This is a genomic window from Niabella drilacis, assembly GCF_900101395.1.
In the GTDB taxonomy this organism is placed as follows: Bacteria; Bacteroidota; Bacteroidia; order Chitinophagales; family Chitinophagaceae; genus Niabella; species Niabella drilacis.
This window is the reverse complement of sequence record NZ_FMZO01000003.1, coordinates 1-230,686: the sequence shown is the minus strand read 5'-3', so window position 1 is coordinate 230,686 and position 230,686 is coordinate 1. Positions and strand designations below refer to the sequence as shown.

Sequence of the window (230,686 nt, the reverse complement as noted above, 5' to 3'; positions counted from 1 at the left end):
CCTCGACAGCGTTCAATTGAAGGTTATTACAATTATCCCACATCAATATCAGTATCAAAACCTATTTACGGCCGGGACCAAAGAAGCGCAGCCTGGTACACAGTCATACAACTGGGCAGAAAAGGCAGCCAAAGAAAGGCTTACAGAAAAGGGTATAAACTGTTTTTTAAATATCGCCGCCGGCATCAATAAAAAAACAGGCAGAACAGAAGTCGTCATTGACCAAAACCATAATGATGATTTCAGCGATGACACCACCTTCACACCGGCAGGCCCGGGTAGTCTTAAAGACACGCGGATGATGGAACGCGCAACCATTCCCATAACATTCGAAAGATACAATGGCAAAAACACTATTACGGAAAAAGCCCGTGTTCTGGTGTCGATGAATGCTGCAGGAACCATCATGTTCAATTTCTCACAATTCGGCAGCGCTGTCTGGAACGGCTATCATTTTTACATAAGCCCCCGGTATTTCATGAGCCTGTCCTACGTGAACAGCGACCTGGTCTTTGGAGCAAACCGTTCGGCAACCGATAAAACCCCGTTAGACCAGATCCTGCAACAGGGCCAATTCCTAGTGATAAAAAGCCAACCATACCAGTTCCTGGGAGTAGATATCCTGACACAGCATATCCGGTTAAAAAAAATACCAGAAAATGATCCTATATATTCCGATCAAATCGGCTACCAGGCACCATCGTTCAGAGGGAACAAGGTTGTGAACAATCATTTGATGAACATAGCCGACATGCGCGGAAAGTATCTTTTTATCGACTTTTGGGCCACCTGGTGCAAACCATGCCTTGCACAGCTGCCCGCCATTCAAGCCTGCTATCAATTAGCCGACACATCAAAAATTCAATTCATAGGTGTTGGGGTCGATAGCCCGGAAAAGGATCTGGAAGCAACCATCAACCGGTTTCAACTCAGCTATCCTAATATAGTACCCGATAGCGGGATAGAGAAAAAATACAACATCCAGGCCCTGCCTGCCAATGTGCTGATCGGCAAAAATAATATTATCATAGCCAAAGACATTTCAATAGACAGTCTTAGTGCTTTTTTCAAAGAAAATGACCTGCTTAAATGAAACCCTGTAGCCTCATCGTATGCTTTATATTCCTGTCATCCGGACTTCTCTGCCAGGCGCAAAAGGCACTGCCAGTGGTTGATCTTGGACCCATACCCTTCTTTGATTCAACAAAAATGATAAAAGCCGTGGAGGGTTCCCCGTTTCCCACGCTTTTCAATATATTTCTTATACAAAAGCCCTTGCAGGCACGGGAGCAATACTATGACGGCTTTACAGACACATCATTAAGAAACGGCATCAAAAAGCTCAATGCCACCACCTATCAAATCGATGTAAATGATATATCAAAAAAAATCATTCTGGTTAACTCCTTTGAAGCCGGCTACAGCTTTGAAGTGTCTAACAACCAGGACCCCAATCCGGCAACGATCAGCTGGCGGCCTTATGACCAGGCAAATTCCTTCGCCGATCGTTCCTTATCCTTTGACCCCTATTTTACCAGTTACAGTCTATTTGACAACCGGAGTAAAAAGAGGCTGGCTCAATTCCGTTTTAGCTATACCTTTCCTGAGCCAATTCCGATCTTAATTACTACTGACACGGCTTTGATCGCAAAAAAGAAAAAAAATGCAGGGCACAATTTCAGCCCATCCGTACCAGCAGATAAAGTTTCGATTTCCCCCTTCTTTACAACGGACAAAAGCCATGTGCTGATCTTATTTGAACATTTTTTAAGGAACGCCCGGTCAGAGAAGCTGGATCAACTGGAATATAAAATAAATAACAGCGACTGGAGCAGCACCGCCCTGTCCTACACGCCCTCCCTACTCCTTGAAGATCTGCAGCCGGGGAAGTATCTGCTGTACGTAAAGTACTCAGCCGAAAAAGCGAAACTCCTGAAATTTGAACTAGAGATCCTGCCCCCTGTAAAGCACTCCATCTTATGGTGGGCTTTGGGCAGTGTAGTACTGTCTGCACTTCTCTTTTACACCATTTACAGGATACGGATAAAAGCCGCCCAGCAAAAAGCCCAAAAGACCCGGCTGGAGCTGCAGGCCATCCAAAGCCAGCTGAACCCGCATTTTATGTTCAATGCGCTGGGCTCTGTCCAATACCTGATGCATAATAACGAAAAGCAGAAAGCCGATCATTACCTCACCGAGTTCAGTGCGCTGCTGCGCAGTTCGCTCAGTAATAACGAAAACGAAATGATACCGCTTTCCCGCGAGCTGCAGGTGCTGAACAGCTACATCGCCCTGGAGCAGCTACGCTTTGGCTTCCGGTATCAATGCACCATCGGCAGGGAAATAGCACCAGATACCATCCCCGTTCCCACGCTCCTCATGCAGCCGCTGGTGGAAAACGCCATCAAACACGGCCTTTCTTCCCTGCGCGAAAAAGGGCTGCTTGAAATACGGGTACAGCAACAGGAAAGTGATCTGCTAATAGCAATCACCGACAATGGCCCGGGGTTTGCACCCGCACAGCTGTATACCGGGCTGGGAACAAAGCTGGTTAAAGAACGGATCGGCCTGCTCCGGCGAAACGGTTACCAGGTTGAACTTTCTTTTGCCACCGATCAAAAAAACGAAACAAAAGTCTGCCTCAAATTCAGGAACTGGGCCTGATACCCTTTAATTTCAGTTTATGAAAACCATTATCATTGACGACGAGCCCAACAATATCCGTTTGTTACATTCCAGGAAATCATCCATTCGTAAGCCCGGATGCATCGGGGCCACCGCAGATTAATGCATGAATGGAAAGAAGGAGCCGCAATGGGAGAATAGCAACTCCCCAAGTGGAACATTGACACAGTTTACCCTACCAAATACACATTTAGCAGGAAACACATCTTTCAAACTGGCCAGTTTTGTAAAAAAACAGGACCGCAATGGCAAAAGCATTTTTCCTACTTATCGTATTTACAGCAAACAGCCTTTTTGCGCAAAAGGGGTTCACCATTAAAGCAACCCTCACCGGCTTTCCGGAAGGTTCAAAGTTTTATTTATTAAACCTCGATTTAAGCACCCAAAAAGATTCTGCTTTTTTAAAGAACGGAACTTTAAAATTCAACGGGCGCGTTTCGGAGCCTGCTACATTCCGACTCTACCTCGATCCGAAAGAGAGCAAGGATTTTATTTACACCACTCTATGGGTAAGCAACCAGGTTATCGACTTCAGGGGAAGTAAAGACCGATTCAGTGATTTGCAATTTGAAAGATCACCGCTGAATGACATTTTCATGGCGGTGAACAGCAAAACATCTGGTCTGTATAATGTAAGAGACAAGCTAATGGATCAGCTTCTGCAGGATAATTCAAAATCAACGGCATTTGAAACAAGCATAAAGGAAATAGATAAGGAAATTTTAGCCATACGTCTGCATACCATTGCAACATTGACGCCCTCCCTAATTACCATTAAAGAATTATTCTTCCTCAGGAATGATCTGACAAAAGATAGCCTTCAGCTACTATTTAACAAATTTCCTCCCGGCCTTCAGCAAACCAAATACGGCAAAATAATTACACAGTATTTAGCAACAGATCAATTAAAAGTGGGAGCGGCATTCGCTGACATAAAAGGTAAAACGCTAAGTGGTAAGGAGACCCGGTTATCCGATCTAAAAAACAAGATAATCCTGCTCGATTTTTGGGCAGCCTGGTGCGGGCCCTGTAGGGGCAATAATCAACAACTTGCAGATTTATATAACCGGTATAAGGACAAGGGCTTCGAGATCGTTAGCTTTTCGATTGATACGGACTTTGAATACTGGAAAGAAGCGGCTCAAAAAGACCGTATCAGCTGGACGAACATTTCCGATTTAAAAGGCTTTTATAGCGAAGAGGCGGCTAAATACAAAATAAGGGCCATCCCCAAATCTTTTTTAATTGACAGAAACGGCATTATCATTGAGATATTTGATGGTTACAACGCTAACCATAAAGCGGCACTGGAAAAAAAGCTATCCGGATTAATAAAATAAGAAGCAACTTTCTATTGTTAATCGAATATTTTTGGGTCAACAACAATACCAGCAGCATGATGCGTTTATCCCTGATTCTTTTGCTATACTGCCTGCTTCTTTACAGCCCATCCTACGCACAGGAGTTCAGGGGAGCGGTAGAAACAAAGGCCGGGTTTTTATCATCCAATTCCAACGGTTTAAAAAAATACAAAAATAAAATTGCGGACGCAAAGGACCTGGACAGGCTGTTAAAAGACTCCATAAAATTTAAAGACATCAATCTTTTTCTTCTCCATAAAAAAACAAGCAACAAAAGCCTGGGATATGAAGAGTTTGCCAATGGCCGGGAACTGGAAAACACCTGCAGGAAGATCAACGACAGCCTGTACGAGATTTACATTAACACCCCCTCAAAAGAAGTACTCTTTGCATACAGGGAGAACGACCGTTACGGGCCGGGCTGGTATGGCAAAATGACCGGGGGACTGAACGCCCCCGACGCTATGGGTGGGGATTACGACAGTCTTATCATCAAAACAGGCCGCCAAACAGCTGCTTTCAAATTATATGCATACAATCCTTTCCTCTATGGGTCAGAACTGTTCATATGGGATAAGAAAGAAAATAAAAATGCAATCACATTTAAACTCTTATTCCAATTTCCACAGCCCCAACTGGAAGGAGCTGCCACCGATACCCTGGTCATCAATAAAAAACGGGAAGACCCCAGTTTCAACTGGTACCCCAAATACGACAGTTTAAGACTGGATCATCAAAAAGCTACGATCAAAAAAGGCCAGCAGCTCGTTCTTGTATTTAAGCATTTTCTTGATTATTACCGGTGGAATTATATGGATAACCTGTTCTATCGCATAGATAGTACCTCCGGTTGGAGTCTTACACCGTTAGCATCAACCCCATCCATTTTATTGGAGGACCTCAAGCCCGGAAAACATTTGCTCCAGGTAAAGTACCCGGTGGATGAGGCTCCGGTTTTTACTTACGAAATTGAAGTGCTTCCCCGGATGCGGGATTCCCCGATCTGGTGGGTATTATCAGGCATTGTTGTTTCCGGCGTCGGATTTCTCTTTATTAACAGAAGGCGCCTCCGTGCCGCCCAGCAAAAAGCCCAAAAGACCCGGCTGGAGCTGCAGGCCATCCAAAGCCAGCTGAACCCGCATTTTATGTTCAATGCGCTGGGCTCTGTCCAGTACCTGATGCATAATAACGAAAAGCAGAAAGCCGATCATTACCTCACCGAGTTCAGTGCGCTGCTGCGCAGTTCGCTCAGTAATAACGAAAACGAAATGATACCGCTTTCCCGCGAGCTGCAGGTGCTGAACAGCTACATCGCCCTGGAGCAGCTGCGCTTTGGCTTCCGGTATCAATGCACCATCGGCAGGGGAATAGCACCAGATACCATCCCCGTTCCCACGCTCCTCATGCAGCCGCTGGTGGAAAACGCCATCAAACACGGCCTTTCTTCCCTGCGCGAAAAAGGACTGCTTGAAATACGGGTACAGCAACAGGAAAGCGATCTGCTAATAGCAATCATCGACAATGGCCCGGGGTTTGCACCCGCACAGCTGTATACCGGGCTGGGAACAAAGCTGGTTAAAGAACGGATCGGCCTGCTCCGGCGAAACGGTTACCAGGTTGAACTTTCTTTTGCCACCGATCAAAAAAACGAAACAAAAGTCTGCCTCAAATTCAGGAACTGGGCCTGATACCTTTTAATTTCAGTTTATGAAAACCATTATCATTGACGACGAGCCCAACAATATCCGCAACCTGGAACTGCTGTTACAGGAGCATTGCAGCAACGTACAGATCATTGCCACGGCTATGAATGCCGATGAAGGCCGGGAGGCTATTTTACAGCATCAGCCGGACCTGGTATTCCTGGATATTCAGATGCCCGGCAAAAACGGGTTTGAGTTATTGCAATCCCTGCCATCCCCGGGATTTGAGGTGATTTTTGTAACCGGCTTTGACAAATACGGCATCCAGGCCGTGAAATTTTCGGCCATCGACTACCTGCTGAAACCCATTGTTGTGGCAGAGCTCAAAGCCGCCGTTGATAAAGCCGTTTCAAAAACAGCCGCCAGACACAGGAACAGCCAGCTGGAAAACCTGTTGCTGCTGCTGCAACAGAAAAGCAGCCGGAAAGATCATAAAATAGCGCTGCCCTCTGCAAAGGAGATCCGCTTTGTAAGCCCTGCAGATATTATTTATTGCGAAGCCAAAAACAATTACACGATCTTTTATTTAACAGCGGGGGAAAAGCTCGTCATTGCCAAACCACTTTATGAGTACGATGAGCTGCTGGAAGACTATGGCTTTATCCGCTGCCATAACTCCTACCTGGTGAACCGTTATTTTATCAAAAGTATCCTCAAAGAGGACGGGGGCAGCCTGCTGCTGGAAAACGATGTGCAGCTCCCCATCTCCCGGCAAAAGAAAGAGCAGATCCGGCAGACCCTGCTCAGAAAATAGCCCCGGCCTCACCAGGCTGTTTAAAGAAAATCTACCCGGCAGGGACTGAATGCATCAACCAGCATACCGGCTTCCAGGCAAACACACCCGTGCCATACCTGCGGCGCAACATAAAAACCATCGCCGGCCGTCACGATCCTTTTTTCATTACCGATGGTCATTTCAAAAGAGCCCTCTGCCACATAGGTTGCCTGGGCATGCGGATGCTGATGCGGAACGCCTTCCGCTCCTTTCTCAAACCTTGCCTTAACCAGCATCAGCTGGTCGCCATAACCATAAACCTGCCGCCGCACACCCGGCCCTGCATCTTCCCAGGGAATTTCTTTCCCGATCTGAAAACAATCACTTTGATTCATTACAACTGTATTAAAATTTACCACGCATAACCAGCTACCCCAAAAATGCCCGATTTGGATCATTTACAAAAAAAAAATCGCTGTTTTTTACTGCCAGGGGCCAAAGACAACTAAAAAATCAAAAAATGCGGCCCCGGTTTAAAGTAATTTATCCGGTCGTTCGTCTTATCTTTCTGATGCAGGAGCAAAAACTGGCAATATTGGCAGAAGAAAGAAAACAAAATGTTGTTCAGACCGTAAAGGATTACGGTAAGCGCCTCTTCGGTTTTATCCGTAAAAATGTAAAAACGGATGCAGACGCTGAGGATATTTTGCAGGATGTATGGTACCAATACGCCAATGCCACGGCTACCCAAACCATCGGGCAGGTGAGCGGATGGCTGTTTAAGGTAGCCCGCAACAAGATCACCGACAGGTACCGGAAGAAAAAAGACAACCTGATTGATGATTACCAGTATGAGAATGAAGAGGGCGAAATGCAGTTCAGGGAACTGTTTTTCACCCTTGATAATGACCCGGAACTGGCCGACATCAAAAAGCTGTTTTGGGAAGAACTTTTTGCAGCCCTGGAGGAATTGCCTGCAAACCAGCGGGACGTTTTTATCCTCAATGAGCTGGAAGAAAAGACCCTGCAGGAAATTGCAGACCAGGCCGGGGAAAACCTCAAAACGATCATCAGCCGGAAGCGGTATGCAGTGCTGCATCTGCGCAGCCGGCTGCAGTATTTGTATGATGAATTAATGAACTATTAAATAACAGGATTATGAACTATAAAAAAAGAGGCAGGCGGCCCCGCGTTTTTTTATTTGTGTTGCTGGGCTTTTTGGCTATTCTGCTGTTTGGGTGTATCGTAATGCTCTTATGGAACGCGGTATTGCCCGACCTGCTGGGAACAAAACAGATCACCTACTGGCAGGCAGTAGGGTTGCTGGTCCTTTCAAAGATCATCTTCGGTTTCGGACATGGCGGCCCCCGTCATCACCAGGGGCCCTCAGACCGGCTCCGCCAAAAGTTCAGGAATATGAGCGAGGAAGAACGAAAGGAGTTCAGGGAAGCATGGAAGCAGCGCTGCGGGCAATGGCGGCGTTTTCCCGGAGAACAATAACATTTACCGGGCAGGATGGCCCGAACAATTCAAATTGATAAACCCTTTTTATGTACACACAGGAATACCGAAGGCCCAAAAATAATGTTCCCATCAATATCGAAGAACGGGACGATTGCTACCGGTTAACAGCATATGTGGCCGGATTTCCGGAAAACAATATCCAAACACGCATCGTCAATGATACCCTTATTATTGCCGGTTGCAGTGATGAAGAAGATGTCTTTGCCGAATTTCTCAAGCAGGAATTTCCGGTGAACAGTTTTGAACGCAGCCTGCACCTGAACGGCCTGGTAGATACCACCTGCGTCAACACCCGGTTCAATGAGGGAGTGCTAACCATATTCTTACCCAAGAAACAGGAAACAACGCTGCATCATATCCGCCGGCAACTGGAAGCAGCGCTTCCGGGATAAGTGCCGGCAGCCACTACGACTCCTTCACCGGAAGGCGCGCCGTCCGTTTCCGGATACGGCTGAGGCTTTCGGGTTCAATACCCAGCATGGAGGCAATGTATTTCAGCGGCACCCTGTTGATCATTTCCGCATCATTCTCCAATAACTCCCGGTAACGGATCTCCGGCGATTTTACCATAATATCTACCGTTCGCTGAACCGTAGCCAGGAAAAGAGACTCCGCCATTTTACGGCCAAAACGCTCAAAGGCCTTTGCCCGCTCATAGCCCTTTTGCATATGATCGTAATGCAGCTGGATCAATACCGTATCTTCCAGGGCTCCGATGTTCATACCCGATTTGGAACGGGTAAGAAATGCGGCGTAGTCGCTCGCCCACATATTTTCACGGAAGATCCTGTAGGTATGCTCCTTGCCCTCCGCTTCGTGATAAAAACGGATCAACCCTTTATCGATATAATAAACGTAGTTAGCAACTTCACCCACACGCATCACCGTTTCACCTTTCTTTACGGTTCTTATTTCCATAAGGGGGATCAGGAACGCCAGATCATCTTCCTCAAAATGAAGATAACCTTCCAGGTTGTTGATCAGATTCGTAAACATCGGGGTTTATCTTAAATAACAGGTGTAAAATCACAGGAACCGTTCCGGTTCTATTTCTTTCCAAGCGCATACCGGATCCCTCCCAGGATATGCTTCAGGAATAAGGGGTCGGTATAGGACTCGTTTACATGCCCCAGTTCCGTATAAAAAACACGGCCGCCTTCAAACTGGTGATACCAGGCCATTGGATGCAATGCACCGTTCTTCCCTCCCTCATAGCTCTTTTCGTCGATCGTAATAAGCACTTTTACATCCTTGCTGATATTTTTGAAATTGTACCACTCATCTTTCCGCACCCATTGCGCCGGAAGATGCTTTGTACTGATATGACCCCGGTCGACCACATCCAGGGTAGCTGTCTGCTGTTGAGGATGACTGAGGAACCAGGCCCCCATCATCCGGTTGTACCAGGGCCAGTCGTACTCTGCATCCGTAGCTGCATGGATACCCACAATGCCCCCGCCTTTATGCACATAGTTCTGCAGCGCCTTTTGCTGCGCTTCATCAAACAAAGTGCCGGTCGTGCTCAGAAAAACGATAGCTGCATATTTTTTGAGATTGGCATCCGTAAAGGCGCCGGAGTCTTTTGTGCTGTCTACCGTAAATCCATGTTCCACACCCAGCCGGTATATGGCCGGCAGTCCCGCCTCTATTGATTGATGATAAAAGCCGGCTGTTTTATAAAAAACCAGGACCTTCGGCTTGGCAGCCCAAACGGCAGTTACTGTTACCAGCAGCATTCCTAAAAGTGCGATTCTTTTCATATTAAATTTTAATCCGTTACCAAATCGGTTTTAAAGATAATACGCTTAACCTAAATATAACCCTATAAGACTCATAATCTTAGCAGGAAATGTAAATTCAGGGAAAAAAAACGCCTGAAATCCTTTAATTTTGCGCTTTATATAAATTTTATTGAATATGAAAGATGTCGTATTCTCGCTCCCGGGCGAGGCACTCGGAACAGCCATCTCAGCTGTTTTACTGGGAGACTTTAATAACTGGGATATAGACAAGGCAATCGCCCTGAAACCACACAAGGACGGAACCCTGAAGGCAAAAGTAAAGCTGGAGCCGGGCCAAACCTATGAATATCGCTTTTTACTGAATGACGGGCGCTGGGTCAATGACTGGGCAGCCCAGGGTTATGTGCACAAACAACACTTTGGGATCGACAACTCCGTGATCACCGTTGAAGAAGAGCTGCTGGTTGCTGAGAAAAAAACAAAGACCAGGGCCACTGCAGACAAGGCCGCCAAAACAGTATCCAAAGCTGTAAAGAAAGTAGCAGAAGTGGTAAAAGACGATCTTACCAAGATCGAAGGGATCGGCCCCGCCATTACCAAATTACTGGAGCAGGAGGGCATTCAGAACTTCAGGGATCTTTCCAAAGCGACCATTAAAAAATTAAAAGGCGTTCTGGACGCAGCAGGCAGCAAATTTGCTATGCACGACCCCAAAAGCTGGCCCAAACAGGCAAAGCTGGCTGCCGCAGAAAAATGGGAAGAACTGAAAGCCTTGCAGCAGGAACTCGTAGGCGGTAAATAACCGGGTACCCGCCTGTTTGTATACAATACAGGCAAAAAAGCACAGGATCCTGTCATTGATCGAGCTGCGTGGACGTATCGGTAACCGGTGAAACTGCGCGGATGCCAGGGTTTTGCCCGGCAATAGGCTATTCCTTATCTTGTGCCGTAAACTTTTTCACCTGTGATATATCGATCCCTGGCAGCAGCAGCTTTGCTTTTTTTATGCTTTCCGGCTTGCCGGGCGCAAAACAGCACTAAAGCCAGCCCGGACCAGAAGAACTTCAATGCTATTGACCGGTATTTTGAAATAGCAGACCTGCTGACAGCTGGTAAAATACCCCCGGATACGCTCTGGACGGGGTTCTTTACCTGTAAAGCAAATAAGATCCCTGTTGAGCGCGGTACCCTGGACACTTCGGTGTTTAAAGCGGCCATGCTGAAGGCATATAACAAGAATGTGCCTGCTGCTGTGGATCCGGATGCTTTGGCTTATCACCAGCAATACCGGCAACACCTGCAGGAGTTAAAAAAACATGTTGCATATCTGAAGTCCGCCAATATTGCGCAGGCGGTTAAAAAATACCTGTTCCCCCTGATCCCGGAAACTGCCCGTAATGACTCCGCATTGGGACTGCAATACTATGTGGTTTATGGAGCCGAAGATGCTACAGCCGGCCCCGCGGTCATCGTGAATGATGTTTTACTTTCTTATAAAATTGACCGGTTTGCTTTGGGGGTGTTAAGCGCTCATGAGTCCTATCATGCACTGGCCTATAACCCCTTCTATGAAAAAATCAAACAAGATCTCAATCCTCATGATAACAGGCTGATACTATTAAATGTATTCGTCCTTATTACGGAAGAAGGCGTAGCTGACCTTATTGATAAAAAGATCATATTCGCTTCCGGTTCTCCGTTAAAAAGTGAATGGTCGGATATCGGGACCGGGTACACCGATTCCGCCCGGCAAATGATCCTGGCCTGGGATCGCTTGTTACAGACGCTGAACTCGGATTCAACCATTAACATCTCCTATAAAGACATTTTCGCGGAGCATTCCCGGTACATAAAACTGGCAGGTCACTGGCCCGGGCGGTATATGGCCGAGGTCATACAGAAAAACGGCTTATTGAACTATTTTCTTGCTGATTTCAGAGATCCGCTTGTCTTCATGGAATTATACAATAAGGCGGCAAAGATGGACAAAACAAAGCCTCCAGCTTTTTCAAAAGCATCTGTTGCGTATTTCCGGAAGATCAGGAGCTACTGTTATAAATAAGTTTTGCTCAGAGAGGGATTTGTTGCTGTACGTTCCTGCACAACCGCCGCCTTCCTCACGAGGAACAGGGTAACCACCATGCAAACCAGCAGCAGCATACCCACCAGCTGATGCAGGATGCTCAGCAGCAGTTTATCAGGGGTGAGGTAATGGACAAGCGCCAGTATGCCCAGCACCACCTGTACCAGCACAAGGCTTACAGGCAGAAAACGCATTTTGTACAGCAAGGTTGATTTAGGCAGTCTTATCAGCCGCAAGGTAAAAAACACCATCAGCACAGTGATCAGGTAGGCCAGGCCCCGGTGAATGAACTGTATGGTAATGAGGTTGTGTGTGATATCACTCCAAAAACCGCCTTCATTCAGCATGGATGCCGAGGGGATCATACTCCCGTTGATAGTGGGCCAGGTAATGGAAGCCTTTCCGGCATGGGTTCCGGCCATAAAAGCGCCGTACGTAAGCTGAAGCGTAATAACAACCAGCAGCAGGATATTAAAACCGCGTGTACCGCTGTCTAAGGCGATCTGGTCCTTCCTCACCGTCAGTTTCAATGCAAACCAAACTACGTAACACAGCAACAGTAACGCCGCAAGGAAATGGATTGCCAGCCGGATATGACTCACATAAACCAGGTCGGTACCCACACCGCTGCTTACCATGATCCAGCCGATGGCACCTTGCAGACCACCCAGCAAAAAGAGAATGATCATGGGGCCCAGCATACTCCGGTCGATCTTCTTCTTTACAACAAACCAGATAAAGGGGATCAGGAATACAATGCCGATCAGCCTTGCCCAGTCGCGGTGCAGCCATTCCCAAAAGTAGATGCCCTTAAAATCCGCCAGCGTAAAGTGGTTATGGATGTACCGGAATTGTGCGATCTGCTTATACTTATCGAAGGCTTCATTCCAGGCCTGCTCATTCATGGGAGGCAATGCACCCAGGATCGGCTGCCATTCCGTAATGGAAAGCCCGGAACCGGTAAGTCGGGTCAGTCCGCCTAATAAAACCTGTATGATCAGCATGCCGGCGCCAATAAATAGCCAGGTGGCCACCGGTCTGTTCTTTTGTAATTGCATAACGCGCAAAAGTATTAAATAATTTGGTTCGGGGGTGGAGAATTGAGATTCGGGAATTCAGAGACGGGCGTTCAGCAATCAGCGTTCAGTGTCCGGGAGCCCGATATTCCGTATTACCGGGCTAAATGCGGATCGCTGATCCCTGTTTCTGGTTTATCTTTGCAAAAATTTTTTTGAAGCATGTTGCAATTACAGGTATTACGACAGGACACAGAGGCCGTTAAACAGCGGCTGGCAGTAAAGAACTTTAAGGAACCCGGGCTGGTGGATGCAATCATTGCACTGGACGATCAGCGCAAAAGATCGCAGCTTGAGTTCGACACCACTCAATCCCTCGTCAACAGCGCTTCGAAAGAGATTGGTCAGCTAATGGCCAAAGGCGATAAAGAAGCCGCAGAAGCAAAAAAAGCAGCAGTGGCCGCCGCCAAACAAAAATTACAGCCCATCAGCGAACAACTGGCCCGGGCAGAAAAAGAACTGCAGGAAAAACTGGTACTGCTGCCCAACCTGCCTTCGCCCCTGGTTCCCCGGGGCAATAGCCCGGAAGAGAACGAAGTAGTGCGCGAAAACGGCACCAAACCGGTACTGGCAACGGATGCCGTGCCGCACTGGGATCTGATCAAAACATTTGACCTGGTTGATTTTGAAACCGGCGCCAAAATAACCGGCAGCGGCTTTCCCCTGTATAAGGGCCAGGGCGCCCGGTTACAACGGGCGCTGGTGCAGTATTTCCTGGATCAGAATATAGCGGCCGGATATACCGAATACCTGCCCCCCTTTATGGTAAATGAGGCCTCAGCTTATGGCACCGGCCAACTGCCGGATAAAGAAGGACAGATGTACTATATGCCCGCGGATAATTTTTACCTCATCCCAACCTCGGAGGTTCCGGTAACCAATATTTACCGCGACACGATCTTAAAACAGGAGCAATTACCGGTAAAAATGACGGCTTATTCTCCCTGCTTCCGCCGTGAGGCCGGCAGCTTTGGAAAGGATGTGCGTGGTCTTAACCGGGTACACCAGTTTGAAAAAGTAGAGATCGTACAGCTGACCCATCCGGATAAGAGCTACGAGGCCCTGGAAGCGATGGTAGCCCATGTAGAAAAATTACTGCAAAGCCTGGAGCTCCCCTACCGGATCCTGAGGCTCTGCGGCGGCGATATGTCGTTTACCTCGGCACTTACTTACGACTTTGAGGTATACAGCGCGGCCCAGGAACGGTGGCTGGAAGTAAGCTCTACCTCCAACTTCGAAGCCTACCAGACCAACCGGATGAAGATCCGTTTTAAAGATGAAAACGGCAAAACCCAACTGGTACACTCGCTCAATGGCAGCTCACTGGCATTGCCCCGTATTGTGGCCTGCCTCCTGGAGAACAACCAGCAGGGCGACAAGATCATGCTGCCCAAAGTATTGGTGCCTTATTTTGGAAAAGAGACTATTACAAAACAGACACATACAACAAACTGATTATAAACAGTTTAATATAAAGGGCCAAAAAAAGTCAACTTTAAAGTTGACTTTTTTTATATTTTGTCAATGTATATATTGACTTTATCTGTATTTTTGTCAATGTATACATTGACATTCTATGCAAAAAAGATTGCTACAAATACAACAGCTGGACGCAAAAATGCAACTATATGGTCCGTTACAACACATAAAGGCGCCCTCCACGGGATGGCTAAAGGCCATCCGGACTACATTAGGTTTGTCACTCAAACAATTGGGCAACCGGTTGCAAAAAAGCAAACAAAATGTTGCCATGCTTGAGCAGCGCGAAAAGGACGGGAATATTTCCCTGAACTCCCTACGCGAAGTAGCCGGAGCGCTGGACATGGAACTTATATATGGATTCGTTCCTAAAGATATAACGCTGGAACAACTGATCGACCGGAAGGCGACGGAGCTCGCTACAAAAATTGTGCTGCGGACCTCTCAAAGCATGAAACTGGAAGGACAGCAAAATAAAGATGCCCGTATCAAAAAAGCCATTGGAGAAAAAGCACAGATCTTTAAAACTGAATTGCCAAAAATATTATGGGATTAAAGATCCGCTATACCGCCGGGCAAACACCATTAGATGAAGATGAAAAGGAAGGACTGCTGATTGAAACCATTACAACAAAAGCAGAACTGGACGAATTTGAACAGCTGAATATTGAAAACGCCGTACAATGGACCATGCAGCAGCCATTCAGACGGGAAATCTTTTTTACAGAAACTTTTATTAAGGATTTGCACCAGAAAATGTTCTCAGACACCTGGGCATGGGCCGGGGTATTCAGAAAGACCAATAAAAACATCGGTGTTGATAAACTTGAGATCGGCATTGAACTTAGAAAGCTATTGGACGATACCCTGTTCTGGACCCATAATCAAGTATTTGTACCGGATGAAATAGCGATCCGGTTCAAACACCGTATTGTAAGCATTCATTGCTTTGCCAATGGCAATGGCCGGCACAGCCGCTTGCTGGCCGATGTGATTGCAGCACATATTTTCAGGCGGCCCGTTTTTAGCTGGGGAGCGGCAACAACTTCCCAACAGGATGTAAGAATACACTATCTTCAGGCATTAAAGGCCGCGGACCTTGGCAACATTTACCCCTTGCTTTTATTTGCAAGATCCTGAGCTTCGGCAAGGAACAATAATAAAAATAATTGCGCTGAAAAATATTTTTGACATACAGACCGAGTTTTTTAATGTGCTGGGATACTCCATGAGTTACCTTGAATTTTTTGGCGTACTCACCGGGCTAGCCGCCACCTGGCTTTCGGCCCGGGCCCATATCATCAGCTGGCCGGTAGGCATCATAAACGTGCTGCTTTCCTTCTGGCTGTATTACCAGGTACATTTGTACCCGGATATGCTGCTCCAGGTCTTTTTCTTTATTACCAATCTCCTGGGCTGGTGGCGCTGGGCAAACCCCAAACCAGGTGAGGCCGATACCAAAAAGCAGCTAAAGGTCAGCTTTATGAAACCTGCACAGCTAACGCGCACCATCCTGATAGCCGGAGCCGGAACCTTCCTGCTGGGCAATTTTGCCGGACGCCTGCATGAATGGTTCCCCGCCGTTTTTTCTGCCCCCAGCTCCTTCCCCTTTGCAGACTCTTTCATTATGGTAATGAGCATCCTGGCCACCTTTTATATGATCCAGAAAAAGATCGAATGCTGGATCATCTGGATGCTGGTAGATCTTACCGCTACGGTGCTTTACTATGTGAAAGGCATCCGGTTTTACAGCCTGGAATACCTTGTGTTTACCGGTATCGTACTTATGGGCTTTCTGCATTGGGTAAAGGAATACCGGTCCTATTCATCACAACAGGCATGACGCGCGGATTGGTCATAGGAAAGTTCATGCCCCTGCATAAGGGACATATAGCACTGATTAAATTTGCAGCCTGGCATTGCGACGAGCTGATCGTTTCCATGAGCTATTCGGATAATGATCCCATTGACGGTACCCTTCGTTTTTCATGGATCCTTGAGCAATTCAGTGCAGATCCGAAAATAAAGCCACATATTATCAAAGACGATTTTGATGATGAAACCTTACCGTTGGAAGACCGGACCCGGATATGGGCTCAAAAAATGAAAGCGGTCTATCCCCCCATCCAGGTACTCATCAGTTCAGAACCCTATGGTGCGCCCTTTGCCCGGCATATGAATGCACAACATATCTGCTTCGACCTTGCCAGGGGCCAGGTACCGGTTTCCGCTACGGCCATACGAAACCGGCCATTAACCAACTGGGATTTTATTCCCCGGATCATTCAACCTTATTTTATCAAAAAGATCTGTTTGTACGGGCCGGAAAGTACGGGAAAAACAACCCTTGCCATAAAAATGGCCCGGCATTACCATACCGTATATGTGCCCGAAGCCGCCAGGGACCTGTTGGCCTCCAACGAATTTTCTGCCGCGGACATTGTGGCCATCGGCCAGCTTCAGCATCAGTATATACAGGAACAATCCCAAAAGGCCAGCCGGCTCCTGTTTTGTGACACCGATGCTGTTACCACCGCCATTTACTCCCGCCTGTATCTGAACCATGTTCCGCCGGAGATCTATGAACTGGAAAAACGTACCCGGTATGATCTCCATTTACTACTGGATATTGATACCCCCTGGGTGGCTGATCCGCTAAGGGACCAGGGGCACCGCAGAGAAGAAATGCTGCTGTTGTTTGAGCAGGCCTTGCAGGAGCGGCAGCTTCCTTATATCAAAATCAGTGGCAGTTATCCCGAACGGGAGATCCGGGTAAAAAGTATTATTGATCAGTTGTTGCGATCCGGGTGATTGCGCAGCCAGAGTGCCTCCTTAAAACCGGTAGCCGACTCCTAGCTGGGCCTGCCAAACCGTTTCCATCAGCATTCGCTCGCTCTGATAGGACAAACCATCCTTCCAAACGGCTGCTGCACCTTTCCAAAGCGGCAAGCCCCAGCCCACTGCTGGTATGATGACCCAGTTTTTACCGGTATTGATTTTACAGCCCGTAGTGATCAGCAGCCCCCCGCGATTCACCTTCTGTGTAACAGTGCGGGTAATATAGGTCTTATCCGGAAGGCGCTCCATGTTGTAGTACCGCTGATCCTCCCTCCAGATCAGCAGATCATTCCCGATAAAAAAATTGACACGTGCATGCGGGGCCGGGGTATAACGGACCCCAACCGCACCACCGGCCAGGGTCCCGCCCAGGGCGATCTGCGGGGCAATAACAGCGCTGAGCCGGTTAAAGAAGAAGCGTCTTTCATAGCTTATATAGGCCGCTGTAATTCCATCGTTCATACCAAATCTTTTAAGACCAACCGCCAGCAGGTTGCTACCTTCCTCAAAAGGAGGACGCAGCATCCTTATATGAACGCGTTCCCTGAACGATTTCAGGGGCGGGTCCCCTGCTTCCGTTTGTTTAATAATGCTTCGGACCTGCCGTTTGCTCATCCGGTACCGGTGTCCGCTGCTGTCGCCGGGCAAACGATATACAACCGCATGCTGCCTGCTTTTTATAATGATGGCATCAATAGTATCCTTTCCCAATGTAACAATCCGGTCCTGGCTGAAACAGCAACTGGCAATAACAAGCAGACAAGAGGTCAACAGTTGTTTCTTCATAAATAATAACATAAACGGGGTTCGGGTTTTAGGTTATTGTTCAAAACGCAGGAAAATGATCGTTCGCAACATGACCGCTCTGCATTTCCGTTCAGATCCCAGGATCGTATTTACATACATTCCAGGGCATGCCGGTTTCCGGTATTTTAAATACACTTCATGAAATATAAAAATAATTGTCATAGAATTGTAAGTTGGCTTATTTATTGTTATTTTTATAGAAACAATCGTTTTATGAAAAAAATAATTCTTTGCGCATACATCACCCTGGCAGCAGCTGTTGCCTGTACCCCCAAAGCATCTCCATCCTCTACAGATGCTGTCATTCCGGAGGCAGCCAGTGTTAGCAGTGACCAGGCTACCATCGATGCCGGTCATACGATCTTTACCACAAAATGTACCAAGTGTCATGGGGCAAAAGACAAAGCCGTTGCATCCAAATCCTATGAAGACTTAAGGCCGGTCCTTGCTTCTATGTCAAAAAAAGCAAAGCTGAGCAAGGAAGAGATCCAGCAGGTTTCTGCCTATGTGTATGCCAATGCTAAAAAATAAAGGATAAAATTTTATTCATACCGCACCTCCTTTTAACAGGAGGTTTTTTTATTTTTTAATGGCTTATAGTTAATATTGCAGAAAGCATTTCAGAAAATATGAAGAAAGCAGCAGGTTTAATTTTTGCGTCCATGGTTATCATTTTTGGCTGTACCCGTAAAGCAGCCCCTACTATCCCAGACAGACCTATTGCACCGGTTGCCGGCAATAAGGCGGACACTGCCGACTTTAACTCCAGCAATCCGCTTGTTGCCGGAAAAGCGATCTACGAGATCAAATGTACCAAATGCCATAAAGCAAAAAATGTGACAGACTGGACACAGGATGAGTGGAAGCCGATCCTGAACTCAATGGTGAAAAAGGCAAAACTCAACGATCTGCAGATATCGCAGGTAACACAATATGTAAATGCGCATGCAAAAAAATAGGGTTGCCTGAAGCGCCGCATCACCCCCGGTAAGAGAGGCTGAAAGACCATTGCGGTTATGTGGCCGGTAACTATCGGGGGCGCAGGTATGTTGCTATCGGTACACTTCTGCCTGGCCGGCAGGGAACCAAAAGAATGAGCCTTTGTAGGGTCCCTGTTTGCAAACGGTGATCCGGCCAGCCCCGAACGAGATGCTATTTTATCAAAAATGAGCGGAACGCGGCAGAATCGCCGTTAAAAACATTAAAGTCCACATTCGCGTCGATCCCATTCACATGCCCGGCATCATTATGTTGCCACAGGGTCCAGTCCCGCTTAATGCGCGGCTTCCGTTTTTCATAATAGTGCGCTACCCATAAGGGATAATGATCAAAGGTCTTTCCGAGGTATTGATTATAAAAATCAGCGTTGGTATAGATCACCGGCTTTACGCCGTAATGCTGCTCAACAAGCTGCAGCCATATTTTGGAACGGGCCTGGATCACAGACGCCGGAAGGTTATTGGTTTGCTCCACGTCCAGCACCGGCGGAAGATCGCCCGGCAGCAACGAAACATTCCTGATAAAATTGACCGCCTGTTTTGCCGGATCCTTTGAAGGAATAAAAAAATGGTACGCCCCGCGTGGCACTCCGTTCTTTGCGGCCTGTTTCCAGTTGCGCCGGAACTGCACATCCAGATCTTTTTCACCTTCGGTAGCCTTAATAAAGGCAAAACCGATACCTATATTTCCGATCTTCATGGCATTCACTTCTTTCCAGTCTATCTTTTTCTGATAACGGGATACGTCAATACCATGGAGGGAGTAGGCAACAGGGATCTCGATACCAAACTCGGGGTACCGCTTTACTTCAAGTTCAAACTTCCCGTTCCAGTCCAGCACAAACCATACGCCGATCAATACAGCCAGGGCAAGCAAAGACCCTATGAGTCTCCACTGATAAGTTATTTTTTTCTTTTTCCTTCTTCGTTTTTTCCTGACTGCCATAAAAAACCGGGTCCAAAGACGGACCCGGCAAAATTATTTGATTAAGGCTGATATCTTTCTACCGCCTGTTAAATTTTGTCTTAAATACGCTTTTCCGGTTCTCAATATCATCCAGCGCCAGCTCCACAGCATTGAGCCGCGTTATATTCACCAATCCTCCTGCTCCTGTTTCATAATCAGCAGCAGAGCTGTAAATAAAATCAGATGCATACCGGACAATCCGTTCCTGCACAGGTATATTGTGCAACAGTTCCAGGTGCTCTGCCATGATCTCCGGCCGTGCCAGGTCTATCGAAAGCATCTCTTTCACCCGCTTCCAAACCTCCAGTTTTTTTTGCGCACCCAGGAAACCGTAGTTTTTCTGGAAATGCTCAATCAGCCATTGCCGCCGCTCTTCCGGCTCGTTATAAACGGCTTCTATTATCTTTTCCGTAGTAAATTGCTTAAAGGCTTTTCTGAGCTCCTTAAAGGATACATTTTTTTGCACCTGGCAGATAAGGTGCAGTTTATTGGGCATCAGGCACCACCCATACACGATCAACCCTTTGCTGCTGATATAATGATTCAGTGTGTGCACAATGATCTGTTTGTACACCGGCCTGATAAAGATATCAGTAAGGTCAACGGTTTCCAGTGTTAAAAAGTAACAGCCGTGATCATCAAATGATATAACCCGCTCATTATCCATGACTATTATCCGAATACTTGATTCAACCACATCCATGTCCATTCCGGTGGAATGTTCACTAAATGTTAATGTTTTAATGAGGGCAAAACTTGTTCCAATTATTTTAAATAATCTTCAAATTTTACGGCTTTAAAACACGGATGTTATCGGTTTGATTTTATTTACTTAATAATCAAGGAGTAAGAATAGAACTTTTTTTTAATATTATAAAAAAAATCAGGATAAAATTTTTAAACGGGCGTAATTCAGCAGGATCTTTTTTTCTCCGTTGGCGTCAAACCGGATCTGTGCCATCCTGTTATGCTGGCTTCCTTCCAGTTTCAGCACTTCACCAAATCCGAATTTCTGATGTTCCACTCTCTGGCCCACTGCAATATCATTGATATCGCTGGCCTGAAAGTCTGCGGATGGCGTATGTTCAACAACCTTCTTGGCCTCCGGTTTGGGCCCCAGGTATTCCGGGGTGGTTTTCTTGGTCGGTGGCGGGCCATATCTTTTCTCTGCGGCTGCAGCGTTCTTTCCGCCGTTGCCCCAGCCGCCGCTCATACGCTCATAGGCAGAACCGGTACTTCCATAGCCAAAGGAGCTCTGCATTCTGGTACCTCCGCCCGCATAGGTATTGTCAATATGATCCTGGGGCAACTCTTCAATAAAACGGCTGGGTTCATTTTGTACCAGTGAACCGAATTTATAGCGGGTGTTTGCATAGGTGATCCATAACTTATCCTTGGCACGGGTTACCACCACATAAAACAGCCTCCGCTCCTCTTCCAGCTCTTCCCTTGTATTAATGGCCATGGCATTGGGAAACAACTGCTCTTCCAGGCCGGCTGCAAACACGCAGGAGAATTCCAGGCCTTTGGCAGCGTGAATCGTCATCAGTTTAACGGTATCCGCATCCGGGTCCTTGTTGTCTGCATCTGTCAGCAAGGTGATCTGTTGCAGGTAAGCGCCCAGGCTCTTATCAATAACCTCTCCCTCATCATTATCGGGGCTTTCCACCCATTCTTTGATGGAGTTCAGTAATTCCTGGATGTTTTCATAACGTTGCAGTCCTTCTGTACTTTTATCGTTAAAAAGCTCCTTCACCAGGTTCGTTTGCTTTCCTACATGGAAGGCTACATCATAGGCGTTCTGCTTCTGCAGCATGCTTGAAAAGCTCCTGATCATCGTTACAAACTCCTGGATCACGCTGAGGGTCCCGGCCCGGAATCCCATCTGGTCGGCCCGTTCCAGCACCTCCCACATAGTAAGCTGATGTGTATTGGCCAGCAGCAACACTTTGTCAATAGTAGTTTTTCCGATGCCTCTTACCGGGTAATTGATGATCCGCTTCAGGGCTTCTTCATCCCGGCTGTTCACGATCAGCCGCAGATAGGCCACAAAGTCCTTGATCTCTTTGCGCTGGTAAAAGCTGATGCCGCCGTACATCGTATAGGGAATACTCATGCGGCGCAGCGATTCCTCAAATGCCCGGCTCTGGGCATTGGTCCGGTATAAAATGGCAAAGTCCCTGTTTGAAAAATGATTACGCAGCTTTTGCTCCTGGATCGTATCGGCCACAAACTTGCCTTCATCATTATCCGTCATCGTACGGACGATCCGGATCTTTTCGCCGCTGACATTCTCAGTAAACAATACCTTGGGGATCTGCGCTTTATTATTGCGGATCACTTCATTGGCCGCGTGAATAATGGTTTGTGTACTCCTGTAATTTTGTTCCAGCTTCACCACTTTAACATCATCATAGTCCTTTTGAAATTGCAGGATGTTCTGGATGGTAGCTCCGCGGAAACTATAAATACTCTGGGCATCATCCCCCACCACGCAAACATTCTCGTGCATGGCACCCAGTAATTTTACAATCTCGTACTGGGCGGGGTTTGTATCCTGGTACTCATCAATCATGATATACCGGAATTTATGCTGGTACTTGCTCAGCACTTCCGGAAAACTTCTTAACAGCTCGTAGAACTTCAGCAGCAGATCGTCAAAATCCATGGCACCGTTCTTAAAACACCGCTTGCAGTAGGCATCGTAGATCTTTGCGATAGCCGGCCGGTTGGCACGCAGATCTTCCTGCTGTATATGATAATCGGTTGCGTAATCCATGGGGCTTACCAGCGAGTTCTTTGCCGAGGAGATCCGGTTATAAACCGTTGCCGGCTTATACAATTTATCATCCAGGTGCATTTCATTGATCACCGTCTTCACCACACTTTTGGCATCATCCGTATCATAGATCGTAAAACTGTTAGGATATCCCAGGCGGTGCGCCTCCGAACGGAGGATCCTTGCAAAAACGCTGTGAAAAGTTCCGATGTATAAATTCCGGGCTTCATTGTTCCCGAGTATCCGCTCAATACGCTCCTTCATTTCCCGGGCGGCCTTATTGGTGAAGGTTAGCGCCAGTATGTTAAAGGCATCAACGCCCTTTGCCATCAGGTGAGCAATACGTGTGGTGAGCACTTTGGTTTTTCCGCTTCCCGCCCCCGCAATAATCATCAATGGGCCATCAATATGTAATACGGCTTCTTTCTGCCGTTCATTCAATCCAACTAAATAGTCCTGCATGGCCGCAAGGTACGAAGCAGAACGCTGGTTTAAAAAGATTCCGGTTCTTTTTTGCTAACAGAATGATTAGCTTTTGTTTAACCGTTCCCATATCTGGGGGATCCGTTTTATCCAAACCAGCTCCTTCATCTTTTCCCGGGCGGGAACGGCGGGGCTTCCAAAATAAGACGCTCCTCCTTTCAGGGAAGAGCGCACTCCGCTTTGCGCGTTGATCACTGCCCCCCTGCCGATGGTGAGCGTTTTGCTTACGCCTACCTGTCCCCATAAGATCACCTCATCCTCGATCACAGATGCCCCGGCGATCCCCACCTGGGCAGCAAACAAACAGTTTTTGCCCACCAGGGTATCATGCCCGATGTGCACCAGGTTGTCCATTTTGGTTCCGGCACCGATCCGGGTAACGCCGGTAACCCCCCGGTCGATGGTACAACCCGCACCAATTTCAACATCGGCTTCAATGACCACCGTGCCGCAGCTGGTCATCTTTTTATAATGTGCCTGCCGGTTGGTTTTCTTGTTATAATAAAATGCATCGCTGCCAATAACCGTGCCGCTCTGGATGATCACATTGTCGCCGATGGTACAATAATCCATGATCGTTACGTTGGGATAAATAACACAGTTGGCGCCGATGGTAACATAGTTCCCCAAATACACATTGGGCATCACAACCGTACCGGCCCCTGTTTTTGCCGTAGCCGAAACAGCATCCATCGAAGGTTGAAACGGGCGGAAAGAAGATACGATCTTCAGGTAGGCTTCAAACGGTTCCTCAACAATCAGCAATGCTTTACCCTCCGGTACTTCGTGCTCCGCATTGATGATGATAAAGCTGGCCGCAGAATGAATGCTGGTATCATAATATTTGGGATGATCTACAAAAACAAGATCGCCGTTTTCTACCTGGTGGATCTCATTAATACCTGTAGCAAAAGCCGTGGAATCGCCTACAACTCTTGCTTCAATAAGCGCAGCTATTTCTGAAAGCGGAACAGGATTTTCAAATCGCATATCTTTTTTTTCAAAGGTAGGCGTAACTGGTTGTTGAAGTTCAAAACATCAAAGTTTTTCACATTCCCTAATTTCCGGGGAAGCATTTTGTAAAAAGATCCGGGGATAACAACGCTGTTTTGAAGCTTCGCGTAACGACTGAAGAAAGCAATTTTCAAAACCGGCACATCTCCTTTTATATAAAAGAGGATCCCGCGAAACCCTGTATCCATCAATATTTCAGCGATTCGTTATATACACTTATGATGGTGCATCTGCTTAACGGTGTGTTGGCAGCCGGCAGGATCTGCTGTAAGCTGCGCCCTACATATCCACAAGCCATTTTAAAATGTGAATAAAATTTGTAGTAAATAATTTTTATATCGACAAAATAATAATTAATATTGTGGTGGGAAATTTTATTTCCCATACTTACTAACCCATCTTTATAAAATAATCCCTTCTTTTCGGAGGGATTTTTTTATACGCGGTACCGCTCCGCTGCCCTTCTCCCCTCTTTTTATTTCAGAAGAGATGCAACGAATATTTATCTTTACAAAAATCACTTTATGTTCAAATCAATGACAGGCTTTGGCCGCGCAGAAAAAACAATCGGTAATAAAACCTTCCTGGTAGATATAAAATCTTTAAACGGAAAACAATTTGACCTGTCATTGAGATTGCCGGCGCTCCTGAAATCGCAGGAGTTTAATATACGCAAAACACTGGCGGAGGGACTGAGCCGCGGCAGTGTGGAATGCAGCATCAGTTTAAAGGATACGGGAGATGCAAAACCGGTTACCATCAATACCGATCTTGCCAAAGCCTATTATCATTCGCTGGCTACCCTTTCCCGGGAACTGGATATCGACGCGTCCAATATCCTGAGCGCGCTGATCAAATTGCCGGAAGTGATCACGCCTACCAGTGAGACTTTGTCAGATGAAGATGCGGCTACTTTTACAGCCCTGTTAAAAGAGGCCATTGCCGACCTCAACCAGCACCGGCTTAATGAAGGCCGTATCCTGGAAGAGGAACTGACCGGGCGCATCCGCAATATTGAAAAACTTCAGACCGAAGTGGAGAAACTCGATCCTTCCCGCAAAGCTATGATCCGGGAAAATATTGTGAAGTTGCTCGAAGAAAAAGTAGGAAAGGAGAATTTTGACACGAACCGTCTCGAACAGGAACTGATCTATTATATCGAAAAAATTGATATTACCGAAGAACTGGTGCGGCTTAAAAACCACTGCGAATACTTTAAGCAAACCGCCCGGGAAGAAGCCGATAGTAAGGGAAAAAAACTTTCCTTTATCCTCCAGGAGGTAGGAAGGGAGATCAATACCACCGGTTCAAAGGCTTATCATGCTTCTATTCAGAAACTGGTGGTAATGATGAAAGATGAGCTGGAAAAAGCAAAGGAACAGGTGCTGAATGTCCTGTAGCCGCTCTTATCCATTTCTTTAACGTTCCTTCGTGCCTGAAGCCTTCCTGCGCCCCGGGGGCCGGGTCTAATTTCCTCTTCCGCGTTCCGGCGGCAATGTATGAACCGTATTAATAGTACATTTGCAAAAATGTGCCCAGATGAATCGGTTCGTTTATGTTTTACTTTTGATTTTGGTCAGCATCGTTTTGTCCTGCCGGCATATTGAGGTAACGGAGCGGGTTGCCGATATTCCCCGGCATGAGTGGAGCAAAAAAACACCGGCGGTAGTGGAAATGGATATAACAGATACCGCCACTTACGAGTTATACCTGCTGGTACGGCACACGCAGCAGTACCGGTATAACAATCTTGTTGCAAGGGTCGCCATCCAGGATACAGCCAGCCATACTTTGGCTTCCTTTAAAGTAAATGCATCGCTTGTAACGGCCTCCGGAAAATGGGCGGGCAATACTATTGACGATCTGTACGACCACCGGATCCGTTTACATACCCGTGTTGCACTAAAAAAGAACCGGTACCGGTTTTCCATCAGTCAGCTCATGAAAGACGATCCCCTGCCTTTTATCCTGAATGCGGGTATCGGCCTTCAAAAAATCACAGAAAAGCAACCGTAATATGGAACGAAAGCGGAAGCGGCATTCAAAAAAAGCAACGGTTATTTTTTATTTGCTGGTCGTTTATATACTGGCAGCGCTGGTATGGTGGTTCATTTCGCTGGAACAGCAGAACAACCGGCTTCACCGGTCAAAGATTGAACACCTGAAAGTTGCCGTTCCGGACACTACCACCACCCGCTACAAAGACCAGTTCTTCCGCATTAAGGATGAGTACCGGAGAAACCGTGTAAAATATGCCGGCGAAGGGATCGTGTTCCTCGGGCTGATCCTTGTAGGCGCGCTGTTTATTTACCGGTATATTACCCAGCAGACCCGGTTGCAGCAACAGCAGCAGAACTTTACCATGGCGGTGACCCATGAGTTAAAAACCCCTATTGCAGTAGCAACCCTTAACCTGGAGACCCTGTTAAAACACAACCTGGATGAAGGAAAGCGGCGGAAACTGATCGCAATGACACTTGAAGAAACAGCACGGCTTCATTTCCTTACCAGCAATATACTGGTATCCGCACAGCTGGAAGGCCAGGGCTCCAAGATCAATAAAGAGGAGCTGAACCTCTCCAACCTGCTTACCGATCGCGTTGCTGAATTCGAAAAACGGTTCCAGGATCGTCACTTTGAAGCGTGGATCGAGCCAGAGGCCGACATAAAAGGAGACCCCCTGCTGCTACAGATACTGATCAATAACCTTATAGAAAATGCACTAAAATACAGCCCCAAAGAAGGCTCCATTTCGATCCGTCTGAACAAACAGCCGCAACAGGTTGTTGTTTCCGTAACCGACGAAGGACCAGGCATTCCCGATGATGAAAAGAAGAAGATCTTTACGAAGTTTTATCGCATCGGCAACGAAGCCACCCGTAAAAAGCAGGGCACCGGACTGGGACTTTACTTATGTGATAAAATCGCCAAAGATCACAATGCAGACATTTCAGTGACAAATCATGACCCGAACGGAAGTACTTTTGCGGTTAAATTTCACACTTAGTAGTTCGATAAAAGACAACAAACTATGAACGGAGACAAAACGGCTACTATATTACTGGTAGAAGACGAAGAAAATCTTCACGAAGCATTAAAACTAAATCTTGAACTGGAGGGTTATGCGGTCACTTCGGCTTTTGACGGGGTGCAGGCAATAGAAGCGATAAAGAATGAATATTTCGACCTGGTCATATTAGACATTATGCTGCCGGAAATGGACGGGATTGCCGTTGCGGAAACCATTCGCCTGGGCAACAATGAAGTGCCGATCCTGATGCTGAGCGCCAAGAATACCAGTAACGACAAAGTACTGGGCCTGAAAAAAGGAGCGGATGACTATCTCACCAAACCCTTTAACCTGGAAGAACTATTGCTCCGGATACAAAAACTCATCAACAAAAACCAGAAACTGCAGGATAAAAGCACTGTCGGGAACTCCTATACCTTTGGCGATAATATCATTGACTTTAAAGCCCAGGAAGCTTTGACCAAATATGCCGGCAAGATCCAGCTGAGCAAGAAGGAAGCCATGCTCTTAAAACTTCTTATCGAAAATAAGAACGAGGTAGTACCCCGTGAAAAGATCCTGCAGGCAGTATGGGGTTATAATGTTTATCCTACCACCCGCACGATCGACAATTTCATCCTTAATTTCAGAAAATATTTTGAAAAGGACAGCCGCAATCCCAAATTTTTTCATTCGGTAAGAGGGGTGGGGTATAAGTATACGGAATAGTTTTTTATATTGTGGTATGCTCCGTTTTGCCACGATACTGCTTTTTCTTTTACTTCCGGTCCTGAATGCATCCGCCCAGGCACCACCGGATGTTGCGGCATTACTTCAAAACAAGCTGGATGCCTGCAATACCGGAAATCCCCGCCAGACACTGGTTGTTGTTACGGACAAGAATGTATATGCCAAAAATGAAATGCTTTGGTTTGCCAGCTATATTTTTTCAAATCCCGGGCTTATAAAAGATACGGCTTCAGTGCTGATCGCCACCTGGGTAGACGATGTAACCAATAAGGTGCTGCTGCAAAAGAAATTCCCCATCCAAAACGAATTTTCAAGCGGCAACTTCCTGGTTCCTGACAGTACCCTGCCCGGTGCGCATCATGTTATTTTCAGTACGAACCTGCTGCACCACAACAAGCCCATAGGGGAATACAGCCTGCCGGTTTCTGTTAAGACCAACTTAGCACTGAACTATACTACGGCACTTACATTATCCGACAGTTTGAATACAGGAGACAAAATCGGCGTAAGCATTGCCTTAATTCCCACCGTTTATAAACAGCTGATGCCGGGTGCAAAATTCACCTACCGGCTGAACGGACAAAAACCGAAACGCATCGAATTAAACAAATTAGGCAAGGGCATGATCTACATTGATAAAAAAGGGATCCGCCCGGGAAATAATACGCTGTACACCACCACTCATTTTAATGCTGAAGAATACGCGGCAAATATAAAGCTGCCGGCAACGCAAAAAAGCGAGGACACGCTTTCTATCCGATTCTATCCGGAAGGGGGCGACCTGGTATATGGCCTGGAAAGCCGCGTGGTATGCGAAGCCCGGGCTGCCGGCAGTCCGGTACCCGTTTCTTCCACGCTCCTGCAGGATGGGAATCCGCTCCGGCCCGTGTTCATCAACGCTGATGGAAAAGGCGATTTTATCCTCCGGCCCAAAAAGGGCTCCCACTATTCCCTGCAAGCCTCCTGGAAAAACAAAACCGATACTTTTGATCTCCCCGGTATATTGAATGATGGTGTCGTTATAAAAATACCCGCCGCCGTGGTCAATGATTCTATACAAATGGAAGTACAAAGCAATATGCCGCGCAATATCTCCATTACTATGCACAATGCCGCCATTGTCATTGGCACCCCGGAAATTGCAATAAAAAACGTTTCCAATATCCTGATCCCGATAAAAGAAATGAGGGGCATTTATTCCATCACAATACTCGATGATAAAGCCCGTCCGCTGGCGGAACGGCTGATCTTTGCCCGGTACGATCAGAAAAACAAAGCAGACCTGTTCCTTAACAAAGAGCGCTTCAGCACCCGTGACAGTGTGCATGCCAGGCTGCAGATCACCGGTCCCGGCAATCAACCGGTGCCCTCCGCGGTAACGGTCAGCTGTGTGGCCGTAAACAGGATCGCCGCCGGCATGCGAAAAGATCTTGAAAGCGTTTACTATTTAGAGAACGAACTGGATGATATTTCCCTTTATAATCAACAAGGGCGGCTGATGGAGAATAAGCCCTTGCTGGAAGAAATGCTTTTGCTGAAAGGCTGGCGGCGTTATAAATGGCAGCAGCTGCAAAACACCGGCAGGGATACGGCAAAAATTGTAAGGACCGAAGTAAAGGGCCGGCTCTCCCGGTTTGAAAAAAAAGTAAAAAAACCGGAGCAGCTGGTACTCATCAAGGACGGCAAACTGGGTTTGGGCGATGCCGATGCGGAAGGTGTTTTCCTGCTGAACGAACGCGATCTGCTGGTCAAAGACGGAAGGAAACTATTTATAAAGGTAACGGGCGAAAACAAAGACGACTTCCAGTACCAGATTACCGATAGTCTGGTGAAGATCACCGCTGACGCAGCCCGCAACCGGGATTTTGGTTTCCCTGTCATTAAGAGCCAATCAGAACACGACGACCTTCTGGAGGATATGAATAAACAGGAAACAGGCAAGACCCTGGAAACGGTCGTTGTAAATTCCCGGAATAAATTTCAGGCCGAGGGCAGTAATGAATGTGGCGACTATGTTTGTCAGTACGGCATTCTGAACTGCATCAACCACCCTTATCCCTTTAAAAAGCCGGTAGTCGGGAACACCTACCCTACCAATGCAAACGGCATCAACCTTAATGTTGTATACAACGGCTGTAAAGACGGCCCCGTTATCAATACGGATTATCTGATTTACCAGGCCCGCGAATTCTATGGTATGGACAGCACCCTTCTGAAACAGGACACAGAAGAAATGATGAGTACCATTTACTGGAAGCCGCTGTTGTATACAGACGCGGCCGGGAAACTGGAGTTTTCCTTTTTTACGGCCGACCTGAAGGGTTCCTACCTGATCACCGTTCAGGGAATAACCGCCGGGGGAGGCCTGATCTTCGGGCAAAAATTACTGCATGTACAATAAGCAATTCTTACGGACAGGCGCCCCGCAAAAACCCGCAAATACAGTCCCAGCTTCAAATTTCCCCCTTTGCATGCCCAATTATCCTAAATTTGCAACCATCTGTAACTGAAAAATAGCAACGCATGAAAAATAAAAGATTGTATGCATTATGGATCCTGATCCTTTTCACATGCCAATCTATCAACGCCCAATACAACAGCAATCTTCCTGCAGACAAATGGGTAGACAGCGTTTATAAAAGCCTCAGCAAAGACCAGCGCATTGCCCAGCTGATCATTGTAAGAGCCCATTCCAATAAGGGAGCCGATCATGTGGCTGCGGTAGCCAATGATGTTAAAAACTACAATGTTGGAGCACTTTGTTTTTTCCAGGGTGGTCCCATCCGGCAGGCAAACCTTACCAACTATTACCAGCAGCTGGCCAAAACCCCCGTTATGATCACCATTGACGGTGAATACGGGCTGGGCATGCGTTTAGACAGTGTGATCAAATTTCCCTATCAAATGACCGTAGGTGCCGTAAACGATACAGCGCTGGCTTATGAAATGGGACTGGCCGTTGGCCGGCAGCATAAGCGTTTGGGAGTACATGTGAACTATGCGCCGGTGGTTGACATCAACAACAATCCCAATAACCCCGTGATCGGGTTCCGCTCTTTCGGGGAAGACAAGTATAAGGTAGCCCGTATGGGTGTGGCCTATATGCGGGGCATGCAGGATGCCGGCATCATGGCCAGCGCCAAACATTTTCCGGGGCACGGGGATGTAGCAGTAGACTCGCACCTGGACCTCCCGGTGATCAATAAGACCGTAGACCAGCTGCAGGAACTGGAACTATATCCTTTTAAAGAACTCATCAAAGCCGGGGTGCAAAGTGTGATGGTCGGACACCTGTTTGTTCCCTCTATTGATAATACTCCGCACCGGGCCACCTCCATCTCAAAGAACGCGGTTACCGGTCTATTGCGGAATCAGCTCGGTTTTAAAGGACTTACTTTTACTGATGCACTGGAAATGCAGGGCGTTGCCAAATATTTTCCCGGGGGCACTATTGCCGTGGAAGCCCTGATAGCCGGCAATGATATGCTTTGCCTTCCCGAAAGTGTTCCCGGTACCATTAAGGCTGTTAATGAGGCTATCAAAAAGAAACGGCTGAGCTGGAACGATATTGAAATGAAAGTAAAAAAAGTGTTGCTGGCAAAATATCGATTGGGTCTTAACAAGTTGTCGCCCATAAGCACCGGCAACCTTACAGAGGACCTCAATGCTGCAACCAACGAGGTACGTGAAAAAATAGCACGCCAGGCCCTCACTGTAGTACAGCTGGTTAACCCCGATGGTTTCAGGAACGAGTTCTTCGGACGGCCGCTTACCGGTAAGCGGGTCGCTTATATAGGATTTAACAATGATGGCTCTACGGTGCTTGCGCAACGGCTGAAGCAGGATTTTAATGCCGATGTGTATTATATCCGGTACAAGGATGCAGTAGGAAAGGGAGGTACTGTTGTTAAAAAAGTGTTAGAGGGCAAATATGATGCGGTGATCCTCGGCTTTCATGATGTGGCACTGCGCAAAGGCGGCAGCAACTACGGCATTTCGCAAAATGCCCTTCAGAACTGGCAGCGCCTGAACCAGAACAATGCGGTAACCCTTGTTTTCGGAAATCCCCTTTCGTTAGGAAATTTTTGCATGGCTAAATCCCTGGTGGCGGCCTATGAAGACGATGCCGTTTTCCAGGATGTGGCGGCAGACTGGCTGGCCTCCAGATTCAATGCGGCAGGCACCTTACCCGTTACTGTTTGCACCTGGAAATATGGGACCGGCATTATCCAGAAAGGCACCGAGGTAAGCTATATGCAGCCCATCGGGGATGCACGGTTTGCAGCCATCGATTCCATCGCAGAGGAAGGCATTAAAAAAAAGGCCTATCCAGGCTGCGTGGTTTTAGCCGCCAAAGACGGGCAGATCGTTTACCACAAAGCCTTTGGGAACTACGAGTACGATCCCACACACCCCACGGCCCTTAACAGTATTTTTGACCTGGCCTCCGTTACAAAAATTTCGGCCACCACCGTCTCTGTTATGAAGCTGTATGAAGAAGGAAAGATCGATCTCAAAAAAAAACTGGCCGATTACCTTCCCTGGACGAAAAAGACCGATAAAGCAAAGCTTACGCTGGAAGATATCATCCTGCACCAGGCAGGAATGGTCCCTTTTATCCCCTTTTATAAAGCAACGCTAAACCCCGATGGAACCGTGCGGCCGGAGCTGTACCGGAGCTCATCAACGGAAGGCTTTACCACCCAGGTAGCCCGGGACCTATATATCCGGAACGACTACAGGGACACCATCTGGAAAACGATCCTGGAAAGCCCGGTAGTACCGCCCGGCAAAAAATATGTATACAGCGATAATGATTTCTGGTTCCTGGGTAAAATAGTAGAAGCCATTACAAAAATGCCCCTGGAAGTATATGTGCAAAAAACGTTCTACGAGCCGTTGCACATGACCACCACCGGCTACCACCCGCTGGAGCGTTTTCCGCTGGACCGCATTATGCCCACCGAAAAGGAAACCGGTTTTCGCAACCAGCTTATACAGGGCACGGTACATGATGAAGGCGCTGCACTGGGCGGTGGTGTGGCCGGACATGCGGGGTTGTTTTCTGATGCCTACGACCTGGGAAAACTCTATCAGATGCTGCTGAACGGCGGCGAACTAAACGGACGGCGCTTTCTCAAATGGGAAACCATCCAGTACTTTATTGGCTATCACAGTTCCATCAGCCGCAGAGGTTATGGGTTTGACAAGCCCGAAAAAGATAATGCCACCAGCAGCGACCCTTACCCCGCAAAATACGCATCCCCGCAAACCTATGGTCATACAGGATTTACCGGCACCTGTGTATGGGTAGATCCCAAATACAATATGGTGTACATATTTCTCTCCAACCGGGTATACCCCACACGCAACAGTCCGGGTCTCAGCCGGTTAAGCATCCGCAGGGATATACTGGACACTTTATACAGGGAACTGATTCCCAACCTCTGATTTTTCGTTTTGTAAAAACAGGCCGTCAATAAACTGCTTTGGTATGTTTATTGATAACTCGTTCCTGTTAAATCTCGTACAAATGAAAAAAATATGCATTCTGGCCGCGGTCATTGCTGCCGTAACCGTTACACACGCACAATCCGGTTACCGGCAGGCTATTGGTGCCCGCGTGAGTACCCATACTGAATATGAAGCCTTTGCCGCTTCTTATAAATTCTTTGTTTCCAGACCCGGGGCCATCGAACTGAACCTGGGCTTCGGCGATCAGCGTTACTGGTATTATAACGAGCGAAAGAATGCCCCCAGTGTTAGTTTTTCAGGCACTTACCAGCACCATTTCCCTATCAGGCCGGTTCCGGGGTTGAAATGGTTCATCGGAGGCGGTATGGTATTTTTTAATACCAGCTCCAAGCTGGACCGCTATGACGGCTTTGGTGTAGGCATTTATCCAACAGGAGGGGTCGATTACAAGTTTGCAAAGATCCCCCTGAATCTTTCGGCTGACTTCCGCCCTACCCTTCACATTACGGCTCCGGATGCCTACAATACATTCCACGGGCATGATGTGGGAATCGCAGCCCGTTATACGTTCTAAAACGGGATGAAATTTTAAGGGACTGACCGCCCTTTCTGCACTCCTGCATGACTGTTTTTTTGATGCTCCTGTATATTATCCATTGAATAAGCGGAAGGATGCAATATCCGGGAGCTCTTTTCTAAAAAAAAGTACCTTTGTATTCCTCTGGCAGTATACTTCTAAACCCAGTTCTCATGAAACAACTCTTTCTCTGTATTGCAGTATTTACAGTTATAACTTCGCTCCATGCCCAGGACAAAAGCGGCAAAGCTATCGGCCTGAGGATCAGCTCCCATGTAGACTATGCCACGCTGGCGGTCTCCTACAAATTTTATATCTCTGAACCGGGTGCTATTGAACTCGATGCGGGATTTGGACAAAGGAACCGTTATTCCATCTATGATGGTAAATACTGGAACACAACAGGGGTCAGTCTTTCCGGTGCCTACCAGCATCATTTTAAGATCAGCAGCGTTGAAGGGCTCAAATGGTTCCTCGGCGGAGGATTGCTCGTATTCAACTCCTTTTCCAAACAGCGCTACTACGATGGCTTTGGTGCCGGGCTCTTTGCAACCGGGGGGGCGGATTACCAGTTCAGCAACATTCCCTTAAATCTATCTGCAGATTTCCGGCCGGTACTGCATATTGCCGCGCCTTCCGGCTTTGGCACCCTGCATGCGCATACTTTTGGGATCGCAGCACGATACAATTTCTAAAGTAACTCAGCTCCTTCCGGCAAGTATTTTTTTAAAGGCCGGCACACTGGACCGCGCCACCACAACCGGGCCCAGGCCGGGATGCAATAGGACCTGGTAGCCGGCAGCATTGCCCTGCACCTGTGTTACTTTATCCAGGTTGATGATGAATGACCGGTGGCAGCGAAACAACGGGCTGATATGTGCATTGGCCTGTGCAAAATCATTCAGGGTACTGCGCAGGGTATATTGTTGCAGCCGGTTGTTCAGGCACACCTGCAGCACCAGGTTATTGCCCTTTGATTCCGCAAACAGGAAATCATCTATGGCTATAGAATGATCCAGTTTGGGAATACTTAAATATCCCGCCGCCGTTTGTGCCACCACCTGCCCGTTGCTTTGAGCCTGCAGCGCTTTCAGCTGTTCATTAAACGCCGCCACCTCCTTCAAATGATGCTTCAGCAAATAATTGTGCCTCCCGAAAGTGGCAATAATATAAGGTAAGATACCAATGGCAATGGCCAGGAAAAAAGAGTTGCCAAAACTTGCATCTTCAGGCCGGAGCGTTCCCCGCAGATGGTTGATCAGCCAGATCGTAAGCCCGATGCTGAAAAACTGGTAGGCCATTACGATAAGCTCCTTACCTAATGTCCATTTATCCGGCCGGAACCAGTTATGAAATACCAGCAGCCACACTGCATTCAGACTCATCGTTAAAAAAGCCCCCCCGGCATATACGGCAGCAGTGATATAAGGATTTCCTGCAATATTCCGTTCCCCGATCTTAAAGGGCTGTAAAATACTTAATATGAGAAAAACGATCAATACGATGCCCAGCACCGTGCGAAAATAAATACGCAGGTTTCCGTATCCCGGGTGTGGTTGTTTTAACGTATGGATCAGCCGGTTCAAAAAAAGCTGTTTACCAACGAAAATAATATTTTTTATAACGGGAGATGCCCCTGCCTTTCAAAACACCCTTGAAATTCGTCACATTGACCTTGCGGCTGGTCACCATTCCTTGTTATCTGTCACAAGCCCTTGTTATCCATGCACAAAACAGCAGATCCCTCATTTTCTATCCTATTATTGCAAAGCCATCAGCCGGTCAGGAACCGGCACGTTTACAAACCTTAAGAATGAAAACATGAAAAAAATCACTTACCTGTTGACCCTTACAGTACTTGCCACTACCCTGCCCAGCTGTTATAAGGACAGACAGGAGACCCATCTGCCGGATCAAATAATCGGTCTGTGGACACAGACCTCCTTTCATTACAAGGCCTATAAAGGATCAGCAATTATTGAAGAATATACCGAAGCCGCCAGTGAGGACAAAGAGATCACCATCCTGTTTTATAAAAACGGAACTTTTGAAACCTATGAGCGCAACCGGGAAGATGGCAGGTGGGTGATCACCGAACAGGCAAAGGGTACCTGCCGGTACCTGCCGGACACAGGAGCCCTTATCATGGAGGATATAGAAAACGGGGAACATTCCGAAGCAAATGTGCTAACGCTTACCAGCCAGCAGCTGACCATTTCACAATCCACATCGCCGGCATCCAACAACCCGGAGGCGGACAGGGAAACGTTTACATCCGATTTTAAAAGGGGTCCCCTGCAATAAATACACCTGCTATGCAAAAACAAATATGCCTCTTTATCTTATTGGCCGTTGCTAACATGACCATTGCTCAAACCACGAAAAGAACGGTCCCTTACCGGCAGGCTTTAGGCGTAAGGGCCAATGTGCTGGGAACAAAAGCCTATGACTTTCTTTCGGGATCTTACAAACTGTTTTTTTCGCCCCGTTCGGCTATTGAACTAAACGCGGGTATTTCCTATGAAGAATATGTCTTAAGAAATGAGCAGGAAAACTTTGAGGGGGTGCAGGTTTACCAGCCATTTTTCGGCGCCCTCTCCTACCAGCTGCACATTCCCATGAAAGGAGGGCTCAGTTTCATCATCGGAGCGGAGGGGCATGTCCGGTTCCTGAAAGATGATCTTCCCAATTACCCGGGTACGGCTCCGCCACCTAATGATCCTTATACAAAAACGTTTGAAAATGCCAAAACGCAGGCTTCCCTGGGATTGGGGCCGGTAGGCGGTTTCGATTTCAAATCTCCGAAGGCCCCGGTCAACATTACCCTCGACCACCGGCCGGCGTTTTTAAACGTCAACCGTCAATTTGATGGTGAAGTAGAGCTGCTGAATATCGCCCTGGCAGTACGGTACACTTTTGGACCCCGCCGGTAAGCACGGTCCCTGGCACCGGCTCCCATTTATGACTGTTCGTCTCCCTCCGGCAGTACGGCCGCCTGATTTTATCTTTTAAAATTATACAATTTGTATAATTTTTTGTATCTTTGAGGCAATTAAACCTTATGCGGGTTTCCATTATCAGGATTGAAGATAAAAGATGGGTAAATGCACGTATCGAATCGCCATCGCATCTCGCTTTGACCTCATTAAATGAAGGCTGGCGGTTTAATTTTAAAAAAAATACACTTAAGGAAAAATTACAAACTTTTGTACTGATCTGCGAGGAAACGCCCGATATTATTGAAGGGTGCCTTAGCTTTAAAATGAAAGATACCATTGAGCCTTACATGGCCTACGTAGAAATAGCGCCGCATAATAAAGGACGCCATAAGCGTTACGAACAGGTAGCGGGATGCCTCATTGCTTTTGCCTGTCGCCTTAGTTTTATACATGGTGCCGGAGCTTATAAAGGCTGGCTGGCTTTTGATGTATTCGAGGAGAACAAAGAGGATGAAATAAAGCTTATGGCTGTGTACTGCAAAAAATATGGAGCTGTAAAGTTTGGTGATACTACCATGTTAATTTCTCCCGAGGCAGGGGAACATCTCATAAACAAATACTTAAAAAATATAAATCATGAGCAAGGAAAGAAACGAAATTGAAATGACTCATGTCTGGAACAAGGAAAAAACAAATGCGCTGAAGGACTTTATTCTTTCACATTCAGAAAGGCAAAGCAAAGAGAGAAGGCTGAAAAATGAACTGCTAGCTATACAATACCAGATTGAGGATTATATTGAAGATAGAAGTACAGATAAAAACATAAAGATCCTCGATTTTGTAAAAATGTACCTGGCAGTGTTCGAAATCACGCAAAAAAAGCTGGCGAACCTGTTTGAAATGCAGGACAGTAACTTGCATAAATATCTGACAGGAGAACGCCGGCTAAATACAGATGTGCTGCTCAAGCTGAGTTCTTTTTCACATACGGAGCCGGAATACTGGCTGCGGATAGAGATAAAGAATGAACTGTTTGAAATAACCCGGGAAAAAAACATGATCAGCGCGTATAAAAAATACAATTACCAAAATTTATTAGCTACCGAAATACAATAGAAGTTTTACTTTTGCCCCTTCGTGAAATTGGATCATTCAATTATACCTGCTGATATTTCAGAGCGCTTTTCCATACTGGGTGTATGTGTGCTGATCCCTACTTATAATAATGCCGCCAGCATTGAACAGGTGATCACTGATGTGCTTCGTTATACCGGGCAGGTGATCGTTATCAATGATGGCTCTACAGATGCCACACCGGCGATCCTGGAAAAATTTCCGCAGGTAACGGTGGCAGCCTATTCTCCCAATAAGGGAAAGGGTATGGCCCTGCGCACCGGATTTAAAAAAGCCATGGAGCTGGGCTACCGGTATGCCATCACCATCGACTCGGACGGGCAGCATTTTGCAAAAGACCTGCCGCTCTTCCTCGATGCACTGGAAACCGGGGGACCCGCATTGATCATGGGCAGCCGGAACATGGCCACTGCAGACAATGTGCCTGGCAAAAGCAGCTTCGGGCATAAATTCTCCAATTTCTGGTTCAGGGTAGAAACCGGGATCGACTGCCCGGATACCCAGACAGGCTACCGGCTTTACCCCCTTGAGCCCATCAGCAGGATGCAGCTGTTTACCCGGAAATACGAACTGGAAATTGAGGTGATCGTGCGCCTGGCCTGGACTGGTGTACCGGTAACCTCCGTTCCCATTACCGTTTATTATCCTCCAAAAGAAGAGCGCATCACGCATTTCCGGCCTTTTAAAGATTTCAGCCGCATCAGCGTACTGAATACGGTATTGGTACTGATCACCTTCTTATATATAAAGCCCCGCAATTTTTTCCGGCGGTTTACAAAAAAAAACTGGCAGCAGGAGCTGAAGCGGCTCCTGCTGAATCCTGGTGAAACCACGGTTACCAAGGCTAATTCCATGGCTTTTGGAGCCTTTATGGGCATTGTACCCATCTGGGGATTCCAGCTGCTGGTGGGTATTCCCGCGGCGCACTGGATGCGGCTGAACAAGGCCCTTTTTATCCTGGCAGCCAATATCAGCATCCCCCCCATGATCCCCCTGATCATTTTCCTTAGTTATAAAATGGGGAAACCCTGGATGGGCAGCCGCGCAGTGGATATCTCATTCAGCAAACAGCTCACTTTAAAATATATGGGTCAGAACCTGGAACAATACCTGTACGGAAGCATTACACTGGCCATTGTTGCAGCTATTCTTTTCTGGCTGCTCACTTTTTTACTGCTGAAAATCCCCCTAAAACAGAAAAGGTGAACGCCGCATAACACCGGAACCGCAACCGGCACGCATTCTTCAGTTATCTTTGCCGGCTAGATATGCAGAAAGTCTTTCTTACGATATACCAGTATTTTCTTACACGCAAACCGCTGCTGTATCTCCTTTTCGCAGGTACGCTTGGTTTGTTCCTGCTATTGGCCGGCCGGATAAGATTTGTTGAAGACGTATACGCCATCATTCCAAAGGATCAAAAAACAGAAAAGGTTGCCGAGGTCTTTGGCAATTCAAAATTTGCCGACAAGCTGGCGGTGATGGTGTCTTTAAAGGACACCACACAAACAGCCCCCGACAGCCTGGTGGCCTATGGCGATGCATTGGGTGCGGCCCTGGAACAATCTGCGGCGCCTTATATAAAAAACATCCGTTACCGGATCGAAGACGATTTTACCCTGGAACTGTTCCAGACCATACAGGAGCATCTTCCCGTTTTTCTTTCGGAAAAAGATTATGCGAAGATCGACACCCTTATCCAGCCTGCGGTTTTAAAGACCACACTTGAAAATGATATAAAATTACTGAGCAGTCCCGGTAGTTTTGCCATCAATGAGGTCATCAGCAGGGACCCCAGCGGCATTTCCTTTATCGCTTTAAAAAAACTGCAGGAGCTGCAGGTAGATGATAATTTTGAATTGTACGATAGTCATATCATTACCAAAGATCAAAAGACCCTCCTGCTGTTCATTACGCCCAATTTTACCGCAGGCAATACCGGCAGGAACAAACTGTTGTTTGAAGCACTGAACCGGGGCATTGATTCCCTCGGCAAAAACCACCCGCAGATCCGGACCCTTTATTTTGGGGGCGCCCTGGTTTCCGAAGGGAACGCGGCACAGCTAAAAAAGGATACGCAGTTAACGCTGAGCATCACCATCCTGTTCCTGATATTTTTTATCAGCATCTATTTTAAGAAGAAACGGGCCCCGGTGCTGATCCTGGTACCCGTGGTCTATGGAGCAGCGTTTGCGCTGGGCTTCATCGCGCTGATCAAAGGCAGTATTTCCATTATTGCATTGGGGACCGGCTCTATCGTGCTGGGCATTGTGGTTAACTATTCATTGCACGTGTTCAACCATTACCGCCATACCGGCGATATGCGCCAGGTGATCAAAGACCTTGCCTTCCCGCTCACCATCGGCAGCTTTACCACCATTGCCGGCTTCCTGACGCTGCAGTTCGCCACCTCGGATATGCTAAAAGACCTGGGATTATTTGCCGGACTAAGCCTGATCGGAGCAGTATTGTGCTCTCTTGTTTTTTTACCGCATTTTATTGGTGGTACAGCAGCAGGCCCTGCACAAAAACACTCCTGGATCGACCGGATCGCATCCGTTCGCCTGGAATCGAACAAATGGCTGGTGGGATTGATCATGCTGCTCACCATAGTATTTGCGTTCTTCGCCGGTAAGGTACAGTTTGAGCCGGACATGATGCAGCTGAATTATATGTCGAAGGAGCTGAAACAGGCAGAGCAAAAGCTGAATGCCATCAGCGGGGCCGCGCTAAAGTCGGTATACCTGGTGACCGAAGGCGGCAACCTGGATGAAGCCCTGGTAAAAAGCGAGCGCCTGCAAACAGACATTGACAGATTCCGGGCCGAAGGAAAGATCAGCAGCGCGGGAGGCGTATCATCCCTTTTTATGTCTGACTCCCTGCAACGCGCACGCATCGCCCGATGGAATGTTTACTGGACAGCAGATAAAAAAGCGCAGCTGCTATCCGACATTAAGACCCAGGGATTCGCCCTGGGCTTTAAACCCGGTGCCTTTCAGCATTTTGAACAGCTGCTTGCCACCTCCTTTGAAACCCTGGATCCTGCACAGCTTTCGGGTATCCGTAAAAGTTACCTGGACGATTATATTACCGAAACGCCCGGCCGCGCTTCTGTGGTTACGGTGCTCAAAGTGCCCCAGGCGTTCCGGCAAGCCGTTGTAGACAGCCTCGAAGCCGGCAATGATGCTACCATACTGGACCGCCAGTACCTGACCAGCCGTTTAACACAAATGGTGAACCAGGATTTTAACCGCATTGCCTGGATCGTTTCCATACTCGTGGCGGTGGTGCTCTTCCTAACCTTCGGGCGGGTGGAGTTGATGTTGATGGCCTTTATCCCCATGTTCATCAGCTGGGTGTGGATCCTGGGCATTATGGGATTGGCAGGTATCAAATTCAATATCGTAAACATCATTGTATCGACCCTTATCTTTGGACTGGGTGATGATTACAGCTTGTTTGTGATGGACGGGCTGCTATCAGAATACAGGACCGGCAGAAAATTACTGGGCTCGTATAAATCATCGATCCTGATCTCCGCCATCACCACTATTGCCGGGCTGGGTGTGCTGGTATTTGCCAAACATCCCGCCCTGCAGTCCATTGCCTTTATATCCGTAACCGGCATTGTTTGCGTGGTATTGATGTCACAGATCTTAATTCCCTTCCTGTTCCATCTTTTTATAAAAAGCCGGGTAAAAAAACAGTTCCATCCCTGGACCCTGTGGAGCTGGCACCGGTCGTCCTTTTCCTTTGTTTATTTCGCTTCTACCAGTGTGCTGCTGACCATCGTTGGCCTTTTCCTGGTGCGGCTCAACCCTTTTAACAAGGAAAAAGGGAAATACAGCTATCATGTATTGTTGTCCAACTTCTGCATGTCGGTACTGTACATTATGGGCAATTTCCGTAAAAAGATCAACAATCCCCTGCGCGAAACCTTTAAAACACCGGCAGTAGTGATCGCGAACCACCAGTCTTTTCTGGATATCTTAAAAATGGCAATGCTCAACCCCCGCCTGATCCTGTTAACCAACCGGTGGGTATGGAAATCGCCGGTATTTGGCTGGGCCATCCGTATGGCCGATTTTTACCCGGTGGCCAACGGTATTGAGAACAGTGTGCCATTGTTGAAAACGCTTACCGACAAAGGCTACTCCATTGTCGTATTCCCCGAAGGGACCCGTAGTACCCGCCCGCCCATGAAACGCTTTCATAAAGGCGCTTTTTACCTGGCAGAAAAACTGCAGCTGGATATTGTGCCGGTGCTGTTGCATGGCCTGGGTTATACCATGACCAAGGGTGATTACCTGTTAAAGAACGGCCCCATCACCGCACAATACCTGCCAAGGATCAAGGCAGATGATACAAGCTGGGGCGTCAATTACCAGGAACGGACCAAATCCGTTTCCAACTATTTTAAAGCGCAGCATACCCAGCTGACGAAAGAACTGGAACAGCCTAAATATTTTAAGGAACATTTGTTCTTTAACTACATCTATAAGGGCCCGGTACTGGAATGGTATTTAAAAATAAAACTGCGGCTGGAAAACTATTACCAGCAATTTCATGAACTGATGCCCGCGGATGGGCGCATCCTGGACCTGGGCTGCGGTTACGGGTTTATGTGTTATATTTTATACTGGAGCAGCCAGGAAAAACGCAGGATTACGGGCGTGGATTACGATGAGGATAAGATCGAAACGGCCAGCCATTGCTTTAGCAAAACGGATGACCTGCAGTTTATTCATGCCGACATCAGCCGTTTTGTTTTTGAGCAGTATGACGGCATCGTGATCAGTGATGTGCTGCATTACCTGCAACCGGAGCAGCAGGTAGCCGTTATAGAAAACGCCATTCAGAGCCTGTTACCGGGTGGTATCCTGGTGATCCGCGACGGGGACAGGGATCTGAAGGAAAAACACAAAGGCACCAGACTGACCGAGTTTTTCTCTACCAAAGTATTCTCCTTTAACAAAACAGTGAACGGGCTGCATTTTCTTTCCGGGCAAATGATCAAAGATCTGGCAGATAAACATGGGCTTTCTTTTGAACGGGTCGATCATACGAAGTATACATCGAATGTGATCTGGGTGTTGCGGAAATAAAAAAATACAATTAATTGCTAATCAATAAAATAATAAAAATCGTTTCAATTCAATTATATTTATCCTTGTAAATTTAATATTTCATGTTAAATTTACAAGGATGATCAAGCGCAACTCCGTACCCAAACTATCCAAAGGTTTTTATATTGCCTGTGATGATATTCAAGCGGATAAACGGTTTGTAGTTTATGCCGGCAGGGATCAGTTTCCATTAGGCCGGGACGTAATGGCAATACCACTACCACGGTTAATGAACGAATTGTTAGCACGCTGACAGAAACGTCCGGGATCCTTAACGTATAAACGGGTTTCCGTTTAGTAGCTGTATATCGCTGGCCGGCAATATACAATTGGGGTAAATGGTATATCCCGTCCACATTAACGCATTTGGATCCTGGCTGGCGGGATGCGGAAGCCCCAGCGCGTGTCCCAGCTCATGACCGGCCCCGCCGATCCACCGGGAAACCGGCTCTTTCATTTTACCCGTCAGTCCCAAAAGGTCGTTTTCCGGCATAGCTGTAAAACGGAGGGCTCCGGCACCTGTTTTGCCCTGTGCGTCCACATAAACAAAATAGGTGTATTTATTTTCATCGTAGGAAGCACCCAATAATGCTTTTACATCATTTTTTGCATTGGTGTAAAAATAAAAATCGCGGTTATCACCACTGCCGCTGTTCTGCTGATCAAACCAGCCGGCCGGGTGGCTGCTCTTCAGGGTTTCCACCTCCTGTGTATTTAACCGGAAGGTTTTGCCGTTATTCAACTTGCCCGCATACCAGTTTTTCAGATCGGCAGCACAATGCAGAACGGCTTTTACATAGTCTGCATTTAATGCTTTATCCGATGGCACTACATAAACAACTCTTACAGTAAGCGGTTCCGCATTGTGATTGGGCCCGGTGATCTTAACGGTAACAGCATCATCTTTTTTACAGGCAGTAAATAACACCAATAAGAAGCAAGCGAGCGAAAAGAATAATTTCATGAGTTAGGTTTTCATTGTTTAAAAATAAGGATTCCCTTCTTAAAACCGGGACCAAACACAGGGCAAACAGAACAAATGCATCCTAATGATCAAACAAATAATCCCGTTTTCCTATGCTCCGTAAGCGTAATTTTACATGGGCTAATTATTGTGATTAGGCAGGTATATTAATTAATATTATTTATTTTTATATACTATAAATAAGTTATTTTTATTATTTTATGACTTTTGTTCGCTGTTTGCAAACAGCGAACAAGTAAATGCAGTTACTTTGCATCATGAAGTCACACAATGGCATGCGTCCACAGGACATTGTTGTCTTATTAAAAATACGATCGCTCGACCAGGCCCAATGGCGGTACAGAGATCTGGCATTATCCCTGTTCTTAAGCATTTCGGAGGTTTCCGAGTCGCTAACCAGGAGCCATAGGGCGGGTCTTATTGATGAGAGCCGGAGAAAGGTATTTCGGAAATCATTGATGGAATTTATCGAGTACGGACTGCAATATGTATTTCCCCAACAACCAGGAACAATGGTTATAGGCATTCCCACCGCGCATTCCCATCCCGCATTTAAAGCTCATTTTACAACAGAGACCCATTATGTATGGCCCGATGACGATGGCAGCATCCGGGGCCTGTCCATTACCCCGTTATATAAAGGCGCACCAAAAGCCGCTTTACAGGACAGCGTCCTTCATTTAATGCTTGCCGCGATTGACATCATACGGGTTGGACAGACAAGAGAATTAAAGTTTGCATTGAATACATTATATGACATTATCCTATGAGTGATCAGACGAACATCGCAAGAATTGCTGCCGTATTTACTGCCCTGGAGGAACTAAGCAATCATGTTGTATTTGTAGGTGGGGCCACGGTATCCTTATACAAAGACCGCCCGGCTTCTGAAACAAGAGTTACAGATGATGTGGATACAGTAGTGGACCTGGCAGGTTATACCGGGTTTGCAGTCATTGAAGATCAATTGCGTAAAAAAGGATTCGTAAACGATTATATCTACGAATGGGTAAGTTCCCATCTGGATTTTAGCGAACAGAAAAGAGTTGGTTTTATTATCGCCGGCTTAACCGTTTTTATTAACTTACCCGGGAATAATACCCATGCAGTTTGACGTTATCATCATCGGAAGCGGCCTCGGCGGCCTTTTATGCGGCAGCATCCTGGGTAAGCAAGGGCTAAGGGTTTGCGTGGTCGAAAAGAACAAACAGCTGGGCGGCAACCTGCAGACCTTTGCGCGGAACAAACAACTCTTCGATACCGGTGTGCATTATATCGGCGGGCTCAGTAAAGGTCAGAATCTGTACCAGGTATTGAAATATGCCGGTATCATAGACCAGCTGCGACTCGAAAAAATGGAGGAAGCCTTTGATCATATCCTGCTGGAAGGTGACCCGAAGGCATACGTTCAGAGCCAGGGTTATGATGCCTTTATCAACAACCTGGCGGCTGATTTTCCGGAGGATCGGGAGGCCATTATCCGCTACTGTGCGCTGGTAAAAGAAGTATGCAGCAAATTCCCGCTCTATCATTTAACCAACGATGATGCATCGGCTAAAGACGAAGTACTGGGCTTAAGCGCACAGGAAACCATTGCGGCGATCACCCCCAACCTCAAATTACAGGCCGTGCTGGCCGGCAATAACCTGCTTTATTCCGGCGTTGCAGGCAAGACCCCTTTTCATGTGCATGCGCTGATCGTGAACAGCTATATCGAAAGCAGCTGGAAATGCGTGGATGGCGGCTCGCAGATCGCCAAACTGCTGGCGGCGGTAATAAAAAAACAGGGCGGAACGGTCCTGCGCAATTGCGAAGTGAAAAAGATCGTGGAATCCGGCGGCGCGGTTTCCCATATTGAAACGGAAGCAGGAACGGACATCAGCGCCCGCTATTTTATTTCCAACATCAACCCCGCAGCTACACTACACATTACCGATGCTGCATTGTTAAAAAATGTATACCGCAAACGGATCACCGGGCTATCGAATACGGTTGCATCTTTTTCGCTGCATCTTGTTTTAAAACCGCGATCCGTTCCTTACCAAAACCACAATTACTATTTTCATAAAGAAGGGCATTTATGGAATATGAATGATTATACGGATACCAATTGGCCGCTGGGTTACGGGCTGTATTTTACTCCGGACCGGAAGGATCCCCGTTATGCCGCTACAGTTTCCATCCTTACCCCTATGTGGTTCCGGGACGTAGAACAATGGAAGGACACTTATAACCGCGTAGGAAAGGAAACGGAACGCGGGGAGGATTATGAAGCCTTTAAAAAACGGAAAACAGATCAATTGCTGGCGCTGGTGCAGGAGCGGTTCCCGCAGATCACTGAAAATATCCAACACAGCTACGCCGCCACCCCCCTTACCAACCGGGATTATATCGGTCTGGAAGACGGGTCGATGTACGGCATTCAAAAAGATTATAACAATCCCCTGCAAACCATCATCAGTCCGCGTACCAAAATTCCCAACCTGTTTTTAACAGGCCAAAGTCTCAATTTGCACGGAATTTTAGGAACTTCGCTTTCCGCAGTACTGACCTGTACCTTGCTGCTCAAGGCTCCTACACTGGTGGATAAAATAAGGAATGCTTAAAAAAGTAGTACCTTTGCTGCATGAAAGTTTTAACGCTGAACATACCGGACAATGTAGACGTTGACAACCATCAACTTGCTATGCTGGTAGCAGGCCGGCTCTATGAAACGGGCAAGCTTTCATTGGGGCAGGCTGCTGAAGTTGCAGGGTTAACAAAAAGGGCTTTTGCAGAGCTATTAGGCAGCTACGATGTCCCGATCTTTAACTTCCCAGCCTCAGACCTTTCAAGAGATGTAGCGAATGCCTAAAACAATTATCTCGGACACCAGCTGTTTCATTATTCTGAACAATATTGGCGAGCTTGGACTTTTACAAAAAGTCTATGGACATATTGCTGCAACGCCGGAAATAGCAATAGAGTATGGCGACCCATTTCCTGAATGGGTAGAGATTCTTGTTGTAAAAGATACCTATCGGCAACAGCTCCTGGAAATGCAGGTTGATAAAGGCGAATCGAGTGCAATTGCAAAAATAAAACAAACCAATTTTCGCTTATCGGCGGAAATTGAATTTCACGCATTGAAAGCTGCAAACGAGTAAACAAGATTTCGGTCTTAGTGTTTGTATACCGTAACTAAATACAGGATGAAGAAACGATTTTTACGAAGGTTATTACGGGTACTGGCAGTCATAGTGCTACTGTTCGGTTTATTATTTGCCTACCTGGTATGGGTTTCCGATATTCCAGCGCCTAAAATAAAAGATACGGCAGCTTTACAATTACAACGGCAACAACCTGATACCGGTTTATACACCATCGGTAACAGCTGGTTCCGCAAAAGCAATTCCGGTTTGTATGAATTGTATGTGGAAGGCGCTCCGTTTGAACGGGGGGTCATCAACGGCAAACTGAGTAAGGAGCTTGTGCAATTGCAGGAAGATTATTTCAGCGCGCAGATCAACAAAATGGTGCCTTCCAAATTTTACCGGCATTTTTTAAAATACTTTATTGGTTTTTTTAACCGGAAGTTGCCGGATTATGTAGCGGAAGAATACAAAGAAGAGATCTATGGCGTTTCCCGGTCAGCTTCTGATAACTATGGCTATATCGGCGACAAATACCAGCGTATCCTCAATTATCACTCAGCACATGATATCGGTCATGCCCTGCAAAACCTGGCCCTGGTGGGTTGCACTTCCTTTGGCACCTGGGGCGCGGCCTCGGCAGACAGCACCATGATCATTGGCCGCAATTTTGATTTTTATGTTGGGGACGACTTTGCAAAAAACAAGATCATTGAGTTTGTAAACCCTTCCTCCGGCTATAAATTTATGAGCGTTACCTGGGGCGGGTTTACCGGAGTGGTTTCGGGTATGAACGAGCAGGGGCTAACCGTTACCATCAATGCCGCCAAGAGTAGTTATCCTACCGGTGCCGCTACCCCCGTTTCGCTGGTAGCACGCGAGATCGTTCAGTACGCAAAAAATATCAGCGAAGCCATTGCTATTGCCAATAGACGGAAGATGTTTGTATCGGAGTCTTTCCTGGTGGGTTCTGCAGCCGACAATAAAGCCGTGATCATTGAAAAAACACCGGATTCCCTGTCGGTTTATGATCCCAATAAAAACGCCATCCTTTGTACCAATCATTTCCAGAGCAGTGCGTTCTGGAACTCGGAGCCCAATAAGGAAATGCGTGAAAAAAGTTCTTCGGTGTATCGTTACAACCGGCTGAACCAGCTGTTAACGGCCAACGGAAAAAACTCCGTGCAAAAGACCATTGATATCCTCCGCGATTACAGGGGTATGAATAATGCTGATATCGGCCTGGGAAATGAAAAAGCGGTGAACCAGTTCATTGCACACCACTCGATCGTATTTGAGCCGCAAAAATTACGGGTATGGGTGTCCACTGCCCCCTGGCAATTAGGCCCCTATATTTGTTACGATCTTAAAAAGATCTTTGCCATGCGTGGTATGAACAAAAATACGGAGGTCAATGAAGCGGCGCTTACCATTCCTGCGGATTCCCTGATCTATACCCCTCAATTTAAACGTTTTGAACAATTCCGGGCATACCGTGCAAAAATCGAGAATGGCGAACAAATAGATCCCGACAGCCTTGTGGCAGAAAATCCAACTTTTTACAACAGCTATATCATTGCCGGTGATTACTCCTATAAGCAAAAGGATTATAAAAAGGCGATCCCGTATTATCAAAAAGCATTAATGCTGGAAATTGCCAATCATGGTGAACGGGAACATGCCAAGTTGATGCTGAAAAAAGCACAGGAAAAATTACAGCAGTAACGGCCGTTGATACCCGGTCAAAATAAATAACTCAGCCCCGCTCCAAAAGCAGTGCCGGTGGTGGTCACCCAGTTCAGCCGGGTATCGATGGTGCTGCCATCGGTATAATAGGCCCTGTCCGTACCCTTCCAGGCATCACCATGCGTGATTTGATAGTACCCCATGACCCTTATTTTTTTCCAAAAGGTATATCCCATTTCTATGTTTCCGTCAACCTGGTAAGCATGGGTACGATGCCGGAAGCTAACCGTTTTTGCAAAATTCCCGATCAGGTTCCACAATGCATCAGCTTTATAATTTAAAAGACCACCAGAGCAATTCATCCGGATATCAAACCGGTTAAAAACTCCGATAGCATTTAAACCGGCCCTTCCCCCCATCCAGGTTGTTTTATAGGAACTATGCAAGTCCTTTTCTTTTTCTTCATCGCCAAGCAATAAGGCTTCTTGTTTTTTTAATGTATACCCTATAAAAGGGCGGATCTGAAAGTCCGCAAGGATTCCAATATTATAATTTACCGCCGCATCAATCAACACATCCCTTCCCCCGCTGTTAAACTGTTCATTATAATAGTTATCCTGACGGTGATCGCCTGCATAATCGCGGTCGGTCACTCTTCCCTGTTGGATACTATGGTAGCCGGCATTTAGTTCAATCCCCAAACGGTTCTTAAAATAATAACGTATTCCTCCATTCCATAAGGGGCCCCGCAACCGGCTCCATACCAGCTCAGACAAAATATCCGGATCTTCCCCATCGATATTTCCTGCTATAGACCAATGCAGGTCCGACCTGCCATAACCGGCCGCAACCCGGATCTCGTTCCTTTGTGCCTTCACACAAAAAGCTGTACTACACAGTAAAAACAGGAGCAGGGAAATAATTTTGCGGCAATACATATAAAGATAAAATTACCTGTTTTTCTGTGTGGTTTAAAAAAGTACCCGGCAATAAGCATGCTGCCGGGTACTGCGGGCAACTCTTTTGGAGGATCATTTCGGATATACCGTACCAATAAAAGATTTATCAGTACCGGAGAGTACGGTATTCCAGCCTACGGAGAAGTTGCCAATGGTCAGCTCTTCCTCCACCGGATAGTGCATAATAGATGTTTGATCATATGCGCTGAAATTGGTTTCCGTGGTTGAATACTTTTGAAAAAGGTTCACATCCACCTGTTGTGTGGTCCAGCCCTGGGTTTGCCGGTAGTACTCATAAACCTTGGGCTTATCCCAGGGGACATCAGCCAGCGGATGCTGATGTTCGTGGATCATTCCCAATGCATGTCCAAATTCATGGATGGCCACCCGGCTGAATTCATCATCGGGGGTCGAATTATCGAACCACCCGAAGTTCATGGTAGCCTTACCTCCTTTTATCGCATAAGCGTCGGTGCCAATATAGGACCAGGAGCCACCGGGAGAAAAGGTTACCCGGATGGTCGCTTTCCGGTCGTTGGTAACAAAATTGAATTTTATGTTGGCATAGGTTTCCCATTGTCTGGCAAACTGTATGACCTTGTTCCTTACAAATGCAGTACCCCCATTCAGGCTTACCTTAAGGGTGGTTCCATTGGGCCACTGTTTGGCTTTGATGGTGGCGCCCCGTGCCGATGTTCCTTCGGGATAAAGTTCGGTACATACTTTCAGGTGCTGAAATTCCGGGGAGATCACAGCAACGGTTTCCGGCGTTTTTTCATTTTGTTCGTTCACGCCTTTCTTCTGACAGGCAGTAAAAGCGCTGCCTGCCAGAAGCAGCAACGCGGCAATTCTGATCTGTTTCATGATGGGTATTTGATTTGGTGAATAATGCCTATAGTAAATCAGCAGGGGCTTACTGCCAATTCCGGGCAAACGGATGCTTCCCGGTCTTTTCTCATGTAAAATGCTCACAAAAATTATTGTTACGGTTTAAACAATCTTTATATGCTGAAGGCCCTATAAATATACATTTAATCTTTTAAAAAAAGCATACTTCACCCTGACCTAAACAGGGTATATACAAGACACCGGCGCTGATATCGGGCATGCGTTCAATAACCGGCCGCTTACTCCCCTTAGCCTCCCAACGCCTCAATAAAAAGGGCTGTCTTCCCTATCCTGAAAAACAGCCCTGACCCAAAACAGTCCTCTATGTAATTATTCCATGGTCTTTGCCAGCATTAACTCTATAACAGGCACCTCGTATGGAGGTTTCTGAACGGGTAGCTTCAATTCCAGGTCTTTTTCTCCTGTTGATTTATATTGTATTTCAGAAGCATCGTGAAGAAACTCCGCATAGGTTATTTTACCCCTGAAACCAGGCAGCACCAGTTTTCCATCAGCCGGATAATCAAACAGATGCAGGTACAGCCGCTGCGTTTGAGGGTTGTACGTCACCCTTATATTTGAGGCTGCGGGCAAGGCATATGCATTGGCTGGATAGGTACAATTGTATACAGAACGCTGGTTGGCATTCATCCAGTATCCCAGGCTGTCCAGCGCCCGGTTGGCCCGGTAATCAAACAGTCCTCTTGCAGTAGGCCCTACATTCAGGATCAGGTTACCGCCGTTGGCAACGGAAGTGATCAGCAGGTCCAGCAACTGGCGCTGATTTTTCCAGGTATGTTCATCCCGGTGATAGCCCCAGGAGCCGGAAAAGGTCTGGCATGTTTCCCAGTATTTGCCCTTATATTTGACCAGTTCTTCCGGCGCCACCTGTTCTGGCGTTTCAAAATCGTATCCATCGCTGTAATCATTCAGATCCATACGATTGTCGAGGATGATCTGCGGCTGCAATTTCCGGATGGTTTTGATCAGGTCCATAGAAGCCCAATCGTTACGCCCCTTTCCGAAGGTTCCGGGATAGGAAAAATCCAGCCAGAGGATATCAATTTTACCATACTTTGTCAGCAGTTCAGTGATCTGATTTTTGAGGTACTGCTGATACTTTTTCATATCCTTACCCTTGTTGACCGCTGCATAGTCGGCCTCCGTTCCTTTGTCAATGCGTTGCGGATGCACACCGTCTATTGTAAAATCGGGGTGATGCCAGTCTATGAGCGAATAGTAAAAACCGACGCGAAGACCTTCTGCCCGGAAGGCATCTACAAACTCCTTCACCAGGTCTCGTTTGGCCGCTGTATTGGTTGATTTATAGTCGGTATATTTCGAATCAAAAAGACAAAATCCCTCGTGGTGCTTGGTGGTTAATACGGCATATTTCATACCCGCGTTCTTTGCTTCCCGCGCCCATTTTTTCGGATCGAACTGATCCGGATTAAAATTGTCAAAATACTTCTGGTAACCGGCATTGGTGATCTGCTCATAGTTCTTTACCCATTCATGCCGTGCCGGCAGGGCATAAAGCCCCCAGTGAATGAACATGCCAAAACGGGCATCCGTCCACCACTGCATACGTTTTTTCTTTTGCTGAACCGTTTCGTTGAAGATGTTTTTTTGCTGGGCCCCTGCATCCGTGCTTAGCAGGCAGCACCAGCCAAATAAAATTAATACTGTTTTTTTCATTTTTAAGAATTTAGATCTGTTGAACCCAAAGCCGGCATAAAATACGGGCGGTACCCCATTTTAAATCCATACTTCCGGCACTTTTACATTACGATTGGTTTTGTTGCTGATGAATATCCCGGCGCTGCCTATAACCGGTACCAGAAACTAAGCTGGCTCAGGTTGACCACATCTGAATTATTGGCCGTTGCTTTAAACCGCACCCGTATAAAACGTACCGGCGGAGGATTGGCAATCAGCTCAAATTTTTGAGGGTTAACCCCCTCGTCGGTCCTTTCGGCGTCAAGCAACAGGGTCCATCCCTTTGCCTGCATACTGGTTGCCCATTGTGCATCACCGCCCGGGAGGGCCGGAAATGCTCCCGTTGTATCGGCAATACCCCAAATCTCAAACCTGGTTGGATTATGGCAACAATCGCGGCCCGTTTCCTCTACGAGGGAAAGGTTGTTATACAGTTTGCCCATGTCAAAGCTGATGGTGCCATTGGGCATAGCCGGCGAACCCGAGCTATGAAAAATATTGGGGTAATACTGAACTCCCACACGGCCGCTCCAAAGATTTTGGATACCGGTTTCTGCAGTATACGCCACTAAATCGTAAGGAGCCTGAATGGCCGCGAACAGGCTTTTTAACAGCGGCACCTGTACCGTAACGCTAAGCGTATCGGGCCGGGACACCCGGAAACTATCGATGGCCGCAGCAGAAGGTTTAAAGCTCGACTGGTAAAGCAGCTTTGTGCCTATTTTCCAGTCGGCAATCTGTACAGAATCCTTTTCATTGGTCAGAAACCGGATTTTGGTCTGCCCCGAAACGGCAGTGTATGTTACCGCAGTACCCATATATACTGTATCGGTATTGCCAAACTGGACGGATAAAAGGTTGTCTTCTTCCGTATAATTATAAGACGACAGAGCCCGGTTGATCAGCCCCGACCGATAGATCGTTCCATAGGCCCTTATATTATTGATCCCTACGGGCACGGACCGGTTACCCGCTTCATCCAGGGTGTACACGGTAAAATTATGTGCCATTTCCGGAAGGTGGTCAATCACCACCTTAAACGTATCGGTGGGATTATGCGTACTAACATTCACCACTATCGAGTCCAGCCCGCTGTTCCAGTAGATCACATATTTGGAAGTCTTAGGATCAATGCTTGGATTCCAGGAAAGCTGTACGCGGCCGTTCCCGGGTGCGGCCTTGGGGTTGGACAAAGCGCCGGGGTAAATAATCTCCCCGTCCTTTTGGTATTTTTTATAATCGTTCCATTTTTTGCAGGCTGTGATCTGTGCTAAATAGGCGAACAGTGCAATGGCATAAAAGATATATTTTCCAGACATAGAATTTTCAGTTTTGTTTATTGCGGGTTGCCCCAGAAAGTAATTTCAAGCGCATGGAAAAAATCCGTTCCGCTCCAGTTCTTTTTAATCTCCATACGAATATAGCGGACGGCCGGAGCAGAGGACGGGATCGTAAATTCTTCCCCCAGTCCGTCGGAACCAAGGGCATGGGCCACATCTTCAGACGTTACCACGCCGGCGCCTTGTCCGGAAGGTTTTATAGACTCACAGTCCATGAGCTTTGTCCAGCCATTCCAGCTGCCATCGCTGTTTGGCGCTGCAGCGGATCCCCACATGGTCCAGTACCTGGGGTTACCGTGTGCATACAGCCAGCTGCCCGTACGCTGCAGGATCTTAAAACGGCTGAGCTTGGCCACCACGCCCATATCAAACGTAAACCGGTGGGGCTGTGGCTGGGCACCCTGTTCGGTATGAAAACCGGGCTCACCCAAATAGTTATCCCACATATAGTGCATCTCCCATCCCCAGGCAGCCGGCTGATCGCTCGGTAAGCGGTACTGCCGGAATTTTGTTTTATCCAGCTTCGTTTCATACAACGGGTGAATGGTTTTGAAAATGGTATCCGAATAATTATTCCAGCGGTCCCTGATATACGCACCAAATACCACGGGTATGGTGTCATAACCTCTTACAGAAAAGGATCCGTTTGTTGCAGCCGTATAAAATGTTTCAGCGGGCACCCATTCATTATTATGATCCCGGGCAAGAATAACAAGGGCCACTTTGTCCTGCGTGGGATTATTAAACTGCGCATTTACGCCTGCAAAGTCATTAAAAAGATTGAGGGAGGCGGCAATGGTACGGAAGGGGGGAGTAGTAGGATGTACGGTTACAGAAACAGGTTCAGACCGGTTCTCTCCTTTATCTACGGCATATAGTTTAATAGTATAGTCGCCGGCGTCATTAAACCCGTCTACCTGAATCGTATCCGTATAAGAAGAGGCCTTTGTAACCCTGTTCACCTTGTCGTTAACGGCATATTCTGCCATAACATACTGCAGGTCCTTGTCTGCCGGGAGGTTGTAAGTGATGATGGCAGCGCCCGGGCCGTTCACCACTTTTACATTGCTTACAATGCCCGGGGGAACACCATCGGATTCCACGGGGTGATGGTCGTTCAGGCCCGATTTCTGACAGGCCCAAAGCAAAACGGATGCGGTTAACGCTATAGAAAAATGGTTCAATATTTTTTTCATAAAAAATAAATTTAATAAAGGGATTACCAGCCGGGGTTTTGTACCAGGTTTGGATTCACAACGAGCGCGTATTCCGATAGGGGCCACAAGTAGTCTTTGGGTGTAAATGTGGGAGCAAAAAGCTGCTTTACCCGGTAGTAATTAACGGCATCCTCCTGGGCAAGGTCCCATCCTTTAATGGGCGTATTCAGGTACACCGGAGCCGTTTTCCAGCGGCGCAGGTCCCAAAAACGCTTCCCTTCAAACACGAGTTCTATCAAGGTTTCCCTTTGAATAATTTCCCGCAGCCCTTCTTTGGTTGACGGCTTGGAGGCGTTTTTTGCATAACTGGACCAGCTTTCCTGCACTCCTTTCAACCCGGCGCGGGCCCTTACTTTGTCAATCCATTCATAAGCAGCACCCGGGCCATTGGCTTCATTGAGCGCTTCTGCATACAGGAGGTATAACTCAGCCAGCCGGATCGCCGGCCAGGGGTAATTGCGGGTACTGTAGCCTGCTGAATTCGAGCCAAAATCATTCCGGTAGTTCACCAGTTTTTTGGGCCAGTAGCCGGTGACGGAATAAAGTCCGGCTCCAAGCTGGGCAGCACGTTGCCCGTGTTTTGCCTCCACAAACCAAGTTTTGCTATCATCATACAGGCCCAATCCGTACCAGATGCTTCCGTCAAATCCCAGGTCGGCATAAAACCGGGGCTCCCTGTCAAAATGCAATTGCGCCGTCTCATACCCCCGCTTCAGGTAAAAGCCTTCCTGGCTCTTAGCCGTCCGCAGCTTTGTAAACCGGTTGGCATAATCGTACTGTTTATCTTCTTCAATGGGTACGCCATTATTACTGTAGAACATTTCCGCCATATTGAGCGAGGCCGCCAGGTCGGAGCGGATGGACTCATTGGTGGACGGAGGATTTTCCACTACGGAGGGGTCGCCCGAAGTTACCCTTGCCTGGCAGGCGGCCTGTATATAGCTGACGTAGGCATTTGACAGTCCCCACACCGTTTCTGTATTCCATTTGTCTGTAAGGGCCCCGGTTATACTCAGAACGGTTTTGGTGGAATCGGTTACCGTTTCTCCAAACGAGGGAATAAAAGTATAAAGCTTGTTACCTGCCGCATGTGCCGCATCTATGGCGGCTTTACAGGCTGCAGCGGCTCTTACCCATTTTTCCTGGCTAACAGCAGCGTTAAACAAGGGTGCGCCGTCTTTGTTTTTAAAGTTGGCATAATCCGGGTTGCCGTTATAGAGCGGGCTCGCAGCTACTACCAGCAGCCGGGCCTTTACTGCCAGCGCAATGGGCTTGGTGATCCTTCCCAGCTCGGAAGACTTGTTACTGATCTCATCCGGCAGGTAAAACAATGATTCATCAATCAGGTCGGAAATATAGTTTACCACCGAATCCACGGGCTGCCTTTTTATCCGTACTTCCTCAATAGATGCAGAAACCGGTAGGTTCACTTTGATAAGCGGTATGGGGCCATAGAGCTGAAACAGGTAGAAGTGATAGTAGGCCTTCAGGAACTTCACTTCGGCAACCCAGCGCTTTTTTTCAAAATCAGTCAGGTCCGGTACTTTGTCAACATTCTCCAGGAAGATATTACATTCCCTTAATGCCTGAAAATACGAACGGCCCCCATTACCTCCATCCCAGTAATTGGCAAACGGGCTGATCTTATTTTGTTCGCCACGGGCAATACGGTACAGCGCCGGGTCAAAATAAATACCGGGCGGGTAAATGGTTGCAAATTCGTCACCGCCTATAAATGCAGGGTCACTGGAAATTGTACCCAGCTGCGGGAGGTTGTTATAACAGGTAAATAAATACTTCTCGGCTTCTTTACGCATACGGAATGCATAGTCGATCGTTCCAATATTATCCGGCGCCACGTCCAGGTATCGCTTGCAGCCACCCAGGAAAAAGAGGAGGGGCGCCAGCATTATCGTTGTTAATATTATTTTTCGGTTCATCTTTAGTAAGATTTAACGTTGTGTATTCGATTTTATCAGAAGTTCATATTGACGCCCAGGTTCATCACTCTTTGTACCGGGTAGCCCAGGCCATTTCCACCCATTTCCGGATCCCAGATCTTAAACCGGCTAAACGTGAGCAGATTGATCCCGTTAAAATAGATCCGGAAATTGCTGATCTTATACCGCTGTGTCCATTTCGATGGCAATGTGTAGCCCAGCTCTGTGGTTTTTAGCCGCAGGAAACTGCCATCGCGCATAAACCAGGTACTGGACTGGCTGTTGTTATTAACCGGTGTTACAGAAAGCCGGGGCCAAAGTGCATAAATATCCTGGTTCTCCTCGGACCAGTGGCTGTTGGCATACGCCTCAAGCAACGCGTTTTGCCCGATCCGTCCGCCGTTGATGTTGCCGCCGTCATAATTAATAAATGGTGCTGTAGCATAAGGATCAATCCAGAAGGATTCCCTGGCCAGCCCCTGCAGGAAAAGGGAAAGGTCAAATCCTTTATAGCCCAGGGAAACGCCAAATCCATAGGTAATCTCGGGTGTGACAGGATAGCCGATCGGGACCATGTCCAGGCTGGTGATCTGCCCATCACCATTTACGTCCCTGTACTTGATATCACCGGCTTCATAACGGCCAAAATTCTGCTTTGGTGAATTGCGTACATCTTCATCATCCGTAAAAAGGCGTTCTGCAATAAAGCCCCATTGCTGCGCAAAAGACTGGCCGGTATGCAGCAGGTACCGGTCATTATACTCCGGCTCTTCATATTTTACGTACTTACTGGTAGCAAACGTGAAGCTTCCCCTTGCAGAGAGCCAGAAATCACTGCTGAAATTATGAGTGGCGTCCAGTGAAATATCCACCCCCTGGGTAGAACCCTCGCCTACATTTGCCTGGGTTCCTACAGACAACCCCATAGTGGAAGGAATGGAGGTCCGGGGCATGAGGATATTCCTGCGCTGCTGCTGGTAATATTCCGCCACGATATTGATTTTATTGAACAAGCTCAGTTCAACAGCTATATTTTTCTGATAGGATTTTTCCCAGCTTATATCAAAATTGGCATACCGGTTAATGGAAACCCCTGGCCGCGAATAGGCGCCCGGCTCAAACCCGAAGCTCATGCCTCGGTCCCAATTTTCCAGGTTAACATTGGAAAGATAGAAAAAACGGTCGGTGGCGCTTCCGATCGCGTCGTTCCCAACCATTCCGTAAGAGGCCCTTAATTTGAGGCGATTGATAACGGACCGGTTCCAGAATTTCTCGTTCGATACAATCCAACCCGCGCCCAGTGTAGGGAAGAAACCGAATTTTTTATCTTTGTAGAACCGCTCCGACCCGTTGTAACCAAAGTTAAACTGCAGAAAGTAGCGGTTGTCGTACGCATAGCTGGCACCTCCGGATAAACCAAGGTTCCGGTGGGGAAGCGAAGCCTGTACATCCAGCGATTCTACATTGGAAAGACTTTGCTGCATTACATAAATAAGGGTGCCGCCTAAATTATGCTTGTTAAACACCCGGCTGTAGTCCATTGTGGCCTGGGCATATAAATTTGTGTTGGCCGTGCGGTAACCGTACACGCCCCTGATATCTTCAAAAGGTGCATTGCCATTACCTGATTCATTTTCATTCAGCCAGCCAAGGGTATAAAGGTCCTTTTGCCGGTCGTAAAAATTAATATTGTAATAGTAGGGGCCGTAGGCGCGCGCCACATCAAAATAGGCATAGCGGTTGGTGCTGAACAATCCCCGGAAGCTTAACCCTTTTGTAACAGCCGACAGATCCTGGTTGAGCTCAAACTGGGCCAGCATGCGCGATTGGGAGTAGTCCTTATACCCCCTCAGCATATCCGCATAAGGATTAAGAAAATAGGACGATCCCGACCGGTAGTTGCCAAACAGGATATGTTTAGCAATAACGTTTGCAGAATCCGGCTCATAGAACGGGGCAAATAATGAAGGACTGCTCCGGAGCGCTTTCAGGTAAAGGTTGGTACCGCCTTCGATGGGTCCTTTATAATCATCGAAAAGACCGCTCATCCGTGCAATGAGCTCAGTGGTGGGCGTAATGTGAATATTTACATTGGTACGGAGCTGGTATGTACGGAGCTTTATATTATTATTAAAGTTATTACCGCCATTCACATTTAAAATACCGTTGTCGATATTATAAGTACCGGCAACATAATACTGCGCCACTTTACCACCGCCGGTAACACTGAGATTGGCGCGCTGGTTATTGGTCCGGTCCTTAAACATCAGCTTAAACCAGTCGGTGGCAGGGTATACAAACCGGTTATCCCCTTCGATGGTGTGGTCGATCTTGTTCTGTGTGTACAGCAGCTGGGCCAGTGGATCGCGGGTTAGCTGCGCCTCTGTATACAATTGCATATAGGTAACCGGATCGGCCAGTTTTAAGCGCTGTGTTGGCTGCGATACCGAGTTTTCCAGCCGGATATTAAATTTTGCGGCCCCCTCCTTTCCCTGTTTGGTGGTTACAAAAATAACACCGTTGGCGCCCCTTGCCCCGTAGAGGGCGGTAGCGCTGGCATCTTTTAACACCGAAAAGCTTTCAATGTCATCCGGCTGCAGCCGCGCCAGGTCTGTAGTGCTCAGCTCAATGTTATCAATAAGGATCAGCGGGTTGCCGCTGCCGTTTCCAAAAGTGGTTACACCCCGTACAAAAAAACTGGCATTATCGGCCCCCGGTTCGCCGGATCGCTGATAGGCAATTACCCCCGCAATACGGCCGGCAAAAGCCGTTGTAAGGTTGCTGGAAGGCACTTTGAGGTCCTTGACATTCACTGAGGTAACGGATCCTACAATGGCTTCCTTGCGTTGCTTTTTACCAAAGGCGGTCACCACAATGTCGTCCATCACTTCTTGTGCAGTCATCATGGTAACATCAATAACGTTACCGGTACCCACCCCCCTCTTTTCTTCCCGGTAGCCCACCCCGGAAAAAATAAGCACATCACCGCTGCGGGCATCGATCACGTATTTCCCGTTCAGATCCGTTGATGTTCCTGTTTTTGCTGAAGATTCCAGGACAATATTGATCCCTGAAATCACCTTTCCCAGGGAATCCGTAACAGTACCGGTAATGGTGGTTTTACCACCCTGTCCGTAAGAATGCCAGGCGCTAAAGCCTGTAACAAGGATCAGAAATAGCAGTCTTGATAGACAATACAATGTTCTTGTTTGAATCATAATGGCAAGATTAAACGAGCAAAAGTTTTTGTTTAGGAGGTCAAATCTACAAGCAGTGTCAGCGAAAGGAAATAGGAGAAACTATTTCTTTAATGGATTATTCGATATATTATTGAAGCAGATCAATCAATAAACGTTTTCAAAAAGCGGCCGCGATATGCGCTACTTTTTATTGAATTATTCCACTTTCACTTAACTTTAACATATCTTAAACCAAAAACAAGATGGACTATTCACCAAATTTAATGGACAATTAAATACTCTTTCCCTATGTCAACCTTTAAACGAAGAGATGGATTTGTAGGCGAAAAAATGCTTGAGATCCCCCAGCAATCCCTACAAAAAACGCTGCAGGAAAACCCGTTTTTACAACAACTCTATATTACCCAGATCGGTTATTTTCCCAAAGCATTTTATCATTACCGCGAACGCAGAAATGGATGTCATGACAATATCCTGTTCTATTGCCTGAAAGGGAAGGGCTGGTATACAATTGACAAACACCATTTCGAAATCCGCGCCAATGAATACGCCATTATCCCGGCCACGGCAAAATACATCCGCTACGGGGCGGATATTGAAGAGCCCTGGACCATTTACTGGGTGCACTATACCGGGAAAGAAATCGAGGATATGAACCAGTCGCTGGGCATTACCACCGACCGTGGCCCACGCCCCATTGCTTTTAATGACAGGGGTATAACAACCTGGGAGATGATGTACAACTGCCTGGAACGGGGGGTGACCAATGAAACACTTTTCAATGCAAATTTTTGCTTATATAAGTTTGTCGCTTCTTTTTTGTTTGCAGACCAGTGGGAGCAAAAACCCGTTTCCCAAACCAGCCTGTTCCTGGATGCGGTTAAGACGCATATGCGGCAACATATTGCCAGCCGGCTGACCATTCCTGAAATGGCGGCCGCCCAGGGCATTTCCGTATCTTATTTTTCGCAGCAGTTCCGGAAGGCTACGGGCATTGCCCCGCTGGACTATTTCATACAGCAAAAGATCCGGCACTCCTGCCTGCTGCTGCTGAACAATTCCATCAAGATAAAAGATGTAGCCCGGCATGTAGGCATGGATGATCCCTATTATTTTTCCCGCATGTTTAAAAAGTACATGGCCATATCGCCCCAGCAATACCGGCTTCAAAAATGGAAAGATGCAGACAATCCTAAACTCGGGTAGCCAGAACCTGCGCTGTGCCGGCAATTACCGGGCTTCCCGGTGAGGCCCGGCCTCAAAAACAGGTTTTTGAAGCATTTCCCAAAAGTTGTTTACTTTTACAACATATAAAAAACTCTATTTCGGATCATGAAAACAACGAACAGGTTCTGGGTCATTACCCTGATGATATTGATTGCCGCGTTAAGCCGCATTCTTCCTCATCCTTATAACTTTACTCCCTTAGTAGCCATGGCGCTGTTCAGCGGTGCAACATTCGATAAAAAATGGATGGCCTATATAATGCCGCTCTTCGCTTACCTGCTTTCGGATATCGTGATCAGCCTTATGGGCTCAAGAGGTTTTTATGGTATCAGCCAGTTCTTTGTTTACGGAGGCATGCTCCTGGTAACAGCCCTGGGCACCACACTCCGGCAACCAAAGGCCCTCCGGGTACTGGGTTATTCGCTTACCGGCTCTGCCATTTTCTGGATCATTTCCAACTTTGGTGTCTGGATAGCCAGCGGCATCCCCGGAAGCATTGAGCACGAACCGGGTCTTACCCTCGGCATGACTTATTTAAGAGCCCTGCCTTTTTACAACCAGTTCAGCAATCAGCTCTTCCTGGGTGCTTTTGGCGGTGACCTGTTTTACAGTGCGGTTTTGTTTGGTCTGTATGCGCTGGCTCAAAAAAGCCTTCCTTCTCTCCGGTATTCAAAAGCCTGATATATAAAATCTAAAGTATGAAAGCATGAATCGTTCATTCATGCTTTTTTTATGCGCAATCGGTTGCAGCAATTGCATTTAGCTGCAATAATTTCCCTATTTTTAGAGCTATTAATTCATTTTAAACGATTTGTAATGGCAGGAACCAATTCCAATTCCCAAAACATCTTGCTTCCATTGGCTACGATCTGCGGGCTTTTTTTTATTTTCGGATTTGTAACATGGGCAAACGGTACACTTATTCCTTTTTTTAAACTGTCTTTTGGCCTGTCAGACATCCAGGCATTCCTGGTAACCTTTTCCTCTTATATGGCCTACTTTGTGCTAGCGCTTCCTTCTTCCTGGATCCTGAAAAAGACCGGCTTTAAAAATGGATTAGTGCTGGGACTGGTTGTACTGGCCCTTGGTTCTTTAATTTTCATTCCTGCTGCAAAATCCAGATCGTTTGAGCTGTTTCTTACCGGCATTTTTGTTCAGGGTGCTGCATTAGCGTTGTTGCAAACGGCCTCCAATCCTTATCTTTCTATTATCGGGCCCATTGAAAGTGCGGCCAAAAGGATCAGCATGGCCGGTATCTGCAACAAGTTTGCGGGTATGATCGTGCCTTTTATCATGGGTGCTGTGTTCTTAAAAAATGCAGCAGAAACAGAAGCCAAGATCACGGCTGCTACCGGTGTTGAAAAAGAGCAACTTTTGAATGATGTACTGGGCCGGGTAAATACGCCATATATTGTTTTGGCCATTGTATTTATCCTGTTTGCCGTATTGATCAAATTTTTACACCTGCCGGAAGTAAACCCCGAAGAAGATGTTGTAGACGAGGCCAGTGGAGAAGTGGTTCAACATAAAAGCATCTTTCAGTTTCCGCATCTTTTCCTGGGAGCGCTTTGTATTTTTGTATATGTGGGTGCAGAGGTAATGGCAGGCGATATTATCGGGATATATGGAAAGGAGCTTGGTATCCATGCTGATCAGGCCAAGTATTTTACCTCCTTAACACTGGGCGGAATGCTGGTGGGCTATATAGTGGGCATTTTTACTATTCCTAAAATACTTTCACAGCAGGCGGCCCTGAGGATCTGCGCTATCCTGGGTATAGTGTTCTCCGTGATCGCTTATTTCAGCTCCGGTTACACATCTGTGATCTTTATTGCCCTGCTGGGCCTGGCCAATTCATTAATGTGGCCGGCCATCTTCCCATTGGGTATCAGCCACCTGGGCAAGTTTACCAAGATCGGCTCTGCCATTATGATCATGGGTATTGCCGGGGGAGCCATCCTGCCCATCCTCTATGGCTTTTTAAAGGATCACCTGCAAATCAATTTCCAGCTTTCCTACTTTATTTTAGTAATGCCCTGCTACCTTTACATCTTATACTTTGCTATAAGCGGTCACAAGGTTGGCCTGGGCAGACTGAAAAGATAATCAGGCCGGAAAGGTCTGCAAGCCTATAAGGGTTTACCAACCTTATAGGCTTTTTTGTGCTTCATTTTTTTTTCATAAAGGGCTCCGATCTTGTAGCCTTATTATCTATTTAAACCTCGTTCTATGAAATTTCTTTTACCCGCATTTATGGCGGTATTCCTCTTTGCGTGCAGTAAAAATGATGATTCGGGATCTTCCGGTGAAGAAAAGCTTACCGCAAACTCCTGGCAACAGACCAACACAACAGCGGCCACCAATGATCAAAAACCGGTGGCTGTGTTTACCGCAAACCACGATTTCAGCCTGAACCTCAATAGTGCAGTATCCGGGGCCGGAAGCAACAGCAGTGTTGGAGCCGCTATTACCGGTAAATGGAGCTATGATGGCAGCAATATTACCATCTCCAATATCTCCGTAAGCTACCAGGTAAATGGTACAGCGGCTGCTAATTTACAGGCCGTTGTTAACGCTTATGCAGGCGGTTTGGTGGCGTTCAATACATTCATACAGGCCTATTGCAACCTGTTGCAGGTAGATGCTTCGGGCAATCTTATGATTCAAGGCGCGTCATCCAATACGGTAACATGGGTGGTGAACCAGCTCACATCCAGCGTACTGGTCGTTGCTTCTGCGGGCGCTTCCGCCAGCTTTACTGCAAAACAGTAGTTCGTTTCATGAAAAAGCGGTCTCAAAAATGCTCCTGATATCCGGTTCAAGCGATCCCGGATATTCACAGATCCAGAAGCTTGTGAATATGGTTTTTGAGCCGCTTTCTTTCATTTGCAGACATTAAAAAAGGGCCGCTGAGGGCCCTTTTCGTATAACGTATTAATAATACTACCAGCCCAGGATCCAGGCAAATACCAGCGGCGCCACAATCGTGGCATCGCTTTCAATAATAAATTTGGGCGTATGGATATCCAGTTTACCCCAGGTGATCTTTTCATTAGGTACCGCACCGGAATAAGAGCCATACGAGGTTGTACTGTCACTGATCTGGCAAAAATAACTCCAGAACGGAACATCATGCCACTCCAGGTCCTGGTACATCATAGGCACTACACAGATCGGGAAATCACCGGCGATACCACCAGCGATCTGGAAGAACCCAACCCCCTTGCCACCGCTGTTATGGCGGTACCAATCAGCCAGCCAGGTCATATATTCAATACCGCTTTTTACCGTGCTGGCCTTCAGTTCCCCTTTTATCACGTAACTGGCAAAGATATTCCCGGTGGTGCTGTCTTCCCAGCCCGGGACCACGATCGGGATATTCTTCTCTGCGGCGGCGATGATCCAGCTATCCTTTGGATCTATTTCATAGTATTGCTCCAGTTCCCCGCTTAAAACCGTTTTATACAGGAACTCATGCGGAAAATAACGCTCGCCTTTTTCTTCTGCCTCCTTCCACTGCTTTACAAGATGTTTTTGCAAACGGCGGAATGCTTCCTCTTCGGGGATGCAGGTATCGGTTACCCGGTTGTAATGATTTTCCAGCAGGTCCCACTCCTCCTGGGGTGTCAGATCCCGGTAGTTGGGTACCCGTTTATAATGCGAATGGGCCACCAGGTTCATCACATCTTCTTCCAGGTTGGCTCCTGTACAGGAAATGATATGCACTTTGTCCTGACGGATCATTTCCGCCAGCGAAATACCCAGCTCCGCAGTACTCATGGCCCCGGCAAGGGTAATCATCATTTTTCCCCCTTCTTCGAGATGGGTTACATAGCCTTTGGCAGCATCCATCAGGGCCGCAGCATTAAAGTGTCTGTAATGATGTTCAATAAATTGAGAAACAGGTCCCTTACTCATAATTTTTTTGAATTTTTACTCCGCCTTCAGATCACAATAAGGTGAGACATTGCGAACCGCAAAAATACAGGAATGCCCGTTTTTACCGGATTAATTTTTAGATACCGGCCACCCGGTTTAAGCCCCTGCGATAAAGCGCTTTTTTTTAAAATTGAAATTGATGAATGGCATTTGTTTCATCATTTTCTTATTCTTTGCTACATTCCACAAACCGATCTGGATGCCCCGCAGGTCGGTTGAGCAATTGTAGACGCCAACAGCCATTCCTTCCTGGCATTCCATGCTGTTAAATGCCCCGATGCACAGACCTTTTAAGCTATACAACCGGTTTACATACAGGGAAGTGATGAGCCCTGTTACATTGCCCTGCCCTGCATCGTTTTTTGAAAACGTGCCGCATAATGAAAGGGTTATTCCCTGCATGGTATCCGCAATGGTAATCATACCAAGCGTAATGCCACGGGCTTTGTTGTTAGCAACCACCAGGCCGCCAATGCCCAGGCCGTTTATAACATCACCACCACAGGCAATACCACCAATACCGACTCCGTTTACGGTTGTTGCACCCGTAAAAACAGGACTTATGGCAATACCCGAGGAAATGCTGTCGGTTATAATAAATCCTATATTAAGTCCTTTTTTTATTTGCGCCTTCGCAATGCCGGTAATGCTGACCCCATTGATGCGGGCCACCTGTTTATCCCGGATATTGAAGCGCAGGCCCGAGTAATTTTCTGAATTTCCAAAACCGATTCCGGCCGCCGGGGATCCGGCGGAGAACGACCTGCTTTGCGCAATAACCTGCTGCAAACAGCAGCAGGCCAGCAGGAATGCTGTTGTTTTGATGACCGTTTTTAACATGGCGATAGCGTTTTAAAAGAATAGCTGAATTTAGGTCAAAAAGCGGTAAATGCCCCCGGAGCATAAACCTTTCTGAAATTATTTTGTAACTTGCTGTATGGGACTTAGAGCCTGTTTAAAATTCATTCAATGGCTTTATTATGGCTGTTTTGGGCTGCAACTGCGTTAAATTTTTCGCCATAGTGGCCTACTATGCCTGCAAAATTTTCCTTGTTTCGCTCCAAAATAGCTTCATAATAAATTCCATCAATAAAATTTAAACAGGCTCTTACAATGGCACAAAAAAAATACCAGCCCCCGCCAAGAACAGCTATGGAAGTGTACGAAATGCTCCCGGAAGGTACCCTGGCGGAGGTTATTAACAATGTTCTCTATATGTCGCCCGCACCAACCTTTGAACGCCAGCGGATACTGGCTGCATTATTCACCCACCTGAACGTTCATATTTCGGAAAACGATTTGGGAGAATGTGTTTTTTCGCCGGTGGACGTGTACCTCGGCCACAACAATGCCGTGCAGCCGGATATTGTTTTTATTGCAAAAGAAAATCTTTCCATCGTCCGGGATGGAAAAGTAAAAGGACCGCCCGACCTGGTGGTGGAAGTATTATCAGGCAATAAAAAACATGACCTGCAATTAAAGAAGCAGCTTTATGAAGCAAATGGCGTTAAGGAGTATTTCATCGTTAATCCCGCTGACAAGGAAGTGATCTCTTACTATTCAGATGGCCGCAAGTTTCTTTTGCAGGAAAGTAAAAAGGGTAAGATCCGGTCAAAATTGCTCCGGAAAACGGTCGCTTTCTGATTTTTTTGACACACTGATCCATTATTTGCAACGGGCCCGGCAGGTGAAATATCCCAAATTTCCTGCTCCCTGCCGGGAAGATATAGGCTGTAAAACGTACCTTTACCGGTTCAAAAAAGAAGATACCGTGCCTGATAAGATCCTTTTATTACCTGATAATATTGCTAACCAGATCGCCGCCGGTGAGGTCATCCAGCGTCCGGCCAGCGCGGTAAAGGAATTACTGGAAAATGCTGTGGATGCCGGGGCTACAGCCATACAGCTGATCGTAACCGATGCCGGCAAAACACTGTTACAGGTTATTGATAACGGGAGCGGGATGAGCGAAACGGATGCCCGTATGTGTTTTGAACGGCATGCCACTTCCAAGATCCGGAATATCGACGACCTCTTTCATATTCATACCATGGGCTTCCGGGGAGAGGCGCTGGCCTCCATAGCCGCAGTGGCACAGGTAGAACTGAAAACCAAACGGGCAGAGGACGAAACGGGCACATTTATCGAAGTTGCCAACAGCACGGTTACCAACCAGGAGCCGGTTGCTGCACCCAACGGCACCAGCATTGCCATGAAGAACCTGTTTTTTAATGTGCCGGCCAGAAGGAATTTCCTGAAAAGCAATGCCGCGGAAATGCGGCATATTGTGGAGGAGTTTACAAGGGTTACCATGTCATTTCCCGACATCCTGTTTACCCTCACCAGCAACGGCCAGCAGTTAATGCACCTGGAGCCGGGAAGCCTGAAACAGCGGATCGTACAGTTACTGGGCAACAGCTATAACGCCAAAATGGTTTCTGTTACCGAGCAAACGGATTATATGAACATCCACGGTTTTACCGGCAAACCGGAAACGGCCAAGAAAACCCGGGGCGACCAGTATTTTTTTGTCAACAACCGCTTCATCAAAAGTGCTTACCTGAATCATGCAGTGATGAATGCCTACCGGGAACTGCTGCCTGCCGATAGTTTTCCGATGTACGTACTGTTTATTGACCTGGACCCTACACAGGTAGACGTGAATGTGCACCCTACAAAGCAGGAGATCAAATTTGAGGATGAAAAGATCGTTTATGCTTTTGTACAGGCGGCAGTAAAGCATGCCCTGGCCCAGTTCAGCATTACACCTACCCTCGACTTTGACCTGGATGCCTCCATTCAGCAGCTCACTTCTGTAAGTCAGCCTTTTACCGACGAAAAACAGGAAAAGGTATCAGGCTCATCCCTTTACCAGGGCTTTACACAAAAGCACCAGGCACATTTTATAGAAAAGCCTTCGGGCCAGGAACTAAAAAGCTGGAGGGAGTTTTATGCCCCCCTGCCAAAGGAAGACGCACTTTTTGATTATGAAAAAACAGCAAAACAGCAAAACCTGGTCATTCAAAATAAGAAAAGCCGGTTTGAGATAGACAGGGATACCGAGCTTACCCAGGTATTGAATACTTATATTATCATGCCGGCAGCAACAGGCTTCCTGCTCATTAATCAACAGGCTGCACATGAACGGGTACTGTATACACAAATGAAACTGGCCGCAGCAGGCGCGCCGGTGGCCATCCAAAAAAGTATGTTCCCCGTTACCCTGGAGCTCTCACCTGCAGATGCAGTGCTGCTGAACGAGCTGCTGCCCGACCTGTTAATGCTGGGTTATGAAATTGAGCCTTTTGGTAAAAACAGCTTCGTGGTGCAGGGCACTCCGGCCGATCTGGAAGATACCGATGAAAAGCACCTGATTGATTTTACCCTGGAGCAATACAAGCATTTCAGCAGCGATATCCGTGTTTCCAACCGGGAAAAACTGATCCGCTCCCTTGCCCGGCAACGGGCCGTAAAGAATGGTACCCGCTTAACTGAACGCGAGGTGCGGCAGCTGGTAACCGACCTGTTCCAGTGCGACCCCTTCAACACCGCCCCCGATGGCAACCCCACCTACCTGGAGTTTAAACAGGACCAGATCGAAAAGATGTTTGGAAGGTAGGTTGTATATCCATAGCTGTTAGGTTTTAGAAACCTAACAGCTATGGATGAAAAAAGCCCCCGGATGATTCCGGAGGCCAATAACTAAATCATCAGTGTGAACATGCTTAAATCTTAAAGCCCAGTGTAAGCACCACTCTTGAGCCGTTTGTTTTAACAGCAGCGGGGCTAAAAGCATTTTTATCTTCTAAACGATAGGGATAATATACATCATCCTTAGCAGTGTAAATATACCCGAGATCAATGAAAAACCCATGATTCCGGTAACCTACACCAGCCGTTCCCTGGTAAATATTCCCTTTTTCACCTGCCAGGTTCTTATACGGGTTGCCATAATAAGCGCCTCCAAACCGGGCCATAACAGTGTTGAATTTTAACTCGGCACCCAGCCGGGCATTTACAGCGCCTTTGTAAGCATCATCAATGGCAGTGTTCAATCCTCGGTAATAATTTTTATCGGCGATGCCGTTCTGATCATAGGCTTTAAATTTTGAAGCCATATGATTTACGTATTCTACATCGGCCGTTATCAGCCCCTTCTGACTGGTAACACTGTTAATATCCCCAAAAAGATAGGTAACGCTGCCCAGCAATTTATAGGGGGTCTGCAGGGAGTAATCATATACCGACGGCTCATCCGGGCGGGACCACGCTTCATTTTGGCCCTTATTCTGGGGAAGGCCTTCGGTATTGGCATAAGCTTCGGCATCATAATGATCCGTTAAGCTATACCAGGTTGGCGTATGTACTGCCAGACCAAGCCTGAAATTTTGAGAAGGTGTAAATACAGCCCCCAGCTTCACATTTACCCCCATACCCTTGGTAACCAGGTCGTCATCAAAATAGGCATTATCAAAATTATTATTGGGATTTGTTGTGGGGTCTACTTCATCAAAGGTTCGGGTAGCTCCGTAACGCAGTGCCGGAAGTCCTACAGAACCACCAAGGTATACCTGGTTGTTGAGGTTCATTCCGCCACCGATAGCAATTTCTGTAATGCCCCCGTTGGTTTTTAGAGTACCCTCCTGAATAACACCTCCGTTCCTTGCCAGGGCGCTTGCAGAAGAAAACAGGTCCCCATTGGCATCATCGGCGATCCAGTTAACATCGTAGGCCAGCTTGGTGTCATATGTTCTTAGATCGCCCCCGTCTGCATTTACGTTCTGTATAAACATATCTGCCATCGAGCTCCTGGTATTGAGCCCTCCGAACCGGATGCTGTTATTAAAGTCAGCGATCTTTGAGATACCAATACTAAAGGCTGAGCTTTTTATGGAACGGTTTCCCCGGCTCTGGTTTCCAAAGACCACGCCTGAGGTTCCAAAAAATCCGGAGGTCTTGCCGGTGCTGTTCGATTCCCCGTAATAACTGGCCTTATTACTGTTGATGTTTAAACCGCCGGAAATTACCAGGTCACCCGTTTTGTAAAACCCCAGGTTGCCGGGGTTGGAAAAAAGTGTGGAAATTTCACCGCCCAGCGATCCGCTAGCCCCACCCAGGGCCTGCACCCTTGCAGTACCGGAGGAGGAGAGCCAGGAGTAACGGAGTGCATCTTCCGGTGTTTGAGCGAACAAACTTCCAGAAAAGGCGAATAGTATACCTGCGATAATTATTTTCTTCATTCGATTAAATAGTTTTTGGGTTAAAATCTTCTTCCACTGCCGCCGGAAACACCCCGGCCTCCGCCGCCGCCACTGCCACCGCTGCTGCCACCTGAAGATGCCGGCGGTGAATACGAAGGCGTTGAGGAACGGGTTTCCACATTGGGCCGGCTATAGCTTTCGGTACGGCTCGGGGAGCTATACCGCTCAGATGATGAAGATGCCCGGCTGCTGTTACTGTAATTATTACCGGAATACCGCTCCCGCACCGCGCTGGCGCGCCCCTGTGCACTGGAATTAGAGCTATTGGTATTTACGCTCCTGTCTGAACGCACGCCATAAGTTCCGTAGTCACCGGAGCTCCTTCTGATCACCGTTGTGCCTCCTCCGCTTTCACGGGTAATACCCGCCCTGCGGTCTGCAGCCGTGGTCCGGTCGGTATAAGAAGCACGGTTTGTTGATCTGCTGCCGTTCAGAATATTCGGGTTGTAAGTATTCAGGTTGGTGCGCCGCTGGGTATAGTTAACCCTCGAGCCTACGATAATACCCGGTCCGTAACCATAATAGTAGGGATTGCCCCACCAGCCGGTGTACCAGGGATCGTACCAGCCGCCACCCCAGCCATAGCCCCAGCCGCCATAATAGCCGCTGTACCACGGGTTATACCAGCCGCCGCCACCCCAGCCAAATCCCATGCCCATTCCCCATCCGCCATACCAGCCGGAGTAATAGGGGTTATAATACATGTTCCAGTAGCTCACCGGGCTCCAGGGGCTGTTCCAGTAAAAAGGATCATTCCAGTAATTCCAGTTGTTGTAATAACTGAAATTGTACCGGTTCCCGTAATAATACCAGTCGTCAAGATCGGACCACCGGTAGCGGTTTCGTACTTTCATGCGCAGATAACGGTCATCATAATCCGCATACTCGTCCTCGTCATAAGATTCGTAGTCCCGATACCGTTTTTCACCCGATTTTTTAACGTTGGCGTATTCATCCTGTGGTGGTGCAGGGGAATTGTAAACATCGTCAGGTGTCTGGCCGGTTTTGTATGCTGTGGTACAGCCTCCGATGAAGAAAGCGCAGCCAAGCAGCAGTATCAATGTTCTGATGTTCATTTTTTGGCGATATTTAAATAGTTTATGAATCAGATTGTTATAATTAATCACCAATTGCAGCTAATTGTTACCCTTTTAAATATACATTTGCAATTGCTGATAAAGTTACGTTAATATTGACGTTCTTTTGTTAAAAAAGATGCATAATATGTTGTTAATTCACAACGTATTTAACGTAAAAAAGGTTCAAAAAGCAACAGGCCTGATGCCTTTGTTTTTTATTTGGTTCCGGCGATGATCCGGAACCCGGATTCCGGTCCGGACGGTGAACAATTAATTATTAACTATTATATGAGCAAGGAAGTTACTTCGAGAGCTGAAGATTATGCGCAATGGTACAATGACCTGGTGATCAAAGGCGGGTTGGCCGATTATTCTGCTGTAAGGGGGTGCATGGTCATCAAACCTTATGGTTTTACCCTTTGGGAGCATATGCGCGATGCGCTGGATAAGATGTTTAAGGATACCGGACACGTAAATGCCTATTTCCCGCTGTTTATACCCAAAAGCTTTTTAAGTAAGGAGGCGGCGCACGTGGAGGGCTTTGCCAAAGAATGTGCGGTGGTGACCCATTACCGGCTGAAAAATGATCCGGACGGCAAGGGTGTGGTGGTGGATCCGGAAGCGAAACTGGAAGAAGAACTGATCGTACGGCCTACCAGCGAAACCATTATCTGGAGCACCTATAAAGACTGGATCCAATCCTACCGCGATCTTCCCCTCCTGGTAAACCAGTGGGCCAATGTGGTACGCTGGGAAATGCGTACCCGCCTGTTCCTGCGCACCGCAGAGTTTTTGTGGCAGGAAGGGCATACCGCGCACGCTACAAAGGACGAGGCGGTTGAAGAAGCGCGTAAAATGCTGGATGTATATGCCACGTTTGCCGAGGAATTTATGGCGCTGCCCGTGATCAAAGGTGTCAAAACCGCCAGCGAACGCTTTGCCGGGGCAGAAGATACGTATTGTATTGAAGCATTGATGCAGGATGGCAAAGCCTTGCAGGCCGGTACCTCCCACTTCCTGGCGCAGAATTTTGCAAAGGCTTTTGATGTAAAATTCCTGAATAAAGACAATCAGCTGGAATATGTATGGGCCACCAGCTGGGGGGTAAGCACCCGCCTGGTAGGCGCCCTGATCATGGCACACAGCGATGATGAAGGCCTGGTACTGCCGCCTAAAATTGCACCGTTGCAGGTAGTGATCATCCCTATTTATAAGGGAGCAGATCAGAAAGCGCAGATCGACGCAAAGGCGAACGAGATCATGGAAAACCTGAAAAGCAAGGGCATCCGTGTAAAATATGATGACAATGACAACAACCGCCCCGGATGGAAATTTGCAGAATATGAAATGAAGGGCGTTCCTGTAAGGCTGGTGCTGGGCGCACGTGACCTCGAAAACAATAAAATTGAAGTGGCCCGGCGCGATACGCGGGAAAAGGAAACAATAAACCTGGATGGCATATCGCAATACGTGGACGGGCTGCTTATAAAGATACAGTTTGAAATGCTGCAGCGGGCCCGGAAGTTCACTGAAGAAAAAACGACCTGGGTAGACACCTGGGACGATTTTGTAAAAACGCTGGATGAAAAAGGCGGATTTGTTGCCGCCCATTGGGATGGCACAGCAGAAACCGAAGCCGCGATCAAGGAAAAAACAAAGGCCACCATCCGCTGTATTCCACTTAACAATCCTCAGGAGGAAGGCGTTTGTATCTTATCCGGCAAACCGTCTAAAGAACGGGTACTGTTTGCACGGGCCTACTGATTTTTTGTTTGAGGTTTAAGGTTTAAAGTTTAAAACAACGTTGAACCTTAAACCTTGAACTTTAAAACGGCACTCAGAAATTCCGCTTCCTAGCTACCTCCGTCTTAATATAATCTGCTATCGATTGTGTGGTGCTGCCCGGGGCAAAGATCCGGCCCACCCCCATGGCGGTAAGTGCCGCGGCATCATCTTCCGGAACAATACCCCCGCCTACCAGCAGCACATCATCCATCTGTTCGGCTTTCATCAGTTCCTGCACTTTTGGGAACACGGTCATATGTGCACCGCTCAGGATGCTGATGCCGATCACATCCACGTCTTCCTGGATGGCCGCATGGATGACCATTTCCGGGGTTTGCCGCAAGCCGGTATAGATCACTTCCATGCCGGCGTCCCGCAGGGCGGTGGCAATCACTTTGGCGCCGCGGTCATGGCCATCAAGGCCTATTTTGGCAACTAATACGCGGATGGGTCTGTTCATGCATACAAATGTATGTTTAAAATCCAAAATTAATCCTCCACCACTTTTATTACTCCAGACATTTTCTTTGTGCCGTCCATATTCTGCTGTGTTATGCGGATGTATTTGTAGCTGTTATTATTGTCCGTTGTGGACGCAACACCTTTGTTACAGGAATATGAAAACATTACGGCACCTGCCAATAGCAACGCTGCTGCAATGAAACGCCTGCGCCTGTTGGCAAAGCCTGATACTCCAAAAGCCAACATTGCGAAGCCGAATGCCACGCCGCCAAGAGATTTGGTAAAACTATATGCTGTTTTTTCAGCTGAACTGCCGTTTTTAGCTTTGCTTTTAACCTCGCCAATGGTTTGCCAGGTTTTACCGTTGGCAGATGCCTCTATGATAAATGTACGATTGTTGATTTCAGTTTCCGTAGTCCAATTAATAATGAGTTGTCCGTTTTTGGTAATGGCAGTGATAGTCCCCCAGACAACGGATAAAGGACTGTTGTCAGCTTCGTAAGCACCCATATCTATTGCGGTTCCGGAAATTCGTATATAACTGGCAAGGTCGGCATTGCCGTATTTGGAAACATCGTAGGCACTGTTACTTCCTTTATCAATAACCGGACTGCCGTCCTTCAATCTAATTCCATCGTCGGCAGTACCATAAATATTATCAGCGCCGTCGGGATCGCCCATATCTGCAAACAAAGGATCTTTGTCCATATTGCCGTTCTCAAGAGGCGTTAACCCTCGTACATCGCTATAGGCAACAGTTGGGCTACTGCCATTATCGTTGTAAAAGGAACCGCCTGTGTTTCCCCAAATAATGCAGTTGGTTATTATTGGAAACGATGAGGAGTTGAGCATTCCGCCTCCGGTACCCGCCGTATTGCCTGCAAGGCTGCAGTTGGTTACCGTCGGAGAAGATGAGTAGTTATACATTCCTGCGCCATCAGTTGCATGATTGCCTGAAAAACTACAGTTGGTTACCGCCGCATTGGAAGTGTAGTTGTACATTCCTCCGCCGTCCGTTGCCGTATTGCCTGCGAAGCTGCAGTTGGTTACCGTTGAAGAAGAGGAGTAGTAGATGAACATCCCTCCGCCATTTGTTGCCGCATTGTTGTTTGCAAAGTTACAGCCGGTTACAGTGGGGAAGGAACCCTCATCGTTCAATACCCCTCCGCCGAAGTCTGCATAATTACCTACAAAACTGCAGCGTGCTACGACCGGTGCGGAGTAGTTGTTATTGTACATTCCTCCACCGTAAGCAGCATTATTATTTGAAAAACTACAGTTGGTTACTGCCGGTGAGGAGCGGTTGTTATATATGCCACCGCCAAAGGTCTTCGTACTATGATTTGCTAAAAAGCTGCAGTTCGTTATTGCGGAGGACGATGAGTAGTTGTATATGCCACCAGCACTGGTTGCCGTATTGCCGGTAAAACGGCAGTTGACTACCGTCAGGGAGGAGAAGTAATTGTATAACCCTCCGCCATCAAATGTAGGTATCATTTGCCCGTTAACAGGAATGTAATTGTCTTCTAAATTTGCGTTCCCTCCATTAATGGTAAAGCCATCGAGCGTGCCAACAGACCCGTTATCTCTGGTAGCGATAATGACGTGGAAGGCGTTCTCTCCGTTATTTTTTATACTTAACGTGATGCCGCTACCGCTTATCTGGTCATTTCCATTAAAATCGCCGCTCAGGGTGGTTACATAGTCTGCAAATTTGCGTTCGCTCAATGAACTTTCAATACCCTTAAATCCACCATAAATTTTAACGCCCGCTTTCATTACAAAGGCGTTATTCCGGTTTTTAGGATCTGTAATGGTTAAATCATAGGCGGGTCGTACAGGGAGATAGGTACCGGTTGCAACCCAAACCTGATCGCCGGGAACGGAGTTGTTAATCATCAGCTGTAAATCGTTAGAGGCACTACCCCAGGTGCCGCCATTGCCGCTTCCATCATATCTCACATATCGAATGACCTGCGCATTTGGTGTTGAAACCCTTAACAATAGCAACAGGCAAAATATGAATTTACAGGTACTCATCTGTATATATAATTTAAGAACCTTTGATTGTCTTTTTATACGGTGTATCGATCCTATCGCAATGGCCATTACTCCGTTACCGCTCTTACTATTTTACTGTATTCAAATTTGCCGTCTTTATCTACCTGTCTTATCCTTATAAATAGTGCCTTTGCATCGGCATCTATAGCCGCATCGTTTTTTGCGCAGCCAATAACCAGTAGCAGGCCGGCCAGTGTGAGCGCTATCGCCAATTTATTGCGGTGTTTTTTAAATCCGGCCAATACCAATAGCAATACGGCGGGTGCAGCCAATAAGGATGCGGCGCTCGCCGAAAACGCATAGTCTATTTCTATGGCGCTATTGCCCTCAGTGGCTTTAGAAAGAACGGTGCCTATTTTATAAAACGAACGGCCATCGGTAGCAACTTCTATGTCAAAATGATCGTTGTTCGTTTCGGTTGCCGTACGCCAGTTAATATATAAGCTGTTATTTTGGGTATAGGCAAAAACCTGCGAAAAATTTACAGGCAATACGGTCGTATATTCATAAGCGCCCAAATCGACAGCATCGCCCACTATGCGTGGACCGCCGGTTATATCTGTACTATTACCCGGTACATTACCATTATTTCCCGCGTTTATTGCGATGCTTCCTGCTTTTAGACGATAATCGCCTGTTGTGGTAGGCGCCATATCGGCACCCACGGGCCCTGCAAATACGTCGGCCGCGGTAATGCTGCTGCCATCTAAGTTATGATTGCCGGCATCGGCAGCCCTCCCCTGCACCAGGCTGTACGTAATAGTTGTGGTGGAGTTGGCGTTATAAACACCGGTATTATTACCCAAAATAATGCTGTTACGTAGGGTGAGCGTGGAATAGGCGGTGTTGCTGATGCCGCCGCCGGAGCTGGCTGCATTGCCCGAAAAGGTACAATTGCTGACGGTGGACGAGGAGCCGGAGTAGTTGTAGATACCACCGCCATAGGACCTGACTTTATTGCCCGAAAAGATACAATTGCTGATGGCGGGCGAGGAGGAAGTGTTGCTGATACCACCGCCGTAATAGTTGGCTGTATTGCCCCAAAAGGCACAATTACTGATGGTAGGCGAGGAGGAGAAGTTGTCTATGCCGCCGCCAACGGAGCTGGCCGTATTGCCCGAAAAGGTACAATTGCTGATGCCGGGCGAGGAATGATCGTTGCTGATGCCACCGCCGGAATTGCCGGCTGTATTGCCCGAAAAAATGCAATTACTGATGGTGGGCGAGGATGAGATGTTACTGATGCCGCCGCCGAAACTGGTTGCCTTGCCGTTGGTAATCGTAAAGCCATCTAATAGCGCCGCCGCTGTAAGGCCGTTGTTATTGTTGGTGATTACTGTTAGGGTACTTTGTCCGTCTAAAATGGTAGTGGGGTTTATGCCGTTTAGGGGGTTTATGGCAGGCCTTTCGGTTCCCGTGCCGGTAAAGCTGCCGTATATTTTTACGCCTTCTTTCATTTGAATAGAGGCGAAGAGCTTGTAGGTACCTGCTTTTACCCAAACCTGGTCCCCGGTAACCGCAGCATCAATCATGCCTTGCAAATTACCGGAGGCATCGTTCCAGGAAGTTCCTATTCCTGCGCCATCGACGGCTACATAGTGAGTGGTTTGCCCAAAAACCCCTGCTGTACCCAGCAGCAATGCAATTGAAAGAAATATTCTCATCCGGGTTATTTATTTTTATATTGTAAGTTAAAATGACCGCACGGCTCGAAAAGAAAGGCTTTGATTTTTTGAGGTGTACCCATAGACTCCAATCGTCACATTCGTGTATCCGGCCGATAGGTAATCGTTTTGGGTTGAAGTCCAGTAGAACGTCTCAGGCAGGCCAAGAATGCCCCCATTTGCATACACTTTCCCCATTTCATACATGCTTGGCAGGTACCAGTCGTCGTAGCCGTCTACAACAAGCTCGGCACAAAGCCTTGCAGCTATGCCCGGTGTGGGGCAACCCTGCACAATATCTTCGGTATTTTGCCTGCCAGTGCCAATAGCCGTGCCGCCGGCGCCGCTAAGAGCTGTTTGATAACAGCCCCATTCAGCCTGTCCGCCAGCAGGGGCGATAATCAAACCATGTGTTTGGCCGGCTTCATAACCGGGGTCGCCGGCTTGTAAAATATAACCAATCCTGCCACCCTGGTAACTGTCGCCTACCGATAGCAGATCATCAGCCATGCCATTGCAGTTTTCGTCCATACCATTGCCGGGTATTTCTGTGGCCAGGGGATGAATAGCGGCATCATGATCATTGCAGTCGCCCATCCGCCCAAATCCGCAACTATTGGTGGGTACGTAGCCATCAAGATCGGGGTCATCCAGCCTTATATCGCCATGTACCTCGTGCCGCTCCCATAGCGAACGATTGATACTGATCATACTCCACGTATCTTTTTTAGCATCATAATGACAGATGTTGATCTTATTGGCAGCAGGTTTTCCTTTTGCAAGAGCCGTATAAGATTCTTCCTGTACCGGGGTGCTGGTGGTTTCCTTTTTGCACGCCGCTACCAGTACAACAGCCAGTAAGGGTAATAAAATCTTTCGCATAATCGTTATTGTTTAAAAGTTTTAAAGTTGCTGAAGGGGATTTTCACCTTAGTTATAACAGAGGTCTGCTTTATTGCCCGGTTAATTTTTGCCACGTGTATATCTGTAAAAATGATCAGCAGCAGGATCAATACCAGTATGAGCAGCAGTATAATGATCAGGTTGCTGTATTTTTTAACAAAGTGCATGATACGTTTCACCTAATTTACGCCCGGAGTGATCCGGTTTGCAAGTTTTTTGGCTGGCAATTGCCTGTCAGTTACCTGTCAAAATCCTGTCAAAGGGATTGGAAGGCTCCTGTGTTTGTTTTTCGTTTATGATCTGATGTTTTTCGTTCTCATGCATGCTGAGCGCGTCCTGGTTTAGAGCGAGCCATTTCACTGCTCACTAACCATTGGTGGAGACAGGGGTTTCAGGTTTGAGGTTCAGATCCGTTTTTATACCTGATGAGTGGAGGCAATGCGTTTCACCCCTTCCTAACTACTGAAGGGTTGAACATGGAACTATCAGGATTTTTGATTGGTGATCTAGATCGCGGCAATAAGCGTTTCCAGCTCGCTTGTAGTGGCCGTGCCAAAGCGCTGGCGCAGGCGGTGGCGGGTTTTGTGCACACTGTCTGCACCGATACCTTGCATGGCGGCTATCTGCTTTGTATTGAGCCGGATCTTTAGCAGCGCCGCCATCCGTTGTTCGGCCTCGGTAATGCCGGGTGCTTTATCGCGGAGCAGTTTGAAAAATGCCGGGTATGTTTTTTCAAAAAGCGATTTGAAATGCTGCCAGTCATTTTCGGTCAATATCATCTGGTGGCTCAGTTCTTCGATGGTTTGTGCATCATATAGCTTATGTTGCTGCTGCTCAATGCTTGCCTGCAGTTCTTCGATCCGGCTGTTCTTTTTTATGATTTCTTCTTTAAACGATTCCAGTGCCCCGGCTGCCTGCTGTTGCCGTTTTTCTGCTTTTTTCCGGCTCCGGTTCAGCCACCAGGCTGCGATGGCTGCTATAAAAACAAGCAACGCAATACCCCTGTTTCTTTTATTGATGGCCTGGCGTTTTTCTTCCGTCATTTCTTTTAATGCCAGCTGCTCTTTTTCATAGGCTGCTTTTATAAAAACGTAGCGGTTGGTACGCACTTCGCGGGCACGGCTCACACTGTCATTATAATTGCGCACAAGTTTTGAATACGGGTATGCTTTTCCGGGCTGCCCAAGGTTTTCATAACAGATGGCTAACGATCCGTTTACCCGGTTCAATAATTCCGGATACCTTCCATTGTTCAGCACGGCGCTTTTCAGCAGGGCAGGGATCGCTTTTTGAATTTTTTTTTCCCTGATGGCAATTTTCCCCATCATCTCATAGGCGATCAATGAATCTTCCGGTTCCTTGCTGTGCCTGGCAATTTCAAAAAGACGGGCGTCAACCGCTTTTGCGCTGTCCAGCATACCCAATGCTACAAAGGAGGGCAGCCGGTTCTTATAGGCAATTTCCTGCCAAACGGGTTTTTTAATTTCAGCGCAATATTTTTGGAGCTTTTCGAAATAGAAAAGCGCCGAATCATGTTTTTGCAGTTCGCGGTAAGCCAGCCCAATATTATTATACGTGTACATAAAACGGAACGGCTTTACCAGCGTGTCCGCGAGCTTCAGGCCGGTACGCAGGTAGTCGATCGCATCCCGGGGATAACCGTCTACAAGCAGGGCTTCCCCCACCCACATGTAAAAGATACTTACGGCTGCAAAGTTTTCCAACCCCAGGTAATGATGCAACTGTAATGAGGTGGTTGCATATTGAACCGCAAGTGCTGTTTGGTTCATCGAATTCAACATTTCTGCATACCACCGGCCAAATTCTGCCTGCAAATAGGGATCCTCCATTTCAACAGCCTCATTCAGGCATGTTTTCATCTGTGCTGCGTACAGCGAATCGCCTTCTTTAAGGTAATAAAAGAGCAATTTTGCTTTTACCGACCGGCCCATAAGCCTTAACCGTTTGTTTCCTGTAGCGCATGCTTTCTCTATTTCGAAGGCAGCTTTGACCCTTGAAGCAGAATCGATCTTCGTGATATCGTAGTAAACGGAGTAGTGTTTAATAACCTGCGATTTGCTGTTATCGTTCAACCGCTTTACCCAATCGGAGACAGGAAGATCCTGTCCCATTGAAAAAAAGGAGCATTCGATAAAAAATATGACCAGAGATATGGCTCGCATCCTGAATTCTAAACAGAATTTTGTTTTGGCTTTCAGCACTTTAAGTTTTCTCTATAAAGGACCTACAGATCGCATCTATCCAGATACAAATTTAGGTTGATTTTTTCAATCCGGTTATCATTAACGTTCCGGACAGGGCAGACTAAGCGGCCAACTACCCTCCAAGCGCGGGGCTGGGAGACACCGCCGTTGCTGCCAGCAATACTGAAATCGGCCATTAGCAAAATTTAAGTCTCGCATAATGTGCACGATTTGCAAACCCGCATATTATTTTTATGGATTTTGAAAAAATTTAGCGTCTTAACGGAAAAGATATTCATGAACAAACCCATTGGTGCCTTGCTCATTTTTACTCTTGCCCTTACCGGCAGTCTGTTTGCCCAGCCTGCCGATAGCCTGGCCAAGCAATTAAAAGGTGCACAGGAGCAGGTTGCCATGGTGAATGCCATTTTTAAACCGCCGGCACAATATAGGCAGATTCCCAAGGGGAGATCCGGTTATTGGGGGCTCGGCAATTTTGAGGAAGCCGCCTTTGTAAAAGACGATATCGTGATGGTGGTTTTCAGCACCAGCTGGTTTGCGGCGCCACCGGCATTTATGCGTTCCCCCAATTATGAGCCCGCTGTATGGGTCCGGAATATGAACAACCGGTTCGACAGCATGGCGCGCAGCAATGCCGACCCCGGGTTTGCCTGTACGCCTGTTGCTATCCCGGAATTAAGAAAAATAAATGCAAACCGGGGATATATCTTTAACAAAAACCCCAATCCCTCCACCCCGTACCGGTCCGTATATAGCCGGGCAAAACTGTTATTCCTCCAAAAAGATGACCTGGGGCGGATCCTGCTGGTTTACTATTACCGCCCAAAGGATGAAAAAAAAGTACTCCGGGAGATCCGTAAACAATGGGGCATGATCACTTTTAAAGACGACAAAAGTTTTTACCGGGATCAATCCCGCGGCATCGGGCAAAAGACCATTTACCTGGGGAAGTTTGCTTATGCCAATACTCCTGAAGAGCGGCGAAACGATTCCCTGCTTTTTGAAAAGAGAAGGCAGCAGCGCCAAAAATCTGGTTTGCAGCGTTAACGCTTTACATCACAAGAAATGAAACTGCCGGATCTGTACCGAACGATGCAGTGAGTGACACAACCATTGCTGACAGCAGTACTGAAGTCCGGACAAAAAATTAAAATACCTTGTAATCCATCATACTGAGCTGCTGCCGGCAGAATTTATATTCCACCTCGTCGTTACTGCCTACCAGTACGAGCCGGTCCTTACAATATTGATCGATCAACGTATAGTAAAGGTCGATGCCCTGCCGGTCCAGGTTGGTACAGGGTTCGTCTAATAATACAATAGGCGTATCGGAATAGATGCATTGCGCCAGCTTGGCCCGCTGTTTCATACCGCTGGAAAATTGCTGGATGCGTTTATGCGCCGCAGCCTGCATGCCCAGCTCTTCCACGATCTTTTTGGGCGTGATACCCGCCATAAACGGCTTGAACTGCTGGTGAAACCCGAGCAATTCCAGGAGGGTCATCTCTTCTATCAACTCAAGATAAGGAGCGCAGCATGCCACGTAGCGGTAGATCTTTTCTGATGGAACAGGATTTCCGGCAGTCCAGGTGCAATTGCCCTCGTTCAAATGGAGGGCGCCGGCTATGACCTGTAAAAAAGTGCTTTTTCCGGAGCCGTTGGCCCCGATAATGGCATAACTGTTCCCGGATTCAAACCGGCCGGAGAGGTTCCGGAAGATCCAATCGCGGTTGAACCGTTTCCCAGCCTTATTCAAGGCTATCGTCATCGCCATTTCCTTTGGTGTATCGTTTGATAATGCCCCTTGTGCTTTCCTGAACAAATGTGAGGATCTCGTCCCGCTCATCCGTAACCGGAAATTCTTCTTCCAGGAGCTGTACCGCCTGGGTCACATTCAGTCCCCGGTTATAAATAACCCGGTATATATCCAGTATATGATTGACCTTTTCAACAGAGTAGCCGTTCCGCTTAAGTCCTACCGAATTGATACCCGCATAGCTCAACGGCTGCCGGGCCGCTTTAATATAAGGCGGAACGTCTTTGCTTACCAGCGATCCGCCGCTGATAAACGCATAAGACCCAACTTTTACAAACTGGTGCACGGCACATACACCCCCAAACCCCACATGGCTGCCCAATACCACATGCCCGGCTATCTGCGTACTGTTGCTTAACGTACAATAATCGCCAATAACGCAGTCATGCCCGATATGGCTGTATGCCAGGATCCAGCATCCCTTGCCTACTACCGTTTTCCAACGGTCGCGGGTTCCGCGGTGAATGGTCACAAACTCGCGGATAACACAGTCATCACCGATCTCCACGATTGTTTTTTCCCCGTCAAACTTTTTATCCTGGGGCTCCGAGCCGATCACGGTTCCCGGAAAGATTTTACAGTTCTTTCCGATACGGGTGCCCTCCAGTATGGTTACGTTGGAGCCGATCCAAGTACCTTCACCAATTTCCACATCCTGATGGATCACAGTAAACGGGTCTATTTTTACATTCCGCGCCACTTTAGCGTCCGGATGTATATATGAGTTAAAATGGATCATGTACTTACGGGTCAACCAATATTAAATAATGGCGCAAATTTAGACATTCGATGATTAAATTGTAATTAATTTTTTTAATAATGAACTGCAAATCAGGGATTATTACCAACAATTGACATTGTTTTGTTGACTTTATTACAGATTGGGAGTAACTTTGCCGCCGTATCATGAATACTACAGAAGACATTATACAATTAAGTTTCAAGGACTTGGATCATCCTTCCTCACTGGAACTAAGGGCCCACCGGGTACAGCAGATACCGGGGGCCGTACAGTATGAGATCAGGCGATACAGCCGGTCTGTAAATATTTTAACAGAAGATATGGGAATGCTGGTGTACGAGTATAACAGCCAGAAACCAAAAGAAAATAACCTGAAACTGAAGTTCTGCATTGCGGGGAATATGTATTGCTCCCGGGAAAATTGCAGTAAATGTACCGCTGGCCGGCCCAAAGACTGCGGGGACAGCACCGCAAGCATCGATGTGCTGAATGTGCAGTTTATGCCGGCACACCTGTCGCAGTTCATAAAAACAAGAACGGCCAATAGTTTCAGCGATTCCCTGTTAAAATTCAAACATAAGGTTTCCTTTACCCGAACGCTGCCCTTATGCTGCAAAACCAAAACCGTTATTGAAGGTTTGCTGGAACACAGCTATAATGGCACCCTGGAAAACATTTATGTAAATGCCCAGCTGCAGATGTTATTATTGCTGACCATGGATTCAATGGTTGAGGAAAAGCAACTGGAAGTGATCAGCTGCAGGTTCCTGTCTAATGAGGCAGACAAGGAAAAGGTAGCGCAGGCCCGGGAGATCCTGATCAGGCATATTGGTGAGCCGATCACCATTAAGGAGCTGAGCCGGAAGGTGGCCATGAACGAATGCTATCTTAAAAAAGGCTTCAAGGAAATGTACGGTACCACTATTTTTGACTTTTACCAGACCCAGCGGATGGAGCATGCCAAATACCTGCTTTATGAAAAAGGTCTCAGTGTAACGGATGTTTCAATGATGCTGGGTTACTCCTCCATTTCACATTTCAGCACAGCGTTTAAGCGCCTTACCGGGTTAAAACCCTGCGAGCTGCTGTTTGCTTCAAAATAGCGTTTCCGTTCCGCCCCAAATGTCCGGGGTCCGGGGTGAGGCAGAATTGAAACTCTGATGGCTCCTATATTTGTTTAAAGTTTCAGGTTCAAGGTTTCACGTTAGATCCGTTTTTACCCCTCAAAGATCACAGGAGGGTTCTTGGTTTAACGTGGTGGGACATTGTTGAATGTGGTTGAATATTGTTTAAAGGGTACTGAAGACTGATAGCTGAACGCTTACTGCTTCCTCCTACCGTGCCTGCTCCGGCAACTTCAGATCTCTTTTCAGCATCTGGTCCCGGTTGGCCATTTCCCAGGCCGTATAAAAGATCATCTGCGCCCTTTTGGCCATCAGCGCAAAGTTGATCTTTTCAATGGTATCAGTAGGCTTATGATAATCGGCCTTTAGCATCCCGTCGTAAAAAAAGAGGATCGGTACCCCTTTCCGGGCAAAATTGAAATGATCGCTGCGGTAATAGATCTGCTCTTTATCATTCGGGTCATCAAACTTGTAATCCAGCACCAGTTTCGTGTATTTATTATTCATGCCTTCATTGATCACCGGAAGATCGGTGCTTAGTTTGTCATGACCGATCACATAAACATAATTCAGGGTATCGGCGCTCATTCTTTCCGTATCAACACGGCCGATCATATCAATATTCAGGTCTGCCGTGGTTTTATCCAGCGGAAAAACCGGATTGTCCGAATAATATTCCGAGCCCCACAGTCCCTTTTCCTCACCGCTTACCGTCATAAATACGATGGTTCTGCGGGGGCCTTTACCTGCTTTTTTTGCCCGGGCAAATGCCTCCGCCATTTCCAGAACGCTCACGGTCCCGGAGCCATCATCATCCGCCCCGTAATAAATATTTCCCGCTGCATCTTTACCAACATGGTCATAATGCGCGGTAATGAACAGGTATTCATCTTTTTTATCAGTACCCTCAATTACCCCCAGTACATTAGAAGCCGTAGCCCGGTCCCGCTGCAACCGGTAATCTAATGTAAGTGCTGCCTCACTGATCCCCGGTTTGGCTTGGCCATTATCCAGGGCTGCTTTTACCTCCGCATAGCTATGTCCGCTTACTTTTTCAACAACGTTGGCACTTATATAAAAAACAGGGGGGGCCTGGCCCGGGGTATTTTTTTCCCAGTCTGGCCGGTATACAACCGGACTTTTGGAGCGGGGAGGGATCTGCTCTGTAGCAACCAGGATAGCTGCCGCTCCCTTTTGCAGGGCGTTTTTTACTTTTATCGCAGTGGCGGTAGAAGCCAGCCGGCCTTCTTTTGATGGTGTAAATCCCTCCGGGCTACCTCCGATAATTACCACCAGTTTGCCTTTAACATCCATACCGTCATAATCATCCCGGCCTGCATCTACAATCCCATATCCTGCAAAAGCATATTCCTTATAATCCAGGAGGACCTTTTCCCCGTTTACCCACATGGGCGCCACATCTTTAAATGCCTCAAAATGTATCCCGTTCACAGAAAGATCCAGCTTGGCCAGCGAGTCTTTTGATAACCCGAAGGTTTGCCGGTAACTTCCGTTATTGCCGGGCTGCAATCCCAGCTTCTTAAAATGCGCGGTAATATACTCCGCCGCCTTTTCCAGGCCGGGTGAAGGCGTATCCCTTCCTTCCATTTCTGCACTGGCAATTACGCTGAGGTGCGCCTTCAGATCGGCGGTGGTAATAGTACGGGCAAAGACCCCGGGGTCTGCCTTTTTCTGAGCTGCTGCAATGGTCACCGCGCAAACGGCCACCAGGACAAAAAGAGGTTTCATCATTTTTCGCATGTTCTGTATTTGCAGTGCGGCGCCTTACCCGCAGCTGATCTTGACTACCCTGTTTTCATGACGGCCGCCTTCAAACTCCGTGGAAATAAAGGCTTCTACCATCACTTCTGCAACATCCTCCGGAATAAAGCGGGCTGGTATGCACAGTATATTGGCACAATTATGCCTGCGGGCCAGTTCGGCAATTTCTTTATCCCAGCAAAGTGCAGCCCGCACGCCCTGGTGTTTGTTCGCCGTAATGGCAACACCGTTTCCGCTGCCGCAAAGCAAGATGCCAAAAGCGTAGTCCCCGCTTTCAACAGCCGAGGCCACGGGATGTGCAAAATCCGGGTAATCGGCCGATTCTGAAGAATACGCGCCAAAATCCTTAAACGTTAATCCCTTTCCTTCCAGGAAGGAAATGACATATTGTTTATATTCAAAACCCGCATGATCACTGCCAATGGCCACAGGTTTTGTAAGATCAAATGTTGTTTCCATAACCGATATTTTTAACTCCACTCCTGTGGGTTCTCTAATAATCGTTTCCGCTCAATTTTTGATGCCAGCGCCACGCTGATCTCAAAAAGGATGTACAATGGCGCGGTCACTACCGCCAGGCTAAACGGATCGGTGGTGGGTGTAATGATAGCTGCGGCAATAAGGATCACTACAAATGCATGCCTCCGGTATTTTTTCAGCACGGTTCCGGTAAGAATGCCGGCTTTGGCCAGCAACAATACCAATAATGGTAACTGGAACAGTACCCCAATCCCCACGGTGGTATAGATCACGTTTTCCAGGTAGTCCGAAAATGTAGGAATGATCTGGATCTGCTCGCTCAGCTTATAGTTAAAATAGAAGTTCACCATCAGCGGGGTAAGGATAAAATAGCCGAATGCGACCCCCAGGAAAAACAGGATGGAAACCCAGAGAATAATACCCCGTGTTCCTTTTACCTCTTTATCCGACAAAGCCGGCTTAACAAAGCGCCAGATCTCCCAAAAGATATACGGGAACGCCAGTATAAACCCTCCCACAAAAGCCACGGTAAACGATGCGATGAACTGCCCTGTCATGGTTGTTTCCTGGAATTTGGGTTCGGTCTTAAAACAAAGACCATCTCCAATACCCACCGTCTGACCAATTTTACAAAGCCATTTTACCGAAATAAAATCGCCACGGGTTGGCCCGAAAATAATATCCTCTACAAAAAAGTTGGAGAACATAAATACAAGGATCGCGCAAACCACTACGGCTAACACGCTGCGTATCAAATGCCACCTTAAAACTTCCAGGTGATCTATAAAGGACATCTCATCCTCGCCACCACTCCTTTTCTTTAAAAAATCCAGTAAAGCCATTGTATATTAAAAATGGAGGACAAAGATGCGTATAAAATGCGCAAAAGTCAGGCTTTTAATAAATCTATTTTAATTTTTTCATTTTGACCATCTCGATCCGGGTATCGTTTACTCCCAGAACGTCAAATTCAAAATCACCGATAATAATCCTTTCTTTCTGTGCAGGAATCGTTTCGTAAAAATTAATAATATACCCCGATAATGTTTCCGAATCTTCCTTATCCTCAAATTCAAAATCATACTTTTTTTCCAGGTAATCCAACTCCATCCTTCCGGAAAAGATATATTCATCTTCCGATATCCGCTTTTCCACAAAAAGCTGGGTATCGTACTCATCCCATATTTCGCCAAACAGCTCCTCCAGCACGTCTTCCATTGTGATGATCCCTGCCGTACCCCCAAACTCATCCACTACCCAGGCAATGCTTTTGGACTCCTTGCTGAATTTATTGATCAGCCCCACCGCCGTCATGCTTTCCGGAACGGCAATAATGGGGATCAGGATCGATTCAATATCGGCCGGCTTTTTAAAAAGATCCAGCTCATGGGCAAAGCCGAGGATATTGTCGATGTTCGATTCATAAATAATGATCCGGCTCCTCTTGGTTTCAATAAATTTCTGGATCAGCGTTTCTACCGGCGCGTTCACCTCAACCGCAATGATCTCCTTCCGGGGCACCATGCTCTGCCTTATTTTAATATTGGCCAGCTCCTGCGCATTTTCCAGGAGATGGGTGCTGGTTTCCTCCCGCAGGGTGGTGCGGCTGTCGCGAAACATAAATTGCAGGTCATTACGGGCAAAAGGGGATTTTCCTTTATCCAGGCGCACATTGAATACATATTTCAATATCCAGTTGGACAACCGGAATAAAGCGGCTGTAATGGGATATAACAGCCATAAGAAGAAATTGATGATCATTGCCAGGCGGCTCAGCAGGGTATTGCTGTTGGCCCGGAACACCGCCCTGGGTATGAATTCGACAAATATCAGGATAATGAGGGTGTTAAAAGCGATTTCCAGCAGGATCTGGGCGGTTCTGGAATTGATGCCGCTCTTCTGCCAGAACGGGATGAGCACTTCGCTGGTCTGCAATACAAAAATGGTAAGGGCCGTAATATACCCTATAACAGTAGTTCCCCAGAAAATTGCCGGTGTATCTACAAATTTACCCAGCAACCGTCCGGTTAAAGTGCCTTGTTTTCTTTTCAGCTCAATGTTCAGCCTGCTGGCGCCAAAGAAAGCCATTTCCACACCGGCAAAGAAGATCATGAACAGCAAAGAAACGATCCACATTAATAGCTGCCATTCCATAAGATAAAGATATATAAAATGCTACATGAAATGCTTTTGTTCAGGCGGGTATATTCAGGAATTTCCGCACCAGGGCCTCCGTTTCCGCACAGGCTTCCTCAAGATCGTCGTTCACCACCACTTTATTAAACCGGCTGATGAACGATAACTCATACTCCGCTTTGTTTAAACGGGTCTGCAGGGATTCTTCACTTTCACTGCCCCTGGAAATCAGGCGTCTTCGCAGTTCTTTTACAGAGGGAGGTTCTATAAAGACAGAAAGGCTCTCTTTGGGATACTGTTGCTGAACATGAATGGCTCCTTTTACATCAATATCCAGCAGCGGGTACCTGTTCTGCTTCCAGAGCCGCTGCAATTCACTCTTCAGTGTGCCATAGTATTTGCCTTCATAAACCATCTCCCACTCTACAAATTCGCTGGCCTTGATCTTTTCCGTAAACGCTTCCTCCGTGATGAAATAATAGTCTTTTCCATCCACTTCTCCTGCCCGGGCCTCCCTTGTGGCCGCAGAAATGGAAAAAGATAGCTGGGGGATCTTTTTCAACAAATGATGGGTAATGGAGGTTTTGCCGGCCCCTGAGGGTGCTGTAAGTATAATGATCTTATGATGCTCACCGGAGCCGGAAACAACAGGCGAATACAGAAACGGACGATTGCTTACTATCATGCACCTGCAAAATACTAAATTATACCGACTGGGCAAACAATATCCTACCGGCAAACTTGGCCATACGGCGATCATTCACGGCAAAAGCTCCACCCTGCGCCCTGCTGAAAAACCGGTTTGGTTAACCGGTAGCCGCTGTTAAAAACCCCGGTTCTCTGTTGTCTGATATTTTGAAAGACTGGGACAGCTGTCCGCCTGCTGTTTATCGATCAGTATATAAAAAGTGGGAATCTTTTTTTCAAGCCATTTGTCCAGTTCTTCATTTCTTTTCTGGTTCAGGGCCATATCTGCGATCTTAACATAGTCGTCATTCAGGTTTAACCGGTGCGGCTCCGAACGGGACTTCAGGTATACCAGTCTTACTCCTTTTTTACCCTGATCATTGGTGAAGTTTACCGGTTGCGACAGATCGCCCACCTTCATGTCCTTGATCGTATTTACCATATCCCGGTCCAGCGCATCAATATTTACATAGGTTGACCCATCCCTGTCTAAAACATAGGGACCATAATTTTTCACATTCTCATCATCGCTGTATTTGTACGCCGCATCTTTAAAACTGATCTTGTTCGATTCGATCTCTGCACGTACGGAGTCCAGCCGGCCATGCGCCTCTTTTAACTCATTGTCCGTAACGGGGGGCACCCGCAGAATCATCTTGATCTGGGCATTATCGCCACGACGGCTTACCTGCTGGATCAGAAAATAGCCAAAACGGTTGGACTTTACCGGCTGCGAGATTTCACCGGCCTTTAACCGGAATGCCGTAGAGAGGAATACCGGGTCCCAGGTCGATTTATCAGAACGGTTGATCTCATAAGAGCCTCCACGCTCACGGCTGCCCGGGTCCTCGGAAACCCGCTTGGCCAGCGCCTCAAAGGTGGTAGTACCGGATTCGATCTGTTTTTTATAGTTCAGCATTTCGTTGTAGATGTACTCGTCCACATCCTTGGATGCCGACGGCAGGATAGAGATCTGTCCAACTTCCAGCTCGGATTCCAGGAAGGGCAAACTGTCCACAGGTACTTTTTCAAAAAAAGCCTTTACCTCAGTAGGTGTGATATGCACACCGCTCACTACTTTTTTCCGCATTGCTTCTGCAAGCATATTCTCACGGATCAACGGCCGCTGGTCATCTTTCAGCTGGTAAATCGTTTTCCCTGCAAGCGTTTCTACTTCCGCCTGACTTCCATATTGCATAATCAGGTTGCGCACTTTAACATCCATTTGCGCCTCCACTTCCTCATCAGTAAGGGGGATTGAATCGCGCTCTGCCTGCAGGGCCAGGATCTTCGAAAGCAGGGCCTGCTCAAAAATCATACAGTTGGCATTGGGGGGCAGCTTTTCACCATAACGTGCTGCATCTTTGATCGCATTCTGAATATCGGAATACAGGATGATCCGGTCGCCGACCACTCCAATAATTTTATCAACTACCTCTTTGCTGGACCGGCCCTGGGCCATAACAGCAGCAGAAAGCAATAGCGCCAAAGCAGTCAGCATCCCTTTTATTGAAAAAAGACCTGTTCTTCTATTCATAATAAACATAATTCAAAAATAATTCTGCCGGGGATTTCCTCCTCCAAACAGCACTGTATTTAACAAAAGTTTGTTGCCCGTTTCAACGAAAAACACCAGCCGGCTGTTCCGACTGATGTTCTGATCTGTAATTTCTGATGCCGGAGCGGGTTACAAAGTCCGTTTTACTTCCTCCAGTTCATACGCTTCTACCACATCTCCTATCCTAATGTCATTGTAGTTTTTAATGGTCAGACCGCACTCCATTCCGGTTAAAACTTCCTTGGCATCGTCCTTAAACCGTTTGAGCGAGCCCAGTTCAGCCACCGCGTTTTCTCCTGTCGGGTAAATCACAATACCATCACGGATCAGGCGCACCTTGTTATCGCGCTTGATACGGCCATCCAGTACCAGACATCCTGCCACCACGGCTTTATCAAACTTGAATACTTCCCGGATCTCCACATTACCAACGATCTTTTCCTTCATGGTAGGCTCCAGCATCCCTTCCATTGCGCTCTTCACTTCATCGATCGCCGTATAAATAATAGAGTACATTTTGATCTCGATGCCGGCATTATTAGCCAGCTGCGAAGCCTGTTGCGACGGACGGACATTGAACGCGATCACAATGGCATCAGAAGCTTCTGCCAGTACGATATCGCTTTCATTGATCTGTCCCACCCCTTTGTGGATCACACTTACCAGGATCTCCTCAGTAGAAAGCTTCTGTAAAGAGTCGCTCAGCGCCTCAACGGAGCCGTCCACATCCCCTTTAATGATCACATTCAGTTCTTTAAAGTTACCCAATGCCAGGCGTCGGCCAATCTCATCCAGGGTAATATGCTTCTTGGTACGCATGCCCTGCTCACGCAGGATCTGGGAGCGGCGGTTGGCAATGCTTTTGGCTTCTGCTTCCTCTTCATAAACTTTAAACTTCTCACCTGCCTGCGGAGCACCGTTCAGGCCCAGCACCACTGCCGGTGCAGAAGGGCCGGCGGCCTCTTCGCGTTTGTTCCGCTCATTAAACATGGCTTTAACCCGGCCAAAATATTGTCCGCTCACGATCACATCCCCGGGCTTCAGAGTACCATTTTCCACCAGGAGCGTGGCCACATATCCCCGGCCTTTATCCAGGGTAGCTTCGATGATGGTACCGGTAGCCTCCCTGCCGGGATTTGCTTTCAGATCCAGCAGCTCTGCTTCCAGTAATATTTTTTCCAGCAGCTTATCTACATTCAGTCCCTGCTTGGCGCTCAGTTCCTGGCTTTGGAATTTACCGCCCCATTCTTCTACCAGGATATTCATTTGCGATAACTGCTCATAAATTTTCTGGGGGTTGGCACCGTCCTTATCAATTTTATTCACTGCAAATATCATGGGTACGCCGGCCGCCTGCGCGTGGCTGATCGCCTCCCTGGTTTGCGGCATCACCGCGTCGTCAGCAGCCACCACGATGACGGCTATATCCGTAACCTTGGCACCTCTTGCACGCATGGCCGTAAAAGCCTCGTGACCCGGGGTATCCAGGAAAGTGATCTCCTTTCCATCAGCCACTTTTACACGGTAGGCACCAATGTGCTGGGTAATGCCCCCGGCCTCCCCGGCTACCACGTTGGCATTCCGGATATAGTCCAGCAGCGAGGTTTTACCATGGTCTACGTGTCCCATGATGGTCACGATCGGGCTTCTTGGAACCAGTTCTGCGTCATCGTCTTCCTCTTCGGCCTCTTCCTCCATTTCCATCTGCTGCTCCATATCAATAAAGGATACATCATACCCGAACTCACTCGCAACCAGTTCGATCACTTCTGCATCCAGGCGCTGGTTGATGGATACCATGATCCCCAGGCTCATACATTTACTGATCACATCTGCGAAGCTTACATCCATCAGACTGGCGAGCTCGCTCACGCTGATGAATTCCGTTACTCTTAATGTTTTATCTACACCCTCATCCTCCATCGCTTCGGCTGCTTCATTGCGCTTATCCCTTCTTGCCTTGGCACGCATGCTTTTTTGCTTGTTGCCACTGCCGCCACTGAGCTTGGCCTGGGTTTCCCGGATCTTTTCCTGGATCTCCTTTTCGTCGATCTGTTTTTCCTCGCGATGCGGGCGGTGCCGGTCCCTGAAGTTGCCTTTTCCATGATGTCCGCCGCCGCCATGCTGATGTCCGCCACTCCGGCCGGCCTGGTTTTGCTGGCCTCCGTGTGGCCTGCGCTGATCCGGATCGGCCTTTACTTCCTTCTTCTCAATGGGGATACGTTTCCGCTTCCGCTTTTCATCCCGTTTCGGACGGGTATCGCTGTCTACAGGAAGCTCGATCTTACCAAGAATCTTCGGCCCTTCGATCTTTTCGGCCTGGATATTAGTGATCTGCACTTCCGCAGGTTTTTCCTCTTCTACAGGTGCAGGCTTCTCCTTCACCTCCGGCTTCTCCTCAACAGGAGGCTCGGGCATTACCGGCTCCTGGCTGGCAGCAACCGGTTCTTCAGCCCTGGGTTTCGGTGTTTCTGCAACCGGGGTCTCTTTCTTTGCAACCTTTTTGGGGCGCGTTGAAAAGTCTATTGCAGACAGATCAATCTTATCGATGATCTTTGGTCCTCCGATACCGGTGACCGGAGTTTTTGCCACAGGAGCTTCCTCCTCTTGTACTGCTGCTGTATTTTCAGTAACCTCAGGCTGCGGAACAGGCTCCGGCTCTGCAGCGGGTACTTCCGCCTCTTTAACCGGGGCCTCAGGCTCTGCCACAACCGTAACAGGCTCGGCAACAGGAGGCGTTTCAACAACCGGTTCGTCTTTACTAACCGGGCGCGATGCCGGTTTTGGCACCTCTTCCTCTTCGCGACGTTTCTTGCCTTCGCCACCTAATCCCTTTGGTAAATCAACCTGGTCGCTGATAATTTTTGCGGCTTTATCTCCATGAAATCCCTGTTGCAGGGCCGTATACATGGCGTCGGTCAGTTTGGTGGAAGGCTTTAAATCATCCCGTTCAAAACCTTTCCCTACTAAGAACTCGACAAGGGTATCCTGACCAATGTTAAATTCCTTAGCCGCCTGTAATAATCTTGGAAGTTTCTTTTCTACCATAAAATTTTTTATCCCTTATTCCGCTTACAGCGAAACCTTTTGTTTATCGTTCACACAAAACCCGTTAATGATACCCGGGTAACACCACTATTCCCGCTCCAGTTCTTCTTGTAAAATTTTTCGAACATCATCAACCGTCTCTTTCTCCAGGTCTGCTCTTTTTTCAAGTTCGCCGGGAGACATCCGCAATACGCTGCGCGCGGTATCACAGCCGATCTTTTTTAATGCATCAATGACCCACTCATCAATTTCATCTGCAAACTCTTCCAGGTCCACATCAAACTCCTCTTCCTCATCTTCAGTATCGCGGTACACATCCAGCTCATACCCCGTAAGATCTGAAGCCAGTTTAATATTCACACCTCTCTTGCCAATCGCCAGTGATACCTGGTCCGGTTTCAGGAAAATGCTGGCATGTTTGCCATCCTGATCCAGGCTCATACTGGTAATTTTAGCGGGGGTCAGGGACCGCTGGATCAGTAGTTGCATATTGGTGGTCCAGTTGATCACATCAATATTTTCATTTTTCAGTTCCCGTACAATGCCATGTATCCGGCTTCCTTTCATGCCCACGCAGGCGCCCACCGGATCAATGCGGTCATCGTAGGATTCCACAGCCACTTTTGCTCTTTCCCCCGGTTCCCTTACGATCTTTTTAATAGTGATCAGACCATCAAAGATCTCCGGCACTTCGATCTCCAGCAGTTTTGCAAGAAAATCGGGAGCCGTCCGGGACAGAATGATCACCGGGTTATTATTCTTCAGATCCACACGGGTTACCACTGCGCGGATATTTTCTCCTTTTTTGAAATAATCCTGCGGTATCTGCTCGCTTTTAGGAAGGATCAGCTCATTTCCTTCTTCATCCAGCAATAAAATCTCCTTTTTCCATACCTGGTATACTTCCGCACTGATGATCTCGCCAATACGGTCCTCGTATTTTTTGGCCAGTACGTTTTTCTTCAGATCGCTGATACGGCCTGCCAGCGTTTGTTTTGCGGCAAGGATCGCCCGGCGCCCAAAATCGATCAGGTCTATTTCCTCATAAAGGTCCTCCCCTACTTCATAATCCGGCTCCAGTTTTATAGCCTCGGAATAAGCAACCTGAGCTAGTGGATCTTCCACTTCCCCATCTTCCACAATAGTCCGGTGCCGCACTATTTCCAGGTCGCCTTTTTCGGCATTAACGATCACATCAAAATTCTCATCGCTTCCGTATTTCTTACGGAGTAATGTTTTGAACACATCCTCAACAACTTTCATCATTGTGGGACGATCTATATTTTCTGCATCTTTAAAATCCTGGAATGCCTCAATTAAATTAATACTTGCCATAATGAAGTACGATTTACCTTAATGAAATCACAGCCCCTGAGCTGTTTACTTTTTAAAATTTAATTTGAATTTTTGTTGTTTTAATTGTTTCCAATAAAATCGTATGCTCTAGCTTCTCTATTTTTTTCCCCTTACCCCGGGTTTCCACTACCACAATGGCATCCCCGGTCACAGAAAGCAACTCCCCCTCTGTTTTTTGTCCGTCTGACAAGGTCACTTCAACATTACGGCCCGTGTTCTTAACATATTGACGGTGTAACTTCAGCGGCTCGTCCAACCCCGGCGATGATACTTCAAGGGAAAAATCACCATCCGGAAACAGGCCTTCCTCTTCAATCTGCTTGTATAACGCCCGGTTGTATTTTACCAGGTCATCAATCCCCACCCCGTTATCACCATCAATAAATATTTTAAAATTATTGGTAGGTTTTATGCGGATGTCTACTAAAAAATGAGACGGGTTTCCCTCTAGCAACGCAACTGCTTTTTCCTGTAATTTCTGAATGATTGCCTCTTTATCCATATTTCTGAAAAAAGAAGAAGGGAACGCCTCCGTTCCCTCAATCTCCTTTTCTGCGGCGAAATTACGACAATTAAAGCAAAAAGAGTAATTTTTGCTACTATTTTCCTGAACCCCATCCGTTTTCATTGCCGCCGGGAAACCAGGCATGAAAAAATGCCGGCGGCAACAACAATTTTGCAGTTGTAGCGTTATTTCTTTTACTTTACCGCATGTCTGTTATTTTATATGCCATATTGCTTTTTTTCCTGTACAACTTTATTGTAAAAGTTGCCCTGCCGGTATACCGCACTACCCGCCAGATAAAAAAGCAGTTTTCACAGATGAAGCAACAGTTTCAGCAGCCGGATAGCAACCCGCAGCCAGACCCGGCGCCGCAAACACCCCCGCCCGGGAAGGAAAAATCCAAACTGGGAGAGTATATCGATTTCGAAGAGGTAAAATAACTCAGCAGTGCTTAGAGCCTGTTTAAAATTCATTCAATGGCTTTATTATGGCTGTTTTGGGCTGCAACTGCGTTAAATTTTTCGCCATAGTAGCTTACTATGCCTGCAAAATTTTCCTTGTTTCGCTCCAAAATAGCTTCATAATAAATTCCATCAATAAAAATTAAACAGGCTCTTAATAGTGTTGCAAACGGCTCTTTTTCAACGTTTGATATTGAAACTTTCAAATATGACAAGATTTGCAACCGTTTCTATATTCATGCTGTTCTCCATACTTTCATTTAATTTTCAATGCGGGAAGGACAGGGAATTGCCGGCCAAATTAGCGGAGCCGGTAGTTATAGAAATACCGCTCCAGATTTACCCTGTAAAAAAAACATATGCCGTTGATGACACCATTTGGATAGAAACCACGCTGCCCTCCAAAATGCTGCCGGATGTGAAAAATAAAACTACAATTTTGGTTGACACAATCTGGCTTAATATCCCTTTTACTTATCAAGTCCTTACAAAACAAACATTAGTACCAACAGGCGGGTTTTGTGAATTTATCAATCCCCAGCAACTATCCCTGTCCATTTCCCCGGGCTATTACGATCCTAAATATAACGTATACTGGAATTATAACGCCGGCGTTGTTCAGCACTTCAGCTTTAAAGAGATGGGTTATCAGGTTAAGGTCGGCATCAGGCTCAATGCCAGAGGGGCTTTTTATATTGGTTTGTCCGGAAGTTTAGTCAACAGCATCACCCCAGGCAACAACCACAACGCTAACCAATATGTATCCTTCAGGTTTGATACACCGGATGTAAACCTGGACGTATACAATGATTTGCCAAAGCTTCCCGCAACTGATCCATATTGGATCGGGTTTGATGTTAAGACATTAACTGAAAAGAAAGCATTTGCAGTTCGGGTGGAGTAGAAAAATAGTAACCGGGATCATTCGTTTTATGCAAAGAGGAGTAATCGTCTGAAAGAGACTATCAAAGGATCTTCTAAAGCGTCACTATGTTTATACGCCTCAGCTGCTATGATCCTGGATGATCTTCCAGCTTCCTGATATCTTTTTTAGGACCAGGGTAAAATGCCCCTGCAGATCGCCCATTTTCCGGGTAAGCTGCCATTTTCCTACTACGTTGTAAAAACCGGTTCCCAGGGCTTGTATTTTTAAAAGGGTAAATTTCAGCTGTCCCATTTCATCCTTTGTCGGATAATTTTTCCGGTAATTGTCCAGCGTTGACTGCCAGCCATAGGTAACGCCATTCTTACCCACAAAAAGGAGCGAATCGCTGTTCCAGTAGGTGCCCATAAACGCTGCCAGGTTTCCCTGGTTCCAGGCGGTTACCTGCTGCGTCATCAGCGCCTGTATCTGCTGCACATCGCCCCGCTGGGCCTGGCCTGCCAAAACCGACATACTTAACAACATAAGGAAGCCATATCTTTTCATCATTCCGGGGATTGGTTCATTCAAAATTATCCTATTTTGAGCGATACCGGCATCCTTTGTTCCCGGTTTAAGGTTACACACGTTTTTATGCCTGGTATTGGCGGTTCTCAATTCCGGATGCCCGATGCTGATAGACTGAAAACTGACCACTGACGTCTGGCACCTGCCCCATTAATAATGATCATGGTCGCAATCATCTGCATGGGCATGATTATGGCCGCGGCAGTACCGGTAATTGACAATATGTGCGGATATGATCAAAATGACCGCAGGAACCAGTAATAGAGCATGGTATTGAAGATATACCTGCTTTAAGGTCAAAAAAAGAATACCTGCGGCAAACAGCAGCAGGGGCAGTTTCCGGTGATGATGAAATTTATAACCATGACGCAGCGAATACACCCCGATTACGAACGCAAGGGCGATCATTGCCAGCTCAAACGCCACATTCTCAATGATATTGATACCAAAAAGCGGGAGGCTTGCCATAAAAAGAGGCAAAACCGCGCAATGAACAGCACAGATCACTGAAGCGGAAATCCCCAAAGCGTCCCAATTAATTTTTGACCTCATGTTGCAAAAATATAAAAAAAAGAAACATCGTTGCAAATATTTAATTTACCGTTCTTAAATAAACGTTTTTAAGCCTTAATTGTTAAACTGTTGAAATAACTTTGCACTTCAATTTTTTCGGCATGTCAAAAAAAGCTGTTTTTTATATCGCATTTTTCGTTTTCCTGTCCATTGCGTTTTACCTGATCGCGGTTTACTTTATCCCGGACTTTAACAAACGCAAACTGGAACCGATCAGTAAAGTAGGAAAATTTACGTTTACGGATCAGGATGGCAAACCCTTTTCCAATAAGGATGTGGAAGGCAAGATATATGTAACCGAGTACTTTTATACCACCTGTCCGGGGATCTGCCCGATGATGAACGACAATATGAAACAGGTCTATGAAAAATATAAAGGCACACCCGGTTTTTTGATCGTGTCGCACACCTGCGATCCCGAAAAAGATTCAGCTGCTCAGTTGAAGCATTATGCCGACTCGATGAAAGTGGATACCCGGCAATGGGTATTTTTGACCGGGCGCAAAGACAGTCTTTATAAGATGGCCCGGCTGAGTTACACCATTGATGACCCTAAGAATTATTTTAACTCCGACGAAGATGATTTTTTACATACACAATTCTGGGCGCTGGTGGACAGAAAAGGCAATGTATTAAAGATCTATGACGGCTTAAAGCAAAAGGAGATCAACCGCCTGATTGCGGATATTGCCGACGAGCTGAAAAACAAAAATTAAGTAACTTTAAGCGATGGATAGTATTGTTCATATATTAAAACAAAACAATTTAAGTGTTACCGAAGGGCGGCGCAGGATATTATCGCTCTTCCTGAGCAGCAACGGTGCATTAGCCCATGCAGATATTGAGAAAAACACGGGCAGTCATTTTGACCGGGTGACCGTTTACCGGACATTACAATCTTTTGTAGACAAAGGCATCATTCATACCATTCCCACATCAGACAATAGCATTAAATACGCCTTATGTAAAGATGAATGCGGGGAAGGCCATCATCATGACCATCATGTACACCTGGTTTGCAGCAGGTGCGGCAATACCTTTTGCCTCGATGATGTAGTAACACCCGCTGTTAAACTACCGCATGAATATATTGTACAGCAGGTAGAAGTCGTAGTGAAGGGTATTTGCAGGTCCTGTAATCATAAATAAAAAAGCCCTGATGTAGACACATCAGGGCTTTTGATTAATGTTTTGACTAACTGCTAATTTACAGCCGCCTGCTCTTCTTTCCAAATAAAATATCTTAATTTTTGCCTCCGCCAACCAGCGAATAAAGCACCGAAGAACCAAGGGAAAGCAAGATACTGAATATCAACGCCCACCAAAAACCGTTCACTTCTACCCCCTTAAAAAAGTTGGCTGCGATCAAGACCATAAAGGCATTGATCACCAGTAAAAAAAGGCCCAGTGTAACCAGGGTTACCGGAATGGTCAGTATTACCAGCACCGGCTTCACAATGGCGTTCAGCAAAGCCAGCACCAGTGCAAACAATGCCGCCGTTTTGATGTCTGCCACTTTTACCCCCGGCAGTATATTAGGAAGTAAATAAGCGATGAGCCCGGTTATGAGTACTTTTAGCAAAAAATTCATTGATCTGAAATCTATATTAAAAGTTAAAGGTAGCTAAAATTGAAGGATTCTGCATGGAAACCAATGATCTTTTAAGCCCCCTCCTGCTCCCCCGGAAAATATATCACCATTTTTTGGTAACTTGTAGTAATAAAATCATCCTCCAAAAGAATTATTATGAACCAGCAAGAACAACATAATGAAGACAAAAAAGAGGATTTAAAAGATCTTCCCAAAAAACACGAAGGGGATCCCCAGGAAGACATGGAAGGCCCGGTATCTTCCCTGTTGCAACGGGGAAAGGAAACAATTGATAAGATCGGGGATAAAAAAGGACATGTGGAACATCCCCAGGAACACCACGAAAAGTAATGTTCCCCTGTGTTTATGCCCTCTACTGCCGCCGCAACTCCTTGCATTGCAGCGGGGTACTATTTTATTTATATGCGCCGGGCGATCAGCGGTACAAGTACCCCGGCAAAATAAATACTTTTCTTTAAAACACCCCGGCTCCCGGAGCGAGACCGGCAAAGAATATACGGATACCCGGATGAGGTGGCAGAGAAGGACAAACGGATTTCATATATTTACATATGTCTTTTAAAAAAACGATCACCCATTTAACTTGCTTCTGCCCGTTACCGGCAATATGCCATCCTTAATATATACAACTACGTAACACTAAAAACCAGACAAATATGGAAAATTTTAACGACCCGTCATCTCAACACGAGGGAGGAAGCCTTTTCAGGGGCCTTGAAATCAACGAGCAGGGAAAATTTTACATCGATGAAGCTTCTAAATGGGCAAAGCTCCTGGGCATCATCGGTTTTATAGCACTCTTCTTTATCCTGATTGCAGGGTTAGGCGTACTGATGGTGGGCTCTACGATGATGCAGACCAGCGGAATGCCGATTTCGGGGAGCTTTATCGGGTTGATCTATATCGCAATGGCGCTGCTCTATTTCTTTCCTTCTTTCTACCTGTTCAAGTTCGGAACCATCACCCGGAGAGGGATCCAGACCGAAAATATTGCAGATCTTAATGAAGGGCTACGCTACCTTAAAAGCCTTTTCCGGTTCCTTGGCATTCTTACCATCGTGATCATTGGCTTTTACATTATTGCCTTCCTGGCCTTTGGAATGGGAGCGCTCACCTCACGGTTATAGCCCTGTAGGGTCGATTGCCGCATTGCCTGTCGTTCAGCTATGAAAGCTGAACGGCTACCGGTGCCCGTAAGCTGCCGTCGCTGCAGCACATTTCACTACCAGCTTTTCCAGTGTGCCCCTGGTATGAAAATATGTGTATATGCCGGATCTGGGGAAGAAAGGAAAATTTCCTCCTGCGGCGCAGCAGGAAGGGCAGCGAAAACCAGAAAGGAGCAATTCTTATACCCGCTCTTTGCACAAAGAGGTTCGCCATTCTTACATTACTCCTGAGTTCGTATGAAACAGTTATACTGCCTTATTTTTATCCTTGTCTGTCATACCGCCTCTATCGTTCCGGCAACCGCACAAGTTCCTGCTCCGGGTAGCCCTGTCAGGATCGGAGTGCTGCCACATGGAACGTACAATGCCATTACGGATGTAGCCGGTGTACGGGTAGGCCATAAAACACTGATCAGGGGTGCTTCTGTAAGAACAGGCGCAACGGTAATATTGCCACACGGCGGAAACCTCTTCCAGGAAAAAGTACCCGCAGCGGTGTATGTAGGCAATGGGTTTGGCAAACTGGCAGGTATCACCCAGATCAAAGAGCTGGGCAATATAGAAAGTCCGGTGATCCTCACCAATACCCTGAATGTTGCAGCAGGCATTAATGCAGGCATCAGTTATACGCTTGCACAAAAAGAAAACCAGCAGGTACAAAGTGTAAACATTGTGGTAGGGGAAACCAATGATGGCTACCTGAACGATATCCGGGGCCGGCATGTTACCGAGGAAGATATTCTTGACGCCATCCGCGCTGCAAGATCAGGAGCCGTGGAGCAGGGCAATACCGGGGCGGGAACAGGAACCGTTTGTTTTGGATTTAAAGGAGGGATCGGGTCTGCATCAAGAGTGCTTCCGAAAACGCTGGGCGGTTATACCGTAGGCGTTTTAGTGCAGACCAATTTCGGCGGGGTACTGGAAATTGCCGGGGTGCCTGTGGGTAAGGAACTGGGACGCTATTTTTTAAGCGACCAGCTTAATAACCCGGCCGATGGAAGCTGTATGATCGTTCTTGCTACCGATGCCCCGTTGCTGGCGCCCAGCCTGGAGCGCCTGGCCAAACGGGCCTTTATGGGACTGGCCAAAACCGGTGGCATTGCCAGTAATGGCAGTGGCGACTATGTTATTGCCTTCTCCACCCATCCGTCCGTGAGAATTCCACACCGCTCCGGGGATACCCTGCATACTACGGCCACCCTGTTTAACGACGACCTGTCGCCCCTGTTCCTTGCAGCCATCGAGGCTACCGAAGAAGCCATCATTAATGCGCTGTTTGCCGCAAAAACAATGACCGGCCGTAACGGAAATAAAATAGAAGCACTGCCAAAGGAAGCCGTAATTTCGATATTAAAAAAATACAACCGGTATCAGCCATGAGATGGATCTTTGTTAATAATAATTTTGCAGAAGAGGCAAAAGCCCTCCTGCAAACAAATGACCTGGCCATACAACGGGGATACGCCGTTTTTGATTATTTCCGAACCGTAAACAATCAGCCGCTGTTCCTGAACGACTACCTGGATCGCTTTTTTAACTCTGCCAAAGAACTTTCCATTACTATTCCGCATACGGCACAGGAAATTAAAGAGATCATCCACCAGCTTATCAAAAAGAATGATACCCCTCAAAGCGGGATCCGGATGATCGCTACGGGCGGCTATTCGCCGGATAGCTACACCCCTGTTCAGGGAAACTTTATCCTGGAACAACAGCCACTGCTACTGCCAGACGCTGAAAAGTTCGAAAAGGGGATCCGTATCATGAGCTATTCTTATCAGAGAGACCTGCCTGCTGTAAAATCCATCAATTACCTCATGGGTATCTGGTTGCAAAAACAGCTAAAAGAAAAAGGCCTGGATGATGTGATCTATTTCCAGGGCTCCTGCATTTCGGAGTTTCCCCGGGCCAATATTTTTATGATAACGCCGGATGGAACCCTTGCAACGCCGGCACGCAACATACTGGCCGGCATCACCCGGAAAAAAATACTTGAGTTTGCCGGTGAAACACTACCTGTTCAGGTGCGTGACATCTCCCTTACCGAATTAAAACAGGCTGCTGAGGTTTTTACGACCAGTACCACCAGGCGTATTTTACCGGTAACGGAGATTGACGGTATCCCTATCGGGAACGGGAAGGCCGGCCCCCTCACCCGCCAGCTGCTGGAGCAATTTATCCGGCAGCAGGAAAGCTTTAATGAATCTGCATATACTGTATTGGAGAACCGGTAAAAGATCTTTTGCGGAACCCGCGCCAGCAACGATCGGCAATTCAAATTGTCCGGCCCGGATCACCGGACCAGCCGGCCCTTATTTATCATAGGCCCAGCCCCCAGGGATGCACCGGCCACAAATACCAGGGCGGCTCAAAAAAATCATCCCCGACTGCGGGGTTTGCGCCCGCAGGCCGCATCATTTTCCCTTATTGGCCAGCTGACCACAGGCCGCATCAATATCTTTTCCCCGGCTGCGCCTTAACCGGGCATTTACGCGGTTCTTTTCCAGGTAGTTCATAAACACATCGACCTTCTCCTCCGACGGCTTGGTAAATTTTGCGAACTCGATGGGGTTGTATTCGATAAGGTTTACCAGGTCCGCCGGCACCTGGCGGTAAATTTTGATCAGCTCGTCTGCATCTTCCAGCGAATCGTTAAAATTATTAAACAGGATGTATTCAAAGGTGATCTCATTTTTTGTCTGCCTATAAAAATAATTTAATGCCTCAATCAGCGATTGTATATTATTAGTATCGTTAATGGGCATGATCTCGTGGCGTTTTTTGTCATTAGCTGCATGCAGCGACAATGCCAGCTTGAATTTTACCTGGTCATCCCCCAGCTGCCGGATCTGCTTAGCTACGCCTGCCGTGGAAACGGTGATCCTTCTGGGGCTCATTGCCAAGGCGTCGGGGGAAGTGATCTTTTCGATCGCCTTTAGCACGTTCCTGTAGTTCAGCAACGGCTCTCCCATCCCCATAAACACTATATTGGTCAGTTTTTTATCATACACTTCCATTGATTGCTGATTGATCAGCACCACTTCATCATAGATCTCATCAAAACTCAGGTTGCGTTTACGCTCAATATAACCGGTTGCACAAAATTTACAGCTCAGGCTGCATCCGATCTGGGAACTGACGCAAGCCGTTTTACGCTCGTCCGTAGGGATCAGCACACCCTCTGTAAGGTATCCTTCTACCGTTTTAAAACGGGATTTTATAGTGCCATCTTCAGAATGCTGCGTTGTGTCTATCGTAAGCGCCGGAAAACCAAACCGGTCGCTTAGTTTCTGGCGCAGCTCCTTACTGATATTGCTCATGGCCTCAAAACCCTGTACCGGCTTCAGCCACAACCAATCGTATACCTGCCGGGCCCGGAACTTTTTTTCTCCGATCGACAAAAAATAATCTTCCAGGTCAGTAAGGCTGAGGCTACGGATGTTCTGCTGCTTTGTGTTCATCCGGCAAAGATACGCCGGGTTTCAGGTTTTATGGTTTAAAGTTCAGCAACTTCTCATAAACTTCCTTTTGGTAGCTGCTGCCAATTGGCAGTAACAGGTTGTTTAGCACGATGTTGCCTTTCTCAATAGCCGTTATTTTGCTGTCGGCAACAAGATACGATTTATGAATGCGGGAAAATTGCGAAGCCGGTAACAACACCTGCATGTTCCGCAGGGTATCGAGGCTCATGATCTTTTTACCATCAGTGGTATGCACGGCTATATAATCCCGCAATGCTTCCACAAATAAAATATCCTCCAGGTTTATTTTCAGCAGCCGGTACTCACTTTTAATAAAGATATAACCGGGACTTTCCCGGGCCGGCCTCCCCGGATCCGGAAACGTTATTTTCCGGATGGCTTTTACAAAGCGCTCATAGGAAATGGGCTTCAGCAGATAATCCGCTACATTAAAGTCGTAACTCTCCAATGCATATTCTGTATAGGCCGTGGTCAAAACCACTTTACAGCGATCACCAATAATTTTCAGGAACTGGATACCGGTTAGGGCAGGCATCTGTATATCCAGCAGCACAAGATCTATTTCGTTGTTCTGTACCCGCTGCAATGCGCCAAATACATCCGCGGAAGCTTCAACCAGCACCAGCCCGGGTGTTTTCTGCACATAATCGGCCAGCAGCTCTACTGCCAGCGGTTCATCATCAATTATAGCGGTCCGTATCATCATCCTTTACAATTCAAGTACAAGGGTTACCCCATAAGTGGCGTCGCTTTCAGCAATGGTCAGTTCATGCCGGCGGGGGTACAGGAGTTCCAGCCGCCGTTGTATGTTTTCGATGCCGATACCCCCCTCCTGGTCTTTTTGAAAACACCCTTTTTTATTCTCCACTTTAAATATCAGCCGGTTCCCTACCATCTGCAAGGCTATGGACAAAGGATAGCGGGCATCTGAAAAATCGCCGTGTTTAAAAGCATTCTCCACCAAAGGTATCAAAAGAAAGGGTGGTATCTGCGCCGCACCGGTATCCCCTTCCAGCCGGATATCCCTGCCTACAGCATGCGGGTAGCGCATTTCCTGCAACCCGATATAGTTCATCAAATAATTCCACTCCGTTTCAACCGGTATCAGTGGCTTTTGCTCATACAGCATAAAGCGCACCAGTTCGCTCAGCTGCAGGATGGCACCACTGGTTTTGGACGATTGTTTGTAACTCAGCGTATAAATACTGTTGAGGGAATTAAATAAGAAATGCGGGCTGATCTGCGACCGGAGAAATGCCAGCTCAGCCTCTTTTGACCGTTGCAGCAGTGCCGCTTCTTTTTTCTGCACATCAAACCGGTATTCCAGGAAAAAGAATACAATACCCAGTACAATATAACTGAGCCCATAGTGAAGATTGTCCAGCGTATAAAAACCAAGCGTGGTTCCTTTGGGGTAGTTCCTGAAATTGAGATACCGGGGAAAGACCACCTCTTCCAGCAGGTAGCGCAAAAAGACAAATACAGTAAATACCAGTACAACCGCCAGCAGGAGCTGCAGGTATTTTTTTGTGAGAAAAAACGCATAAAGCATATACCGGGTCAGCAGCAGGGTAAGGGTCATATAAATCACCTGCGACAACGTAATGGGGCGCAGCAATTCACTGATCCGGAAAGGGGTCCCCGTTCTCAATGTATAAATGATCTCCGATACCGTCATCAGCAAGATGACAGCACCCGCATAAACCGGTATGATCCATTTTTTATTCACGCTCCGGCTAAATTAACCCATCCTGAATCAACAAATCCACATTATCTGCAAACCGCCCGTTTTTGTCTGCCAACACACCGCTTCCTTTTTGCAGACAGATTATGCTCTTTTGCAGATTATGCCAACGGCACATCAGCCGGGAGCTGAATATTTGCATAAAACATTTTTTATGAAGCGAATGCTTACCGTTGCTGCATTATTTGCCATCCTGCTCACCTCCTGCTATATCCTTACCCCGCTGCGGTTCAGGAAGATGAACCTGATGGATCATCAAAAAATGCCGTTTACAAAGATCGCCAAAAGCGATACCCCGTTTTTGTATCACCGGTCCGTTGCCGACCCCTATCCTGCGGTATCTGCGTGGCTGGATCAGCATCTTGAGCACACGTATACTGCCGCCTTCCTGGTAATAAAAAATGACAGTATCCTTTATGAAAAATATTTCGGCAATTATACGGCAGCTACCTTGTTCCCCTCCTTCTCTGTAATCAAGTCTTACATCGGCACCCTTACGGGTATCGCTTTACAGGAGCAAAAAATAAAATCGCTGAGTGATCCGATGACCCGCTACCTGCCCGAATTTTTGAAAAAAGATCCGCGGTTTAAAAACATCACTATACAGCACCTGCTGGATATGCGCAGCGGCATCCAATGGAATGAAGGCAGCTATGGCCTGAACGATGACGCCGTAAAAACGGGCTTTAGCTCCAATATTATGAAGCAGGCATTAAAGATCCGGATCGCCACCCCGCCAACAGCAGCAGCCGAATATAAAAGCATCAATACCTTACTCCTGGGGCTGATCATTTCCAGGGCAACCGGGCAAACGCTGGCGCAATATTTCGAAGAAAAAATATGGAAGCCAACCGGTACCGAATATGAGGCCACGCTTACAACCGACAGAAAGGGACTACCCATTACGTTTGCCGGGCTGAATGCTACGGCACGCGATTTTGCCCGGCTGGGCATCCTGTACCTCAACAACGGCTACATGAATTACCGCCAGATCATCAGCCCCCGCTGGATCCGGGCCTCCGTAAGTCCTGATTCGCTGCGGGCATACGGGGGTTACAGGAACCAATGGTGGAGCAGCTATAAAGGTGGGGCCTACCTGGCACAGGGGATCCTGGGACAATACATTTACGTGGTACCGGCAAAGCGGCTGGTCATTGTGCGGCTGGGGCATTTCTGGCAACACCCATCCATGTATGCGCAATCTTTATTAGCAGAAGCAGCCGCACGTTATTGATATCATAAAGAATTGATCTTATAAAAAAAGAAAGATGACACAACAACATTCCCCAGTGCTTCCTGCCCGGGCGTCGTATCCGGGTACCCGCCATCGCTTTTCAGGCAATGGCATCCCTGTTATTGCAGCGGCATTACTGTTCCAGAGCTGTGCTACCATCCTTAGCGGGTCCAGGCAATCCGTTACCATCCGTACCAATGTAGACAGTACGCATATAGTAATTACCCGGCCCAGCGGTAAACAGGTTTTCTCAGGCAATACCCCCGCGGCGGTAAAGCTGAAACGGGGAGCCGGCTATTTTAAAAAAGCGGCTTATTTAGTGACCCTGTCGGCCGATGGGTATCAAAACAAACAGGTACCGGTAAGATTCAGGCTCAACGGTGTTTATTTTGGAAATGCACTGATCGGCGGATTGGTCGGACTCATAGTGATCGATCCCCTCACAGGAGCCATGTGGACAACAAAAACCGGGGAAATCAACGAAGTGCTGGATCCGGAATAACCCCTTCTTTTAAAAGAAGGCTTTCAGGGGCCCGGAGTACCGGGCTCTGCTGCGTAGTATTCCCCTGCAAAGAGGAGCCGGGTTTTGATACATTAAAACGCGCTTACTGCTCCCTTGAAAATACTCTTATCGCCTGGGTTTTTGAGGTAACGTGCAGTTTCTTATATATGTTGGCAATATGATTACGGACGGTATTGGGGCTCACGTTCATCTGCTGCCCTATTTCTTTATACTCAAGTCCCTCCATCAAAAAGGTCAGCACCTCTTTCTCGCGGCCGCTTAACTGAAAATTATCTCCTCCCGGCTGGGGTACTGTATTTTTGAAATCGATAGTAGCATTCATCAGCAGGTGAAGCGCGCGGCGGGCAATACTGGGCGACATTGGAGCCCCTTCGTTGTTCATCAGCTCCGTGATCGCTTTTTTAATGTACGCTACCGGCTCATCTTTCAGCAGGTAGCCACTGGCCCCGGCTTTAATGGCATTGAAGATCTTTTCATCTTCATCAAAAATAGTAAGCATCAGAAACCGGGTTTGCGGGTAACGCATTTTCCCCTGCAGCACGGCTTCCACTCCTCCCATAACCGGCATATCGATATCCATCAGGACCACATCAGGAAAAGCCGATTTTCGCGCTTCCCTCATTTTTTCCAGGAAATCCCTGCCGTTTTCCGCTGTAAATACCACTTCATATTTACCGGCCTCATTCAGCTTCTCCTGCAATGTCCGTCTCAAATCCTTTTTATCATCTGTTATGGCAATACGTATCATATTCTTTTTATTAAAATTACTGTTACCCTCCTTCCAATAAAATAGTGCATCTATACTATCAGCCTGTAGCAGGTTCCTCGCCCCCCGGCCGTTTCCAGCACAAGCGCAATTCCAAATTCCTGTGCACGCTTTTGAATATTTTGCAGTCCATAACTTTCTGCCCGCTGTTGCCGGGCATCGAACCCAATCCCGTTATCCCCGATCTCGATCAGCAGCGTATCGGTATCCGACTGTACATTTACTTTTATCTCGGTGGCCCTGCTATACTTAAATGCGTTGGTAAGGATTTCCTGGCAGATGCGGTACAGGTTCAACCCCAGCAGCGCATTCAATTCTTTTTCGGAGCGGATATTTTCATTGAATGCAATTTTCACATTATTACGAACAAAGAGATTGCGTGCATACAGTTTCAGCTTATCCGAAAAATCCGGCAGGCTGATATTCGTATCCCGGATGGCCCAAATGGTTTCACGCAGGCTACTGATCACGTTGCGTACCGACAGATGAATATTCCCGGTGATTTCAGCACGCTTTTCCCTGCTTTCCTCGTTAAAGCCATCGAGTGCGTAAATAATATACGACAACTGTCCGCCCACGTTATCATGCAGGTCGCGGGCAATACGTTCTTTTTCTTTCTGCAGATCTGCAATGGCCTTTAACTCACCCTCTCTCCTGCGCAATCGTATCCGCATTACCCAGCCAAACATCAGCGCCGCAACAAGCAACGCCGACGCAACAAGTATATAAATGGTCCTGTTTTTATTACTGATCCGCGCCTCCTTCAAAGCATTCTCATTTTTCAGCAGCTTATTTTCACTTTCTTTTTTCTCTGTCTCATATTGCACCCTCATATTGGCAATTGCTTCGCTATTGGCTTTTTCGAACAGCGTATCTTTAAGACTACCCAGCAATTTATAGGTTCCTGCCGCCTCCCGGTAGTTGCCGGTTTTTTCGTACCCATCCGCCAGCGAAAGGTATAGCATAGGAAGCTTCCCCTCTATTTTATTTTCTCTTGCAATGGCCAGGGCTTCCCTGCTCGTCTTAATGCCCTCCTCGGTTTCGCCCATTGCATTGTAGAGGGTTGCCAGCGTAGCCATATCGGATACAATAAAAAACAGGTTACCCACTTTCTGTCTCAGTGGTTTTGCCTGCAGCAATTTTTGCAGCGCCTGCCTGTATTTCTTTTCCTCCATCAACGCCGTTCCCAGGATGTTCAATCCATTGGCCGCCGTTGAGTAGTCATTAATATTTAATGCCGTACTTATACTCCTGTTCGTGTACAGATATGCTGAATCCATTTCACCTTTTTCGCCGTAGCAGGACGCCAGGTTATTATATATTTTAGGAACATAATGCGGGGGCACTTCTCTTTTATGGCGCTCCGCCAGCGATTTTGCCGTATTAAACTCTGCTATGGCTTTATCATACTGGAACAGCTCCATATACACCCACCCGATATTGGTAATGGCCGCTACCCTGCCATAAATGGAACCGGTCTTTTCGCTTATTTTCAGCAATTCATAAAATGTGGTCAGCGCTGCCTGCTGCTTGTTCAGCTGCATCAGGCAGCCTCCTTTCAGTCGCCAAAAGTCCACTACCCAGTCAGCAATTTTTCCCTCCATTTGCCATTGCCTCATCACGCTTTCACAAATCGCAAGACCCTCTTGCGCCCTGCCGGCACCGGCAAGATATTGGGCTATTAACAGTTGCGCTTCGCATTGCCGCTGCTGATCCTTCTGCGTCCCTGCCAGCATTTCCAGTTGTAAAGCGAAAACATACGAAGAGTCGGGATGAATATTCTGATAGCTTTTTGCTATTTCAAAGAGCACGTCTGCCTTTTGTTTGTAGTCGGCCGTGGTTTCCAGCTGACGTTTCAATGCGCGAAGCTCCTGCTCCTGGGCAAATGCCCCAAAGAATGTAAACAGCAGCAAGGCCGATAATAAAAACTGTCTCATAGCAGTGCCAATTTCCATAGCAAGTTTACAAAATATTTATTATGCCGCACACACAACCGGTATCGTATCAATTATACCTTTTTTGCCATAGAACGCACAGTGTGCTGCGTTTTCTGTATTTTAACGCTTCCGGACAAATCTTAGCAGCCAGTTCATACCTGACAGGGCACTAGTACATCTGCACTATTGTTTATAATCCGTTTTCTTTCGTGATTTGTACCTGAAACGGGCCTCAGCCTCATCATCAGGACCATTTTCAATTACTACAATAACGGCAAAATGAACCAACTAACAGACCCCTTTAACAACTTCCGCCACCCGTTTAAAATCCGGAAGTCCAAAACAAGGTATTCGATAACCATTACAGCAGTACTCCCTTTTGTATTATTTGTGTACTGCAGCCTTGCCCATTTAACGGGATATGCCCAGCCTAATGAAGCGGACAAGGAGAACGCAGGAAAACTCAAGCTGATGTTAGCAGGCACTTTTGCAAAGCCAAAGATCCTGCCCAATCTTCAAAAATTCGCTATTGCACAACTAAGTATCACCTATAAGCTAAATACCAGCGAATCTGTTATCGGCAAAGAAAAAAGCACCGGCGCTATGGCCGGAGCCAGGTTAAAAGCCTTCCTTGAAACTACTGATGGCGAGCTAACGCCAGACGATTTCCAGGAAGTAACCGACTATTTTTATCATTCCTTCCAAAGAAAGCTAAAGGCCGCAGGGATCGATACAGTAGCCTGGGATACGATTACCGGTACCGATTTTTATAAAAGCCAGGACGATAAAAAACCGGAATTTGACAAAGAGCAGGTAATCATTTCCACCAATGCGAATAACGGGAATACCCTGTGGGGAGGCAAAACAGGGTTTGCTTTTGGCAAAGCAAAAAGAGCCATGCGCTTTTGCGACGAGCTGGGGGCAGATGCAGGATATTTCTACCTTACCCTGGATTTTGCTGATATTTTACTGGATGTAAAAATTAACAGCACTGAGAAGCAGAATATGTTTGTTATTGAAAAAACAAGAACGTTCAAATATTCGGGGGCGGTGATTCCCCAGATGGTCGTAAGCGCAAACACCAATGCCAACACGGCATTATCCATGCTTTTGAACGGCAAAGGGGGCGTTGAAACCCTGGTTATTACGAATAATCTTGAAGGCAACAGCACCTATTCCGACAACGTATCACAAGATCCTGCCCGGCTGAAGCGGAATCTTTTTGCCTTTGCCAAATCATTAAATCCCGTGGTAATAGAAACCACCCGTGCAAAATATAAAGAAGCGGCGAAACAGTCGCTTGACCAGTATGCCGATGCATTTATTGCAAAATCTATATTGCTAAAAAAATAATCTTCATAAAAAAACAGCTATTATGACCGCAACCAAAACCAACTGCAACTTATTCTTTGCCACTTTGTTACTGGCCGCTTTTATGTTTACGGGGTGTAAAAAGTCCGGTTCCGGCGATGATTCCGGCGGCAGCCTGGGCAAGGCCTCCATCCAGTTCTCCACAACCAAACCATTTGGCGGGAAAAATGATTTCAAATCCAATTCGGCAACAGGCGGTGTTGTATCCAAAGTAAACACGGTCAACAAAACACAGATCAGCATTACCGCCATACAGATGAATGGCACGCAGATCGGCACTGCCATGTTGGTACTCCATGTACCACAGGGCCAAACCGGCGCCATTAGCGGAAAGTTTGAGAATGGCAGCAGTGCCAGTACGCAGGCAGTGCTTACCATTGGCATCTCCAATGCCGGGGCCGGCCAGGAAGCCTACACCTCAAAAACCGGTAATTTCAATATTACCAAACTGACCGATAAAGAAATTGAGGGAAACTTTGATGCATACTGCATTAATGAGACTACCAATACCAATATTAACCTGACCAGCGGAAAATTTTCCGGAAAATTTTAAATCAGTTATAACCAACCCATCTCCGGGGCATAAAGATATCCCGGTCAAAACCCCTCCAACCCGGGGGTTTTGTTATTTGCAGCCCTTATAAAAAACAAAAACGATGGCTATCTTTGCCGGATGAAGATTTTAATGGTATGCCTGGGCAATATTTGCAGAAGCCCGTTGGCTGAGGGGATTTTACAGAAAAAAGCAGCGGCGCTGGGGCTCAACTGGCAGGTCGACAGCGCAGGCACCAATGGTTATCATACCGGGGAAGCACCACATCGCCTGTCGCAAAAAGTGGCCGCCCAGCATGGGATCGACATTTCCGGGCAGCGCGCAAGAGATTTCGTGGCAGCAGACTTTGACCGGTTCGACAAAATTTATGCAATGGCAGGGGATGTTATCAGCGAAATCCGGCACATTGCCCGCAACCGGTTCGACCCCTCAAAAGTAGCACTCATTATGAATGAATCCTATCCCGGCAGCAACGAGGACGTTCCTGACCCCTGGTACGGTACGGAGCCCGGTTATCATGAAGTTTATGATATGCTGGACAGGGCCAGTGATGCCATCATTGAACGGTACAGAAAAGAGAACTAATAAAACATAAGGATCCGGCGCCTGACGCCAGACATTAAACCAGAAACGTCAAACGATAAACCTTAATCATTTTGAAACCATCGTTACCACAAGGAACCCGGGATTTTGATGCGGCAACCGTGCGCAAACGCAATTATATTTTTAATACCATTAAAGAAGTTTTTGAGCTGTATGGCTTTCAGCCCCTGGAAACACCGGCCATGGAAAACCTGGATACCCTGATGGGTAAATATGGGGAGGAAGGAGATAAACTGATCTTCAAGATCCTGAATAACGGGTTGGACAATACGGCAAAGGCCGATAAAATAAAGGCCGGCTTTGAAAAAGTAATGGAAGGGAGGTCCAGCAAGGATATTACCGAGCGGGCCCTGCGCTATGACCTGACCATTCCGTTTGCCCGTTACGTGGCAATGAACTACAACCAGCTTACCCTCCCCTTCAAACGCTACCAGCTACAGCCTGTATGGCGGGCAGACCGGCCTCAAAAGGGAAGATACCGGGAGTTTTACCAATGTGATGCCGACGTGGTGGGTAGCCGCTCCCTGATCAATGAACTGGAACTGACCGCTATTTATGCCACTGTTTTCCGGAAACTGGGCCTTCCCGTGGAGATACGGATCAATAACCGGAAGATCCTCACCGCATTGGCAGCGGAATGCGGCGGAGCCGAAAAAATGATCGATATTGCTATAGCCATCGATAAGCTGGACAAGATCGGGATCGATAAAGTAAAAGAAGAACTGGCGGACCGGGGTCTTTTAAACGACCAGGTAAGCCTCATTCAACAGTTCCTTGAGATCAGCGGCACCAACGAAGAGAAGCTGGCCCGGCTGAAAACGATCTTTGCCGGCAACAGCACCGGGCAGGAAGGGATTCAGGAACTGGAGTATATTGTAGAAAAATCTCAAATCTCCCCCGAAGTTTCGGGGCTCAAATCTCAAATCTCGATAGACGCTACCCTGGCCCGGGGACTCAATTACTATACCGGAACCATTTTTGAAGTAAAGGCTCCGGGGGTACAGATCGGCAGCATTGGCGGGGGCGGCCGTTATGACGATCTTACCGGTCTCTTTGGTGTACCTGATGTACCCGGCGTGGGCATTTCCTTTGGTGTTGACCGTATTTATGATGTGCTTACCGAGTTAAACCTGTTTCCCGCCGATGTGTACAGCGGTACCCGGTTATTGTTCTTTAATTTAGGCACAGCGGAGGCTGCAAAGGCGTTTGAGCTGATGCAGCAACTCCGGGCGGAGCGTATCGCCTGTGAGCTGTTTCATGAAGCCGTAAAGTTTGATAAACAGTTTAAGTACGCGGAAAAAAAAGGCATCCCCTATGTAGCCATACTGGGCAGCAAAGAACTGGAAGCAGGAATGATCCTTATAAAAAATCTGCGTTCCGGTGAACAGGAACAGGTGACCTTTGACGATTTGAGGAATTATAGTTTTAGGGAAAAGCCTGAAGTGAATCGTCAATAGTGAATAGAGAAAAGCTGATCTGGGATGTTAAGAGCGGAAAGTAAATAAGACGCCGGCCGTTGCTGCCGGGCTTACAAAATGCAAACAAAAAACCAATATAACATGACAAACGTGAAAAACAAAGGCCTGCTGATTTTAAGCATCGGCCTTGCATTTTTGATCACTGCCTGTAACAAAGGAGGCAAAACAGGGCTGCTTGTGCCAGACGATGCGGCAATGGTGCTTCATGTGGACCTGGCGTCCCTCTCCTCCAAACTGACCTGGGCAGAGATCAAACAAACCACCTGGTTTACCGAGGCCCTCAATCAAACAACGGATTCCCTGGGGAAACAGCTGCTCAACGATCCGGAAACCTCCGGTCTTGATCCCAAAGGCAACCTGGTGATGTTTCTAAAACGTACCGGCAGCAACGGATACCTGGCATTTGAAGGAAGTTTGAAAGACGCTGCCAAATTTTCGAAAGTAATCGAAGACGGGGGCAAAGGGAAGATAAAGATCGAAAAAGACGGGGAATACAGCTTTGTAAGATCGCCGGATAATGACAACGCCGTTGTTTACTTTAATGATAAATTGTTCGTGGCCATCATTGACGCCTCCGGTATGAGCAAAGGGTTCCCCGGCAACCGCAGCAGTTTTGGCGGAAGCGCTGAAAAATACCCACTGGACAGTCTGAAGCTTCTTGCCAAAAACACGTTCCAGTTAAAAGGCAGCAAGCTGCTGGATAGTGACAAGCGCTTTGCAGACCTGATCAGCGATAAAGCCGATATGCACGCATGGGTAAACAGCGGAAACCTTTACAGCGGTTTAGCCGGCGGCATTATGGCGATGATGAAGTTCAATGCGTTGCTGGATGGCGCCATTACGGCCGGTAAGGCCAATTTTGACAACGGCAAAATCACTGCCGATTTTAAAAGCTACTACGGTAAGGAAATGACCGACCTGCTAAAGAAAAACAGCGGCAGCAGCATTACAGATGAAACCATCAGTCATCTCCCTGAGCAGGATGTACTGGCAGCATTCAGTATGAGTTATGCCCCGTCCTATATAAAAGACCTGATCAAACTTTTAGGGTTCGACGGTATTGCCAACGCCGGGCTGGCACAACTGGGCATTACTATTGACGATTTTACCAAAGCCAACGGGGGTACGCAGTCATTTGCACTGACAGATGTTACGATAACCGGGAAACCGACCTCCATTACATTAGATAACGGGGAAACCATTCCCTACGAAAAGGATGATACCCGCTTTGATTTTGTGTTCGGATCTTCCGTAGGTGATAAATCCAGCTTTCAGAAACTGATCGACGCCTTCAAAAAAACGATCGACAAAGAAATGCCGGTAAAGGACAGTGCCCTGGAGCGTATCAAAAGCAAGCTTACGGATAAATGGTTTGCCATCGGGGGCTCCGATGCAGAAGTGGATGCCTTTCTGGCCGGTGGTAAAAAACCAGCTTATGCCCGGTCATTTGCCGGCCATAGCATGGGAGGGTTCGTGAACTTACAGAAAATCTTCACCACCACAATGGCCAACAGCAAAAAGGATACGGCCTATAAAAAGAACCTGGAAGTTTCTGCCAATTTCTGGAGAACGATCACCATGCATTCCGATATCAAAGGAGGCGAAGCCATCAGTAAAGTAGAGATCAACCTGGCAGACACCCAAACCAATGCCCTGAAGCAGCTGAACCAGTATATCGATAAAATGTACCAGGCCATCCCGAAAAAAGAAGTAATCGATGTAGGAGAGACAGCACCGATTGTAGATACAGCAGTATTGGCAGCGCCGCCGGCATCTGTAAATTAATCAACGGCATCCATGAAGCTTGAGATCAAGAATTTATTACCGACATATTTTGAAGAGGAGCGCAAATCCACCTCAGAGATCTGGGGAAAGGAGCGCTCCTTTTCCAATGGAGACCTTGTCAATATTGTGGCTCCGTCCGGCACCGGAAAGACATCCCTGGTTCATTTTCTTTACAAAATGAGGGAGAGCTATACAGGCAGTATCTCATACGATGGCAAACCACTGAAACAGTTCAGCAGGGAAGCAATCGCCGCCCTCCGGAAGGACCAGGTAAGTATTATCCTGCAGGATATGCGGCTCTTTGAAGCGCAAACCATCCTGGAAAACCTCGAGATCAAGCGGCAGCTCAGTCCTTATCATCCGCAGGAACGGATCATCGAAATGGCCCGGCAGCTGGGTGTTGACCACCGGCTGAATGCACTGGCCCAAAACTGCTCCTACGGCGAACAGCAACGGGCCGTCATCATCCGGGCGTTGTTACAACCCTTTGACGTTTTACTGATGGACGAGCCTTTCAGTCACCTGGACAATGCCAATGCAAAAAAGGCTACGGCCCTGATCCTTGAGGAAGCTGCCCGCAGGAAGGCCCTGGTCATTTTTGCCGAGCTTGAAAAAGCGGACCATTTTCCTGCAACCCATTTATATCATCTGTAAATCTTTATTGTGGCATTATCCTTTAAGCCCATAAAACCTTTATTGCACACCGGCACCAATGCTTCATCACGCTGGTTCTCTTATATTGGCCTGGGTATCGGCGTACTGTTACTGCTCTGCTCGGTACAGATGTTCATCAACATTCAGCAACTGCTGAAAGAAGGCAGCATCCGCAAAGACGGCTTTGATTTTGTGTCCATCACCAAAAACATCACCAATGAAACCATGGGTCAGCCGGAGAAGAACCTGTTTCATGCCGACGAGATCGACGCGGTGAAAAAACAGCCCTTCATCGCCGGGGTATCGCCGTTGCTGGCCAATGATTTCAGAGTACAATTGAGTGCGGGGAACGTACTGCCCTTTAGTACCGATATGTTCCTGGAGGCGCTGGACAACGATTTCATTGATACCCTGCCACCCAATTTTACCTGGAAAGAGGGCGATCAGCACATTCCCATTATCTTATCCTCCGATTTTTTCGAGATCTACAACATCTTCGCACCCGGCCAGGGCCTGCCACAGCTGTCTAAAGAAACAGCCATGGGCATCCCCGTACAGATCTCCTGTTACGGCAGCAACAATACCGTCACATTTTCCGGGAGAATCGTTGCCTTCAGCGATCGTGTGAACTCGGTGCTGGTCCCTAAAAATTTCCTGCAATGGGCCAACAAAGCCTTCGGTAATAAAGAACGACAGGATGCCAGCAGGCTATTTCTCAAATTAAAGGACGTTAACGATCCGCAGCTGGTCCGTTACCTCGATGCCCAGCACTATGTCATTAACCGCGATAAGACCCTGCTGGGGCGCAATAAGATCGTACTACAGGGCATTTTTAGCGGGCTGGGTATTTTTGGATTGCTGGTTGTGATCCTGGCATTGATGCTGTTTTCCTTTTACCTGCAACTGGTTATTGCCCGCAGCCGGCAGAACCTGGAACTGTTGCTGACCCTGGGTTATTCGCCGCAATGGCTGGGTAAAAATGTATCCAAACAGTTTGTTCCCGTGTATATTTTTATCGTACTGGCCGCTTTACTCTGTACACAGATCATGCAGTGGGCCTTTCATCATTTTGTAATGTTTGACCGGCCGGAACTGTCTTCCCTGGTAAACTGGATGGTTGTACTGCTGGCTGCTGCCTTGGTGTTAATGGCTGTCGTTACCAATGCACGGCTGGTTAAAAAATTATTGCATGGGTTAGGATAGTTTTTGTTCCAGGTTTGAGGTTCAATGTTTAACGTTTGATCCGTATTTTACTTCTCACAGATCACTCTTTTGTTTGAGGTTTAACATTAGAGCCCTGCCCTGTGCGTGTTTGGTGTTCTCCCGAATCCCGAACATTCGCATGCGCGTCAGGTTGATTTTAGGCATTTAGTGGTCAAAGGCAAAAGCTGCAGCGCAGCGTTGCGCTTATTAGCAACGAACATAAGATGGAATGGAGGTGCAGCGCACCGGTAACATAAGCTTTCCCAATATATCCCCGCCGCGTTGCGGCCAAGAGCAGGCTCCTGTTACAATGATTTGCGGCGCGCCGCACCTAACTGTTGAATCCTCATTTTCAAATTACTTCCCACCACGCTTATCTGCTTCAATCAGCTTCAACGCCCGTTCCATTTCCAGGTCGCGGTTGCCCAGATAATCGTCCATCGTGTAGCTGATCTTTATATCGGGCTGTACGCCATGGCCGGTTTCTGCAGAGGGATAGGTAGCATTAAAAGGCACCAGCCCAAAAGCATAGGAAATGTCTGTATGCTTCATCCTGTTATTATACATAATACCGGCAGTAATGGTATTTCTGCCGCCGCCCGTCTCTTCCCCGATAAGTACAGCCCGCTTATCAATGGCCAATGCATAAGCCATAATAGCAGCGGCAGAGAATGTGCCGCCATTTACAAGCACGTAAAGCGGATTCTTATACGCCCCGTTAAACGGGACCAGGTTTCCCCACCCCTGAAGATTATATTCTTTTACATACCGGAGCTGGCTCTTCTTCGCTGTATCGGCCGGGGGTAGCAACACCCCTTTTGTAAGCTCCGCCGGAAATTTTATAGGTTGTATTGGCCGGGTGATCATTCCTCTCAGCATCATTAGCATTAATCCCATTTCTCCGCCGGTGTTGCCTCTCAGATCCAGGATCAGGTGGCGGGCCTGCCCCAACTCTTTAGAGAGTTTTGCAAACGTTTGCCTGTCGGTTGAATCCCATGCCGGTTTAAATGTATTTATCTTGAGATATGCTGTACCGGTATCAATCCTCTTAAAATCAAGAAAAGGCTGTTTGCCCGCAATAGTACGATCCGGAGCCTGGCGTGCCGGGGTCTTCTGCTTACCCTGTATGGTAACACTGTCCGTTGTGCTGCCGCTCCTATACACCATATGAAGTGTTTTGCAAACACGGAAAACATTGGTCCACAGTCCATCCAGGGGTTCATAATTCAGAAAAAAATATTTGAAAGTGGTATTGTATCCGTCTGAAAAAGTATACCGAAGCGCCCGGTCGATGACATCCCCTGATCCGATGCCATTGATAGCGATTATTTCAGCACCTGCAGGGATTCTTTCTCTTTCCGCAAAGTGATCCTTTACAAAAATCCTCCTCCCGATAAATTTCAGCCGCAGCTGGTTAAACGGAGAATCGTAGTCTGCAGTGTATTTACCCTTGTCCGCTTCTGTAATTTTATCCGGATCAAAATAGTTAAGTGCCAGATGCCCGTCGCCGATCCTGCTCAGTAAAGGAAGTAAGCGGTAATGTACCTGCCCGGCGGTTAATGAATCGGTAACACTATTCTGAAGGCTGTCAAAAGCTCGTTTCAACTCCCCGGCTGTGACAAAACGGGTAAGGTTGAGATGGTATTTCTTCAGATCTGCATATAACTGAGCTATATCCTTTTTGACCGCCCCGGGGGCATACTTTTGCTCTACCCTTCCATAAAGATATTGTGCCTCAGCAGGAACGCCGATCAACAGGAAGCCCGCAGCCAGTAATAATAATTTCATACAAGAGCACTCATTTTTTTCTGACCTCATCAGTCGCCCCGGTGTCCGGCACAACAAGATCACTTTTTCTGCCAAACTCAATACGGTATACCTGTATCAGCAATAAAAAATACGACATAAACAGCGGACCAAAGATCAGGCCCATAATGCCAAACAGTTTCAGGCCCAGCAATACACCAAATACCGTGATCAACGGGTGGATATCACCTATTTTTTTCAGGATCGTAAACCTCAGTACATTATCGATACCTCCCACTACAAGAAGGCAATATAAGGTAAGACCAATACCATTACCAACGCTCCCCGTAGCAAATACCACCACACAAATGGGCACCCATACGAGCATCGTGCCTACAGCCGGAACCATGGATGCGGCCCCGGTTATCAACCCCCACATTACAAAATTATCCACGCCAAAGATCCAGTAGCCCAGTATGGCCACAAGCCCCTGGCACAAAGCCAGGATCGGGATCCCCAGCGCATTGGAGCGCACCATCATTTTTGTTTCTTCCCACAGCGTTTGTGTATTATCATCGCTGAACGGGATAAAAAGGCGGATCCGCTTTTCCATGCCCCGGGCGTTCACCTGCATAAAATAGAGGATGAATAATGCTGTAAAAATATTTACAAAAATTTCGGCAACGGAGTTAAGAATGCCCGGAAAATAAGCGGTCACTTTTCCCAATGCACGTAAAAGCGACTCATCAGAAAGATTGATCCGGTTCAATACCGGCTTGCTGGCAATAAATGTTTTTACGGCATTGAATTTCTCAATGATCACCTGCCGGTTTGCCAGGAGGCTACTGATCCGTGGAATCATTACCTCAATGATCAGCCATAAGGGCAAAGCGATAATCACCAGCGTAGTGAACATTAAAAAAAAACTGGCCAGTGATTTTCTCCACTTCTGCTGTTCAGTCAGTCTGAAAAAGGTCTTGCGGAAAAGTATGTAAAGCGTGATCGCCCCCAGGGCGCCCGGGGTAAAATACCGGAGATTAAAAAAGATCATAAAGCCAAGAAGCCCGATCAGCAATATCAGTACGATCTGCCGGAGTATATTGTTATCAATTTTCCTGTAGCTCATTTTATGATTTTATGCCCATAAAAATAGCCTATTTTTATTATTGCTGCACTTCCACATACAAAGTAGGGGTTACCCCCCGGGTAATTTCCCAGGGTCCTAAACCGGCGGTCCGTGTAAACGCTTTTCCACCGGTTCTTGCGCCATATGCATACAGGTGATCTTCACTTGACCGTTGATCATCCGGGATCAGTTCCACACCAATAAAGACGGGCATCGTATAATAGAGGTGTTCCTCTTTAAGCGGAAGCGTGATCCGCCCGGTACTTATAGGAACCCGCCGTATAACTGTTTTATCGATGATCCTGCTTCCGGGAGCTCCGTTATGTACCGCATAAACATTGATCCGGATGGTAAGGGTATCCCGGGCCTTTTTACTTCCATACAGGAAGAAGGTCAGGTTCAACAATTTGCCCGGCCGCTTCAGATTGATGTATTGTGCCATTTCCACATGCCCCCCCTTAACAGTACCATATACAAAAGGGCTGCGGACCGTAACGCCCAGCTTCTTAATTGTTCTTTCAGGCGCATAACTGATCTTGACCTCCGGCAATGTTTTTTGCCGCAGAATAATTTTCAGCGGCATCCTATCCCGCAGCAATGAATCAATAGGCAACAGCTGGTCCTCATAGCCGGCATAGGAAATACAAAGGGTATCCTTAAAACAGGCAGGGTCCAGCACCAGCCGGAAATAACCGTCCTTACCGGAAAGACCATCTGTGTTTTTATTTCTTATGCCTACGTTCACATAAACCAGTTTTTCGCCATATTCTGAAAACACTGTTCCGGATATTGCTCCCTGAACCTGGCGGGCTTGCGCTACTGCCGTTATACAGAAAAACAAAAAGCCTGAGAAAAAAAAATTCCTGATCATTCCCAATGTTTGAAGACGGTTAAAACAACTGGTTTTGCTCCGCAAAACTTCACGTTCCTGCAAAACAATGAAATCTCCATATATGAAAAAATGGTTTAACATTTCCTTTCCTGGATACGCTGCTGCTTATCTCAGCAATCCTGCTGTTTTTGAAGGGCTGCCTGGTACCATCTGCGTTCCCCATATATCCCCGCTCAAAAAACTGGAGGTCGCAAATTGCACCCTCCACCATTTCCTCTTTCTTCTTTATCGGGTATCGGTCCATCTCCGATGGATCATAAAGCAATGTTCCCGGTGCTCCATTTAATCGTATATTCATAGGTTGATGTTTTAACAGGTGCTGGAAAAAGATACGAAATAGTACGTTAACGGGCCTGCAGGGCAGGTTCATTCCCGGTTGGATAAAAAGCAGAACGTCTCACCTGCGGTCTTAGGATATTGATCAACCGTGTGGATGGGGAATACATAGGGCAAACGCATCTAAATTGGGTAAAAAGAGCACACCAGGCGCATTTTCAGGCACTGTAAGTGCCGCGTGTTTATAGCAAGGTATTAAAGAGAAAAGCCGGCTCCTGTAGGAGCCGCGTAAAATTTCGGGCCCAACAAACACGCGGCTCCTACAGGAGCCGGGTTGATAAAACAGCAGATTACTATAAACACGCTGCTCCTCCGGAGCTGAACAATGCTGAAATTAGATGCGTTTGCCCTGGGGAATACACCGGAATAGGTATAGATTAAAAATTAACTGCTATCTTTGCATTACCTATCTGAAAATACCAAAAGCCGCATTGCATTGTCTGAAAAAATATACAATATCATAGAGTTCACCCAGCGGAACGTTTTCCTGACCGGTAAGGCAGGCACCGGAAAAACAACATTCCTGAACGATTTTATCCGCAGAACTATCAAAAACTGCATTGTGGTAGCTCCTACAGGTATTGCAGCCATCAATGCAGGCGGGGTTACCATCCACTCGATGTTTGGGCTTCCGCTTACTTCATTTATGCCCACAACAGATCCTGTAGACCGGAATGAAGCGATCAATATTCCACAACTGCTGCCCCATTTTAAATACCGGAAAGAAAAGCTGGAGTTGTTAAGAGCGCTGGAGATCCTGATCATTGATGAGGTGTCCATGCTCCGGGCAGATGTGCTCGATATGATCGACCTCGCACTTAAAACCGCAAGGCGCTCCGCCCTGGCATTCGGCGGTGTTCAGCTGCTGCTGATCGGCGACCTGTACCAGCTGCCACCGGTGGTAAAGGCAGCATCTGAAAAACTGCTTGCAGCTTTTTATACCGCTCCCTATTTCTTCGAATCAAAAGCGCTGAAAAGCACTCCGTTTGTCACCATAGAACTCACCACCGTTTTCCGGCAAAGCGACCCCGTATTTATTGCATTGCTTAACGCCATCCGTGAGGGTGAAACCAATGGAATCGATTTTCAATTATTGAACACCCGGTACCAGCCCGGCTTTGAGCCCAAAGACCGGTATGTATACCTGGTTTCACATAACTATATGGCAGACGGTATCAATACCCGGCGGCTGGAAGCCTTACCCGGAAAGGGTATTTCCTGTCCCGCCATCATTACCGGCGACTTTAAAGAGCAGCTTTATCCCAATGATCCGAACCTGGTATTAAAACCGGAGGCCCAGGTGATGTTCATCCGTAATGATGCGTCCGAATCCAAAAAGTATTACAACGGACGGCTGGCTAAGGTGCTGCGGGCAGAAGACGACAGGATTATCGTGCTTCCCGAAGGCGCAGAAACAGAGCTGGCAGTGGAGCGCGAGATCTGGGAAAATAAAAAATATTATCTCGACGACAAAAAAGAGATCAAGGAGGACGTCATCGGCAGCTATGAGCAGTACCCCTTCCGGCTGGCCTGGGCCGTTACCATTCATAAAAGCCAGGGGCTCACCTTTGACCGGGTAATCATCGACGCCGGCGCTTCTTTTACTTCCGGGCAGGTATATGTAGCACTAAGCCGGTGCCGGACGCTGGATGGCATCGTTCTGAAATCACCGATCAGGGCCTCCAATATTTTCAGGGATACCCGGATCTCCGATTTTCATGAGGCTACCAATGCCTCTGAAAAAATGGAATTGATCTACGAAACGGAGAAGCATGCTTTTGCCGTTAGCAAACTGCTGCGTACCCTTAGCTGTGCTCCCTTTTTAACCGTTATGGAAAACTGGATACAGGCCGGCAGGGAGAAGGAACCCGGCGATGCCGCAGTATTTGCCGGCCTGTCGGAACAGGTACAGGAAAACAGCCGGAAGCTCGAAGACACTTTTATCAAATTTGAAAGCTTTGTACAACGGAAAATGCGCGATCCGGAGCCCGGCACCTGGGCCCTGATCTCTGAAAAAGGAGCAGGAGCGGTCAACTATTTTTTTGACCAGGTGCAGGAACGGGTTCTTATGCCGGTAAAAGCGCATTATGACAGCGTCCGTAAACAAAAAGGCCTCAAAAGCTATGTCCGAACGGTGGAAGCCTTTATGAACGAGCTGGAGGCTTACCTGCTGGGGCTTGCCAATGCCCGGTTTCTTGATCAACAATTGCTGGCCGGAGAAAAAAACATCGAAGTGCATGTAAAGGAAAAGGACCAGCCCTCGCACCTGGTTACCTATAACCTGCTGGAAGAGGGAAAGACGCCAGATGAAATTGCAGCGGAGCGGAACCTTGCCATCAGCACTATCTATGGGCACTTTGCGCGGGTTGCCCAGGTGGGGATACTGGACATCAGCGCCCTCTTTTCTGAAGAGCAGCTCCAGGTATTTAACAAGGCCTTTGAACCGGGCAAATGGCCCTCCGTTACAGCGGCCAAAAGCGCCCTTCCCGTTTTTGAGTTCCATGAACTGCGGGTATTGATCAATCATTTCACCTATTGGGCTAACAAGGCAAAACAATCTGAAAAAGCGGTTTCCCTATAAAACGGGGCAATCAGCAATAGCAGCGGCTTTAAGCCCCTCCCCCAAATTGGCGGTACCCTTTCGCCCTGCAAATGCGTAACTTTAAGGAAACTTTTCCGATGCCTATAAAGACCAGGGTGCTCGCTCTTGTACTGCTGTTGCTTTCTTCCCCAGCTGAAGCGCAGAAAAAGCAGGTCACCGAGTTCACAAAGGGCGGCATTTTACTACTTAAGCTCAACAATGGGTTCACTACCGGTTTCGGGGCGGAGACTCCGGACCTGTACAGCGGCGGATTGGCTTTAAACCCGCAGGTAACGGTTATTGCAAACCGGTTACGGCTTGGGGTCAATGCTGGTTTTGTATACAACAATAAAAAAACTTCAGGACTGTTGGGTCCTGCAATGGCATTAAAACTGGCAGATTTCCGAACCAGCAAACCAATGGCCCTGGCTTTTGGCAATTTGCAATTACTGGCCGAAGCCAACTGGGGCACACATAAGCAGCAGATGGCCGGTGGCGGCATCGGACTGGAGCTCTTGCAAAAGATCCAGCTGGGCCTCACCGCACAACGGGATTATCACCTGAACCAATGGTGGTTCCAATCCTTTATTGCGTACCAGTTTAATAAAACAAAAAAGATCAAACCGCAGTTTGAATAGAACCAGCCATGAAAAGAGCACTCATAATAAGCGGCGGCGGCTCTAAAGGTGCATTTGCCGTAGGTGTTATAAAAGACCTGGAAACAACCTACCGGCTCAGCTTTGACACCGTTATCGGCACCAGTACCGGAGCCTTGATTGCACCCCTTGCAGCCCTGAAGCGGCTGGACGTGCTGGAAGCACTATATACCAGTGTTACAACCGAAGATCTCCTGGAAGCACAAGACCTGGGTGCCAGCATCTGGAACGGCAACTCCCTCAACACGGCCAATGGCCTTGGTTCCAGGGTACGGCAGATTTACACCGATGACTTTTACAACCAGCTGCTTGCATCCACCGCTAAGGTATACCTTACCACCACCTGCCTGCAAAGCCAGGAATTGGTGGTGTATACTACCGATCCCGCACCGGCCGCCGGAACATATTACCGGGTTGAAAAAATAAAAAGTGCAGAACAGTTCCGCCGGGCAGTCATGGCTTCTGCCAGTCAGCCGGTATTTATGCCTCCCGTGCGGATCAACATCGATCTTCCTGGTGCCATAAACCCGGGGTTTCAGTATGTGGATGGCGGAACCCGCGAATACGTCGGTGTTGGCATTGCACTGGAAGCCGGCGCCCAGGAGCTATTCACCATACTGCTTTCCCCCCGGCAGAATGCACCCGACCCAACAACCTATAAAGGCCTCCTGGCGATCCTGCTGCAAACGGTTTCCGTTTTTATAACCGATGTAGCCGATAATGACCTGTTTGCACCACGGCAGTATATCCATTTTATCAACTATATCAACCAGGTAAAAACCGCTATGAAAGCAGACGGTATCCCTGATGCGGCATTGGAGCGCTATTTCAACAGCACCAATCCGGATTATCAGAACCTGATACACCGGTCCCCGGTAAAGTTACACATCATACAACCGGATACGGCATTGGAGGGCGGGCCCGGGGGACTGGTGTTTAAACCCGATAAAATGCAACAAATGATACAGCTGGGCCAAATAGCCCTTCAAAACTATGTGGCCCATTTAAAGCCCGGGGAAACTGACTGGGCCTGACCACGCACAGAGCCGGAAGTTGCTTATATATGCATCTAAAAAAAAAGTAATCAAACTGACTGAATAATCTGATTACAGCCGGCTTGATTACAAATCTTTCGTAAACAACTACAGCATTAACCGATTAATGCCGCTGTAGAAGTGATCTTGGTATTCAGTAATTTGCTGATAGGACAGTTGGCCTCCGCATCCTTAACGGCCGCATCAAATTTTTCCCGGTCAATACCCGGCACTGCCGCCTGTACATCCAGATGACTTTCTGTTACCGCACCATTTTCAAAGGTAACGGTACATTTTGTGTCAATATTCGTGGCGGTAAAGCCCGCTTCATTCAACACAAAGCTCAGCTTCATGGTAAAGCAGCCGGCATGGGCCGCCGCTACCAGCTCCTCGGGATTGGTGCCGGGGTTGCCCTCTTCAAACCGAGTTTTAAAGGAATAAGCGGTATCTTTTAATACCCCCGACTGTGTGGAGGTTTTACCGGTTCCTTCTTTTCCCGTTCCCTGCCAGTTGGCTGTTGCAAAACGTTTCATGAACTTTTTATTTTATGGTTAAGAGAATGTGGTTTCAATAACCGTCATGGATTCTTCACGGTCTTCCGGTGCAACATACTCCAGTATAAAATTATTCTTTCCCTCACCGATCATGATCTTCAAAAAGCTTTGCTGCACCAGCTCCAGTACCGACAGAAAAAGGAAGATCGCATGTACCCGTGTTTCCGCATAATCAAAAAGCTTTTCAAACGAAAGGGTCCGGGAACGCTGTGCTTCCTCCATCACCCTGGTCCGGCTGTTCTCCATAGAGTAGTTGTAGCGCACTACAGTATGCACCGGTGTATTCACCTTATCGGAGTACCGCTGCATCGCTTTTTCAAAAGCCTTCATTAACTTAAACATGGTAATGGCATGGATCTCCGTACCCTCTCCCGCTTCTTCGCCAATTGCCGACAGCTCTTTTTGGATATTGCCTCTTTTTACCATCAGCATCCGCATGGCCTCCAGCTCGGCCATTTGTGCAGAAGCCTCCTTAAAGCGTTTATACTCCAGTATTTTATTGACCAGCTCCTCGCGCGGATCGATCTCATTTCCCTGGGCATCCAGCTCTTTGCGGGGAATCAGCATTTTTGCCTTAATACGCATCAGCGTGGACACAAACAGTATAAACTCGCTGGACAGCTCAATATTCAGCGATTCCTGTTCTTTGATATAAACCAGAAAATCGTTGGTGATCTTGGTAATGGGAATGTTATAGATATCCAGCTCATCCCGTTCAATAAAGAACAGGAGCAGGTCAAAAGGCCCTTCAAACTGGGAAAGTTTTATCTGGTATGTTGTACTCACTTAAAAACTTTAAATCGGTAAAAGAAGACAAATGTAACGAATAAGCCCTGACACTAAAAACGCCCTGCCGGAGCAGAGCGTTATTGTGAGTAATTTGGGCAGATTTTATCGCTTTTTAAGCTCATCCCTTATCTCGATCAGCAACTGATCGGTAGACGACGGACCTTCAGGCGGCGGCGGTGGTGTTTCCTTCTTCATTTTATTCATGGCCTTCACCATCCAGAAGATCACGAGTGCCAGCAAAAGGAAGTTGATGGCAATGGTAATAAAATTACCATAAGCAAAGATGGATGTGTCGGCGATCTTACGGGCTTCTTCCAGCTTTGTGCCGGGGGGAACTGTTCCCTTTAATACCAGGTAAAGACTGCTGAAGTCAGGCTTCCCGATAATGGCGCCAACTACCGGCATAATGAGGTCATCGATGATGCTGGTAACGATCTTACCAAAGGCACCGCCAATGATAACACCCACTGCCAGATCGACTGCGTTTCCCTTAATGGCAAATTCCTTAAATTCTTTAAGCATTCCCATGTAATTGATTTTTAAGTTATAAAAAGTGATTCGGATTACTGAGTCTTCAGTCTGAATAACACATCACTACACAGCCATGATCTCTTTTTCTTTGATCGCCAGGTATTTCTCAACAATTGCAATATACTTATCCGTAAGCTGCTGGGCAATGGCTTCTGCATCCTTCATGCCATCCTCGCTCAACCCTTCCTTTTGCAGTTTTTTGATCCCTTCGATAACCTCACGGCGGGCGCTCCGCACACCGATCTTCGAATTTTCCCCTTCGGCAAAACTTTTCTTTACCAGCTCCCTTCTCCGCTCCTCTGTAAGCGGGGGCAAAAACAAGCGGATATTAACACCATCGTTTTGCGGGTTCAGGCCTATATTGGCTGCAATGATCGCCCGTTCTATCGGTTGAAGCATGTTTTTTTCCCAGGGCTGGATATTGAGGGTCCGTGCATCCAGTACAGTAATATTGCCTACCTGGTTGATCGGCATCGCAGATCCGTAATAGTCTACATAAATTCCATCCAGTATTTGCGGATTCGCCTTCCCTGCCCTGATCTTTGCCAGCCCCGACTCCAGGTGCGTGATGGCTTTCTTCATACCGTCCTCTGATGATTCAATTAGCTTACTTACTTGTTCCTGCATAAAATGAAAAAATTTAATCCCGATCGCAATCGGGACTGCAAATCTAATGAATGGAACTGAAACTATAGAGCACTGCCTGCTGAAATGAAGAAATTGCCCCCTCTTAATGAAGATGATTCTGAACCTTTTCCTTGGTTTGCAGGTTGATGACCTTGGATTGTGAAGGAGCCGACATCCGCTCCTGTTTGGTTTGGTTCACCACATATCTCCGGTGAATGACCAGCTTTCTTTTGGGTAAGGTATAGTAAAGAACAGCCAATGCTATAAAGGAACACCCAAATAAAGCCAGGATCAGCATGGTATTACCAAAACCGCGGCACAGATAGGTAGCCAGGATCAGGAAGATATTGGCCGATACACAGATCAGGGTCACTGTCGAATGCCCCAGGCCCCGGTCCAGCAATAAATGATGCACATGGTTCCTGTCCGGGGCAAAAGGAGACCGCCCCCGAAGGATCCTGTTCCCGAAAACCCGGATGGTATCTACAAGTGGCACGATCAGCACAGAAACACCTACGGCAACCGCGGAAGTTATGGGAAGCACCGCACCGGGCTCGCCGGCAATATTGATAAATTTCAGCACCAGTATGGATACGACCATTCCCACCAGCAAGGAGCCGGAATCGCCCATAAAGATCCGGGCAGGATGATAGTTAAAGATCAGGAAGGCCATAAGAGCAGCTGAAAGACCGAAAGAGAATGCCGCATAAGGATACATCTTCGCCAACAGGAAATAGGTGCCGAAAAGCAAGGTAGCCATCAGGCCCAGGCTGCCGGATAAACCATCAATACCATCGATCAGGTTATAGGCATTAATGATCAGGATAATAATAAAGTAGGTCAGGGGTACTCCATACATCGGGTCCAGGGTCTCCATCCCCAAAACGCCATGCATGCTTTCCAGGCGCACCCCGCCAAGATGAATGATAATCGCCGCTGCAATGATCTGTGCCACGAATTTTTTTGTGGCGGATAAGGCAATGATATCATCCTTCAGCCCAATAAAAAAGGTAAGCGTGGCTGCAGCCAGGAAATAACGCATTTCCGGTGCATTGGAAAAATTAATGCATAACAGACCCGCAAAAAGAAAGCCGACAAAAACGCCAACCCCGCCTAAAGAAGCGATTGCATGCGTGTGAAGTTTTCTTTCATCAGGTATATCATACAGTTTCTTCTTGTCAGCTATTAGCATCACGACCGGAATTGCGAGAAACGCAACTATAAAAGCGATTATAGCTGTTACCAGAATTTCTAGCATCAAATAAGGTTTACAAGAACAAAAGTAAGATTTATCACCAAGATAGCAATTTTTATGCACATTTTAATAATTATTTAAACCGGGAAAAGAACAGAATTCATTGCTACTGAGCAGGAATTATCAAAAAAAAAACGCACATTTGCTGTTCAAAAACAAATTATGGCAAGTTTACAGGAAATTGCATCACAGGTTAGGCGTGATATTGTAAGAATGGTTCACGGAGCAAACAGTGGTCACCCCGGAGGCTCCCTGGGATGCGCTGATTTTTTGACCGCCCTGTACTTTAAAGAAATGGAACACAATCCTGCCTTTAATATGGATGGGATCAATGAAGATCTTTTCTTCCTGTCAAACGGCCATATTTCACCGGTATTCTATTCCGTCCTGGCCCGTTCAGGATATTTTGATGTAAAGGAACTGGCTACTTTCCGGAAAATAAACAGCCGGCTGCAGGGGCACCCTGCCACACATGAGCACCTGCCGGGTATCCGCGTTGCAAGCGGGTCGCTGGGGCAGGGAATGAGCGTTGCCATCGGCGCGGCACTGAGCAAAAAAATGAACAAAGATACGCACCTGGTATTTTCACTCCATGGTGACGGAGAACTGAATGAGGGACAGAACTGGGAAGCCATCATGTTTGCTTCATCCCACAAAGTAGACAACCTGATCGCTACTGTAGACTGGAACGGTCAGCAAATTGACGGCCCTACCGATAAAGTGCTGAACATGGGTAACCTGGCTGATAAATTCCGGGCCTTTGACTGGGAGGTAATGGAAATGAACGGTAATGATATGGACGAAGTGGTAGCAACCCTCGATAAAGCCAAAGCCGCTACCGGGAAAGGAAAGCCGATCGCTATTATGATGCACACCATCATGGGTAAAGGCATCGATTTTATGGAAAATGATCATGGCTGGCACGGGATTGCGCCCAATGACGAGCAACTGGCCAAAGCGCTGGAGCAGTTGCCGGAAACACTGGGAGACTATTAAGTTCCGGGTTTAAGGTTCAAAATTTCACATTCGGCATTCACATTTTGCCAGTAACAAACAGATTTCATGCCCCAGGCCGGGGGAAAGGTTGAGGTCAGGACCGTTTTAATGTTCCGTGAGCCTCCGGCATTGCCTGTTGATACGATCTTTTGCCTGTTGACATCGGCTCCGGTTCAGGAGTGTCCATTGCATTTTTCACTAGCTATACGCAGGTTGTTTGTTGTTTATAATAAGCCGGCATCAAAATTATTTCTTTTCTCGGTCAGTGAGGACACTGACCGTGGCGTGGGCCGTGGTTTGTGTCCTCACAAACCACTAGTAATTACGCATTTTAATAAAATTGATCCCGGTTCATTATTAAGGATTTTATTCTGCCTTTAATGAAAATTCCTTTCTTGAGGCCTTCCGGGCAGGCGTCCACGATGCTACAAACGCAATGATGAGCACGGTAATGGCCACCAGCAGGAAGTCGCGCAATTTTAGCGCCACCGGAAAATAGTCGATCAGAAAAGAGCCGCCCTGCAGGGGCACCAGGTGAAACTGCTTTTGCAGGAGTACCATTGCCAACGCCAGCAGCATGCCCATCCCCCCCCCGATCATTGCCAGCAAAAAGCCTTCACTCAGGAATACTTTCAGGATAAAACCACGGTCAGCCCCCAGGGCATTCAATACACTGATATCCTTTTGTTTTTCCAGGACCAGCATGGTCAGCGCTCCTACCATATTAAAAGCGGCCACCACCAGTATCAGGCTCAGGATGGCGTAAAAGACCCAACGTTCCAGGTTCATAATAGCATACAGGCTCTGGTTTTGCTGGTAACGGTCCTGCACCGTATACCCCTTGCCAAAGAGCTGCTGCAGGGACTGCTGTACCTTTGCCGTTACCGAAGGATCTGTTACGGCTATTTCGATGCCGCTGAACGTCCGGGCATCGAGCCCCATTGCCTGTTTCAGGAAGCTGATCTCCGTAATGGCATACTTATTATCAAAATCCTGCTGTATCACGAAAGTGCCTGCGCTCCGTATCGTATCCGGGGTAATATTGCTGGCCGCGTCAAAGGCCTCCGACTCGCTTTTACGCGGGATATAAATGCTCATAGGCTCCACGTTTGGAGAGGTACGGATGCTCAGAGAACCTTCAATGCCGCCCCCTACCACCAACCGGGGATGCTCCGCTGTACCGATATCGAACCGCCCGTTCACCATATGTTCCGCAATGCCATTAATGGCTTTAAAGCGGGCATCCACCCCTTTCAGGGATACCAGCGCCTGGTTGTCCCCGTTCCGGAGGATGGCTTTTTCCTCCACCACCAGTGAAAAGTTGCGCAGGCCGCTGACGCCCCTCAATTGCTGCAATTGTGTTTCAGTCAGCACGAGGTATTTCCCGGATGCCGGTATTACCTTAATATCTGGGTAAAAAGAAGAATACAATGATTTTACCAATCCTTCAAAACCATTAAAGACACTCAGTACCAGGATCAATGCAGCCGTGCCGATCATGATCGCAACAATACAGATCCACGCAATGATATTGATCACATTCGTGGATTTTTTTGCCCTGAAATAACGCCAGGCGAATAGGAATTGCAATTTTGATGATTTTGATGATGATCCGGTCTTTAGCGCTCCCGGTACTAACAGCTGACTGCTGAAAGCTGAGTACTACTCCGGCTTCTGCTTCCGCTCTTCTTCTATTTTCTTAAAGAGTTCTTCCATCTTAAACACATGGTCCAGCGTGTCATCTGCATAAAATTTCAGTACCGGTATATTGCGCAGCTGATGCCGTACCGCTGCGGCCAGTTCCTTTTTTATTTCGTGGTGCCGCTCCTCTATCCGTTTCTGCGCCGCTTCGGCATCGTTCACCTGGAAAAAACTCAGGTAAAACCGGGCCTCCAGCAGATCGGGCGTTACCTTTACGCCGGATATAGAAACCATACCTCCATCCATCATATTCAATCCCAGCCTCCGGAAAATGCCATTCATTTCTTCGTTCAACAACGCTGCTATCTGTTTTTGCCTTTTACTTTCCTGCATAATCTTCGCTTTCTGTTCCGTGTAAAATTACTTACTTTACATGTTTTAGTAACGATAACAGGTACATAAAGTTTTTTTCCGCAGCTTCGCAATCATAGCGCTTCTACTGCATTTTTAGCAGTAAAACCGGCAGAACGCTGAAAAACGCTTATAGTTCCGCCATAAATTCCGGAATGAAAAAATATTCAAGGATCTTACATTATCTGCGGCCTTATAAAGGCAGTATCTTCCTTTTCTTTTTATTTACGGTCCTTTCAATCGTGTTCTCTTTATTCAGCTTTGCCCTGTTACAGCCATTTTTTGATATCATCTTTTATGGCAACAAGCCCCCGGCACCGGCAGAAACCGCCCCCAATATTCTAACCGGTCTAAAAAGTTTTTTAATGACCCTGGTGAACGGAACAGCTCTTACAGCCGTACAGCTGCTGGGCGCCATTTGCGTGGTGCTGATCGTCGCTATTTTTTTAAAGAACCTGTTTCTTTATCTTTCTTCCTATATATTGAATCCTGTTAAAAACAGGATCGTCAATACTTTCCGGTCAGATATTTACGATAAAATACTGCTGCTGCCCATCGGGTATTTTACAGAGCAGCGCAAAGGCGATCTTCTGAGCCGGGTAACCAACGACGTGAACGAGGTGGAAGGTTCCGTTATTGGTGTGCTGGAAGGCTGGATCAAAGATCCCCTGAATATTATTTTTACCCTTGCAGCCCTGTTCCTGATCAGCCCGGTTCTTACCGGGGCCATCCTCCTGTGCATTCCCGTGATCGGCTTTATTCTGGGGAGGATCTCGAAAGCGCTGAAACGCCAGTCGAACGAAGCTGCTATCAAACTGGGTGAATCGCTGTCGATACTGGATGAAACACTCAATGGCCTGCGGGTGATCAAAGCATTTAATGTTGAGGGTGTTTTAAAAGACCGGTTCGATACGGTGAACGATGCCCTCACCGACGCCAGGAACCGCATCAGCCGCAGGCGGGATATGGCCTCCCCGATGTCGGAGTTTTTAGGGGTGATGGTATTTGTGGGTATTCTATGGTTCGGTGGCAGGCTCATCCTCTCCCACAGCATCGACCTGGAAGCCCCCGCTTTTTTTGCCTACCTGGCCATGTTCTACAACCTGATCAATCCCGTCAAAACGCTTTCCACTTCCTTCAGCAATCTAAATAAGGGCGCTGCAGCAATCCAGCGGATCGAGGAAGTACTGAACACACCTGTTACTGTTGATGATAATCCCAATGGGATGGAACTAAAACAGTTTGAGGATGCCATCACCTTCCGGAATGTGACGTTTGCCTATGAGGACCACGTGATCCTGGAGAACATTGATCTTACCATCAAAAAAGGCCAGACCGTAGCCCTGGTAGGCGCTTCGGGAGCCGGAAAGTCTACACTGGCGGACCTGATCCCCCGCTTTCATGACGCCACACAAGGGGCTGTCCTGATCGATGGGGTCAATATCAGGGACTATTCGCTCCATTCTGTCAGAAGCCAGATGAGCATTGTAACACAGGAGCCGATCCTGTTTAATGATACCATTGCCAATAATATTGCGCTGGGGGAAGCAGGCGCCGGTGTGGAAGCGATTGAGCAGGCTGCAAAGATCGCTAATGCACACCCCTTTATTATGCAGAAGGAGCTGCAATATGCCACCAATATCGGCGACCGGGGCAGTAAATTAAGCGGGGGTGAGCGCCAGCGCCTGACCATTGCCCGCGCCGTATTAAAGAACCCGCCGATCCTTATACTGGATGAAGCGACTTCCTCCCTGGACACCGAAAGCGAGCGGCTGGTGCAGGATGCCATCAATAAGATGATGCAGAACCGGACCAGCATCGTGATCGCACACCGGCTGAGCACCATCCGGAACGCGGATGAGATCATTGTTCTCCGGAAAGGCCGGATCGTAGAACGGGGTACCCACAGCAGCCTTTTGGTACAAAACGGCTTTTATAAAAAGCTGGTAGACATGCAGGAGGTGAAGTGAGGAGCGCAATTTGAGAATCGGGCTATCAGAAGCGAAGCGCTGAAAGCTGATCATTGATGGCTAAAAGCGGATTGCCCCGTTCTCGACCCTCGATCCCCATCTTACCCCAACAAGCCCAGCGTATGCTGTATCCGCTTTATGGTTTCTTCTTTGCCCAGGACCGCAGCAATATCAAAAACATGCGGGCCAAACTTACCGCCTACCAGCATGATGCGCAGGGGCAGCATTACTTCCCCCGGCTTGAGCTGATTGGCCGCTGCAATCTCTTTAAAATTATTTTCAAGTACCTCCGCGTTCCAGTCGGTGTTAAGCTCATAGTTGCGGATCACTTCGGTAAAAAATAATTGCTTCGCTTCATTCCATTTAGGCTGGATAGCCGTAATATCCATATGCTCAGGCATTCTAAAGAAATAGGCCGTTTGCTCGTAAAAATCCGTCAGCAGGGTGGTCCGGTCTTTTACCAGCTCCACAATATGTTGCAACAGCCGGTCATCCGGCACAGAAAGGCCCTTTGCTTCCAGTACCCCCCTTACACGCCGGGTCAGCTCTTCGGGAGCCAGTTTTTTGATCCATTCATGATTGTACCATTTCGCTTTCTCGTAGTCAAACTTTGCTCCGGAACTATGTACCCGGTCCATAGAAAACTTACCGGTCAGCTCCTCCAGTGAAAATAGTTCCTGCTCGGTACCGTCGTTCCAGCCCAGTACTGCCAGCAGGTTAATAAACGCCTCGGGCAGGAATCCCTTTTCCTTAAATCCCTCGGTCAGCTCCCCGGTTTTGGGATCTGTCCAGTTCATTGCAAATACCGGGAACCCGTATTTTGCCCCATCGCGTTTGCTTAGTTTGCCGCTTGGCCCCAGGATCAGCGGGAAATGCGCCCATTGCGGCATATTTTCCAGGCCAAACAGGTATTTCCACAGCAGGATGTGCACCGGGGCGCTGGGCAGCCATTCTTCCCCGCGAAACGCATGGCTGATCTTCATCAGGTGATCATCCACCACCACCGCCAGGTGATAGGTAGGCATACCATCTGCTTTCAGCAATACCTTATCATCCACAAGGGAAGTATTAAAGCTTACATCTCCACGGATCATATCAGTAAACCCTACGGTTTCATTCTCCGGCATTTTAATGCGGATCACATGCCGGGTATTTTCACGTAACAGCCGGTCAACCTCTTCTTCTGACAAGGTCAGTGAGTTCCGCATTTTATCACGTACGTGATGGTCGTATTGGGGAGAAGGATTTTGTTCGGTTTTAAAATCCTGCCGCATCCGCTCCAGTTCTTCCGGGGTATCAAAGGCATAATAGGCCTGCCCCTTTTCAACCAGCTGTTCCGCATAGGCGCGATACAGTTCTTTGCGCTCGCTCTGGCGGTAAGGGCCATACGCCCCACCCTGTTTTACACTTTCATCCGGTTCCAGACCGGCCCAGGCCAGGCACTGAAAAATATATTCCTCCGCACCCGGTACAAAACGGGTCTGATCGGTATCCTCGATCCTCAAAATAAAATCACCTCCATGCTGACGCGCAAACAGGTAGTTGTACAAAACGGTTCTCACACCGCCCAAATGCAATCCGCCGGTAGGCGAAGGCGCAAAACGCACCCTTACTTTTTTATCCGTTGTCATAGGCGGCAAAAGTACTCTAAAGTTTCAGGTTCAACGTGGAACTAAGCTGAAACTTTGAACTTTAAACACGAAACCTTATTGCTCCAGCCCCCAGTTAACGCCTTTATTTACTGCCGGAACTCCCTCTGTAAGCCAGCGGGCCGGTTTAGCCCCCTTCAGCAGCCAATCAAAGAACTGTTGTTCCCGTATGGAAATATCCTTCCTGTTTTTACGCTGTACCAGGTTGTGTTCTTCCCCGTTATAGTTAAGCATCCATACCTGCTTACCCAGGCGGCGCATGCCTGTAAATAATTCGATGCCCTGGTACCAGGGCACGGCTCCGTCATTATCGTTGGCCATGATCACCAGCGGCGTGGTAACTTTGGGAAGATGAAACAGCGGCGAATTTTCGATATAGAGTTCGGGCTTTTCCCACAGGGTGGACCCGATGCGGCTCTGCGTTTTTTCATACTGGAACTGCCGGTTTACCCCGCCTTTCCAGCGGATACCACCATAGGCGCTGGTCATATTGGCCACCGGGGCACCAGCCCAGGCTGCAGCAAACATAGGCGTCATCGTAATCAGCTGGGCCACCTGTATTCCCCCCCAGCTTTGCCCCTGGATGCCCATATGCGCTGCATCTACCCAGGAATGACGGGTAAGATCCTTAGCTCCGCTAACGATATAATCATAGGCACTGTTTGCCGGGTGACCAACCGTATAGGAAATATCCGGTGCCAGTACCACGTAACCCCGGCTTACAAAAAAAGAAATGTTCAGCCGGCTGGGAGTGGGTGCAGGCGCAATGTACCGGAACAGGTTATCTGAAAGCTTTTCGTAAAAATACAGCAGTACCGGGTACTTTTTAGTGCTGTCAAAATCTTCCGGCAGGTAAAGGGTTCCGGTAGCGGATTTACCGGAAAAAGTGGTCCAGTGATATAACCCCGCCGTTCCCCAGTTGTACTGCAACTGCTGGGGATTGGTGGCGGAAAGCTTTGTCTCCTTCCCGTTTGCGAAAACATACAGATCGGGCGACTGTGTATAACACTCTTTTGTATATGCATACACGGCAGCATCCTTAGCCTTTGCCACCGAATCAAAATAAGAGGGCTGTTCCCGGAAAAGTGCAGGCGTAAAAAATGAAAAATCAAGCCGGTTGTTTTCCAGCACTGCAAACCCCGCTTTTTTATTTTCATTGTTGAAGACGTGCAGCAGGTTCTTATCAGCAGACCTGATATAGCGCGCTTCCGGATCTGTTGCAATATACCGGTAGGTAACCTGTTGCAGCCTTCCGTTTTTTGTCAGGTTTACCGGAAGCGCTTTGCCCCGGGGATCTACCATCCATATATCGTAGCGGTCATAGATCAGCACCGACCGGTCGCCCTCCGTCCAGCCCATGATCCCATAGGGAGCGGGCTCATCCGGCACATCATTTTCTTCATCATATAACGGCACATTGATGGCCGCGGTTATATTCCGGGCCGTTGTGCCGTCAAAAACAAAATAATTCTTTTGCCGGCTATCGTACCACAATACATATTTTCCGGAAGGCGCGCACCAGGAAGCAGCGATGGGCCCTTCGAGGTTTTGAACCACCGGCACATAGCGGCCATTGCGGATATCCATCTTGTATACATCTTTTCTGGTACGGCCCATCCATTGCGATTCTACACGGCGGCCGGTATCAGTAACCGCTATAAAACAGATCCCGTCACTCTCCGGAGCTTCATAAACATTGGGAAGTTCCCGGCGCCCTACCTGTATCATCCGGTTAGCGTCAAAATCATAAACCGCAAGGTCGCTCCGTTGCTGATCGCGCTTTTGATTTTCGAGCTGATAGGGCTGCAGGTAGTCGTCCTTATAATTCCAGATGTCCAGGTTCACTTTATCAATATCCACCAGGGTGGTGTCCTTCGGTGGTTTTACAGGCGCCGTAGCAAATAACAACCGCCGGCCGGATTTACTAAAGCTCAGTTTGCCGAATTCGCTCACCGTGCTTCCTCCGGGCATATGCTGAGTAAGTGTATCCACCAGTACTATTGCACTGTCCATCCCCTGCCGGTAGTACCAGAGTTTGTAAAACCGTTGCAGCGCTTTGGGCCTGGCGTCCCTTTCTGCCAGAAAAGCAAGGCGGTCGCCCTCATCCGACAACACCAGGCTCTTAAAATCATTACCACCCCTGAGCAGGGTATCCGTTTTCCCGGTTTTCAGCTGATACAGGAGCACGCGCGCCGTGCGGCTCGTATCTTTCAGATCCAGGGTTTGCACCATCAGCAGCTGGCTGCCTTTTTTATTGAAAGCGTAGTCACTGATATTGAAGAAATACCGCTGTGCACCACTAATCGTATTCACCAGCAACAACCGGTTATTCATGCCATAATCCGTAACGCTGTCCTTCCCCTCCCCTTCGCGGGGTTTTAATGTGTTGATGACATACTGCAGGGAATCCACTACCTGTTGCAGACTGTCTTTACTTTTATCCGATTGGTATACCGGCTTTTTGGCCGGCTCATTTTTCAGGAGACCGGCCACCCATTCATTTTGATCTTTAGGCCCTTTATAGGAGATCAATCCGGGTAATTTCATGATCTTGTCATCGCCCAGGTTAACCACTGCAAACGAATCACGCGGCATATCTGCGGGCTTCTTTTTTTTGATCTTTGCCTGCCGCAACTCGGCAAACAACGGCTTTATCCTGAAAACAACCGTCCTGTTATCCCCGGTAATCCGGGCATCATAGCCTCTCGGAACCACTTTTTTGTAGGACTGATCCGTAGCCTGTATAACTAATGCATCATCACCTTCCTGCACCTGGATATTATATACGATCCATTTACCATTATTACTTATTACGGATTTACCAATAGATTGCCACTGGTCATAAACCGTATGATTCAATGGCTTTTTTTGGGCATGAATACCGGAACAGAGCCCCCCTGTAAAAGCCAACAATATCAATTTCTTCATCAAGCTGTTTTGGGGCTAAAGTATATTTTTTTACTGAAACGCTGTTTTGAAGCGCTGCACAATCTCCGACACCGGCAAACAAGGGGCACAGGCACCTGCCTGAGCAGTCCGCCCGGAGGATCCTGTTACTGGCTGTTATAAAATGCGCAAACCGTATGCATCAGGCATATTTCACACTTCGGATTTGTAGGGCGGCAGAGCTCCCTTCCTAAAAATGAAATGGCCATGCCGGCATCCCAGTCTTTTTGAGGTAACACATCCATGATCTGTTTTTCAATTTTTTTGGGATCGGTTCCTGTAGCAATCCCCAACCGGGGCGCCACACGTACCACGTGCAGGTCCACAATTACCCCTTGCGCAGGCCGGCCACTTTCCCTCAGGATCACGTTGGCAGACTTTCTTCCGATCCCCTTCAAGGCCGTAAGCGCTTCCAGCTCCATCGGGATTGCTGCATCTTTTTTGATCGCACCTGCGATTTCTGAAAGCCATTTAGCCTTGTTGCCAAAATTGCGCACATCGCTGATCTGCTCCGCGATAGCAGCTTCCGTGGCTTTGGAAAGCGCCGTCATGTTGGGAAAGGATTTAAAGAACGCCGGGGCAATCTGGTTGATATGCCGGTCTGAATCCTGAGCCGACAGTACCACCATCACCAGCAACTGGTAAGGGTTCTTATACTCAAGCGGGTGTTTAGTGGATTGGTATTTCTTTAAAAGCGGTTGAATGGCCTTGGGCCAGTTGACAGGGGCGCTCATAAAATAAAATTTGCATTGAAATTACGATTTTTTGAGCGATCCGGGGGATTGAGAATTTGAGAACGGAGACATGAGATTCGAGACCAATGATCATTGATCCGGATGTATCGTAAATTTCAGCCGGCCGCCGGATGCTCAGATATCAATTCCCAAAAATGATTAGTGTTTATGATTTCCCCGGTTTCTTTTCCAGCGTCACCTGCATCAGGCTTCTGTCCATTTTATAAGCGTCCCAGTCAAAGTTCAGCAGGAACCGGGTTGCAGCTGCCGCACCACGCTCAAATAATGCCAGCTTTTCTTTGTCGGTGATAAAAAAATTCAGCCAGTTAAAATCCGCCAGGGGTATTGTGCCGATACCACGGGAGTACATTTTATTTTTCAGCTGAAAATCCTTGTCGTAGTAGTTCCGCACGGTATTAAAGATCCTGGAGAAATAGCCCGTCAGCGTCCACCCCGATGCATTCTTACCCGTATCCCCGGGGTTGCTGTCGTTCAGGTCGATCCCAAAAACAGGGAGCCGGGGCACCACCACCCGGGGATTATAGAAGATGCTGATGGGGAAATTGGATAAGATCCCCCCATCTACAAAACGGGCTTCCACCGGTGGCTCTCTTTCTCCAAAGGTGTCCATCCAGGCTTTTTTGATGTCTTCGTTGGTATTCGGTATCCCGTAAATAAAATAGGACTCAAAGAACAGGGGGATCGCCATAGAGGCCCGTACCAGGCCAGCCGGGTGTAATTCGTCCATCCGGTCGGCGGTACGAAACAGATTGCACATTTTCGGGAACTCGATCTTGTTTTCGGTGATCAGCTCGGAGGCAATGACCGTTACATCCGGTCCCAGCCCCTCCAGCCCATCCGGGTGCTCATGCCTCAGATGAAGCCCTTCAACCGGCTGACCGGCCTTATTGCGAAAATCCTCCACATTGGCCACACCATATTCCTTCATCAGCTGCTTTAGCCAGTCGTAAAAAAAATCCCCGGGATTGATGCCGTAACCGCTGGACCGGAGCCGCTTCAACAAGCGGCTGATATACCAGGCCAGTACTCCCAGCAATAAGGTAATAACCAGGAGCACCACCACCAGTGTTTGTGTAAATTGCCGCATGGGCGCATTATGAGGCAGCAGCCACAGGCATACAAAAGTTACTGCCAGCAAAATGGAATAAAAGATGCCGAGCCCGTTTGCCCAGCTTTTCAGTTTTTTTAAAAACCCGGTGCGGGTAATAAACTTTTTGATCAGCCAGCGGGCAGCAGGATGCCCGTCTACCAGGTTAAAGAAATTGAGTTGTGTAATCGCTTCAAGAATGCCCGCCGATTTTTCCGATTCCTTTTTTCCAACGATGGCCAGCAACGCGGTATTGATCGCCCCGGCACTGGTTCCGGCCAGCCGCATAAACCGGATGCCCATCTGCTCCAGGATATAGGTATACCCCACCAGGGCCACTCCCAGCACGCCCCCGCCTTTCTGAACCAGGTTCACATACTGATGCCCCTCCTTATCCAGGGTATCAGAAATGATCAGCCGCTCGCCGTTTTCACCAAACCGGTCTTTTAGTATGCGCAGCTGCTCCTGCACCCCGGAACTTTGCAGAAAATCATTTACGGTTAATTTTTTAGAGGCGGGCATCTTCCAGTTTTTAGAATCAATAAATCCTTTATAAAGGTAGTTGATGTATCTTTTATTCTAAAATCGCTATTTTCGGGTATAGACCATACGATGCACTCACCGGTTTCAATACTTACAAAATGCCTCTTCATGGTACTGATGGCCACTCTTACAGCCTGTATCAATCAAACGGGAAAGGACGCGCATCCGGAGCTCCCGGAGTTTCCCCAAACCACTGCCTCCCGTCTCGTGGTCCAAAAGCTGTTTGATCATTGCCAGGAGATCTATTACAACGATGTTGCAATAGTTGCCTATACAGGTGATACGATGATCATTTATGATTTAAAAAATGATCGAACAAAGCGCATCCCGGCAGAAAGCTTTGCGTATATAGAAGGTTATTTTGTTACAAAAGACACAGGGAACATTTATCAAGGATGGGACCAGGTCCGTTTTGAAGGGCACCCGCTCCGGGTCATCGATGAAGGTCCCCGCTTCCGGTCTATCGCCGACAGTATTTCCGCTGTCTATGCCAAAAGCGGAGATGACGGAGGCGCTATCACCGACTCTTTATTCAATCATTATTTTTACACCCGTTACAGGCTGCATAAAGATTCCATTCCCTTTACTGTTCAGGTGGATGCCGATGATTTTTATATAAAAACCCCGGAGGGACTGTGTATTTTTTTGAATATCCCCTACTGCCTGGAAGCAGCCATCAGCCCTGCCGTAATAAGAAAGCCCCGGGTACAGTCTGCCGTTAAACCTCAATTGCAGAAAGTACCTGCAGGAGGCCCCTCCAGCAGCAGGTTCAAAAAATTTGATTATGCCATGATGCGTAAACACTGGACCTCAGGCGGGGGAAGCAATCATTATGTGGGCGCGCTCCCGGTTTTTGCGGAGTACGGGTATTACTATTATGAATTTCTTGTAGGCAATATTTCCGGGAAATTTAAAATACCGGGGAACAGCGACCCTTTTTTTGACCTTGCAACCATTAGCCCCGGCCAGTTTCTTACCACCAGGGGCGGCAGCATTTACAGGGTATCTGTAAAACCCTGACGGCAGCGGGACTGTTCTGGCATTTTCTTTTATACCTTTGGGCTGTTGCGATCCCGGCTGGTGTTAGCCCCTCCTTACCGGAAACCGCTTTTACAGGATGGCTCCTTTAATAATACCCCTCATCATGCAACTTTCTCCCCGCCTGGCCGCTATAGTAAATGCCCTGCCGCTTTGGCCAGGTATCCGCGTGCTGGAGATCGGGTGCGGACCGGGTGTTGCCGCCCGTGAAATTGCAAAACGTATCGGCAACGGGTATATCCTGGGAATCGACCGCTCGGCAAAAGCCATTCAGCAAGCCCGGAAAAGCGCCCTGGCTGGAATAGCACCGGGAATACTCGAATTTCAGCAGATCGCCGTAGAAGACTTTAAACTGCCGGCCGGCGATCCGCCGTTTGACCTTGCCTTTGCAGTTCGCGTAGGAGCCCTGGACGGGCGGCACCCCCAATTGGAACAACAGGCGCTGGCAAACATTGCCAAAGCCCTTACAAAAACGGGACGGTTGTTCATCGATGGCAGTAATCCACTAAAAGAGCTATCGCTGCTCCCGTATCGCTAAACAGAGCGCATAAATAAAGCGGGGAGCTGGTGACCAGCTCCCCGCTTTATTACGGATCCTTACAAATAGTTTTCGATCTCTTCTACCAGCTCCTGCTTGGTAATAGGAACGCCCATAATTTTATGATAGCCTTTTGCGTCGACCAGGTACTGGTCGCGGATGATCTTTATCAGCTGACCATTGTTGATCTCGGGGATCAGCACCGTCTTAAACCGCCGCAGCAGGTCACCCAGGTTCTTGGGAAAAGGGCGCAGGTGGCGCAAATGTGCATGGCTTACAGACCGTCCCTGTGCCTGCAGGTCCAGTACCGCCGATTTAATGACTCCATAGGTAGATCCCCATCCCAGTACCAGCACATCCCCTTCCGGCCTGCCGGTATCAATTTTTTGTTCGGGAATAAACTCAGCGATCTTGTCTACCTTTTCCTGGCGGATCTTCACCATTTGCTGATGATTGGCCGGGTCATAGCTGATATTTCCTGTAATATTCTGTTTTTCGATACCGCCAATACGGTGCTCCAGCCCCTTTGTGCCCGGCACAACCCAGGGCCGCACCAGGTTCTCATCCCGGATATAGGGCTGAAACTGCTCTTCATGATGTCCCAGCTCCGTCTTAAATTTCACATGGATCGGGTGCAATGATGCTTCTGTCGGGAATTTCCAGGGCTCCGCTCCATTGGCAATATACCCGTCGCTTAAAAAGATCACCGGGACCATATGCTGCAAGCTGATCTTTGCCGCTTCATATACAGCATCAAAACAGTCGGCCGGGGACAATGCGGCGATAACCGGCATAGGACATTCCCCGTTGCGGCCGTAGTAAGCCTGCAGCAGGTCCGATTGTTCTGTTTTGGTGGGCAGCCCCGTTGAGGGTCCTCCCCGCTGCACATCGATGATGAGCAGGGGAATCTCCAGCATCACCGCCAGCCCCATGGCCTCTGTCTTCAGCGCCATACCGGGTCCGGATGTAGTGGTAACACCCAGCGATCCTCCGTAGGAAGCACCAATGGCCGCGCTGATGGCAGCTATTTCATCCTCTGCCTGGTAGGTGCGGATGCCAAAATTCTTATGCCGGCTTAACTCATGTAAGATATCGGATGCCGGCGTGATCGGGTAGGTGCCCAGGAACATCGGCAACCCGCTTTTTTGCGATGCGGCGATCAGCCCAAGGGCCAGTGCCTGGTTTCCCATAATGGAACGGTAAGTACCGGGATCCATACGTGCTTTTTCCACCTTATACGTAGTGGTAAATGCTTCCGTGGTTTCCCCGTAGTTATACCCCGCCTGCAGTACTTTTATATTGCTATCCAGGATCTCCGGGCGTTTGCCAAATTTTTCCTTTAAAAAATCAATGGAACTTTCCATGTTCCGGTCATACATCCAGTATAAAAAGCCCAGCACAAACATATTCTTTGCGCGGTCCTTTTCCTTGGTCCCCATGGTGTATTCCTTCAGTGCCTCGCGGGTCATTTTGGTCACATCCATCCTGATGACCTCATAACTCTGTAAACTGTCGTCGGCAATGGGGTTTTCCCCTTCGGGGTAATTGGCCAGCCGCAGGTTCTTGGAATCAAACCCGTCGGTATTTACAATGATCTTCCCCCCCTTTTTGAGCGTTCTGAGATTGGCTTTTAAGGCAGCCGCATTCATGGCCACCAGCACATCATAGTTATCACCGGGTGTATAAATGCTATCCGATGAAAAGCGAAGCTGGTAACCACTTACGCCGGGCAGGGTGCCCTGTGGTGCCCGTATTTCTGCCGGGAAATCCGGAAAAGTGGAAAGATCATTTCCTAATAAAGCTGTATTGTTGGTGAACTGTGTTCCGGTCAATTGCATACCATCGCCGCTGTCTCCTGCAAATTTGATGACTACATCCTGTAGCACCTCCTGATTTCGAACCATATCAAAAATTATTGGGATGCAAAGGTACAACAGTTATCGGGAGCTTCTACCACGAATTTGTAAAATGACCGGCAGCGGGCAGCTTATAGCAGTCAGCCATCAGTTATCAGCCACAACTGTCCCCCTGTTGCCCCGTCACATAACACTGAAAACTGATGGCTGATTACGGCCCTACCGTACCGCAATCATGCTGATCTCTACATTTACAAACTTGGGGAGCGCCGCTACCTGAACGGTTTCGCGCGCCGGAAAATCAGCTGTAAAATATTGACCATAAACACTGTTGATCTCAGCAAAGCAATTCATATCGGTGATAAATAGGGTAGATTTTATCACGTTGGAAAAATCCAGGCCCGCTTCCCCAAGGATCGCCTTCAGGTTGCGCATACATTGATGTGTTTCCTCTTCAAGGCTTTTGTTGTTGAGCTCCCCGGTTTGAGGGTCTATACATACCTGCCCTGAAATATACAGGGTGTCTCCCGCAAAAACGGCCTGGTTGTAGGGGCCGATAGGCGCCGGGGCATTAGCGGTGGTTACGATCTTTTTTTCCATTGCTGATCTTTTTGGAAAACGAATATAGTTTTAATGGATTGTATGTACAAAAAGCTGTTTGTGTTATTTTTGTGGAATGGCTTTGTTTTTGAATATTGATACCGCAGTGGATTATGCATCGCTTTGCATATCGGAAAACGAAAAAATAATTGCCGGTACAGAAAACGCTGCCACTACCGCCCATGCTTCCTGGATCAATAATGCCATACAGGACCTCTTTGCCTCAAACCAGCTCTCATTGAATGATTTAGATGCTATCGCCGTTAGTAATGGCCCCGGCTCCTATACCGGGCTGCGCATTGGTCTGGCAACGGCAAAGGGACTGTGTTTTGCCCTCAGTAAACCGCTGATTTGCCTGGATACGCTCCAGATCATGGCCAGCACCGTAAAAGAACAGGCTGCTGATCTGATTTGCCCCGTTATCGACGCCCGGAGGATGGAAATCTATTCAGCTGTATACAAAAAAGATTTAACAGTCCTGCGCCCCCCGGAGGCCCTCATCGTGGATGCGCACAGTTTCCGGGATCTGCTGGCAGATCATTCCCTGTTATTTACCGGTAATGCGATTGGCAAATTGCAACCGGTTATAACGCATTCAAATGCAGTCTTTAGCAATGCCCGCCACAGTGCAGCAGACATGCCCTCTTTAACGATTAAGCACTTCGCGGAAAGTCAATTCACCGATCTTTCATACACCGAGCCTTTTTATCTGAAGGCCGTGCATTTTAACAAAAATTAAATTAGGGAAATTTATATACGTTTTTGGCACCTGCAAATATCAAATAATTTAAATGGATGTATACCTTTGTTGGCCATTCAAATAAACTCTATTTATACAGAACAATGAGCAATTACCAGATTTCTTTTACGTTAAAAAAAGAAAACAGTAGCCACATCACTGTTGACACTCTCAATGTAAAAAAAGCCGCCTTGATCCTGAGAGCCTTTAACCACAAATTGAGACAGCAAATTCTGAAGCTGATCGACACCCAGGACAAAATCACCGTCACTGAGATCTACGTAAAGCTACGTATTGAGCAGTCGGTAGCCTCACAACACCTTGCCATCCTGCGCAAGGCTGAATTTGTAAACACAGAGCGCGACGGAAAATTTATTTACTACACAGTAAATACCGATCGTATGAAGGAATTAAACCGCTTTGTGTCAGATCTTCTTGGTTAAACTACAAGGACTTTTAAGATCTTTCAGAAGTACCCTCTTTTTATAGGAGCGGTACTTTTTTTTACCCATAACTTTGCTCCTATCTAAAACAGCAGGAAAAAAATGAAGACTTTAGCGCTGAGCGATTTTTTACAGGCCGCGGAAAACGGTCCGGTGATCCTGGATACAAGACCCACAGAACTCTTTAAAGCAGGCTTTATCCCCGGGAGCATTCACGTACCTTTTGGTGCCAAACAATTTGATGAGTGGGTTGCAGCAGTACTGGAAAAGGAAACGCCGGTTTTACTGGTAGCCGAAACAGGCAGTTTTACCGGAGCAGAAGAAGGGTTGAAACGACTTGGGTACGCCGTTACCGGAAGCCTCGAAGGCGGGTTTGAAGCCTACCAGGCCGCCGGCAGCCCTTTAGATATGATTATTGATGTGGAATCCGATGAACTGATGATGGATATCCCTTTTGATGAGCACCTGATCGTTATGGACGTTCGCAAACCCATCGAGTATGCAGAAGGGCATCTGAAGGATGCCATTAACCTGCCCCTGACAGATCTGAGAGATCCCCTGCGTATTTCCGCCGTTGAGGAGAAAGACAACCTCTACCTGCATTGCGGTGGCGGTACACGCAGTGTGATCGCCGCCTCCGTTTTAAAAAGACAGGGACTGCATAACCTCCGGAACGTTGCGGGAGGATGGAAGAAAATCAAGGAAGAGCCCCGGGCAGAAATCGTAAAGGAACCGGGAATACTGAATTAGCAGCAAATGGTTAACGGATCATCGCTCACCGGGTAATGGAGGCCGTTGTCCGGGTATATCCGAAAATGACAGCATCGATTCTGCACGATGAACCATTTACCATGAACTATGAACAATTTTACTTAATTTTATAGCCTCAATTGCCTGTTTACAGGCATATTTTTTTTAAACCAACGGTAGAATGAATTTATTTGATGTTTACCCCTTGAACGATGTTACTATTGTAAAAGCGAAAGGGTCTTATGTTTGGGACGACCAGGGCAACCAATACCTGGATCTTTATGGCGGGCACGCTGTTATCAGTATCGGGCACACCCATCCGCATTGGGTAAAACGCATTGAGGAGCAGCTGGAAAAGATCGCATTTTATTCCAATTCCATCCGGATACCGTTGCAACAGGAACTGGCTAAAAAACTGGGAGAAGTTTCGGGTAAGGAAGATTACCAGCTTTTTCTCTGTAATTCCGGAGCCGAAGCAAACGAAAATGCTTTAAAACTGGCTTCCTTTTACAATGGCCGCAAAAAGGTTATCGCTTTTAACAAGGCTTTCCACGGAAGAACCTCGTTGGCCGTGGCCGCTACCGATAATAAAAATATCGTAGCACCGGTAAACGAAACCGACAATGTAGTATTTCTTCCTTTTAACGACGAAGAGGCACTGGAAGCGTATTTCGACAAACATGGTAAAGAAGTATCTTCGGTGATCATCGAAGGGATCCAGGGTGTTGGAGGCATTAATGTGGCCAGCGAGTCCTTTTTAAAACTGATCCGCGCGCTGTGTACCAAATACGGGGCCCTGTATATTGCAGATAGCGTGCAATGTGGTTACGGGCGTACCGGAAAATTCTTCAGTCACGATTTTGGAGGTGTCAATGCAGACATCTACACCATGGCAAAAGGGATGGGGAATGGCTTTCCTGTAGCCGGTATTATCATTGCACCACATATTCAACCCAAGCATTTTCAGCTGGGTACCACTTTTGGCGGCAATCACCTGGCCTGCGCAGCAGCCCTGGCCGTACTGGAAGTGATCCGCGAAGAAAAGCTGATGGGTAATGCCGTAATGGTAGGAAAATACCTGCGCGAAGAGCTTGCCGCCATGCCGGAAATCAAAAATGTAAGAGGGCGGGGCCTGATGATCGGCTTTGACGTTCCCGGAGAACTCGGCGCCCTCAAAAAGAACTTACTGAACAATCATAAGATCTTTACAGGAGAAGCCAAACCCAATGTGATCCGGCTGCTGCCATCCCTTGCATTAAAGAAAAAAGATGCGGAAGAATTCATTGAGGCCATAAAGGAGGAAATTGCAGCACTGCACGCCACGGTGTAATAAAGGCTTTATGCGAAGGACGGATACAGGTTATTACTGCATTGCCAACAGGAACTGTAATGCAAATACATAGTGATGATACCGGCAACTCCGGGCAATGCTACTTCAAAACCGGAAGCCCGTTGCAAAAAAGCAACTATTTTTTTACCATAAATGCTAACTTATGAAAAAAGAAACCACCATCCAGGTCTTTGAACAAAAGCAGGTACGCTCCGTCTGAAATGAGGAACAGGAAAAATGGTATTTTTCTATTGTAGATGTTGTTGCAGTCCTTACAGAAAGTGTTGATGCAAATGCCTATTGGCGTAAGTTAAAACAACGCTTAAAAGAAGAGGGAAATCAAACTGTGACTGTTTGTCACAGTTTGAAAATGCTTGCTGCGGATGGCAAAATGCGCCTGACGGATGTTGCAGATACCGAACAATTGTTTCGTCTTGTTCAATCGATTCTTTCTAAAAAAGCAGAGCCGTTTAAACTCTGGTTGGCTAAAATGGGCCGGGAACGTGCCGATGAAATAGAAGATCCCGAGATTGGCATCGACCGGTTAATGGAAACCTATCTCAGGAAGGGATACAGCAAAGCCTGGGCAGGCTATTCCGTAAAAGACTATAAGCAGCTGAAAAGGCTTAAAAAAGAGAACCTCCGGGATAATATGACCAATCTTGAGCTGGTGCTGAATATGCTGGCAGAAGCCACTACAACAGCAATCAGCAAGGAAAAAGAACCGGATCGTTTTCAGCAGAATAAAAAAATAGCGCGTGAAGGAGGCTCCATTGCCGGTAACACCCGCAAACAAATTGAAGAAAAGACGGGAAAGGCAATAGTAACAAGTGCCACAGCCCGGAAGCAATTACAGAACAAAAAAAACAAGAACTGATACCATAAGATGTCTCTTTTAAAAACAAAAAACTTCATAAGCGCCCATGATGTAACCGACATCAACGCACTGGTGGCCAAGGCGCTGGACTATAAGGCCAACCCGTTTAAAGACAAAACCCTTGGTACAGGCAAAAGGATCGGCTGCCTGTTTTTGAACCCCAGTATGCGTACCCGTTTGAGCACACAGATCGCCGCACAGAACCTGGGTATGGAACCCATCGTGTTCAATGTAGGCTCCGAGGGGTGGAAGCTGGAGTTTGAAGAAGAAGCCATCATGAGCGGTTCCACATCGGAGCATGTAAAGGATGCAGCCCCTATTATGGGACAATATTTCGATATCCTGGCCATCCGTACCTTCCCTTCGCTGGCCAATAAGGAAGATGATTACAGCGAGCTGTATGTAAACCAGTTTATCAAATATTCCGGCATCCCGGTACTGAGCCTGGAAACAGCCACCCTGCATCCGCTGCAGAGCCTTACAGATGTCATTACCATTAAAGAAACATTTAAGGAAAAAAGGAAACCGAAAGTAGTACTTACCTGGGCTCCCCATGTAAAGCCGCTGCCCCAATGCGTGGCCAACAGCTTTTCGCAATGGATGAACGCCTGGGGTGAGGTGGACTTTGTGGTAACTCATCCGGAGGATTATGAGCTGGACCCGGCATTTACCGGTAATGCCACCATCCTCCACAACCAGGATGAAGCATTAAAGGATGCAGACTATGTATATGTGAAGAACTGGAGCACCTATACCGACTATGCCAAGATCTATAACAACGACCCCTCCTGGATGCTGACGCTCGATAAGCTGAAGCATACCAACAATGCCAGGGTCATGCATTGCCTGCCCGTACGCAGGAATGTAGAGCTGAGCGACGAGGTGCTGGACAGTCCGCACAGCATTGTAACCCGGGAAGCCGGTAACCGCGTATGGGCAGCACAGGCCGTGTTAAGTGAGTTACTGGGCCAGCTTAATTCCTGACATTGAAACGATAAAGTTGCTACAAGTTCTAATACATGTGATTGCCGCATGAATGATTTCAAACAATTGATAACAGCCATTGAACAGGTACATCAGCGGTTACAGGCACAGGCCGCAGGTGCTGTAAACCGGGCGCTGACCCTGCGCAACTGGTTGATCGGTTATTATATTGTTGAGTTTGAACAAAAGGGGTACGAACGGGCAACATATGGACAGCAGCTCCTTGAGAAAATTGCGGCAACAGTAACGATCAATGGTATTTCGGCCACCAACCTGAGGCTATTCCGCCAGTTTTACATCGTATATCCGCAAATACGCCAGACGATGTCTGACGAATTAAAACTGCTACTTTATACTGAAAATCAAAACATTGCAATTCGTCAGACAGTGTCTGACGAATTGCAAGCACCATCACCAGCAGTACAAAACAGCCATCCCTCTTCCAGCACACCCGTAGCACTCCCTCCGGAAAAGATCATTAGCAGACTATCTTTTTCACATTTAGTAGAACTTACAAAAATAGAGGACCCGCTGAAGCGTTGTTTTTATGAGATCGAATGCATAAAAGGCACATGGGGCGTTAGAGAGCTCAAACGCCAGATCAACACGCTCTACTTTGAGCGGAGTGGTTTATCGGCACAACCCGAAAAACTATCCAGGCTGGTTCAGGAAAAAATAAAACCACAAACGCCCGTGGACATAGTCAAAAATATCTACGCGTTTGAATTTTTAAATATTCGTCTAAATCCTGTTTTGGAAGAATCGGACCTGGAAACGGCATTACTGGACAACCTTCAGGCATTCATTACAGAACTGGGCAATGGTTTTTGCTTTGAAGCAAGGCAGAAACGTATTTTAATAGGGGACACTTATTATTTTATCGACCTCGTTTTCTACCACCGTATTCTTAAATGCCATGTACTTATAGAGTTAAAAATCGGCGCCTTTGAACACGGGGATATCGGGCAGCTAAATACCTATCTAAATTACTTTAAACAGGAAATCAGTGAGCTGGAAGACAACCATCCTGTTGGTATTTTACTGGTTGCTGAAAAAGATCAAGCACTGGTTAAATATGCCACGGCCGGGATGGACGAAAATCTGTTTATACAAAAATACCTGATCCGGTTACCGGACAAAGAACAACTGGAGCATCATATTGAAAAAGAGTTAAAAAAATTGCAATGAGCACAGAAGAAACGAACCATAGTTCAAACGAGGATATGCAAAATGCGCTCTTTATCATAAAAATAGGCGGCAACATTATTGACAATCCTGCGGCGCTGGAAGCCTTCCTGGCAGATTTTTCCAAAATAAACGCTGCAAAGATCCTGGTACATGGTGGCGGAAAGATCGCCACAAAGATCGGCACACAGCTGGGCATCGAATCAAAATACATCGACGGCAGAAGGATCACCGATGATGCAACCATCGACCTGGTGACCATGGTATATGGCGGACTGGCCAACAAAAAGATCGTGGCGCAGCTACAGGCACTGGGCACCAATGCCATTGGCCTTACAGGGGCAGATGCCAATATCATCCCGGCAAAAAAACGGCCGGTAAAAACCATCGACTATGGATGGGTAGGTGATGTGGAAACATCAGGCATCAAACATCAGACTTTAAACTTCTTCCTCGGAAATGGCATAACACCTGTGTTTGCCCCGCTCACACACGATACCAGCGGGCATATATTAAACACCAATGCCGATACCATCGCCTCTTCTCTCGCTGTGGCCTTGTCCGGATCCTTTAAGGTGCGGCTCATTTACTGTTTTGAAAAAAAGGGGGTATTGGAAGACGTTAATAATGACGCCTCCGTGATCCGCAAGCTGGATCGCAACTACTATCAGCAACTCAAAGAGGAAAAGAAATTGTTTGAAGGCATTCTCCCTAAAATAGACAATGCCTTTGCTGCCATTGACGCGGGCGTATCCCAGGTGCTGATCGGCGATGCCCGTGATCTGATTAAAAACACAACAAACGATAACGAAGGAACATTGATTTATTAAACAGGCCCAAGGGCTACAATTTTATTTTATGCAGGAACAACTTTACCAGGAAGCAGTCGCTCTGTTAAAACAATTGATCGAAACCCCCAGCTTCAGCAAAGAGGAAGATCAAACCGCAGAGCTGATCATTGCTTACCTGAACAGGTACCAGGTTCCCACCAAACGGTTAGGGAATAATATCATTGCCAAAAACAAATATTTTGACGATGCCAAACCAACATTGTTACTGAACTCGCACCATGATACGGTAAAGCCCAATCCCAAATATACCCTGGACCCGTTTAAAGCCATCGAAAAAGACGGGAAATTATATGGCCTGGGCAGTAATGATGCCGGCGGGTGCCTGGTATCGCTGATCGCTACCTTTGTCTATTATTACGAAAAAGAAAACCTGAAATACAATGTGATGCTGGTAGCCAGCGCCGAAGAAGAGATCTCCGGCTATAACGGCATTGAAGCGGCCGTAAATATTCTGCCCCCCATCGATTTCGCCATCGTAGGCGAACCCACCATGTTGCAGATGGCTGTTGCGGAGCGCGGCCTGATGGTACTGGATTGTACGGCACATGGCAAGGCCGGCCACGCTGCAAGAAATGAGGGAGACAACGCCATTATCAAAGCCATTAAAGATATTGAATGGTTTCACTCCTACCGGTTTGAAAAAGTATCGGAACTCCTGGGCGACAGCCGCATGACCTGTACCGTAATCGAAACCGAAAACAAGCAGCACAACGTAGTACCTTCTTCCTGTAAATATGTAGTGGATGTGCGGCTGAATGAGCTCTATAGCTTTGAAGAGATCCTGGATGCCATCCACCGGAATGTTTCCAGTGAAGTGAAGCCCCGGTCCACCCGCCTGCGCTCCACCTCCATTTCACTGGATCACCCGATCGTGAAAGCCGGTATCGCCATGGGCAAGACCACTTACGGCTCCCCTACCACCTCGGACAAGGCGTTAATGCCCTTCCCCGGGCTGAAAATGGGCCCCGGCGACTCAGCCCGCAGCCATACGGCAGACGAATATATTCATCTGCATGAAATAGAAGGCGGCATTAAGGATTATATCGAGATCGTGGGACGTGTAGTTATTTAGTTTGAGGTTTAAAGTTTAACGTTACACCCCACTTATTATTTGTTACCGGGCTGCCATTGGAGCTCGTTGGTCAATGTGAGGGTTCTGGACATAGGACACCAGCCCTAAATAAACGCAAAAAAAGTACAACACGTATATGTAATCCCACGAAATAACGCATCTTTAGTAAAAACTAACGATGCGTTATCTTTTAGTATATACCTGCCTCTTCTTAACAAGCGCATGTATGCATGCACAAAAAGCAGATCCTACAGGTAAAAAAAGACCCGGCACATTACAACCTGCAACTCAAACGGGCGTCACCTTTGATATAGAAACACTGGAACCGCCCAAAGATTCCCTGCCGGAAATTGCCGGTGACCAGGTTTATAAAACATTATTTACTGCGGACGCCCGGAAAGTATCCAAAAAACCGGAGGCCCTGGTGGCCATCAACCAGCAATCCATTGTTGCCCGGTCTGCATTACCGCCAACACTTGTACAGTACGGATATCATTCTTTTTTTGACGGCGTGTACCGGGCTTACTCCGACCATCGCCCCCTCGTGATCTCCCCGGATATGATCTGGCTGCTGATCGCCCAGGGCTTTTCCCAACACATCAACAGCGATCCCGGAAAATACCGGAAATACTTTGTACAACACGAAGGGAAACAGACCTTAATGGTACAAAATAATGCCATCCGCCTGGATGATCCTGACAGCCCCTGGGAACAGGTATTCCCGGAGTTTAGTAAACAGATCGCGGCACATACCGGGCAGGAATTAATTAACACGCTTACCGCCGATTTTTCCACCACCAGCACTACCACCCGGCTGGTATCGCAGATGACCATTATGGATGCTATGAAATCTTACTTTGAATATATCGTATTTATGATCGGCTGCGGCATTCCACGAGTGACGCTGGAAGGCACAACCGCCGATTGGAAGGCCATTTATAAAAAAGCAAACAGCCTCAAAAAATATGACCTGGACTGGTGGCTAAAGGAACTGGACCCTATTCTTACCCAATTTGTAGCCGCCTCCAAAGGAAATGCGGACAAAGATTTCTGGCGCAACCTGTTTAAAGTACATAAAGCCGGTAAGCCCTACCAGAGCAATAAGATCGATGGCTGGTTTGTAAAGTTCTTCCCCTACACCAGGGACGGTAAAAGAAATGACCTGCAATCCTTAACCGGAAGCTCCAACCTGCCGGACGAGATCGTAAAAGTTCCGCTCCGCCATGTGTTTCAGCATCCGGACGGCACCACAACGCAAACGCCGCTGGAGCTCTGGGCCGGTTTTATGGGGCTGCAGCAAAACAGCCGGCACTTTACATTAAAGCCCGAGATCGGCTGGATGATCAAAACAAAAACGGGGGCAGAGCATGAAATCCAAAGCGACCTGGAGCGGCAATTATCCGGTCCTCAGCGCTCCGAGATGTTTCCCATGGAGATACGTGTAACAACAATCCCCGACGTGATCCTGAACCTGAAAAAGATCAATAACCTGGCGATAACGTTTACCGACAGCATCCGCGTACCGGACGCCATGGGTTCCATTGCCATTGAAAGGCTTGCCTTAAACGGAAAAATTTCAAATGCCGGAAAACAACGGTTAAAACAACTTTTGATCAATACCACCCTCAGGGTCAACGGGGAACTGATCAACCAGACAGCAGCCGACAAAGAACAGGAACGGGCCAGGAAAGAAGCACTTGACAAAATCATCAAAACCGGGCAACCGGCCCCGGGTATCCGCACCAACGGAGGCCGAAAATGATTTCACAAAAAAAGTAGCTTCACATAAGATATAATGGCATCTTTGCAGGTAAATCGTTTTTATTTGTAAGATGAAGCTGTGGAAAAAAAATACGGACTCTTTAAAAGAAGTTGAAACCTTTACCGTGGGCAGGGATCGTGAAATGGACCTGTACCTGGCCCCTTTTGACGTGCTGGGCTCGCTGGCACATATACAAATGCTGGAATCGGTAGGTCTCTTAAAAAAAGATGAACTCGCCGAACTACAGGGTGCGCTGCGTACTATTTATGCCGATATTCAAAAAGGGACTTTTGAACTGCAGGAAGATGTGGAGGATATTCACTCCCAGGTGGAGCTGCTGTTAACACAGCGCATCGGCGAAGCCGGTAAAAAGATACACAGCGCCCGCAGCCGGAACGACCAGGTTCTGGTAGACCTGAAATTGTTCCTGCGCAGCGAAATTGAAACAACAGTGAACGCTGTTCTGCCCTTTTTTGAATTGTTGCAGACCCAAAGCGAAAAATATAAAAGTTTCCTGCTGCCGGGGTATACCCATCTGCAACTGGCCATGCCCTCTTCCTTCGGGCTTTGGTTTGGCGCTTATGCGGAAAGCCTGGTAGATGACCTGGTGAGCCTGAAAGCGGCTTACGATATCATCAACAAAAACCCGCTGGGTTCCGCAGCAGGATACGGCTCCTCTTTTCCTATTAACCGCACGCTTACTACAGAACTGCTGGGCTTTGCCACCCTCAACTATAACGTGGTATACGCGCAGATGGGGCGCGGGAAAGCAGAGCGGGTGGTAGCGCAGGCGCTGGCAAATATTGCCGACACCCTGTCCCGGATGAGCATGGATGCCACACTGTACCTGAACCAGAACTTCAGTTTCATCAGCTTTCCCCCGGAACTGACCACCGGCAGCAGTATTATGCCGCATAAGAAAAATCCGGATGTGTTTGAGCTGATCCGCTCTCATTGCAACCGCATCAAGGCATTGCCCAATGAGATCCTGATGATGACCACCAACCTTCCATCGGGTTATCATCGTGACCTGCAATTGCTGAAAGAGCACCTGTTCCCCGCATTTAAAACGCTGAGGGATTGCATTGAAATGGCGGGTTTAATGTTCTCCAATATTGAAGTAAAACCCGATCTCCTAAAGGACGGGAAATACAAATACCTGTTTACCGTAGACCTGGTAAACCAGCTGGTGCTGGAAGGTACGCCCTTCCGGGATGCTTATATCCAGGTGGGCCGGTCGGTAGACGATGGTACTTATAAAGTGCCGGAGCAAACGGCGATCAAAGATCCTCACGAAGGAAGCATCCAGAATTTATGCACGGAACAGATCCGTTCGTTAATGACGCAAACGGTTACATCTTTTGATTTTGAAGCCGTACACCGGGCTTACCGCCGGTTATTGAATGCAGAATAGCAGCCGGCCGCTCATCCCTGTTGCTGCTGCAATCTGCACTCCATGCAAAAGCCGGTAACAGCAACATAGCAGCTTTCGATCTTCAGGGGATCCGGAGGCTTCTTCTAAAACTGCCTTGCATTACGCAGGAGTGCCGTTCATGACTGCAGGTAGCTTTGACTGTTTAAAGATACTGCTGCAATAACCTTGGAAACAGCGCTCACCTGCAGCAATACCCTTACCCGGCTGCCCGGCCGTTTATCCATAAACGAGCTTCCGTTTGGCGGATCCGGTTTACCTTTGCGCTTCGTTACAAAAAAGTAACCACTAATTTATCTGAAGAAAATGACAGCGATAACCGAAAAGAGAACCGAAGGAACCATTTTTCCCATATTGATTGCGTTGAGCGTTTCACACTTGTTAAATGACACCATTCAATCCCTGATACCGGCTATTTACCCCATTATCAAAACCAATTATGCATTAAGTTTTGCGCAGATCGGCCTCATCACCCTGTCGTTTCAGCTGGCCGCTTCGCTGCTGCAACCGTTTGTGGGCATGTATACCGACCGGAAACCGCAGCCCTATTCCCTGGCTGCCGGGATGGGCTTCTCGCTGATCGGATTGATCATTCTCGCCAATGCATCCCGGTTCCCCGTAATGGTGATGGCCGTTTGCCTCATTGGGGTTGGCTCTTCCATTTTCCATCCGGAGGCCTCCCGTATGGCCCATACCGCATCCGGAGGGCGCAAAGGCCTGGCCCAGTCTGTATTTCAGCTGGGGGGCAATTTTGGCAGTTCCCTGGGACCGTTGCTGGCCGCCTGGATCATTGTCCCCCACGGCCAGTTCAGTATCATCTGGTTTTCGCTGATGGCGCTTTTTGCAATGGTCATCCTTTCCTATATCGGCAAATGGTATAAAGGCATCATCCGGGAACATCGTAAAAAAAGAACCGCATCCTCCGCAGTGGCTCCCACCCTTCCCAAAGGGAAGGTAGCCCTGGCAGTGACCGTGCTGCTGGTCCTTATTTTTTCCAAGTACTTCTACATGGCCAGTTTGACCAATTATTTCACCTTTTACCTCATCGATAAATTTCATGTATCGGTACCGGCATCCCAGATCTATCTGTTCGTATTCCTGTTTTCCATTGCCGCGGGCACCCTTATCGGCGGACCGGTGGGCGACCGCATCGGGCGCAAATATGTGATCTGGGTATCTATCCTGGGCGTAGCGCCCTTTTCGCTCCTGCTGCCGCATGTAAACCTCTTCTGGACGATCGTGCTGATCATTCCCATCGGGGTAATCCTGGCCTCCGCGTTTTCGGCCATCCTGGTATATGCGCAGGAATTGATTCCCGGAAAAGTAGGACTCATCTCCGGGCTGTTCTTTGGTTTTGCATTCGGAATGGCAGGGATCGGGTCTGCATTACTGGGGAATCTTGCAGATGCCACCAGCATCAAATACGTATTTTATATTTGCTCATTCCTCCCGTTGATCGGCCTTTTAACCGGTTTCCTGCCGGATATTGAAGGAAAAAGAAGAAAGAAGATTGCCACTGAGGCCCAGAAACGCTGAGACCCACTATGATCGGCTGCCGCCGGAAATATTATTTACCTCAATGCCCGGGATCTCAAAACGGACGCTTTGGACTTTTTGATCGGAACTGATGAGGGATCCGAGCAGTAAGGAATCTTTGCAGGGAAGAAACACTACAAACCCGTGCTCCTGGTCATCCGTTGCTGTGGGCGCCGGAAAACAGGGATCAAAGGACTCAATGTTTCAGTACTCTGTGGCTTCTCTTCCCAATTTGGCCGGCTCCGGGGTTTTAGGTAACTTTGTGTAAATGCATCTGTATTTTATACATACAAAGGCCTATCTCCTGAAGCCGGCTGGTCCGTTACAGTAACCTAGCCCGGCCTTTTTGCCTGCATTCCCTATTTTTTTCTAACAATTTTTATTTTAATCATCATGAGTACGAACAGTAACCCGGTTATTCTTTGCGAATCCGATTATAAAAGGCTTACAGCGATTATTGTGCTGGACAAAAAAACTGAAGAAAAAGACAATACCCTTGCCTATGAGCTCAGCAGGGCCACGGTTGTAAAAGATGAGGATTTTCCTGAAAACATTATCCGTATTGGCTCCGGGGTAAAAATACTGGACATCGCCGCCCAAAAAGAAAAAGAGTTCCAGATCGTAATGCCCGGGGAAGCAGATATCCAGGCAAAAAAGATATCCATCCTTACCCCCATGGCCGCCGCCATTATCGGGTTTAAACCGGGAGACGAAGTATCCTGGAAGATGCCCTCAGGCATGAAGCAGCTAAAGGTAGTATCAGTGGACAATAAAACACTCGTAAAAGCCTGACCGACCAGGCTTTTATTATTCCCGGCCCAGGGCAGTATCGGGGCTATCCGTTTAAATAAAAACAATGTGCAATTTGTGATTTCTTTCATTATTTCGTTTATTTTAGACGTTTTCCGATCGCTTTCTAAAATTTAAATTTATTGTAAATGAAAAAAGGCTTCTTATTCCTCCTGCTTTGTGCAGTTCTTGTTACTGCAAACGCTCAAAAGAAAAAAAAGGCACCCCTGTTCAACGGCAAGGACCTTACCGGCTGGAAGATACATGGTACTGAAAAATGGTATGTAGACAAAGGTGAACTGGTGTGTGAAAGCGGGCCCGATAAACAATACGGATATCTTTCCACCGAAAAATCCTATAAGAATTTTGACCTGACGCTTCAGTTCAAACAGGAAGCCAACGGCAATAGCGGTGTTTTTTTCCGGTCGGATATTGAAGGGGTAAAGATCAGCGGCTGGCAGGTAGAAGTGGCGCCTCCCAACCACAATAGCGGCGGTATCTACGAATCCTATGGCCGCGGCTGGATCATAAAACCCAAACCAGAGGATGAAAAATGGTTAAAGGAAGGCCAATGGAATACCATGCGCATTAAGGTTGTTGGGGATGAGGTAACCACCTGGCTGAACGGTCATCAAATGGTATACCTGAAAGATGAAAAAATTGGCAAGGCAAACGGCTTTATCGCGCTCCAGATCCATGACGGCGGCGGCATTAAGGTAAGATGGAAGAATTTTAAACTGAAAGAACTATAAGCGTGTAGCTTTCAGATATCAGCTGCCAGCACTCAGCCGGTATACAATTTTATCAGAAGAGGTTGTTCCAAAAGAACGACCTTTTTTTATCGGAGGATATCAGATCTAAGAATTGAAAATCGGGAATCCAGAGATAAGCACCGGACCCAACCCGGCGCGGGCATTGAATGTTGAACCGGCCCTAACCACGCCCCGATCCTATGGCCAATAGTCCCATGGATGATGACCAGCTATCGCCCGGCGGCTGTAATACTTCTGTTTACGAAGGTGGATCGTCTTAATTTCATTGTTCTTTTGCAATTTGAATACATAATTTTCTCAAGTCCGACAACTCTTTGAGTGCTAATGGATTTTTTGCTATATTAATTAACGGTCTGTGTTTGTTTATTAACGCTGTTTCTACCGATTCAAAATCGCCACTAAAGGTGACCCAGTTAACATACAAGTTGTCATTGATCCACTTAATAATTTTTTTCTCGTCAGTGGGTGAAAATTTGTAGTTGCATTTGTTTGCTTTAGAAGTAAGCGAACCTTTTGGTGGCCGGTGCCCGAGAACAGCACCGATACTCCTAAAAAATGTTCCGTGTCCGTTAGCACGAAGCTCCTGATTTAAGAACCGTCTGTTCAAACTCTCGGTCGCAATGCCGATGTAGATAATATTGTGTTGTCTGTCCCCTAAAATGGTATTGAACGGTTTAGGCAATTTATTGATGTCAGCGATACGAATGCAATAAAGTCCGGAGTTGTGAGGAACTAAATTATCAATGCTCCAAGCACTCTTAAAGTGTTTATTATTCATCAGCACCTTTTCAAGTTGTGATGTGTCAGGGCTTGAGGCCTGTATCGATTTAATTGCCCGTTTTGACTTTTCAACTTTAGTGGCCATGGAAACGGTTGAAACGGTTTTAGGAGTCTGCTTGTTTGAATGTGGAATTGTCCATAATGTACCCTTACCATCAAATTGAAAAGCATGTGGTAATTGTCCGTCCCGAAGCAGGTTGCGAAGCGGCTTGCCAGGACTGTTCTTACTGTCCGAAAGCAGCCCTGCCTTTGCAAGAACGGCATTTGCTTCAACCGGATCGATACCTGTTTTACCTGTCCGTGTTAAGTAGGTGTTCAAGTAAGTGGTTATTGCTTTAATGTCTTTGCTCATTTTTCCTGTTGATCTGTATTGGCATTGTCCTCAAATTATAGCCGCGATCAAAATTCTTATGTAGCCTGGTTGCTCCGATCCGGGTCAATACATCTAAATATGATAAAGCTGCTTTTTCATTAATGCGCCGGACACATCTCTGTACCCGCCCTTGCCGGCCGGCAGGTCTCCGTGCCTGTGGCCGTTTTTTTGTCCCTGAAATTCTGAAAAATACAGAAAAGACGCTTCAGCTTTGACAAATTCCACCAACAACCGGTATCAACATTTTTGATACCGGTTTATTATGAGTAGCATCACAGGATCTAACCGGGAACTTGAAACTGAAACGCGCTCTCAGGCAAACGACATTGATTCCCTACTGACTATTCACTATTGCCCCTTTTAACAATCCTTACAGAACCGCCGGTAAATAGCCTCGTATTCCGGTATGATAGCGTCGATATTGAATTGCTGTGCATGTTCAAATGCGTTTTGCTTGAACTGCTCCAGCGTATGATCATCCTTTAATATAAAAAGGGCTTTTTCACTCATCGTGGCCACATCCCCCACGGCCGCAAGAAACCCGGTAACGCCTTCTACATTCACCTCTCCCAGTCCACCCGCATCGGTAGAAATGACCGGCACCCTCGACGCCATTGCCTCCAGGGCTGCCAGCCCAAAACTCTCGTATTCAGAGGTCAGCAGGAACAGGTCTGCCACGGCAAAAATCTCTTCCATTTGCTCCTGTTTTCCTACAAATACCAGCTTGTCAAAAATACCCAATTCCCTACCTTGTTCCTCCGCCGTTTGCCGTTCGGGGCCATCCCCCACCAGTAACAGTTTGGCAGGTATTGTTTTCTGTACTTCATAAAACACCTTTACCACATCCTGCACCCTTTTTATCTTGCGGAAATTGGAGGCATGCAGCAGGATCCGCTCCCCATTGGGCGCCAGTACTTTTTTAAATGCATCCAGCGGTTTATGATTAAAGCGCGTTACATCAATAAAATTATAGACCACTTCAATTTCCTTACGGATATCAAAGTTCTTATAGGTTTCCTCCCGCAGGTTGTTTGACACGGCAGTGATCACATCACTCTGGTTAATAGAAAAAGCCACCACCGGGGCATAGGTCTTGTCGCGCCCCACCAGGGTAATATCGGTGCCGTGTAGGGTGGTAATAACCGGTATATGCTTACCTTCCGTTTCCAGGATCTTTTTGGCCATATAGGCCGCAGAGGCATGCGGAATGGCATAATGCACATGCAGCAGGTCCAGGTGATGATTCTTGATCACATCCACCATGGTGCTGGCCAGCGCCGTTTCATAGGGCGGAAAATCAAATAACGGGTATGTAGGCACCTGCACCTCGTGATAATAAATATTGGGAATAAACCCGTTTAACCTAACGGGCTGCTGGTAGGTAATAAAATGCACAAAATGGCCTTTTTCAGCCAGTGCCTTCCCCAGCTCGGTTGCCAGTACACCGCTTCCACCGTAGGTAGGATAACAAACGATTCCAATTCGCATACCCAAAGATATGTTTTGCTTTGATAATTACAGATCCGTTTCTTTGATCTTAACTTTCAGAACCGGATCATCGGTAAAATTTTACCTTTACAGAAAACAAATAACAGCATGGGCAAAAAATTGTTTTGGATCGCAGGCCTCTTTTTTTCGGTTAACCTGCAGGCACAAACAACGGATGAGGTGTTGATCCGGAAAATTGCAGATGAAATACTGGTGAACAGCAAAGCTTACGAGAACCTGAGAACGCTGACCAAGACCATCGGAGGGCGGCTGGCCGGATCGCCCCAGATGTACCAGGCAGAAGAATGGGGATACCGGCTGCTGAAAGAAAGCGGCAGCGAAAATACAGTTAAACAGGAATGCATGGTTCCCCATTGGGTACGGGGGGGAACCGACCAGGCAACAGCCTTGCTGACCAATGGAAAGAAAAAAGAGCTGGACATACTGGCCCTGGGCAATACCGAGGGTACCGGCAGCGGCGGCATTAAAGCCCCGGTGATCCTCATTAACTCCTTTGAGGAGCTGGAAGCAAAAAAGGACCAGTTAAAAGGAAAGATCGTTTTTTACAACTATCATTTTAATCCCCGGTTTATACGAACCTTTGAGGCCTACGGCGATGCCGTGAAATACCGTACACGCGGTACTTCGCTGGCCGCAAAATACGGAGCCCTGGCCAGCATGGTTCGCAGCATGAGCCACAGCGTGGACAACAACCCCCATACCGGTGGCACACATTATGATACCGCCTACAAAAAGATACCGGCTGTTGCTATCGGGCTACAGGATGCAGACTGGCTGGCCGCGACGCTTAGCAAGGGAGACCCCATAATTATATCGCTCAGAACGATGGGGCATTTCCTTCCGGATGCCAAAGGGCACAATATTATCGGTGAGCTGAAAGGCTCCGAGTTTCCCAACGAGATCATTACCATTGGCGGTCACCTGGATAGCTGGGATATTTGCGAGGGCGCGCATGACGATGGCGCCGGCATTACACAGACCATTGAAATACTCCGGGCCTACAAAGCGATCGGCTATAAACCCAAAAGGACCATCCGTTTTGTGCTCTTTGCCAACGAAGAGAATGGAGCCCGTGGAGGTATTCAATACGCGGATGAAGCGGCCAAAAACCGCAATGAGACCCACCTGCTGGCCCTGGAAAGCGATGCAGGCGGGTTTACCCCCAGGGGCTTTGGCGTTACCTGCAATGATGCACAGTTTGCAAAGCTAAAAAGCTGGAGCCCGCTCCTGGAGCCCTATGGAGCCGGCCAGTTCACACGCGGTGGCGGCGGTACAGATGTTTTGTTCATCCACGAAAAACTAAAGGTCCCCATGGGAGAACTGTTACCCGACTCCCAGCGGTATTTCGACATCCACCATGCCCGTTCGGACGTTTTTGAAGCCGTGAACAAACGGGAACTTGAACTGGGTGCCGTGAACCTGGCCGCACTGATCTACCTTGTTGACCAGTATGGGTTCTGAGTACCTGGCCATTAAACAGCTTGCATTTTTTCATCAAAACTTAAGAAATGAATCGTAGAAAATTTTTAGGCGCCGGCGCCGCTGCCGGGTTGGCAGGCGTTCTTTCCCCCGCCGGCGCATCTGCCCAAAAACCGGTTAACAAAGAAAAGCGATACCAGGGCGGAGCCAGCCCCTGGCCGATATGTTTGGATACCGCAACCATAAGGCCTGCTACCCTCACAGAGAAAGTAACCATTGCGGCTAAAGCCGGTTATGACGCCATTGAACCCTGGGATGGAGAACTGGAGGAGTACGTAAAGAAGGGCGGCAACCTGAAGGAGCTGGGAAAGAAAATTAAGGACCTGGGACTGTTCGTACCCAGTGTGATCGGATTGTGGAATGCGCTGCCGCCCACAAGGGAAGCCTTTGATCAATCGCTGACAGATACACGCAGGCGGATGCAGATGGCGGCGGATATTGGGGCAGCCCATATTCAAACCATTCCCAATACGGTGGGGGAACCGTTCGATCCCAAATGGGTGGCGCAACGCTACAAAGAGATCATTGAAATCGGTTTAACGGATTATAACATTGCCCCGGCACTGGTATTTGTAAAATACTTTCCGTTAAAAACATTAGGCCAGGCGATGGCGATAGCTATGGATGCCAACCATCCCAAAGCAATGGTCATACCCGATGTATACCACATGTACATCAGTGAAGGCGGGTTTGAAGCATTAAAAATGGTGAATGGAAATGCATTTGCAATTTTCCAGTTCAACGATGCACCCGCTACACCGGCACTACCGGTGCTGGAAGATAAACACCGGGTTTATCCGGGGGACGGGATCCTTCCGTTAACGGATATCTTAAAAGATCTGAAAGCCTCCGGTTTTAAAAAATGCATTTCACTGGAAATGTACAATCCTGAATACTGGAAACAGGATTTACAGACAGTGGCAGCAACCGGGCTGCGGAAAACACTGGCGGTGATACAAAAAGCCGGGGTATGATTTAAGCCCTGTTATCAACTACTAAATTATGACGGGTATAACACTAACAGCAATAAAAGAAACGGACCTGCATTTTGTAAAACAGGTCTATGACTGGTACGTGCTTCATTCCACTGCCACCTTTCATACCGGGCCGGTAACCATCGCTGAGCTCCATGAATTTATCTATATCGGTCATCCGAGGTTCGGATCCTGGCTGATCCTGCATCAGCAGGAACCGGTGGGCTACTGCTACCTGACCAACTACAAAAAGCGGCAGGCCTATGATAAAACGGCGGAACTAACCATTTACCTGCGGCACGATTGCTATGCAAAGGGGATCGGGCAGGCGGCCCTGGAGCAGCTGGAGGCCTATGCGCGGGTATCCGGCTTTAAAAACCTGCTGGCCATTATTTCCGGCGACAACGACCGGAGTATTCATTTTTTTGAGAAAAACGGGTATTTCAAATGCGCCCACTTCAAAAATGTGGGTGAAAAGTTTGGAAAAGTGCTGGATGTAGTAGGATATCAGAAAGAAATATAAAATATTGAATATCCAATCCCGGACGCAAAAGGAACCACATGCCGGTTCCTGCCGGCACCTGTCGCTCAGGCATTAAAGAGCCTGGAGCTGCATTTCAATACCTTCAGGTAATTATCGTAGTACCAACACGCAAAAATCCCCATTTTCCCTTTACTTTTCTAAAGTAAATATCGGATGCTATTGCATAGCCGTAAGAAATGCGGACCATTGCCAGGTCCATGCTCTTATTAAAGTAAAAGCCTTTGAATATAACGGCATAACCCAAATGCCAGATCGATTCACGACGATTTTCTGCTATTATCTTTACCACACCTGGTGCAGACAGGTCCGGGAATAAACGATTTAAGAATTGAGCCCTTGCCTTGCCGTCAATAACAAAACCGGCATGCGGATCTTTCTTTGCAAGAAAGTCATTTAAAGGCTTACTTAACGTTGAATCAAAAATAAAATCATCAAACTGTACTTTATCTTTTCGTAACGGATAATTGGTGAAATCATAAATAAAGCGATCTCCTTTGATAGCGCTTTTTTCATTTTCTATGTCTGCGGCGTCCGTCACAACAACTTCCATAACCGGAGGGATAAACCTGTATTGATCTGCCACAGAATCATGTTGAAGATCCAGGTATCCGAATATTTGACGGTTCTTACGTGTTGTATTCCTGTCAATACAATACTGGTACATTATTTTTTCTAGTAACTCCGCGGTATTTTCACAAACCGGGTCGCCGGGCTTGCATGAAAAACGGTTTTGCGTCCTGTATTTATCAACGATGCCCGCTATGGCATCATAACGGTTTCCCTTAAAAGCCTTTTCCATTTCCACGGCAAGCTGGGAAAACGAAGACTTTGCCAGCACGGCGAAAATAAGCACAAAGAAAAAATGCCTGCAGTAAGCCATATGCTTCTTTTATTGGTGAGGTTATTCAAACTTTTTGCCGACGCAATATCCTGCTCCGGTGAGCGAAAAAGCAACCCGCTAAAACCGGCATGGCATCTGATCCGCTCAGGACCATGAACCATTAAGGCGTCTTTATTTACTTCCTAAAGTCAAAGCAGATTCAATATAAACAACACGCCCAAACTTTGTAAGCAAAGATCGTTTCCCCTGGTCCCGTTCTAAAAGCGGTACACGCCTGACTGCAGCTCATAAACCGTGCTCCCATTCATCTTTTCTGCGATCCGGATCACCCCTTCTTTTTCTTTAATATGCAATCCATCCGCATCCGCGATCTTTAACAGCGCCAGGCTGTTTGGCGGAATCTCCAGCTCCAGGTGAAGGATCCCATCTTTCCGGCTCCAGTTACTTTTGATATACCCTGCGGGTGATTCAAAACCTGCTTTTACCCAGCTTAGTTTTGAAGCTGCAATCTGCGGAGGTTGGATCACAAACCTTGTATAACCCGGCTGATCCACCTTGATGCCCGCCAGCCCGTCTATATACCAGGCCCCGGGGTATAAAAAAGAACTATGCAGCAGCGAATGCCCCGGCAGGTCCTTTTCCCACATTTCCCAGATCGTTGTGGCCCCGTTTTCCTTCATATATCCCCAACCGGGGTAATCGGTTTTGGAAGCCATCTCAAACAGCAGGTCCTGCCGGTTCTGCTCCCTCAATAATTTAAACAGCAATGCGCCTCCTGTTATCCCCACGTGAATATGCCCCTTCCGGCGTACCAGGATCTCATTTTCCAGCCGTTTCCACACCTTTCCCTTATAGGCCTCAGGCACCGCTTCTGCCAGCAGTGCCCCCACAAGGTTGCCCATAGAACCATCCGCATAGGAAGTGTCCGCTTCATTGAAAAACTTCTTATGGATCACATCGCTGAAAGCAGCCGCCTGCTCCTTCCATTTGCCGGCCCATTCTTTTTCACCGATCTGGCCGGCGATCTTTGCCGCTACCCGAAGGTTATAGATCCGGTAAAAGTTATTAAAACATAAGTTCTGGGGCGAATTGTTGTTCATGCCCTCCGCCGTGGCATTGGGCCAGAGCCAGTCGCCCAAAAAATCCCAGTTTCCGCCAAACCGCTGCAGCACACCATCCTTTGTGTTCGTTTCCAGGAAGGCAAGCCAGTTCCGGATCAGTGAAAAGTTTTTCCGCAGTATGGTTTCATCACCATACTGCCGGTAAAAATACCAGGGCAGTGTTACCACAATACCACCCCAAGCCGGTCCGCCTCCCCCCATATAAGTAGGGGCGGTATGCGGCAGGATACCTTTATGAAGGTGGCGCCCGCTCATTACGGCCTTCCTGGCAAATGCCGTATCATACATATTACCTACAATGGATTCGGTGCCGCTCACATCCCGCCAATCCTCCATCCATTTGGTGTACAATGCGCCTACATGATAGTTCAGCATCCCTGTTTCGCAGGTAGCATGCGCATCACCGCCATAGCCCAAACGCTCCCGCTGAGGACAATCCACAATAAAACCACCCAGTGATAGATTCTGGTAGGTCCAGCGCACGGTATTATAGATCCAGTTCTGCAGGCTGTCCGAGCAGCTAAATGTTGCGGCATCCTTATACGCCGTACGCACCTGCCACCCCCTGATATCGCTGAGTTGAGGCTCTTTTGTTACACCCTTTATCGTGATCCACCGGCCGGAACCATAGTTGAACCTGTTTTTAAAGGTCCCCTTCCCCGTTTTATCGAAGATATAGGCGCTGTGCAGACCAAAGGTCATGTCCATTTTCTCCCGTTCCGAAAACAAAAGATCAGCCCGATGTCCGGGCACTCCTTCAAGATTCACCGCGATCCAGCCTGCGAAATTCATCCCCATGTCTACCCTATATACACGATCACTGATCTTTACTACCGACACCGGCCGGATCTCTTCAAAAAGCCGGTTTTGCTCAACCTGCTGGGCAGATACCTGCAGCCCGGGCTCATAGCATGTAACCTTCTGCCAGTCATCATCCCGGTATGCAACCGTGTTCCATTGCGGCTCATCCAGATTTGCATCCCATAGCTCCCCGCCCATCCTGTTAGAGTTCCAGGTGCCCAGCAACCGGCTGGGACTGCTTTTCATCTTCCAGGTAGCATTGGTGCGGACTGAAGCAAAGGGCTGTACGGCCGGGGCCGGATCTTTTTGCTTATAGAAGTCCACCTGCGCCGCTGCAATAGGAGTATTGGGCCGGCCTTTTGTTACATAGGGCCCGTGTATCGACCAGGAGGTGCCCAGCCAGATAGCCACTACGTTCCGGCCTTTGTTCAGGTAGGATGTTATATCATATGAAACATAGCGGGCCCGTTTTGTATGATCTGTCACCGCTGTGGCCATCACATCATCCCCAACCCGTTTTCCATTTACGTATAACTCGTGAAATCCCACAGACGCCACATGCATCACGGCCTGCCCCGGAACCGCTGCCAGGGAGAACGATTTCCGTAACCAGGGATCAGGGATATTACAATCCTGTTGCGCCGGGTCAAAGACCACCGGAGAACCGATCCACGTAGCCTTCCACTCCCCGGGCATTAAAATACCGGTATGCCAGTACGCACTACGGCTCCAGCCGGAGACGTCGTTTTTTTCATCTTTAACGGCTACTTTCCAATAATACCGGCGATCTGAATGTAATGGCTTCCCCTGGAAAACGATCTGCCCCATCTGTGCAGACTCCTTCCACTCAGAATCCCAGATATCCCCGATATCGGCATTAAGTTTTTTCAACGAGCTGGCTACCAGCACCCGGTAAGCCGTTTGCTTTTGACCATACACGCCCTCTTTTGCACGCTGTAAGGTCCAGCTGAAGCGAGGCTTGGGGTTATCCAGCCCAACGGGCTGATCCAGGTATTCCACCTCCAGGTTTACGGGGAGCAGCGGAGCCTTTACAGCATGGCCCCACAGGGGAAGTAACAGCAAAAAGGCAGCGCATATTTTTAACATACGGGGCGTTGTCAGTATCATTTTATCGTTATCCGTTTTAAATGTCTTTAATAAATCCGGCAAAGCCGTCGTTCCCGGCTTCAGGGTGATTCATAAGCAATGCGCTGTTCAACGTTTTTCCCGGCGCATTTAAAATCCATTGAACCGGAACAGGCGTCCTTCACCCGGTGCGAAAGATACAGCTATTTTACCATTTATAACGGGCAACGGATTGCCGGTGCCGGTCAGCTTCGAAACTTCCTCAATTGCCGTAACAGGTGCATGAACGTTAAACGTAACCGTTACCGTATCCGCCAGCGACTTATTTACAACCATGGCATAGGACCGGTTCCCTTCGGAGGGATCCTGCATCTGCGCAATCAGCAGGTTCCCGGATCCCGGAGCCGGTTGCAGGTAATAAGCGCCGGGCAATGTTTCCGCACCCTGCGGGATAACCGCTCCGGTATGATATACCGCAGTAGCCTGCAGCTTAACAAGCTGTTTTCCCAGCGTCTTTGCCTCTTTATTCAACCGTTTAAACGGTTCATACAGGTCAGTGATCTGACCTCCTGTATTTAAAATAGCCGGTGTAAACCGCTCTGCCGTATTATCTGCCGGCCGGGTATAGGTAAACCATACCGGGTACTTAACCCCGTAAGCCAGGATGGAATACATATTGAACCGGAGCTCATTTTGGTTTGGCCTCCGATAGGCGCCGGGAATGCCCACAGATTGCAGGTAGGCTGAGGTCTTTATATTGTATTTAATTCCCAGCCTCCGTATGATATCAAGGTTCTGATAATAGGGCGCTTCTCTCAATGTACCGTCATCCATAAACAGATAGTTATCGAACGACAGGGATTTCAGATTTTTTGCTCCTGCCAGCTGTATCCATTTTTCCACGTAATCCTTCTCATAGTCGCGCCCGGCCAGCATGCCTGTGGCATATACAGGGTTCAGGTTCACATGCGGGATATGCGCCGGATCCTGCGCCAGCAGAGCCTTGTACATACCGGCCATCTGCTCCAGCTGTTCAATAGTAGGCTCATCTTTGATATAGTAACCGGCCAGCCCCTTATGGTGCTTATAGGCGGCTACCATTGCTGCAATACTGGCATTGGTGCCGTTTACACGCGCATCTGCTATAATGGAGCTAAGATGGTATTTTGCAGACAGGTCCAGGATCTTCAGGTTCTGTTCCTGGGTATAGGGGACCACATACTGCAGTATATCTACATGCCCGTCTTCCAGCAATTTGAATTGCTGATCGTTCACAAATTCCAGGAGCGGCGGCCAGTAAACGCCGATCAGGATATTGGTCGTGTCAAGATTTAAGGATACGTTTTCCGCAGGCGCCTTTGGCTTCAAAGGCTGGCTTTTACCACATGCTACCAATCCGAGCTGTACAACAGCAAATATGATCAGGATATTCTTTTTCATGTTTTTATTATTTCATATATCAATAAACCATGTTCCGGTACGGAGCATTAAAAATTGCCACAGAAGCACAGAAACCTTCCTGCTTCTGTAGCCAGTTGTTTTTTCTTTAAGAAAGCATTAGCGATGCACCGTTGATGTCCTGCATCGATCCCGATATATCGCATACGCGCCAAGCTTATATTACCGGTGCGCTGCACCTCCATTCAACCCTGTTTTTGTTGCTAATAAGAGCAACGAGGCACTGCAGCTTTTACCTTTCAACTCTTAAACCCGCATCCGATAGCTATTGGGACAGAAAGACATCGACCCTGCTTTCGTTGATAATAAACGTCAGGTTCATTTGCCCCTGGAAGCTGCAGCGCAGCGCTGATCCTATAAGTAAGCGATACGGCCTGCCAAAGGGTGAGCCCGGCATCCGCTATAAAAACGTATACCGGGCATTACCCTAGTACCCTTCGTTTTGCGTAAGGGCCGGCTGCTTATTCAACTCACTCTGGGGGATCGGGAAAAGATCAAAAGCCGGTTTATAGATCCGCGTTTCAATCTCGTTATCCCAGTGTTTCTTGGCTGGGCCGGAACCATCAATGATCACGCCCCGGGCTTTCAGCATCACTTCGGTACCAATGCGCCAGCGGCGGATATCCCAAAAACGCTGGCCTTCAAAAGCCAGCTCCACGCGACGCTCATTGCGTATGCGCTGGCGCATTTTTTCTTTTGACAGACCGGCGGGCAGTGCGGGCATCCCCACACGGGTGCGTACCTGGTTTACTGCATCATATACGCTTTGATCAGGTGCATCCAGGTACTCATTCATGGCTTCTGCGTAGCACAGTAATGTTTCTTCAAAGCGCATAAAGATCCAGAAATGATCGCCAACGATCGCATTAGGTGTAATGCTACCCGTTTCATCAACGGTCTTGCGCAGGTAAAACCCTGTTTGTGTGCGACGCTCACCGCCCCAGCGCTGCTCATCATTTCCACCCGGCGCATTTAGATAGGTCAGTACGGGACTTCCTTTAAATGCGCTGCCATCATGAATAATGGATAGATAAAAACGAGGATCGCGGTTCGCGTAGGGATTATTAACCGCATCATAAGAGGGATCTTCCGTAATGGGCAGCCCGCTTGATTTCATATCATAGGCATCCACCAGGTTCTGCAAAGGTTGTACCCTTGCCTGCCCGCCAAGGCTTGGAATAAAATTAAAATGCACCCAGTCCGTTTGATTGATATTCGACTGGAAGATGATATTCCTTGCCGTGCGCTTATGCATCAGTCCGGCATAATCCGCATCTACCTGGTAATAGTTCAAATCCGCTACAGCACGGGCTGCGTCTGCAGCGCTCAGCCATTTGGCTTTATCCTGCGAGGGGTTATGCAGTAAACTGGCTCCAAACAGCAATGCCTTGGCCTTCAGCATTAGCGCGGCTCCTTTTGTAGCCCGTCCCCAATCTGTTGCGCTATGTTCCACCGGCAGCAGCTGTGCGGCTGCATCGCAATCCGCGGCAATAAAATTTACGGTCTCTTCTGCAGAATTCCGCCGGAGGTTCAGGCTGTCTGAAATATTCAGCACGCGGTCCACAAGGGGCACGCCGCCGTACCGCTTAAACAGCTCCATATAGAAGAATGCCCTCAGGAAATGCGCTTCGCCGATCATGCGCTGTTTGCCGGAAGCCTGGGTACTGTTCTGGGGGGCCAGCATCCCGATCTTTTCCAGGAACAGGTTGGCTTTGCGCACACCTGCATAGAAGTCGTTCCAGCGGTCCAGCGGATTATTGCTGGCGTTGAAGGTACCCTGGGTAAAGATTTGCGGCCCGTTGGGGTATTGCACAGAGCAAATGGCTTCATCACTGGCCGCCGCATAAGAGAAGGTCTTATTGGTTGATTCTGCAGCCGGCCACCATTCAGAACGTTCAGCCATCTTTGCATAAATGCCGGCAATAAACTTTTCGGTTTCGCCATACCGGGTAAACACATCCAGCTCCGAAAGTCCGCCTACCGGTTCCCGCTTTAAATAATCATTGATCTTGTTACACTGGGTCAATAGCAGTACCAGTGCTAATAAACCGGTAACCTTATATATGAATCGTTTCATTGTACTTTTCGTTTACTTTTAAAAATCCTTTTGAACTGCTGTTAAAAGCTTACTGATAACCCGAAGTTAACGGCCCGTGTAGGCGGATAAACCGCTCCGTACCCGCTGTAGTTCTCCGGGTCAAACATCCGGGCCTTGGTCCAGGTATACAGGTTAATGGCATTGGCATACAGCCGCAGGGTGTTAAACCCGGTACCGTTTTGCAACCGCACATTCCGGAACGTATACCCCAGTTCCACATTCTTTAACCGCAGGTAACTGCTGTTATCCATAAAGAAGGTAGACCCCCTGAAATTATTGGCATTGGTTCCATAATGGAGGGCCGGGTAAGTAGCTGTAGCCGCTGTTTCGGGCGTCCACCGGCCCTGGTGTATATCCGCCACCTTTCCGCCCTGGAAAAATTCCCAGATGCCGGTGCCCTGCAGGTTCCGGTACACATTTCCCGCACCCTGGAACAGGATACTGAAGTCCAGGTTCTTCCAGCTGATGCCGGCCGAAATACCATAAAACACTTCCGGCACATTGCTGCCCAGCACGTATCCTTCATCATTTCCATCAATGACGCCATCCCCGTTCATATCCTTATATTTTATATCGCCGGGAATTACGGTTCCGAATTGTTTGGGGCTATTGTCAATTTCCTCCTGGTTTTGGAAAAAGCCCAATGACGTTAGCCCCCATAGCATTCCCAGCTGGCGCCCGGTGGCCTGCTGCCAGGGAATGAGGTTGGCCGCTTCATCAATAAAAAGCACTTTGTTGCGCACTTTCGACAAATTGGAGTTCACAAAATAGCTGACCGCACCGATCCGGTTCTGGTGATTCAGTTCCACTTCAAACCCGTGGTTATTGATCCGGCCCCAGTTTACCGTAGGCAGCTGACCGCCGCTGGCGCCAATAATGCCGGGCACTGTATTACGGGTAATAAGGATGTCCGTGCGTTTTTCATTAAAATAATCTGCCTTTACGGAAAACAGCGTGCCCCACAGGTTCATTTCAATGCCGATATCAGCCTTGGTTGATTTTTCCCAGGAAACATCCGGGTTGGCCATGGCTCCTTCTGCCGTTCCGGCTATGGCATTGGAAAGAGTGGTACCAAAAGGATAACCGGCTGCCGCTGCAAATTCCGAAATAAAGGGCCAGCGCCGGCCGGCGATCTGGTCATTGCCCACCATCCCGTAAGATCCGCGCAGCTTTAAAAACGTAATGGGTCCAACAGATTCCCAGAAAGGTTCTTTGGAAATCACATACCCTGCCGAAACAGAGGGAAAGAATCCATAGCGATTGTCCGGTGCAAAATTGTCGGTTCCGTTATATGCCCCGTTCATCTCCAGCAGGTATTTCATTTTATAATTGTAAGCAAGCCTTGCCACCATACCCTGCGAAACAAAGGGCACCTGGTTGGCTACAATATGCTGGGTGCGGTTTGCCAGCAAAAGGCCGGTAACATCATGATCCCCGAATGTGCGGTGATAATTCAGCGACAGGTCGATCCAGACATCGCGGTTTTGCGAATAGGTGGAAGCCGGCGCCTGCAGCGGCAGGTCTACCTGCGAGTAATTATAGCTGGTGAGGCTATCGAGCGGGCCGCCCACATAGGTGGCAATCTGCCGGGAAGCCCGGCGAACCAGGCTGTTTTTGAAATATCCGTCAAAGGAATAATGCCCCTTAAAGGAAAGGCCCTTTGTTATAAAATCCAGTTTGCGCTCCAGGCTGAACAAACCGGACAACGAGGAGTTGAATGCCTGTGTATAACCACTTTCATTCAGCAGCCAAAGCGGGTTAAATACATCGTTCCCTTTACTGTAATAACCCGTGGGCCATTTAACAGGGCCATAATTCGGTGGCACCTGCAGCAGGGTCCAAAAAATGTCTGCGTCCGTAAAATTAGGATTCCGTTTGTCTTCTATGGCACCGAATAAACTTAAGCCAATGGAAAAATCCTCATCAAAGTTGATGTCGATATTTGACCGGAAGTTGTAGCGTTTAAAAGCTGCATTGGGGTCATACAGGTCATTCTTCACTGCTTTATACACACCTTTTTGATTCAGGTACCCGGCATTTACAAAATAGCGTACTTTATCGCTGCCCCCGCTTACATTAAAATTAACACGGTCCTGCAGGCCCGGCTTCATAATTTCCCTGAGCCAGTCTACACTGGGGTATAACAGGGGGTCGTCGCCGGTTTTATAATGGTTGAGCGCCGCCTCATTATAAATGGGCGTACCATTCGGGTTATCATTATGCCATGCTTCATTCGCAAGCAATGCATAGTCATATGAATCCAGGAACCGGGGAACTTTTACCGGCTTTTGAGTGGCCCGCTCCATGGACATAGTGATCCGTGGCGTTCCGTTTACGCCTCTTTTGGTGGTAACAATAATAACCCCGTTTGCGCCCTTAACGCCATACAATGCGGTAGCCGACGCATCTTTCAGGATGGTGATGTTTTCGATCTCGTTTACATCCAGCAGGGTAATAGCGCTATAGTCCTTCTGCACCCCGTCAATGGTCAGCAGCGGATCCTGCCCGTTGGTGGTAGCCCTGCCCCTGATAAACAGCATTGCAGCATCATTTCCGGGTTCACCACCCCGTTGCAGCGAGATCAATCCCGGCAAACGGCCGGCAAGCGCATTGGTTAGATTGGCTGCGGGGCTTTGCTTCAGTTCCTTTGAACTGACAGATGCCGTGGCGCCTGTTTGCAGTTCCCGTTTCTGGGTTTGTCCAAAACCCAGGACCACCACCTCGTTCATCCCGGGGTCCGGGGCCCGCTGCAACACAACGGTTAACGACCCGTCTTCCGGCGCTTTGATCCGTTCCTCCTGGAACCCGATATAGGTGATCACCAATAGCGATCCAGGATCCGCTTCAATCAAAAAGGCACCCTGGTTATTTGTTTTTACAGCTCTTGAGCTTCCTGCCAGTGCTACCGTAGCTCCTGCCAGCGGGGTTCCGGCACTGTCGGTAACCACTCCGCGCACCTCAATGGGCAGAGGCTCCAGTGCCGTTTGGATCACGGGCGTTTTTTTTATAGAAATATAGTTGCCGGTTACTGTATAACTGAGCGGCCGGCGCAGGAACAACTCCTGCAGCACGTCTGTCAACGGTTTGTTCTTAACAGCAAGCGTTACCGGCGGCAGGTTTTCCAGCTGCTCCTTAAAATACACAAAGCGGTAACCGGTCTGCCTCCCTATTTCCCTGAACGCTTTTTCAATGGGGGCGCTTTTGAGCGACAGGGTTACATTTTGCGAGTGCCCGCTTGCGGCGGCCTGCAGTAAGACGCACAAAAGAAAGAATGTCGTCAATTTCATAATCAGCAGCAATCTTTTTAATTCCCTGTGCCGGCCTCCGGCACAAAACATTTTTTTTAAATCCATACATTTGCATTTGCTTGGGTTGGTGAAATAATACAGTCTCCTACGACCATTTATATTTGGGTCAGCCCGGGCTTTACGCCGCTATGGGGCCTAATCCATAGCGGCTTTTTTCCTCCGGGCCAGCCAGAAAGTCTGTTTTTGCCGCTTAGCGGCTTACCGTGATCTTTTTGTGTGGCATATTTTCTATTTTAAAATGTACGACCCCCGTTAGTTCAATAATCTTCAGCAGTTCTGATACGGGCATATTCCTGGGCAGGTCTGCCACGCAGGAGTGGCTAAAGGGCTCCTTAAATACGATCTCCGCATCGTACCAGCGCCCTACCTGCTGCATTACGGAGCGGATGTCCGTACCGTTAAAATAGAACCGGTCGCTGCGCCAGGCCATTACCTCATCCAGGTCCGGCGAGCGGTCCAGCTTTAAATGGCCGCCCGTCCATTGGGCCTGCTGCCCGGGTTTTACATCCACTTCATCACCCCCGCCTTCCGGGGCCACTTTTACATGCCCTTCCAGCAGGGTTACCTTTACCATTCCTTCCTCCTTATAGGCGTTTACATTAAAATGGGTGCCCAGTACTTTTGTGGTTATCTCACCGGAGGTTACCATAAACGGCAGCATCGTCCCGCTGCTGCCAGGGGCGTTCATACGGGCCACTTCAAAATACCCCTGCCCCGTAAGCGTTACCCGGCGCTCGGTGCCGGTAAACCCTGTAGGATAGCTCAGGGCAGAGCCCGCATCCAGCCATACTTTTGAGCCGTCCGGCAGCACCAGCCCTACTGGCCGGCTACCCCTGGGTACCGTAAGGGTATTAACGGTGGCCACAGCTGGCGCACCCTGATAACTGATCTGTCCGTCTGCATTCTTATACACCCCCGTTCCGCTGCCAATACTTATTACATCCCTGGCAAGGCTGTCCAGCAGTACCTGCCGGCCATCGGCCAGCGTTATATAAGCCGTTGATTTTTCGGGTGCATTAATATCGGGAACTTTCTTTGCCATACCGGGGCCGGGGCTGTGAGGCCCTGCCGGCTTAAAAAACCAGTAGCCGCCCAGCAATACCAGTACTGCCGCGGCGGCGGCCCACCACCAGCGTACAACCCGTGCCTGCTTTTTTTCCGGCGGCTGCTGTATATGTTGCAGCAACTGCTGCAGTAACAATTGCTTTTTTGCATCCGTGAAGGCAGCCGGAGACCGGGGCTGTTGCAGCCGCTGCTCCACCGCATCCTTCAGCAGTTCATCGCAGGCGCCGGAAAGCAGCAGGTCCCTGAAGCGGATAGCCTCCTGCTCATCCAGTGTACCGGCATGAAATTTTTGAAGCAATGCATTAAAAAGAGAATGTGGCATTTCGTTCTTTGTTTTTTGACAACAACCGCTGTATATATAAAGACAATACCCCAACAGCGATGGCGTAATAAAGGAATATTTTTTTTTCCGGGGATCACCGTTTGCTCAGGGGCGGCACAAAAGCAGCAGCAGGGCCAGCGGGTACAGGTAGCGGCGCATATATTCCCGCACCTGGCGACGGGCCAGTTCCAGGTGTTTTTTTACGGTCAGTTTTGAAACAGCAAGCTGCGCCGCTATTTCCTCATAGCTCAGCCCCTCTTCCTCTGCAAGCCGGTACGCCCGTTGCTGCTGCTGCGGCAGGGTTCCAATGGCTTTTTGCAGCAGTTCCCCGTACTGTTTTTGCAAAAAACCGCTTTCCGGGTCCAGCGCCGGCCTGTTTTCCCGGGTACTGTAGCGGGTAATGAATTGTTCTTCACGTGCTCTTTTTTTCAGATGGTTCAACACCCTGTTGCGGGTCATCATAAACAGGTAACTTTCCAGGTTCTCGGCCCTTGCCAGGTGTTGCCGCTTTTCCCATACATCTATAAAGATCTGCTGCAGGAGCTCATCTGCGTCCTGTTCCGCTTTCAGAAAATACAAAAGGGCGTCATAAACAACAGGGCTAAAGTGCAGGTAGAGCTCTGTAAACGCATCCTGGCTGCCTGCAGCCAGTTCGGTCAATAATTTTTTCTCATTCGTCAATGATATGGGCAACGCAAACAATTTAATAATAAAAATCCGCAACAGCGTTAGGCCACTGCAATTTTCCAACTGTCTTTATTAAATACAGGATAATAAAAGTTTACAGAAATAGGGTATAAGCGCTAAAATACTGATTTGATCTTATAAAAGACAATGTATTATAAAAAATAAAAGGCAGGGTTATATTCCATACCCGGATGGTGCCGGTCTTCCGCCGGGACATGGCTTTTTATTAGCATCCCGTTCCTGCTTTGCCTGGCTATAAACCATGGAAAGTGGCCCCTGTAGCCGGGTACCCGTATCCCTCAAAAAAGATCAAGCTCCTTTAGGAAACCTTTTTTGTACCCCGGGCGAAAAGCAAAGGCGCGTTTATTATGCACAATACTGAACGCATTTTTGAAGACCCGCACTTTTCAGGTGTTTAAAATATTGGGCTGCCTCCGGGCTTTAAATGATACCCGGCTCATCACTGTTTATCCTTAATTTTAAAGGCAAAACAGAAACGGGGTTTTGAAACAACTGGCTGCCGGCTTTCCCGGAGCGCAATTTCTCCCAGCAGGAATTTACGGTGCCCAAAACAAAACTCCATGAATGAACAAATAATTTTAAATGGAAATCTTAACGGCTATACCCAGGAAGAAAATACCCTTCCTTGCAGCCTGTGCCCTGTTGCCCGTTATGGTATGGGCACTCGCCTGCAACCATGAACCGCACCAAACGGCCAGGGAGCCTGCCGACTATATAAAACCGATACCGGGCCCCAGCGACAGCGTGCCTGTTGCGGCAGCCAAAAAAGGGGAGGTGCTGGTCGGCTATTCCGATTGTTACACCTGTCATAAAGAGGACAAACGATCCAAAGGACCGGCGTTCAGGGATATCGCAAAACGGTATCCCGTAAACGAAGCTTATATTCAATATCTCGCAAAGAAGATAATCAGCGGAGGGAGCGGAAGCTGGGGAGCAGCGGTAATGACACCACATCCGGCACTCCCGCAGGATGATGCACAAACCATGGTCCGCTATATCCTGTCATTACGAAAGTAACACCCCACACACAATGGTTCCAACCGGAGTCTTATTCTGCCAACAGCCGCCTGTTGACCGTAACCACCGGGCGGGAAGGTGGCTGCAAACAACGACAGCCGGTTTTTCGATAGCCGGATCAGGCAGTTGAGTACACCTGACGCAAGGATCAATAACACTTCATTTATCCCATAAAGACTTCCCGCAAATACAAAAAGACAAAGCAACAATAAGGTACGATCCTTCCTTAGTGTATTACCGGCAAGCCTGAACACGGCCCCCATCACCAGCGCCGTGGTGGCCGGGCGTATACCCGAAATAAAGGGCTGCACATCGGGTACCTCGCTATACAGCTGATAGCAACAGGCAAAAATGAGGCAAATGATCGTGGCTGGCAAAATATAACAAACACCCGCAACAACGAGCCCCGGCCGACCGCCACGCTCCTTTCCGCAGTGCATCATGATCTCCACCGCATTGGGGCCCGGAACAATATAGCAAGCGCTCAATACATCCATAAAATGCTGATGATCGATCCACCTCCGCCTGACCACTACCTCCTGTTCAATGGCAGCTACCACACCGGCTATCCCCCCAAACCCGGTACTTCCTAATTTCAGGGAGATACCGGCAATTTCTTTCAATGCCTTTGTGCGGGTGTTATCTTTAACTGCGGCCATCAACAAGCGCCCTCTTTAAAGCTTTCGGAATGTATGACGGGCAGCAATAACGGCACCTTCCATATAGCCACCGAATGCCGATGCTGTTTCCGCGCCGCAAAAGAAAAAACGGTTACCCAGGTACGATTGATCCAGTACGGGATGCCCGTTGTTCTGGTGCGGGCGTTCTATAACCGGCTGCCCCACTGTTACCAGCTCATCATTCCATACTTTATCCAGATAAAGAACGGGATGTGCCGCCTCATTGCCCAGCAACCCTTTTAGCTGCTCCAATACCAGCTCCTCCCGCACTTCCTGCGAAAAGGACGCAGCACCGGTATTCAAAAAACCGGTAAGTGCAAAACGGCCGTTCTCAAAATTTGTATGATCGTATAGCTCCGTAAGAATACCTGCATGACTATATAACATACCGGAAAAGCCCTTGCTTCTCCAAAAAGGCACTTCGTACTCCAATACGACCTTAACAGCACCGGCCATCCAGGTATGTACTGCCGGCAGCAGCTCCTTTACAGCCCCGGGTATCCCGGGTACAAACGCTATTGTACCGGCCAGCCGGGGCGGTATGCAGGACACTACCTGGTCCGCAGTATACAGCGCTCCATCGGAAGTCGTCACTTCTAAGCCATCTTTATTTTCAGCAACGGCAACCACTTTTTTATTCAACCGGATCACCTCCCCGGGCAATTGCCGCTCCAATGCTGTGATAAGGGCTTGTGTGCCCCCTGCAAGCCTGTAGGAGGGAGCCTCTGATTCCGGTACCCAAAAGCGTTGCGGCGGTTCAAATGATTTGGTCTGGAAAAGAGATACTCCCCCGGAATACTGCGGGAATTTTTGCAGGCGCAGTTCCCCGATAAGCGCCAGCAAATGCGGATGTGCATCCGAAAACCAGGTAGCACCCAGCTCCATCGGAGTACCCAGCCGCCCGGCAACCGTGTGGATCCTTCCCCCTGTACGGGCAGAAGCTTCCAATAGCGTAACGGATCTGTTTTTTTGTTGTAACAAATACGCCAATGTGAGCCCGCTCAGTCCACCGCCAATGATCAGTACCTTCTTTTTAAAATCCATTTTGCGAAATTGCCACATCGCCATTTTAATTTATGGTAAAAATGAGAAAAAAAATGGTACTTATATGAGCTGCAGATCATTCAAAAAAGGACACCCTTCCGGTGCTTATTTCGGGAGCGCTATTCTAATAAAGGATTAAGCATTAAAATTCAAAAGCAGCCGCGGAAATAACCACGAACTTCCGGAACAGCAATACCCCGCGTTAAACATTTGGTCCGCTGCCTTTCCCAAACTTCATATAATTTAGCAGGGTCGCAAACACGATTAAAAAAGGCGGAGGACCATGGCAGTAAAAAAGACCGGCACCATTGCAGAATATCACCTGAACCGGCACGAGCCCGGGAAATTGCCCTTTGCCCTATATGATCTGAACGAATACCTGCAGCTTAACCAGGTTGATGCAACCAGGCCCCATATTCATAGTTTTTACCAGGTAATATGGTTTAAAAGCGGAAGCGGCACTCACTTTGTGGACTTTAAAGCGTATGAGGTAACACCGGATACTCTTTTTTTTATAGAAAAAAACCAGGTACACTATTTCGATATGAGCAGCAACTACCAGGGTGTCCTGATCCATTTCAATGAACTGTTCTTAAAACGGCAAGACAACGAAATGGACTTTTTGGTAAAATGTGACCTGTTTCACAACTGGTACCGCCCGCCCTGTTGTAAGATCACCGGCCCCTTTGATGCGGTACTGGAAGAGCATATCCGCCAGATCAAAATTGAATTGCAGCATACGGAAGCCTTCGGCAGCGATCTGCTGCTGAACCTGTACCTAAAGGCCCTGCTGATACAGGTACAGCGCGAGCGGAGCCGGCAGGAGCAGCATACGGGCAAAAAACCCTTTGCAATGGACGAAAAGCGGATGCAGCTCCTTCAGTTTGTGAACCTGCTGAATGATCATTACCATAAGGGGCTCAAGATCACCGACTACGCACAGTTAATGCATATATCCACCCGTACCCTGTCCGAGCTGACCGGTCAGATACTGGCAAAGACCCCTTCATTAATGATACAGGAGCGTATGATCCTGGAAGCCCAGCGTCTTTTATTACACTCCCACCTGAACATTAACCAGGTCGGGTATCGCCTGGGGTTCGACGATCCTTCTTACTTTGTAAAGTATTTTAAGAAACATACACAAATGTCGCCCAGCGAATTCAGGCGCTCGGTTACATAGAACTACCAGCTTTTTTCTGCTTTGTCCATTTTTGGGAGCTACTTCCTGTTCGATTTTTGCAGGGCAACTTTAATACAATCCAATGATGACAAAAGCATATCTCCAGATCAGCATGAACATCCCTGCAGAAAACAGGGAAACTGCTGCAGCAATATACCGGCAGTACCTGCAACCCTTTCTGAATACGATAAAGGGAGCGCAATCAAAAGAACTGCTTGTAAGAGCAGAAGGGCTTCAGGTATTACATGGTTTTGAAACAACTGAGGATGCGCAGGCATACCTTATGAGCGACCTGTTCAACAAGGATGTCGTTACGGCCTTAAAACCCTGTTTGCAAAATAATCCGGATATCCGGATCTATTCGGTCGTTTAAAAATCCGAATTTCAGCGATCCCTCATACAGGAACAACAGGCCCGGCCCTACTGATCCGGGTGAATATACTTGCGGATAATATAATCGGTAACCGGCTTCAACCGTAATCGCTGATCCACCGGGTGAAAGCCTTCCGATGTATAGAACTCGATCCCCCCGTTTATCTTTACGTACCAGATGGCTCCTTTCGATTGCCCGGTGATGGTATCCGGCCGGGTGATCTTTTTAAAAGAACGGAGCTTTTCAGGATCCAGCGCCACCACTAAAGTATCACCAAACTTTTGGGTACAGGACACCTGCCGGTAATGATCGCCGGCCCAGTACATGCATGCTTCGGTCCCCGGCAACGAACGGCTCATGGGAACGGTTTGCGCTTTATTTTTTTCAAGCCGGTAAACCAGCACTCCCGCCAATGCCAAGAATGCCACTGCAAGAATGCCGACCCGCATTTTAAAAACAGCCCCGGGTTTCCGAATCACCGTTTCCGGTTTTGCGGTACCCACCGGCCGTTCCTCATCCGGCTCCGCTTGCTCCCGTACTGCTGCTTTTTCAATCCAGACCGGGTCAGCGGGTGCCGTTCCGGTTCCATCCGGTTCCTGTGAAACTGCTTCCTTTTTCTCCCCGCCAGCCATCTCCGTTCCCGATGCTACCGGGCCAGGAGCTTCCGGCAGCCCGGGCTCGGGTCCCCCGTTTTCTGATAATCCAGCTTCATTTTCTTCCTCTTCATTCCTTCCTTCCACTTTCCCCGGTTCCTCAGCCGTGGCTTCCGGCAATGTATAGTGTTTTCCCAGTTCAAATGGCCGGGGCTCAAAATCAATCAGACAGGCCAGGAGTTCAACAACCCTGGTATCCGGGCTCTTCGTTTTCCCAATGATAAAATTCAGGAGCGGTTTCAACTTATCCGCCTTATAATTTTCTAACTTCTGCAATACGGCCTTCTGGTCGTTATCGCCGCCAAAAATATCGCTCAGTGTTCTTACATCTTTCCGGGAACATTTTCCGGTATATAGCACCTCCATACATGCTTCCCGAAGCTTAGCGGTGGTGGGCAAACTTAGCCTGGACGAAAGTGCATTTCTCGCTCTTTTGTCTTCATAATCACGCAGGACCAGTTTTGTATAATCAGCAAACATCGTCAACAATTGTGTGGTAAAACTAACGGAATTTCCGGAATTCCAACGGCATTTCCGGAATCGTAAACGGAATAAAAAGAATGACCGGAACAATCAGAATCAGTTAACAATCAACCATTTACATCGATCTACCTTTGTTTCCGGAATCAGTTTCCCATTTCCTTTGCTAAGAGATGGTACTGTACAGAACCGGTTCCCGGGAGCAGCGAAAGCGGCAGTAAATAACCGGTTTGGGAAGCGTTTACAAGCTTCCGCAATCCACGCTCCCACCCCTTCCCCAACAATGTAAGAAGCGCTTCTTACGCGGCTTAAATCGCTGCGCCGTAACCGGCTGCGGCATTCACTAAACATTTTAAAAACAATACCATGATTGAAATAATCATCGCCTTTTTCCTCGCTTTATGGCCCAGCCATCCCCATACAACAACAACCGATGGCAATGGAACTGTTATTATAGGTGTGCAAGCAGACGGACCAGATACGCCTCCTGATTCCACAAGCGGAGATACGGAGCCGATTCCTCCGAAACCGCTTTCTACCCGCCCATAAAAGCGCCAATTAAAATAAGGCAAGAAATAATCTTGCCTTATTTTTTTATTTTTAAGCCAAATAATATGTTGAAACAACTACATCCAATACTGCTGTTCTCGGTTTTCACCTTTTTTGGGGGGTGCAAAGAATCGCTCCGCAGCGTTCAGCGATCTTCTGCCTCCCGGGACTATGAAAAGGGTAAAGCTTTTTACAACAGCAACAACGACTCCGCCCTGTATTATTTCAACCGAGTCGTAGCTAACATTCATGATAGCCTGGAAATTGCCAAAGCCTATACCTATATCGGGATCATCCAGCTCAGATACGGTGATTATTTTGGCGCCCAGGAAAACACCCTTATTTCCCTCCGCTATCTGAAGCGTATGAATTACCGGAAGGAAAAATATACGATTGACCCGTACCTCATTTCCAATTACAACGAGCTTGGCCGCGTTAATGCCGCTTTAAAAAACTACCACGTTGCAATTAAATACTATGACGAAGCATTAAAGCTGACAAAGGATGACGCTAAAAGGATTATTACATTAAGCAATAAAGCCGTTGCCTACCGGCAAACAAAGCAGTACCCTCAGGCCATTGCCATTTATCAATCGATCATAGAAGGCGCAAAAGACAACCCAGAAAGATATGCCCGAATTTTGACGAATATTGCTTACACCCGGTGGCTTCAGGACTCCAGCTATTCAGCGGCAGCAGATTTATTATATGCACTACAAATCCGGGAAAAAGAGCGGGACTATGTGGGCCTCTACTCCAGCTATTCCCACCTCTCCGACTACTATGCCAGAACAGCGCCGAACCTCGCACTCACCTACGCAGAGAAAATGTACGACATCACCCGGCAACTCAGGAGCCCCTCTGATGAACTGGAAGCCCTCCAGAAATTAATAACCCTCAGTCCGCCAGCAGCGGTAAAAAAATACTTTACGCGTTACCAGTATCTCAACGACAGTCAACAAACGGCCTGGAGCAACGCACGAAACCAGTTTTCACTGATCCGTTATGAAGGAGAAAAAACTAAGGCCGATAACCTGGTACTGCAAAAAGCCAATGCTGAAAAAAAAGTACAGATCATCTGGCAACGGATCATCCTCTTTAGTGTCCTTGTGCTCACTATTATTGGTTTCTGGTGGTACCGGAAGCAAAAACAACGGGCTATCCGCGAACAGCAATTGAAAACCTCCAAAAAAGTACACGATGTGGTGGCCAATGGCCTTTATCATGTAATATCCAAAGTGGATCATGATAAAACCGGGGGCAAGGAACAATTACTGGATGACCTGACCCACCTCTATGAGCAGTCACGCAATATCTCCTATGAACAGCCCCAAAAGGAGCAGCCAGAATTTCAGGAGTCGATCGCGAACCTGCTAAAGTCTTTTTCATCTGAAACGACCCGTATCTCCATCGTAGGCAATACAGAAAAATTCTGGGGCCGCCTGCCATTCAATTCAAAAACAGAACTCAGGCATATTCTGCAGGAGCTCATGGTCAACATGAAAAAGCACAGTGCCGCCGCAAACGTAATGATCCGGTTTGAACCGGGAGAAAATCCGGCTAAAATTGTTTACACGGATGACGGTAAAGGACTTCCTGCCGATTTCCATTATGGCAACGGGCTAAAAAATACGGAAAACCGTATTTCCGGTATTGGCGGGCGTATTATTTTTGGCAAGGCAATAACAGATGGGCTAAAAATCGAACTGTATATTCCAGTTACACAATCAAAATGATCAAAAAAGTACTCATAGCAGAAGACCACGAAAGTATTAACCTTTCACTGCAGAAAACCTTTGAAGAATTTGGTATTACCAATCCCGATTATGTATATTACTGCGATGACGCCCTGATGCGTATTCAAAAAGCCATACAGGCCCATCAATCCTATGATCTTTTAATTACCGATCTTCACTTTGAACAAGACCACCGGGAACAAAAGATCGCCGACGGTGCTGCGCTGATTGCAGCAGCCCGCAAATTACAGCCAGACCTCAAGATCCTGGTGTTTTCCGCAACCGGCAAACCCGCTACGATCGAGGGGCTGCTTAACGAACAGGAAATTGACGGGTACGTTTGTAAAGGCAGGAATGATTTCAAAGAGCTCATACAGGCGATTGTACAGATAAACCAAAACCAACGTCATTTTCCCGGCAACCTGAGGCTATCCATCCATCAGAAAAACACCTACGAATTTTCAGAGCTGGATATCATCATCATATCCCAGCTTATTGCAGGAACCAAGCAACAGAAAATTCCTGACTACCTGAAGAAAAACCAGATCCGGCCTTCCAGCTTAAGCAGTGTCGAAAAACGATTGAACGCTATCAAAGACGCTCTTAACTTCACCACCAATGAACAATTGATCGCTCATTGCGTCAAAATGGGTATTGTCTGATTCACCTTGACCGGCTCCCGCAGCCGGCCAGGATGCAGTACCGGAAAACCACCTGTTTACGGGTTCCCGTAAAAAATATGATCTGCCGGACGCTATTTTTGACTCATAACAAATACCAGTAAAATGAGCAAAAGCTACTACGTTAACAAAACCGCACAAAACAACGGCGATCACGAAGTGCATACCGAAGGATGCGCCTGGTTACCCGAGCCGGCCAACAGGATATACCTGGGCAGCTATCACTCCTGCGGCGATGCCGTCCGCGAAGCAAAAAAGTACTACCGCCAGGTGAACGGCTGCTACTATTGCGCCAATCCCTGTCATACCCGATAAGATCCAACAAATGAAATTCGGTTACAGAAAACCATCCTTAACCAAACGCATTGCCGCCCGTACATCGGTGAAACGATACATCCGGCATTCGCTGGGTTTTAAAGCGCCCAGGGGATGGGGATGGATCACGAATCCAAAACGGGCCGCCTACAACAGGGTATACAATCAAACTTCCAAAGGATGCCTCTTAGTGCTGTTCGGTCTCTCCGGCCTTTCCTTTTTAATCATCCTATTTATCTTTTTTAATCCATAAGCCCATGTCATTCAAAAAGCTGCTATTGCTGCTACTGTTCTTTGCGGTCTTTGGTGCAGGCGCCTCTCATGCGCAAACAAAGAAAAAAGCCACCACACAAAAAACCGTTGCAGTTAAAAAAAGTAAATCCCGCAAAACCCAAACCATCACCCCAGATGACAGGGAGTATTATAACGGTCATAAACTTTATACCGGGCTGCGGGGCGGGCGGTATGATATCAACCGCAACGGGAACAAAATATATATATAGAAGCAACCAAAATCCCCATATACCGGCGGACAACACCAGCGTTCCGCCACGGCTTTCAATCGCGGCCGTTTGTCCAACCTGTGAAAAACACCTTTTATCCGTCAACCATATTATAAAACTATTAATTAAACACCCTACCAATTTTCCAACCCGGTGCCGGCCATCCATCCGGGGCTAACGGACTGAAAAGAAGCACCTCGATTTTTAACAACCCAGGTTACACAGTCCGAAAATGAAATTCTTTTTATTAGCATTTTTGCTTCTCTCCAGCAGTTGTACTCCCACAACTGTATATATCTGCGACAGCCAAACGGCCAGCCGGTATCATTATAAAGAACATTGCAGGGGATTAAAAAACTGCAACTACCGGATCATAAAAACGACATTGGACAGCGCCAGAAAAAGAAACCGGACGCTTTGCAGATGGGAACGATAGTGTATGGCGCTGCAACTCCTTTATTATTACCGCCTCAAGCAGATCCGGGTAAGCTTTACCGTAAGACCGGGGCTTCTGGCAGATCGCTTTTACACATACCATTATTCCGCGAAACAATGCTGTAACTAAAAGCGTTATCCGGTATGATCTCTTAGCTTTCCAGGCATACAATCCTAACCTTATCCCATCCAGGCCTGGAGTATACTTTCCGCCCCGGAAGCGCTTAACGGATAACGCAAGATACAGGAACGTTTACGCCCTGCTCATACCTTAGATCCCCAAAAAAAGTATTGAAGCCCCAATGCATAAAACCATCCCTCTGTATTATCCGGGAGTCAGATCTATGCCTTCGCTCTGGTGAAACGCATCATCAGCCTGAATATTAATTTTTTTCTTTAGCTTTGGACCATCTATTGTAAACTATAATTTAGACCGCTCACAAACCTCGTTGCTTTTCCTGTAATCTGAGTTTCATTGGCCCGGCTTAGACCAGTAAACAGCTACGCAATTAAAAATAACGATGAAGACAAACGCATTGCCTGCAATACCCCGCCAAGCCATCACATCCCTAATCAACTAAATACATCAGTACCAATTAACCACAAAATGAAAAAAAGTCAATTTTTGCTGCTCTTTTGCCTATGCTGGGCAGGGGCACTCCGGGCGCAATTTACCCCCGGAACCGGTAATATCCTTTATGTTAATAAACAGGTAACCGGCGGTAATCATACAGGGAACAGCTGGGCAAATGCTGTTCCCGAACTGGCCGAAGCGCTCAAATGGGCCAACACCAACAAAAGCAGCTGGACCACCGCAAACCCGTTGCAGATTTGGGTAGCAACCGGCGTTTACAAGCCAATGTATAGTCCTGCAGACGACAACTTTGGTAATAATGCAGACAGGGATAACGCCTTCCTGATGGTCAGCAATGTACGACTCTATGGGGGCTTTGACCCTGCCAACGGGATCATAAGCCTAACGGATAAACGCATCCTCCCGGGTTCCGGCGGCGAAGGCTCCGTGCTCAGCGGCGACAGGGGAGTTGAGAACGATAATACCGATAATGCCTATCATGTGCTTATTGCGGGCGGCGGGATGGGCGTTGCCCGGCTGGACGGTTTTACCGTAACGGGAGGAAATGCAGATCAGGACGACGGTGTTGCACTATCCGTAGGCGGCGGCGCGGTGCGCAGGCATTTTGGCAGCGGGATGTTCAATGTAAACAATGCGTCCCCCATCGTTACGCATAGCAGCTTTACCCGTAACACAGCCCTGGGAGGCGGTGGAGGTATGTACAACTACATCAACGCTTCCCCAACCATTAGCTATTGCACCTTTTCGGAAAACACCGCAGATTTTGGAGGGGGCGGCATGTGCAATGAAGTGGCTTACCCGGTCATTACATACAGTACGTTTTGGAAAAACACAGCAAACAGAGGCGGCGGTATATACAATCACCGAGAAGTTGCCCTGAAGGCAACCAACGTTTTGTTCAGCGACAATACCGTCACCAATCTTGGTGGAGGCATCTTTGACAACTCCGAAGGCAGCATATTTACCAATGTTACCCTTGTAAACAATAACGGCATCAGCGGGCTTTTTGCCAGTGGCATCACCTACTGGAACAACAGTATTGTATGGGATGATGCCCCCTATACCAACGCCGTAGCGCACAACAGTCTTTTCAAAGACAGCAGTAATACCGCCAACGGCAATATCGATGCCACCGGCTTATCGGGAACGGATATCTTTAACAACTTTGCCAATGGCGATTACCGTTTAAAAAGCGGCGCCCCCGCAATTAATGCAGGCAATAACCAGCTATACACCGACGCCGGTGGTGATCTTAATAATGATCAGGACCTCGCCGGCAATCCCCGCCTGGCCGGCAGCGCCATCGATATAGGCGCCTATGAATTCTCCGCAGCCCTCCCGGTACTATTTGGTCCGGTCAGCGCCACTATAAAAAATGGCCGGGTATTGGTAAGCTGGACCACGGAAACAGAAACCAATAATGATCATTTCTTACTACAGCTTTCCCCTGATGGCGTGCACTGGAAAACCGTGCAGACAATCCAGAGCAAAGCCACAGCAGGCAATAGCAATACGGTTCTGGAATACAATAGCACGATTCCCTTAACAACACTAAGTTTGGGTTTCGGAATGCTGTTACTGGGCGCCCTGGCATCCACCCGCCGCAGGCATGCCTTTGCAATAGCAGCAGCTATTTGCTGTGCATTGGCCTTTTCCTGCCATAAAAACACGGCCGTGGAGCCTGCCGGGAACGGGAAGCTGTTTGTACGCATTGTACAAATAGATAAAGATGGTACAAAGCAGCTATCTAAGGTATTGCAGGCGACACCGGAATAAATGCAGGAGGAATTTGCGGATCGTAGCTGTCAAAAGTCGTGTTATAGCAAGATGCTGTTCTGCCGCGGAGGGCAGAACAGCATCTATTAACGGATAAGTGCCGAAACAATCCTCACCAGTACGGCAATACAAAATAAAGAGGTTTGATACAGCCACAATGACCGAACTTTATGGTGGAAGATCTTCCGAAGTTTGTGAGCTCCCGGAGGGCCAAACTTTTGTATGATTTAAAACAACCTGCAAATGGGGTCAAATCGCCTGTCTGACGGGTTGCTCCGTCTAACGTCTAAAATTTAATTAAATTGCCACAAACTAATGCGTTTGATAAAATTGCCCGGGGATTAAAAATCCCAGGTCTGTCAACAATGAAGATCAGCTTGTTCATCCTTTCCTGTTTTAGATTTCCCATTGCTTCCGTTGCACAGGAAACATCGAAAATACAATCCGCGCTATGGAAAATAGAGTCTCCCACTGGAAAAACTTCATATATATTAGGCACCATTCATTCGTTTGGAAAATCCTGGCTGGATAGCTTCCCTATCATTACGAATAAAATCGAAGAGTCGGCGATATTCTTTAATGAGTCCAATGCCAGGCCCGGTCAGCCCAATAGCCACTTCTATCTGGATAGTTCTATAAAAGCTAAAAGGGCTGCTGTTTTTTTTGGGGACCATACCGGAAAAATCGACAGTTTCTTTTCATCGTACCTGGGAATGGAGGATGGATTCTCATCCATCATTGACAGTTGCACCAGCTACGCAATGCAGCAGCGGCAAATACTGATCTATACCAGGCTGCTGTCTTTACAATACAGGGATGAGATTTTAGGTATGCCATTTAATCCCCCTGATGAATCTTATTTTGCACCCATAGATTTTTTAGTTGAGGCTATAGCAAACTCAGCCGGTCTAAAAATATACGGACTGGATGATCCCGGGTATTTAAAGAAGACCGTTTATGATGAAGATTCTTTTAGCGGACAGAATGAGCTTTTGATGCTTGTCAATAATATTACGGCATTAAAAAAAGGCACTCCCAACCAATCAACAGAACGGGACAAAAACGATTATCAGTTATATAATCGCGGCCTTTTTGATTTTTCCATTGCCTATAATCAAAAAAGGAGTGAAATAGATTGGACTACGAATGTTAAAAGGAACCAAGCCTGGATAAAAAAACTGTTGCCAGTATTAAAACGGGATAACTGCTTTATAGCCGTGGGTATCGGGCATTTACTTTCGAATAACAGGTACGGGGTGCTGGATATCCTGGAAAGAAAGGGATTTAAGATATCTGAGGTCGCTTTATAGTAAAAACAGCCGGGCACACGCCAGGCAATGCGCACCAGCTGCAAGGCTTCCGGCTGAAACTTCCAGGCCCATCAGCACCCTGTTATTGCTAACGGTTCCGCCTGCATCCAGGCAGCCAATTGTAAAATATATTTCAGCATCTTTCAGTGCCGGATAAAGTTTTTTTAAATTGGCAATTGGCGTGTTCAATTCATTCGTTTTGTCTTTTAGAACGAGCGTATTGTGCCGGATTGATCTCCAGAAATCCGTAAATTTATTAATAACGTTTATATAGGTGGTATCCGTGTAATGCTCTTCCCTCATAAAGGCCTTTAACCCTTTTGTGCCTTTTTCGATATAAAGTTTGTTAATGAAGTATAATTTTTTTGAAATCCTGAGAATTACCGTGCTATCATTCCGGTTAAATGATCCCCGACTTGCTGGCCAGCCTTATTAAAGATGCAGAATTGTTCGTTTCAAATTTCGCTAACAGGTTTTTCCGGTGGGTATCCACCGTATTCAGGCTGATGAATAGTTTTCCCGCAATCTGGGGATTGGTGAGCCCGTCTGCTATTAAAGACAATATTTCCTTTTCTCGCCGTGTGAGAACCGGTTGATCTTTCAGTGCTTTCTTTTCCTGCGTATCCATATTGATATCCACGCTCAGGTACATCTGGCCGTCCATAACGGAGGATATCGCCCTTTCGATCTCTTCTTTGGAAGCGCTTTTCACCAGGAAGCCGTCTGCGCCGCTCTGTATCATTTGTGAAATATAACTGCGGTCGTTAAATGTGCTCATACCTATGACCTTTATGGCCGGAGATTCCTTTTTTAGCCTGGCAGTCAGTTCGATACCGCTTATCTCCGGTAAATTGATATCGGTGATCACTAAGTCCGGCTGCTCCTTTCTCACCATTTCCAACGCCATAAAAGCATCGCTTGCAGCGGCACATAATTCCACATAAAGGATCTGCTGCAGCATCGCGCGCATTCCTTCAATCACCATAGGATGATCATCTACCACAATCACTTTTAGTTTATCCATAAGGCTTTATTTCACATTCAATATATATGGAGGTTCCGTTGCCTGGTTCGGACTGGATGTCCATTTTCCCGTTCAGGTATTTTACACGGGATGTAATATTCCGCAGCCCGGCCGAATGAGGACCAACCGCCTCAGGATCAAACCCCTTCCCGTTGTCCTCCACCGTTATGTTCAGGCGCTGTTCATCGTGCCGCATGATCTGAACGAGTATGGCGGTTGCGCCGCTATGCTTTACGGCGTTGTTAAGCAACTCCTGAACGATCCGGTAGATCACCACCTCGATGGAATGATCCAAACGTCTTTCCATACCGCGAAATTCACACCGGATGGTAAACCCCTGTTGCTGCGACAAACCGTTGCTATAATCCTTCAATGCCTGCTGCAATCCAAATTTCAGCAACGTTTCCGGCATCATATTATGCGCAACGCGACGCATTTCTGAAATGGATGCTTCCAGGTTGTTCAAAACCCGGTTAAATGCCATCCCGTTTTCTTCTGTCAAAATCAAATTTCCTTTCATGGCGCCCAATTGTAGTTTTACACCGCTCAGCAAACCGCCTAAACCGTCGTGCAGATCCTTTGCAATACGGCTGCGTTCTTCCTCCTGCCCTTTCAGAAGCGATTGTGTAGCGAGCAATTGCTTTTCGGTTTCCAGTTCTTTAATGCGTTGTTCCTGTATTTTTTTTCGATTCCTGTAGTTCCGATAACTTAAGGCTGCAATAAGAAGCAGTGCAATCAAACCTCCGGTCAATAACCCGTTCATAAGATTTTTATGCCGGATCGTTTCTTCCTGGAACGCAAGCCGGGTGTTCTTTTTGTCCAGTTCAAATTTCTTTTCGGTGTTGATGGTGTTACGCAGCAGTTGCTCGTTCCACAGGGTATCCTGCAATTCTTTCGCATGCACTTCATATTTTTCTGCCTTCAGGACATCTTTTGAAAGGTAGGCCAATGAAGCCAGCTGGTCTAAATTCAGCAGCACTTGCTTTGAGAACTGATGCTTTTGAGAAACCGTCAAAGCTTTTTCTGCATATTGAAGCGCATCAGCGTAATCCCCCATATAGGTGTAATAGTACGAAATGCCACGCAAAGCGATCGTTTCAGTTTCGGGCAACTTGTTTTTGATGGCAAGTGCCAGCGCCGATTGATAGTATTTTTTACCCCCGGCCAATTGCTTTTTCCATAGAGATACATCGCCAAGGTTCAACTGGACGGTAGCCAGTAAAACCTCATCGTTGATATCACTGGCAATTTGTGCCGCTTCCCTGAAGTAAGTGCGTGCCGAATCTTTTTGATTGATACTTCCATACACCGTACCCAGATTGGTGAGCGAATAGGCCAGCATTTTAGGGTCATTCAGATCGCGGAATGCAGCAACGGCGGATTTCCCGTATACTTTTGCCTTATCGTATTGCTTCATCGAACTATAAAGCGTCTGCAAAATATCTTTAGCCTGAGCCATAAAGACTTTGTCATCCATCTTTTCCAACAGCACCAAACCTTTCTGGTACATTTCTACAGCCGGCTGATAGTCTGATAAATAGTGATATGAAGTACCCGTGTTAAAATAGGCTTTTGCCAATTGAACATCATCTCCCAGCTTTTTTGCCGCCTCAATACCGCTCAGATTCCACATCAGGGATGAGTCAAATTTTCCCTGCATGTTGAGGGCAAAAGTATAATTACTGATGAACTTAACTTCTGTCAGGCGATAATTGATTTTAATACCCAATGTACGGGCCTGCAGGTAAAAAGATTTTGACTTTTCCAGATCTGAATTTTCAAACTCCTGCCCGATCCGGATCAGTAACAGCACTTTGTTTTCGCCGTCTTTTGCAGTTTTTAAAACATGCAGCAAACTGTCTTTCACCCCCGGTTGCTGTGCATGGGAACCTGGTAAACAGGCAAAGAAAAGTATTGTGGAAATAAAAAAACGGACTGACATAACTCCATTTTGGATTCACAAATATCCGCAATTTGGGGTACAGGCCGCTCCCCCCTTCAGGGGATTTTTTATTTCTATAAAATCACCGGACAGCGGGATTGACTTCCGGGGTTATTCATCACAATTTTACACTGTCAAAAAGCCATTGGCTCCGCTGAATGACCATTGCATTAAACCAATAAAAATATACACATGAAAAAATATCTTTTACCTGCAACAATCACGTTTTTAACGGTGCTGATTTCCTGCACAAAAACCGGTGCAGATGAAAATAATAACAACAGTAATAACCCTCCTTTCGAGATCTGGATGGGACTGAAAGCCGGGTCTGCCGGCAATTGGGCCAATGTAGACTGGAAAGTGGTACTGCCCGACGGGAGTTACTTTAACCAGCTGCCCCGGGAAGGGTTCCTGGATTTTTCTAAAAACCAGCCCGGCGGCACCTGGGGAACTTTTACGTTGAGCGGCAATACAGGAGCCTTTACCAATCAATATGAAACCATCCGGGTAAAAAAAATAGGCAATACAGAGCTCGAAAAGGTCGGTTATACCAACCGGTTGTATAAGCTGGCCCCGGTTGACGGCTTAAAGCTTTCGGGAAAATACAATACCATATCCAACTGGTCTACCATCCCCAATTATCCCTACGGGCCTAATGATGCGCAACCCATGATCTCATTTGCCGCAAACGGCACATTCAACGACCAGGGCGCATTCATCACCAATTTTACGATGCCCTACCAGGACCCGAAAAGAGCGCCCGGCAACGGTACTTATGAAATCAAAAACTTTACATTAATACTCAATTATTCCGACGGGCGAAAAATCGCCAAAGCGTTCAGCGGTGTATTTAATAATGCCGTAACTGCTACCGCCGGGATGGTCTTTATAGCCGGCAATCCGTTCTATAACCAATAATGAAATTGTTTAACCTTGCTGATATTGCCGTTGTTCTCACAGATCTTCGCCGATTTTTCGCGCTGGTTTTCGCAGAAAATCGATCTGCGGCCATTCCCGGTGTATTGAATCGGTCTCCCGCCATGCGGGATCAACGGAAAAAGTTGTGTCATCATCATTCCTTTAAAAGTCCAAACAGCTGCAATAACAATCAGCAATAAACAAATAAAACGCCTGTGCTGATTTTTTCCATACGAGTATGTATAAGGCGGCCTATTCAATAACAATCGCAGCGAAGCTGCAAACTAAAAATATAAGAATGAAACACAATCCCGTTTTGGCTGCTATTATTTTTGCAGGAGTTACGGCAACTGCCTTTATACCAGCAGCAGATATTATAAGCAGAATAGGCATCTCGCAGGACGTTGCCAAAAATCATATCCTTAATAATCTTGTGGGTAATTTCAGGCATGAACCCGTCAACCCTTCTACCCTGTTGGCAGATGAGCCAAAAAATTACCGTAGCCAGACCAAACGATTCCAGATACCCCGTCTGAGTAATTTGCCTCAACTTATCAACGGTAATAAAAAAGCAATGGCAAAGGAGCTTTGTTTGTATGTAAAAGAATACGTGAACAGCAGGGAATTTGCTGATAAATATGCTAAAATAAGAGCTGCAGCCAAACCGGAAGCGGAACCTCCGGTTATGGACAAGCAAACAATAGACGCAATGAAACAAGGGCTCAAAGAGTCGGAAACCGCCCGCACCAGGCTAAAAGCAATGGGACAGTCCACAAAATCAATAGATACCGGCATTGCGCAGATGAAAAAAATGATTTCCGAAAACGGAGACCCCACGCCCAATAAAACCAAATGGGAAAAATTGTACCCCGCCGACCCTGCCGTAATGATAAAAAACAGGTTACAGGAGTATATCAGCCTTGCTGCTACTGTTGATTTTAATGCCGCCGTTACAGGTGCTAAAAGAACGTTTATAAACCCTGCTTATGAAAACCAAACCCTCAGATGGAAGGCTATTTACAGAGCCGGCAAAGAGGTGAACGATGTGGCTATAGCTTTTGCAAAACAATGGCTGAAAGAAGGAATCATCACTTATTAAGAAGATCTAAAAATATCCACATGAAATGAGCCATAAGTATTCTGAGTACCAATGAATATTTATACACGCGCATTCCATGTGGCAAAAAACAATTAAACATCAACACATGAAAAAGTTTCACCTTTATTTAATAGCCCTCGTTATCGGCATAATCTCTTGTACAAAAACAGACACGCCGGATTCAGAAACGCCCATTGATCTTTCTTCCCTCACCCCCGAGGTTACCTCCAAAGGCATGCCAACGGGCAGCGTTTATACGCAACAGGTAGGTGCGGCCGGTGGAAACGTACAATCGCCCGACGGGAAAATATCCATTGATATTCCTGCCGGAGCACTAAGCGCAAATACGGCTATCGGCATACAGCCCATTACCAACGAGGCGCCCATGGGTGCAGGCAATGCATACCGGCTCACGCCGGAAGGAGCTGTTTTCGCCAGGCCCGTAACCATTACCATAAAATATGGAGGCGATATGAAGCCCGGTCTTTCCTGGATTGTTACGCAAAAAGCCGATGGCTCCTGGCTGGGTGATCGGAATACCCAAACGGATGAAACAACCAAAACCCTATCGGTAAAGACCACGCATTTCAGCGACTGGGGCACAGGTAAACTGATCGATTTTCGGTTAGCACCGAAAAATACGGTCCTAAAAGTGAAAGGCCAGGTGCAATTGTATGTAAACGGGTTTAAAAAAATGGAGCCCGCAGGCGATGATGAATTGGTGCCGCTTGCACCCTTGTACAAAAAAAATGCGGACGATGATGCATTAGCGCCTCTGCCCGTTCTGCTCGCCGAAAAGATGGAGCAATTGAACAACTACAAGCTCGATTTTAAAGAATGGCGGCTTAGCGGGCAAGGCAATTTAAAGCCGGCAGGATCCAGGGCTACCTATACAGCACCCGATAAAATTCCATCACCCAACCCGGTAACCGTTTCGGTGAACATCAATGCAACCAATAACGGCAAAACCACCAAACTTATTTTACTCAGTAATATTAAAATAGTGGATGCTGATCTGTATTTGCTGCTTACTGTTGACGGAACCACTTATGAATACTACCAATACGGATTTAATGGCAGCGTTCCTCCTGATCCCAATAATCTGTCCATTGCAAATTGCGGTATCGACGACAATCTGCTTTCGGTTGCCGGCACCCATGTTCAAAATAACAGCAATATGGTAAGCAGTTTTGCATTATCTGTCAGCAATCCTGCAGAAGGGACGGTTACACTGAAATGTTTGTTGAACAACGGACAGGATGATGCGCAGTTTACCCTGGGTTCGCAACAGGCGGTATATGACATGAACCAAATTATACGTACACCAATACCCGGACCAGGTTGCGATGATGCAGCTAAATGTGCCAACATGACGATCACGTTTACAACTTATGAAAATAAGTGGAACGGAAAAGTTACCGGAACTTTTTCCGGCATATTGTATGAAGACAAACCCGGGTTTTCAGATGAATGTAAAAGTACGATAGCGCACAATATTACCGGTGAATTTAACCTGGTACGGGCCAATTAACCTTTTTTTAGCTGTCGGTCCCACTCAATTCTGAGCCCGGAACCGCTCCTCAGCCGGAACCCGGGTTGCTTCCGGTACCTGCAGCTTATTAAGAGAGCACTTCTAATTTCTATTATATTACAATGGTGACTATCGTTATCTGCATTGATACAATATAAACGTTTCAGGTAAGGGCCTTCCCGAATTTCGTTCATGTGCAGGTCCTCCCTGTAAGCCGGTTCGCCTTCATTCTTTTCCGGTTGGGGTTCAGGTTGCCGAAGGGCGGGTATGGGCCCTATGTAAAACCTCCCGTAAACGCCATTATGTAAAAAAATGATTATGCAATGTAACGGAGTATTGCCCCCATAAATAGCCGGCTCATAAGGCCGTTGATCATGCTCCCAGAACAACACCCTCCCAGCCGTGGATCATGAACTGGCGGATGTTCTGGTGATTCTTTCCTTCCGGTTCATCCAATACGGCCTGGTAATGCTCTGCAAACAATTGAAGTGTTTCCTCCTTTCCTAAGCCTTGTTGTCGTGCAAAAGAAAAAACCGTTGCGCTGCCCTGGTTCTCGGTGGCTGCGTTCCGCAACGATCCGTTTGTAAAGGGTATCGGTTCGTGTGTATAATGCTGATCAATAAAAGCCAGTACTCCCTTAAAATCGATTTCATTTTTTGCCAATTGTTCCAAAACTTTAGTTACCATAGTATTCTTTTTATGCACAGCGAAAATAAAGAAATACCAGCAGACCACAGGGCCTGGCTGGGTAGCGGCCTCTTACAAAAAGAATGGTTTTATCAAATTTGATAAAACCATTCTCAAACCCGGCAATGATGACACCGGTTCCTGCTGGCTTTTCCTATTGTTCGCGCACTGCGCTGACCACTTTTGATACCTGCTCCTTACCATCCTTATCTACCTGAACGATACGTACCAGTAGCCGTTCTTTATCCATGCCGGTAATGATCCCCTTCCTGCTGCATGAAAACGAAAGCATACAAAGCAGGGCCCCAACCCATGTTACAGCATACCGGCGGCGGCCATTGGCCATTACCCCCAGTAACAGGAGCCCGGCACTGATACTGATAGCCGATAGCGGAATGGCGCTGCTGTACGTCAATGCGCTGTTGCTGTTACCAGCCGTAGCCTTACTTTGAATAGTCTGTATGGTTGTAAACTGCTGCCCGTTGTCAGAAGCCTGTATCAGAAAATGGGCGCTATTCGTCTCGGCCAGTGTTTGCCAGCTAACATAAAGGGTTTCATTTTTAATTGCGGCCTGTACAGTACCGAAATGTACCGGCAACACACCGGTTGCGATCTTACGAATGGCATAATTTGTTTCATCACCTACATACAGGTTTCCGTCTTCATCAAAGACCAGGCTTGTAACATAGCTGAAAAGGGCCTGTTGCAGACTACCGTTAACAAAGCCGTAAGCGCTGCCTGTCAGCGTTGTAACATCCTTGCTTGACAGCTTGACCATACGAACACGGCGGTTTGAATAATCGCCAACATATAGGTTACCGGAATGATCCAATGCCAACCCGCTGGGATAATTAAACTGCGCCGCCGTTCCGGAACCATCTGCAAAACCAGCGCTGCTGCCTGCAACGGTTTCCACCATGGCATCTGAAAGGCGTATGCTGCGGATACGGTGATTGTTCTGATCCGATACATATAAATAGCCTGAGCCGTCATATACCAGGAACCCGGGCGCAGAAAAGCGACCACTGGTTCCCTGACCATCACCGCTGCCCACGTACCTGCCGGCAACAGTAGTTACTTCTGCATCAGACAACCGGATCTTCCGAACACGGTTATTCTGTTGATCTGCTACGAACAGGTTTCCAGCACCGTCCAGTGCCAGACCATAGGGTCCATTGAACCGGGCGGCTGTACCAATCCCATCCTGGTAACTCCCCTGGATCGAGCCACCCTGACCGGCAACGATCGAAACAACCCCATTTACCAGGTCAATTTTGCGTATACAATCCCTGTCTGATACATACAGGATTTCCCCTGCAGCATCAATAGCCAGCCCCCTCGGACTATAAAATTTTGCTTCACTTAACGTTCCGTTTACATAACCGGCGGGGCCGCTGCCGGTAACCGTAGTCACCGTTCCGTCAGACAACCGGACCTTCCGGATACGCCAATTCTGGAAATCCGCAAAATACAGATTGCCTTTTCCGTCGCATACCATGTTGCCGGACATACGCCCCATTCTTGCCGCTGTACCAACGGCATCCACATAGTCCACATTACCGGCCCCACCCGCCAGGGTGCTGACCTGGGCCCTGCTGCTACTAATTGAAAATACCAACGCCAAACAAATGGCCAGTTTTGAAAAACAATAATTTTTAATCATAATGTATTATTTTCTGTTCTCTTCGATGCGCTATTCTGCTGTTGTACGGATCACTTTTGAAACCTGCTCCTTGCCCCCCTTGTCCACCTGCACGATACGCACAAACAGCCGTCCGGCTTCCGGCGACCCGAACAAGTCTCCCTTATGACAGGAAAAAAGCAGTGCACAGCCAATAACGGTACAAAGTGCCCGGCACTTTTTTCTCCGGCCGCATGTGCCAGCCGTTCCGAATGCCAGCAGTAATAACCCCGCTGATGTCATCGCCGCAGACAATGGAATAACACTGTTATATTCCAGAACTGCACTGCTATTACCGGTTACCGCCCTGCTTTGTACGGTTTGCACAGTGCTCCATTGCATACCATCCTGTGAAACCTGTATCTTAAAATGATCATTGTCTGTTTCTGATTCCGTGCTCCAGCTCACCAGCAGCTGATCATCCCGTATAACAGCGCTAAAGCTGCCAAACCGCACGGGCAGCGCCGCATCATATTCATAAGCCCCCATATCGATCGTGCTACCCGTCAACCGCGGTTTACCAGCCAGGTCCCTGGTGGCGGCGTTTAAACCGGGATAGAGGCTGTCACTGCCTTTATCAATAGCCGGGGCGCCGTTTTTTAAAGTGTAATCCCCTCCCGCAGGATCTGTAAAAACATCGGTAGCAGCAATATCCGCCGCATTAATATTCCCATTGGTGAAATCCGTGTTTCCCTGTATCAGCGAATGCACGGGGGTCATTGTACCGCCAGACATCAGGTCTACGCCTCCGTAAATGATGGCATTATTGGCAGCAAGTGCTCCATTTTGAATAACAACTGCATTTGTGGTATTACCGGCCACCGTTACGTTATTCAGCACAACGAGCCCCGCAGCCTGTACCAATCCGCCCCCCGCGGAGCCGGCGGTATTGCGTGTGATACTTACATTGGTAAGGACCGGGGAAGAATTAAGATTGAGCATACCCCCGCCATTTTTAGCGGTATTGCCTCTTATGACTACATTCGTGATAACCGGCGAAGAATTATTATTATACATGCCTCCCCCGTTATTATCAGCCAGGTTTCCTTCAATAACCAGGTTTCGTAAAACAGGTGATGCATAGCTATTATAGATCCCGGCCCCATTTGCAGCACTATATCCCCCGGTAAGCGTAAACCCGTCTAATGCAGCCGTATTGTCGATCCGGGTGGTGAATATGAAATCATTAAAAATCACCGGCCGGTCGTTCCTCCCATTCAGGATAGAACCATTCCCCGAGGCGCCTCCCGAAGCGGCGGGCAGGATACGGCTTTTGGTTAAATCATCAATGCCCCTGGCAGGGTCAAAACCACCATACACCTTAACCCCGTTCTTAAGGATAAAACTGCTGCCCGTTACCCTGTACTCCCCCTTTGCCACCCAAACCTGTTGCGTACCGGTGGCATCTATTGCCGCCTGTAAATCCCCGGTGGCATTCGCCCAACTATTACCATTGCCGGTAGCCTCCGTTTTCACATACACAATACCATTTACATCGGGCCGTACCGGAGTGTACGGGCTCTCATAAGCGCCCATATCGATCACCCCTCCGTTGCCAAGTGCATACACCCGGGCATTGCCCGCCAGATCTTTACTACCATTGCCCAACCCGGGATATAATGCATTATCGCCTGCATTGACGGCAACACTACCTGCTTTTAGTGTATAATCGCCGGCACCTGCATTATTAAACAGTTGAGCGGCACTGATGCCGGACGCACTAAGGTTTCCGTTACTGGTGTCTTGTGAACCCTGTATCAGGCTATAGCTAACAGCCGGCGTACTGGCTTCATTTTGCATACCCTGCCCGGCATTAGCCGAATTTCCATAAATAATACTGTTACGGATAAGTATATCGGCATACCGGTTATAGATGCCGCCACCTAAAGAAGCGCTGTTGCCAATAATCGTTACATTAACAAGCGTGGGCGATGCGGCGCTGCTATTGTACATACCGCCCGCCCTGCTGGTATAATCCATTGCATCAGTGCATTGGTTGTTTGCTATAAGAACATTTATAATCAGCGGGGAAGCCGTTTCATGGGCGATACCGCCGCCATAAATAGCCGAATTACCGGTAATAATAAGATCCGATAATACCGGCGATGAATGAGCAAGGGAAATTCCGCCGCCTGCAGTACCAGAAACATTAATACTGTTTACATTAATACTGCCCCGGTTGTTACCGAAGGCATAGCCCCCGGTAACCGTAAAACCGTCCAGCACCGCGCTTCCTGCATTACCTGCACTAACAACAATATGGCAGGCGTTGCCATAATCCAATAGCATATTATTGTCAATATCGCCACTCAATATCGTTACGGCCTGTTTTGCACTCCGGGTTTCAAAAGTTGCCCGGCCGTTATCCGGATCAAACCCTCCATAAACCTTTACATCTTTCGGCAACAGGAACGCATTATCGCGCCCCTGGTTTGTGCCAAAGAGTGGCCCATCTTCCGGGCTGAACAAAGGCTTATACGTTCCCTTTGCAACCCATATCTCTTTTATACCGGTATTCGTTTTAGCAGCTTTTAAGGCAGTGGCCAGTTCAGACAGGGCTTCTCCCCACCCGGCGCCATTGCCGGCAGCGCCGCTTTTAACATATACAATACCATTGGCGTCGGGGGTTTGGGCATTGCCGGTAAAACCCAGAAATAACAACGCGAAGGCTAAAAGCAATTTTACCCCCGGGGTTCTTTGCAGCGGCAACGGCACCGCCGCCTGCACGATCGTAAAATGGTAAGCGAATAATTCCATACTTTAATCAGTCTTTAGCTTCAGTTCTTTTTTTTGCCGGTCTATTGCCCGGAGCTTCTGTTCATAGTACCACCAGATCAGTCCTATGAGCATCATCACCAACAAGAGGAAAACGGATAATAAAAGGAGCTTCCTGTCACAAGAGTAAGGGCGGCGCATATCTGTTTACTTTGGCGGCAAACTTAGCCCGCACAGCGTGACGAAACCGGAAACGGGGCCTTACAAAATCCTTACATCTGGCTCACACAAGCGCAACTAATTGATTTCAATAAAATTAAAAAGCCTTCCAAAACAGACTGCATCAAAAGCCACTTTACAAAAGCGTGTCATGCTGTACCCGAGCTTCCTATGAACATGTGGCTAATCCCCGCTACCAGCAAGCTGTAAAGGAGCGCCGCTTTTATTCGTAAACGGCAGCAAAGCGAAACCAGGATGCCGGGCAATATTGTATAGTCAGTGGGGAGGCTTACAGGTGTGTTGCGCCGGGTCGGTTGTTCCCGGAGCAGGAACCCGCTTCACCGGGTGGCCCGGATAGATCCATCAAATATTTTTTATCATTTCATCAAGGGCGGCATGATCAGCCAGGCTCAGTTTTTTCCGGATGCGATGGCGCATTACCTGGATGGCATTTGGAGAAACCCCGAGCATTGCCGCCATCTCTTTGGTGGAAAGGTTCAACCGTGCCAGCACAAAATATCGCAGCTCACCGGTAGAAAGTTCAGACTGTTTTTCTTTAACCCGGAGGATAAAACCGGGATAGGCTTTATCGAACAATACCTGAAACGACTGCCAGTCATCTTCTGTAAGAATGGTGCTTTGCTGAAGTTGCTGAAAAAGCGTGGTCTTGTCTTTCTCCGGATTCCGGTTTTGCAGCTGTTCGATCAGCTTGTTCTTTTCCAGGATGCTTTCGGTAAAGCGGTTCAGGTTCGCCCTTGCCAGTTCCAGCTCCTGTGTAGCGGCCTGTAGTTTGAAGTCTTTGGCCAGCTGTTTTTTCTTTTGTATAAAATAGATGAGCACGATTGCAATGCACAGGATCAATAACAGGAGGATCAATAAATTCCGTTCGGCAACTTTCCGCTGCCGCTCCAGGGTAAATGCGGATAACTGGAGTTCTTCCCGCTGGCGATCTACTTTTTGCTGTGCCCGAAGCACTTTCAGCGCACTGAATTTTTCATTGTACCGGTTAAATGCCGCTATCGAAGAATCTACATATTGTTTCGACCGTTCCGCATCACCTGCTGCGGCATACCACTTGCTCATTACAGGGTATAACAACCGCAGACGGTCCGGCTGTTCGGCTTTCATTATATACGTTTGTGCATGTGCAATGAATGTTCCGGCCAGCTCCATATTTCCCCTGTCACGGAAAATATCGGCCAGCAAAATAGCCGCCCCCGCCGCACAACCGTAGTCGTTTTCGGTAACAGAACCGTTAAAATCAGTTTCCAGCAACGGTATGGCTTTATCGAATTGTTTCCGGAGATAGTTGTCCGTACCCAGGTTACCCGTAGCGATCCGTTTCCATACCTCCGCTTCCGGAAAACGGGTTTTCCGGACCTCATTAAAGTAATGATCCGCACTATCCAGCTCGTTTTCCTGCTGGAAACACAAACCCAGGTTATTTCGGGCAGCATTTAATACCATTGTATTAAAGGCGGTTTCGGGCAATGCTATAGCTCTTTTAAAGTATTTTTTGGCAACTGAATAATCCTGGAAAAAATAATAGGCTTCGCCGATCTGCATCAGGTCCCTTGCCATCTCCGGGTATGCATCGGCCCTGGCGGATGCCAGTTCTTTATCCAGCAGCAGGTATTGTTCAAAAGCCTGCTCATAATTTCCTTCATATTTCCAGTAGAATTCGGCTAATGCCCTTAGTGCACGTGCGCGCAGGAAATCTATATTTTCTTTGCTTACCAGCCCCACCAGCGCGGTCAGCTTCCGGAGCGATACATCTTTGGGCTGCTGCTGGTAAAAAGCATTCCAGAAAACGAGGAACAGTTCTATTTCGAGCTCCAGGCCCCGGTCTTTATGCCTGCGGGCAAAACTTTTTATCTCCGCTGCTTTTTCCACCCTCCGTGCCGAGTCCCCGATATCGATGAGGTCTTTGTACATGGCATGCACCCCAAGGACCTTCTTTGCATAGGGCTTGTGCAGCAGCGTATCGTATTGCGCCAATGATCTTGCGGGCAAAAGAACAAAAAAAAGAATGATCAACCCGGGGATCTGCCAACGCAACAGGGAATAAGCAGTATAATTATTAAATGGTCTGTACAAAAGAGGCCTAATTATGCCGCCAAAGATACAGGAAGTAAATAAAAATGCCGAAAGGCCCGGGCACATTCAGCGCCCGGGCATAAACTTTCCTGAAAAATACCCTGCCTGATACAGCTTATTGCTCCGGCGTGATCCTGGCAAGCCAGCCGCCACCCGGCGCCAGGTTCAGTTTCAGTATTTCCCCCGCGGTAAATGACCTCCGCACCCGTTTATAATCCGTTGCAGCGGTAACAGCGTTCACGCCGTCTTCAATTATTTCGATGTGATACCTGCCCGGCTTTAAAAAACCGGTTGACAGATCGATCATCCTCGGATCATCGTTTGTTATGGCACCAATATGCCAGTTCCGGCCCGATCTCCGTGCCAATACGGTATACGCACCGATCTTACCCGTTAACAACCTGCTCTCATCCCATTCAACCGGTATCTTCGAAAGAAAGTCAGTACACTCCTGCTCCCGGCGGTAGTCTGCGGGCGACCCCGGCAACATGGTCATTGGGCTGCTTAAAATAATAAACAAGGCCATTGCATGCGCCCGCGTTCCCCACCCCATTGGATAATCGCCAAAATGCCGGAAGTTTTTTTTGTTTGCATTGCGCATTGTTGCCGGAATATAATCCATAGCACCGGTAAACATACGGATGTACGGCAAAAGGTTGTGATGCCTCGGGTTATCCGAATCTGACACCCCGCTTTGCTCAAACTCGATCAGGGCTTCCCTGGTTAACAGGTTGGGATATTTGCGGCTCAATCCGCAGGGCTTATACGCTCCGTGAAAGTCAACCACCATCTTTTTTTCCGCGGCTTTGCTGGCAACGGCTTCATAAAAAGCAACCATCTGCTGGTCATCCCGGTTCATGAAGTCCATCTTGATGCCTTTAATACCCCAGCGCTCAAACTGATCAAATGCTTCGCTCCATTGATCTTTAAGCGTGTTCCAGATTACCCAAACCATAACGTCCACGCCTTTGCTCTTTGCATACGCGGTAACGGCCGGCATATCCAAGCCCGGAACTTCACGAAGCAGGTCGTTTTTGGGGCTCCATCCATCATCAAAAAGAAAGTAACGGAATCCTTTTTCAGCGCAGAAATCTATAAAATATTTGGCCGTTTCCGTATTTATGCCTGCCTTAAAGTCAACACCAAAAATATTGTTCTTCGCCCACCAGTCAAACATCACCACACCGGGCCTGACCCATGAAACATCCTTCAGCTCTGTAGGTGAGGCCAGTAAATAAACCATGTTATTGCTGATCAGGTCCTCTTCATGGTCTGCAACAGCAAAGATCCGCCAGGGGTAGGTCCGTTTTCCCGCAACCCGGGCTATATAGTCAAAGGTTTCGCCAACCTGGCCGCTGCTATAAGGGTTATCTGTGGTTACCAGTGTCCGGGGATAACGCGCATGTGTAGCCCGGATCCGGGAAGCGCCGTCGCTTTTTACCCATAGTCCCGGAAAATTATAAAGATCCGATTCCGTGATCATTACAAATTTCCCGCGCTGTTTTTGAATAAGAACAGGCAAATTGCAAAGCCTGGCCGGATCCAGTTCATTCAGCTGCTTAAACTCATAGGGCTGCTCATATGCTGCATTAAAAGACCGTTCCGACTGGAAGTATACTGAATCCTCTGTCTGGAACTCCACGTTGAGGGTTTCATCAAAAACGGTCAGGCTATCCTGGATATCCGTTGTAAAGCGGTAAGCCATCCCTTCATTAAAGAGCCGGAATGTAAGGGATTGCCGGGATCTAAACGTAAGCACCAGTTCATTATACGAATTGTGGTATTTATCACTTTTCTCCTTTATCAGCGGTTGGATCACTTCGTTTACCGTATTCCGCTTTATACGCTTTACCTGCAGCGGCCCGGTTGCCGTTTGATCAGTGATCAATCCCAGGTTTGTCAGGTTCAATATCGAGTCTCCCTCCTTTATCAGCGTTACCCGGATCCCCTGCCGGCCGTTCTCGATCTCGGCCAACAGTTTTTTATCGGGAGCAGCCAGTTTATATTTTTGTGCATTACCGGCAGCACAAAAAAAAGATACCAAAAACAAGATGAAACAGCCTTTCATTATACCAATATTTTATTTATAGGTTTCAATATCCTTACCGGAAAAGTATGCCCCTCGGAGCTGGCGTGCCCGCAGAGGTCCTGCCCCAATCCGGTTTAAGTATTTCAACAGATTTACCAGCCCGGGTTTTGGGTCAGTTTGGGATTGATCAGAATCTCCTTTGTAGGCAGCGGCAACAGATAATGCTTTTGGGGATCAAATACTCTTCCGGCCGCGCTCTCTACTATAATAAACCCGTTGGCATCCGTTCTTTTCTGCCAGCTGTCATCACTATACGGATTCCGGTCCTGTCCCTCAACCACAATCGGGTTTGCCCAGGGTGTTCCTACAATTTTAATACCTTTTATGGCAGTGGGCAGCTCCTGCTCCGCCGTCTTCCATCTTCTCAGATCATCATACCTGAATCCTTCCAGTGCCAGCTCAATTGTTCGTTCACGCCGTATTTCCTCCCGCATATTCAACCCATTGGCTCCGACAAAGGCATTGGTTAATGCGGGCATACCGGCTCTCTGACGGATGAGGTTCACCGACTTAGCAAGGTCTTCGTCGCTGATGGCATCATTTCTTTCAAAGCGGGCCTCCGCATAAACCAGGAGCACTTCCGCATACCTGAGCATATGACGGTCGTAACCATACCCGAGCGTAAACGGCGATTTATTGGAGGCTGCGTCTTCCGACAAAAACTTATAGGTAGTGTATCCCGTGTTCGCATTCCGTTGTGGATAAAAAGGCCAGCTGGCAACCGGTTCCGGGTACCAGAGCTGTTGCACACCGGTACCTGGGATCACAATGGTCATGGTCATACGGGGATCACGCATCTGGAACTCCGAACCGGTTTGATCGTAGCCCTGGAATAATGCAGACCTGGTAATGGGCAAACCGTCTGCACACAGATACATATCGGCCAGCTTTTTTGTGGGCAGCAGGTGCCCCTCTCCTACGGTACTGGGGAATGTCTGACTGGAAATATTCACTTCATAACGACGGTCCAGTATACATTCAGGAGCATTATCACCTTCATCTATAAACAAGTACCGGTAGCTCTGTGCACCTTTACCTGTATATAACGTGTATTGTGCACTGTTCATTACTGTGGTAGCGGCGTCAATGGCAATATCCAGGTACGTGTTTGCATTACCTGCTCCCCTGGCTTTTTCCCAGGTCCCTTCAAACAGCGCTACCCTCGCCTTTAAAGCCTGCGCTGCGCCCCTGGTAATTCTACCGATATCCCCGCCAGACAAGGCCTTTTGTTCAGGCAGATCGGCGGCAGCCTCCGTCAGATCATTTAAAATAAAATCAACGGTCTCCCTGCGGGTGGCCCTGGGCGCATACAGCGCCTCATCATCTATATCCAGTTCGCTGGCAATAAGCGGTACTTCGCCAAAAAGTTTGTAGAGCATCCAGTAATTATATGCCCTGAAAAACCTGGCTTCGGCAGCTAATACCTTCAACTCAGCGGCGATGGGCGAAGCTGCGGCCTTTTCAATGATCTTATTACAGCGCCGGATATAGACATACGCATTGGTCCACCGGCTATCGTTCTCCGCACTCTGGTAGGTTCCGTTACTAACGGAATTGGGCACATCGTACGCAATGTCGGAATACGTATCGCCCGGGTTAAATCCTTCAAGAGAAAAATAAAGGTTATTAGCAGCCAGTTTAAAGTCTGCTGCTGTTTTCCAGAATGTGGCATCAGAGATCGAATCTTTGGGGATCAGATCCAATCCCTTCTTACATCCTGTTGACAGCAGCAGTACAATAACGAATACTTTTAAATATTTATAGTTCATGACAGTTGTAGTTGATGTTTTAAAATTTGATGTCCAGACCAAAGGAGATAACACTATTGAAAGGATAAGTTTGCTCATCGGAGCGCTCCCATGTTTCCTCCGGATCAAACGACCGGTTCCATGTATCCTTCGAAAAAGTGATCAGATCCTGTCCGCTGACATATACGCGAACATTTTGCATTTTGGCTTTGCGCACCCAGGTTTGAGGCAGATTATATGCCAATGTGAGCACTTTCAGCTTCAGGTAGGCAAGATTGTTCATGCGCATAGATGAATACCGCCAGTTCCAGTTGCGTATTCCATCGTAACCAACAGCCCCGGGTATAATGCGCGGATACTTTGCTGTGGGATTCTCCGGTGTCCAGTTTTTACCGTAAAAATATTCCAGGGGTTGCATCCAAACCGAGGTAAAGGGATAACTGAATTCGCCGGTCCTGATCCCTTCCCGTTTTCCGATCCCCTGTAAAAATATATTTAAATCAAAGCCTTTATAGGATACATTGATATTCGATGAATATACGTATCTCGGAAGTAAATTACCCAGGTATACCATATCCCCACCGGTTCCCTTTGCAGGGTCTCCAAAAGCAGTGATCTTGCCATCACCGTCAACATCCCTGAACATAACATCTCCTACGCCCAGGTCCGCAGGTACATTGCCCAGTTGTCTATAAGCGGCCAGCTGTTCTGCATTTTGAATGAGCCCATCAAACTGGTAACCGAAATAAGAATCCAGCGAATAACCTTTCCTTGCATGCACCAGCCCTTCACCATAAGCATCGTTCCCCTTTAACTCAACCAGTTTATTTTTACTATCGCTGAGCATCGCGGAGATACTGTACCTGAAATCGCCGATCCTGTCATTCCAGCCTATTAAAAAATCCCAGCCTTTCGTTTCAAGCTTACCAATATTCTGGGTTGGGGCAGCACCGCCCAAAGTAGCCGGCAACTGATCATTCACCAGCATATTCCGGTTGTTTTTGATATAATAATCAAAGCTACCGGTTAACCTGGAATCCAGAACGGCTATATCAATGCCCGCATTCCGTGCCTCAATGGTTTCCCAGGTACGGTTCTCCGATGCAATACTGGACACCGCGCCCGGCAATCCAACATTCGGACTTCCCATAGGATAAGCACCGGAAATAGCAATGAGGGAAATATAGTCATAGTCGCCAAAGCTCAGCTCCTGGTTGCCGGATTTCCCCCATGACAAACGTGCCTTAAGATTATTAAACAGATCCAGGGACCGGATAAACTGCTCTTCAGATAAATTCCAGGCTACGGCAACCGAAGGGAACAAAGCGCTCCAGCGTTTATTTTGAGCAAACTTAGAGCTTCCATCCATCCTTGTTGTAAAATCCACCAGGTATTTTCTGTCGAAAGAATAACTCAACCGGCCAAAATAAGACTGTAGCGCCCAATCGGATGCATTACCGGTAAAATTGGCGTATTGTGTTTTTGTACGGTCCGCAAGGTTTAGTGTAAAGATCTCATTACTGGCAAAATTATACCCGGTTATCGATTGGCCCTGGTAATCGTTCCTTTCACGGGAAGCCCCGGCCATAACATTCAACCGGTGTTTATCCAGCAGCGTTTTATTATAATCCAGGTAGGCGGTATAATTCTGATACAGGCTTTTTGAATTCGAAAAAACAGCGCTATTGGGAACGTTAGCAATATCGAAATTACTGCCATCCCAATTATGCTGCGCAAAGGTTGGGTTTGTGCGTTTACCATCATCAAAATCCATACGAACTCCTACCTGCCCTACCAGTTTCAGATCCTTCCATACCTGCAGGTTCCCCTTTATATTGGTAGATAGCCGGTAAGCATTGGTCTTATTGACTCCGGCCTCCTGAAGATACTGGATGGGATTTCTAAAGCCTCCCTGATATTTATAAAGCTGCCCCTGCGGATTGTATATGGGCACATAGCTCCCCATCTGGTTTACAAAATACAATACGCTGCCAACGGCGGTAGGCTCAATGGTGGGCTGGTTCTCAAAACTGGTGCGCGTTTCAACATTCAGCCGGTCTGAAAACCGAAAGTCATAATTCATCCGCAGGTTATAACGGTCCGAATAGTTTTTTCCGTACCGGAATACGCCTTCGTTCCGTTCATACCCCGCTGAAAAAAGATACGCGTTGTGATCCCCGCCGCCGGATATGCTGAGGTTATGCATTTGCTGCACACCGGTTCCGAAAACATCATCGATCCAGTCGTGCGACTGGTAGAACCCCGGAAAATTCTCCAGGTATTTCAGCCACCCGGTAGGGTCAGGTTCAGCATTGGCCCTGATCTTTGCAAAAACCTCTTCAGAAACGCCGGGCTGATTCACATTCCGCATTCCCTCATCATACATTTCAGCAAGCTGTAAGGTATTGGTCCGCCTTTTCAGGAACCGGGGCTTTTTGATACCATAGTTACCGGAATATAAAATGGCCGGTGCGCCCTTTCGTCCCTTTTTTGTGGTAACGATCACCACTCCGTCGGCCGCCCGCGCACCATAGATGGAGGCTGCGGCATCCTTGAGCACCGTAAGCTCCGCTATATCATTGGGATTGATCAGGCTCAGGTCGCCCGGGATCCCGTCGATCAATACAAGCACTTTACTACCGCTCACCGAAGAAGCGCCGCGTATCTGCAGGGAGTAGTTTTCATTGCCCGGGCGCCCGCTTCCCCGGGTAACCGTTACTCCCGGCAATGCTCCCTGTAATGCATTCATCGCATTGGTAAGCGGCCGTGTTTCGAATGCCTTATTATCCACTTTTGCAACCGAACCTGTTAGCTCTCCTTTTAGTTTGGTACCATACCCGATTACTACTACCTCATTTAACTTTGTTTCCCGGGGAAGTAACTTTACTACCAGGTTCGAATTCGAGCCCACGCTCATTTCTTCTTTCTGATAACCTACAAATTCAAAAACAAGCACATCACCTACAGAAACGGCCAGCGTAAAATTTCCGCGGGCGTCCGAGAGGGTTCCAATGGCAGGCTTGTTCTTTACAGATACAGAAACCTGTTCTAAGGGGTTGTTATCCGCATCAGTTATATTTCCGGTAATCTTCTTTTGCTGGGCAACCAACAGGTTGCTGAACAAAAGAAATGAAAGGAACAACGGTAAGAACCGAAAGGAGCAAGTCTTTTTTCTTGTACGATTTTGATCATTCATGACAGCAATGTTTTAGGAATCAATTTTTAAAATTGGACTTCAAATTTAGATTCATGCTCCTATTTTATTAATGGATGAATCGGCGTATTTAATGGATTATTTTGCGGCTCAAAAAGAACATCACCTACAGTTCACAAATACCGGCGTACCGGTTACTGCAATGAAATATTGGTGTACCTTTCAGGAGCGCACCCGTTTTATTCTGTATTCACTTGGCGCTACTCCCATTACTTTTGTAAACATCCTTGAAAAATAATATTGATCTTCGATGCCCACCTCCTGTGAGATTTCTTTAATTCGCAGATCAGTAAAAAGCAGGTACTGGCAAGCCTTCTGAACCTTCAGATGATTGAAGTATTCCATGGGAGAAAGACCGGTCTTCCTCTTAAATAAATGAGAAAAATGAGAAGGGGATAGGTTTACCTGCCGGGCAATATCTTCCAGAGACAATATACTATTGGTATGCCTGCTCAAAAAATCCACAGAAAGATCGATGGCATCCTTATGCTCTAATTTACCGCTGCTGTCATATTTATCATTAAAGAGAAACGTTGAAAAAAAATAAGACAGACACATATTGGCGCATAACAAATTGTCATTGGAATAGCCCTTCTCCAATTGTGCATACATCTCATTAAACAGTCCGATGCTTTTTTCTTTGAACCGGATAAATCCCTTTAACCCGCCTTTTTTTTCGATACTGGATGTGATCTTATCGGAAGCCGTTCCTTTGAAGTGGACCCAATAAATACTCCAGGGATCTTTTTCATCAGCAACATATGAATGAGGAGCCCCAACGGGGATAACGATAAAATCATCAGCAACCATTTTATATTCTTTATGTCCCAAAAACACAGCGCCCCTTCCCTCATGACAATAGATCAATATATATTGCTCTGCTCCGGATGCCCGCTCCATATAATGAAACCGCGCCTTGGGGTAATAACCGATATCCGTTATATATAAGGTGTTGATGATCTCGTTTTTTATACACTTGCTGGCAATGACCTGTTTGGGAATCACTATGGCCTTTTGTCCCTGAAAACCCTCTTTCTTTTTTATAATGCGTTCCATATTTAAGAATGAATAGTATAAAGAAGTAAGTGCAACGTTGGAACGATAAACTTATCTGCTCACAGACATAATAACCAGAAATGGCCCTTACAAAAACCTTACATTTCCAATAGACAGCATTAAATGAATGAAAACCAATCCTTTACAAAAGTCAACCAAATTATTCTCAAAACAGTATTTCCAGTGATGTATCATCTGCGCTTATCATACATTGCGGTCCGCGCCCCTTCTGCATCGTGCCCGGCGTAAAATCCGCTCCCGGATATGACGACCCGGGCCGGAAGCAATTCCCGGTCGTCCCCGAACGGAAACGATATTTCCCCGCATTGATGCCGCCGTTTTCCGCTCCTGCTGATGTTGGTTCTTCCCCCAAATTTGGTACTACGTGAGCGCTAACATGAATCTGCGTTCCGGCAATCCTAAAGAACTGCGACCATACATTTGACGTTTAAATGTTTTTTATTTATTAACGTTCGCTTCTGCAGGACCATTACTCCGGCCCCGATCAAAAGCATTTTTTACAGCCTTCAAACCCATAAGCAGGCCGCTTACAAATCCAGCTATTTCGGCTACCTCAGATTTATCTGTCGCGTTGTTCCATTCTGTTAAATGCGTACTGCTATGTTCTTTCAGCATCATATGCCTAAATGCTGACACCAACTTGTATGCTTCGATTATAGGTTTTGATTTTTTGCATAGTTCAGCGATAACGGCTTTTTGTTCTTTGAAGCATAAAACCGATGTTTTAGATGGTTTCCCGAAAATATCATTGGATGGCAAAGGAACCAGGTTGCACATTTGGGATTTTGCCCTAATACCAAAGCGTTTCATATTTTCCGAAAGCGTGCTGTTAGCGTAACAGTAGCCAAGTGAAACCTTTACGGGCAGGACCTGGTAGTACTAATGGTTGTTATCAATGGTCACGCGAATATGGGTCGGGAGGGCTCTTTCTTATTTTTCTTGTTCCAATAGCTGATTAGTATAACGATAGATACAGCCACGATGTCCTTTTGCTGGTTATTAATAACTGGCCGGAGACCAGCCTTACCGGACAGGGAGCATCAAAACCCATGCAAAGTTCAAATAAATTAATGCCAATAGGCGGATTTCGGCGAAACTGGCAAGGGGCGACAAAACGCTGAAGCCCTCTAATATAGAGGGTTTCAGCATTTGTTGATGTCTTTTTGGTTCGCTTTTGGCGCTCCCTGCCGGGGAGAAATTTGTGCTGCGGATGGGCCAGTTGAGCAATGCGTTTAAACATTTGTTTTTAGCGTGTCCTTTAAGCCTGAGGAAGGCCGTTCATTTACCTTTTCCTTTTTCTGTTTACCCTTATTCTGAGCTCCGGTTCCCGGTGTTTGTATGATAAATTGATAGCTACCAGCTTCTAAAACTTCGAACTGCAGGGTTCCGTTTTCACTAACGGTTAAACCGGTGAAATTACCACCAGGATTTTTCCCTCCCTTTACCACAATCCCCCCGATTGGAGTACCCGGGGCAGCCATTGCATTTTGATCTGAAACCTCATTTTTACGGCCGCCGGTATAGGTTCTTCCTTTTCTTTTACCCTTATTGGCCGGGCCTTTTACACCTGGCTCGCTGATACTTTTTCCCGGGGCATCCGGAACAGAGAGTTGCAAAATATATTCGCCGGGTTCTGTTATCGCAAATGTCACTGCTCCATTTTCATCCGAAACGGCAATCATATCCTGGAGGCCGGGATTTTTTCCTCCCTTTACTACAATCCCCCCGATTGGAGTACCCGGGGTAGCCATTGCATTTTGACCTGAAGCCTCATTTTTACGGCCACCGGTATAGGTTCTTCCCACACCCGCTGCAGCATGGGCTTTTTTGCAGGTAGCCTGGTGATCCAGCATTTTATCATCTGTTTCAAATACCTCGCCGCAGTAATCACATTTATACCCCGTATTTGTTATTGCCCGGTTTTCTGTATCCGTTTTCTCACCAAAGGTCATTCCCTGAGTTTGCCTCGCAGTAGTGGGTGTCATCGATAACCGGCCGGGCATCTTATTCGTTGAGTCTGTCTGGTTCATTCTCCCTGCTGCATAGGAAGATGAAACCGCACCTCCCGGCTTTGCCATCCCACCAATGCCGCTCCTGGATCCTTGCGCCAAAGCTCCGGCTCCTGGCTGTAAACCTGCATTTACTTTTTCGCCAAAGTCGGATCCCTGCGTTTGCCTTGCACCATTATCGCCAGTCTTGATTACCTTACCCTTTAACCGCCTTGTTTTGCCACCAACAGCCCAGCTTACACCGGCCCCAAACATCAGGGTTTGATAATGCGCTTCTGCCGGCCGGCTGATCAGCCTTCCTGCACTCAGCTGTGAAGGTTCATAGGTATGCTTATCATTAAAGCCTCCCTGGGGCTCTAATATCCGCAGCCCGGAGCGGATCTTTCCCCCTGTGTTTAAACCGGCAGCGACATACACACGAAACCTTTCTGTGAAAGGATAGCTGATCTTCAGTTCCGGGATCAGGCCCCACCCTGTTTCTCTTTCCTCTGGCCTGTCGGAAAGGGTTATGCTTTGTGTAGTACCATCTGCCTTAACGATACTGGCATATTGCGCAAAGCCTCCTTCTTTAAAACTGGTATAGCCGCCATTAAAGGAGGGGGATAGTATAAACGAGCCCGCTTTGAAATGAGCCTGCAGCCCTAATACACCGGTGAACCCGTTACCCGAAGCTCCCTTTTTTTGAGTAGTGGTAATACCCAGGTTACCATTATAGAGCTTATAAGTAGCTGCCAGGTTCTTATCATCAGGTGCCAGGGCCTGGCTGGTATAATAAGTGCCCCCGGTTAAAAGCCCCAGTTCAAACCGTCCATTTCCCTTACTCAAAAAAGGGATAAATACGTTTCCCTGTACCAGGTAGCCATTTCCAAGGTAGTTTTTATCCTTCATAGAGGTTGAGGTCCTATGGCCCCCTCCGCCAATTGAAACAAGAACCGGTTGTTGAGCGTCGGCAATTATAACCGTTACACCCAGGAACAGCGAAAGCAGTATTGTTTTCATAACATTTTGATTTTGTATTGTTTTCTACAATCTTTAGTTGTAGATCAAAGAAACCTGCAGTTTGTTACCCTATATTATCAGAAGATTTATTTACATCCCCCGGTCATCTGTGCCGGTGTGCCCCGGGGAATAAGAGCGATATTTATCTGACGGCGGAGTCCGGTAATACAGCAAAGGGTCCGCCTCCCGGGTTGGTATGAACTATGGCTGGATAATGCACTTGCTGAAGCCAAGGAAAAATATAAAAAGTGAACAGAAAAGACAACATCAACCGCTGAGCAGCCCACCAAAAGCCGCGGTGGAAGTTTTGGTTGGTGAAACCAGGCGTTTTTTTACTACTCGTAAGTTGCGCATAGCAAGCGGGAATTACCGTCCTTAAAAAGATTCAAAATCTTAGTATTTTATGGAATTCCGGCGATCTGCCCGATAAACGTATACTTTATAAAACCCTCCTTCCTGAGGGCGTTTTTGATGTTCCGGAAAAACAGGAATCGCTAACTAAGAAAACCAGCGGATGAAGTCTTTGTGAATTGCCGGACTGTCAAAGTCGCAACACCCAAAATGGAATATTGGGCAAATAAAGGGTCATTGGGTCATTGTAAAGTGTAAAAGTTCGTCAGTCCGTACATAAGCGGCAAACGGCATGTGGTGTAACGATTACACCGCCTCAATCTTTTTCGGGCAAAAGTGGATTGTTACCTGTGCCAACCCAAAAGTCATTTGCTGTGGATAACATATCCTGTACAAATACTTTCCAGACGGCCACTTCATTTTTTAATCCATACTTGATATACGGCAATGTCAGATCTTTTCTTAAAACTAATTCAGAAATAAAGTCACATGCGCCTTCTCTGATTGAAGAAGTCAATACATTAATATTTCTAAAGTCGGGTTTACTCTGTTGTGTATGCACGTATTCATGAACAACAATTCCTGCCAGTCCAGCACTATCCCTACCAGAAAAGGACATCACGACTTCTGATCCAATAATTGAAAGATTATCTCTAACCGTCCCTCCTTGCTGACGAAAACCTATAATAAAATATGTGGCTGCTCTTTTGAAATCAGGATATAGCTCTCTGAGACCATTGATACTCATCTGCAGATTATCAATCAGCGTTTTAACGACGAGGGTTTTGGGTCTGATGCTGCCCCAAAAATCCCGATCGCTATTTATTAAATCTACCTTTATTTTTTTCTGTGCAAATGCATTTACTGATGCCGCCAGTAAAACAAGGGTAAAGAGAATTGCTTTTTTTATGAGCCTTTTTATAACGTTGTTTATAAGCCACCCTACTGTTTTGTAATTTTTAAATCCTTAAAATACCCCTCTGTGCCTATATCCACCCATAGCGCCACTGAGCCGCTTTTATTCCCTCCTTTCATTTCATCAACAATAAACGAGGGGTTCTTTTGTCCATTGATATACAGATACGTCTTGCGGTCGTTGATTTCTAAACGCAACGTAATCCATTCATCTAACCCTATATCGGCGTAAGTCTCAAACATTTCGGGAAATTCTTTCCGTAGTCTGTCGAACTTATAATCGGGATAGGAAAAGTACTGCACTGTATGGTTTCGGCGGAATTGATTATTAGCCCGGCCATTCGTGGGGCGAATGTATATAGATTGAAAACTGGTGTTGCTATCATTAGCCCTGAAAGCAATTCCTATAAATCCACGGGCAAAATCAGGAGCGCTTTTAAGCAATCGACTTAATACCTTGACCTCAATAATTCCATTTTCCAGATTAACACCTTTTAGCCTGGCATAGGTGGGCTCGTCTACGGTTGAGGCCATCTTGTTTTTGTCAAAAGGAAACGCCTCTAAATCTCTTTCAACCTTCAGCACTTCCTGTCCTTTCAGCTTTACAACTGATGCCTTTACCTTATTTAGTTCAAACTCTTGTTTTTTAAAGGTGACGTTTTGCCCAAATAGCGTAAAGGCAAAAAGGATGAATAGCGCGGTTACCGTATATTTTTTCATTTTCAGCGTATTTAAAATAATTTTTCCTGAGGAGGCTTTACACCTGCCAATCGAAGATATACTGTAGTTTGTCCCCGGTGATGGGTCTGGTGTTCAAAAGCCTTTTCAAAAACCTGAGTCCTTGCCATGTCAAACTTTCCGAAAAGCTGAATTTTTTCATTCAATTGTTCAGGGCTTATTTTCTTCAGCCCACCAATTACAAAATCGTATCCCGCTATAACAATTTTTGTAATATTTTCTTTTGACTTATCCGTAGTCTTTTCCAGTTCGCCCATGCCGTAAGGGCTTTTGTTTCCAGCAGCGGCAGCGGCAAAAGCATAGTTAGTTGCGGACAAGTGCAGCATTTGCTCCGCAAAAGTGCGCATTTCAGGAGTTGGCTTATACCTATACTTTTCTGCAGGCATCGCATCCAGATATTCTTTGGTATAGGCTTTTGCCCTTTCCCATTCTTTAACCAGATCATTTACTGACGACTGTGCGAAGGAAGAACTGCTCAATAACAGCATTGAATAAATGGCAATCAAAATTTTACATCTTTTCATATTTTTTGATTTTGTGTTTAGTGACTATTTTAATGTTTTGTGATTTTCAGGTCTTTAAAGTAACCGATAGTTCCAATATCGACCCATAAAGCAACTGAACCCCTTTTTATGTGCCCAAGCATTTTATCGACTACAAAGGTTGAGTACTTTGCATTGTTGATATACATATAAGCTTTTTCGCCCTGTACTTCTATCCGCATGGTGATCCACTCATTGATGCTAACAGGCGCGGTGGTTTCGTATTTTCCATCTGCCTGTTTTCGTAATTTATCAAACTTATAATCGGGATAGGAATAATACTGTACCGTTTTGTTTCGAAAGAGCTGATTATCCGACCTACCTACTTTGGGTCTTAGGTAAATAGATTCGTAGGCTGTGTTGTCTTCATTCACTCTAAAAGCCATCCCTATAAAACCTTGCGATTGTGCAAATAGTGATGGATTTTGAATTTGGCTGTAAAATTTCACCTCAATCGTTCCATTTTCAAGGTCCAGGTCTTTTAGTTTGACAAAGGTTGGTTCATCAACAGTAGATTCCAAATTGGCGGTATCAAACGGGAGTTTTTGCAAATCCCGTTCTACTTTTAAAACCTTTTCGCCTTTAAATGTTTCAACAGAAGCGGTAACATTTGCTAACTCAAATTTCTTTCCCTCAAATTCAATAATCTGTGCCTTGGAAGAAGTGATAGAAACCATTGCTGCAAAAACAGATAAAGCCGTTTTTCTCCATTTCATATTATCCCTGGATTTTAGGTTAAAGAACCTGTTAAATTTTCCCTTTTGCTTCTGCGGCTGTAACGGTTTTACCTAATGCCCCAAATTCGTGCAGGTCGCCAAATACTTCTAACCTTATGGATTGGTCTAGTCCGCCAACTCTTACCGGTTCAAAACCGTTGTCACGGATTAATTGTTCAACGTCTGCGTTAATGCTTGTATCATCTGTTGCATAAAACAACACTGCCTGTTCAGGCTTTTGAAAGGCTGCGCCTGCAAGAGAGTCGGCTCCCAATGTTCCTAACGCTTTTGCCAGTTCTGCACCATTTGGAAGTGCCGTGACATTGAGTTGACCGGCCGATTCATTGTTGCCGATGACTTTTTTGAACCCGCCACTTTCATCAGGAGCAATGGGATTAGAGGGGTCAATGATTAATTTGCCTTGCAAACTGGTTTCATACTGTTTCAGAAAACCGCTTATTTCACCAAATGGTATGGCTAAGATGATAATATCTGCCGCTTTGACCGCGTCCGGGATATTGCTGGGCTTTGCTGCTGCCCCCCAGCTCTCGGCTAATGCATTCACTTTCTTAATGTTTCTACCCCCTACGATAAAATGCCTGCCCGATTTAGCGAGATTACCAGCCACAACCTGTCCGATATTGCCAAGACCTATAACAGCAACTGTTTGATTTTCTTCCATACTATTTCTCTTTTTTGTTCTTTGAATAATTTAGTAATGCAAATATCCATCTGGATAGCCGCTGCTTCCAATGAATAATATCAAGAATTAGTATTGATCTAGTTTAAGGATTTTGCTTGCTAAGCTTGCTGCGCAAACGGCTTAAGAATTCCGGCGTAATTCCAAGAAATGAGGCAATTTGAAGCTGCGGAAGCCGGTTGATTAGGTGAGGATATGTCTCAATAAATGCCAGATAGCGTTCTTCGGCAGTGGAGCTGATGTTCTGCAACAGGCGTTTTTGTAGCGCCACGTAACTATTTTCAATCAAAACCCGGAAAATGCGGTTGAACTTGGGGGCTTGCATATAGAGTGTCGTAAGGTTGTCATAGCTGATCTGTAGTACCATGGTATCTTCCATGGCTTCGATGTTCAACTCGGAAGGTTTTTTGCTATAAAAACTACCCAAATCAATCATCCACCAATTTTCAGTAGCAAAATAAATAACATGGGTATTCCCTTTCTCATCAATCTTATACATACGCAGACATCCGCTAACGATAAAATTAAATTGGGCACAGGTGTCGCCCTCCTGAAGTATATATTGCCGTTTACGGTACAGGCGTGGAACAAAATAGGTGAATACCGAATCTTGTTCCTTATCATTTAAAGGAATAAGATTATTGAAATAATTTATTAACGGCCTTATAGAAGATTTTATTGGTCCTTCCTTCATCTTTTAGTTAACCCTAATTTGTTCTGTCTACAAACTTACATAAAAACCTTAACCGTCAAATGAGACCTCCGTGCTGGAAACATTTCAAAGTATTTAATGAGGCAAAGACAAGAATATTTGATGGTCAGCGGACCATGATTAAGTAGTTTTGGAGTTGGTATTTAAATATCTGCAATATTTTACAGGAATATTTAAACAAAAAACGACATCTCTCTAGGGAATTGCCGTTTTACTTTCTGTGAGATTTCCCCATGTGGGGAAAATTTGTAGCCCGGACAAGAATCGAACTTGTATCTAGAGTTTAGGAAACTCCTATTCTATCCATTGAACTACCGGGCCATTGCCGAACCGGGGACCGGTCCTGCTAAAATGGGTGGCAAATATAATAAATTCGGGCTAACAACAGCAAAGAGAACATTTTCCGGGCAGGGCAAACGCCTCTAATTTCAGCATTGTTCAGCTCCGGAGGAGCAGCGTGTTTATAGTAATCTGCTGTTTTATCAACCCGGCTCCTGTAGGAGCCGCGTGTTTGTTGGGCCCGAAATTTTACCCGGCTCCTGTAGGAGCCGGGGTTTCCCCTTTAATATCTTACTATAAACACGCGGCACTTATAGTGCCTGAAAATGCTCCAGGTGTGCTCTTTTCACCCAATTTAGATGCGTTTGCCCTGATTTTCCGGGTTTGGATTACCCATACAGCTCAAAATGCACTGCCTTTTTATCAAACCCCAGTTCCGTGATCCGCCGGCGGGCCTCATCGATCATATTCTTCCAGCCACAAAGAAAAAAGTTCGCATCCGCTTTCCCGGCAGAATGCGCTTCATAAATAGCATGTACATACCCTGTTTTCCCCTCCCATTCCTCCCGCGACAAGGTGGGTATGTAATGAAAATCCTCCAGCTCCAGGCCCTTCATCTCTTCATAATACAACAGGTCCTGCTGTGTACGGCAGCCATAAATAAGATAAATATCCTTGTGCGGCACTTTTTCTCTTGCCAGCGTATGCAGCATGCTTCTGAAAGGTGCGATCCCTGTGCCCGTACATACCAGGAACAATTCCTGTTGTAACTGCTCTTCTTTTAATGTGAACACGCCCAAAGGCCCACGAAACGTGACCTTGCTACCCACTTCCCAGTTTTGAAACATATACGGGGTACCCAGGCCGTCCTCCACCAGCACGATCAGCAGCTCATATACCCGGGTTCCGTCTGGTGCACTGGCAATGGAATAGCTTCGCCAGCGTTTATTTGGTTTTTCGTGGATGGGGAGGTCCAGCGTTACAAACTGGCCGGCCGTAAAATCAAAATGATCCGTTTCATCCACCTGTATAAAATACCGCCTGGTATTATAGGTCTCATCAATAATGTTGATAATCGTTCCTGTAAGCCAAGTGAGGGACATAACGTTTTTCTTTGTAAGATAAATTAATTTTCACTAAAACCCCAGCTAACAAAGTATGAATTGCCGCCATGGCAGCTGCACTTTATCATACCAGGAGCAACTGGTTTACAATTACTTGATGTTAAAAAGTAGTTTTAGCCGCTATTCACATTGGGATTTTTTTCAAACTCATTGTATCTTTGCGCCCCGATGCAAACGGAAGTGTTGAAGAATTTTTATGGTGCAGATCCCCGCTGTTTACAAATAGCGGGCGAGCTTTCATTGCTGCAACCCACACAACTGGCACTTTCCGGCATACAGGGCAGTGCTTCCCAGTTTATTGTGGGTGCCTGTATGGCACAAACACCGGCATTGAATCATCTCATTATTCTCAATGAGCCGGAGGACGCCGCCTATTTCCAGAACAGCCTGGAAAATATTACCGGGGCCCTGGATATTTTTTATTTTCCCTCTTCCTTTAAAACCACGAAGAATTACCGGCTGCTGAACGCATCGCACGTAATGCTCCGCACAGAGGCGCTTACCAAACTGGCCGGTGGTGGAAATAAGAAAGTGCTGGTCACCTACGCTGATGCTATCTTCGAAAAAGTAGTCGTGTCGTCTACGCTGGCAGAGAACATCATTCACCTGAAGACCGCAGATCCGCTCAATATTGAGGAACTATTGTTGAAGCTGGACCGGTACGGTTTTGAACGCAGTGATTTTGTATATGAGCCGGGGCAGTTTGCCCTGCGGGGCGGTATCCTGGATATCTACTCCTTTGGTAACGACAAACCTTACCGGATCGAACTCTTTGGAAATGATATCGACTCTATCCGGATCATCGACCCGGAAACACAGCTGAGCGAACGGAAACTGCTGCAGGTATCCATCATTCCCAATGTAGATACACAGTTTGCAAAGGAAGCGCATGTATCCCTCTTTGAGTTCCTGCCCCAAAACACGGCCATATGGGTACAGGATGTAGCACTCTGCAGGGAGCGCTTAAAGGATCACTCGGAAGAACTGGCGTATTTCCTGGCACAGCAGCAACCGGATGCATCATCCGGCAACAGGGACGAGGATAAATTAATAAAGAAGGATATCAGCGGCGAAGACTTTATTACACCCGCAGATTTTGAGACCGCACTGGAACACAGACCGGTAGTGCACCTGGAACATATGCCGGCATCCGTCTCCAGGGAATTTGAATTCCACACCCGGGAGCAGCCCGCCTTTAACCGGCAGTTTGAGCTGCTGATCAAAGACCTGAAGGCGCACGAAGCAAAGGGCTTTGCCCTTTATATTTTTTCGGAGAACCCCAAGCAGTTACAACGCCTGCAATCCATCTTTGACGACCAGGATGCAAACCTGGTGTTCAATCCGGTTTCGGCCGCCATTCACCTGGGCTTTACGGACGAAGACCTTAAGATCCTCTGCTATACCGACCATGAAATTTTTCAGCGGTATCACAAATACCGGGTTAAGCAGGCCTATAATAAAAATAAGGCCATCACCCTGCGTACCTTAAGAGAGCTGCAGCCGGGCGACTTTGTAACACATATCGACCATGGTGTAGGCGTGTACAGCGGTCTGCAAAAGATGGACGTTAATGGTAAAACACAGGAAGCGGTCCGCATTATTTACAAAGACAAAGATGTCCTGTATGTAAATATCAATTCGCTGCACAAAATTTCCAAATACACCGGAAAGGACGGCAGTGTGCCCAAGGTAAACAAACTGGGCAGTGATGCCTGGACCCGGTTAAAGGAAAAGACGAAAGCGAAGGTTAAAGAGATCGCTTTTGACCTCATCAAACTATATGCACAGCGCAAGGCCCAGAAAGGGTTTGCCCATACACCGGATAACTACCTGCAAACCGAGCTGGAGGCTTCTTTTATTTACGAGGACACGCCGGATCAGAGCAAGGCGTCTGCCGATGTAAAGAAAGACATGGAATCCGAATCCCCCATGGACCGGCTGGTATGTGGCGATGTGGGGTTTGGGAAGACCGAGATCGCCATCCGCGCGGCCTTTAAAACCTGCGTAGACGGCAAACAGGCAGCCGTATTGGTACCCACCACCATCCTGGCCTTCCAGCATTATAAAACGTTCAGCGACCGTTTAAAAGAGTTCCCGGTAACGGTCGATTACCTGAACCGCTTTAAATCGGCCAAAGAAAAAAAGGAAACCCTCAAAAAACTGGAGGAAGGCAAGATCGACATCCTGGTGGGCACCCACGGGTTGCTGGGCAAGGAAGTAAAATTTAAAGACCTGGGCATACTGGTGATCGATGAAGAGCAAAAATTCGGGGTAGCCCATAAAGAAAAGATAAAAGTATTGCGTAATACGGTGGATTGTTTAACCCTCACCGCAACACCCATCCCCCGGACCCTGCAGTTCTCACTGATGGGTGCCAGGGACCTGAGCATCATCAATACCCCTCCCCCCAACCGCCAACCCATACAAACAGAGGTGCAGGTATACAATGAGGATGCTATCCGCGACGCCATTTATTTTGAGACAGAGCGGGGCGGCCAGGTCTTCTTTATTCACAACCGGGTGGCCGGGCTCAGTGAAATGGCCGCAATGATCCAGGGACTTTGCCCGGATCTTTCCATCAGTTACGCCCATGGCCAGATGGAAGGCTCCAAACTGGAAGAAAAGATACTGGACTTTATCGATCACCGCTATGATGTGCTGGTTTGTACCAATATTGTGGAGAGCGGGGTCGATATTCCCAATGTAAATACCATTATCATCAATAATGCCCATCATTTTGGACTTAGCGACCTGCACCAGTTGCGGGGCCGTGTAGGCAGAAGCAATAAAAAGGCATTCTGCTATTTGCTGGCACCGCCTATGAGCACCCTGCCCGCCGACTCGCGCAAACGGCTGCAAACCCTGGAGCAGCATAGTGAACTGGGCAGCGGTTTCCAGATCGCCATGCGCGACCTTGATATCCGCGGAGCGGGCAACCTGCTGGGTGGTGAACAAAGCGGGTTTATGGCCGAGATCGGCTTTGAAACCTACCAGAAGATCCTGGACGAGGCCATCCGCGAATTAAAACGCACGCAGTTCAAAGAGCTGTTTAAGGAGGAAATCAGCAAACAGGACGATTTTGTAAGCGATTGTACCATTGATACCGACCTGGAAATTCTCATACCGGATGATTACGTAGAAAGTATTACAGAACGTCTTTCGTTGTACCAGCGCCTGGACAACAGCGAATCGGAAGCAGAGCTGGCCGAAATGTATACGGAGTTACAGGACCGGTTTGGTCCGGTACCCGAGCCGGTTAATGATCTTTTTGAAACCGTTAAGTGCCGGAAACTGGCCGTGGAACTGGGTTTTGAAAAAATGACCCTGAAAAATGAAACCCTGCGCTGTCATTTTATCAACCGGCCGGATTCTCCTTATTTTGAAGCAGATGTTTTCCAGAAGATCATTCAATATGTGCAAACGGGTACCAATAAAGCCCGCTTAAAACAAACCGGGCGGCTGTTCTTACTGGTGGCCGAACCCATTCCTTCCATGAAAGAGCTTTATGATTTTTTGAAAGGCATGCATGCGTTTGTGACAGTAGGCGCTACAACATAAAATAACGCCAGCTCGACAAAAAAAAGAAATGGAACCACATAGGAACATAGGCTAGCTCTTCATTTTTAAAAGCATTATAGATACACAAAATCTTGAAGCTTCGCTTCTACCGAAGAACCCGTCCATTCAGGCAACACCATACCCCTTACTCATAATAAAATACAACCGGCAAACGCACACGTGCTGCCCTCGCTGCTACAGTATTTAAAATTGAAGGCTTACAGCCCCTCCACCAATAAAACCTACACCAATGAAGTAGCACAACTATTACAATCGCTCAATAACACGCCGGCCGATGATTTAACAACCGATCAAATAAAGCAGTACCTGCTGCATTGTTACGAAGACCTGAAACTCACGGAAAACACCCTGCACAGCCGCATCAATGCCCTGAAGTTTTATTATGAGCAGGTATTGAAAAAAGAAAAAAATTTCTGGGACATACCCCGGCCCAAAAAGCCATTGCAATTACCAAAGCTTTTAAACGAACAGGAATTAGGTAAACTGTTTAACTCCTTAACCAATAAGAAGCATAAAGCCATGCTGTTTGCTGCTTACAGTGCCGGCCTGCGGGTAAGCGAGCTAGCGGCGCTGAAAATTACAGATATCGACAGTGGCCGGATGCAACTATTTATACAACGGGCCAAAGGCAAAAAAGACCGGTACGTGAATCTAAGCCCGGTACGGCTGGATATTTTAAGAAGTTATATAAAGAATACAGGCCCGGGGCCAAAGGAATATTTATTTGAATCGGAGCAAACCGGCACGGCCTATCCTACGCGTACCATTCAGCAAATATCCAGCAATGCCAAACAAAAAGCCGGCATACGTAAGGAGGTAGGCATACATAGTTTACGCCACAGTTTTGCTACGCACCTTTTGGACAAAGGAGTAGATATCCGGTATATAAAAGATCTGTTAGGGCATTTTAATATAAAAACCACCGAGCGTTACCTGCATGTAAGCAAGCGCCAATTAATGAACATTGTAAGCCCATTGGACGATCTGTGGAAGAAAGAAAATATAGATTGGTAAGAACGGATTGTCCTAACAACAATCTAAAAATATATAACGCTAAAGTATTGGTTTGCAGCCAAATATTTTTTTGACGGGCAGCGCATAATAGCATAAATTAGCGTGTTAGCGGTAATGCTTGACCGACCGCAATCTGACTACAATAACACAAAATGAAAACAGAAATTTTAGAGAAAATAAGACAGCTCGGAGGAAATATTGACAACGTTAAAGGAAATTCTTTAGCCGAAGACATTCTTTCTATAACTTTTGACACTGTTCTTTATCAAAGACCAGAAGACACGCCTTGGCAAACAGCCGAACAAGCAGAACCAATTTATGGAATTGGGGCGTTTATCAATGAAAACGAAGAACTATTTAACAGAGACAAACAAGCACTTTATGACAAAATAATAGAAAAATATTTTTGTTTGACAAAGGAAGGCTACGGAGGGTGTATGACAAATCTACCGAATCCGGGAAAGAGTTGATAATTTAGGGGTATTGAATAATTTAACTCCTATAGCTATGTCCAAAGAATCTAAAGAAGAATTAAAATCAGCGATCTTAAAATCCCTGGAAACAGAAATTGACACCTGGTTGGAACAAGAAGGTCAAATCACCGATGGATACGATTACGAGACAAAATTTTTAGAGGTAGTCCGTCGGATGAATCGGATTTTGTTGGAGAAGTCGATGGGTAAACTTCCGGGAAGTCACAATGAAAAAAAAACTTCAAACCACTTTAGGGAAGATAGAAGTAGCTAAAACGCATCCATTATGCCAGGGGACGATGCATTTTGGGGTGAGTGCAAAATTGCAGGAGTTGGTTTGCTTATTGTCCCAACAATGTGTTTTTCAGGAAGTTGAGGATTTATTATCGGCACTGTTGGGCTTAAAATTTAGCGCTAAACAGGCCCAGCGTATAAGTGAACACTATGGAGCCCGGCTCGAAGACATTGAGCAGGATTGTTCAGAAAAGCAGGTATTAAAGTTTAAATCTGCTCAGGAGCCGGTATATGTAATGTTTGATGGGAGTATGATTCAGACCCGTCAGAACGATTGGATGGAGATAAAGGTGGGACGGGCATTTACACAGAGCGCCTGTATCAGCATACAACGGGATCGCAATGCTATTATCCATTCTGATTATTTGTGTCATTTGGGCAGCAGCAAAAGTTTTCTACAAAAATGGGAACGACATATTGAGCCTTATGAGAAAAAGATTTTCATAGCTGATGGTGCGAAGTGGATCTGGAATTATGTGGAAGATGCCTACAGCCAAAGTGTTCAGATACTGGATTTCTTTCACGCGATAGAGAAACTGGCCAACTATGCCTTGCTTCGTTATCAGGATGACGAATACCGCAAGCAGTGGCTTGATGTACAAAAGCTGCGGTTGTTGAATAATGAGGTAGCTGATATCATCAAAGAGCTGAAAAAGCTGAATGTTCATGCCCCCCAGACCCGGCAGGCTTTAGATGACGTACTCCGCTACTATAAAAGTAATGAGGCGCGCATGCAGTACAAAACCTATTTGGATCAAGGATACCTAATTGGATCCGGGGCGATGGAAGCAGCACATAGAAACGTCGTGCAGCAAAGACTAAAGCTTTCCGGACAACGGTGGTCCGTCTCCGGCGCACAGCAAATCGCCAATCTCAGAGCCTATAAAAAAAGTGAGCGATGGAATATCCTGGTCGAGTTGGTCAAAAATGCAGCATAGGGAGATTTGTCATACACCCGC

General features: G+C 47.3%; 202 protein-coding genes, 1 tRNA gene and 1 pseudogene (1 of these 204 cut by a window edge). 105 read left to right on the top strand and 99 right to left on the bottom strand.

The window, feature by feature from the left end:
• The 5 genes from BLS44_RS07230 to BLS44_RS07210 form a co-directional block, all read left to right on the top strand.
• A protein-coding gene (locus tag BLS44_RS07230; protein ID WP_090389383.1) for a TlpA family protein disulfide reductase crosses the window boundary here: on the top strand, nt 1–1,093 show its 3' portion. It extends 179 nt beyond the left edge of the window; 1,093 of the gene's 1,272 nt are visible here — the last part of the coding sequence; the start codon falls outside the window, past its left edge; it ends in the stop codon at nt 1,091–1,093.
• Nucleotides 1,090–2,664, top strand: a complete 1,575-nt coding sequence (locus BLS44_RS07225) for a sensor histidine kinase (protein WP_090389382.1) — start codon at nt 1,090–1,092, stop codon at nt 2,662–2,664. Before BLS44_RS07230 ends, BLS44_RS07225 begins: the two co-directional genes overlap by 4 nt.
• 266 nt (nt 2,665–2,930) lie before the next feature.
• On the top strand, nt 2,931–4,025 hold the full coding sequence (locus tag BLS44_RS07220; RefSeq protein WP_090389381.1) for a TlpA disulfide reductase family protein: 1,095 nt from the start codon (nt 2,931–2,933) through the stop codon (nt 4,023–4,025).
• Between the two features lie 56 nt (nt 4,026–4,081).
• Nucleotides 4,082–5,734: a sensor histidine kinase gene (locus BLS44_RS07215; RefSeq protein WP_090389380.1), complete on the top strand. Its 1,653-nt coding sequence runs from the start codon at nt 4,082–4,084 to the stop codon at nt 5,732–5,734.
• Nucleotides 5,735–5,753: 19 nt separating this feature from the next.
• Nucleotides 5,754–6,503, top strand: a complete 750-nt coding sequence (locus BLS44_RS07210) for a LytR/AlgR family response regulator transcription factor (RefSeq protein ID WP_090389379.1) — start codon at nt 5,754–5,756, stop codon at nt 6,501–6,503.
• Between the two features lie 20 nt (nt 6,504–6,523).
• Here the strand turns inward: BLS44_RS07210 and BLS44_RS07205 are convergent, their stop codons facing one another.
• The gene (locus tag BLS44_RS07205) at nt 6,524–6,859 is read right to left on the bottom strand and encodes a cupin domain-containing protein (protein WP_090389614.1); all 336 of its coding nucleotides are present in this window, start codon (nt 6,857–6,859) and stop codon (nt 6,524–6,526) included.
• Between the two features lie 125 nt (nt 6,860–6,984).
• On the opposite strand from BLS44_RS07205, the gene BLS44_RS07200 reads away from it, so the two are divergent.
• From BLS44_RS07200 to BLS44_RS07190, 3 genes are read left to right on the top strand one after another with little or no spacing between them, the layout of a single operon-like run.
• A complete protein-coding gene (locus BLS44_RS07200) occupies nt 6,985–7,611 on the top strand; it encodes an RNA polymerase sigma factor (RefSeq protein ID WP_245729132.1) in 627 nt (208 codons plus the stop codon).
• Between the two features lie 11 nt (nt 7,612–7,622).
• On the top strand, nt 7,623–7,964 hold the full coding sequence (locus BLS44_RS07195) for a hypothetical protein (protein ID WP_090389378.1): 342 nt from the start codon (nt 7,623–7,625) through the stop codon (nt 7,962–7,964).
• Nucleotides 7,965–8,014: 50 nt separating this feature from the next.
• Nucleotides 8,015–8,380 (top strand): Hsp20/alpha crystallin family protein, encoded by a 366-nt coding sequence (locus BLS44_RS07190; RefSeq protein ID WP_090389377.1) that lies wholly within the window; start codon nt 8,015–8,017, stop codon nt 8,378–8,380.
• Nucleotides 8,381–8,393: 13 nt separating this feature from the next.
• Here BLS44_RS07190 and BLS44_RS07185 read toward each other — a convergent pair whose 3' ends face one another.
• On the bottom strand, nt 8,394–8,984 hold the full coding sequence (locus BLS44_RS07185; RefSeq protein WP_090389376.1) for a Crp/Fnr family transcriptional regulator: 591 nt from the start codon (nt 8,982–8,984) through the stop codon (nt 8,394–8,396).
• A gap of 50 nt (nt 8,985–9,034) precedes the next feature.
• Complete coding sequence (locus BLS44_RS07180; protein WP_090389375.1) at nt 9,035–9,748, bottom strand: ThuA domain-containing protein; 714 nt, start codon at nt 9,746–9,748, stop codon at nt 9,035–9,037.
• Between the two features lie 157 nt (nt 9,749–9,905).
• On the opposite strand from BLS44_RS07180, the gene BLS44_RS07175 reads away from it, so the two are divergent.
• Nucleotides 9,906–10,532: a DUF4332 domain-containing protein gene (locus BLS44_RS07175; RefSeq protein WP_090389374.1), complete on the top strand. Its 627-nt coding sequence runs from the start codon at nt 9,906–9,908 to the stop codon at nt 10,530–10,532.
• Between the two features lie 162 nt (nt 10,533–10,694).
• Nucleotides 10,695–11,792 (top strand): DUF5700 domain-containing putative Zn-dependent protease, encoded by a 1,098-nt coding sequence (locus BLS44_RS07170; RefSeq protein ID WP_143019691.1) that lies wholly within the window; start codon nt 10,695–10,697, stop codon nt 11,790–11,792.
• Here BLS44_RS07170 and BLS44_RS07165 read toward each other — a convergent pair.
• Nucleotides 11,783–12,871: a COX15/CtaA family protein gene (locus BLS44_RS07165; protein WP_090389372.1), complete on the bottom strand. Its 1,089-nt coding sequence runs from the start codon at nt 12,869–12,871 to the stop codon at nt 11,783–11,785. The two genes, BLS44_RS07170 and BLS44_RS07165, sit on opposite strands and share 10 nt — an antisense overlap.
• Before the next feature lie 180 nt (nt 12,872–13,051).
• On the opposite strand from BLS44_RS07165, the gene serS reads away from it, so the two are divergent.
• The 5 genes from serS to BLS44_RS07140 all read left to right on the top strand — a co-directional run bounded on the left by serS (nt 13,052) and on the right by BLS44_RS07140 (nt 17,179).
• A complete protein-coding gene (gene serS, locus BLS44_RS07160) occupies nt 13,052–14,344 on the top strand; it encodes a serine--tRNA ligase (protein WP_090389371.1) in 1,293 nt (430 codons plus the stop codon).
• Between the two features lie 121 nt (nt 14,345–14,465).
• A complete protein-coding gene (locus tag BLS44_RS07155; protein ID WP_090389370.1) occupies nt 14,466–14,924 on the top strand; it encodes a mobile mystery protein A in 459 nt (152 codons plus the stop codon).
• The gene (locus BLS44_RS07150; protein ID WP_090389369.1) at nt 14,915–15,508 is read left to right on the top strand and encodes a mobile mystery protein B; all 594 of its coding nucleotides are present in this window, start codon (nt 14,915–14,917) and stop codon (nt 15,506–15,508) included. Before BLS44_RS07155 ends, BLS44_RS07150 begins: the two co-directional genes overlap by 10 nt.
• 88 nt (nt 15,509–15,596) lie before the next feature.
• Nucleotides 15,597–16,211 (top strand): nicotinamide riboside transporter PnuC, encoded by a 615-nt coding sequence (gene pnuC, locus BLS44_RS07145; protein WP_090389612.1) that lies wholly within the window; start codon nt 15,597–15,599, stop codon nt 16,209–16,211.
• Nucleotides 16,208–17,179: an AAA family ATPase gene (locus tag BLS44_RS07140; RefSeq protein ID WP_090389368.1), complete on the top strand. Its 972-nt coding sequence runs from the start codon at nt 16,208–16,210 to the stop codon at nt 17,177–17,179. Before pnuC ends, BLS44_RS07140 begins: the two co-directional genes overlap by 4 nt.
• A 21-nt stretch (nt 17,180–17,200) precedes the next feature.
• Here the strand turns inward: BLS44_RS07140 and BLS44_RS07135 are convergent, their stop codons facing one another.
• Nucleotides 17,201–17,992, bottom strand: a complete 792-nt coding sequence (locus BLS44_RS07135) for a hypothetical protein (RefSeq protein WP_143019690.1) — start codon at nt 17,990–17,992, stop codon at nt 17,201–17,203.
• 234 nt (nt 17,993–18,226) lie between these two features.
• Here BLS44_RS07135 and BLS44_RS07130 point away from each other — a divergent pair, with 234 nt between their 5' ends.
• Together BLS44_RS07130 and BLS44_RS07125 are read left to right on the top strand one after the other, a co-directional pair.
• Nucleotides 18,227–18,544 carry a c-type cytochrome gene (locus BLS44_RS07130; RefSeq protein WP_090389366.1) on the top strand — a complete coding sequence of 106 codons (318 nt, stop codon included), beginning with the start codon at nt 18,227–18,229 and terminating at the stop codon, nt 18,542–18,544.
• Nucleotides 18,545–18,642: 98 nt separating this feature from the next.
• A complete protein-coding gene (locus BLS44_RS07125) occupies nt 18,643–18,972 on the top strand; it encodes a hypothetical protein (RefSeq protein ID WP_090389365.1) in 330 nt (109 codons plus the stop codon).
• A 193-nt stretch (nt 18,973–19,165) separates the two neighbouring features.
• Here BLS44_RS07125 and BLS44_RS07120 read toward each other — a convergent pair whose 3' ends face one another.
• The 4 genes from BLS44_RS07120 to BLS44_RS07105 form a co-directional block, all read right to left on the bottom strand.
• The gene (locus BLS44_RS07120) at nt 19,166–19,957 is read right to left on the bottom strand and encodes a glycoside hydrolase family 25 protein (RefSeq protein WP_176954343.1); all 792 of its coding nucleotides are present in this window, start codon (nt 19,955–19,957) and stop codon (nt 19,166–19,168) included.
• A gap of 58 nt (nt 19,958–20,015) precedes the next feature.
• Nucleotides 20,016–20,645 carry a transposase gene (locus BLS44_RS07115; protein ID WP_245729131.1) on the bottom strand — a complete coding sequence of 210 codons (630 nt, stop codon included), beginning with the start codon at nt 20,643–20,645 and terminating at the stop codon, nt 20,016–20,018.
• A gap of 216 nt (nt 20,646–20,861) precedes the next feature.
• Complete coding sequence (locus BLS44_RS07110; protein WP_090389363.1) at nt 20,862–23,219, bottom strand: ATP-dependent helicase; 2,358 nt, start codon at nt 23,217–23,219, stop codon at nt 20,862–20,864.
• 66 nt (nt 23,220–23,285) lie between these two features.
• Nucleotides 23,286–24,230 (bottom strand): UDP-3-O-(3-hydroxymyristoyl)glucosamine N-acyltransferase, encoded by a 945-nt coding sequence (locus BLS44_RS07105; protein WP_090389362.1) that lies wholly within the window; start codon nt 24,228–24,230, stop codon nt 23,286–23,288.
• Between the two features lie 548 nt (nt 24,231–24,778).
• Here BLS44_RS07105 and BLS44_RS07090 point away from each other — a divergent pair.
• The 8 genes from BLS44_RS07090 to BLS44_RS07055 all read left to right on the top strand — a co-directional run bounded on the left by BLS44_RS07090 (nt 24,779) and on the right by BLS44_RS07055 (nt 34,761).
• On the top strand, nt 24,779–25,654 hold the full coding sequence (locus tag BLS44_RS07090) for a YicC/YloC family endoribonuclease (protein ID WP_176954342.1): 876 nt from the start codon (nt 24,779–24,781) through the stop codon (nt 25,652–25,654).
• 139 nt (nt 25,655–25,793) lie between these two features.
• Nucleotides 25,794–26,270, top strand: a complete 477-nt coding sequence (locus BLS44_RS07085; protein WP_090389358.1) for a gliding motility lipoprotein GldH — start codon at nt 25,794–25,796, stop codon at nt 26,268–26,270.
• A 1-nt stretch (nt 26,271) separates the two neighbouring features.
• Entirely contained in the window at nt 26,272–27,261 is a 990-nt protein-coding gene (locus BLS44_RS07080; protein WP_090389610.1) for a sensor histidine kinase, read from the top strand.
• Between the two features lie 24 nt (nt 27,262–27,285).
• Complete coding sequence (locus BLS44_RS07075) at nt 27,286–27,993, top strand: response regulator transcription factor (RefSeq protein WP_090389357.1); 708 nt, start codon at nt 27,286–27,288, stop codon at nt 27,991–27,993.
• 16 nt (nt 27,994–28,009) lie between these two features.
• On the top strand, nt 28,010–30,415 hold the full coding sequence (locus BLS44_RS07070) for a hypothetical protein (protein WP_090389356.1): 2,406 nt from the start codon (nt 28,010–28,012) through the stop codon (nt 30,413–30,415).
• A 122-nt stretch (nt 30,416–30,537) separates the two neighbouring features.
• Entirely contained in the window at nt 30,538–33,465 is a 2,928-nt protein-coding gene (locus tag BLS44_RS07065; protein ID WP_090389355.1) for a serine hydrolase domain-containing protein, read from the top strand.
• Between the two features lie 82 nt (nt 33,466–33,547).
• On the top strand, nt 33,548–34,063 hold the full coding sequence (locus tag BLS44_RS07060; protein WP_245729130.1) for a hypothetical protein: 516 nt from the start codon (nt 33,548–33,550) through the stop codon (nt 34,061–34,063).
• 176 nt (nt 34,064–34,239) lie between these two features.
• Complete coding sequence (locus BLS44_RS07055; RefSeq protein WP_090389353.1) at nt 34,240–34,761, top strand: porin family protein; 522 nt, start codon at nt 34,240–34,242, stop codon at nt 34,759–34,761.
• 6 nt (nt 34,762–34,767) lie between these two features.
• On the opposite strand, the gene BLS44_RS07050 is transcribed toward BLS44_RS07055, so the two are convergent.
• Nucleotides 34,768–35,652 carry a LytTR family DNA-binding domain-containing protein gene (locus BLS44_RS07050; RefSeq protein ID WP_090389352.1) on the bottom strand — a complete coding sequence of 295 codons (885 nt, stop codon included), beginning with the start codon at nt 35,650–35,652 and terminating at the stop codon, nt 34,768–34,770.
• A 235-nt stretch (nt 35,653–35,887) separates the two neighbouring features.
• Between BLS44_RS07050 and BLS44_RS07045 the strand changes: the two genes are divergently transcribed.
• The 6 genes from BLS44_RS07045 to BLS44_RS07020 all read left to right on the top strand — a co-directional run bounded on the left by BLS44_RS07045 (nt 35,888) and on the right by BLS44_RS07020 (nt 43,244).
• On the top strand, nt 35,888–36,370 hold the full coding sequence (locus BLS44_RS07045) for a hypothetical protein (RefSeq protein WP_090389351.1): 483 nt from the start codon (nt 35,888–35,890) through the stop codon (nt 36,368–36,370).
• 11 nt (nt 36,371–36,381) lie between these two features.
• Entirely contained in the window at nt 36,382–36,999 is a 618-nt protein-coding gene (locus BLS44_RS07040; RefSeq protein ID WP_143019689.1) for a hypothetical protein, read from the top strand.
• 110 nt (nt 37,000–37,109) lie between these two features.
• Nucleotides 37,110–37,667, top strand: coding sequence for a hypothetical protein (locus BLS44_RS07035; protein ID WP_218127707.1), 558 nt, complete (start codon nt 37,110–37,112; stop codon nt 37,665–37,667).
• Nucleotides 37,642–38,121: a helix-turn-helix transcriptional regulator gene (locus BLS44_RS07030; protein ID WP_090389348.1), complete on the top strand. Its 480-nt coding sequence runs from the start codon at nt 37,642–37,644 to the stop codon at nt 38,119–38,121. The genes BLS44_RS07035 and BLS44_RS07030 overlap by 26 nt, the downstream gene beginning before the upstream one ends.
• Before the next feature lie 21 nt (nt 38,122–38,142).
• Entirely contained in the window at nt 38,143–39,345 is a 1,203-nt protein-coding gene (locus BLS44_RS07025) for a DUF2062 domain-containing protein (RefSeq protein WP_245729129.1), read from the top strand.
• A 62-nt stretch (nt 39,346–39,407) separates the two neighbouring features.
• The gene (locus BLS44_RS07020) at nt 39,408–43,244 is read left to right on the top strand and encodes a 1-acyl-sn-glycerol-3-phosphate acyltransferase (protein WP_090389347.1); all 3,837 of its coding nucleotides are present in this window, start codon (nt 39,408–39,410) and stop codon (nt 43,242–43,244) included.
• A 292-nt stretch (nt 43,245–43,536) separates the two neighbouring features.
• Here the strand turns inward: BLS44_RS07020 and BLS44_RS07015 are convergent, their stop codons facing one another.
• Complete coding sequence (locus BLS44_RS07015; RefSeq protein WP_090389346.1) at nt 43,537–44,229, bottom strand: zinc metalloprotease; 693 nt, start codon at nt 44,227–44,229, stop codon at nt 43,537–43,539.
• Nucleotides 44,230–44,489: 260 nt separating this feature from the next.
• On the opposite strand from BLS44_RS07015, the gene BLS44_RS07010 reads away from it, so the two are divergent.
• From BLS44_RS07010 to BLS44_RS06985, 6 genes are read left to right on the top strand one after another with little or no spacing between them, the layout of a single operon-like run.
• Complete coding sequence (locus BLS44_RS07010) at nt 44,490–45,020, top strand: hypothetical protein (protein ID WP_218127706.1); 531 nt, start codon at nt 44,490–44,492, stop codon at nt 45,018–45,020.
• Nucleotides 45,017–45,364 carry a hypothetical protein gene (locus tag BLS44_RS07005; protein ID WP_090389345.1) on the top strand — a complete coding sequence of 116 codons (348 nt, stop codon included), beginning with the start codon at nt 45,017–45,019 and terminating at the stop codon, nt 45,362–45,364. The genes BLS44_RS07010 and BLS44_RS07005 overlap by 4 nt, the downstream gene beginning before the upstream one ends.
• Nucleotides 45,354–46,856 carry a phytoene desaturase family protein gene (locus BLS44_RS07000; RefSeq protein WP_090389344.1) on the top strand — a complete coding sequence of 501 codons (1,503 nt, stop codon included), beginning with the start codon at nt 45,354–45,356 and terminating at the stop codon, nt 46,854–46,856. The genes BLS44_RS07005 and BLS44_RS07000 overlap by 11 nt, the downstream gene beginning before the upstream one ends.
• Before the next feature lie 20 nt (nt 46,857–46,876).
• Nucleotides 46,877–47,104, top strand: coding sequence for a UPF0175 family protein (locus BLS44_RS06995; protein WP_090389343.1), 228 nt, complete (start codon nt 46,877–46,879; stop codon nt 47,102–47,104).
• Complete coding sequence (locus tag BLS44_RS06990; RefSeq protein WP_090389342.1) at nt 47,097–47,396, top strand: PIN domain-containing protein; 300 nt, start codon at nt 47,097–47,099, stop codon at nt 47,394–47,396. Before BLS44_RS06995 ends, BLS44_RS06990 begins: the two co-directional genes overlap by 8 nt.
• Before the next feature lie 45 nt (nt 47,397–47,441).
• The gene (locus BLS44_RS06985; RefSeq protein ID WP_090389341.1) at nt 47,442–49,106 is read left to right on the top strand and encodes a C45 family autoproteolytic acyltransferase/hydrolase; all 1,665 of its coding nucleotides are present in this window, start codon (nt 47,442–47,444) and stop codon (nt 49,104–49,106) included.
• A gap of 17 nt (nt 49,107–49,123) precedes the next feature.
• On the opposite strand, the gene BLS44_RS06980 is transcribed toward BLS44_RS06985, so the two are convergent.
• From BLS44_RS06980 to BLS44_RS06950, 7 genes are all read right to left on the bottom strand, one after another.
• The gene (locus tag BLS44_RS06980; RefSeq protein WP_090389340.1) at nt 49,124–49,945 is read right to left on the bottom strand and encodes a hypothetical protein; all 822 of its coding nucleotides are present in this window, start codon (nt 49,943–49,945) and stop codon (nt 49,124–49,126) included.
• A 153-nt stretch (nt 49,946–50,098) separates the two neighbouring features.
• Nucleotides 50,099–50,890: a M12 family metallopeptidase gene (locus tag BLS44_RS06975; RefSeq protein WP_090389607.1), complete on the bottom strand. Its 792-nt coding sequence runs from the start codon at nt 50,888–50,890 to the stop codon at nt 50,099–50,101.
• A gap of 354 nt (nt 50,891–51,244) precedes the next feature.
• Complete coding sequence (locus BLS44_RS06970) at nt 51,245–52,612, bottom strand: alpha-L-fucosidase (RefSeq protein WP_090389339.1); 1,368 nt, start codon at nt 52,610–52,612, stop codon at nt 51,245–51,247.
• A 128-nt stretch (nt 52,613–52,740) separates the two neighbouring features.
• Complete coding sequence (locus tag BLS44_RS06965) at nt 52,741–53,952, bottom strand: DUF4998 domain-containing protein (protein WP_090389338.1); 1,212 nt, start codon at nt 53,950–53,952, stop codon at nt 52,741–52,743.
• A 17-nt stretch (nt 53,953–53,969) separates the two neighbouring features.
• A complete protein-coding gene (locus BLS44_RS06960) occupies nt 53,970–55,169 on the bottom strand; it encodes a DUF5000 domain-containing lipoprotein (protein ID WP_090389337.1) in 1,200 nt (399 codons plus the stop codon).
• Nucleotides 55,170–55,192: 23 nt separating this feature from the next.
• Complete coding sequence (locus BLS44_RS06955) at nt 55,193–57,130, bottom strand: RagB/SusD family nutrient uptake outer membrane protein (protein ID WP_090389336.1); 1,938 nt, start codon at nt 57,128–57,130, stop codon at nt 55,193–55,195.
• Nucleotides 57,131–57,165: 35 nt separating this feature from the next.
• Nucleotides 57,166–60,348, bottom strand: coding sequence for a SusC/RagA family TonB-linked outer membrane protein (locus tag BLS44_RS06950; RefSeq protein ID WP_090389335.1), 3,183 nt, complete (start codon nt 60,346–60,348; stop codon nt 57,166–57,168).
• Nucleotides 60,349–60,618: 270 nt separating this feature from the next.
• Between BLS44_RS06950 and BLS44_RS06945 the strand changes: the two genes are divergently transcribed.
• The 4 genes from BLS44_RS06945 to BLS44_RS06930 all read left to right on the top strand — a co-directional run bounded on the left by BLS44_RS06945 (nt 60,619) and on the right by BLS44_RS06930 (nt 64,329).
• Complete coding sequence (locus BLS44_RS06945) at nt 60,619–61,536, top strand: AraC family transcriptional regulator (protein WP_090389334.1); 918 nt, start codon at nt 60,619–60,621, stop codon at nt 61,534–61,536.
• A gap of 126 nt (nt 61,537–61,662) precedes the next feature.
• Nucleotides 61,663–62,238, top strand: a complete 576-nt coding sequence (locus BLS44_RS06940; protein ID WP_090389333.1) for a DUF6580 family putative transport protein — start codon at nt 61,663–61,665, stop codon at nt 62,236–62,238.
• A gap of 135 nt (nt 62,239–62,373) precedes the next feature.
• Nucleotides 62,374–63,663, top strand: coding sequence for a sugar MFS transporter (locus BLS44_RS06935; RefSeq protein ID WP_090389332.1), 1,290 nt, complete (start codon nt 62,374–62,376; stop codon nt 63,661–63,663).
• 123 nt (nt 63,664–63,786) lie between these two features.
• Nucleotides 63,787–64,329, top strand: coding sequence for a hypothetical protein (locus tag BLS44_RS06930; protein ID WP_090389331.1), 543 nt, complete (start codon nt 63,787–63,789; stop codon nt 64,327–64,329).
• A gap of 171 nt (nt 64,330–64,500) precedes the next feature.
• Here BLS44_RS06930 and BLS44_RS06925 read toward each other — a convergent pair whose 3' ends face one another.
• On the bottom strand, nt 64,501–65,475 hold the full coding sequence (locus BLS44_RS06925) for a deoxyhypusine synthase family protein (RefSeq protein ID WP_090389330.1): 975 nt from the start codon (nt 65,473–65,475) through the stop codon (nt 64,501–64,503).
• A 117-nt stretch (nt 65,476–65,592) separates the two neighbouring features.
• Nucleotides 65,593–66,336, bottom strand: coding sequence for a hypothetical protein (locus BLS44_RS06920; RefSeq protein ID WP_090389329.1), 744 nt, complete (start codon nt 66,334–66,336; stop codon nt 65,593–65,595).
• A gap of 273 nt (nt 66,337–66,609) precedes the next feature.
• Here BLS44_RS06920 and BLS44_RS06915 point away from each other — a divergent pair, with 273 nt between their 5' ends.
• Both BLS44_RS06915 and mutL read left to right on the top strand, forming a co-directional pair.
• Nucleotides 66,610–67,140, top strand: a complete 531-nt coding sequence (locus BLS44_RS06915) for a Uma2 family endonuclease (RefSeq protein WP_143019687.1) — start codon at nt 66,610–66,612, stop codon at nt 67,138–67,140.
• 127 nt (nt 67,141–67,267) lie between these two features.
• Complete coding sequence (gene mutL / locus BLS44_RS06910) at nt 67,268–69,115, top strand: DNA mismatch repair endonuclease MutL (protein ID WP_090389605.1); 1,848 nt, start codon at nt 67,268–67,270, stop codon at nt 69,113–69,115.
• Between the two features lie 106 nt (nt 69,116–69,221).
• On the opposite strand, the gene BLS44_RS06905 is transcribed toward mutL, so the two are convergent.
• Together BLS44_RS06905 and BLS44_RS06900 are read right to left on the bottom strand one after the other, a co-directional pair.
• Nucleotides 69,222–70,736, bottom strand: a complete 1,515-nt coding sequence (locus tag BLS44_RS06905) for an aromatic hydrocarbon degradation protein (protein WP_090389328.1) — start codon at nt 70,734–70,736, stop codon at nt 69,222–69,224.
• A gap of 20 nt (nt 70,737–70,756) precedes the next feature.
• Nucleotides 70,757–71,833 (bottom strand): hypothetical protein, encoded by a 1,077-nt coding sequence (locus BLS44_RS06900; protein WP_090389604.1) that lies wholly within the window; start codon nt 71,831–71,833, stop codon nt 70,757–70,759.
• 291 nt (nt 71,834–72,124) lie between these two features.
• On the opposite strand from BLS44_RS06900, the gene proS reads away from it, so the two are divergent.
• Nucleotides 72,125–73,600: a proline--tRNA ligase gene (gene proS, locus BLS44_RS06895; protein WP_090389603.1), complete on the top strand. Its 1,476-nt coding sequence runs from the start codon at nt 72,125–72,127 to the stop codon at nt 73,598–73,600.
• 73 nt (nt 73,601–73,673) lie between these two features.
• Here proS and BLS44_RS06890 read toward each other — a convergent pair whose 3' ends face one another.
• The 6 genes from BLS44_RS06890 to BLS44_RS06865 all read right to left on the bottom strand — a co-directional run bounded on the left by BLS44_RS06890 (nt 73,674) and on the right by BLS44_RS06865 (nt 80,894).
• Nucleotides 73,674–74,081, bottom strand: a complete 408-nt coding sequence (locus BLS44_RS06890; protein WP_090389327.1) for a cobalamin B12-binding domain-containing protein — start codon at nt 74,079–74,081, stop codon at nt 73,674–73,676.
• A 29-nt stretch (nt 74,082–74,110) separates the two neighbouring features.
• Nucleotides 74,111–76,123 (bottom strand): right-handed parallel beta-helix repeat-containing protein, encoded by a 2,013-nt coding sequence (locus BLS44_RS06885; protein ID WP_143019686.1) that lies wholly within the window; start codon nt 76,121–76,123, stop codon nt 74,111–74,113.
• A 68-nt stretch (nt 76,124–76,191) separates the two neighbouring features.
• Nucleotides 76,192–77,808, bottom strand: coding sequence for a right-handed parallel beta-helix repeat-containing protein (locus BLS44_RS06880; protein ID WP_090389325.1), 1,617 nt, complete (start codon nt 77,806–77,808; stop codon nt 76,192–76,194).
• A gap of 27 nt (nt 77,809–77,835) precedes the next feature.
• Entirely contained in the window at nt 77,836–78,690 is an 855-nt protein-coding gene (locus BLS44_RS06875; protein WP_090389324.1) for a MopE-related protein, read from the bottom strand.
• A 5-nt stretch (nt 78,691–78,695) separates the two neighbouring features.
• Complete coding sequence (locus tag BLS44_RS06870) at nt 78,696–78,878, bottom strand: hypothetical protein (RefSeq protein ID WP_143019685.1); 183 nt, start codon at nt 78,876–78,878, stop codon at nt 78,696–78,698.
• Nucleotides 78,879–79,217: 339 nt separating this feature from the next.
• On the bottom strand, nt 79,218–80,894 hold the full coding sequence (locus BLS44_RS06865; protein WP_245729128.1) for a tetratricopeptide repeat protein: 1,677 nt from the start codon (nt 80,892–80,894) through the stop codon (nt 79,218–79,220).
• A 318-nt stretch (nt 80,895–81,212) separates the two neighbouring features.
• Between BLS44_RS06865 and BLS44_RS06860 the strand changes: the two genes are divergently transcribed.
• A complete protein-coding gene (locus BLS44_RS06860; RefSeq protein WP_143019684.1) occupies nt 81,213–81,983 on the top strand; it encodes a hypothetical protein in 771 nt (256 codons plus the stop codon).
• Nucleotides 81,984–82,083: 100 nt separating this feature from the next.
• On the opposite strand, the gene BLS44_RS06855 is transcribed toward BLS44_RS06860, so the two are convergent.
• Together BLS44_RS06855 and lpxA are read right to left on the bottom strand one after the other, a co-directional pair.
• The gene (locus BLS44_RS06855) at nt 82,084–82,704 is read right to left on the bottom strand and encodes an ABC transporter ATP-binding protein (RefSeq protein WP_176954341.1); all 621 of its coding nucleotides are present in this window, start codon (nt 82,702–82,704) and stop codon (nt 82,084–82,086) included.
• Nucleotides 82,685–83,491, bottom strand: coding sequence for an acyl-ACP--UDP-N-acetylglucosamine O-acyltransferase (lpxA, locus tag BLS44_RS06850; RefSeq protein WP_090389320.1), 807 nt, complete (start codon nt 83,489–83,491; stop codon nt 82,685–82,687). Before lpxA ends, BLS44_RS06855 begins: the two co-directional genes overlap by 20 nt.
• Before the next feature lie 167 nt (nt 83,492–83,658).
• On the opposite strand from lpxA, the gene BLS44_RS06845 reads away from it, so the two are divergent.
• Nucleotides 83,659–84,597, top strand: a complete 939-nt coding sequence (locus tag BLS44_RS06845) for a helix-turn-helix domain-containing protein (RefSeq protein WP_090389319.1) — start codon at nt 83,659–83,661, stop codon at nt 84,595–84,597.
• Between the two features lie 231 nt (nt 84,598–84,828).
• Here the strand turns inward: BLS44_RS06845 and BLS44_RS06840 are convergent, their stop codons facing one another.
• The 9 genes from BLS44_RS06840 to BLS44_RS06800 form a co-directional block, all read right to left on the bottom strand.
• A complete protein-coding gene (locus BLS44_RS06840; RefSeq protein ID WP_245729127.1) occupies nt 84,829–86,370 on the bottom strand; it encodes a M28 family peptidase in 1,542 nt (513 codons plus the stop codon).
• 33 nt (nt 86,371–86,403) lie between these two features.
• The gene (rpiB, locus tag BLS44_RS06835; protein WP_090389601.1) at nt 86,404–86,859 is read right to left on the bottom strand and encodes a ribose 5-phosphate isomerase B; all 456 of its coding nucleotides are present in this window, start codon (nt 86,857–86,859) and stop codon (nt 86,404–86,406) included.
• Nucleotides 86,860–86,870: 11 nt separating this feature from the next.
• Nucleotides 86,871–87,722 carry a twin-arginine translocase subunit TatC gene (gene tatC, locus BLS44_RS06830; protein ID WP_090389317.1) on the bottom strand — a complete coding sequence of 284 codons (852 nt, stop codon included), beginning with the start codon at nt 87,720–87,722 and terminating at the stop codon, nt 86,871–86,873.
• 64 nt (nt 87,723–87,786) lie between these two features.
• The gene (locus tag BLS44_RS06825; RefSeq protein ID WP_090389316.1) at nt 87,787–89,034 is read right to left on the bottom strand and encodes a hemolysin family protein; all 1,248 of its coding nucleotides are present in this window, start codon (nt 89,032–89,034) and stop codon (nt 87,787–87,789) included.
• A gap of 40 nt (nt 89,035–89,074) precedes the next feature.
• Complete coding sequence (gene gmk, locus BLS44_RS06820) at nt 89,075–89,701, bottom strand: guanylate kinase (protein ID WP_176954340.1); 627 nt, start codon at nt 89,699–89,701, stop codon at nt 89,075–89,077.
• A gap of 138 nt (nt 89,702–89,839) precedes the next feature.
• Complete coding sequence (locus BLS44_RS06815) at nt 89,840–91,240, bottom strand: peptidylprolyl isomerase (RefSeq protein WP_245729126.1); 1,401 nt, start codon at nt 91,238–91,240, stop codon at nt 89,840–89,842.
• Between the two features lie 150 nt (nt 91,241–91,390).
• Nucleotides 91,391–94,309 carry a translation initiation factor IF-2 gene (infB, locus tag BLS44_RS06810; protein ID WP_090389314.1) on the bottom strand — a complete coding sequence of 973 codons (2,919 nt, stop codon included), beginning with the start codon at nt 94,307–94,309 and terminating at the stop codon, nt 91,391–91,393.
• Nucleotides 94,310–94,396: 87 nt separating this feature from the next.
• Nucleotides 94,397–95,644, bottom strand: coding sequence for a transcription termination factor NusA (gene nusA, locus BLS44_RS06805; protein WP_090389313.1), 1,248 nt, complete (start codon nt 95,642–95,644; stop codon nt 94,397–94,399).
• 52 nt (nt 95,645–95,696) lie between these two features.
• Entirely contained in the window at nt 95,697–96,167 is a 471-nt protein-coding gene (locus tag BLS44_RS06800) for an LSm family protein (RefSeq protein ID WP_090389599.1), read from the bottom strand.
• A 209-nt stretch (nt 96,168–96,376) separates the two neighbouring features.
• Here BLS44_RS06800 and BLS44_RS06795 point away from each other — a divergent pair, with 209 nt between their 5' ends.
• Entirely contained in the window at nt 96,377–96,610 is a 234-nt protein-coding gene (locus tag BLS44_RS06795; RefSeq protein WP_090389312.1) for a hypothetical protein, read from the top strand.
• 29 nt (nt 96,611–96,639) lie between these two features.
• Here BLS44_RS06795 and BLS44_RS06790 read toward each other — a convergent pair whose 3' ends face one another.
• A complete protein-coding gene (locus tag BLS44_RS06790) occupies nt 96,640–96,837 on the bottom strand; it encodes a hypothetical protein (protein WP_090389311.1) in 198 nt (65 codons plus the stop codon).
• A gap of 2 nt (nt 96,838–96,839) precedes the next feature.
• Between BLS44_RS06790 and BLS44_RS06785 the strand changes: the two genes are divergently transcribed.
• Entirely contained in the window at nt 96,840–97,535 is a 696-nt protein-coding gene (locus BLS44_RS06785) for a hypothetical protein (protein WP_090389310.1), read from the top strand.
• A 99-nt stretch (nt 97,536–97,634) separates the two neighbouring features.
• Here the strand turns inward: BLS44_RS06785 and BLS44_RS06780 are convergent, their stop codons facing one another.
• A complete protein-coding gene (locus BLS44_RS06780; protein WP_245729125.1) occupies nt 97,635–98,063 on the bottom strand; it encodes a YybH family protein in 429 nt (142 codons plus the stop codon).
• Between the two features lie 168 nt (nt 98,064–98,231).
• Nucleotides 98,232–98,633 (bottom strand): MerC domain-containing protein, encoded by a 402-nt coding sequence (locus BLS44_RS06775; RefSeq protein WP_090389309.1) that lies wholly within the window; start codon nt 98,631–98,633, stop codon nt 98,232–98,234.
• Nucleotides 98,634–98,755: 122 nt separating this feature from the next.
• Here BLS44_RS06775 and BLS44_RS06770 point away from each other — a divergent pair, with 122 nt between their 5' ends.
• Complete coding sequence (locus BLS44_RS06770) at nt 98,756–99,370, top strand: SCO family protein (protein ID WP_090389308.1); 615 nt, start codon at nt 98,756–98,758, stop codon at nt 99,368–99,370.
• Between the two features lie 13 nt (nt 99,371–99,383).
• On the top strand, nt 99,384–99,803 hold the full coding sequence (locus BLS44_RS06765; RefSeq protein ID WP_090389307.1) for a Fur family transcriptional regulator: 420 nt from the start codon (nt 99,384–99,386) through the stop codon (nt 99,801–99,803).
• A gap of 94 nt (nt 99,804–99,897) precedes the next feature.
• Here the strand turns inward: BLS44_RS06765 and BLS44_RS06760 are convergent, their stop codons facing one another.
• Nucleotides 99,898–100,245 (bottom strand): phage holin family protein, encoded by a 348-nt coding sequence (locus BLS44_RS06760; protein WP_090389306.1) that lies wholly within the window; start codon nt 100,243–100,245, stop codon nt 99,898–99,900.
• Nucleotides 100,246–100,401: 156 nt separating this feature from the next.
• Here BLS44_RS06760 and BLS44_RS06755 point away from each other — a divergent pair, with 156 nt between their 5' ends.
• From BLS44_RS06755 to BLS44_RS06735, 4 genes are all read left to right on the top strand, one after another.
• Complete coding sequence (locus BLS44_RS06755; RefSeq protein ID WP_090389305.1) at nt 100,402–100,596, top strand: hypothetical protein; 195 nt, start codon at nt 100,402–100,404, stop codon at nt 100,594–100,596.
• Nucleotides 100,597–100,922: 326 nt separating this feature from the next.
• Nucleotides 100,923–101,393 carry a DUF5362 family protein gene (locus tag BLS44_RS06750; RefSeq protein ID WP_090389304.1) on the top strand — a complete coding sequence of 157 codons (471 nt, stop codon included), beginning with the start codon at nt 100,923–100,925 and terminating at the stop codon, nt 101,391–101,393.
• A gap of 276 nt (nt 101,394–101,669) precedes the next feature.
• Nucleotides 101,670–102,812, top strand: a complete 1,143-nt coding sequence (locus BLS44_RS06740; RefSeq protein WP_090389302.1) for a DmpA family aminopeptidase — start codon at nt 101,670–101,672, stop codon at nt 102,810–102,812.
• A complete protein-coding gene (locus BLS44_RS06735; protein ID WP_090389301.1) occupies nt 102,809–103,666 on the top strand; it encodes an aminotransferase class IV in 858 nt (285 codons plus the stop codon). Before BLS44_RS06740 ends, BLS44_RS06735 begins: the two co-directional genes overlap by 4 nt.
• 180 nt (nt 103,667–103,846) lie before the next feature.
• On the opposite strand, the gene rlmN is transcribed toward BLS44_RS06735, so the two are convergent.
• From rlmN to BLS44_RS06720, 3 genes are read right to left on the bottom strand one after another with little or no spacing between them, the layout of a single operon-like run.
• The gene (gene rlmN, locus BLS44_RS06730; protein WP_090389300.1) at nt 103,847–104,893 is read right to left on the bottom strand and encodes a dual-specificity RNA methyltransferase RlmN; all 1,047 of its coding nucleotides are present in this window, start codon (nt 104,891–104,893) and stop codon (nt 103,847–103,849) included.
• 28 nt (nt 104,894–104,921) lie between these two features.
• On the bottom strand, nt 104,922–105,620 hold the full coding sequence (locus BLS44_RS06725) for a LytR/AlgR family response regulator transcription factor (protein ID WP_090389299.1): 699 nt from the start codon (nt 105,618–105,620) through the stop codon (nt 104,922–104,924).
• Between the two features lie 3 nt (nt 105,621–105,623).
• Entirely contained in the window at nt 105,624–106,643 is a 1,020-nt protein-coding gene (locus tag BLS44_RS06720; RefSeq protein ID WP_090389298.1) for a sensor histidine kinase, read from the bottom strand.
• Between the two features lie 169 nt (nt 106,644–106,812).
• Between BLS44_RS06720 and BLS44_RS06715 the strand changes: the two genes are divergently transcribed.
• The gene (locus BLS44_RS06715) at nt 106,813–107,892 is read left to right on the top strand and encodes a serine hydrolase domain-containing protein (RefSeq protein ID WP_176954339.1); all 1,080 of its coding nucleotides are present in this window, start codon (nt 106,813–106,815) and stop codon (nt 107,890–107,892) included.
• 34 nt (nt 107,893–107,926) lie between these two features.
• Nucleotides 107,927–108,394: a hypothetical protein gene (locus tag BLS44_RS06710; protein WP_090389296.1), complete on the top strand. Its 468-nt coding sequence runs from the start codon at nt 107,927–107,929 to the stop codon at nt 108,392–108,394.
• 103 nt (nt 108,395–108,497) lie between these two features.
• Here BLS44_RS06710 and BLS44_RS06705 read toward each other — a convergent pair whose 3' ends face one another.
• The gene (locus BLS44_RS06705) at nt 108,498–109,163 is read right to left on the bottom strand and encodes a response regulator transcription factor (protein WP_090389295.1); all 666 of its coding nucleotides are present in this window, start codon (nt 109,161–109,163) and stop codon (nt 108,498–108,500) included.
• Nucleotides 109,164–109,213: 50 nt separating this feature from the next.
• The gene (locus tag BLS44_RS06700) at nt 109,214–111,118 is read right to left on the bottom strand and encodes a tetratricopeptide repeat-containing sensor histidine kinase (RefSeq protein WP_176954338.1); all 1,905 of its coding nucleotides are present in this window, start codon (nt 111,116–111,118) and stop codon (nt 109,214–109,216) included.
• 279 nt (nt 111,119–111,397) lie between these two features.
• On the opposite strand from BLS44_RS06700, the gene BLS44_RS06695 reads away from it, so the two are divergent.
• The 7 genes from BLS44_RS06695 to BLS44_RS06665 all read left to right on the top strand — a co-directional run bounded on the left by BLS44_RS06695 (nt 111,398) and on the right by BLS44_RS06665 (nt 118,765).
• Nucleotides 111,398–112,471, top strand: a complete 1,074-nt coding sequence (locus BLS44_RS06695; RefSeq protein WP_090389293.1) for a hypothetical protein — start codon at nt 111,398–111,400, stop codon at nt 112,469–112,471.
• A 22-nt stretch (nt 112,472–112,493) separates the two neighbouring features.
• Nucleotides 112,494–113,042 carry a hypothetical protein gene (locus tag BLS44_RS06690; protein WP_090389292.1) on the top strand — a complete coding sequence of 183 codons (549 nt, stop codon included), beginning with the start codon at nt 112,494–112,496 and terminating at the stop codon, nt 113,040–113,042.
• 120 nt (nt 113,043–113,162) lie between these two features.
• Nucleotides 113,163–113,627, top strand: coding sequence for a low molecular weight protein-tyrosine-phosphatase (locus BLS44_RS06685; protein ID WP_090389291.1), 465 nt, complete (start codon nt 113,163–113,165; stop codon nt 113,625–113,627).
• A gap of 71 nt (nt 113,628–113,698) precedes the next feature.
• Nucleotides 113,699–115,102: a histidine--tRNA ligase gene (gene hisS, locus BLS44_RS06680; protein WP_245729124.1), complete on the top strand. Its 1,404-nt coding sequence runs from the start codon at nt 113,699–113,701 to the stop codon at nt 115,100–115,102.
• Nucleotides 115,103–115,204: 102 nt separating this feature from the next.
• A complete protein-coding gene (locus BLS44_RS06675) occupies nt 115,205–116,908 on the top strand; it encodes a DUF4836 family protein (RefSeq protein ID WP_245729123.1) in 1,704 nt (567 codons plus the stop codon).
• 12 nt (nt 116,909–116,920) lie between these two features.
• Complete coding sequence (locus tag BLS44_RS06670; protein WP_090389288.1) at nt 116,921–117,562, top strand: ATP-binding cassette domain-containing protein; 642 nt, start codon at nt 116,921–116,923, stop codon at nt 117,560–117,562.
• 9 nt (nt 117,563–117,571) lie between these two features.
• Nucleotides 117,572–118,765: a hypothetical protein gene (locus BLS44_RS06665; RefSeq protein WP_090389287.1), complete on the top strand. Its 1,194-nt coding sequence runs from the start codon at nt 117,572–117,574 to the stop codon at nt 118,763–118,765.
• A 357-nt stretch (nt 118,766–119,122) separates the two neighbouring features.
• Here BLS44_RS06665 and BLS44_RS06660 read toward each other — a convergent pair whose 3' ends face one another.
• The 4 genes from BLS44_RS06660 to BLS44_RS06645 are packed head-to-tail and all read right to left on the bottom strand — an operon-like array spanning nt 119,123 to nt 122,827.
• Complete coding sequence (locus tag BLS44_RS06660) at nt 119,123–120,553, bottom strand: S41 family peptidase (RefSeq protein ID WP_176954337.1); 1,431 nt, start codon at nt 120,551–120,553, stop codon at nt 119,123–119,125.
• A gap of 10 nt (nt 120,554–120,563) precedes the next feature.
• Nucleotides 120,564–121,637: an AI-2E family transporter gene (locus tag BLS44_RS06655; protein ID WP_090389285.1), complete on the bottom strand. Its 1,074-nt coding sequence runs from the start codon at nt 121,635–121,637 to the stop codon at nt 120,564–120,566.
• Between the two features lie 37 nt (nt 121,638–121,674).
• Complete coding sequence (locus BLS44_RS06650) at nt 121,675–122,508, bottom strand: carboxypeptidase-like regulatory domain-containing protein (RefSeq protein WP_090389284.1); 834 nt, start codon at nt 122,506–122,508, stop codon at nt 121,675–121,677.
• Nucleotides 122,509–122,557: 49 nt separating this feature from the next.
• The gene (locus BLS44_RS06645) at nt 122,558–122,827 is read right to left on the bottom strand and encodes a hypothetical protein (RefSeq protein WP_143019683.1); all 270 of its coding nucleotides are present in this window, start codon (nt 122,825–122,827) and stop codon (nt 122,558–122,560) included.
• Nucleotides 122,828–123,262: 435 nt separating this feature from the next.
• Between BLS44_RS06645 and BLS44_RS06640 the strand changes: the two genes are divergently transcribed.
• The 3 genes from BLS44_RS06640 (at nt 123,263) to BLS44_RS06630 (ending at nt 127,136) form a co-directional block, all read left to right on the top strand.
• Nucleotides 123,263–125,446 carry a helix-turn-helix domain-containing protein gene (locus BLS44_RS06640; RefSeq protein WP_218127705.1) on the top strand — a complete coding sequence of 728 codons (2,184 nt, stop codon included), beginning with the start codon at nt 123,263–123,265 and terminating at the stop codon, nt 125,444–125,446.
• 98 nt (nt 125,447–125,544) lie between these two features.
• Nucleotides 125,545–126,084, top strand: a complete 540-nt coding sequence (locus tag BLS44_RS06635) for a hypothetical protein (protein WP_090389282.1) — start codon at nt 125,545–125,547, stop codon at nt 126,082–126,084.
• 8 nt (nt 126,085–126,092) lie between these two features.
• Nucleotides 126,093–127,136 carry a patatin-like phospholipase family protein gene (locus tag BLS44_RS06630; protein ID WP_090389281.1) on the top strand — a complete coding sequence of 348 codons (1,044 nt, stop codon included), beginning with the start codon at nt 126,093–126,095 and terminating at the stop codon, nt 127,134–127,136.
• A gap of 116 nt (nt 127,137–127,252) precedes the next feature.
• On the opposite strand, the gene BLS44_RS06625 is transcribed toward BLS44_RS06630, so the two are convergent.
• The 5 genes from BLS44_RS06625 to BLS44_RS06605 form a co-directional block, all read right to left on the bottom strand.
• Complete coding sequence (locus BLS44_RS06625) at nt 127,253–127,669, bottom strand: OsmC family protein (RefSeq protein ID WP_090389280.1); 417 nt, start codon at nt 127,667–127,669, stop codon at nt 127,253–127,255.
• Nucleotides 127,670–127,687: 18 nt separating this feature from the next.
• Nucleotides 127,688–128,476 carry a segregation and condensation protein A gene (locus tag BLS44_RS06620; protein ID WP_090389279.1) on the bottom strand — a complete coding sequence of 263 codons (789 nt, stop codon included), beginning with the start codon at nt 128,474–128,476 and terminating at the stop codon, nt 127,688–127,690.
• Between the two features lie 105 nt (nt 128,477–128,581).
• Complete coding sequence (mscL, locus tag BLS44_RS06615) at nt 128,582–129,001, bottom strand: large conductance mechanosensitive channel protein MscL (protein ID WP_245729122.1); 420 nt, start codon at nt 128,999–129,001, stop codon at nt 128,582–128,584.
• 72 nt (nt 129,002–129,073) lie between these two features.
• Nucleotides 129,074–129,637: a ribosome recycling factor gene (gene frr / locus BLS44_RS06610; protein ID WP_090389277.1), complete on the bottom strand. Its 564-nt coding sequence runs from the start codon at nt 129,635–129,637 to the stop codon at nt 129,074–129,076.
• Between the two features lie 103 nt (nt 129,638–129,740).
• Complete coding sequence (locus BLS44_RS06605) at nt 129,741–130,829, bottom strand: MraY family glycosyltransferase (RefSeq protein ID WP_245729121.1); 1,089 nt, start codon at nt 130,827–130,829, stop codon at nt 129,741–129,743.
• A 225-nt stretch (nt 130,830–131,054) separates the two neighbouring features.
• On the opposite strand from BLS44_RS06605, the gene BLS44_RS06600 reads away from it, so the two are divergent.
• On the top strand, nt 131,055–131,888 hold the full coding sequence (locus tag BLS44_RS06600; RefSeq protein WP_090389275.1) for a transketolase: 834 nt from the start codon (nt 131,055–131,057) through the stop codon (nt 131,886–131,888).
• 366 nt (nt 131,889–132,254) lie between these two features.
• On the opposite strand, the gene BLS44_RS06595 is transcribed toward BLS44_RS06600, so the two are convergent.
• Nucleotides 132,255–133,478 (bottom strand): FtsX-like permease family protein, encoded by a 1,224-nt coding sequence (locus BLS44_RS06595; RefSeq protein WP_090389274.1) that lies wholly within the window; start codon nt 133,476–133,478, stop codon nt 132,255–132,257.
• 72 nt (nt 133,479–133,550) lie between these two features.
• On the bottom strand, nt 133,551–133,922 hold the full coding sequence (locus BLS44_RS06590) for a ribosome-binding factor A (RefSeq protein WP_090389273.1): 372 nt from the start codon (nt 133,920–133,922) through the stop codon (nt 133,551–133,553).
• A gap of 173 nt (nt 133,923–134,095) precedes the next feature.
• On the opposite strand from BLS44_RS06590, the gene BLS44_RS06585 reads away from it, so the two are divergent.
• Nucleotides 134,096–135,910 (top strand): ABC transporter ATP-binding protein, encoded by a 1,815-nt coding sequence (locus BLS44_RS06585; RefSeq protein ID WP_090389272.1) that lies wholly within the window; start codon nt 134,096–134,098, stop codon nt 135,908–135,910.
• Between the two features lie 101 nt (nt 135,911–136,011).
• Here BLS44_RS06585 and gltX read toward each other — a convergent pair whose 3' ends face one another.
• The 4 genes from gltX to BLS44_RS06565 form a co-directional block, all read right to left on the bottom strand.
• Entirely contained in the window at nt 136,012–137,541 is a 1,530-nt protein-coding gene (gltX, locus tag BLS44_RS06580; RefSeq protein ID WP_090389271.1) for a glutamate--tRNA ligase, read from the bottom strand.
• A 75-nt stretch (nt 137,542–137,616) separates the two neighbouring features.
• The gene (locus tag BLS44_RS06575) at nt 137,617–140,487 is read right to left on the bottom strand and encodes a S9 family peptidase (RefSeq protein ID WP_090389270.1); all 2,871 of its coding nucleotides are present in this window, start codon (nt 140,485–140,487) and stop codon (nt 137,617–137,619) included.
• Nucleotides 140,488–140,612: 125 nt separating this feature from the next.
• Nucleotides 140,613–141,239 carry an endonuclease III domain-containing protein gene (locus BLS44_RS06570; RefSeq protein ID WP_090389269.1) on the bottom strand — a complete coding sequence of 209 codons (627 nt, stop codon included), beginning with the start codon at nt 141,237–141,239 and terminating at the stop codon, nt 140,613–140,615.
• Between the two features lie 166 nt (nt 141,240–141,405).
• The gene (locus tag BLS44_RS06565; RefSeq protein ID WP_090389268.1) at nt 141,406–142,869 is read right to left on the bottom strand and encodes a patatin-like phospholipase family protein; all 1,464 of its coding nucleotides are present in this window, start codon (nt 142,867–142,869) and stop codon (nt 141,406–141,408) included.
• A gap of 129 nt (nt 142,870–142,998) precedes the next feature.
• Here BLS44_RS06565 and BLS44_RS06560 point away from each other — a divergent pair, with 129 nt between their 5' ends.
• Together BLS44_RS06560 and BLS44_RS06555 are read left to right on the top strand one after the other, a co-directional pair.
• Entirely contained in the window at nt 142,999–143,910 is a 912-nt protein-coding gene (locus BLS44_RS06560; RefSeq protein ID WP_090389267.1) for a hypothetical protein, read from the top strand.
• Between the two features lie 124 nt (nt 143,911–144,034).
• On the top strand, nt 144,035–144,466 hold the full coding sequence (locus BLS44_RS06555) for a class I SAM-dependent methyltransferase (protein WP_218127704.1): 432 nt from the start codon (nt 144,035–144,037) through the stop codon (nt 144,464–144,466).
• A gap of 59 nt (nt 144,467–144,525) precedes the next feature.
• Here BLS44_RS06555 and BLS44_RS06550 read toward each other — a convergent pair whose 3' ends face one another.
• Together BLS44_RS06550 and BLS44_RS06545 are read right to left on the bottom strand one after the other, a co-directional pair.
• Nucleotides 144,526–146,370: a 2-oxoacid:acceptor oxidoreductase subunit alpha gene (locus tag BLS44_RS06550; RefSeq protein ID WP_090389265.1), complete on the bottom strand. Its 1,845-nt coding sequence runs from the start codon at nt 146,368–146,370 to the stop codon at nt 144,526–144,528.
• A 171-nt stretch (nt 146,371–146,541) separates the two neighbouring features.
• Nucleotides 146,542–146,922 (bottom strand): RidA family protein, encoded by a 381-nt coding sequence (locus BLS44_RS06545; RefSeq protein WP_090389264.1) that lies wholly within the window; start codon nt 146,920–146,922, stop codon nt 146,542–146,544.
• A gap of 76 nt (nt 146,923–146,998) precedes the next feature.
• Between BLS44_RS06545 and tsaB the strand changes: the two genes are divergently transcribed.
• The 14 genes and pseudogenes from tsaB (at nt 146,999) to BLS44_RS06475 (ending at nt 161,424) form a co-directional block, all read left to right on the top strand.
• A complete protein-coding gene (gene tsaB / locus BLS44_RS06540; protein ID WP_090389263.1) occupies nt 146,999–147,661 on the top strand; it encodes a tRNA (adenosine(37)-N6)-threonylcarbamoyltransferase complex dimerization subunit type 1 TsaB in 663 nt (220 codons plus the stop codon).
• Between the two features lie 104 nt (nt 147,662–147,765).
• Nucleotides 147,766–148,104 (top strand): ArsR/SmtB family transcription factor, encoded by a 339-nt coding sequence (locus tag BLS44_RS06535; RefSeq protein WP_051107132.1) that lies wholly within the window; start codon nt 147,766–147,768, stop codon nt 148,102–148,104.
• 102 nt (nt 148,105–148,206) lie between these two features.
• On the top strand, nt 148,207–148,854 hold the full coding sequence (locus tag BLS44_RS06530) for a rhodanese-like domain-containing protein (protein ID WP_090389262.1): 648 nt from the start codon (nt 148,207–148,209) through the stop codon (nt 148,852–148,854).
• A 181-nt stretch (nt 148,855–149,035) separates the two neighbouring features.
• Nucleotides 149,036–150,184 (top strand): aspartate aminotransferase family protein, encoded by a 1,149-nt coding sequence (locus BLS44_RS06525; RefSeq protein WP_090389261.1) that lies wholly within the window; start codon nt 149,036–149,038, stop codon nt 150,182–150,184.
• Nucleotides 150,185–150,422: 238 nt separating this feature from the next.
• A pseudogene (locus BLS44_RS06520) lies at nt 150,423–151,061 on the top strand (BRO family protein); the annotation flags it as partial.
• A gap of 9 nt (nt 151,062–151,070) precedes the next feature.
• Nucleotides 151,071–152,045 carry a Rossmann-fold NAD(P)-binding domain-containing protein gene (locus BLS44_RS06515; RefSeq protein ID WP_090389260.1) on the top strand — a complete coding sequence of 325 codons (975 nt, stop codon included), beginning with the start codon at nt 151,071–151,073 and terminating at the stop codon, nt 152,043–152,045.
• 48 nt (nt 152,046–152,093) lie between these two features.
• On the top strand, nt 152,094–153,233 hold the full coding sequence (locus BLS44_RS06510) for a PDDEXK nuclease domain-containing protein (protein ID WP_090389259.1): 1,140 nt from the start codon (nt 152,094–152,096) through the stop codon (nt 153,231–153,233).
• Complete coding sequence (gene argB, locus BLS44_RS06505) at nt 153,230–154,060, top strand: acetylglutamate kinase (RefSeq protein WP_090389258.1); 831 nt, start codon at nt 153,230–153,232, stop codon at nt 154,058–154,060. Before BLS44_RS06510 ends, argB begins: the two co-directional genes overlap by 4 nt.
• Nucleotides 154,061–154,088: 28 nt before the next feature.
• The gene (locus tag BLS44_RS06500; protein WP_090389257.1) at nt 154,089–155,153 is read left to right on the top strand and encodes a M20 family metallo-hydrolase; all 1,065 of its coding nucleotides are present in this window, start codon (nt 154,089–154,091) and stop codon (nt 155,151–155,153) included.
• A gap of 226 nt (nt 155,154–155,379) precedes the next feature.
• Nucleotides 155,380–156,915 (top strand): DUF4419 domain-containing protein, encoded by a 1,536-nt coding sequence (locus BLS44_RS06495; RefSeq protein WP_245729120.1) that lies wholly within the window; start codon nt 155,380–155,382, stop codon nt 156,913–156,915.
• Between the two features lie 70 nt (nt 156,916–156,985).
• Nucleotides 156,986–158,329: an argininosuccinate lyase gene (gene argH, locus BLS44_RS06490; RefSeq protein WP_090389255.1), complete on the top strand. Its 1,344-nt coding sequence runs from the start codon at nt 156,986–156,988 to the stop codon at nt 158,327–158,329.
• Nucleotides 158,330–158,653: 324 nt separating this feature from the next.
• Nucleotides 158,654–159,883, top strand: a complete 1,230-nt coding sequence (locus tag BLS44_RS06485) for an MFS transporter (protein WP_090389254.1) — start codon at nt 158,654–158,656, stop codon at nt 159,881–159,883.
• A gap of 393 nt (nt 159,884–160,276) precedes the next feature.
• Nucleotides 160,277–160,675, top strand: a complete 399-nt coding sequence (locus BLS44_RS06480; RefSeq protein ID WP_090389253.1) for a GreA/GreB family elongation factor — start codon at nt 160,277–160,279, stop codon at nt 160,673–160,675.
• A gap of 146 nt (nt 160,676–160,821) precedes the next feature.
• Entirely contained in the window at nt 160,822–161,424 is a 603-nt protein-coding gene (locus tag BLS44_RS06475) for a 3-keto-disaccharide hydrolase (RefSeq protein ID WP_090389252.1), read from the top strand.
• A 283-nt stretch (nt 161,425–161,707) separates the two neighbouring features.
• On the opposite strand, the gene BLS44_RS06470 is transcribed toward BLS44_RS06475, so the two are convergent.
• Both BLS44_RS06470 and bshA read right to left on the bottom strand, forming a co-directional pair.
• Nucleotides 161,708–162,577: a GIY-YIG nuclease family protein gene (locus tag BLS44_RS06470; RefSeq protein WP_090389251.1), complete on the bottom strand. Its 870-nt coding sequence runs from the start codon at nt 162,575–162,577 to the stop codon at nt 161,708–161,710.
• A 381-nt stretch (nt 162,578–162,958) separates the two neighbouring features.
• Complete coding sequence (gene bshA / locus BLS44_RS06465; RefSeq protein ID WP_090389250.1) at nt 162,959–164,086, bottom strand: N-acetyl-alpha-D-glucosaminyl L-malate synthase BshA; 1,128 nt, start codon at nt 164,084–164,086, stop codon at nt 162,959–162,961.
• A 108-nt stretch (nt 164,087–164,194) separates the two neighbouring features.
• Between bshA and BLS44_RS06460 the strand changes: the two genes are divergently transcribed.
• From BLS44_RS06460 to BLS44_RS06450, 3 genes are read left to right on the top strand one after another with little or no spacing between them, the layout of a single operon-like run.
• Complete coding sequence (locus tag BLS44_RS06460) at nt 164,195–165,568, top strand: M20/M25/M40 family metallo-hydrolase (protein WP_090389249.1); 1,374 nt, start codon at nt 164,195–164,197, stop codon at nt 165,566–165,568.
• Nucleotides 165,569–165,615: 47 nt separating this feature from the next.
• Nucleotides 165,616–166,560: a sugar phosphate isomerase/epimerase family protein gene (locus tag BLS44_RS06455; RefSeq protein WP_090389248.1), complete on the top strand. Its 945-nt coding sequence runs from the start codon at nt 165,616–165,618 to the stop codon at nt 166,558–166,560.
• Between the two features lie 28 nt (nt 166,561–166,588).
• Nucleotides 166,589–167,083: a GNAT family N-acetyltransferase gene (locus tag BLS44_RS06450; protein WP_090389247.1), complete on the top strand. Its 495-nt coding sequence runs from the start codon at nt 166,589–166,591 to the stop codon at nt 167,081–167,083.
• A 103-nt stretch (nt 167,084–167,186) separates the two neighbouring features.
• Here BLS44_RS06450 and BLS44_RS06445 read toward each other — a convergent pair whose 3' ends face one another.
• The 7 genes from BLS44_RS06445 to BLS44_RS06410 form a co-directional block, all read right to left on the bottom strand.
• Nucleotides 167,187–167,984 (bottom strand): hypothetical protein, encoded by a 798-nt coding sequence (locus BLS44_RS06445; protein WP_090389246.1) that lies wholly within the window; start codon nt 167,982–167,984, stop codon nt 167,187–167,189.
• 218 nt (nt 167,985–168,202) lie between these two features.
• Nucleotides 168,203–170,995 carry a family 78 glycoside hydrolase catalytic domain gene (locus BLS44_RS06440; protein WP_218127703.1) on the bottom strand — a complete coding sequence of 931 codons (2,793 nt, stop codon included), beginning with the start codon at nt 170,993–170,995 and terminating at the stop codon, nt 168,203–168,205.
• A 108-nt stretch (nt 170,996–171,103) separates the two neighbouring features.
• Nucleotides 171,104–172,393, bottom strand: a complete 1,290-nt coding sequence (locus tag BLS44_RS06435) for a hypothetical protein (protein ID WP_090389245.1) — start codon at nt 172,391–172,393, stop codon at nt 171,104–171,106.
• Nucleotides 172,394–172,838: 445 nt separating this feature from the next.
• Nucleotides 172,839–174,488: a RagB/SusD family nutrient uptake outer membrane protein gene (locus BLS44_RS06425; RefSeq protein ID WP_090389243.1), complete on the bottom strand. Its 1,650-nt coding sequence runs from the start codon at nt 174,486–174,488 to the stop codon at nt 172,839–172,841.
• A 41-nt stretch (nt 174,489–174,529) separates the two neighbouring features.
• Nucleotides 174,530–177,796 carry a TonB-dependent receptor gene (locus tag BLS44_RS06420; protein WP_176954336.1) on the bottom strand — a complete coding sequence of 1,089 codons (3,267 nt, stop codon included), beginning with the start codon at nt 177,794–177,796 and terminating at the stop codon, nt 174,530–174,532.
• A 211-nt stretch (nt 177,797–178,007) separates the two neighbouring features.
• Nucleotides 178,008–179,204 carry a FecR family protein gene (locus tag BLS44_RS06415; RefSeq protein WP_090389241.1) on the bottom strand — a complete coding sequence of 399 codons (1,197 nt, stop codon included), beginning with the start codon at nt 179,202–179,204 and terminating at the stop codon, nt 178,008–178,010.
• 105 nt (nt 179,205–179,309) lie between these two features.
• The gene (locus BLS44_RS06410; protein ID WP_176954335.1) at nt 179,310–179,897 is read right to left on the bottom strand and encodes an RNA polymerase sigma factor; all 588 of its coding nucleotides are present in this window, start codon (nt 179,895–179,897) and stop codon (nt 179,310–179,312) included.
• 597 nt (nt 179,898–180,494) lie between these two features.
• Between BLS44_RS06410 and BLS44_RS06405 the strand changes: the two genes are divergently transcribed.
• A complete protein-coding gene (locus tag BLS44_RS06405) occupies nt 180,495–180,929 on the top strand; it encodes a c-type cytochrome (protein ID WP_218127702.1) in 435 nt (144 codons plus the stop codon).
• Here the strand turns inward: BLS44_RS06405 and BLS44_RS06400 are convergent.
• A complete protein-coding gene (locus tag BLS44_RS06400; RefSeq protein ID WP_090389239.1) occupies nt 180,905–181,588 on the bottom strand; it encodes a chromate transporter in 684 nt (227 codons plus the stop codon). The genes BLS44_RS06405 and BLS44_RS06400 overlap by 25 nt on opposite strands.
• Before the next feature lie 15 nt (nt 181,589–181,603).
• Nucleotides 181,604–182,671 carry a flavin monoamine oxidase family protein gene (locus BLS44_RS06395; protein ID WP_245729119.1) on the bottom strand — a complete coding sequence of 356 codons (1,068 nt, stop codon included), beginning with the start codon at nt 182,669–182,671 and terminating at the stop codon, nt 181,604–181,606.
• 265 nt (nt 182,672–182,936) lie between these two features.
• Here BLS44_RS06395 and BLS44_RS06390 point away from each other — a divergent pair, with 265 nt between their 5' ends.
• Both BLS44_RS06390 and BLS44_RS06385 read left to right on the top strand, forming a co-directional pair.
• The gene (locus BLS44_RS06390) at nt 182,937–183,836 is read left to right on the top strand and encodes a helix-turn-helix transcriptional regulator (RefSeq protein ID WP_090389238.1); all 900 of its coding nucleotides are present in this window, start codon (nt 182,937–182,939) and stop codon (nt 183,834–183,836) included.
• Nucleotides 183,837–183,918: 82 nt separating this feature from the next.
• A complete protein-coding gene (locus BLS44_RS06385; RefSeq protein ID WP_245729118.1) occupies nt 183,919–184,209 on the top strand; it encodes a hypothetical protein in 291 nt (96 codons plus the stop codon).
• A 47-nt stretch (nt 184,210–184,256) separates the two neighbouring features.
• Here the strand turns inward: BLS44_RS06385 and BLS44_RS06380 are convergent, their stop codons facing one another.
• Both BLS44_RS06380 and BLS44_RS26205 read right to left on the bottom strand, forming a co-directional pair.
• Complete coding sequence (locus tag BLS44_RS06380; protein WP_090389236.1) at nt 184,257–185,342, bottom strand: hypothetical protein; 1,086 nt, start codon at nt 185,340–185,342, stop codon at nt 184,257–184,259.
• A 308-nt stretch (nt 185,343–185,650) separates the two neighbouring features.
• Complete coding sequence (locus BLS44_RS26205) at nt 185,651–185,968, bottom strand: hypothetical protein (RefSeq protein ID WP_143019682.1); 318 nt, start codon at nt 185,966–185,968, stop codon at nt 185,651–185,653.
• On the opposite strand from BLS44_RS26205, the gene BLS44_RS06375 reads away from it, so the two are divergent.
• The 7 genes from BLS44_RS06375 (at nt 185,957) to BLS44_RS06340 (ending at nt 193,241) form a co-directional block, all read left to right on the top strand.
• A complete protein-coding gene (locus BLS44_RS06375; RefSeq protein WP_090389235.1) occupies nt 185,957–187,627 on the top strand; it encodes a tetratricopeptide repeat-containing sensor histidine kinase in 1,671 nt (556 codons plus the stop codon). The genes BLS44_RS26205 and BLS44_RS06375 overlap by 12 nt on opposite strands.
• On the top strand, nt 187,624–188,289 hold the full coding sequence (locus BLS44_RS06370) for a response regulator (protein WP_090389234.1): 666 nt from the start codon (nt 187,624–187,626) through the stop codon (nt 188,287–188,289). The genes BLS44_RS06375 and BLS44_RS06370 overlap by 4 nt, the downstream gene beginning before the upstream one ends.
• 123 nt (nt 188,290–188,412) lie before the next feature.
• The gene (locus BLS44_RS06365; RefSeq protein WP_090389233.1) at nt 188,413–188,622 is read left to right on the top strand and encodes a hypothetical protein; all 210 of its coding nucleotides are present in this window, start codon (nt 188,413–188,415) and stop codon (nt 188,620–188,622) included.
• 10 nt (nt 188,623–188,632) lie between these two features.
• Nucleotides 188,633–188,875 carry a hypothetical protein gene (locus BLS44_RS06360; RefSeq protein ID WP_090389232.1) on the top strand — a complete coding sequence of 81 codons (243 nt, stop codon included), beginning with the start codon at nt 188,633–188,635 and terminating at the stop codon, nt 188,873–188,875.
• A gap of 4 nt (nt 188,876–188,879) precedes the next feature.
• A complete protein-coding gene (locus BLS44_RS06355) occupies nt 188,880–189,125 on the top strand; it encodes a hypothetical protein (RefSeq protein ID WP_090389231.1) in 246 nt (81 codons plus the stop codon).
• Between the two features lie 1,042 nt (nt 189,126–190,167).
• On the top strand, nt 190,168–191,931 hold the full coding sequence (locus BLS44_RS06345; protein WP_090389229.1) for a right-handed parallel beta-helix repeat-containing protein: 1,764 nt from the start codon (nt 190,168–190,170) through the stop codon (nt 191,929–191,931).
• A gap of 365 nt (nt 191,932–192,296) precedes the next feature.
• On the top strand, nt 192,297–193,241 hold the full coding sequence (locus BLS44_RS06340; RefSeq protein WP_090389228.1) for a TraB/GumN family protein: 945 nt from the start codon (nt 192,297–192,299) through the stop codon (nt 193,239–193,241).
• Here the strand turns inward: BLS44_RS06340 and BLS44_RS06335 are convergent.
• From BLS44_RS06335 to BLS44_RS06325, 3 genes are all read right to left on the bottom strand, one after another.
• Nucleotides 193,236–193,544 (bottom strand): hypothetical protein, encoded by a 309-nt coding sequence (locus BLS44_RS06335; RefSeq protein WP_090389227.1) that lies wholly within the window; start codon nt 193,542–193,544, stop codon nt 193,236–193,238. The genes BLS44_RS06340 and BLS44_RS06335 overlap by 6 nt on opposite strands.
• 97 nt (nt 193,545–193,641) lie before the next feature.
• Nucleotides 193,642–194,265: a response regulator gene (locus BLS44_RS06330; RefSeq protein ID WP_090389226.1), complete on the bottom strand. Its 624-nt coding sequence runs from the start codon at nt 194,263–194,265 to the stop codon at nt 193,642–193,644.
• Nucleotides 194,258–196,207 (bottom strand): tetratricopeptide repeat-containing sensor histidine kinase, encoded by a 1,950-nt coding sequence (locus tag BLS44_RS06325; protein WP_090389225.1) that lies wholly within the window; start codon nt 196,205–196,207, stop codon nt 194,258–194,260. The genes BLS44_RS06330 and BLS44_RS06325 overlap by 8 nt, the downstream gene beginning before the upstream one ends.
• Before the next feature lie 192 nt (nt 196,208–196,399).
• Between BLS44_RS06325 and BLS44_RS06320 the strand changes: the two genes are divergently transcribed.
• The 3 genes from BLS44_RS06320 (at nt 196,400) to BLS44_RS06305 (ending at nt 199,755) form a co-directional block, all read left to right on the top strand.
• The gene (locus BLS44_RS06320; protein ID WP_090389224.1) at nt 196,400–197,125 is read left to right on the top strand and encodes a hypothetical protein; all 726 of its coding nucleotides are present in this window, start codon (nt 196,400–196,402) and stop codon (nt 197,123–197,125) included.
• 298 nt (nt 197,126–197,423) lie between these two features.
• The gene (locus BLS44_RS06310; RefSeq protein WP_143019681.1) at nt 197,424–198,224 is read left to right on the top strand and encodes a hypothetical protein; all 801 of its coding nucleotides are present in this window, start codon (nt 197,424–197,426) and stop codon (nt 198,222–198,224) included.
• A gap of 106 nt (nt 198,225–198,330) precedes the next feature.
• On the top strand, nt 198,331–199,755 hold the full coding sequence (locus tag BLS44_RS06305) for a hypothetical protein (protein ID WP_143019680.1): 1,425 nt from the start codon (nt 198,331–198,333) through the stop codon (nt 199,753–199,755).
• Between the two features lie 372 nt (nt 199,756–200,127).
• On the opposite strand, the gene BLS44_RS06300 is transcribed toward BLS44_RS06305, so the two are convergent.
• From BLS44_RS06300 to BLS44_RS06215, 18 genes are all read right to left on the bottom strand, one after another.
• Complete coding sequence (locus BLS44_RS06300; RefSeq protein WP_090389220.1) at nt 200,128–200,442, bottom strand: HopJ type III effector protein; 315 nt, start codon at nt 200,440–200,442, stop codon at nt 200,128–200,130.
• A 154-nt stretch (nt 200,443–200,596) separates the two neighbouring features.
• Nucleotides 200,597–202,105, bottom strand: coding sequence for an NHL repeat-containing protein (locus BLS44_RS06295; protein ID WP_143019679.1), 1,509 nt, complete (start codon nt 202,103–202,105; stop codon nt 200,597–200,599).
• A gap of 30 nt (nt 202,106–202,135) precedes the next feature.
• Complete coding sequence (locus tag BLS44_RS06290) at nt 202,136–204,880, bottom strand: choice-of-anchor Q domain-containing protein (RefSeq protein ID WP_090389218.1); 2,745 nt, start codon at nt 204,878–204,880, stop codon at nt 202,136–202,138.
• A gap of 540 nt (nt 204,881–205,420) precedes the next feature.
• Nucleotides 205,421–207,154: a tetratricopeptide repeat protein gene (locus BLS44_RS06285; protein ID WP_143019678.1), complete on the bottom strand. Its 1,734-nt coding sequence runs from the start codon at nt 207,152–207,154 to the stop codon at nt 205,421–205,423.
• A gap of 115 nt (nt 207,155–207,269) precedes the next feature.
• Complete coding sequence (locus BLS44_RS06280) at nt 207,270–209,222, bottom strand: glycoside hydrolase family 97 protein (protein ID WP_090389216.1); 1,953 nt, start codon at nt 209,220–209,222, stop codon at nt 207,270–207,272.
• Nucleotides 209,223–209,335: 113 nt separating this feature from the next.
• Entirely contained in the window at nt 209,336–211,012 is a 1,677-nt protein-coding gene (locus tag BLS44_RS06275) for a RagB/SusD family nutrient uptake outer membrane protein (protein WP_176954334.1), read from the bottom strand.
• 19 nt (nt 211,013–211,031) lie between these two features.
• On the bottom strand, nt 211,032–214,187 hold the full coding sequence (locus BLS44_RS06270; RefSeq protein ID WP_090389214.1) for a SusC/RagA family TonB-linked outer membrane protein: 3,156 nt from the start codon (nt 214,185–214,187) through the stop codon (nt 211,032–211,034).
• A gap of 180 nt (nt 214,188–214,367) precedes the next feature.
• The gene (locus BLS44_RS06265; protein ID WP_090389213.1) at nt 214,368–215,261 is read right to left on the bottom strand and encodes an AraC family transcriptional regulator; all 894 of its coding nucleotides are present in this window, start codon (nt 215,259–215,261) and stop codon (nt 214,368–214,370) included.
• A 459-nt stretch (nt 215,262–215,720) separates the two neighbouring features.
• Nucleotides 215,721–216,092 (bottom strand): transposase, encoded by a 372-nt coding sequence (locus BLS44_RS06260; protein ID WP_090389212.1) that lies wholly within the window; start codon nt 216,090–216,092, stop codon nt 215,721–215,723.
• Between the two features lie 422 nt (nt 216,093–216,514).
• Nucleotides 216,515–218,290, bottom strand: coding sequence for a hypothetical protein (locus BLS44_RS06255; RefSeq protein ID WP_090389211.1), 1,776 nt, complete (start codon nt 218,288–218,290; stop codon nt 216,515–216,517).
• 667 nt (nt 218,291–218,957) lie between these two features.
• Nucleotides 218,958–219,389, bottom strand: a complete 432-nt coding sequence (locus tag BLS44_RS06250; RefSeq protein WP_090389210.1) for a hypothetical protein — start codon at nt 219,387–219,389, stop codon at nt 218,958–218,960.
• A 194-nt stretch (nt 219,390–219,583) separates the two neighbouring features.
• Entirely contained in the window at nt 219,584–220,276 is a 693-nt protein-coding gene (locus BLS44_RS06245) for a hypothetical protein (RefSeq protein WP_090389209.1), read from the bottom strand.
• A gap of 11 nt (nt 220,277–220,287) precedes the next feature.
• Nucleotides 220,288–220,818 (bottom strand): DinB family protein, encoded by a 531-nt coding sequence (locus tag BLS44_RS06240; RefSeq protein ID WP_090389208.1) that lies wholly within the window; start codon nt 220,816–220,818, stop codon nt 220,288–220,290.
• Nucleotides 220,819–220,847: 29 nt separating this feature from the next.
• Nucleotides 220,848–221,552, bottom strand: a complete 705-nt coding sequence (locus tag BLS44_RS06235; protein ID WP_090389207.1) for a hypothetical protein — start codon at nt 221,550–221,552, stop codon at nt 220,848–220,850.
• Between the two features lie 31 nt (nt 221,553–221,583).
• On the bottom strand, nt 221,584–222,234 hold the full coding sequence (locus BLS44_RS06230; RefSeq protein WP_143019677.1) for an NADPH-dependent F420 reductase: 651 nt from the start codon (nt 222,232–222,234) through the stop codon (nt 221,584–221,586).
• Between the two features lie 103 nt (nt 222,235–222,337).
• Nucleotides 222,338–222,946, bottom strand: a complete 609-nt coding sequence (locus BLS44_RS06225) for a Crp/Fnr family transcriptional regulator (protein WP_176954333.1) — start codon at nt 222,944–222,946, stop codon at nt 222,338–222,340.
• Nucleotides 222,947–223,213: 267 nt separating this feature from the next.
• Nucleotides 223,214–223,285 (bottom strand) — tRNA-Arg (locus BLS44_RS06220).
• A gap of 347 nt (nt 223,286–223,632) precedes the next feature.
• Nucleotides 223,633–224,346: a ferredoxin--NADP reductase gene (locus BLS44_RS06215; protein WP_090389206.1), complete on the bottom strand. Its 714-nt coding sequence runs from the start codon at nt 224,344–224,346 to the stop codon at nt 223,633–223,635.
• A gap of 189 nt (nt 224,347–224,535) precedes the next feature.
• On the opposite strand from BLS44_RS06215, the gene mfd reads away from it, so the two are divergent.
• From mfd to BLS44_RS06190, 5 genes are all read left to right on the top strand, one after another.
• A complete protein-coding gene (gene mfd, locus BLS44_RS06210; RefSeq protein ID WP_090389205.1) occupies nt 224,536–227,925 on the top strand; it encodes a transcription-repair coupling factor in 3,390 nt (1,129 codons plus the stop codon).
• Nucleotides 227,926–228,105: 180 nt separating this feature from the next.
• Nucleotides 228,106–228,960, top strand: coding sequence for a tyrosine-type recombinase/integrase (locus tag BLS44_RS06205; protein ID WP_090389204.1), 855 nt, complete (start codon nt 228,106–228,108; stop codon nt 228,958–228,960).
• A 152-nt stretch (nt 228,961–229,112) separates the two neighbouring features.
• On the top strand, nt 229,113–229,430 hold the full coding sequence (locus tag BLS44_RS06200; RefSeq protein WP_090389203.1) for a hypothetical protein: 318 nt from the start codon (nt 229,113–229,115) through the stop codon (nt 229,428–229,430).
• Between the two features lie 37 nt (nt 229,431–229,467).
• Nucleotides 229,468–229,707, top strand: coding sequence for a hypothetical protein (locus BLS44_RS26470; RefSeq protein ID WP_090389202.1), 240 nt, complete (start codon nt 229,468–229,470; stop codon nt 229,705–229,707).
• Entirely contained in the window at nt 229,661–230,665 is a 1,005-nt protein-coding gene (locus tag BLS44_RS06190; protein WP_143019675.1) for a hypothetical protein, read from the top strand. The genes BLS44_RS26470 and BLS44_RS06190 overlap by 47 nt, the downstream gene beginning before the upstream one ends.
• Nucleotides 230,666–230,686 lie beyond the last annotated feature (21 nt).

Excerpts from the sequence above, each read along its gene's own strand:
- BLS44_RS07225 (WP_090389382.1), top strand. The coding sequence starts at position 1,090 with ATGAAACCCTGTAGCCTCATCGTATGCTTTATATTCCTGTCATCCGGA.
- BLS44_RS07220 (WP_090389381.1), top strand. The coding sequence starts at position 2,931 with ATGGCAAAAGCATTTTTCCTACTTATCGTATTTACAGCAAACAGCCTT.
- BLS44_RS07215 (WP_090389380.1), top strand. The coding sequence starts at position 4,082 with ATGATGCGTTTATCCCTGATTCTTTTGCTATACTGCCTGCTTCTTTAC.
- BLS44_RS07210 (WP_090389379.1), top strand. The coding sequence starts at position 5,754 with ATGAAAACCATTATCATTGACGACGAGCCCAACAATATCCGCAACCTG.
- BLS44_RS07205 (WP_090389614.1), bottom strand. The coding sequence starts at position 6,859 with ATGAATCAAAGTGATTGTTTTCAGATCGGGAAAGAAATTCCCTGGGAA.
- BLS44_RS07200 (WP_245729132.1), top strand. The coding sequence starts at position 6,985 with ATGCGGCCCCGGTTTAAAGTAATTTATCCGGTCGTTCGTCTTATCTTT.
- BLS44_RS07195 (WP_090389378.1), top strand. The coding sequence starts at position 7,623 with ATGAACTATAAAAAAAGAGGCAGGCGGCCCCGCGTTTTTTTATTTGTG.
- BLS44_RS07190 (WP_090389377.1), top strand. The coding sequence starts at position 8,015 with ATGTACACACAGGAATACCGAAGGCCCAAAAATAATGTTCCCATCAAT.
- BLS44_RS07185 (WP_090389376.1), bottom strand. The coding sequence starts at position 8,984 with ATGTTTACGAATCTGATCAACAACCTGGAAGGTTATCTTCATTTTGAG.
- BLS44_RS07180 (WP_090389375.1), bottom strand. The coding sequence starts at position 9,748 with ATGAAAAGAATCGCACTTTTAGGAATGCTGCTGGTAACAGTAACTGCC.
- BLS44_RS07175 (WP_090389374.1), top strand. The coding sequence starts at position 9,906 with ATGAAAGATGTCGTATTCTCGCTCCCGGGCGAGGCACTCGGAACAGCC.
- BLS44_RS07165 (WP_090389372.1), bottom strand. The coding sequence starts at position 12,871 with ATGCAATTACAAAAGAACAGACCGGTGGCCACCTGGCTATTTATTGGC.
- serS (WP_090389371.1), top strand. The coding sequence starts at position 13,052 with ATGTTGCAATTACAGGTATTACGACAGGACACAGAGGCCGTTAAACAG.
- BLS44_RS07155 (WP_090389370.1), top strand. The coding sequence starts at position 14,466 with ATGCAAAAAAGATTGCTACAAATACAACAGCTGGACGCAAAAATGCAA.
- BLS44_RS07150 (WP_090389369.1), top strand. The coding sequence starts at position 14,915 with ATGGGATTAAAGATCCGCTATACCGCCGGGCAAACACCATTAGATGAA.
- pnuC (WP_090389612.1), top strand. The coding sequence starts at position 15,597 with ATGAGTTACCTTGAATTTTTTGGCGTACTCACCGGGCTAGCCGCCACC.
- BLS44_RS07140 (WP_090389368.1), top strand. The coding sequence starts at position 16,208 with ATGACGCGCGGATTGGTCATAGGAAAGTTCATGCCCCTGCATAAGGGA.
- BLS44_RS07135 (WP_143019690.1), bottom strand. The coding sequence starts at position 17,992 with ATGAAGAAACAACTGTTGACCTCTTGTCTGCTTGTTATTGCCAGTTGC.
- BLS44_RS07130 (WP_090389366.1), top strand. The coding sequence starts at position 18,227 with ATGAAAAAAATAATTCTTTGCGCATACATCACCCTGGCAGCAGCTGTT.
- BLS44_RS07125 (WP_090389365.1), top strand. The coding sequence starts at position 18,643 with ATGAAGAAAGCAGCAGGTTTAATTTTTGCGTCCATGGTTATCATTTTT.
- BLS44_RS07120 (WP_176954343.1), bottom strand. The coding sequence starts at position 19,957 with ATGGCAGTCAGGAAAAAACGAAGAAGGAAAAAGAAAAAAATAACTTAT.
- BLS44_RS07115 (WP_245729131.1), bottom strand. The coding sequence starts at position 20,645 with ATGGATAATGAGCGGGTTATATCATTTGATGATCACGGCTGTTACTTT.
- BLS44_RS07110 (WP_090389363.1), bottom strand. The coding sequence starts at position 23,219 with ATGCAGGACTATTTAGTTGGATTGAATGAACGGCAGAAAGAAGCCGTA.
- BLS44_RS07105 (WP_090389362.1), bottom strand. The coding sequence starts at position 24,230 with ATGCGATTTGAAAATCCTGTTCCGCTTTCAGAAATAGCTGCGCTTATT.
- BLS44_RS07090 (WP_176954342.1), top strand. The coding sequence starts at position 24,779 with ATGTTCAAATCAATGACAGGCTTTGGCCGCGCAGAAAAAACAATCGGT.
- BLS44_RS07085 (WP_090389358.1), top strand. The coding sequence starts at position 25,794 with ATGAATCGGTTCGTTTATGTTTTACTTTTGATTTTGGTCAGCATCGTT.
- BLS44_RS07080 (WP_090389610.1), top strand. The coding sequence starts at position 26,272 with ATGGAACGAAAGCGGAAGCGGCATTCAAAAAAAGCAACGGTTATTTTT.
- BLS44_RS07075 (WP_090389357.1), top strand. The coding sequence starts at position 27,286 with ATGAACGGAGACAAAACGGCTACTATATTACTGGTAGAAGACGAAGAA.
- BLS44_RS07070 (WP_090389356.1), top strand. The coding sequence starts at position 28,010 with ATGCTCCGTTTTGCCACGATACTGCTTTTTCTTTTACTTCCGGTCCTG.
- BLS44_RS07065 (WP_090389355.1), top strand. The coding sequence starts at position 30,538 with ATGAAAAATAAAAGATTGTATGCATTATGGATCCTGATCCTTTTCACA.
- BLS44_RS07060 (WP_245729130.1), top strand. The coding sequence starts at position 33,548 with ATGAAAAAAATATGCATTCTGGCCGCGGTCATTGCTGCCGTAACCGTT.
- BLS44_RS07055 (WP_090389353.1), top strand. The coding sequence starts at position 34,240 with ATGAAACAACTCTTTCTCTGTATTGCAGTATTTACAGTTATAACTTCG.
- BLS44_RS07045 (WP_090389351.1), top strand. The coding sequence starts at position 35,888 with ATGAAAAAAATCACTTACCTGTTGACCCTTACAGTACTTGCCACTACC.
- BLS44_RS07040 (WP_143019689.1), top strand. The coding sequence starts at position 36,382 with ATGCAAAAACAAATATGCCTCTTTATCTTATTGGCCGTTGCTAACATG.
- BLS44_RS07030 (WP_090389348.1), top strand. The coding sequence starts at position 37,642 with ATGAGCAAGGAAAGAAACGAAATTGAAATGACTCATGTCTGGAACAAG.
- BLS44_RS07020 (WP_090389347.1), top strand. The coding sequence starts at position 39,408 with ATGCAGAAAGTCTTTCTTACGATATACCAGTATTTTCTTACACGCAAA.
- BLS44_RS07015 (WP_090389346.1), bottom strand. The coding sequence starts at position 44,229 with ATGAAATTATTCTTTTCGCTCGCTTGCTTCTTATTGGTGTTATTTACT.
- BLS44_RS07010 (WP_218127706.1), top strand. The coding sequence starts at position 44,490 with ATGCAGTTACTTTGCATCATGAAGTCACACAATGGCATGCGTCCACAG.
- BLS44_RS07005 (WP_090389345.1), top strand. The coding sequence starts at position 45,017 with ATGAGTGATCAGACGAACATCGCAAGAATTGCTGCCGTATTTACTGCC.
- BLS44_RS07000 (WP_090389344.1), top strand. The coding sequence starts at position 45,354 with ATGCAGTTTGACGTTATCATCATCGGAAGCGGCCTCGGCGGCCTTTTA.
- BLS44_RS06995 (WP_090389343.1), top strand. The coding sequence starts at position 46,877 with ATGAAAGTTTTAACGCTGAACATACCGGACAATGTAGACGTTGACAAC.
- BLS44_RS06990 (WP_090389342.1), top strand. The coding sequence starts at position 47,097 with ATGCCTAAAACAATTATCTCGGACACCAGCTGTTTCATTATTCTGAAC.
- BLS44_RS06985 (WP_090389341.1), top strand. The coding sequence starts at position 47,442 with ATGAAGAAACGATTTTTACGAAGGTTATTACGGGTACTGGCAGTCATA.
- BLS44_RS06975 (WP_090389607.1), bottom strand. The coding sequence starts at position 50,890 with ATGAAACAGATCAGAATTGCCGCGTTGCTGCTTCTGGCAGGCAGCGCT.
- BLS44_RS06970 (WP_090389339.1), bottom strand. The coding sequence starts at position 52,612 with ATGAAAAAAACAGTATTAATTTTATTTGGCTGGTGCTGCCTGCTAAGC.
- BLS44_RS06965 (WP_090389338.1), bottom strand. The coding sequence starts at position 53,952 with ATGTCTGGAAAATATATCTTTTATGCCATTGCACTGTTCGCCTATTTA.
- BLS44_RS06960 (WP_090389337.1), bottom strand. The coding sequence starts at position 55,169 with ATGAAAAAAATATTGAACCATTTTTCTATAGCGTTAACCGCATCCGTT.
- BLS44_RS06955 (WP_090389336.1), bottom strand. The coding sequence starts at position 57,130 with ATGAACCGAAAAATAATATTAACAACGATAATGCTGGCGCCCCTCCTC.
- BLS44_RS06950 (WP_090389335.1), bottom strand. The coding sequence starts at position 60,348 with ATGATTCAAACAAGAACATTGTATTGTCTATCAAGACTGCTATTTCTG.
- BLS44_RS06945 (WP_090389334.1), top strand. The coding sequence starts at position 60,619 with ATGTCAACCTTTAAACGAAGAGATGGATTTGTAGGCGAAAAAATGCTT.
- BLS44_RS06940 (WP_090389333.1), top strand. The coding sequence starts at position 61,663 with ATGAAAACAACGAACAGGTTCTGGGTCATTACCCTGATGATATTGATT.
- BLS44_RS06935 (WP_090389332.1), top strand. The coding sequence starts at position 62,374 with ATGGCAGGAACCAATTCCAATTCCCAAAACATCTTGCTTCCATTGGCT.
- BLS44_RS06930 (WP_090389331.1), top strand. The coding sequence starts at position 63,787 with ATGAAATTTCTTTTACCCGCATTTATGGCGGTATTCCTCTTTGCGTGC.
- BLS44_RS06925 (WP_090389330.1), bottom strand. The coding sequence starts at position 65,475 with ATGAGTAAGGGACCTGTTTCTCAATTTATTGAACATCATTACAGACAC.
- BLS44_RS06920 (WP_090389329.1), bottom strand. The coding sequence starts at position 66,336 with ATGTTAAAAACGGTCATCAAAACAACAGCATTCCTGCTGGCCTGCTGC.
- BLS44_RS06915 (WP_143019687.1), top strand. The coding sequence starts at position 66,610 with ATGGCACAAAAAAAATACCAGCCCCCGCCAAGAACAGCTATGGAAGTG.
- BLS44_RS06905 (WP_090389328.1), bottom strand. The coding sequence starts at position 70,736 with ATGAAGAAAATAATTATCGCAGGTATACTATTCGCCTTTTCTGGAAGT.
- BLS44_RS06900 (WP_090389604.1), bottom strand. The coding sequence starts at position 71,833 with ATGAACATCAGAACATTGATACTGCTGCTTGGCTGCGCTTTCTTCATC.
- proS (WP_090389603.1), top strand. The coding sequence starts at position 72,125 with ATGAGCAAGGAAGTTACTTCGAGAGCTGAAGATTATGCGCAATGGTAC.
- BLS44_RS06890 (WP_090389327.1), bottom strand. The coding sequence starts at position 74,081 with ATGAACAGACCCATCCGCGTATTAGTTGCCAAAATAGGCCTTGATGGC.
- BLS44_RS06885 (WP_143019686.1), bottom strand. The coding sequence starts at position 76,123 with ATGAGTACCTGTAAATTCATATTTTGCCTGTTGCTATTGTTAAGGGTT.
- BLS44_RS06880 (WP_090389325.1), bottom strand. The coding sequence starts at position 77,808 with ATGAGAATATTTCTTTCAATTGCATTGCTGCTGGGTACAGCAGGGGTT.
- BLS44_RS06875 (WP_090389324.1), bottom strand. The coding sequence starts at position 78,690 with ATGCGAAAGATTTTATTACCCTTACTGGCTGTTGTACTGGTAGCGGCG.
- BLS44_RS06870 (WP_143019685.1), bottom strand. The coding sequence starts at position 78,878 with ATGCACTTTGTTAAAAAATACAGCAACCTGATCATTATACTGCTGCTC.
- BLS44_RS06865 (WP_245729128.1), bottom strand. The coding sequence starts at position 80,894 with ATGCGAGCCATATCTCTGGTCATATTTTTTATCGAATGCTCCTTTTTT.
- BLS44_RS06860 (WP_143019684.1), top strand. The coding sequence starts at position 81,213 with ATGAACAAACCCATTGGTGCCTTGCTCATTTTTACTCTTGCCCTTACC.
- BLS44_RS06855 (WP_176954341.1), bottom strand. The coding sequence starts at position 82,704 with ATGACGATAGCCTTGAATAAGGCTGGGAAACGGTTCAACCGCGATTGG.
- lpxA (WP_090389320.1), bottom strand. The coding sequence starts at position 83,491 with ATGATCCATTTTAACTCATATATACATCCGGACGCTAAAGTGGCGCGG.
- BLS44_RS06845 (WP_090389319.1), top strand. The coding sequence starts at position 83,659 with ATGAATACTACAGAAGACATTATACAATTAAGTTTCAAGGACTTGGAT.
- BLS44_RS06840 (WP_245729127.1), bottom strand. The coding sequence starts at position 86,370 with ATGATGAAACCTCTTTTTGTCCTGGTGGCCGTTTGCGCGGTGACCATT.
- rpiB (WP_090389601.1), bottom strand. The coding sequence starts at position 86,859 with ATGGAAACAACATTTGATCTTACAAAACCTGTGGCCATTGGCAGTGAT.
- tatC (WP_090389317.1), bottom strand. The coding sequence starts at position 87,722 with ATGGCTTTACTGGATTTTTTAAAGAAAAGGAGTGGTGGCGAGGATGAG.
- BLS44_RS06825 (WP_090389316.1), bottom strand. The coding sequence starts at position 89,034 with ATGGAATGGCAGCTATTAATGTGGATCGTTTCTTTGCTGTTCATGATC.
- gmk (WP_176954340.1), bottom strand. The coding sequence starts at position 89,701 with ATGATAGTAAGCAATCGTCCGTTTCTGTATTCGCCTGTTGTTTCCGGC.
- BLS44_RS06815 (WP_245729126.1), bottom strand. The coding sequence starts at position 91,240 with ATGAATAGAAGAACAGGTCTTTTTTCAATAAAAGGGATGCTGACTGCT.
- infB (WP_090389314.1), bottom strand. The coding sequence starts at position 94,309 with ATGGTAGAAAAGAAACTTCCAAGATTATTACAGGCGGCTAAGGAATTT.
- nusA (WP_090389313.1), bottom strand. The coding sequence starts at position 95,644 with ATGGCAAGTATTAATTTAATTGAGGCATTCCAGGATTTTAAAGATGCA.
- BLS44_RS06800 (WP_090389599.1), bottom strand. The coding sequence starts at position 96,167 with ATGGATAAAGAGGCAATCATTCAGAAATTACAGGAAAAAGCAGTTGCG.
- BLS44_RS06795 (WP_090389312.1), top strand. The coding sequence starts at position 96,377 with ATGTCTGTTATTTTATATGCCATATTGCTTTTTTTCCTGTACAACTTT.
- BLS44_RS06785 (WP_090389310.1), top strand. The coding sequence starts at position 96,840 with ATGACAAGATTTGCAACCGTTTCTATATTCATGCTGTTCTCCATACTT.
- BLS44_RS06780 (WP_245729125.1), bottom strand. The coding sequence starts at position 98,063 with ATGATGAAAAGATATGGCTTCCTTATGTTGTTAAGTATGTCGGTTTTG.
- BLS44_RS06775 (WP_090389309.1), bottom strand. The coding sequence starts at position 98,633 with ATGAGGTCAAAAATTAATTGGGACGCTTTGGGGATTTCCGCTTCAGTG.
- BLS44_RS06770 (WP_090389308.1), top strand. The coding sequence starts at position 98,756 with ATGTCAAAAAAAGCTGTTTTTTATATCGCATTTTTCGTTTTCCTGTCC.
- BLS44_RS06765 (WP_090389307.1), top strand. The coding sequence starts at position 99,384 with ATGGATAGTATTGTTCATATATTAAAACAAAACAATTTAAGTGTTACC.
- BLS44_RS06760 (WP_090389306.1), bottom strand. The coding sequence starts at position 100,245 with ATGAATTTTTTGCTAAAAGTACTCATAACCGGGCTCATCGCTTATTTA.
- BLS44_RS06755 (WP_090389305.1), top strand. The coding sequence starts at position 100,402 with ATGAACCAGCAAGAACAACATAATGAAGACAAAAAAGAGGATTTAAAA.
- BLS44_RS06750 (WP_090389304.1), top strand. The coding sequence starts at position 100,923 with ATGGAAAATTTTAACGACCCGTCATCTCAACACGAGGGAGGAAGCCTT.
- BLS44_RS06740 (WP_090389302.1), top strand. The coding sequence starts at position 101,670 with ATGAAACAGTTATACTGCCTTATTTTTATCCTTGTCTGTCATACCGCC.
- BLS44_RS06735 (WP_090389301.1), top strand. The coding sequence starts at position 102,809 with ATGAGATGGATCTTTGTTAATAATAATTTTGCAGAAGAGGCAAAAGCC.
- rlmN (WP_090389300.1), bottom strand. The coding sequence starts at position 104,893 with ATGAACACAAAGCAGCAGAACATCCGTAGCCTCAGCCTTACTGACCTG.
- BLS44_RS06725 (WP_090389299.1), bottom strand. The coding sequence starts at position 105,620 with ATGATGATACGGACCGCTATAATTGATGATGAACCGCTGGCAGTAGAG.
- BLS44_RS06715 (WP_176954339.1), top strand. The coding sequence starts at position 106,813 with ATGAAGCGAATGCTTACCGTTGCTGCATTATTTGCCATCCTGCTCACC.
- BLS44_RS06710 (WP_090389296.1), top strand. The coding sequence starts at position 107,927 with ATGACACAACAACATTCCCCAGTGCTTCCTGCCCGGGCGTCGTATCCG.
- BLS44_RS06705 (WP_090389295.1), bottom strand. The coding sequence starts at position 109,163 with ATGATACGTATTGCCATAACAGATGATAAAAAGGATTTGAGACGGACA.
- BLS44_RS06700 (WP_176954338.1), bottom strand. The coding sequence starts at position 111,118 with ATGAGACAGTTTTTATTATCGGCCTTGCTGCTGTTTACATTCTTTGGG.
- BLS44_RS06695 (WP_090389293.1), top strand. The coding sequence starts at position 111,398 with ATGAACCAACTAACAGACCCCTTTAACAACTTCCGCCACCCGTTTAAA.
- BLS44_RS06690 (WP_090389292.1), top strand. The coding sequence starts at position 112,494 with ATGACCGCAACCAAAACCAACTGCAACTTATTCTTTGCCACTTTGTTA.
- BLS44_RS06685 (WP_090389291.1), top strand. The coding sequence starts at position 113,163 with ATGAAGATTTTAATGGTATGCCTGGGCAATATTTGCAGAAGCCCGTTG.
- BLS44_RS06675 (WP_245729123.1), top strand. The coding sequence starts at position 115,205 with ATGACAAACGTGAAAAACAAAGGCCTGCTGATTTTAAGCATCGGCCTT.
- BLS44_RS06670 (WP_090389288.1), top strand. The coding sequence starts at position 116,921 with ATGAAGCTTGAGATCAAGAATTTATTACCGACATATTTTGAAGAGGAG.
- BLS44_RS06660 (WP_176954337.1), bottom strand. The coding sequence starts at position 120,553 with ATGAAATTATTATTACTGGCTGCGGGCTTCCTGTTGATCGGCGTTCCT.
- BLS44_RS06655 (WP_090389285.1), bottom strand. The coding sequence starts at position 121,637 with ATGAGCTACAGGAAAATTGATAACAATATACTCCGGCAGATCGTACTG.
- BLS44_RS06650 (WP_090389284.1), bottom strand. The coding sequence starts at position 122,508 with ATGATCAGGAATTTTTTTTTCTCAGGCTTTTTGTTTTTCTGTATAACG.
- BLS44_RS06645 (WP_143019683.1), bottom strand. The coding sequence starts at position 122,827 with ATGAATATACGATTAAATGGAGCACCGGGAACATTGCTTTATGATCCA.
- BLS44_RS06635 (WP_090389282.1), top strand. The coding sequence starts at position 125,545 with ATGCCTATAAAGACCAGGGTGCTCGCTCTTGTACTGCTGTTGCTTTCT.
- BLS44_RS06630 (WP_090389281.1), top strand. The coding sequence starts at position 126,093 with ATGAAAAGAGCACTCATAATAAGCGGCGGCGGCTCTAAAGGTGCATTT.
- BLS44_RS06625 (WP_090389280.1), bottom strand. The coding sequence starts at position 127,669 with ATGAAACGTTTTGCAACAGCCAACTGGCAGGGAACGGGAAAAGAAGGA.
- mscL (WP_245729122.1), bottom strand. The coding sequence starts at position 129,001 with ATGCTTAAAGAATTTAAGGAATTTGCCATTAAGGGAAACGCAGTCGAT.
- frr (WP_090389277.1), bottom strand. The coding sequence starts at position 129,637 with ATGCAGGAACAAGTAAGTAAGCTAATTGAATCATCAGAGGACGGTATG.
- BLS44_RS06605 (WP_245729121.1), bottom strand. The coding sequence starts at position 130,829 with ATGCTAATAGCTGACAAGAAGAAACTGTATGATATACCTGATGAAAGA.
- BLS44_RS06600 (WP_090389275.1), top strand. The coding sequence starts at position 131,055 with ATGGCAAGTTTACAGGAAATTGCATCACAGGTTAGGCGTGATATTGTA.
- BLS44_RS06590 (WP_090389273.1), bottom strand. The coding sequence starts at position 133,922 with ATGCAGGAAAGTAAAAGGCAAAAACAGATAGCAGCGTTGTTGAACGAA.
- BLS44_RS06585 (WP_090389272.1), top strand. The coding sequence starts at position 134,096 with ATGAAAAAATATTCAAGGATCTTACATTATCTGCGGCCTTATAAAGGC.
- gltX (WP_090389271.1), bottom strand. The coding sequence starts at position 137,541 with ATGACAACGGATAAAAAAGTAAGGGTGCGTTTTGCGCCTTCGCCTACC.
- BLS44_RS06575 (WP_090389270.1), bottom strand. The coding sequence starts at position 140,487 with ATGAAGAAATTGATATTGTTGGCTTTTACAGGGGGGCTCTGTTCCGGT.
- BLS44_RS06570 (WP_090389269.1), bottom strand. The coding sequence starts at position 141,239 with ATGAGCGCCCCTGTCAACTGGCCCAAGGCCATTCAACCGCTTTTAAAG.
- BLS44_RS06565 (WP_090389268.1), bottom strand. The coding sequence starts at position 142,869 with ATGCCCGCCTCTAAAAAATTAACCGTAAATGATTTTCTGCAAAGTTCC.
- BLS44_RS06560 (WP_090389267.1), top strand. The coding sequence starts at position 142,999 with ATGGTACTGATGGCCACTCTTACAGCCTGTATCAATCAAACGGGAAAG.
- BLS44_RS06555 (WP_218127704.1), top strand. The coding sequence starts at position 144,035 with ATGCAACTTTCTCCCCGCCTGGCCGCTATAGTAAATGCCCTGCCGCTT.
- BLS44_RS06550 (WP_090389265.1), bottom strand. The coding sequence starts at position 146,370 with ATGGTTCGAAATCAGGAGGTGCTACAGGATGTAGTCATCAAATTTGCA.
- BLS44_RS06545 (WP_090389264.1), bottom strand. The coding sequence starts at position 146,922 with ATGGAAAAAAAGATCGTAACCACCGCTAATGCCCCGGCGCCTATCGGC.
- tsaB (WP_090389263.1), top strand. The coding sequence starts at position 146,999 with ATGGCTTTGTTTTTGAATATTGATACCGCAGTGGATTATGCATCGCTT.
- BLS44_RS06535 (WP_051107132.1), top strand. The coding sequence starts at position 147,766 with ATGAGCAATTACCAGATTTCTTTTACGTTAAAAAAAGAAAACAGTAGC.
- BLS44_RS06530 (WP_090389262.1), top strand. The coding sequence starts at position 148,207 with ATGAAGACTTTAGCGCTGAGCGATTTTTTACAGGCCGCGGAAAACGGT.
- BLS44_RS06525 (WP_090389261.1), top strand. The coding sequence starts at position 149,036 with ATGAATTTATTTGATGTTTACCCCTTGAACGATGTTACTATTGTAAAA.
- BLS44_RS06515 (WP_090389260.1), top strand. The coding sequence starts at position 151,071 with ATGTCTCTTTTAAAAACAAAAAACTTCATAAGCGCCCATGATGTAACC.
- BLS44_RS06510 (WP_090389259.1), top strand. The coding sequence starts at position 152,094 with ATGAATGATTTCAAACAATTGATAACAGCCATTGAACAGGTACATCAG.
- argB (WP_090389258.1), top strand. The coding sequence starts at position 153,230 with ATGAGCACAGAAGAAACGAACCATAGTTCAAACGAGGATATGCAAAAT.
- BLS44_RS06500 (WP_090389257.1), top strand. The coding sequence starts at position 154,089 with ATGCAGGAACAACTTTACCAGGAAGCAGTCGCTCTGTTAAAACAATTG.
- BLS44_RS06495 (WP_245729120.1), top strand. The coding sequence starts at position 155,380 with ATGCATGCACAAAAAGCAGATCCTACAGGTAAAAAAAGACCCGGCACA.
- argH (WP_090389255.1), top strand. The coding sequence starts at position 156,986 with ATGAAGCTGTGGAAAAAAAATACGGACTCTTTAAAAGAAGTTGAAACC.
- BLS44_RS06485 (WP_090389254.1), top strand. The coding sequence starts at position 158,654 with ATGACAGCGATAACCGAAAAGAGAACCGAAGGAACCATTTTTCCCATA.
- BLS44_RS06480 (WP_090389253.1), top strand. The coding sequence starts at position 160,277 with ATGAGTACGAACAGTAACCCGGTTATTCTTTGCGAATCCGATTATAAA.
- BLS44_RS06475 (WP_090389252.1), top strand. The coding sequence starts at position 160,822 with ATGAAAAAAGGCTTCTTATTCCTCCTGCTTTGTGCAGTTCTTGTTACT.
- BLS44_RS06470 (WP_090389251.1), bottom strand. The coding sequence starts at position 162,577 with ATGAGCAAAGACATTAAAGCAATAACCACTTACTTGAACACCTACTTA.
- bshA (WP_090389250.1), bottom strand. The coding sequence starts at position 164,086 with ATGCGAATTGGAATCGTTTGTTATCCTACCTACGGTGGAAGCGGTGTA.
- BLS44_RS06460 (WP_090389249.1), top strand. The coding sequence starts at position 164,195 with ATGGGCAAAAAATTGTTTTGGATCGCAGGCCTCTTTTTTTCGGTTAAC.
- BLS44_RS06455 (WP_090389248.1), top strand. The coding sequence starts at position 165,616 with ATGAATCGTAGAAAATTTTTAGGCGCCGGCGCCGCTGCCGGGTTGGCA.
- BLS44_RS06450 (WP_090389247.1), top strand. The coding sequence starts at position 166,589 with ATGACGGGTATAACACTAACAGCAATAAAAGAAACGGACCTGCATTTT.
- BLS44_RS06445 (WP_090389246.1), bottom strand. The coding sequence starts at position 167,984 with ATGGCTTACTGCAGGCATTTTTTCTTTGTGCTTATTTTCGCCGTGCTG.
- BLS44_RS06440 (WP_218127703.1), bottom strand. The coding sequence starts at position 170,995 with ATGATACTGACAACGCCCCGTATGTTAAAAATATGCGCTGCCTTTTTG.
- BLS44_RS06435 (WP_090389245.1), bottom strand. The coding sequence starts at position 172,393 with ATGAAAAAGAATATCCTGATCATATTTGCTGTTGTACAGCTCGGATTG.
- BLS44_RS06425 (WP_090389243.1), bottom strand. The coding sequence starts at position 174,488 with ATGAAACGATTCATATATAAGGTTACCGGTTTATTAGCACTGGTACTG.
- BLS44_RS06420 (WP_176954336.1), bottom strand. The coding sequence starts at position 177,796 with ATGAAATTGACGACATTCTTTCTTTTGTGCGTCTTACTGCAGGCCGCC.
- BLS44_RS06415 (WP_090389241.1), bottom strand. The coding sequence starts at position 179,204 with ATGCCACATTCTCTTTTTAATGCATTGCTTCAAAAATTTCATGCCGGT.
- BLS44_RS06405 (WP_218127702.1), top strand. The coding sequence starts at position 180,495 with ATGGAAATCTTAACGGCTATACCCAGGAAGAAAATACCCTTCCTTGCA.
- BLS44_RS06400 (WP_090389239.1), bottom strand. The coding sequence starts at position 181,588 with ATGGCCGCAGTTAAAGATAACACCCGCACAAAGGCATTGAAAGAAATT.
- BLS44_RS06395 (WP_245729119.1), bottom strand. The coding sequence starts at position 182,671 with ATGTGGCAATTTCGCAAAATGGATTTTAAAAAGAAGGTACTGATCATT.
- BLS44_RS06390 (WP_090389238.1), top strand. The coding sequence starts at position 182,937 with ATGGCAGTAAAAAAGACCGGCACCATTGCAGAATATCACCTGAACCGG.
- BLS44_RS06385 (WP_245729118.1), top strand. The coding sequence starts at position 183,919 with ATGATGACAAAAGCATATCTCCAGATCAGCATGAACATCCCTGCAGAA.
- BLS44_RS06380 (WP_090389236.1), bottom strand. The coding sequence starts at position 185,342 with ATGTTTGCTGATTATACAAAACTGGTCCTGCGTGATTATGAAGACAAA.
- BLS44_RS06375 (WP_090389235.1), top strand. The coding sequence starts at position 185,957 with ATGTTGAAACAACTACATCCAATACTGCTGTTCTCGGTTTTCACCTTT.
- BLS44_RS06370 (WP_090389234.1), top strand. The coding sequence starts at position 187,624 with ATGATCAAAAAAGTACTCATAGCAGAAGACCACGAAAGTATTAACCTT.
- BLS44_RS06365 (WP_090389233.1), top strand. The coding sequence starts at position 188,413 with ATGAGCAAAAGCTACTACGTTAACAAAACCGCACAAAACAACGGCGAT.
- BLS44_RS06360 (WP_090389232.1), top strand. The coding sequence starts at position 188,633 with ATGAAATTCGGTTACAGAAAACCATCCTTAACCAAACGCATTGCCGCC.
- BLS44_RS06355 (WP_090389231.1), top strand. The coding sequence starts at position 188,880 with ATGTCATTCAAAAAGCTGCTATTGCTGCTACTGTTCTTTGCGGTCTTT.
- BLS44_RS06345 (WP_090389229.1), top strand. The coding sequence starts at position 190,168 with ATGAAAAAAAGTCAATTTTTGCTGCTCTTTTGCCTATGCTGGGCAGGG.
- BLS44_RS06340 (WP_090389228.1), top strand. The coding sequence starts at position 192,297 with ATGAAGATCAGCTTGTTCATCCTTTCCTGTTTTAGATTTCCCATTGCT.
- BLS44_RS06335 (WP_090389227.1), bottom strand. The coding sequence starts at position 193,544 with ATGAGGGAAGAGCATTACACGGATACCACCTATATAAACGTTATTAAT.
- BLS44_RS06330 (WP_090389226.1), bottom strand. The coding sequence starts at position 194,265 with ATGGATAAACTAAAAGTGATTGTGGTAGATGATCATCCTATGGTGATT.
- BLS44_RS06325 (WP_090389225.1), bottom strand. The coding sequence starts at position 196,207 with ATGTCAGTCCGTTTTTTTATTTCCACAATACTTTTCTTTGCCTGTTTA.
- BLS44_RS06320 (WP_090389224.1), top strand. The coding sequence starts at position 196,400 with ATGAAAAAATATCTTTTACCTGCAACAATCACGTTTTTAACGGTGCTG.
- BLS44_RS06310 (WP_143019681.1), top strand. The coding sequence starts at position 197,424 with ATGAAACACAATCCCGTTTTGGCTGCTATTATTTTTGCAGGAGTTACG.
- BLS44_RS06305 (WP_143019680.1), top strand. The coding sequence starts at position 198,331 with ATGAAAAAGTTTCACCTTTATTTAATAGCCCTCGTTATCGGCATAATC.
- BLS44_RS06300 (WP_090389220.1), bottom strand. The coding sequence starts at position 200,442 with ATGGTAACTAAAGTTTTGGAACAATTGGCAAAAAATGAAATCGATTTT.
- BLS44_RS06295 (WP_143019679.1), bottom strand. The coding sequence starts at position 202,105 with ATGATTAAAAATTATTGTTTTTCAAAACTGGCCATTTGTTTGGCGTTG.
- BLS44_RS06290 (WP_090389218.1), bottom strand. The coding sequence starts at position 204,880 with ATGGAATTATTCGCTTACCATTTTACGATCGTGCAGGCGGCGGTGCCG.
- BLS44_RS06280 (WP_090389216.1), bottom strand. The coding sequence starts at position 209,222 with ATGAAAGGCTGTTTCATCTTGTTTTTGGTATCTTTTTTTTGTGCTGCC.
- BLS44_RS06275 (WP_176954334.1), bottom strand. The coding sequence starts at position 211,012 with ATGAACTATAAATATTTAAAAGTATTCGTTATTGTACTGCTGCTGTCA.
- BLS44_RS06270 (WP_090389214.1), bottom strand. The coding sequence starts at position 214,187 with ATGAATGATCAAAATCGTACAAGAAAAAAGACTTGCTCCTTTCGGTTC.
- BLS44_RS06265 (WP_090389213.1), bottom strand. The coding sequence starts at position 215,261 with ATGGAACGCATTATAAAAAAGAAAGAGGGTTTTCAGGGACAAAAGGCC.
- BLS44_RS06260 (WP_090389212.1), bottom strand. The coding sequence starts at position 216,092 with ATGAAACGCTTTGGTATTAGGGCAAAATCCCAAATGTGCAACCTGGTT.
- BLS44_RS06255 (WP_090389211.1), bottom strand. The coding sequence starts at position 218,290 with ATGAAAACAATACTGCTTTCGCTGTTCCTGGGTGTAACGGTTATAATT.
- BLS44_RS06250 (WP_090389210.1), bottom strand. The coding sequence starts at position 219,389 with ATGAGTATCAATGGTCTCAGAGAGCTATATCCTGATTTCAAAAGAGCA.
- BLS44_RS06245 (WP_090389209.1), bottom strand. The coding sequence starts at position 220,276 with ATGAAAAAATATACGGTAACCGCGCTATTCATCCTTTTTGCCTTTACG.
- BLS44_RS06240 (WP_090389208.1), bottom strand. The coding sequence starts at position 220,818 with ATGAAAAGATGTAAAATTTTGATTGCCATTTATTCAATGCTGTTATTG.
- BLS44_RS06235 (WP_090389207.1), bottom strand. The coding sequence starts at position 221,552 with ATGAAATGGAGAAAAACGGCTTTATCTGTTTTTGCAGCAATGGTTTCT.
- BLS44_RS06230 (WP_143019677.1), bottom strand. The coding sequence starts at position 222,234 with ATGGAAGAAAATCAAACAGTTGCTGTTATAGGTCTTGGCAATATCGGA.
- BLS44_RS06225 (WP_176954333.1), bottom strand. The coding sequence starts at position 222,946 with ATGAAGGAAGGACCAATAAAATCTTCTATAAGGCCGTTAATAAATTAT.
- BLS44_RS06215 (WP_090389206.1), bottom strand. The coding sequence starts at position 224,346 with ATGTCCCTCACTTGGCTTACAGGAACGATTATCAACATTATTGATGAG.
- mfd (WP_090389205.1), top strand. The coding sequence starts at position 224,536 with ATGCAAACGGAAGTGTTGAAGAATTTTTATGGTGCAGATCCCCGCTGT.
- BLS44_RS06200 (WP_090389203.1), top strand. The coding sequence starts at position 229,113 with ATGAAAACAGAAATTTTAGAGAAAATAAGACAGCTCGGAGGAAATATT.
- BLS44_RS26470 (WP_090389202.1), top strand. The coding sequence starts at position 229,468 with ATGTCCAAAGAATCTAAAGAAGAATTAAAATCAGCGATCTTAAAATCC.
- BLS44_RS06190 (WP_143019675.1), top strand. The coding sequence starts at position 229,661 with ATGAAAAAAAAACTTCAAACCACTTTAGGGAAGATAGAAGTAGCTAAA.